The organism is Paenibacillus sp. fava2 (assembly GCF_058313675.1).
Genome location: NZ_CM177755.1, coordinates 373,358 through 603,327, shown reverse-complemented (window position 1 = coordinate 603,327; position 229,970 = coordinate 373,358). Strand labels below are relative to the sequence as shown.

Below are 229,970 nucleotides of genomic sequence, written 5' to 3'. Positions count from 1 at the left end.
GGCAGGCAGCCGCCGGGTCACCTTCGACTGTTCCAGGGGCATCCGCGGAAAGTATGACCCTGACAAAATCAAGCAGGTCGTGCTCAACCTGTTTCATAATGCCGTGCAGCATACGGATAGCGAGCAAGGCACTATCCACATTGCCCTGCATGCCCGAAACAATGAAGCAGAGTTTGCTGTGAGCGACAACGGCTCGGGGATTTCAGCCGAGCATCTGCCGCATGTCTTCGACCGCTTCTACCGCAGCGACTCCTCGCGTACGCGCAAATACGGCGGATCCGGCCTCGGCTTATCCATCACGAAATCGCTTGTAGAAGCACACGGCGGAGAGATCAGTGCGGAGAGCGTCTCCGGTAAAGGGACTACCTTCAGGATCACTCTGCCCTGTCTGGCAGGCTGGTAGCTTATAAGCCGTAATTAACGTTATAATAGTAAGCATACTTAACTTTCAGGAGGTTAACGCTATGTATGAAGTTGCTATTATCGGAGCCGGCCCTGCCGGTGCAAGCGCCGCCCTGTTCACTGCCAAGGCGGGCAAAAAAACGCTGTTGATTGACAATGACAAAGGCATGACCCGCAGAGGCTGGTATGAGAATTATTATGGAATTGCCGAAATAGGCGGTCCCGACCTGGTTGAAACCGGCCATAAGCAGGCGGTCAAATTTGGAGCAGAGCTGGTTGCCGATCAAGCCGTTAACCTTACAGCCGGCGGTGAAGGCATTACGATTGAAACCGAAAGTGGTGCTACTTACGAAGCGAAGCATGTTATCCTGGCAACTGGCGTGCTGACTGATCTTGCCGCCAAAGCAGGAGTAGAAACGAAGGACGGCACTGAGCCAAGAATCAAAACCGTAGTAGCCGTTAACGCAGAGGGAAAAACCAACGTAGACGGCATCTGGGCCGCCGGAACGGTTGCCGGTGTCAGCGTACACGCCATCATCACTGCCGGTGACGGTGCAAAGGTCGCCATCAACATCATCAGCGAGCTGAACGGCGCAAGATATGTGGACCACGATTTGCTGAAGGCTTAGTAGTACGAGGCAAGCCTATACTATACAGCTCAGTAATTCAGAGCAGCAAAAAGCTATCCCGGTGGATTGGCCTGAGGCCATATCTGCCGGGATAGCTTTTTTCGTAACGGAGAGGTCACTCTCCCTATTCACTTGTTGAGTTGGGCCACTCTAGGCTCCTGAACAGCCTGCTGCGCCCTGCCCTCATAGAAATCCTGCACAATGTACAGCGGACGGCCCTTGGTCTCATCATAAATCCGCCCGACATACTCGCCGAGAATACCCAGCATGATCAGCACGAATCCGTTGAACGTTAAGGTAATGCCGATCATTGACGCCCAGCCTTTAACGGCCTCATCCGTAAAGAGCGCCAGGTACAGCACATACATAAGGTACAGAAATCCGCTGGCTGAGAGCAGCCCTCCGAGATACCCTGCCAGCTTCAGCGGCTTGTATGAAAAGGAGGTGATGCCGTCCAGCGACAGCTTGATCATCCGCTTCAGCGGATATTTGGTCTCACCGGCCAGCCGCTCATCCCGCTCATATTCTATCGCCTTCTGCCGGAAGCCGACCCAGCTGACCAGGCCGCGGACAAACCGGTTTTTCTCCGGCAGCCGTTTCAGCTCTTCGCATACCTTGCGGTCAATCAGCCGGAAGTCGCCTGTGTCAACCGGGATAGAGATGTCGGTGGAATAGCGGAGGATCCGGTAAAAGGCGCTGGCCGTCCATTTTTTGAATAAGGATTCGCCGTTACGCTTGATGCGCTTGGCATATACGACCTCGTAGCCTTTTTTCCATTCCTCGGTCATCGTCAGAATCAGTTCCGGCGGGTCCTGCAAATCGGCATCAATAATGATAACTGCATCGCCCAGCGAATAGTCCATGCCGGCTGTAATGGCAATCTGATGCCCGAAATTGCGCGAAAGGTCGATCAGCTTCACACTCTCGTCCCAGTAGCTGTATTCCTCCACCATCTGTGCACAATGATCTGTACTGCCGTCATTTACGAACAGCAGCTCATAGGACTCGCCTGTTGTACCCATTACTTTTTTGATCCGCCGGTAGGTTTCCTGAATCACGGCTTCTTCATTGTACATCGGTATAATGACGGAATAGCGCACGTTGATACTCATGGGCAGCTCCTCCTTAAAATAAATATGCTTAGTTTAAATGGACCTCATACAGGGTTCCGCCGGCTCCGCCCGTCACGGTTCCCTGCCAGTCGGCTGACGGCACCTCTGTGCCATTTTCCGTAATCCAGCTTGTAATCTCGGAATTACCGCCCCGTCCTCCGCCCATACCGCCGCTGGTAACGAGGAAATATTTCACCTTGCCGCTTTCCACCAGTGCCTGCAGTGTCTCAGTCGTGTAAGGTACATCCGAGTTGTTGAAGCCGTTCAGAATAACTACTTTTTCACCTTCGTCGATAATATAAGGGCCTGCTGTCCCGTAATCCATGGCTGCGAATAGATATTCTTCACCGGTATTATGCTCCTTCAGATAAGCCAGCAGCTCCCCGTTCACTCCGGTGCTGGCATTTCGTCCGCCGCCTCCTCCAAAGCCGCCGCTGTCACTGCTGTCAGGACCTGCGGCCGGAGTCATGCTGTTAAGCCCGTATGTGATCGGTGTAAACGCCCAGTACAGCGGACCGATCAGCAGCACCAGCAGCCCGGCTACAGCCACGGCATGGACAAGGGCTGGCTTCCCCCGGCCTTTTAGAATCCGCAGCACAATTAGAAGCAAGGCTGCTGTAATTCCGGCTGCCAGAACTCCGGTTGACCAGCCGCTGCCGATGGTGCTGTCATACGGACGAATAATGTACCACTGAAAGACTGCAGTAGCCGGAACAGCTGCCGGAAGCAGCCAGGGCAGCCAGCCGGAACGCTCTTTATAGTAGTGCCAGAGCTTGAACCAGCCTGCTCCGGCCAGCGCCGCAACCGGCGGCGCCATCATGATCAGGTAATACTGGTGAAAGAATCCGGCGATACTGAAGAATCCCATCACCGGAACCAGCCAGGCCAGCCAGAACAGGGCTTCTTTGTGCTGCATCGTAAAATGCCTGCGGCGCAGACTGGCAAAAATGCCGATTACGCCGAATAAAACAAAGGGCAGCAGCCAGCTGGCTTGGCCGGACAGCTCCTGCTGGAACAGCCGCAGCGGACCGGCTGTGCCGGTGTTAAACATGCCGCCACCGCCGCCGTTCATGCCGCCACCGCCGCCGTCAGCGCCCCCGAACTGCCGGCTTCCGCCGTCAGGCCGGGTTCCCGGCATCCCGCCGTCCTCCGCGCCTTGGCCTCCGTCCTCCGCACCCGTACCCTGCTGGCCTCGGGATGCCGCTCCATCGTCACCGCTGCGCGCTCCGCCGCCTGTACCCTGCTGGCCGCGGACGCCATCGTCACCGCCCTGTCCCTGGCCGTCAGGGCTGCCCTGCCCGCCGGCCCCATCCATAGCGGGCATCTCACCATTCATGCCCTGCATTCCGCCGCCAAAGGCCGGCATCTCACCGTTCATGCCCGGCATCTGGCCTCCGCCGAAGCTGCCGCCACCCGGCATGCCGCTGCCGCCCCCTGTGCTGCGGTCCCCCGTCAGACGGGATACCCCGTTATACCCGAAGGCCAGATTAAGCACCGAGTTGGTGCCGCTGCTGCCCATATACGGCCGTTTATCCGCCGGAATCGAGTCAACGATAACCGCCCAGGATAGCGAAACTACCAGCAGCACTGCGGTGCAGGCGGCCAGCACACCGGTTTTTTTCTTCCAGTTGACCTTGGCGGCCAGAATATAGAACAGATAAAAAGCCGGCACAACCATATAGGCCTGCAGCATCTTCTCGTTGAAGGCCACCCCGATCAGTCCGAAGGCGGTGAGGAGACTGCCTGTTTTATGCTGTCTGGTCCCTTTGAACAAAAACCAGGCTGCCAGCAGCAGGGTAAACACCAGCATGGCATCAATGTTGTTCGTGCGGCTGACTGCCGCTGCAACAGGCGTTGTAGCCATCGCCAGCGCGGCGAGGCGGGCCGCTGTTCTGCCGAAGCTTGGCTTGACCAGCAGGTAGACCAGCAGTACCGAGCCTACGCCGGCCAAGGCTTGAGGCAGAATAACACTCCAGCCGTGCAGTCCGAAGACCCAGGCGCTGAGCGTCTGAATCCAGAACGTCACCGGCGGCTTATCCACGGTTACGGAACCCGCAGAATCCAGCGAAGCAAAGAAGAAATTGTGGAAGCTCTGGAGCATGCTTCCGACTGCAGTGGTGTAATACGTATTTACATAATGATCATTCCAGATCCCGAATCCGTAAAGAAAGGCTGCCAGCAGCAGAATAAACAGCAGTACCACGTCAGTGCCGATTTTTTTAACATCATTCAAGTTGTTCCACTCCCATCTTTCAATAGAACCTCATTCGGCAGCGCTCTCTCCCCAGTGTCAAGCATTGCATAGTCGTATTATTGCACCCGTACCTTAATCGCCAATGAGGCCAAGCTGAAAGTTTGCTGAACGTTTTTGGGCTGAGCCAAGGTCATTTAACGGGCCGGTCCGCCATTCCCCGGGGGCACAAAGTACGCCTTAATATGATGCTGGCTCAGGCACTTGGCCGGTCATCTATAAGCAATTAAATCACCGGCTACAGCGGATGACCGGCAGGTTAACGCGCCAGATACCTCATCCCGTAACGGACTCAAATGCGCTTATTTTCAGCAAAACCGTTCTTTAATCATCCTAACGGACACCAGCGACCTTATATGCCCGTATTCGGAGCAAAAAAGGGGACTGGAGAGAAAATAAGAGCACTGAGGTCCGTTAGCGGTTCATGGTTCATGACTCATGATTTCACACAAAAAAGCCAGCCAGAAGCTCTGGCTGACCGGATTATCATATAATTCCCTTTACACATTGCAGTCACACGGTATAACACCCTTCTCTTAGAAAAGTGCTAGGACTTCCGGATGGATCTGAGACGCCTGCGGATTTCTTTGGCCAGCTGCTCCTTCTCTGCGGCCGGAACCCCTTCGATTAGCCTCGCTGCCGCTACAGGCAGCACCCAGGCATTGATCTCGGCATAGCTGCGGCCCGACAAGCGGAGGTATTCGCGGATATAGACCTTCGTAAGCTTCTGCCTGATGAAGCCGGTGACCACCCGTGCGGCGAATGAGCTCCCCGGAGGCATCGCCCCCATGCTGAACAGCAGCACTGATCTTGCGGCATCCGCCGCAGGATTTCCGGAAATGCCGTTCATCCAGTCGATAATCCAGGCACCGTCGGCATCAATAAGCACATTATCAGGATGGAAGTCGCCGTGACACAGCCTGCCGCCTTCAGGCAGCCGCTGCAGATGTTCCAGAACAGCCGTTTTCTCCTCCATGGTCAGCATGGGTGCGGCTACAATCTGTCTGTGCAGCTGCTCCTTATGCTGACCGAGCTCCGGGCTGCCCTCCAGCTGATGCAGCTGATAATGCAGGGCGGCCAGCTGCTTGGCATACACGGACAAACGCCAGGGCTGTCCGCTGATCTGGCCCAGCAGGGAGCGCCCGTGAATCTGCTGAAAGACAATTCCCCTGCGCCCTTCTGCTTCAATAAGCCCGACAGGCTTGGGAGTGCGGACACTGTCCTGGTTATAAACATATGAGCTTACCCTGAATTCCTGCTCCACTGCTGCCGGAGAAAAATCCTCCAGATAAAGCTTAACAATTGTGTTATCCCCGTGCTCAAATACTTCTGCAGTCCGGCCTGCGCCTACCCGCCGGTTATACTCCATAGCCTTTCCTCCCGTTTAGTCCAGATTCACACTGGTGAAATGCTCTACTGCCGGGAACGGGTCGTAATATCTGTGAAGCAGGGCCTTCCATTCCTGGTACTGGGCTGATTCCCTGAATCCTACCGTATGATCTTCGAGTGCCCGCCACTTTACAAGCAGCAGATATTTATGGTCATCCTCCAGACAGTGCTGGAGCTCATGTCCCAGATAGCCATCAATGGAGGCAATCAGCGGAGAGGCCTTGGTGAAGCTGGCTTCAAACTCCGCGGTATGCCCCGGTTTAATCTGCAGCATGGCCGCTTCCAATATCATCTGGCTTCCTCCTTCTACCCCTTACTGTAAACAAACCTTAAGCTTCAAGCGCATCGCGGAAAAACTCATGATAAAAATTGATAATCACCAGCAGCACCGCCAGAGATTCATTGACACTGCCCACCTCAAGCGCATGATTGGCGTCATCAATCCGGTACACCCTGATATTCGGCAGTCCGCTGATTTCGGCAGGATGCTGCCCGCTGAACATCGGGTCGCTGCCGCCATAGATAACACTCCCCCGGCTTTTGCGGATCCAGGGTACCGTTTCGGCGATGGGAGTCAGGTACAGGTGAGCCGTCTTCTGCTGCACACCCAGCTCTGCCGCCACCCGTCCGGCAATGACGGTCCCCATGCTTTTGCTGATGAACAGCAGCTGCTCGTATTCGGCAACCGCGCCCAGTGCCGCTTTGCATTCCTCTACGACTATATCCAGCTCTTCCCGCTTGAATCCCGCCCGAGCGCTCTGATAGCCGTATTCCAGAATCAGCAGATCACAGCCGTGCTCAGCAGCCACCTTGCCTGCATAGTCCAGCAGGGAGCGTTCGGCTGAATAGTTCTGGCCCGGAAAAACAACAGCCAGCGCCTTGGAGCCCTGGGCCGCATACTTATGTCTGACCTCTCTGCCCCAATGGGAGGACATCATGATACTCGAAACACTCATAAGCTTCCTCCTTGTTAAACGTAAAACTCACTCCGCCGGCAAAGGCGTTTTCTCTGTCTCTCATTATAACGATCTTCAGCAACGCTTGGAAATAACAAAAAACCTCCCGCCGGCGATAAGCGGAAAATCAGGCAACAGGTGCTTTATCATTTTATCATGGTGAAGGCTCCTCGCCCGCCCCGGCCCTGCGCACCGTTATTTCAGCGGTAAGCCACAGCAGCAGCGGAATGAACAACTGAAAGGGTAGTGCATACACTTTATAAATATGATAGGCAAAATACTGCATCTGCGTAATATCTTGATAGATGAAATCCGCCATGTAAACCATAATCAGCCCCATCTGCAGGACTACAGAGCGGTAGCTTACCAGATTGAAGACTCTGGAAATACCCTGGCAGCTTACATACAGGCAAAGGCTTGCTTTTATGAACAATGAGGCTATAAAAATTATGGCAGACGAGCCCTCGATCCGGGTCAGAAAATCTCCGACATTGATCCGGCTGACCGCCACATAGGAGGGGAAATAGAGCGAGGACAGAATTTCCGGGCCAAGTACAAGCAGATTCCGCACAGAAACGCCGGTAATGATCACTCCTGCAATGACTACCCCGCTGATTAGCACCCGTGCCGCCGAACCCTTTCGCGGAAGAGCCGAGAAAGCTCCCAGGAACACCACAATCTCCGCGAACGGAAACGTAAAGGAGCCTGCCACATCCGAGAATACGGGTCCCCAGCCGCTGTCCAGCAGGGGCTTCAAATGCTGATATTCATACTTGGGGATAGAGAGCAGCTGGACAACAACAATTACGGCAAACGTGAACAGCAGCAGAAATTTTGAGCTTCGTCCGACTACCTCCATACCTGCATTCACCACCCAGATACAGAGCAGGCCGATAATCAGCATCGGAGCCAGCATCGGAGTGGATGTCAGGACCACTGTCTTGCTGAATTCCCCGAAATTGCGCAGTACCAGGGAGCCCAGGTGAAGGGTATACCAGATATACAAACAGGAGAACACCCGTCCTATGACTCTCCCGAAGACGGAAATGAGCATATCGAACAGATTTTTCCCCGGAAAAAGCGTATGGAGCCGTGCATAAATCAGCATCAGAGGGATCGCAAGCAGCACAGACAGAATAATCGCAATCCAGCTGCTGTTGCCCGATTCGCCTGAAGTACCCATAAACAGCGAGCTGCCGATGATGAACATTATGATTATACTGATGGATTGTCCCCCTGGTATAATCTCCTTGCTCATGCATACCCCTCCTTTCTGCGGACCCTTAGAATAACTGTTTTATAAAATGGACAATCGGCGGTGAAGGACTGGGAATCTCCCAATGCATCGCCAGGCTGAAAGCCAGCACGAAGGAGATCAGGCACAGCACAGAGCACATGTAAAAATCCCGCTTTTTTCCCTGCTTAAACAGGCCATAAGGGTCTAACCACACAATAAATGCGTAAATCAGTACAATGTAGACGGGCACGGTCATTAATCTCCTAACTTGATTGTTCTCGAAGATTTGGCTGTACTCTGAATGATTACCTTTGAAGTGACCTTCACATCGAGCTCCTTGAATTCCTCAGGCCAGCTCTCCTCCAGCTTGTGCCAGCTTTGCGGCATAGCTTCATGCACAGCCTTACCGAAGCCGAAAATATCCGCCTGATATTCCCGCTGCAGCTTGCGGATGACAGAGAGAATGTTACGCTGCACTTGTGCGCTTGCCCGGTTCTCAATGGCCTCAAGGCTCTCATTTCCGGTCAGTCGGGCCGTGCTCATTACTTCATCAAGTCCGGTATGGGTGAGCGTATGCACCTGGATCTGAAGCTTGCCGTTTACCCAGACAGGCTTAACCTTTGTCCGGTTTGATAAAATCTCCAGCGAATAGGTGGGCCTGCCGCGCTCATTGTCTATTGTCAGCACCCCGCCCTTCACATGATTTTTGGCAAAAAGAGCATATTGGGTTTCAATTCCGTCCAGCTTGCCGACCATCCGGTCCTCTACAAACACCGCAGCCCCGTTAACACGTCCGTTCTTCTGCCCGTTCATCTCGCTGATGTTTATCAGCGGGGCAATCGCATTTTTCCCGGGAGTCTCCAGCTTGTCGATAAAATCCCAGATCTCCACAACCGGCGCCGTGCCCGTAAACGGCTCATCCTTCATCATCTGCGCCAGCTCAAAGGACATGATCGTCTTTGTCGTGTTGTTCAGATTAAGCACCTCACGGGCATTTTTTTCGCCTGCTACAAAGATGAACACATCAGCCCGGGTCTCCGTATCCCTGCTGTACCAGTCAATAACCTTTACCAGCCCCTCACGGGCCAGCTCCTCGCTGATGATAATGACCTTGGCATGGCTCCAGAACAGCTTCCGGCCGGTCAGCGAAATCATAGAGCGGGCAATACTGAAAATGGTATCGCCGGTCAGGCTCAGCATTTTGAAGCCGGTCTGGTTATCCTGCAGCCCGCCCTGCGTATCAACCATCTCTACGGTCATCTGGATGTTGTTGTCCGCTTTATTCTTATCAAGGGCTACACCGGCCACAATGGACATATCATCGATCTCCGAATAATTCCAGCAGCCGGTCAGGCTGAAGAGCATCACGGCGGCCAGCAGGGCAGAAGCTGTTCTGACGGCAGTTCTGCTCATCTTCTTCCCCGCTTCCGCTGCGGAGCCTTACGCTTCATATTGCGGGCCCCGATCACCGCCGGGCGCAGGTACATATCCCACCAGGGTGCACGCACTGCCGTGTCTTTGATATCCTGAGGCCGGATTGAGCCTACCCCGAGCATGTAGGGAACGCCGAAGGAGCGCAGGCTCATCAGATGGATGACCAGCCCGAGCAGCCCGAAGAAATAGCCGAAGAGGCCGAACAAAAAGGCGCTGAGCAGCAGGATGATCCTGACGATAATCAAAGGCCCGGTAAGCCTTGGGTTAAGCAGGGTTGTGATTCCGGTCAGCCCTACGACAATAACCATCGGAGCGCTGACAATCCGCGCGTCCACCGCAGCCTGGCCCAGCACCAGCGCACCCACAATGCTGACCGCCTGCCCGATGGAATTGGGAATTCTCGCTCCCGCCTCACGAAGAATCTCAAAGATCGTCAGCATGAGCACCGCTTCAACTACAGTGGGAAACGGTACAGACAAACGCGCGGCCGCGATACTCAACAGCAGCAGGGTCGGTACCATCTCCTGGCTGTAGGTGACCAGTGCCAGATAAACGGCAGGAATACTGATCGACAGAAACGCGCCGAGAACTCTGAGCAGCCGGTTAAACGTGGCGAAAAAATAACTGATATAGTAATCCTCGCTGGCCTGGAAGTTTTCCACGAAAACATAAGGCAGGGTCAGGGCGAACGGGCTTCCGTCGATCAGAACAGCAATGCGTCCCTCCATTATTTTGCCGACAACGGAATCCGGGCGCTCTGTGCTTCCGATCATTTCAAAGGGGGAGTACGGCTCATCGCGGATTAATTCGGCCAGGTAGCCTGTATCCAGCAGATGGTCGATCTCCACACGGGCCAGCCGGCCCTGCAGCTCCCTCAGGATATCGGGCGAGGCCAGGCTCTCCATATAGCAGATGCAGGTCTGGGTCTTTGTTCGGGTGCCAATGTCGGTAAAAACAAATTTGAGGTCGGAGTTCTGCACCCGGTGGCGGATCAGGGTCAAATTGGTCAGGAGCGACTCATTAAAGCCGTCCCGGGGACCGCGCACCGCCTTTTCGGTCATAGGCTCTTCTATAGAACGGGTCTCCCGGCTCTGGGCGTTAATATTCAGTGAACCGGCATAGCCATCCAGCAAAAAGACGGTTTTGCCGCTGACAATTGCACCGATCAGCTCATCCAGCTGCACCGAGACTGTCACATCGCTGATATGGATCACCCGGGTGCGGATCAGCTCCATCAGACTCTCAGGGTTCACACAGTCCCTGTCCGGGAACTCGTAGGTTATGACCGGCCTCATTACCCCGTTCTGGAGCAGCTCCCGGTCGACCATTCCGTCAGCGTAGATCAATGCGCAGCGGATGCGCTTGTCACGGTCATTCTCAATCACCCGTATTCTAAGCGTGCCGTCATTACGGAAGATCCTCCGGAACAGCGCCAGCGTATCTTCCATAGAACGGCTTAGAGGCTGGGAGGAATCAATCTTCGCGGCAGAATGCCCGCTGTCCTCCGTAGTTCCCGCTTTCGTCACAGCCGTCACTCCTGTCTATTCTTTTGATCTGATTATCCCCCGCCTCCTGCAGTCCTATTCGTATATCCGTTTGCCGGGACAGCAAAAAAAGCCGCAGCTGCGGCTTTCTACTGGCTTTTATATCGGTTAATTAACAAAGGTATTACGCACTCTCTTAGAGCGCAAAATGTAAGCAGTCCAGATGAGGCCGTTTACCAGACCCCGGGCAATATTCTGCAGCAGATTGCCGCTTGCCGCGAGCTCTGACGACTGCGGGATGCCCGCAACCAGCACAGTGATGACGACCTGCAGCAGCAGGCCGATGATATAGTAAAAAATCAGCCAGCGCGGAAAAACCGCCCGTTTGTTGTACAGCAGAGTGAGCAGATAAACAGAAGCTAACAGCAAAATAATATTGGCGCTCACTTCAAAAATCAGCACCAGCTTCCAAGATGCATGATAATCTGCCGAAGCAGGCGAGGTCAGGGCATACCAGCCCTCACTTCCGAGGGTGTTAGTAAAGAAATCGTAGATCAGTACAAACGATCTGATAAACGTAACATAAAGACCGATCTGGATAAGCACCAGCCAGCCGCCAAGCCCTTTCGGATGGTCCGGTGACAGACCCATTCCTTTTTTACCGGGGATAAGTGTTCCCAAAACAAGCACATCCTCTGTTATAATCTGGTTTATATCATCCGTTAGGCAAGTCCACTGACGTTTAAGGAGAACCTATGACACCATTTACAGCAAACGTTATAGCCGTCATCCAAGCCATCCCCGAGGGAAAGGTTATGACCTACGGAGGCGTAGCCAAGGCTGCCGGAAGCCCCAGAGCGGCCAGACAGGTGGTGCGGATTCTTCATTCCATGAGCCGGAAGTATAAGCTGCCGTGGCACAGGGTCATTAACGCCAAGGGCCGGATTGCCCTGGATGATGAATCCGGATCAGTCCAGAAGCTGTACCTGTCAGGCGAGGGCGTAGCCTTTGAGCCGGACGGGGCCATCAATCTGGAGCTGTACCTGTACGTACCGGATGCTGACCCGGAGGATTATTTCCTGCCTCCTCTGGAGTAGCCTCTCCCGCCGCTGCTGGCCAGCCCGTTCAGCAAAAAGTACAGCGTGGCATAGATCACTAGCAGTACAACCGCAACGAACACGCTGAAGAACAGCGACTGCCGGTTTAAGCTGTCATTAACCAGCTGAATCAGCTGGTGCCGGTCTGTAAGCACATCCCAGCTGTTCAGCCGGTAGACCCGGCCGAGCAGCACCCCGTAGCCGCCAAGCGCACAGGCGGCAAGTACAAAAATCCAGGAGAAGAACAGATTGCTCTTGCGGGTGATGACACTCTGAAACTGGTACAGCGAGAAGAAGCCTGTCAGCCAGCCGCTCCAGGTGAACAGCAGCAGGGTGACCAGATCATACCAGAACCGGCTCTGTACTTCTCCGCTGACGATATAAATGCTTTTACGTGCGGTCAGATGCAGCAGGTCTGTCATCAGATACGGCGCGTTCGGAAAAAACAGCAGCCAGGCGATCCCGAGCGGCAGCAGCAGCATGCTGCTGAACCTCTGTTTATCCAGTACATATGCGGCGCTCGAGAACAAAAAAGGAATCCAGGCCAGGAAGAGGTTCCACAGTAAAAAATCAAAGTATGTATCGGTCCGCAGCGAAACCACCCGGTACACCCCTAAAGTTGCCAGGGACAGCCCGGCCAACAGCACAAACACTTTCGTATAATTCAGTTCCTTCATCAGGGAATATTCTCCTTATCCGTAAGAATGGAACAACCATACTAAATATAACAGCCCGGGCGTCTGGATGCACCCGGGCTGTTATATATTTATATTTGCTGTGACGGAAGCCGTGCGGTCAGATGCCGCTGCTGAGCTTGCCGGCTATAGCAGGCTTATGACTCTTGAAGCCTGTTCTGCCCGGCGCTTCCTGAACACCGGCCAGCGCCGCACACTCCCGGAACGCGGCATGCCGGCAGCCTGCGCAGCGTTCTGTCTGAATCATGGCCAGTGCGGCATTTATCGCATCCCCCGTATGCCCGAAGAACTGCTGTACTCCGATCTTGTCGTATAGGCCGGTCCGTTTCAGCAGCTCAAGCGGCTGCGGCTCAATGCCGGAGATCAGCAGCTTCCCGCCGTCAGCCTGCAATTGCTTCACCAGCTCAGCCAGATTGGCCTCGCCGGTCGTATCCATGAACGGCACCTTGCCCATGCGCAGAATGATCAGCTTGGGCTTGCCGGGTCCAGGCTCCGGCATCGTATTGCCAAACCGGTAGGCGGCGCCGAAGAACAGCGGCCCCTCCACGTTATAGATTCCGACCTGCGGACAGTCATGGCTGTCGGTTACCATATGCGGAGCCACCTTCACCGACTCCGGATCGGGCAGCACTTTGGCGACCAGGTGGGTCTCGCCCATCCGTTTTACGAACAGGATGACGGCAAGGACCAGCCCTGCCTCCACAGCTACTGTCAGATCCGCGAATATGGTCAGGAGAAAGGTAATGAACATGACCAGGGAATCTCCCGTCTTCAGCTTCAGCAGCTTCAGGAACTGCTTGCGCTCGCTCATATTCCAGGCGACGACCATCAGAATGGGTGCCATCGCTGCAAGCGGAATACTGGAGGCATACGGCGCAAAGAGCAGCAGGATCAGGAACACCACGACGCCGTGAATGACGCCCGACAGCGGAGAAGCCGCCCCGCTGCGGATATTCGTGGCCGTTCTGGCAATCGCCCCGGTAGCCGGAATGCCGCCGAACAGCGGAGCGGCAATATTGGCAATGCCCTGGCCGACCAGCTCACGGTTGCTGTTATGCCGGCTGCCGGACATGCCGTCGGCCACTACCGCAGACAGGAGTGATTCAATCGCTCCCAGCATGGCGATGACAAACGCCGGGCGGAGCAGCAGCCTGATCCGCTCCCAGGTGATTACCGGAAAGTGAAAGCTCGGCAGCGTATTCGGAATATCACCGTAGGCTGAGCCGATAGTTGTAACCTTGCCGCTGAAGAACAGTGCCGCAACCAGTGTAGCGCACAGCAGCCCGATCAGTGAACCCGGTACCTTGGGGGCAAACCGCAGGCCGAGTATAACTACTGCAAAACAGATAACAGCCGTCAGCACACTATACAGATTGACTGTGGAGATATGCAGGCCCAGCTCCTTCATATTGTCGATGAAGGCCTCATGGCGCTTAACCCCCTGCAGCCCGAGGAAATTCCCGATCTGCCCGGTAAAAATGATAACGGCAATCCCCGCGGTAAAGCCGATGGTGACCGGCCTTGGAATAAATTTGATCAGCACACCGAGTCTGAAGAGGCCCATCAGCACCAGAATAACCCCGGCCATCATCCCGGCAATCAGCAGATTCTCATATCCGTATTCCATCGCAATGGCGAACAGAATCGGAATGAACGCACCGGTTGGTCCGCCGATCTGGAATTTCGAGCCGCCGAACAGGGAAATCAGGATTCCCGCCACAATTGTTGTATAAATCCCGTACTCCGGCTTGACACCGGAAGCAATAGCAAATGCCATCCCCAACGGGATGGCAATCACGCCGACAATCGTCCCTGAAATGATATCCTTGCGCAGCGAAGCAATGTTGTAGCCTTGAAAACGGCCCCACCCTGTCATCATCTAACCTTCTTTTCTTTGAATATCTGATTATTTGAATATATGAGCAACATTACTCCTGCCCGCCGTTCTTGTCAACGGGAAATCCGCCCGCTCAGGGGCAGATTTTATTCACTGCGGATACCCTCCAGGATGGAAATCGCATTTACGAGGTGATTATCGAATATCTGCCTGGCTACTGCCAGCAGATCCTTGATCAGGGGATCGCGGAGAGAGTAGATTACAGTGGTGCCCTCCTTGACGCTGGCAACCACATTTTTGGCGCGCAGGACAGCCAGCTGCTGGGAGACCGCAGAGCCTTCCGATCCGAGAATCGCCTGCAGCTCATTCACATTCTTCTCGCCATCACTCAGCAGTTCCAGGATGCGGATCCGCATCGGATGAGCCAGCGCCTTGAAAAACTCCGTCTTAAATTGCTGAATATCGCTGTTCATTGGACTTCTGCTCCTTATAGCTGTACTTCAATTCTAAGCTTATCTTAGCATTATTTATCACGGGGTGGCTATGGCCGTGCAGCATTTGCAGCATTTCTATTCCTGCGGCAAGAGCACCTGTGCCTACAGATTTACCGGATAAATCATCAGCTCCCGGGCTCTGATCTCTACGCAGCCGCCAAGCGCCATCGGCTCCCCCAGGCATTCAAACATGATCAGCTCGTCCCCCAGCCGCAGATACCCCGTTCCGTCCTCCTCAATGTTCTCCAAAATACCTGTTAACAGGATTTGTTCCCCTTCAACACGTATGGCATTGCCGCCTGCAGCAGCCGGAGTAATATCCACCCAGCGCATAAACAGTGCAGGCAGCTCAAATTCCACCTCCTGTGCTTCTCCGGGGAGGACCGGGGTACTGCCGCACCAGATTCCCTTGCCTTCGCCGCAGTCTGCTGTAAAATACACCTCATTTTTCCGGATTCCCTGTCTCGTTACTGTTATCTTCATCTCAATTGTCCCGCCATCTCTTTAGTTTCGGTATATTAATCAAAAAGCTTCAGCCCAGCAATCCGCTGTACAGCCTCTGCCAGCCGGGCCTCATCACTGACAAGGCCGATCCGGACATAACCTTCTCCGTAAGCGCCAAAACCGATGCCCGGAGCCACGACCACATGAGCCTTATCCAGCAGCAAATCAGCGAAGCTCTGTGAGGTGTAACCAGGCGGAACAGGAAGCCAGGCGAAAAAGGAACCGCGCGGGGCTTCCACCTGCCAGCCGGCTTCCCGGAGCCCGCCGATCAGGCTGCCCCGTCTGGCTTCGTAACGCGCCACATTCTCCCGCACACCATCCTGCGGGCCGAGCAGGGCCGCTGCCGCTGCCTCCTGCACCGCCCCGAACAGGCTGACATACATATGATCCTGCAGCAGGTTCAGGCTCTCGATTACGCTGGCATTGCCTGCGGCAAACGCCACGCGCCAGCCGGCCATATTATAAGTCTTCGACAGCGTGTAAATTTCGATGCCGGTATCCTTGGCTCCCCGTGTCTGCAGATAGCTTGCCGGCTTCAGACCCTCGTAGCCGATTGCCGCATAGGCAAAATCATGCACCACACATATATTATTCGCTGCTGCAAAGCTGACAGTCTCCGCGAAGAACGCTTCGTCAGCCACAGCTCCGGTAGGATTGTTCGGATAATTGAGAAACATCAGCTTCGCTCTGGCTGCGGCCTCCGGGCTTACAGTGCCGTAGTCCGGCAGGAATCCGCGTGCTGCCGTGAGCGGCATAAGCTCCATAACCGCCCGGGCCAGCTCGATCCCCGACCAGTAGTCCGGGTATCCCGGGTCCGGAACAAGCGCGGTATCACCGGGATTCAGCAGGCATTGCACCACCTCAACCAGACCGGTCTTGCCTCCGGGCAGAATGGCGATTTCACGCTGCGGGTCCAGCTCCACCCCGTACTCTCTTTTGTAAAAGGCAGCTGCCGCTTCCTTCAGATAGTCATGCCCGCGGAACGGCGGATATCTATGGTTGGACGGATTAAGCGCAGCTCCCTGCAATGCTTCAACAATATGTGCCGGTGTCGGCATATCGGGATTGCCTTGTCCCAGATTGATAACATCATGCCCTTCCGCTGCCGCCTGTGCAGCCCTGGCAACCAGTGCAGCAAAAAACTGCTTGGGCAAAGCATTCAGCAAATGTGACGGTTCAAAGGTAGTCACTGCCCGGCTCATCCTCTCCGCTGTTCCTTTTCTCATGTTACATATTGCATCTATTCTAGCGGTTCGTTGATAGCCGGGCAACTGCTATATTTCAAGGAGGGTAATGTTCTACGTTTGTTAAATGTAAAAAGGCCATCCTCATGCAGGATGACCTTCTTTCTTCACTCTCAGGCTTTTTAAATGATACAGACCCTGTTACTTGCCCACCGGCTCGCCCTGATATACCTTAACATCAAGCGGAGCAGTCAGGAATTCCGCTGCCTTGGCGGCAAAGCCGGTAAAGTGCGGGCTTGCATTATGGCCGGCTACAGCCTCGGCATCACGCCATTCTTCAACCATAATGAATACGTTACTGCGGGAGGTGTGTCTGTAGAGCTCATAAGAAACATTGCCTTCCTCCTGGTGTGTAGCAGCAATCAAAGCATCGGCTTCAGCCAGAAACTGGGCTTCACGCTCAGGATTAACTTGAAGTGTAGCATGAATAATAATCATTGTTCATCCTCCTGTATATGAGTATATATTATTATTTCCACTCGGCAATCTTGTCGATTGGCAGGCGTACAGACTGGTAGCCTTCGGCTGCAGCTTTACCGATGGAAATGAGCATAACCGGAATATAGCGTTCTTTGTCCATTCCGAACAGTTCAGCGATCTGATCTTTTTCGAAGCCTCCGATGGCATTGGTATCGTAACCGTGGGCACGGGCAGCCAGCATCAGCTGCATCGAGACGAGACCGGCATCAATCATTACAGTCTCCCGGTTAATATCTGCGGGAAGATTCGCAAAATGAACAGCCAGACGGGATAATTGGCCTTCCTTGACTTCCTGCGGCATAAGTCCGCGTTCTACGGCAGTACCGTAAATTTCCTCGGCATAGTCAAAGTTGTTCAAATCCCCAAAAACAGCGATCATGGCAGCGGAGGTTTCCACCTGCACCTGGTTGAACTTGGCGATTGTAGCCAGCTTGGATTTGGCCTCAGGACTTTCGATGACGAGGAAACGCCAAGGCTGCATGTTAACAGAAGACGGAGCCAGCGTAGCTTCGGTAAGAATCTCGGTCATTTCCTCTTTGCTGATCTTCACACCGGGATCGTACTGGCGCACCGAGCGGCGGCCGGTAATGATGGAGTTGAAATCATTGGTTCTAGTTGTTGTAGTCATGAAAAATACGCTCCTTTAGTTGGTTAGTGTATGGTATAAGGCTACATTGCATTGATGTTATGCTGCAGCCGGATAAGCATGTCTTCAAGCGTCTTCCGCTCGGCTTCATCAAAGCCGGCCAGCAGACTGCTGATAAAACGCTTCTTCTCTTCCTTGTAGCAATGCACCCGCTCCCGCCCCAGCGGTGTCAGCGAGACCAGAGTGACCCTGTTGTCGGCAGGATTGTTTCGGCGGCTGATCATTCCGCTCTCCTCCAGACCCTTCAGGTGCCGGGTAATGGCGGCAGGGTCAATATCAATTTCCCGCTGCAGCGATATCTGGCTGATCTCTTCAACCTGGAACAGCTGGTGAAGCAGGCGGAGCCGCGTGGGACTGATGCCTGCGCACCGTTCAAACTTCGGGCTGACGCCCTTGTTCAGTGCCTGCAGCAATTCAAGAATCTGATCATCCTCAGACTGATATCCCGTCAATCGCATCCTCCTCCAAACATTAGATTGCGCAAAATCTTGTTGACGAAAATTAGTTTACACCTATTTAATTGACCCGTCAACTATTAATCTTTAATTTCCTTGATCCTCCAAACTGCAGGTTGCTTTATCAGCAGATCCAACTATAATTTCGAACTATACACTCACGTTCTGTCTGAGGAGGCTGACATATGAAAATATCCCTGATCCAGCTTGATATAGCATTCGGCAATCCCGCTGCAAATTATGCGGCTGCAGAGCAGCGCATCCGGGAAGCCGCCGCCGCAGGGCCTGATTGCCTGATCCTGCCGGAGCTTTGGACGACCGGCTATGATCTGACCCGGCTGGAGCACATCGCTGATCCTGAAGGCCAGGAAACGAAGGCCTTGATGTCCGGCCTGGCGAAGGAGCTCGGCGTTCATATTGTCGCCGGTTCGGTAGCCAGCAGGCAGCCTGGCGGCGTTACCAACAGCATGTACGTCTTTGACCGCAGCGGCGGTCTGGCTGGTGAATACAGCAAGCTGCATCTGTTCCGGCTGATGGATGAGCATCTGTATCTTCAGCCCGGTGAAGCCAAGGGGCTGTTCACATTGGACAATGCCCGGTGTGCCGGGCTGATCTGCTACGATATCCGGTTTCCGGAGTGGGTTCGTGCCCACACCGCCCAGGGAGCTGAGCTCCTGTTCGTCAGCGCCGAATGGCCCGAGCCGCGGCTTGCCCACTGGCGCGCCCTGCTGATCAGCCGGGCCATCGAGAACCAATGCTATGTCATCGCCTGCAATCGTGCGGGCGCCGATCCGGCGAACCAGTTCGCCGGCCATTCCATGATCATTGATCCCTGGGGTGATGTGATATGTGAAGCCGGGGAGGGAGAAGAGATTGTAACGGGTGAAATCGACCTGCACAAAGTCCGTGAGGTGCGGAGGCAGATCCCTGTCTTCGCTGACCGGCGGCCGGAGCTGTACTCGTAAAGCCTGGAGTTGGCGGGAACATAGTGGGAACTGTAGGAGTAACTGCAGCGGTAATTACATTGTGACGGGCTGGACAGGTGTGGCGGATGTGATGGCGTGGTTTATGTGGCAGGGCTGCTAGTGCGGCGGGTGCTGGTGGTGCGGCAGGTATGGCTGGTGTTGCGAATGCGGCGAACGTGGCAGGATTTGGAAGTGTGGCGATATTGCTGGTGCGGCGGGTGCTGCTGGTGTGCCGAGTGCTGCTGGTGCGGCGAATGTACTGAGTGTGCAGTGTCCATGAGCTTAGTTGGATTTTCGCCACTTAATTCCACTATTTCGCGTCATTTAAGACTATTAATTGGAAAATTGCCACTTATTTCGGGCCATTTATCGCTTTACAGGCCATTTTGCTGAAATTAAGTGGCGTTTTTCCAACTAGTTTCCCGGTAGCAGGGCTCCTCGGCGAATTAGTTGGCGTTTTTCCACTTAGCTTACCTGACAGTGACTAATCCGCAGATTCTGAAGCCTTTCTAAGGGAGCTATGCTGAATGCGCATAGTCCCTAAGAAGCCTGTTCGAAATGCGAATGCAAGCCTCGCCTCAGGAGCGCCTCCGGCAAACGGCAAGCTCGCAGCAGCAAGCCCGCATTTTCAGCGGGCATAACGCTGCCGCAGCGTCACTGCCGTCTCCAGTACACGCGGATCGCTATACTGGAGATCATAGCCGGTCTCCTGCCGCAGCCTGCCGGCCGGAGTCAGCTGTACGCCCCGGCGCGCTACGGCCTGCCGGATGCCTGCGGCGTACGCGGCCGCCGCATCCGGTCCGCCCAGCTCGCCCAGGGCGGCGATGGTCTCCGGGCGGACCCGCGGATAGTCAAGCGACTCGTCCCCTCCGGACGCAGTCTCATAGAATCCGCGGATTAGCTCTCCGCGCTCCCGCCCGGAGCCGGAGACCACCACGAACGCGTGCACGAAGTACGCGCCGCTCTGCCTGCGCTGGGCGATGCCGCAGAATTTGCGGCCGCCGATGGCCAGGTCGAAATCGCCGGGGCAATACGAGCCGGCGATTTCGCCTGCCCTGATCTGTGCAGCCGCCTGCGGATGGCTTGCAGCTGCGGCTTCGGCAATGAGCGAAGCCAGCAGCCGGAAATCATCGTGAAAGTCCAGCTTGCCTGGAGCTTTCGGCAGAATGAGCGACACATTCACAACGCCTGTGTCGAGCGGCACGGCCGCCCCGCCGGAATGGCGGACAGCCGTGCGGAAGCCGGCCTGCTCCAGTCCGGCCATCGCTGCCTCCGCATGGGGCAGCTTGCTGTCCCGCAGCCCGAGCACCACCCCGCCGGGATGGCTCCAGATATGGAGGCACGGCGGGACCAGCCCGGCTCCGACATCGCGGCACAGCGCCTCTTCGAACGCGAATGGAACCAGCATATCGCCGGCTTCCGCAGCTGTCAGTTTCTCCGCCGGATGCTCGAATAGCACCAGTTGGGAAGGCAGCTCACTTGCAGAGCTCTGCTTTTGCCCTTCAAACAGTTTGCCAAGTCCTCCTGCTTCTTCATATGAACCCACTGATGATTCCCCTTTTCCTGTTAAGTTTGCTCTATTGTACCCCATCGCCCCGTCTGCGCCCATAAAGAGCTGTAAAGTCATTTGAATTCCGCTCCGGCAACCGTTATCCTTATATCAAGGAAGAAGGTCCCAGCATTAGAACGAGGCTGTGCCAAAGCTCATGCAACAGCAATACACAACGTATAGGAGTGATGCCGCATGACCGTAGACCAACTGGCAAAGGACAAGCAGACGAATAAAACCCGGCAGTGGGAACAGGCGATGATCAAGCTGTATGTGAATTTCCGCGATTACAGCAAGGATGCGCTCAAAGACTTCGGCGAGGAGGATATTCACCAGGCGAGAGTGAACAGCCGCAAGCTGCTGACCCTGCTGTCGATCCTTGATCCTGACCATTCTGCCGCCGGAGAGCTATACTCCAATTTCAAAAAAGCCCAGAAGCGGCTCGGTAAAGTCCGGGATGCTGACGTGTTAATTGAATCGTTCAAGGAACGGCGCAAAGTGGCCAAGAAGGACGGCGATGACAAGACTGCCGGGCTGCTGAAGGCTGTCATCAAACACCAGAAGGATCAGCGCAAAAAGTACCGCAAAAAGCTGGAAGCCGAGCTTCCGCAGCTGGCTGGGAAGGAACTGGACGGCTTGTGGAACGATTTTTTGGCTGGACCGCTGGAGTCCCTGGTCTTGAAAAAGGATGCCAACGTCGTTATGCGCGAGCTTGAGGTTGCCTTCGATCAGAAGAAAAAAACCTGCAAGGCACTGTTCAAGGGACCGGATGCCGTATCGGCTGAAGCCTTTGAAGCGCTGCATGACCTGAGGATTACCGCCAAGGAGCTGCGCTACACCGCAAATGCCGCCTCTTTTGCACTCAATCAGAAATTCCATACCCATGAGGATTACTACAAGAACATCCAGGAGCAGCTTGGCATCATTAACGATAAACGGGTCTGGCTGGATACGCTGCAGTCCATTGGACGCGACGAGCTGGGCGTAGGCAAAAAAACCTGGAGCGCCTTCACCGACAGCCTGAAGAACGAAGTGCTGGAAGCGCTATATCATAACGAGGTTGTACCGGTTGCCGGGAAGCCCCGGACAGATTCCGGCGAAGCTTAATAATCCGTCCCTTATAAAAGAAGCGGGAAGCGCATGATTAACATGCCGCTTCCCGCTTTTCACTTTACCCGGCAGCCCTGCTGCTTCAGGCCACTCCAGCCGGATTACAGCTGCCTGGCTGCCCATAAGGCGCTTCTGCTGATCAGTCTGCGGAACGGTTCGATGGAGAAGGACGGCAAGTGATGCCCCGGCATCAGGTAGACAACCCGGCCAAGCCCGAATTCGTGGCACCAGGCCGCCTGCCGCATTGCTCCCCCGTGCAGATACTCTGCCAGAATAGTAGTCTCGAAGTACGGCTGCATGTCAAAATAATACGGCTCGTCCTCAATCTCAAAATCTTCGATCCCCTGGACAATCGGATGCTCCCGTACCGCCGCAGGTATATTGATTCCGAGCGCTGTATAGGCAGGGTGATGGGTAAAGTGCCCGCCCAGCATCACTCCAAGCTCCTGATTTCGCTGCATGGAAATACCGTTATGAACCACCAGCAGGCCGCCGCCCCCGGCGACGTAAGACAGCAATGCGCCGCTATGGGCCGGAGCAATTTTGTGATCAGAAAACTCAGCGTAAGACACAACCAGCGGATAGTCAGCCAGTGTCTGCGGGTTCAGCAGCCCGAAATCCTCGGAAGGCTCAACCGTAAATGCAGGCGACAAAATCTCTTGAAACGCCTGGTCCACTCCGGCAAAAGGATGATATTTCACTTCGCTGTAGCTGCCCAGTGCAAGGGCTTTCAGTTCCGGCATCAGAATATACACCTCTTTCATATCAGGTCTGTTCGGCTATTAGGCCTGTCTTTCTCACCTTAGCATGGCCCCCGGGTTTTTACAACGTTCCGGACATCCACCCGGGAAAAAGCCTTTTTGCTTTAATTTTGAACTATGCTACAATCATAGTTACAGGTTAACAGCTATTCTTAACCGGCAGTACCCCATACTAATCTTGTATCCCAGGAGGTCGATATTCGATGTCTATTCAACAGCTGCATACTTCTGATGAATTGCACCAATATGTCGGGCAACCCGGCAAAAAACTGCTTTTCAAGCACAGCACAACCTGCCCGATCAGCGCCAAAGCGCATGAGGAGTTCCAGGCTTATGTCCAAAGCTCGGATACGCCTGCAGCGATTGTCCATGTCATTGAGGACCGTCCGGTCTCCAATCAGATCGCCGAAGAATTCGGCATCAAGCATGAATCCCCGCAGATTTTCCTGCTGGACGGCAGCGAAGTGAGCTGGAACACCTCCCACTGGAAAATCACCCGCAGTGCCATCAAGGAGGCCGTTGAGCAATGAGCCAGCCGGTAATTGTCTATTCCACCGCAGGCTGCAGTGACTGCAATCAGGTCAAGCAGCTGCTCACCAGTCAGGGTATTCCTTTTGAGGTACGCGACATTATGGCCAGCGCAGTCTATCAGGAGGAAGTCGAAAAGCTCGGTTTTATGGGTATCCCTGTAACGGTATCCGGCGACCGTGCTGTTAAAGGCTTCAACCTGCCTGAGCTTCAGGAACTGATTGCCGCCGCCAGATAACAGCCTATTGGCCGCAGTATAAATAAAAAGGTATTCCCTGGTCCGAAGCCCGGGGAATACCTTTTTTGTGCCTGCCGGTGTATCTTTATTCGCATTCTGCAGCCAGATGGCCGACCTGCCCGCTGTGGCTGTAGATGACATTGTCTGCCCCCAGCCCTTTATAGACTAACCTCGGTCTCATGGAGGTAGTAATTACGGAAATCGGCCCGCTCGTCCACGTGCGGCACATTTGCACATAACGGCAGCATAAAGCGACACTGCTCTCGAACAGATAGATCCGGCCTACCGGAAACGGCGGTCTGAGCCAGGTGTTCAGAAGCCGGGTATCCACCTCAAAAATCTTCTCAACCCCCAGCTCCGCCAGCCGCTGCTTCTCGGCCGGATTATTGGCAAGCCCGGCAAATCTGCAGCCCTTCATTTGAAGCAGCTTGATAAATTGCTCTCCCGCCTTTGTCGGCGCACAGATGAGCACATATTCTTCCTGAACGTCCATTTCCGTCTCCCCTTTCCCCTCATCTCTATCTGTACAGATCTATAAAAGCACAGCAAAAAACCACAAAGGATTCCCTTTGTGGTCCAGTTAACGGTCACAATGCGCTGATCCTCTCTGCAATACGCTTACGAGGTTAGCTGCCGGATTCGGGCGTTGAGAGTCGCCCTACCTGTCCGCTGCATTGAGATTTCGCACTTCACGCAGCTGCCAGGATTCACCCCATAACCGGCCGGTCTGCTTGCACCCTGACTCCGGTTGTTGGTTCCCCCGCTTTCCGTAGACGGAAATTAAGCGGATATTCTATTTAATTGGGGTTAAACAGATGTATCATACCTTTAAGAGCATCCGCTTGTAAATCGCCAAACCGGGCGGAATAACCTCCGGGAAGGGAAGAAACCTCCTGAATAGCGCTTTCTTTCATCTTTTTCTCTTCAGTTCTTTAAATTGCTTCGATTTCTTCCCTTTGCTGCTGCTATTTTTACTGCTCTTGGCAAACCGCAGGAAAGCCATCAGACAGCCAAGAATGCCCAAGCCCAGCAGTAGCGTCTGCAGCGCTCCCAGCAGTGTGCTCCCTTCCGGCTGCAGCAGGCTGCTGGCTATAATCAGCAGGACGGAGACAGCGACCAGTACAGGTGTTTTTAGATTAATGTTCAAGATTACCACTCCTTAGTACAAAGGTACACTATTGCCGGCCGGATCACCAGTCCCCGGCAGATTAAGCCATTTACGCCAAATAAAAAAGGGTATCAGTCCTGTCAGGACGACACCCGTTTCTATTCTTGCCTCTATTTCCGGACTACTGTATATCCCTTATCCTGCAGCAGCTTCACAATGCCATGCTCGCCCAGATAATGTGCCGCGCCGACCACGATGAAATACTCCTCGTTTTTACCGTTTTTGAGATATCCTTCAATCTTGTCGGCCATACCGATATTGCGGTCAACCAGCATTGCCTTGTAGTATTCCGCATTCCCGGCAAAGCTGTTGGTCAGCTGCAGCAGCAGCTCATCATCACCTGATTTCCAGATCTCAGCCATCACATCGATGCTATCATCAATCACATCGTAGTTTTCGATCGCCGCGAGCAGGTTAGCCTCCTGCAGCTCTTTGGAGAAGTTGTTGAACATGCCCAGCTGGGATTCGTAGGATTCCAGCTCTACAATCGGAAGTTTACGCTCAATTGCCTTCTGTATAAAGTACAAGTCGATTCCGGAGGAAGCCTCGTAGCCGGCCGTCGCTGATTTCAGGCTGCTGAGCGTTGTTTCCGCTACCCATGGCTTGAATTTATCCAGTGCATTTGCCTGAAGACCTGCCTCCTTCAGCACCACGCCAAGCTTGGCATACGTCTCACCGGAGATATGATCCTTCAGTGTAGTGCCATCCTGGTACATCCCCATGTCCAGAACCAGCTTCTGCTGTGCTTCATCTGCTGCTTTGCTGATGTCGATTTCTACACCAAGGTAATCGGCTTCGGCAAAAGCTTCTTCAAACTCCGGGCTCAGCGGGTAGAAGCTGTCATCAGCAATATGCATGGAACCGACCAGATACACGGTATTGCCGTTGCTTTCGACTTCCCACATGAAGCCGCGGCCGCCTGCAGTATTTACTGCGGTCTGGCTGGCTCCAGCTGCAGTCTTGGTCTGCAGAATAACAGTACGGGTCTGCGCATCCCAGCTGACCTCGTAACCTGCGGCATCGCCGAGAACCCGGACAGGTGCATAGGTCACACCGTTGATTACCGTCAGCTTGCTTTTTAATGTTACGGCTTTGCCGTCAATGATTGCATAGATGGTGTCCCCAGCCGCATTCTGCAGCTTCGCATCCATAGCCTCGAGCGTAGCTCTAAGGGGAACAAGCATTGTACCCTGATTGTTGACCGGTGATCCTGTCTTGTATTCTACGGTCTGGTTATCCACCTTTACCGCCGGCTGCTGCGGAGCAGCCAGAGCCGGGGCTGCTGCCCCGGTAAGCAGTCCTGCGGAAAGAGTAAGAGAGAATAGCATTTGCTTCCAATTTTTCATCAATGTTGTCTCCTTCAGCTTATATAGTCTACTAATGAACACAATATAATTAAGCAAAATCAGGAGGCTTGAGACACTTTACTATAAAGTTTCCAGGATAAGTACAGGATGACCGTTACGCTCTGCTTCTGCGTTCCTTTGCCAGCCCCCACAGCATAACCAAGACTGCTGCCCCGCTTAGGCCTACGGTCAGCCCCTGGATGAAGTCACGCACCGGGGAACCGCCTGTATCGATTACAAGACCAAACATAATCATGTTAAAAGCACATACTGCAAGAAAAAGAATGTTCTGATTTTTTTTGTTCATCATGTTGGGTTGCTCCTCTTATTTTTAATTTTTGTATGATTAGATTTTGTAAGCCTTCATTGCTTTTCTGATTTCCTTGATGCTCGGGCGTTTGCCGTACATCAGGACGCCTGTGCGGTAGATCTTCGCCGCCAGCCAGCCGAACGCAAAGGTAGTTGCCAGCAGGATAACCAGTGAAACGATGATCTCCCAGAAAGCGACCTGGCCGACTCCGATGCGCAGCAGCATGCTGAGCGGTGAGGTGAACGGGATAAAGCTGGCTACCTTGACCAGGGTTGTATTAGGAGCCCAGATACTGAATAAAGGAACGTAGAAGTTCACGAAGCCGATCATCATAATCGGCGTTACCGCCTGGCCGAGGTCCTCAGTACGGCTGACAATCGATCCCACCGCCGCATAGATCAGGGCATACAGGAAGTAGCCCAGGATATACAGGATAAGTCCGTAAACCAGCAGTCCAATATTCAGCTGGCTCAGATCCAGTTCAAAATCAGCCAGGATACCGGAGTTATGCGGCAGCATCAGATTGGCGGTCACACTAAGTGCAATAATTGCAATCTGCATCAGTCCGACCAGGAAGATACCAATTACCTTGCCGAACATCTGCGTCAGCGGGGAAGCGCTCGTAATGAGAATCTCCATGATGCGCGAGCTTTTCTCCGAGGTTACTTCCGCCGAAATCATATTGCCTGTCATCATAATCGACATGAAGAACAGAATCAGAAGCACGTACACCACTACATAGTTGATCGTTGCGGCCGTCTGTTCAGCCTCTTCCCCTTCTTGGGCTCCGCTGGCGCTAAGCTCCTGCGTACCGATCGTTACCGGGGCATACATAGCGGCAACCTGGCTGTCCGTCAGTTTGTCACCGACAATCAGCTGTGTATTTACCGCCTGCAGGGCACTCTGCAGATAGGTCTGCAGTTCTCCGCCAAGCTCGCCGTCCTCACTGTGATAGGTTACCGGCGGCAGGCCCTCACCGCTTGCCTCCCCGAAGGTCAGGTAACCTTCGATGTCGCCTTTATCCAGGCCTTCCTTCAATGCCGCATCATCAGCAGAAGTATAAGACACGAACGTTACAGCAAAGGCGTCTTTCTCCTGATCAGCTGGTACTGGAGGGGCAGAAGAGGACAGGAGCAGCTCAGCTGCAGGATTACCCGTTTCTGCGATTACCGCGATTTGGCTGCGGTTTCCGCCATCAGCCTTATCCTCACCCTTGAACACTTTAATGAAATAAGGAATGTTCATCCCGATGCTGAGCAGAATAACAAGAATCAGCGTTGTTACAAGAAAGGCCTTGGTCTTCACCTTATTCTTAAATGTAAATCCGATAATCGTTCCCATCTTATTCATTTGATTCACCCACCGCTCTGATAAAGATTTGGTTTAGCGTCGGTTCTTTAATCTCGAAATGCTCAACTTCGCCGGCAAGAACAGCCTGCTGCAGAATGCGCTGTGCTGCGCCTATATCACTGATTGATATTGAATAACCCCGCTCCTGCCGCTGGACTGCAGTAACACCGGCAATTCCTTCAAGGCCTGCAACTTCTCCGGCCGTCCGCAGAATGACTTCCTCCCGCGGATACCCCTTCTTGATCTCACGGATATCGCCCTGCACCACTGTATTGGAGCGGTCAAGAATCGTAATGTGTCTGCACAGCTCCTCCACATGCTCCATCCGGTGGGTGGAGAACAGGATGCTAGTGCCCTGATCACGAAGCTCTTTGACCGTATCTTTAAGCAGCTCTACATTGACCGGATCCAGTCCGCTGAATGCTTCATCAAGCACGAGGATCTGCGGCTTGTGGACAACGGCGGCAATGAAGCCCATTTTCTGCTGATTGCCCTTGGACAGCTCTTCAATCTTCTTATTGTAGTACTCTGGAACCTCGAAACGGTCCAGCCAGTAACGCAGGCTCTTCTCTGCATCGCCGGCAGCCATTCCGCGCAGCCTGGCAAGATAGATAATCTGATCGCTGACCTTCACCTTCGGATACAGGCCGCGTTCCTCGGGCAGATAGCCCATCAGATGCTGCAGCTCATTGCTGAACTCCTTGCCGTTATAGAGAATTTTTCCCCCATCGGGATAGATCAGGCCAAGCACCATGCGCATTGTTGTTGTTTTGCCGGCTCCGTTCGCACCAAGCAGCCCGTAAATCTCGCCTTGCTCTACCTTCAGATTAATACCGTTAACCGCCGTCTTATCACCGTACTGCTTCACTACATGTTCCAGCTTCAAAGCTTCCATTGGTTAATCCCCTCTCTTCTGGTCTAACAGGACCGGACGGTGTCCTTGTGTCCATAGGCTAAGTATTTCATCCAGCTCCAGTGCCCGGCTCTTGAGTACCTTTACGCCCAGATCCAGGATGCGTTTCTCATTCCGGGAAAATTCCCGGATTATAAAAGAGGCTACGCCAGGCTGCTCCCAGCCAAAATGCAAGGCTTCCGGAAGCTCTGCCGCCAGCTCCTGCAGCTCCGACTCATCCGCCGCATTCACCCATACCTCATTCCATAAGCCGAACAGGCTGTCTTTCTCGGCCATGCCGAGCAACTGTCCCTGATGCATAAGCACAATATAATCGGCGAGCCGCCGCACTTCTTCAACAATATGAGTACAGATCAGCACTGTTGCGTCTGTGTCATCCATAAATTTGCGCAGCGTTTCAATCATGATCTTCCAGGCAAACGGATCAAGTCCGGAAGAAGGCTCATCCAGCAGCAGCAGGCGGGGCCGTGCGGCCAGCGCCGCAGCAATTTCGAATTTGCGCCTTTCCCCCTTGGACATTTTGCCCAGCCGGGCATCCTGCGGAATTTCGAATTTCCGGACCAGCTCTTCAAAGTACTTCTGGTCCCAGGAAGGATACCACTGCCGGCGGAAATCCGCCGCCTCCTCTGCCGTCCAGTAATTCTCCTCCGGCTGTGAGGTTTCCGGCACATAGGCCATTCCCTGACGGAGCGCAAGCGGCAGCCCTCCGGGATGATTCTGTTCGAACCAGCGGATCTCGCCTTTCTCCGGGAAGCTCAGCTGCAGCAGCATATGCAGCAGTGTGCTTTTGCCGGAGCCGTTCTGACCGACCAGCGCGGTTATATAGCCTTGCGGAAGGCTCAGATTAAGCGGCCCGACCATCCGCTTATGCCGCTTCTTGCTTACATTCCTCAGTTCTATGGCTTGCTGTACCATGAAACGCCCCACCCTTCATGACTTTGTGTTGTATTTATTCTCTACAACCTCTGTGAACATCCGGGTCAGCTCCTCTGCGCTGCACTGTACAGACAGCCCTACATCGACTGCACCCTCAAGCGCTTTGCGGATTGCATCCCGTTTGTATTCCTCCATCGCACCTGCTCCGACATGAGAGACAAATGTGCCTGTGCCCTGCCTCGTCCGCAGCAGCCCTTCATTCTCCAGATCCTGATAGACCCGGCGGACTGTAATGACACTGCATTTCAGCTCACCCGCAAATTCACGGATAGAAGGAAGCAGCGTTCCCTCTGTGATACTGCCGCCTATAATGAGTGACCGCAGCTGTGTCTCGATCTGCGAGTATAGCGGTTCGGCACTGTTTTCATTAATTTGAATAGGTATCCACATCCTTACCTCCGCCCTCTCATACGAGATCGCGGCTCTTCAGCCGGTGTATCGTCCATGCGGAGAAGAGCTGAACCGATAAGGTACCGAGCAGCAGTGTTCCCCACATCAGCGGGGAGAGCAGCCCCCACTCTTTCGAACAGCTGACAGTGTACAAAATAAGATTTCCGCCCGCCAGCCAGGTAAGCACTGCCGTCCCGATGTAAATGAAAGTAAAGAGCATCACGTAGATGAAGTAGGCTTTTCCGCTTGCCAGCAGCTCGATAAAAATGTAAAGCCCTGCAACAATCAGCCCCAGTCCGATCCACGTTAGTACAAAAGCCAGATAATCCGTAAACGGCAGCTCCTGACGAATGTTACTGCTGAAGCCGTAGATAAGGCCGAAGAAAATCATTCCGTTCAGCCCGATAGAGCTGACTGCGTGAAGCTTTCTTTTGCAGAGAATCACAGCAGTCGGAATAGGCAAGGTGCGCATATACGCCAGCATCCGGGTATAAGAATCTTCCGTCAGATACTTCATTGTCCGCTTGGAAAAGGTGAACCCCAGCATCGGAATGACTGTCATGAACATGATGTCGGCAAGAATCTTCCCGTCACCGTTATCCAGCGTATCCTGGATGATCATACTGGTCAGCCCGCCCATGTAACCCATGAACAGCAGCGCCCATAGCAGCATCCATAATAACTTCAGCCTGTCGCCGTTGAAATCGCTTCTTACCATGATCCAAGCCTGTCTTAAGTTTGTCATTTTGCTTTAACCTCACTTTAATTCAGCAGATATACAGCACAGTGTGTCGCGGGCTTCCGGTGTATCAGCTGGTACACTTGAACGTTGGATAACTTGAGGTTCGTTAGATATCCGGTGTGCTTACTGTGTGCTTACTGTGTATATCTATATACACAGTATATGTCCTGTTTTTTCCACCGTCAATAGTTTTATAAGAAAATCTTGGAATTCTTTACTGCAGCCGGTTATGCTACTGTGAAGATACGGTTTAGGACAAACATTATTCAGGGGGCATATATGATGAATAATCCTTGGTTTACGGTGCAGCGCATAGATGAATCCACTTTTGCCATTAGTGAATACGGGCACTGGGAGAAGGTCCATTCCTTCCTGCTGCTCGGGCAGCAGAAGGCTGCCCTGATTGATACCGGACTCGGTATCAGTAATATCCATGAGGTAACCAGCAAGCTGACCCCACTCCCGGTTTGTGTCCTCACCACCCATGTCCATACCGACCATATCGGGGGCCACGGGCTGTTCAGCCAAATTTATGTGCATGAAGGCGATTGTGATTGGCTAATCCATGGCATCCAGGGCTTATCGATTGAGCATATCAGAGCGGATCTCGTGCGCGATCTGTGCCAGCCGCTGCCGGAGGGCTTTCATCCAGATACTTATACCCCTTATTGCGGCAGACCGGCCGGGCTGCTAAAGGATGGCCAGATCATTGATCTGGGCGGGAGAAGCCTTGAGGTATATCATACGCCGGGGCATTCACCGGGACATGTGTGCTTTTTTGAGGGAGCCTCCGGTTATTTGTTTACAGGTGACTTGCTGTATGATGAGACGCCAGTCTATGCCTTTTATCCTTCGACAAGTCCCGCAGACCTGGTCCGTTCGTGGGAGCGAATCGCAGACATCCCCGGTGTCACTAAAGTCTTCGGCTCTCACAATACGCTGGGACTGAACCCGGAGATCCTGGTTGAGGTAAAGCTCGCCGCCAAGACACTGAGAGAGGAAAATCTGATCTCCTTCGGCACAGGCACCCATACCTTTAACGGGTTTAGTGTGCGGTTCTAGACTGGGAGTAGCAGGCCTGTCGGGAAGATGGAAAGTGCCGGAACATTATAGGGAGAGGGCAGAAGAAGAAGCACTATTTAGTAGGCGTGGCCGATTGGGGAAGGTTGGCCCAGGTGCCCGATAGGGCTGGGGTTGGCGGAGGTTAAGGGGATTAGCTGGTCGGACTACTACATTGGTGGATGCGGTACTAAAAGATGTGGATTAAACGAAGCGGTCTATCGCCGAATCAGGATTGGTGGATGTAGCTGGCTAACGAGGTGGTAACGTACGCTGGCTGATTGGATTACCGGGCCGGCGAACGTACTATAGTTGCGGTTTTAAGGGGACTATTGGGAATCCGGGTTGGAGGATGTGATTGATAGAGGCGGGGGTTAACCGAGGGTGAACTTTCTAGATAAGAATGGGTAATGCGCATCGTCTGCTCGGATTGCTAGGTTGGCTGATACGGTACTAAAGGATTGGGGTTGAGGGATGTGGACTATTCGTGATCCGTGTTGGCGGATGTGTTCGATAGGGAGCGAGGTCTAAAGGATGCGGTGTTGGGGGGATTTCTGGACGTATGGCATCCAACCTCCATCGAACGCCATTAAAGGGATTTTTCCCTTTAATTCGTCCATTCCACCCGCTTCTGAGCGCCATTAAAGGGATTTTTCCCTCTAATTCGTCCATTCCACCCACTTCCGGGTACCATTAAAGGGATTTTTCCCTCTAATTCGTCCATTCCACCCGCTTCCGGGTACCATTAAAGGGATTTTTCCCTTTAATTCGCTCATTCCACCCTCCTCCGGGTACCATTAAAGGGATTTTTCCCTTTAATTCGCTCATTCCAACCTCCTCCGGGTACCATTAAAGGGATTTTTCCCTTTAATCCGCTCATTCCACCCTCCTCCGGGCGCCATTAAAGGGATTTTTCCCTTTAATTCACCCGACCGCCTGCCCACCCACGTAACCCCGGGCAAGCCGGCCTCCATATATCTGTCCGCCCCTACAGGGAGGAATCCGGTTATTCCACCCTCCCCGCAGCTCCCGCACACATAAAAAGGCCTGCGCAGCAGCCCGTTCCCTAGTGGATATAGCTGTGCGCAGGCCGATTCGCCTACATGCATATAAGATTAGAAGCCCCAGATAGCATCCCAGACCGGCTTGGTGTGGCCGCCCGGATAAAATATGTACAGCAGCACATATACCGCGACTCCTGTGATAGCTGTAATGAACCAGGTCACAGCCGTGATTCTGCCCAGCTTGCGGTGCTTCGCGTACTTGGCCTGAAAGCCCCAGACCAGTGTCGTGATCCCGAACACGGCGGCGACGGTGGCCAGTACGATATGGAAGATCAGAAAAATATGATACAGCGTCGACAGATGCTCCGGTCCGCCCCACGATGTATTTCCTACAAATACCGTTCTTGACATGTACACAATGAAAAACAGAGTTGCAGCCACGGCGGCGGCGATCATTGTCTTCTTGTGCGCTTCACGTTTGCCTGTAATGATCTGTCTCCAGCCGATAGCCACCAGCACCGCACTGATTACGATGAACGATGTACTGATCGTTGGAAACACTGTAAAGATATCCATGCTTATCCTCCTCGGTGCTTGCCAGCTATACCCGGGTCAATGCGCCATCCCCCATCTCGCCGGAGGGTCCGGAAAGATCCGGATCGTCTTGCCCGTTCTCTTTTTTATACCAATGATAGAACACATAAGCAAGCATCGAGGCAAAAATAAATTCCTGAATGAACTTCATCACGATTCCGCCGACCTGCTGATCCACCTTGGGTGACAGCCCTCCAAAGAATCCCGGTCCGCCAAAAGCCTGCAGCAGCGCCCCCGGATCACCGGAGACACAATAGCCCATCGCCCGCGCCCAGACATCTGGATCACTATAGGTAGCATAGAGCGGACCGCTTGCAAAAATAATCAGCCCGCAGGCCGGTGTGAGCAGCACCATATTGAGAAAAATAAAGCCGATTTTGACGGGTCCTCCGGCCCTCCGGTGCTCCGGCAGCGGATTGATCAGCGTCCACCACATCAGCGCCGAGGTCACAAAAAGCGCAGCATAGTACAACCGGTGCACCGTAAAGTGCAGCATTACATAGTCGTGAATGACCGGGATATGATACAGCGAGAACAGTCCGTTGAACAGCAGCGCAGCCACCACAGGATGGGCAAGAAAGGAGAGCCTCCGCAGCGGATTGACCCTCATCAGGGCCCGCCAGCACCATTCCGGAATCCCCAGCATCATCAGCGGCACCGCAATCAGATAAGACAGCGCCATACTGACCATATGAAAAGAAAACAGGATATGTCCCAGCAGACTGACCGGACCGCCCTGAGCCAGATAGAGCACCAGCAGCCCGCCCAGAAACAGCGCTCTTTGCCGGAGCGGAACCTCCGCTGAGCCGGTGAACCGCTGAGCCAGCGGCCCGATCAGCACCAGATACCCCGCAGCCAGCAGCAGCGTTGCCGCCAGCAGCAGCGGACTCCACAGATCGGCAAAGCTGAAGTATTGCAAGCCAAGCATCGGACAGTCCCCCTCCATCAAGAGTATTAAAGAATGCGGCATTCACGCCGATTACGGACACCAACTGCAGTCAGCGGCCACCCGCCTGAGCACCTCCCTGCTTACCGTTGAACCCCCCGACAGCAAAAAGAGGCAGCAGCTCCAGCCGGCCTCCTGAATACAACGCTAATCCCACCAGACCCAGTACAGAGCCATAACAATGCAGGTTCCGGCGATAAAAAAACCGCCCAGCATGAAAATAATCGGCAGCAGATGCCCTTTGTCCTTCAAATGCATCCAGAAGCCCATCTGCAGCACCACCTGCAGCGCAGCCATTACCAGCAGCAAAATGACGGCAAAGGTGGCGTTAACCCCTCCGGCGGCTACAGCCGCGAAGGCAAGCAGTGTCAGCAGCACCGAAAAAACAAACACTACGATATGGCGCTGCGGTCCCTCGTGCCGGTGACGGTGCTTCACGCCGCCGCCCTCCTGCGAATGCTGTTCCGTCGCCATGGCTCAGCCCACCTTTCCAAGCAGGTAAACTACCGTGAAAATGAATACCCACACGACATCGATGAAATGCCAGTACATCGCAGATACGTAGATTTTGGGCGCCGTTACTACGGTCAGTCCTTTGCGGACGAGCTGCCCGATCAGGATGGCGATCCACACAATCCCGAACGCAACGTGTGCGCCATGAAAGCCGACCAGCGTGTAGAACGCCGAACTGAAAGCACTCGTAGTCATCCCGAATTCCTCATGCCTTACATATACACTGAACTCGTAGATCTCCAGAGCAAGAAATGCCGCACCAAGCACCACAGTGATAAGCAGCCAGCCGCGCAGCTCTTTCGGCTTGTTGCGGTGCATCGCCTGAATGGCGAACACGCTGGTGAGGCTGCTGGCCAGCAGCAGAAACGTTGCTGCCGCTACCAGCGGCAGATGGAACAGCTCAGCCGCAGACGGTCCGTCGTTCGTCGAGTTGCGCAGCGCCAGAAAGGTGGCGAACAGCGTTCCGAAGAGTACGGCCTCCCCGCCGAGGAATAGCCAGAAGGCCAACACCTTGTTACGGCCCTCCAGTGTCGCTTTTTCAGGCTCATGCGGGAGGGTACCTTTTCCGGCTTCAGCATGTACAGTCGTCATCCCTACTCACCTTCCTTCCAGCTCTTCAGGCTCGATATGCCAGCCATGGTCGTCAAACAAGGAACGCATCAGCATCGAACCGAACGTAATCACCAGACCAAGACCGGTCACGATATAGTTGTTGAACAGGAAGCTTAGCACCTCGCTGCCAAATGTGTCACGGCTGAACATGAAGCCAAGCCCGGCGATAAAAATACCCACCGACATCAGGAACGGCAGAATCGTCGCAGACGGCATATGGATGGAACCGACCGGCTCGGACGGCGTCATGCTTTTGTGACCGGCCAGCTTTTCCTTCCAGAAGGCATCAATTCCGCGTACCAGCGGGGTCTGCTTGAAGTTGTATTCCGGCGGCGGCGAAGGAATCGTCCACTCCAGCGTCCGCCCGTCTTCCCACGGATCATCCGCGGCATCAGCCGGTTTGCGGGAAGTGATGAAGATATTCCACAGGAAGATCAGCATTCCGACACCCATCAGCCCCGCCCCGATCGTACTAACCAGATTCAGCGTATCAAACTGCTGGTTCGGCAGGTACGTAAACACGCGGCGCTGCATCCCCATGAGTCCCAGGAAGTGCTGGACGAAAAAGGTCAGATGGAAGCCGATAATAAAGGTCCAGAACGTCCATTTGCCCAAGGTTTCGCTCAGCATCCGCCCGAACATTTTTGGCCACCAGTAGTGCAGCCCGGCGAACAGCCCCAGCACCAGACCACCGACAATAACATAATGAAAGTGGGCTACGACAAAATAGGTGTCATGAAACTGGAAATCCGCCGGAGCCGAAGCGAGCATAACGCCCGTTACTCCGCCCATGGTGAACGTTGGAATGAAGCCGACAGCGAACAGATTCGGAGTGGTAAAACGCACCTGCCCGCCCCACATCGTAAACAGCCAGTTGAAGATTTTGATCCCCGTTGGAACAGCAATGAGCATCGTCGATACCGAAAACAATGCATTCGCCACCGGACCGAGGCCGGTTGTGAACATATGATGCGCCCAGACCATGAAGCCCAGGAAGGCGATCAGTATGGTTGCGAAGACCATAGAGCTGTAGCCGAATAATCTTTTGCGTGAAAAGGTTGGAATGACCTCGGAAATAATGCCGAACGCCGGCAGAATGAGAATATAGACCTCGGGATGGCCAAAAATCCAGAAAATATGCTGCCAGAGCACCGGATTGCCGCCCGTAGCAGGATTGAAGAAATTCGCTTCAAGAATCCGGTCGAAGGTAAGGAGGACAAGCCCTACTGTAATAGCCGGAAAAGCGAACAAAATGATGGCGGAGGTGATAAAGGTGGTCCAGGCGAACATCGGCATCCGCATATAAGACATTCCCGGCGCACGCATCGTGATGATTGTAGCCAGAAAGTTAATGCCGCCGATCAGCGTACCCAGCCCGGCAATCTGCAGCCCGATCGTATAAAAATCCACCCCATGGGTGGCGCTGTAGGTTGTACTGGATAGCGGAGTGTAAGAGGTCCAGCCGGCATCGGGCGCCCCGCCCATAACCCAGCTGAGATTGAGCAGCAGGCCGCCGAACAGGAAGGTCCAGAAGCCAAGCGCATTGAGAAAAGGGAAGGCCACATCGCGCGCGCCGATCTGCAGCGGAATGACCGCATTCATCAGCGCGAAGATGACGGGCATGACCCCGAGAAAAATCATCGTCGTCCCGTGCATCGTGATTAATTCGTTGAAAGTCTGCGCGTCCAGAAAGGTGTTCATCGGCTTGATCAGCTGGATGCGGATCAGGATCGCTTCAAGCCCGCCGATTCCGAAAAAGAAACCTCCAGCCCAAAGGTAGAGGATGGCGATTTTTTTGTGGTCGACGGTAGTGATCCAGTCCATCAGCCCGGTATAACGTTTCACACTGTGACCGGCCTCCGGCGGCCGGACGGGATTCAGGGATTGCGCTGTTTGAGCCAAGGTTCGTACCCCCTTTTCAAATATGCTGCTTCCGCTATTCGGTGCCCGGCTCTAGTCCAGCGTGTAGCCGGCCAGATATTCGGCAATGCCATCGACCTCTTCATCAGTTAAGCCCAGGTCCGCTTTGGGATCAGGCATCGTATTGCCCGGCTTGACGCCCTGCGGATCATGCAGCCAGGTTTTGAGGTTATCGAGGATCGGCGCACCATCCACACCTGTATCATCATTCAGCAGAATGCCCGCCACCGATTCCCGGGAGCCGATTCCGGTCAGGTTCGGCCCGCTTCCCATAGTTTGATCACCGATCGCGTGGCAGCTGAGGCAGGCCGATTTGAACTTCTCGGCAAGCTGCGGATCCTCCGGCAGCACGGCTGGAGCCTTCATCGAAGCCAGCCACTGCTCAAATTCCGCCTCGCTGACCGACTTCACCTTAAACTCCATGAACCCGTGGGAGGGTCCGCACAGCTCCGCGCATTTACCGCGGTAAACGCCTTCATTTGGCGCACTGAAGCTGAAGCGGTTAACCGTACCATCAGGGTTGGTATCCATTTTGCCGGCCAGGGAAGGAACCCAGAAGGAGTGCAGCACATCCGCAGTACTCAGCTCAAAAGCAATATCCTTGCCGGCGGGGATCACCAGATCCTGCGCCGTTTTTACGCCGTAATCCGTATATTCAAATTCCCACCAGTACTGGTGTCCGGTCACTTTTACCTTGACTGCATTTTTATCGTTGGAATGGTCATTGCCGGCGGCAAATACTTCTTTGACTGTAGGTACAGCCAGTATCACTACCAGGATCAGGGGGATGACTGTCCAGATGACCTCAAGTTTGAAATTGCCCTCCACCTGCTCCGGGATTTCACGCTGGCCCGGCTTTCTGCGGAACCGGATAAGCACATAGGCCGCAATTGAAAAAACGATCAGCAGTACGACAATCATAATCGTAATCGCCAGCTTCATCAGATCGAACGAGCCTTCGGCTGCAGGTCCCTGCGGTCTCAGCACCGACAGGTCCTCCCGTCCGCAGCCGGCCAGAAGTAATCCAAGCGCTGCAGTCATGGGAAGAAGCCGCTTTCCGGCCTGCCACGTTTTCATCATTGATCAACCCCGCTTTTCCCGATTTCGTAGAGTAGAGGATTTTCCTGTCAATTATAACAATCACTATTAATATAAGTTCGCGGGGGTGTTTTGTCAATCGTTCACAGCAAGTTCACAAATACTTTTTTATAATTGAAAAAGCTTGTCCTTACGCCATTTTATAGCGCTTACATTTTTGATAGAAGTAGAGTATAATATCAGGTAAGCGCATACATAACGTCTCACGCCAATCTCACCTCTTGACTAATTATGAACTACTTGTCCTTCGTTATGCCTTAAAACAAGCAAAAAAAACCGTATCCGGCAGTATAGCTGAACCGGGCACGGTTTATGAGAATCCTCATGGATGTTATTGCACATTTCACTTCATCAATTCAGAACACTATCCTTGTGTGTAAATCAGGAGACAGATGAGTTAATTCTGCCCATCTCATGCTCCACGACCATAGTCAGCTCTTCTTCATAGCCTCCTGTGATCCGATACTTCCGGACGTACTCCTTTACAAATTTCTTGGGATCTTTGGGCCGGAAAATGCGTGTCATTTCCCGTAGACTTTCCTTGACTTCGTTATGACCTTTACTTGCCATGATCAGTTCCCTCCCAAAACATTGAAAATGAATGCTCCGTTGTAGAGAATGCATGATGAAAAGTCCGCCGTAACCTCGAAATGCAAGATAAGAACCGTACACATACGTAGCTTGCATTATCCGCCTAGACTATCATTCCAGAGTTCTGGAGGTCCGCCTTGCCGGTGAAGCAGGTTCGTCGTGATTTGGGCTGAGAGTAAGATGTCATGCAACATCGACACCTTGACACTTTACTTACCCGAAGAGCCACTTGCTGAATCACTCCTTTCGGGCCTTATCGTCTTATTGTATCATATTCAAGGCCAAGTTCCACCTTTCCTTGTAAAATATGCGTATGGAATTTTGCAAATATTTATGTCTCCCCCAAGCAGGTGAGATAGCGGGCTTTTGGGTAAAATACACTATCTGCCCCTAAAAAATACCTGCTGAAAGGTAAGGAGACGTTATGAACAAACAACTGTCCCTGCTGAGCACCCCATATGTGGCTGCTCCCCAGATGGCGCCTGCTGATCCAGAGGAGACGGGAACGGACGGCGGACTGCTGGAGCAGGCTCATGAAACGATTCTCAAAACATATCCTAAAATGCATAGTATGCTTGTCGTGCGCCACGGGAAACTGATATTTGAACGGTATTACGGGAATCACCATGCCGGTATGCTAAATGACCTGCGGTCCGCAACCAAAAGCTTCATATCGCTGCTTACCGGTATTGCCATCGCCAGGGGCGAGATTTCCGGCACAGCCCTTCCTGTTGCCGACACACTCCGGCACTATCTTTCTGCCCGTTCAGATCCGCAGCTTAACCGGCTGACACTGCATCATCTGCTGACTATGACCTCCGGGTTCAGCTGGATAACCGGCAGCAGGCTCGGCGAACCGCTGGTGCGTAACATGCAGCGCAGCCGCCGCTGGGTGACTTATATATTGAATCTGCCTGTGGATGCCGCTAAGATCGGCCTTTTCCAGTACCGCAGCAGCGACTCCCATCTGCTCTCCGTCATCCTCAGTGAATGCACGGGGCTGAATGCCTTCAGCTATGCCAAGGAGCATCTTTTCGGTCCGCTGGACATTGCCCATGCAGCCTGGCTGCCCAGCCCTGAAGGACACAGCATGGGCCACATCGGGCTATACCTGACCTCAAGGGATATGGCCAGGCTCGGCATCTGTTTGCTCAGCGGAGGAAGCTACGGCGGGCGGCAGGTCGTTCCGCAGGACTGGCTGGAGGCGTCCTTTCAGCCCCAAACTGACGGTTACCCCGCCTACGGGAACTACGGCTACCAGTTCTGGAACGGCCGCATGAACAGCCAGCCCTACCGGCTTGCCCACGGGCACGGAGGCCAGCAGCTCTGGCTGCTGCCGGAGCTGGATGGCGCAGTGATCTTTACCGCCGAAAGTACAGTAAACCGCTGGAGGAATCCGCGCCGGCTGATTGAACAGCATATCATTCCGGCAATGAATCCCTGAAGCTTCCTTCACATACTTTGTACCGTCGAATCATAGTCTCCTAATAAGGAAGGTTCAGGGAAAGCGTCCCGGAGGAAGCGCAGGACGCCTGCTCTCCGCCTTCTTCTCCAAGTATAAGGAGTGAGCGCTATGTCCCCTTTCAAATCATCGACCGGCCTGCCCGAGAATATCGCTGCTGCTGTCTGTTATTTTTTCCCCTTTGTTGGCCCCGTCGTGTTCCTGGCGCTGGAGAAGCGCAGCCGTTTCGTGCTCTTCCATGCGCTGCAGTCGCTGATTACGTTCGGCGTGCTGATGGTCGCCCATGTGATCAGCGGATTCATTCCGCTGATCGGCGGATTTATCGGAGCGGTCCTCTCGCTGATCGCCTTTTCCGTCTGGCTGCTGATGCTGTTTCATTCTCTGGGCGGCAGGTGGTATAAGCTTCCCTGGGCAGGCGATCTTGCGGAGAGCCAGCTCCGCCAGCTGTAACCGGTTACTCCAGCTGCAGACAGTGTAATAGTGATTCCCTTTTCCCTGTCTACTCCGTACAATGGAATCAGGACATACAGGAATCTGCAGGCTGGAGGAGCATCCATGTACTTATTGATTATAAATCCCCGTTCCGGCGGCGGTGCCGGCCAGCGGACCTGGCTGAACGCCGAAGCCATGTTGAAAGCACGCGGCATTGCCTATGAAGCGCTATTTACCAAGAGCGCCGAACAGGCTGAGGCGCAGGTGCTGCATGCCCTCGCCCGCCGTGAGGACTGGCGCGCCGCCATCCTGATCGGCGGAGACGGCACGATCCACAGCGTGCTTGGCGCGCTGCGGCGCCGGGGCGTCCCGCTGGGCGTGATTCCCGCCGGCTCGGGCAATGACACGGCGCGCGGCTTCGGCATCCCGCTGGACACGGAAGCTGCGCTGGACGCCGCGCTGCAGGACCGCTGCCTGGAGGCGGATCTGCTGGCCGGTACGGGCGGCCTGACGCTGACCGCCGTCGCCAGCGGCTTTGATGCCCAGGTCGCCGTGAACGTGAATAACAGCCGCTATAAGCGGCTGTGCAATGCCGTCGGCGCCGGGCAGCTGGCCTATATCATCGGCATATTGCATACGCTGATCACCTTTAAGCCCTGCCGCGTGAGCGTGACCCTCGACGGCAAAGAGCAGGCCTTTGACCAGGCCTGGCTCGTCGCGGTCTGCAATCTGCCAAGCTATGGCGGCGGGCTGCTGATCTGCCCGCAGGCGGAGAGCGGCGACGGCCGGCTCGACGTCTGCGTCGTGCACGGGTGCAGCCGCGCGCAGGTGCTGCGGCTGTTCCCGACGCTGCTGAAGGGCACGCATGTGGCGCTGCCCTTCGTGACGATGCTGCGCGGCCGCAGCGTAGCGGTCCGCTTCGCGCAGCCGCGCCACGCCATCGGCGACGGCGAGCCGCTGGGCACGGCGCCGCTGGCCGTCCGCTGCGAGCCCGGCGCGCTGCGCGTGCTGTCGCCGCTGGCTGCAGCGGCGGAGGGCGGCTCCTGCCGGGCAAGCGGCTGAGCCTGGCTTGAGCCAGCGGGCGGAGCAGCTGGCACAGGCGTCGAAGGCTCAGATGGCCGGGAGCGGATTCAGCTGGCAGACAATCTTGCCAGACACCTCCGCCAGCGCGGATTTAACGGCTCACTTACAGCTAAGCCTGCCTGGCAGATGTCTAAATAACGGAACTGTTTAAGCCAATCTGCAGGTAAAAACTTACCGCGCCAAGCTGGCAGGCGGCCTGATGCCGGGATAGCCGGAGGCCGCCAGCCAGCTAAATGGAAATTCGCCATCTAATTCTTGCCCCAATTACCGGGAATTACAATTAGAATGAAAATCATGAAATATGCCAGCATTAGATGTCGATAATCCACCTGATTGCCAAGCCGCCGAAGCCGCGTCTCCCTGTTCTAATGCGTTTAGCACGCAAACCGGCCGCATTCCCGCAAACGCACCACTCCAAACCCAAAGAAAGAGGACCCCGGCCAGCTAAAGCCCGGAGTCCTCTTTTTCTCAAAAGTATGTGTAACCCTTCCCGTACAGCTTATGTGCTCTAATCCGCCTGCCCGTCTTCTTCCTCTACAAACGAGATGACGCCGTCCTCCAGGGAAGCGATGCGCACCAGCGATTCCACGCGGTAGCCCGCTTCCTTGAGCAGCTTGCTGCCCGGCTGGAAGGCTTTTTCGATCACGATGCCGATACCGGCTACTGTACCCCCGGCCTGCTCCACGATCCGGGCCAGCCCGAAGGCCGCCTCACCGTTGGCCAGAAAGTCATCCACAATCAGCACATGCTCACCCGGTGCGATGAACTTTTTGGAGACGGTGATGTCGTTGCTCTCTCTTTTGGTAAAAGAGTAGACAGTTTCGACATAGATATCCTCCGTCAGCGTCAGCGATTTCTGCTTGCGGGCAAAAATCAGCGGCACCTCAAGCGTAAGGGCCGTCATAATCCCTGGGGCAATGCCCGAGGATTCAATCGTCAGCACCTTGGTAATAGCTTCACCGTCAAAACGGCGGGTGAACTCGCGGCCCACCTCACGCATCAGAAAAGGGTCCATCTGGTGATTCAGAAAAGAATCCACCTTGAGCACTCCCTGACCGAGAACAATTCCTTCATCCAAGACCTTGCGTCTCAATAACTCCATCCGTGCTCCCTCTTTTCTTCTCATATTCCCATGGACCCTGCCTTTACTAACCCTGTCCTACAGGCCGGACGGCTTCTGCGGCAGCAGATTACCCACGATCGACTTCAGATCATGATCCTCCTTACTGCCCTGCTTTCCGCCGTCGTAGCTTGTAATCCGGATTTCGGAATAGGATTCGCCGGCGTTGACCGGTTTGAAGATCAGCTTGTCGCGGTCAGCCAGCCGGACATTGAACTTCATATCCTTGAACATCTCCACCAGCTCTTTCTCCCCCGGCACCTTGCCCTCATCCAGGAACAGCAGACCCCGCAGCGACTTGGGACCTTCGGGATGCTGTACATCAAAATGAACAATACATTCCACGCTTATCACCTCCCTAGCATAGTCTCGCCCGGGCCATATCCGCTACTCTTCCCGGCTATCCCCGGAATCCTCCGGGTCAGACTCCCCGTCTGTATCATGTTCCTTCTCTTGCATCACATATTTGCTGTAAATATGGCTGTAGCGGTCACCGTAGCGTCTGGTCAGCTCAGCCCCCATGTCCTCTTCAAGCTCGAAGAGCACCATTTCCTGTGAGAAGTGGTTAAGCAGCAGCTCGACCAGCACTTCATGCTCGGTCACCACCGCCTGGGCTGTGCCGTCCTCATAGCGCATCCCCAGCATGCACCAGCTCCGGTCGATGACAAAAGAAAACTTTCTTCCTCCGCTCCGTCGCGGCTTGCCGCCAAGCGGCGGCCATACCGGGTAAGGGGCAGCAGCCGTATTGCCGCCGTCAAAAGCCCACAGCAGCTTCACGCCGCGCCGTTCCGCCTGTTCCAGCTCGCTGCGCAGCAGGGAGGCTTCCTCCCGCCATACATCGACCACTATTTCCTTCTCGGCCAGATTCAGCTGGCGGGTGAGTGCCCCCAGCATATTGCGGTCCCCTTCAATATTGTAGAACGACTGGCTGACAGGACCGCCGCGGGGCATTTCGCTCTCTACAAAAGCCAGCGAGGCCTGCACCCGGCCGGAAATCATCGTGGCAAGCTCCTCCGGGTCCAGCACGCTGTAGCGGGCCGGCTCCCCTTCGCCGCAGCGTACATACCCCTGCTGTGTCAGGCGCTGAAGCGCCGCGTACACATTGGATCTGGATACGCCGAGCTGCTTAGCCACTTCGTAGCCCGAGGCTTCTCCCTTGGTAGCCAGCTCAACCATAATCTTGGATTCCATCTCTGTGAACCCCAAATTGCGCAGATGCAGCAGCAACTGTTCCATCTATGTTGTCCTCCTAGTATGCCTACAAACTCAATCTGTGAATCTGCGGTTCGGTGTTGCACCTTTAACCTGTTGTACCGCTGTGCCTAGATTTGTTCAGAGCCGCAGCGCGGGCACCACATTGAGCCCTTGGGCAGATCCGCCCGGCAAATCTGGCATTTGACCATATCCCGCACTCCTTCTTCGCTGTAGGCCGCTGCTTCCTCCGACAGCCCCCCGCCTTTCCAGTCGCGGATCCGGCGGTCCAGCTCAAGCTGGCGTTCACGCTCCCGCTCAAGCTCATCCGCTTCCCGGCGTTCACGTTCAGCTTCAGGTTTATGCCCGGCGTAATCCTGCGGCTCAGACTCCTTGGAATCATACAGCACTTCTGTATATACGGTCCGCGGCTCTGACCGGAGCGCCAGCTCCTTTTCTTCCTCAGTCAGTTCATCCTCACCGTAAAACTCGTCTTCCTCATCCTCATGTATTTTACGGATTGTTACGGCCGGGGCTTCTTTTTTGGCCGGCTCCTCCAGCTTATGCCCGCACTTCGGGCAGAAATTGGCATCCAGTGCGACCACATTGCCGCACACGCAGAGCCGCTCATTTTTGAGCTCGGCAATTCTGTGGCGCAGCTCATCAATCTGCTCCTGATGCTTCAGGCAGACCTTGGACAGCTCCACCATCTTGCCTTCAGCCACCGACATGTCACGCGAACGGTAGCCTTCATAGAACAGCTGGCCCATTTTCATAAATTCGAGTTCCATCTCGCGTTCAATATCGGAAATATGCCCGTTAAGCTTACCGATCTCTACCGAGCTTTGCGCTTTTTCACTCACCCGGCTGGCACTGTCTTTGATACGTTGCAGAAAATTCATCATAGTTCCTCCTTCTCCAGATGAGAATAGGGCTGTTAATTAGCCGTAAAGCTTCATTAGAAGCCTATGTAATACTCTGTAACCTTAAAACGTGCTTCTATCATACCAAATGTCTCGAATAGATTCATTATTTGTCGTTCTGTGTATATTAGTAAAAAATCACCTGCAAGCAAACCTTAACCGCAAAAATGAGGGAGGGAATCAACTTGCCGGACGAACAACGGAAAAGTTATTTCGTATCTGTCAGTCATGGACTGATTCAGGACGTACCCGGTGAATCGGGTGAATTCGAGGTGCAGGTTACCCCTGATGAGCTGACAGTGCTTCAGGAGCTTCTGGACAATCTGGCAAGCGGAGACGAATACGCCTTCCGCCGTGCCGCCGTGCCTTACAAATCCGCCGATCATGATGACGCTGCAGACCAGTTTGATGACGGGACCATCCGGCTCTACCGGTATCTTTACCAGGTGGGAAGCGGGGAGACACAGCAGACGATTAGACAGCTCGGTGTCCTGGCCAAACTCGAAAATACCGGTTATGAGGACAAGGGATATGATGGAGGTTCACCTATGAATAAATAAAACACCGTACATTCAGGATATGTATGCTAATACGCTGCCGCGCAAAGAATGTTTCCGCTTTTTATGTAACCGCTTCCCGCGGCCTTGTTCTGTTGTACCGGCTTTCAGCCGGGAGCGGCATTTGTTTTGCTTCCAGGGCATAAAATCGGTTAAAATAAAACAGTCACAAATAATGAAACCCGGGAGAGTATCAGTGAAAGAAGACGATAGTACGCAAGTTACGCTGAATCAGCTACAGGTGCATGTAAAGGATATGAAGCAGTGGCAGAGCAGCGAGGATTTTGCCGGAAAGCTGGAGGATCTCAAGACATTGCCTGCGCTTTACCGCCATGCCTTGAACGAGCTTGAGAATAAAATTGATGTAGTCAAGACAGAATGGCAGGTCCGTGACGGCTACAGCCCGATCGAGCATGTCAAATCACGTATAAAAGAGCCGAAGAGCATTCTGCGCAAGATGGAACGCAAGGGGCATCCCTTCACCCTTGAAAATATGGAGCAGCACATTCATGATATCGCCGGGATGCGGATTGTCTGTGCTTTTGTGAAGGATATTTACCGGCTGGTGGATCATCTGTGCGTCCGGGAGGATCTGCGGGTGCTCGAGATCAAGGATTACATCGCCCAGCCGAAGCCGAACGGATATCAGAGCCTGCATGTTATCGTAGCGATTCCCCTCGTATTGCTCGAAGGGACGCGCTGGGTTAAGGCAGAGATACAGCTTCGGACGCTGGCAATGGATTTCTGGGCCAGCATGGAGCATATTCTTTACTATAAATTCGACAAGCAGCTTCCGCCGCATGTAGCCGAGGAGCTGAAGGAGGCCGCGCGTGCGGCTGATGAACTGGACCAGAAGATGCTCCGCCTGCGCCGCGAAATTCTTGAGCTGTCTGAAGGAAGCCGTGGTGCGGATAAGCTGGCGGAAGAATAAGGATAGCGGAAGTCCGGCTGATGCAGCGGGCTAAGCCACAAATAGAACAAGGCAGTGCCGGACAGCTGAAGAGCTTCCCTGGCACTGCCTTGTTTTGTGTGTCTGACGCGATGCTCCCGCCCGCCGTTACTGCCTGCCCGGCTCCGATGCGCGGCGCCTAGCCGATTCAGCCGCCTTGCGCATAATCAGGACAAGGCCTTCGCCTGCCCTGGGCGTATTCGGCAGCAGCTTCAGCCAGTCTTCGTCCGGCCGGGCCACTGCCGTCGAGGCCGGGAACGGCCTGGAGGCCAGCTCGTGAAACAGGGGTCCCGGCTGATGCAGCGAGCCCTCGGCCGCCGCTTCCGCCAGCCATTCCCCTGTAGTAACCGCCGGCCCCTTCCGTTCCAGCCTTGCCAGCTCTGCCGCCAGCATGCCGGCAGGAGCGGCACTGCCTTCGTCCTGCTGAATATATTCTTCCTCTGCCCACAGGGCAAATACTCCCCCCAGCAGCTCCTCCTTGCTCATCCCGCGCAGCCTGAACCCCAGCAGCGGCTCTTCCAGCAGCTGCTTTCTGGCCCATCCGGGCAGCACCGCATCTGTCTCTGAGCCGGAATCTGCCCGTTCCAGCCCGGGAGGCAGGAGCTGAAGCTCTGCCATACTTCCGGTGCTTTTTCCCTGCAGCAGGTCATACAGCTCTCCGGGCTGCCCGGCAAGCTGACGCAGCACCTTATCCTTCTGTACCGGATCCCACTGCGGAACCGCCCAAGAGAGTGCGGAAGCTGTATCAGCACTGCTGCTAATGCCGGCACCGTCCTCCGGCACCATTCCTTGCCCAGGCAATATTTTCAGCATTCCGGCTTCAATTATAAGCCTCTGTTCCGGCAGCTTGCCCATTGTCAGATCCCCCTTTACTTACCGCTCTACATCCAGTCCTGATCCTGAAGCTCAATCAGCTCCTGCAGCTCATGATTGGACATCTCTGTCAGCCAGTTCTCCCCGGAGCCGACGACCTGCTCGGACAGATTTTTTTTGCGCTCTATCAGCTCGTCAATCCGTTCCTCCAGTGTGCCCTGACAGATCAGCTTGTGCACCTGTACATTTTTGTGCTGGCCGATCCGGAAAGCCCGGTCGGTCGCCTGGTTCTCAACAGCCGGATTCCACCAGCGGTCATAATGCACGACATGGTTGGCCCGGGTGAGATTTAGCCCGACGCCGCCTGCTTTGAGGGAAAGCACGAAGAACGCCGGCCCCTCGCCCTCCTGGAACGCATGGACCATCTCATCCCGCTCCCGTTTCGGGATACCGCCATGCAGGAACAGCGGGGTTTGGCCGTATCTTTTGGCAAGACGGCTGACGAGCAGCTCTCCCATTGATACATATTGGGTGAAAATCAGCGCCGACTCGCCCAGCTCGGCAATGCTGTCCAGCACCTCGAACATGACTTCCATTTTGCCTGACTGCTCACTTCGCCCGCTCCGCCCTTCTTCCCTGCGGAACAGCTGAGGATGATCGCAGATCTGCTTCAGCTTGGTCAGCGAGGACAGAACGAGACCGCGCCGGGCCATGCCGGAGCGCTCGCCGATTACGCCAAGCATCTCATCCACTACCCCCTGATACAGCACCGCCTGCGTCTCTGTTAACGGGCAGTACGATTTCAGCTCCAGCTTCTCCGGCAGGTCCTTCGAGATATCGGGATCACTCTTGAGCCTGCGGAGCAGAAACGGTGACACGAGCCGGTGCAGCTCCTGCAGCCGTTCCCCGCCTTCCCCGGACACATAACGCTGGCGGAAGGAGTGGTAGGAGCCCAGATACCCGGGATTCAAAAAGTGAAAAATCGACCAGAGCTCACCCAGCCGGTTCTCGACGGGCGTGCCTGTCATGGCAATCCGGTACGGGGCAGACAGCTTCATTACGCTCTGTGCCTGCTTGGTCCGGTGATTCTTGATATATTGCGCCTCATCCAGTACGACCGTAGACCAGCGTACCGCAGCCAGATCCTCGCTGTCCCGGCCGGCCAGATGATAGGTAGTCAGCACAATTTCATGGCTGGCGGCAAGCTCCGCGAAGCCTTCTCCGCGTATCCGCCTCCCACCGTGATGAATATGCACACTCAGCGACGGGGCAAAACGCTGCAGCTCACGCTGCCAGTTCCCCAGGAGCGAGGTCGGGCAAAGAATCAGCGCCGGCTTATTCCGGAATTCTGCCGGAGCGCTCAGCGCCCGGTCCATCAGGCAGGCAATGACCTGGATCGTCTTGCCCAGGCCCATGTCGTCGGCCAGGCACACTCCGAAGCCCAGGCCGCTGAGTGCAGCCAGCCATTGATAGCCGCGCTCCTGATAGGGCCGCAGCGTTCCCTGCAGGCCATCCGGCACTGACCGCACCGGCAGGCTCCGCAGAACATCCCCGTGCATGAGCGATGCCAGCAGGCCGGAGGTCTCCATCCCTGTGACCGACATGCCCTTCCAGAGCCGTTCCTCCCCGTCCTCAGCCTCCAGGCGCATCCAGTCTGCAGCCGGCATTTCCCCGCCCTCATGGCGTTTCATGTATCTCAGCACCTGGCGGATTTCCTTGGGATCGACCTCGATCCACTCGCCCCGGAAGCGCACAAACGGCACTCCCGCCTCAACCAGCGCATTCAGCTCCTCTTCACTGATCGGATTGTCGCCAAGCGAAGCCTCGATACGGAAGGAGATAAGCTCCTCCATCCCCAGCGAGGGCTGGACAGGTCCGTCCATGCTGCCCTGCGGAAGCTGCATTTTCATCCGCATTCCGACCCGGCGGCGCCCCTCCCGGCTCCAGCGCGAAGGCATCTGCACCGTAACGCCCCATTCACGCAGCTGCTGCACACTCTCCTTCAAAAAGAAATAAAGGCGCTCCGGCTCAAGCTCCGCTCCCGTCGGTGCAGGGATGTTAAGCGCCCTCTGAATATCAGGCGATATTCTTGCGGCGCGGCCCAGCGCATTCAGCAGCTGCTGCTGGATATTCCGGTACCGCTTGCCCCAAAGGGTGAACTCGCGCTCCGGGCTGCTCCAGATGGCTGCAGCCGGAAGCCAGAATTCCCCTTCCTCACGGCTCTCCGCCCAGAAGGTCAGCTGCCACAGCTCACTCTCGTCCGCCGGCGGTTCCAGACGCAGGCCCAGACCGAGCTGGCCGGTCTGCTCTTCCTCCGCTTGGGCCCGCGGCATTCCGCCCGCCAGGGTTCCGTTCACTTCAGCCAGCAGCTCGGATACCTCCGCCGGTGTTCCCTGGACCGGAATCTCCCGGCTGCCCGTGAGCAGGCTGTTCCACCATAGCTCAGTCAGCGGGGAATAGCCGCGGCGGTAATTTGCTTTATATGGACCGAGCTCACTTTCGGAGCCGGCAATTATTTTTTTGATCTCGGCAGTTATCACTGCCTGCAAGAAGGAATACAGTACATATCCCCCTGCATCTTCACGCGAAGTCAGATCCCCTTCCTCGGCAACATGGGCTCCGAGCGCCAGCACCGGCATGGATGCCGCCAGCTGCAGAAAGAACTCCTTATCCGCATCCTGACGGAAGGCCGGGAACCAGCAGGCGGAAGCCGCCTGCTCGCCGCCGCGGCGCCGCGTGCCGATCGGGCGGGGCGGCATCGCGCCGGGCACTATCGCTCCCGTAGCCATCAGCTCCAGCGCAAACCGGGCCGCAGCCGCCCAATAGCGCATTTCGCCTCCAGCTTCGACACCCTGGGCACGGCACAGCTCATCGTCCCAGACAAGCAGCAGGTCGAAGGCTTCCTTCGGCCCCAGCGCCAGTCCTTCAAGCGTCCGCCCCGGCAAACCGCGCCGCGCCGTTTTCCCTTCCGCAGCAGCTGCCACCGGATATTTTACTTCTGCCAGCCGCAGTGCAGCACCCGCGAAAGGACGCCCACCGCCCCGGAGCTCCAGCTTCTTGACCACGCGTGTCCACGCGTCAACCTTGGGTTCCGAGGTTTCACCAGAGAAGCAAAATAAAACGTCCCCCAGCCATATTGCATACAGATGCTTAATCATTGGTGATCTCCTGTCCTTGAGCAAACAGAAAGAGCCAGCCCGTCCCCTCCGGTGGACTGTATCCTTCTCCGCGAGATATAGATTTTGAACCGAAACAAATTCTTCATCCCTTCATCTTATACGAAAAAGCCGTGATTTAAAAACGTTTCTGCAATATTTTCTGCAATTTAATATAGAAATTGAAATGTATCATGTCTGCTCCGGCTTCCGCAAAGGGATGATTGGATTATTTTCAATAAAATTCCACAGCAAGACGCAGCAAAAGAGCCGCCTCTAAAAAGGCAGCCCTAATCTGTTTCCTCAGTTCCCAGCTCTGATCCGCAGCTCTCCGCCGCTCCGCTCATCCGGAACCTGGATAATGATTGCGCCGCTTTTGCCGTTGCGCGCCCAGCCCCTGCGTCCTTCCTTCAGCTCATCCAGACTGATCTCAGGCAGCCCGTCTACATCATCAGCCGGGAAGAAAGGATAACAGAGTGCGAAGCGCAGCATCTCCCGATGGGGCTTGTAGGCATCAGTCTTATAAGACCAGTTCAGCTGTAGCCCGTCTCCGGTCCCTTGTGCCTCCACTGCGATCTGCGAAAAGGCCCCTTTGCGGTACGCAAAGCTATGCCCGTCATCCTCATACAGCGTAAACGATGCCGTGAAGTCTTCCTCCGCTTTAGCCCCGTACAAGTGGAAAATAACCGTCTCCGCAGTTTCTTCCTGAGCATATTGCTTCAGAGGGCCCTCCGCCGTAAAGCTGCCCGCCTTCACATACATCGGCATAATGTGCAGCGGTGCTGCCGCAAGGATATGTTTCCCTCCCTCATGCACCTCACCGTCCCAGTAATCCAGCCAGCAGCCTTCCGGCAGGTACACCGAGCGGTGATCGGTATCCGGACGGTAGACCGGAGCGATCAGCACGTTGTCACCAAGCAGGAACTGGTCACACAGGTTGGTCACATGGGGATCACGCGGATACTCCAGAATGAGCGGCCGGATCACCGGCAGCCCGCACATTTCGGCTTCGTGGAACAAATTATAAATATGCGGCATCCAGCGGTAGCGCAGACCGATAAATTCACGCAGAATGCCCTCGACCTCTTCTCCGAACGACCAGGGCTCCTGTCGCAGCGTACCGATGGAGGAGTGATTGCGGCAGTACGGGAAGAACACCCCCATCTGCGTCCACCGCACCAGCAGCTGTGCCGAAGTGTGATGGGCAAAGCCGCCGATATCCGGACCGGCAAAGGCCAGCCCCGACAGCCCCATATTCAGCACCATCGGCATGGCCATGGCCATATGCTCCCAGAAGCTGCGGTTATCCCCGGTCCATACTGCAGCATACCGCTGAATGCCTGCGTAGCCGGCTCTGGTCAGCACAAAAGGACGCTCCCCCGCCATATGCTCCGCCAGCCCCTCATAGGTCGCTTTTGACATCATCATCCCGTACAGATTGTGGTATTCCTCATGGGTGACCGGACGTCCGTCATTGAAGTGCATGACATCGAGGTCCATCGTTTTCGACTCATTAAATACCGCCGGCTCATTCATATCATTCCAGATGCCCTGAATGCCGAGATCCGTGTAATACTTATGCAGATCCCCCCACCACTCCGCAGTCCGGCTGTCGCTGAAATCCGGGAAAGCACTGATGCCGGGCCAGACCTCGCCAAAAAAGATATCCCCCTCCAGCCTCCGGCAAAAATGCTTGTTCAGCACACCTTCCTTGTATACCTCGTATTTGGGGTCTTTTTTGACTCCGGGATCCACGATCGGCACAATGCGCACACCCAGCTCGCCCAGCTCGGCAATCATCTTCTGCGGCTCAGGAAAGTTAACCGGATCGAAGGTGAATACCCGGTACTCGTCCATATAATGAATGTCCAGATAGATAACATCGCAGGGAATATTCTTCTCGCGGAAGGTCCGGGCCAGCTGCAGCACCTCCTGCTGATTCATATAGCTGTAGCGTGACTGGTGATAGCCGATGGACCATTTTGGCGGAAGAGCGATCCGTCCGGTGAGGGCAGTGTATCTTTTGACAACATCCTTCATCTCAGGCCCGTTAATAAAATAAATATCATAAGCCCCTGTGGAGCAGCCAACCGTGAACGCCACCCCATGCGAGCGCATATCAAAGTCACTGCGGCCCGTGTTATCCAGGAACAAGCCGTAAGTAAGCTCACCGTGCATATGGATCAGCAGCGGAATGGATTCATACAGGGCCTCAATTTCGGGCAGATGGGGGGCGAACACATCCGTATTCCAGTTCGTATAGCGTTCCCCGCGCTTATCAAGGAAGCTCGACTTCTCACCCAGCCCGTAAAAATGGGAGTCCGGCTGCATATCATATTCCGCATGACTGGCCCCGCGGGGATTCCAGCTGGTCAGGTTCTGCTGCATGATCACATCGCCCGCATGATTCTCCACCCGGATCAGAAAAGAAGTCTTCTCTATAATCAGCCGGATGCAGCTGGTCGTAAAAACCAGCTGATCCTCATCCTCCTCCACCGGAAACAGATGCGGTATGCAGCTTTCCGCGAGTACAGCCGGCGTTGTCGTCAGATCAGGCACCTGGCCGTGAAACAGCTTCATCCGGAAGATCTCATCATTTAAAAAGACAAAGGCGATGCCTGCACACTCACCGCGGACGATATAAATGCTCTCCGAGCGCTCCCAGGACTCTACACTGCCCGGGGTATTCCAGGTTTCCGTCATGACCAGCGGCCCCATTTTTTCAGGGCGGATTGCTTCACTGCTCTCCATCTTTGCTTTCCCCCTCCTCGCGTATACCTTCTCGTAATAAATACATATTACCCCGACTTTACGGCAGGCTATCCGTGATTTTTATGACCTGCAGGTCATTTTTTTTGCCGAAGTTGGTCTGAACTGCAACTAAAGCGGGTATATTCTATGTAGGTCAAGACCTCACATCTAAAATACAAAGCTTAGGGAGTGAATCGATCATGACGCGAAGCAATCCGTTGAAGTGGTGGAACCTGCTGTTCTACCTCGGCGTTATCCTTGTTAATACGCTGTCTGTAGCCCTGCCGCTGGGCGGCAACAGCACCCGTGAAATCTCAGACAAATATCATACGTACCTTACCCCGGCCGGCTACGCTTTTTCCATCTGGTCTCTCATTTACCTTCTGCTCGCCGGTTTTGTGATCTACCAGTTCCGCTCGGACAGCGGCTCCAGGGATTCGGTACAGTCCATCGGCATCTGGTTCATCCTCACCTGTATCTTCAATATGAGCTGGCTGATTCTGTGGCACTATTTATATATCGAACTTTCACTCGCCGCTATGGTGCTGCTGCTGATCTCTCTGATCGTCGTTTACCGCAAAACCAGAAGAATCGACCGTCCGACTACGGGCGAACGCTGGCTGATCCGGCTGCCGTTCAGCATCTATCTCGCCTGGATCTCTGTCGCCACCATCGTAAATGTTTCTGTCGTGCTGAAGAAAAATGACTGGGGCGGATTCGGCCTGGACGGCACGGTGTGGGCGGTCATCATGCTTGTTGTCGCTACGCTGCTTGCTGTACTGGTCAGCTACCCGTACCGTGACAGCATCTTCCCGCTGGTATTTGTATGGGCCTTTATTGCAATCGCCCTGGAGCAGCGGGATACAGATAATGTCTTCCTCACCGCTTCGATTGCTGCCGGCCTCCTCCTGCTGTACAGCCTGTGGCTTGCGCTTACGCCGCAGCGCAGGAGAGCTTAAGCTAAATGTAGGCTTGCCAGCACAAAAAAAAACCGCTGTCCCGGTTTTGCCGGTTCAGCGGTTTTATCTTCATGTTTATTTTTTGCGTGCCACTGCTTCAATCTCAACCAGACCATCCTTCGGCAGACGCGCTACCTCAACCGCACTGCGGGCAGGATAGGGCTCGGTAAAGAAGGAGCTGTACACCTCATTAACAGCTGCGAAATCGTTCATGTCCTTCAGATAAACGGTCGTCTTCACAATATGCTCCATGGAAGCGCCGGCTTCCTCAAGAATGGCCTTCACATTGTTGAGCGACTGGCGGGCCTGCTCCTGTACACCTTCAGCAAGCTCCCCCGTCTCCGGGTTCAGGCCAAGCTGTCCGGAAGTATATACCCAATTGCCGGCGGCGATAGCCTGGCTGTACGGTCCGATTGCACCGGGTGCCGCTGTTGTGGCGATCTGCTTTTTAGTCATCATTTATTCCTCCTGTCAATATGTACAGATGATTATGTCCCATTGTACGTCCTTGGCTCTGTTTATTGCAAACTTTCCGGCCTGTCAGCGTCCGCCGATTACATGAATAACCTCATTTGTATAGATATGCGTCCCGCCAGTATCCGCCAGAGCGATATTCACCATGGCCTTGGCCACCTTGGCTCCGGGAATGGCCCGGTAACGGGCCAGCTTGCCGGTCATTGCGAAATCCAGCGCTTTCATGACAATTGCTCCAGCACGTTCGCCCAGCCTGAACTCCGTACGCTCGCCCAGCAGCAGAGAAGGGCGGAAGATATGCAGTCCATGAAAGCCTGCAGCTGCCAGACCGTCTTCGGCACGCCCTTTGGTCCGGATATAGAAATTGCCGGATTTCGCATTCGCCCCCATGGAGGAGACAACCAGAAACTGCTTTACCCCGCATGCTCTGGCCAGTGCGGCTGCCTCCAGCGGATACTTCAGGTCTACGCGCTCGAACTGTTCCTGTGAGCCGGCTTTTTTAATTGTCGTACCCAGACAACAGAACACGGCATAGGCTCCGGCGAATTGTTCCTTATATTGGCCGAGCTGCTCCCAGTCCACTATAATCTGCTTCAGCCTGGAGTCCGTAAGTTCAAGCCTGCGGCGGACAAGTACACGCACCTCAGTCCATTCACCTGCAAGTAATTCACGCGTAACAGCCTCCCCGACCAGGCCTGTAGCTCCAAGTACTACTGCTATCCTTTCCATTCCATCCTCTCCCTTCCCTGTTATTCACAGCTAGACGCTGCTGCTATTCATCCCGGAGTATCCGGCGGCCCAGCAGCACAGCAAGGACGATCATCAGCACTCCGACAACAATCTGCATTCCATAGATTTGCGTCCACTCCGGCCAGTCAACAATCCATTCGTAAATTCTGCCCCCGAGCAGCGGTCCAAAAAAAGCTGCCAGCCCGGTAAGCGCTGCATACATTGCCATGTACATCGGCCGTTCCTTCTTCGGGGTATCCCCGATAATAAAGTTAAAGGCCAGCTGGTTGAAGCCTCCGACGCCCATACCGAAAATAATGTGGGCAGCAAACAGGACCGGCAGCATCGGCAGCACGGACAGCATCCCCCACATCAGCGAGGACAGCGCAATGATCGGCAGTGTCCAGAGCAGAAGCCGCTTGTTGCTGTATCTGGCGTTCAGATTCCCCCAGACATAGAAGCTGGCCATCATGAATACAGTCTGCGACACATTAAGAAGCGAAAGCGTCTCGTAATTAATATTCAGCAGCTGCAGCATGACGTAAGAATAGAGCGGAACTGTAAGGTTCTGCAGCAGCAGCCAGGCGGCAAGAAACAGCGTCGATTTCATAAACAGCTTATCGTGAAGCGGTTTCCTGAACATCGGCAAAAATGATTTTTCCTCCGACTTTTCAAACGGCACATCCGGATAAAAGCAGAAAACGATAATATTGGCGATGGCACAGACCCAAACGACAATATAAATGATGAGAAAGCCGTGGGCTCCGGGATAACGGTCCAGCATAACGCCGCCCCCATACATCACGAGACTGCCTAGCGCGTTCAAAAAGGTATTACGTATGCCGAAATACCGTCCCCTTACCCGCGCAGGAACGAGGTCGCTGATTACGGAGTTCCACAGCATTCCGCCCGCCGTACTGGAAATAAAAGCGGTTGTATACAAAATAATAAATGCGGTAACCCAATGCTCTTTCGGAAACAGGAACGGCACAAGGCCAGTCGAGCCCCAGAGCAGCCTGTGCAGCCCTGTGAATATCACCATGGCCCACTTGCGGCTCGGCAGCTTCTGGATCAGGAAGGCTACGCCGATCTGCGCGATATTAACCAGTGTAGTCAGAGCAAGTACAAAACCGATCTGGCTGGAGCTTGCTCCTAAGTACAGCAGAAATCCCGTCAAAAACTGCCCTTGCAGCAGTACCTGAAAAATAGTTGAGGGAATTCCTTCAATTGTAGCAATTCTTAGATTGTTGCGGTGGACTGAAGCTTTGCGGATTCGTTTGGGACGGGTACCGGGCAGCCTGTTTCTCATGATGTTCATGGGGGTGGTAACACTCCTTCGATGCGGCATTGGCTTCATTCTACTCGGCATCAACCCCAAGTCAATACAGCAAAGTCACAAAGAAAGTTGGAGGCTGCTGCAGCCCTTCATCCCAGGTTACAAGGGCAGGTAAAGTGAGAAGCGGCTCCCCTGCTGCTCTTCACTATGCAGGGTGATAAACCCGCCCAAAAGTCTTGCAAGATCATTGCTGATGGATAAGCCGAGTCCGGTTCCCCCATATTTGCGCCCGATTGTCGCATCTGCCTGCTGGAAGGCTTCGAAGATGATATCGTGCTTCTCTGCGGCAATTCCAATGCCGGTATCCTGCACGTCAAAAACGATCCAGCGCCGCAGCAAGGCCCCGTCCTTCTGCTCAATTGTACGGATATTAAGAGAGATGCTACCTTCCGTAGTAAATTTAACGGCATTTGCAAGCAGGTTACGGAGAATCTGCTGCACCCGCTGGGGATCCGAATGAATAATTCCGGGTACCCCTTCATCCTGTGTGACCTTGAACTCCAGCCCTTTCAGCCGGGCCGCTACACTGAACTGCAGTGCCAGCAGCTCCGGAATTTCGCTGACGCTTAAGTCCTCCTTGTTGATGTCCAGCTTGCCGGCCTCTACCTTGGACAAATCCAGAATATCATTAATGAGCAGGAGCAGATCCTCGCCCGAGCGGTGGATAATCCCGGCATATTCCCCGGTCTCCTCCGGGCTTAATGAATCTCTGTTTTCTTCTATTAATTGTGACAGGTTGATAATGCTGTTCAGCGGCGTACGCAGCTCATGTGACATCGTCGCCAGAAACTCTGATTTGTACTGCGAAGCCAGCATCAGCTGCTTGGCCCGCTCCTCAAGGGCAATCTTGTTCTTGTGCAGCTCCTCGGTCTGTGAGGATAGCAGCTCGTTGGCTCGGACAATCTGCCCGTTGCGCAGCAGCTCCAGCTGGAAGTCACGGATAATCAGCGCAAACAGCAGACTGAGAACCAGGCCTCCGGCCAGGGTCACCGGCATAATCTCTGTAAGATAAATCCGGTCCGGAATCACGCCAAAAATAAGGATATTGACCGTATTGGCCAGGTTCACTATGAGGATTACCGCCAGTCTCTTAAAGCGGAGCGATGCAGCAGAGCGGCTGACCCACAGGCTGAGGCCGGCGCAGACAAAGCCCAGGATAGACAAATTAATTACACCGGCCATCGCTGCTTCATTTACGCCGAAGGTCAGGCGGGTGATCCCGGTGCCTACACCGATCAGAATAAGAATGAACGGCTGCGGATAAGCGAGAGTAGAGATAATCAGCGGCACAATGCGCAGGTCAAAGATTACATTTTCATCCAGTCTGTAACCGAAGAAAGAGCTGACCCAGCCGGCAAAAATCGCTACCAGAACCCAGCATATCTTTTTCACCTGTTCAGGTGCATATGTAATAGTATGTTTATATATTAAATTGCCCAGATAAGCCAATGTTATCAGCAGGGCTGTATTGACAAAAAATATTTTGAGATATTCCATTGCCTCACTCCCACAGCTCAAATAAATAACGTCCTGTCCATACTATCATATAGTTCCTTGAATTCATAAAACCATAGTTCCAGCGTTATGTATATATGAATCCTGAATTAAGTGCAGATAACAAGAAGAAGAGCACAAATCATATACGATTTGCGCTCTTCTTCTGAGGCGAAAACAAGGGCAGCATTCTGTTCCAGCGCTTTCTCGGCACCTGCATCCGGCTTATTTCTTCACTTACAGGTACCTGCACCTTGTCCGGCTCACATTCAGCCTGTGTCCATAGCTCATCAGGAAGCTTATAATACCGGGGATTATAGGTACAGAACATGTCACCTTGCTGGGTTAGCACCCGGTCAGCCTGCACTTCAATAATCCTTCCCGTGACGACGGTCGGTTTGTACATAGGACACCGCCTCTTTATGCGAATGTGACTAGCTTGTTATTTCGTAAAAGGAACCGTTAGCTCCGGACAGACTGCCCCCAGTTACGGTACTCTTCCTCAGCCTTATCTTTTGTGTGGCCGTAGCGTTCCTGCAGCTTGCCGATTAATTTATCTTTTTCACCGTCAATTACATCAAGATCATCGTCAGTGAGCTGGCCCCACTGCTTTTTGGCCTCACCTTTGATCTGCATCCATTTTCCTTTAAATACGTTGCTGTCCATACATGTTCATCTCCTTAGTTTCCCTGTAGTTGTAGGTATATTCAGAGCTTCACGTGCTATCGTTTTATTACCCGTCAGCGCCGGCAATGAATCCTTAACATCGGAACGCCAACGTCGGATTTTGTCACATAATAGTCTTTTAAAAGAGGGTGTTCAAAATTTTTAAAATTTGATATAATCTAAACATAGCTAAATTACTTACAGATAAATTAATTTAGGTTTAAGTGATTATTTTCACATGTATGACCGGTATATTATGCTAAAATGCCTTCGGAGCAGAAAGAAGATGTTTAAAATTTTACCTTATGTTTACTGATAAGTGTCAAAGTACTGCAATAAAACAGGTCATATGCCGATAATAAGAGTGACATTTGTCATTTATAAAGTGATAAATATCACTTCCAAGTCTATTAAAATGTTTTACATTTTAATATATATATTTTAAACTATTTTGGAGGTCATAACAAATGAAAAAAGCTTCTGTAATTTTGTCGAGCGCCCTGGTTCTGGGCACCCTGCTTGCAGGCTGCGGAAACAACAACAACGCCGCTAACACTGCTGCTACCAACGCACCTGCTGAGACAACTGCACCTGCTGCAACTGAAGCAGCTACCAACGCACCTGCTGAAGCAGGCCAATACCAGGACGGCACTTACTTCGGTACAATTGAAGCCGATGCTGAAACCGGCTGGCAGACTTACGCTTTGCTTACAGTAGAAGGCGGTAAAATCACCAAGGCTGACTGGAACGCGTTCAACGTTAAAAATGCAGGCGATTTGAAGAAGAAAGTATCCGAAGACGGTAACTACGGTCTCGTTGCCAAAGGCGGCGCTCAAGCAGAATGGCACGAACAGGCTGCTAAGGCTGAAGCTTTCCTGATTGAAAAACAAGATCCTGCTGCAATCACTACTGATGCTGAAGGACATACTGATGCTATCTCCGGCGTATCCGTACACGTTAACGACTTTACTGCTGCTGCACAGGCTGCTCTTGCTGCCGGTCCTGTAGAAGCTGGTCCTTACAAAGACGGCGGCTACAAAGCTGAAGGCGAAATGGATGCAACTTCCGGCTGGAAATCCACTGTTGCCCTGACTGTAGCTAACGGTAATGTAGTAGCTGTTAACTTCAGCGGTGTAAATGCTGCCGGCGACGACAAGAAGCAATTTTCCATCGATGGTAAATACGGCATGAAAGCCGGCGGTGCTTCCGCTGAATGGCACGAAGAAATCGCACTTGCTGAAAAATACTTCCTTGAAAACAAAGGTGCAGCTCCTGCCCTTGATGCTGAAGGCAAAACAGACGCTATTTCCGGCGTATCCATCCATGTAGGCGAATACTTTACACTTGCAGAAAAAGCACTCGAAGGCGCGAAATAATTAATTCGCTCTCCTCTTGCAGCTAATCAGACGAATGAGGTGAATTTCTCTTGAAGAAAATAGTCATTTTGGGCGGCGGCTACGGCGGCGTACTCACGGCTAAGAAACTGGCAAAGAAATTTAAGAACGACAAAGATGTAGAAATTAAACTTATCGACCGGAATCCCTATCACACTCTTTTGACTGAGCTGCATGAGGTTTCAGCGAACCGCGCGCCTGAGGATTCAATTAAGATCGATCTGAAGAAAATCTTTGCAGGTCTTAAAGTTGATGTAGTTCTTGACGAGATCAGCAATATCGATTTCAAGAACAAGAAGCTTAAATCAGATAAAGCTACTTATGCTTATGATTACCTGGTAATCGGCACAGGAAGCAAACCGACCTTCTTCGGTATTCCTGGAGCTGAAGAGAATACCTTCTCCTTCTGGTCCTATGACGACGCGGTAGCGCTGAAACGTCAAATCCGCGATATGTACACCAAAGCGGCTAAGGAAAAAAATCCGGCTGTACGCCGTTCGATGCTGACCTTCGTTATCATCGGCGCCGGCTTCACCGGTGTCGAGCTGGTCGGTGAAATGGCTGAGCAGCGCGATGAATTGTGCAGAGAGTTCTACATCGATCCTTCCGAAGTACGTCTGATCGTTGCGGATATGGCTCCTAAGGTTCTGCCGATTCTGCCGGATAAGCTGATTCAAAAGGCTGAAGCCCATCTCCGCAAGCTGAACGTGGAAATCGTAACCGGCGCAAAAATCACCGAAGTCGGCAAAGGCAGCGTTGCCCTCGGCGAGAAGAACGTTGTTGAATCCCAAACCATTGTCTGGACTGCAGGTGTTGAAGGTTCGGAAATTGTGGGCAACCTTGATGTTAAACAGGAAGGCCGTAAACGTATCGTTACCAACGAGCACCTGGAGAGCGTTGACCATAAGAATGTCTATGTTGTTGGAGATAACATCTTCTTTATTCCAGAAGGCGAAACCCGCCCTGTACCGCAAATGGTTGAGAACGCTGAACAAGCGGCTCCAGTCATTGCCGGAAACATCACAGCTGACATCAAAGGTACAGCTAAGAAAGCCTACAAACCAGGATTCCACGGTACGATGGTTTCCATCGGAAGCCGCTACGGTGTAGCGAACGTTGGACTTCCAGGCAAGCTGTTCATGCTTACCGGCTTTATGGCTATGTTGTCCAAACATTTTATCAATATGTTCTACCTCTCTCAAGTGGTAGGTTTTAACAAGGTATGGACTTACATGATGCACGAGTTCTTCCATGTTGAGAACCGTAAGAGCTTCCTGGGCGGCCATTTCTCCAAGCGTTCGCCTAACTTCTGGATCGTTCCGCTGCGTATGCTGCTCGGGGGAATGTGGCTGTATGAAGGTATCGACAAGCTGAAGAAGATCTGGGAAGATCCGGATAAGATTTTCCTGATTCCGGCTGCTCCTTTTGCTACTGATGCTGCATCGTCTGCCAGTGTAGCTGTTGACGCGGTTAAAGATACAGTAGATGCACAATCCGCAGCTTCAGCAGTATCGACTGCCAAAGAAGCCGTATCTGCACTTCCTGTTCCGGGATTTGTTTATGATACTACCAACTGGTTCATGGATTTGATGTTCTACAACAATGACGGATCTTACACTTTCCTGGCTAAATGGTTCCAAATCGGTATGGTTTGCGCCGAAATCGTCTTTGGTGTTATGCTGATCGTCGGCCTGTTCACAGCAATTTCCTCGCTGGCAACCATCGCAATGGCAGCTATGATCTGGTCTTCCAAGATGGCAGCAACAGAAATGCTCTGGTATGTTGCAGCAGCGATTGCCTGCATCGGCGGCTCCGGCAGCACTTTCGGTCTGGACTACTACGTTCTGCCTTGGCTCAAGAAGCAGTGGAAGAGAATTCCGCTCGTACGGCGCTGGTATCTCTTTACGGACTGATCTTAATCAATACTTTCTTCATCATTTATAAGCCATAATTCATATAACCATATTATTATGTGTTTTATATGTGCTACAGTTGAATAATATATTCTAAGGAGTAATGTGTCCCTGGGACACATTACTCTCCTTGTTTAACAAGGTTTTAAAGATTGGTTTTGTAGGGATAATCAGGGCGGTGGATGCTTCCGTCAAAACCGACATGAAGGAGAGAAGCTTAATGAACAGACAACTCATTGAAGATACCATCCGGCAATTGCAGGCTGAAATGTCCCCGGTCGCCGGTATTCAATTGGATCTCTCTCCGGCGGAATGTGAGCGGATGCTCGCGGTACTGGAACGCCATGATCTGGAATATGACCGTAAACTCCATTTGCTTGGTATTTATAGCATTCTTACTCTGGCTGCTGAGCGCCATATGGAATGCGTCCCACATCACCCCGACCTTACCCGCAACATTTTGGACGGAGATTATTTATACAGCTTCTATTTACAGTTCGCAGTGAAATACCGTGAGCTGGACCTGGTTGCTTATCTGGCTCCCTCCGTTAAGAAAATGCAGATCAGACGTTCAAATGGAGACTTCGCAGAGTTTAATCCGGCGGCTGGAATCGATGAATTCCTTCTCCAGGAGAGCAGGCAGCGAAGCCGCACAAGCAAAGCCATTTGACAGGTGGGAATCCGATAGATGAAGCTGCATGAAGCCTTAAACATAGACCTGAATGAAATTAACCGTGAAATCAAAAATCTAGTGGCCCGTGATAAGGATGTCCCCAAAAAATCTCAGCTCGCCCAGAGCATCCTGGAGCTGATCGGCTCCGGAGGCAAGCGTCTGCGCCCGCTTATGGTCATTGTCGGCGGCCGGTTCGGCCGCAAACCAGCCGGACGCAGAACGCTGCAGCTCTCTGCCGCTGCTGAATTCATTCACGCCGCCTCTTTAATTCATGATGATATTATCGACGGTGCTGAGCTGCGGCGCGGCGGAGCCGCCCTGCATGTGAAGACCGGCGTACTCTCCGCTGTTCATATCGGCAATTATATGTCGGCCAGGGTCATCGAGCTGCTCAGCAAATATACCGAAGACAAAGACCGTTACGTCCATGACCTGTCATCCGTAGCTACCGCCCAGCTCTGCCTTGGTGAGTACCAGCAGATGGAGCACGCCTTCGATTATGACCTGACGCTCGAGCAATACCTTGAGAAGTCCCTTAACAAGACGGCGATGCTGATGGCCACCTGCCTCCGGGTCGGTGCACTCTCTACAGAGAGTCCCGAAGAGGTGGCCGAGCTCCTGTACCGCTTCGGCGAGGCGCTGGGCATGTCGTTTCAGATCCAGGATGATCTGCTCGACTTCACCCAGTCTGCCGAGAAGCTGGGGAAGCCTGCCGGCAGTGATCTGCGGCATGGCCAGGTAACGCTTCCTGTCCTGTTTGCCCTTGAGGACCCTGCGCTCGCTCCTGCGATCCGCAAGATCGGTCCTAGTTCCTCCGAAGAAGAGGTTACTTATGTACTGAATCTCATCACCGGCAGCGATGCCCTTGCCCGCACTGCGGAGGTGAGCCAGAGCTATCTGGACCAGGCCGCTGCCATTATTCAGCAGCTCTCCGGGTATCCGGCTCATGCCGATCTGCAGACGCTGCTGCAGTATTTTGCCGGCCGTGATTACTGAGATATTAAGGTATGTATAAACACATTAAGCCGTATCTTAAACGTGTAAAATTTTAACTGTTTCCGAAGAGCCCTCGGGCTCTTTTTTTTTGCGTTCTAGCGCTATGGGAATACGGGGAGACTACGACGATTAACTAATTGGAAATTCGCCATCTAATTCTCTGAAAACCACCGGATATAGGATAATAGATGGAAAAAGCACACTTAATATGATCTCTTTTGCGTCAAAAAGGAATTCCCGGCTGAATTAAGTGTTGATTTTCCACCTATTCACCACAATTTTAAAAAAACAGGGAATTTAGTTGCCGAAAATCCACTTAGATGCTCAGGACCTGCGGCTTGTGCCCCCTTTCTATCTTTATTTTTGCTTTTTCTTTTGCTTTTTCTTTTGCTTTTTCTTTTGCTTTTGCTTTTGCTTTTTCTTTTGCTTTTTCTTTTGCTTTTGCTTTTGCTTTTGCTTTTCATTGTTGCTAAACCAGCGAACGCAGCAAGGCGCCCGTGAGCGTTGTTTAGCAGTTGTTTGTTTTTTGGGGTTGGGGGTTGGGGGTTGGGGGTTGGGGGTTGCCTTAGCTTTTTAGATGTTGTTGCACAGCAAAAAGGGCGCGTAGCCAGCCTTTACGCGCCCTTGCTGCCCGCCCACTACTGGGCAGGCCTGTTGTCTTTTTGTTGTTAGCCAAGCGAGGCAAAGAGCGAGCGGAGAGGAATTTTGAGCCTTACGGAGCGGAGCGTCCGCCTGAAAGCTTTCCAAAGGAAAGCTCGCATCGGAAGCATAAGCTATGTTTGGATTTCTACCGCGGACAGCGGGTTAAATGAGGAAATTCAAACATAACAGCGGCCGGAAGTCCAAACATTCCTCGCAGCAGAGCCTCCCCTGCCGAGCGCCCCCCCTAGCTAACATAAAAATAATCAATCAGCGTGCACAGTACAATCACCATACTGATCACCTGGTTCAAATTATAAGAAGCCACCTTCATCAGCTTCCGGTTCGACGGCTTGATGATCTGATGCTCCGTCATCAGAAGCAGGGTTGCGATGCCGATGCCCACCAGATACATCCAGCCCAGATCGCGCCAGACATACAGGAAGAGCAGCAGCAGTACCATGATGAAATGCAGCCCCTTGGAGATGAGCAGCGCATTTTTCAGACCGAAGAAGCTCGGAATCGACCAGAGGCCGTGCCGCCGGTCAAACTCGATATCCTGGGTGCCGTAGATGATGTCAAATCCGGCAATCCACAGCATAACAACTGTGCCGATTACAAACGGCGTGAAGGCAATGTTCCCGGTCACAGCAAACCATGCACCGATGGGCGCGGAGGCAATGACAAAGCCCAGATACAGATGGCTAAGGAACGTGAACCGTTTAGTATACGAGTAACTGGAGATCAGGACAATCGCCACAGGCGACAGAATCAGGCAGAGCAGATTCAGCATCCCGGAGGCAACGATAAACACGCCGTAATTGATAATAATAAACAGGATAACTTCCTTCTCCGCCAGCAGCTGCTGCGGCAGATGCCGGTGCGCTGTCCGTGGGTTCTGCTTGTCAAATGTGCGGTCAACCAGCCGGTTGAAGGCGTTGGCACCATTGCGCGCCCCGATCAGGGCAATCAGGCCCCACACCATCATATGCCCGGAAGGCCATCCGCCGGCGGCCCAGACCATCGAGATGACGGCAAACGGCAGAGAGAAAAGCGTATGGGAGAACATAACCAGCTCGCTGAACATCTTCAGCTTAAGGGCTGTCGTCTTAAAAGCATTCATAATAACCATTGTATTCGTCCTTTACCTTTGATTCCTGTACCTGCTGCGCGCTTAAGCCTGCACAGCGGCAGACAAGCGGCTGGAGGCCTGCAGCAGCACCTCATCCAACACTTCAAGCAGCCCGTCTATATTCTCTGCTGTAACAACCAGCGGCGGCTGGAAGGCCAGGACATTGCGGCCTACGCCGTTTTTGCCGATCAGATAACCGCGGTCCTTCATGTCTTCCAGCACATCATCAGTCAGTTCAGCAGCACTCACTGCAGCATTGCCGGCCAGCTCGGCTCCCAGCATGAAGCCCGTGCCCCGCACGTCCGTGATCAGCGCCGGATAGCTCTCCCGCAGCTGCTCCAGTCCGGCTTTCAGGCGGCCGCCCAGCTCTGCCGCACGTGCCGGCAGCTGCTCACCTTCAATATAATCGAGCACGGCGAGCGCCGTAGCAGCCGAGACCGGATTTCCGCCGAAGGTGGAGGCCGAAGGACGGTTTAGGGAGGCGGCGATTTCATCTGTAGTGGCGAAGGCTGCCACCGGCACGCCGTTGCCGAGCGCTTTTGCCATACTGATAATGTCCGGAACCACTCCAAAATGCTCAATTGCGAACATGGCGCCGGTACGGCCGTAGCCGGTCTGGATCTCATCGTCGATCAGCAGCACGCCGTATTGCTCCAGCAGCGCTTTGACCTCGCGGAAATACGATGGAGCCGGCATAATCATGCCTCCGTTACCCTGAATCGGCTCAACGATCATCGCGGCGATGGTATCGCCCTTTTCTTCCAGTACCCGCTTCAAGCTCTTAATGGACAAGGCTGCCGCCTCTTCCAGAGTCAGATCAGGATGATACGGCCGCTCTATGAAGGTGACATCCTCGTCCAGATAGTTATCCGTCCGCCACATCTGCAGGCCGGTCACACTCATTGTCAGATTGGTGCGCCCGTGCAAACCGCTCTCGAGGGCGATAAACCCTTTGCGGCCGGTATGCATTCTGGCCAGCAGCAGCGCACCTTCATTCGCTTCAGAGCCCGTGTTCACGAAAAAGCTGCGCCGCAGGCCACCCGGAAGCACTGCCGCAAGCCGCTCTGCCAGATCTACGTTTGGCTGGGTCAGATACACCGTGGATGTATGCTGGAGCTGCTGAAGCTGGGCAATGGTCCGGTCAGTAATCGCCGGATTGCAGTGCCCGCAGGCCACTACGGAAACTCCGGCAAAGAAATCCGTATACTCCTTGCCGTTCTCATCATAGACATACTGCATGCTCCCGCGTACAATTTGCGGGGCATCACGGTAAAAGTGTGCGGTACAAGGATAGAAATACTGCCTGCGTTTGGCGGCTACAGCCTCTCTGCCGATAAATGATGTCTGTTCCATGAAGAAGCCTCGCTTTCACTTGATGAATTCTGCGCAGAACCGGAGGCCGTCCTGTTCAGGACAGCGTAACCGGTTGTACTTGCTTTACCAACTATTATATCTTCTGCAGCGCGGATTATGGGATAAAAGATTGCTAAGCTTCCAAATCGCTTTGTTTGTGAAAAATGCCACTTGATAGTCTATACTCTGGCAAAATAAACAGGTTGCCTCTATGATTTTAAATTTGAAATATTAATTAAACTGCAGTGAACCCAACGTATATCCGGCATACACCGGCTTCAGCCCGCCCAGCAGCTCCTCTTTGTTCCCCTTGCCGCCAATAGCAGCCTGATAAGCTGTAATGATTGTGCGCAGCTCTGCAGTGCTGTAAGTAGCCCCTTCAATCCGGAAGGTGGAGATTCCCAGTCCCTTCATCTCATCCAGCATCGGCAGGTAGCACAGCTCTTTGGCGAACAGCAGGTGGCAGCGGCCGTATTGGTCGCGGTAGACCGGATTTTCACCTTTATCCGTTTTGAGCACCAGGACGTTGTTGCTGACATACACATTATCTTCCTCGCCGATCGGCTCCATCACCTCTGTGTTTTCGAACAGATCATGCTCCATATACATCAGCGCCGGCGTGCCGTGTACGACAACTTCAAGCGGCAGATTACAGCGGGAGGTAAAGGTGGCAAAATGCTCTAGCGTCATCTCCGGTGAAACGGTCAGCTTTTGCAGGCCCAGTCCGGTATACAGCTCAGCAGCCAGATGATTGTACACATTAAGATTCACATCCCCGATCATCGGATAACCCATATCCTTGAAGCGGCGGATTGCCCCCAGATTCGTAACCAGCAAACCGTCTACCGGCAGGCGTTCCCCGCCCAGCAGCTGGCTGAACTGGTCAAAATGCAGCTCCGTCATCATACGCGGCATGCCCAGATACAGCTTTGTCTCACCTTTCAACGCGCCAAGTTCTTTAATATCCTGCTTGGTCAGCGGCAGATCCGGTTCAAACACGTCGCCCGGCAGATACAAATGCTCTACACCCAGCGCAAGCGCCAGCTTCGCCTGCTCCATATTGTTAACGCGCACAGCCAGTTCAGGCTTGTTCACTTGCGCCCTTTTGCCTGCTGCCATCCGTTCACGCAGCTCTATTACCCGGCTCTCAGACAGCTCCCGTTCCGCAGTAGGGGTACTGAACACTTTTCCTGTACTGTAGAATTTGCCTGTTCCTTCATAGCGGCGGTTAATATTCGATAATCCCGGCTTGCCAAAAGCATACGCTGTAGAAAAGTCACGTTTGCGGTTGTTGTGCAGCATTTTGGAGTCCACCGTGCGGTTAAAGCCGACCGGATCATCAATATAGCGGTCAATCGCTTCGCCGTAGCTGTTCGCCAGCATGACCATAAAGTCCTTATCACGCATCCGGCCTTCAATTTTGAAGGAGGTGATGCCCGATTCAATCAGCTCCGGAAGGTGCTCATACATGAACATATCTTTAACTGCCAGCGGATATTCGGCCGGGAAGACGTAGCCATCCTTCTTGATCCGGTAATCCCAGCGGCAAGGCTTCATGCATTTGCCCCGGTTGCTGCTCATTCCAAACACCTGGGAGCTGAAATAGCAGTTGGCCCCGTGCACCGAGCACATATCACCGTGAATGAAATACTCCAGTTCCATGCCGCTTCTCTGCCCCAGCAGCTTCGCTGTCTGCAGATCCATCTCACGTGAAGTGACTACCCGGCTTACCCCAAGATCGCGCAGCGCATAGATCATTTCAAGATTATGGACATTCATCATGACTGAAGCATGAATCGGTACAGTCAGCCCCATCTCGCGGATCAGCTCCAGCACCGCCATATCCTGTACAATCAGCGCATCCGGCTGAACCTCGTCCAGGAACCGCAGATACTCTCTAGCTTCCTCTACATCCTCTTCACTGAACAGATTGTTGACGGTAACATATACTTTTTTACCGAGATTGTGGGCCATTACCAGCGCCTGGGCAATCTCCTCATGCGACAGGTTGTAGCCTTTGCGCATCATCCGCATATTCAGGACCGGTCCGCCAAAATAAACCGCATCACAAGCTGATTGAACAACTTCCTTGAAGATTTCAAAGGTTCCTGCCGGTGCCAGTAATTCAATTTCCCTGCCATTAAAATAACGTGCCATGCTTGTTTCCTCCTAAATATTACAGTACTGCTACTGCAACTCCCATGATGATGAACATTACGACAAATAAAGTATCAGCTGTGCCCCACCTCAGGCGGTGATACCGGGTACGGGGCGCATCCATGCGGAAGCCTCTGGCCTCCATGGAATAGACCAGATCCTGTGCCCGGCGGAAGGCGCTTGTGATTACAGGTACAAGCAGCGATACCAGCATCCGGCCCTTTTCCTTCAGCGGCAGCTCCTTCAGATCGGCACCCCGGGAGGCCTGTGCCTTCAGGATAATCTGCGATTCATCAAGAATTGTCGGAATGAAGCGCAGTGCAAGCCCGATCATCATGGTCAGCCGGTCAGGCTTCAGCCCAAGCTTCTTAAATGGAGAGAGAATACCCTCCAGCCCCTGATTCAGCTTGCCCGGAGTCGTCGTAAACGTAAGCAGGGAAGTGAATGTGACCAGGAACAGCATCCGGATTACAGAAAAAGCCCCCAGCCGCAGACCGCCCTCATACAGCGAAAAGGAGCCTAAGGTCAGCCAGGCTTCGCCTTCTTTTACCGAGAGCATCTGTACAATAAAAATAAACAGCATCAAAAAACGCAACGGCTTAGCCGATTTAATGTAATATTTGAGCGGAATGCGTGTTGACAGCATCACCAGAACGGAGAATACCGCCAGCAGCCCCATGGCTGCCCAGGAATGCGAAAGCAGAATAATGGCGAGGTACAGCAGCATTCCGGTTATTTTGGACCGGGCATCCAGCTTATGTACCCAGGAGCCGGTCTCTATGCTGCGCCCGAGCAGCAGACGTTCATTCATGGCTATCCCTCATTCCTTCAGCCTGCAGCAAAGCGATCCGCTCCGCCAGGCTTTCTGCAGTCAGGCAGGGCTGCTCGCCCTCCAGTCCGAAGCGCCGGGCAACCGCATGCCAATACCGGAGCGATTGCGGAACACTCAGACCGCAGCGCTCCAGAATATCCGGGTCTTGCGCAAGCGCAAGGCCGCTCCCCTGAAAAACAAGCCCGCCTTCCTTCAGCAGCGCCCAGTGATCAGCGTACGGCAGCAGCTCGTCCATCCGGTGGGTTACTATAATAATGGTCCGGCCCTGCTCGCGGCATAGCCGCTCCAGCAGTCCGATCAGCTCAGCCCGGCTGAGCGGGTCCAGTGTCGCTGTCGGTTCATCCAGAACAATAATCTCCGGATCCATCGCCAGTACGGAAGCAATGGCCGCCTTGCGCATCTGTCCTCCGCTTAGCCGGAACGGGTTGCGCTCCAGCAGTGCAAGATCCAATCCCATATCGGTCATAGCCTGACGGGCGCGCGCCTTGGCCTCCTCCGGGCTCATTCCGAAATTAAGCGGCCCGAAGATCAGATCCTTCTCAACCGTCTCTTCAAACATCTGCTGCTCCGGGAACTGAAAAACCAGGCCGACCCTGCGGCGCAGCGGCAGCAGCCTGGGCGCTTTTTCCCCCGCCTGTATCGTCACATCCAGCACCTGGACCGTCCCCTGGGAAGGCTTCAGAATCCCGTTGAACAGCTGCAGCAGCGTAGACTTGCCGGAGCCCGTCGCCCCGGCGATTCCGACCATGGATCCTTTGGCAATACTAAGATTAATATCATGCAGCGCCGTCTGCCTCCACAGGCTCCGGTCAGCGTAGGTATAGCTTACTTGCTGTAGTTGTATGGCCATAACGTATCTATAAGCTCCTTTTCACTGGCGGGAACATCCGTCCTGATGCCTAAGCGCTGTAATTCACGGGCAAGCTGCCAGGGATACGGCTCACGCAGATGACATTTGGCAAGAAGCTCCTGATCCCGGAAAAGCTCACCCGGCGCTACATCTGCCGCCAGGCTGCCCCCGTGAAGGGCCAGCACCCGGTCGGATGCCAGAATCTCATCAGCATCATGCGTAATCATCAGAATGGTATAGCCTTCGTCTCGCATCCCCTGCAGAATAACCAGCAGCTCATTGCGGCTGCCCTCGTCCAACATGGAAGAGGCCTCGTCAAAGATGACGATGCCTGGCTTCATGGCTAGAATAGAGGCGATTGCCACCCGCTGCTTCTGGCCGCCGGACAGCTCACCTGGATGTTTGGACAGCAGATGGCTGATTCCCAGCTTCTCTGTATACTGCTTCAGGCGTTCGTCCATCTCTTCATAGGATAAACACAATCCTTCCAGACCGAACAGGATATCCTCCTCTACGGTAGCCCCGATAAACTGGTTGTCGGGATTCTGAAAGACCATGCCGATGCTTCCGCGGATTGAACCGATCGTTTCTTCTTCCAGAAGCTGCCCGCAGACTACGATTTCCCCTGCGCTTTTGGGAAGCAGGGCATTCAGCAGCTTAACGAGCGTTGATTTGCCGCAGCCGTTCGGGCCGACAATGCTTACCCATTGTCCCCGGGGAACCGACAGCGTAATATTATGCAGAATAGGGTGCTCCGGATCGTAACCGAATGCCACCCCATCCAGAGAGATGACTGTCTCTCCCGTTTCATTTACAATGTTCGTTTCCTTCATGTTCGTCATCCTTCCGCAGCTAATGGCTCCGTCCGTCCAAAAACTCTTCAAACAGCGAAATCTTTGACAGTGAAGCCACCAGATAACGCACTGCAAAGCCGACCAGAATCCCGGTTACAATCCCCGTAATCAACAGGATCGGCAGGTAGTACAGAATGCTTGCAGAATTAAATACCATGGATGCAGCCAGCAGCTGTCCTGTATTATGGGCAAGTCCGCCGGCGATGCTGATTCCGATTACACTCAGTCTTTTGCCGGTGAAGCGGACAAGCAGAAACATGACCACGAAGCTGAGCAGGGAGCCGAACAGGCTGAAGAGCAGGCTTGAGAACGTACCAAGCAGGAATGCAGTAAGCAGGGTCTTCAGGATCACCAGTACAAAAGCGTCGCGCCCGCGTAAAAAGAAAATACAAGTCAGAATCATGATGTTGGCAAAGCCCAGCTTGGCGCCGGGCATCAGTCCCATTCCGGCAAGCGGTATCTGGGCTTCCACTATACTAAGCACTACAGCAACGGCCGCAAATATCGCAATAATGACCGTTCTTTTCAGCACTGTTGCCGATTCCTTACTGGACATAGCCATCGATTTCATCTCCTCCCGAAGTCCCTGCAATCTCTACCAGCACCCGGTGCGGCAGACAGACAATGGTCTGTTTGGGCTGGGTAATCCGGCCAAAACCGAGACATACCTGATCGGGACAATCCGCTTCATACATTTCAATTCCGTAGTCATGCACTTTTAAAAGGTTATAGCCCCGCTCTGTGCGGATTTCGATACTCTGTTCTTCCTTTGTAAGCTGCACAGTCTTAAACAGCTTGCCGTCCACTGTTATATTGGCCACGAGATTCTTGCCAGGCCCGCCTTTATCATCGCCCAGCCATCTTGGCACGAGAAAGGCAAGCGCAGCAATCAGCACGATGGAAATAAGCAGCACATCTGCGCGTTTCATAGAATTCTCCTTATTTTTTAATTAAAAACCAGACTTCATAATTATAACGGTCTGCCCTTAATCCTTCAATGAATGTAGTCGTTAATTGTCGGTTTTACAGAGCTGTTTCACAAAATAGGCACGCAAGCAGAAGCGGACACCCCCATAATCTGGATGGTATCCGCTTTCTCCTGAAAAGCATGGGTCCGGGAACACCGACTGCTGTGCTTGTTATCCGGTACGCCCCGGATATTCCCGTTCGTCCTTGTGTATATTTTTGCCGAAGTAGGCCAGGAATAACCCGGCGAACTGCGGATCCCACTGGCTGCCCCGCCCCTTCTCCAGAATAGCCAGCGCCTGCTCATGATCCATTCCCTTACGGTAAGGCCGGTCCGAGGTCATCGCATCATAGGCATCCGCCACTGCAATAATCCTGCCGTGCAGCGGAATGTCCATACCGCCCAGACCGTCGGGATACCCCTTCCCGTCGTAACGCTCATGGTGAGAGCGCACGCCGCCCAGATACGGAGCCATTTTCTCCACCGGCTCAATCTGTCGCAGTATATTTTCCCCGAGCACCGGGTGGCTCTTGATCTGATCGAACTCCTCATCTGTCAGATTGCCTTCCTTGAACAGGACGTTATCGGGTACGCCAATTTTGCCGATGTCATGCAGCAGCGCCGACTTGCGCAGATCGTCCAGGCTTTGACCGGTCAGACCGGCCAGCTGTCCGATAATAACCGAATACTCCGCCACCCTTAGCGAGTGGCCTGCAGTATAAGAGTCCCGGGCATCCAGAGCAACGGCGAGCGTCGTAAAATAGCTGTCCAGCAGCTGCCGGCTCTGCTGCTCACGGTCCTGCAGTCCGCGCACCATCATATTAAATCCGGCGACCAGCTTGGAGAATTCATCGGAATATTCATCCTGCACCTGCAGGAGGCGTCCGTCTTTGATATTGTTCATAGCCTTATACAGCTCGTTAATCGGATGCTGCACACTGTTGGTCAAGAGGAGGGCTGCCACCGAGGAGAACAGGGTGCCGATCAGCAGCACCATTCCTGCCCAGACCCAATAATTCTGGAATCCGACCAGCAAGCCGCTTCCGGTATTATTCATGCGTATATGAGTCGCCATAATAAAAAGAAACAGCGGGAACGTGCCGATCAGCATACAGCTAATCAGAAATTTCGGGCGGATGGGCACAAAGACATGACCCTCCAGCGAGAAATCGACATTGTACAGCTCCATTGCCCGGTTTCTGAATTCCTTAATCAGCGGAATAATGGCCGAACAGGTCAGATAAAATTCGATCAATGCATGCATGCTGGCTACTAGTATAGCTCCGACAATGGCCATTACCAGGTAAAAATACGGTATAGTAAGCAGGCCGGTGTGAATCATCCAGAAGGTCATCAGGGCTGCCGGCAGCGATAACCCCAGAAGATGGGGTCCGAGAATGCGCATAACCGCATGTCTGGGCAGCTCGTGGGTGTGCAGATAGGCCGCCTCCAGCACATCCAGTGCAGGCTTCGGGTCCAGCAGGGCCGTCCGGATCGGCTTGATCTGCCTTAAGAACACACTGATTTCCGTAACTGCCATTATAATGAATGAGAGCAGCAATACAATCAGCAGCCGGCCGTACTCCACCATGCTGATCTCCAGAGAAGTAAGCAGGATCAGGCTGCCTACCGCCATAACCGCAATGACGGAGCCGAATAAATAATTGCCAATCTGCTTTCTTAAAAATGCCCTGTATATATTCATTAGCTCTCCCATCCCCGGTCTTACCCAGCTCCTACTTATGTTTGCACTTATATATATTTCGTGATATAATATAGGAATATTTGTTTAGGTGTATATGTATCCCCTTCAAGAAGATGTCAGGCCGATTGTTTTATTTCTTTTTAATATCGGCAATCCGGACACAAATTCTTACGTTTTCTTGCATGACTCTTCCTTTTTATGAGATTAAATTCGAACATAGTATTCCGATTCACACTGGCGCGGCCACGGAGCCGCAAGGACAAGAGAGAGGTAGGGCTCTTGTCGTTTTGGAAGGATTATTCTCGCCATACGGCTGCTGGAAATAACAAGGAATTACGACACCCGTTACGCTCACTGACGGCGGGGGATGAATATACCTATAAGACATGGTTTAGCTGCTTATACGTTGCAGGAAGCAGTCCATGTGTGGAACATATTAGTGCCCGGTAACCGCGCCAAGCGGATACCGGGCACGTCTACTTTTCAGGGGATTCCCCCCCCGAATCAAGGTACATACCGCTGCACAAAGCCGCTTACCCTGGCGATATACCCCGTCTTATCCGTATCGTAAGCCAGACCATGTCCAGCCCCGTGCACGATCAGCTTTTCCTTTGGGGCACTGCAGGCCTGATACAGCTCCTCCATCATGTAAAAGGGTACGAACCTGTCCGCATCTCCATGAATGAACAGGATCGGCACCCTGGCCTTACGCACCTGTCTGAGCGCGGAGGCATCCCCGAAGAAGTAGCCTGCTTTGATCCGGGTAACCAGGCTGGCACACTGCACGAACGGAAAGCCCGGCAGGCGGTACATCCGCCGGAGCTGATAGGACAGCTGCGCCTTCACCGAGCTGTAACCGCAGTCTTCCACGATGGCCTTGACCTGTACCGGAAGCTCTTCCCCCGAAGTCATCAGCACCGTCGCCCCGCCCATGGATACCCCATGCAGCACAATCCGGGCCTCTGGTCCGGTCTCTTCCAGAATATAAGCAATCCATTTCACCATATCCCGGCGTTCCGGCCAGCCGAATCCGATATAATGGCCCTCGCTTTGCCCGTGCCCCCTCGCATCCGGTAGCAGCACATTATAGCCCAGACGCTCGTGATACATTTTGGCAATTGCCCCCATATCCTTCCCCTTTCCGGAATAACCGTGGGCAATAATAGCCGTACGGCCTTCTGCCCGTTCAGAAGGAAGAAAATAACCCTTAAGCTGCAGGCCGTCATCCGATACCAGCTGGACCTCCCGGAAATGCTGGCGGGAAACCCACTCGGCCCCCTCACCCCAGGAGGCCCCGGCAACAGGCGGATCGAGCTTCAGATCCGGGCTGGTAGCCAGAAACTCTTTTGGTGCACGATGGATTGCCACCCCGTAGAAAAAAAAGCCGGCATAAAGCAGCCCGGCTGCTGCAATGATAATGATTGCTGCTATGATGATCATCCACATCTGTATCGCCTCCTTACAATCAGCATCTGCTTGTTAGCCGCCCGTTCCATATCCTAATATCCTGCGGCTGCTAATGTCTGCAAAGTATAGCATGCCGTATGGGCATTTGCGAAAAGCAGCATAAAAAAGGCTGCCCGGAGCTATACCCCTTCCGGCAGCAGCCTTTAAGCCTTCCTGGCGGAATCTCTAGTTCATCCGCCGGGCTTTACTGTTCCTAGCTTTTGCGTTTGCCGGTTCTGGTTCTGCTTAACAGCAGCCCCAAAGCGGCCAGCGTCAGACCTGTAATGTAATACGGAGCGGGACTCGATTCCCCGGTCTGCGGCAATGTAGCAGCTGCCGCTGCTGTAGTGCCGGGATCTGTAACACCGCCCAGCGGAATTTCATCATCGAGAATAATTTCATCATCCGGTCCCGGCCCGGCTGTCGGACTTGGCACCGGTGTTGCCTGCGGTACTGTCACTCCAGCTGCGGCTGCCGTTGCACTTGCGCCTGGACCAAGCGGTACAGGATTATCGTCGATGGCCAGTTCGTCATCTGTCACTATCGTTCCAATGACAGTCGGACCGGTCGGGGTTAACGGCGTTCCGCCCGGAATAGCGACTACACTCGTCGGCAGAGCCGTTGCCGGTGCTGTTGGAGCAGGTGTTACACCGCTTGTCGGTACTGCTGTAGAGGTGCCTGAAGTCGGTGTTGCTGCCGGCGTTTCAGTAGCCGGAGTACCTGAAGTCGGCGTCGGTGTTGGTGCTGTTGTCGGTACCGGCGTCGGCGTGCTTGTTGGTGCTGCCGTCGGCGTCGGTGTTGGTGCTGTTGTCGGTACCGGCGTCGGCGTGCTTGTCGGTGCTGCCGTCGGCGTCGGTGTTGGCGCTGTTGTTGGTACCGGCGTCGGCGTGCTTGTCGGCGCTGCCGTCGGTGTCGGTGTTGGTGCTGTAGTCGGTACCGGCGTCGGCGTGCTTGTCGGCGCTGCCGTCGGTGTCGATGTCGGTGCTGTAGTAGGTACCGGCGTCGGCGTGCTTGTCGGCGCTGCCGTCGGTGTCGATGTTGGTGCTGTAGTAGGTACCGGCGTCGGCGTGCTTGTCGGCGCTGCCGTCGGTGTCGATGTTGGTGCTGTAGTAGGTACCGGCGTCGGCGTGCTTGTCGGCGCTGCCGTCGGTGTCGATGTTGGTGCTGTAGTAGGTACCGGCGTTGGCGTGCTTGTCGGCGCTGCCGTCGGTGTCGATGTTGGTGCTGTTGTCGGTACCGGCGTCGGCGTTGCTGTCGGTGCCGTTGTCGGCTCCGGTGTCGCTGTGCTTGTCGGAACCGGCGTTGGCGTTGCTGTTGGTGTTACCGGGGTTCCGTTGTCACGGCCGGTATATGGCTTATGATGGAATTCCCCGCTTCCTTCCAGGGAAGCACCGATCATACTCCCGTTGATTTGCCCGTTATTAAAGGTAATCGCTGCGTTTGGTGCCAGCACAGTTCCCATTACACCGATACTCTCCAGCCGCAGAGCCGTTGCCTGCGGGAAGTTATAAAGCACCTTATTCTGGCTTACGCCAGTCAGCCCGTTTCCGTTCTTGAACGTGACCGAAGTTCCGTCAATATTAACGATAGCGGTAGATCCCTCCGGTGCAGTAATCCGCAGCTCATTGGCGGCAGTCAGCGTGCTTCCTGAAACCAAGAATACATTCAGCACAGGATCAGTGCCGGTCAATTTAATATTTCCATAGCTATCCTCAGTCTTGCCGTTCACCGTCAAAGCTGCAAGCTCCTGGGATTTAGCGCGGAGCAAGGCAAACTCCGAGACGAAGTTAATAACGTTCGCTTCTTTCCGCAGGGTTCCTGTCCCGCCCCGCGGTTTACCTGAACCTGTATAAGTGCCGCCGTACACGGCGTTACCGTTAACTTCCCCCATCTCATAGCTCAGATTGCCGCCAGCCACCAGCGAATCCATTTCTGAGCGTTCCGCAGCACTCAGGCTATGGCCTACCGAATATCCGCCCTGTGAAAGGGTAATATTGCCGCCTGCAGCCATTCTGCCTTCAGAATCACTATGGTAGCCTTTGAGATCACCAAGGATAAACACATTGTACTTACCCGCAACGCCCGGAAGGGGGGCACTGTCGGCTCTCACTTCACCCTGACCGGCCGAAGCCAGCCAGCCGCCGACCAGCAGGACTGCAGACATAGCCAGTGCAAAAGATAATTTGAATACAGATTTACGTTTCATTAATAATCCCCCCGTAAGATGCGATATAAATTTTGGTTATAGCAGCACCTTCACCTGAAAAATAAAAAAAACCGCCAGGAAGACAAGCTCCATGGCGGCCGGACGATCATAGCCCTCTCTCAAAGGCTGTAGACTCCTGACTTTGCGTCCCGCACTTTCGCGCGGTTTGCGATTATACATGAGAAGGTATGTAATTGGTAATAGAGAAAATAGTCTATGACATTTGTTACTTTAGAACTAAACTCAGTGTATTCCCTGATCCTCTGTATTGTCAATCTATTCCTTATAATATTTTGCCAATAACATTAGGAATTTTTCAAAAAAGAGCCTGTACGGCGGATTATATGCAGAAAAGCACTATAATTCTATCTATTCTCCAACTGATTCTCTCTCATGCTCAGGAATACCCGTACTCATTTACTTAAAATTGTTGTATTTAAAATATTTTCATTCTAGTAGTTTTGAACTACTTATTATTGAGATTATTATATTCCCGATTTAAGTAAAAAAGACTCCCCGCGGATCACTCCGCAGACAGTCTTCGTTCTTTGCGTGGGTTTAATATTATAACAGCTGCAGCCAGCCGATCATTGACATCCAGAGCGGAATACTTAAAAACAGGCCAAACACCAGACCGCGGCGGAGACTTCCTTCGTGATTCATCATCATTCTCCTTTTTTAACTGCATTATTCTTATCCTTAGTATTTCAAATTCAATATAAAACAATTCTAAATATTTTATTGTGAAAAATATCACATTATTACTGTTATTTTAAAATATTATGTTGCAAACAAAAAGGCCTTGCCATGGGAGTTGGCAAGACCTGCAGGGTACCATATAACACTGGGGGGTGTCTGGTATATTCACTATAAAGGATCTACCTGAAAATAAGCTGATAGCAAGCTAAAAATTACATTAAAATGGTCCAGCAGCCCAAAGTGCTGATCACTACGACCAGCGCTACAGGATAAAGAATTTTCCGGCTCACCTTATCTCTGAAGGTAAAAAACAGACATATCATACAAAGCCACGCAATTAGGAGACTGCCCATTTCCTATGCATTCGCTCCTTCCTGACCTCTGATCTATATTAAGAAGATACCCGCCGGGCACCCGATACATACCATTTTGTACGGCATTTTTTTCTCCTATATATAGAAGAAAAGCGCGGCAACCGGTAAAATCCGGAACACCGCGCAGCATCAATTGTTGTAGTTCCAGCCTGTGCTTGCATAAGTACGGTCTCTCGCTCCCTTACTAATATAAAGCAAACTGCTGATTTGTCAAATGGAACAGCTTCCCGGAGACTCTCAGATGCAGAGCTCAGCACCTTCCGCTGCAAAAACAAAGCGCAGCATCGGACTGAACAGCGGCTGCAGCACAGACATATGTCCTTCGCCCTGGAATTCCTTATAGGACAGCCGGCTGAGCCCGCAGCCGTTATATGGGATCAGCCGCTCATGGAAGGCCCTGGCATTCTCCAGCATACCGGCCTCCTCCGAGCCGATGCCGATCATCAGCGAGCAGGCAAGCTCCCCGCTGCGCAGCTTGTCCTCCAGCTCCGGCAGCATATCAAACAGCACCCTGCCCTTCCACCAGAGGGACGGGCTGCCTGCGATATAAGTGCTGAACAGCCGGCTGCGGCGGATCAGCGTATACAGGGCGAAGAAGCCGCCCAGTGAATGTCCGAACAGCGCAGCCCTGGAGTGATCCACGCGGTATCTGCGGCTGATCAGCGGCATCAGCTCCAGCTCAATAAAGTCGAGAAAGGTATCCGCCCCGCCGTTCACCGGCCAGGGGGAGCCGTCCGGACGCAGACCCTGCTGTACATCCGGCAGGGTAAGATCGCGGAAGCGCCGCTCGGCCACAAACGGCCCGTCTGCCGGATAACCGATGGAGATTACCATACCGGACGGAAGCCCCCGCGGATGCCGGGTCTGCAGCCGCATCGCATCGTTCAGGGAAGCGAAATAGGCATTGCCGTCGACGGTGTACAGAACCGGGTAACCCTCCGGCGGCGGGGGCTTCAGCGGGATATGGGCAAAGATCCGGTAAGTCAGGCCATTATACAGGGAGGTCATGTCCCACATCTCGGTTCCCGGCAGCATGCAGGCACTGACAGGTGAGATCAGCCCAGGCTCCATCCCGGCCCGCAGCGCCCCCGCCTCCTGTCCGTCAGCCGCTCCGTACAGCCACTGCAGCGCTTCAGGAAACTGCGCCGACATAGAGGCAAGGTCATGGGCAGCCCCGTCGGCAATCGAGAGCCGCAGCCGCTGCTCATCAGCCAGCTGCCCCCTCAGGTTGCGGTACAGCTGCAATGTGCTGGGCACGGCATGCCGCTGAATATTCTGCTTATATACGCCCTCACGGTTGCCTACAGAGAAATACAGCCGCTGCCCCCGGTCAGGCAGCGGGTTAGCTTCTGTGTAGCTAAGCATCCCTTCATACCATATGGAAGGTGACAGCATCCCGAACCTCCCGAAGGCATCGGGCCGGCGGTAAGCGGCCAGCAGCGTCACCAGGCCGCCCAGCGAATAGCCGATCAGCCCGGTATTGTCCGGTTCCGGGGCTGTCCTCAGGACAGAATCGATGTAAGGCTTGATGCCATCGGCGATTTCATCGAGATAGGCAGACCCGCGGCCGCCGAAGGCCGGTCTGCCTTCTGTTGCAGCAGACTCCGGCCAGGGTGTATAATCATCATTTCGGGAAGAGGTGCTGATCCCGACGACGATCAGCTCGGCCAGCAGCCCCTCCCGGAACAGCCTGTACATATAATTTAAGGTATTCATCATTAAGGTTGCGCCGTCATGCAGATATACTGCAGGATAACGCTTTTGGGATAATGCATAGGAAGGGGGCAGGAACACCGTCAGCCGGCGCCCCTGCCAGTCCAGCTCTTGCACTTCAAACATCGGGCCTTCATCCTCTCATCCTTTATCTCTGGCGGTTTCTTTCGTTATTATGAAAGCTTTTGATTACTTGTACCATAGACGGAGGCCGGAACAGGCATGGATTTTTGGATGCCGGGTACGTAAGGCCTCTTTTCAGCACGGCTCAGACTATATTAAAAATTAGAATAAAATTTTAGAGAACAGATTGCAGGCGGGGCTTGGCCTGACCGTTTCTGAAGGGCTTTCAGAGGGCCGCTAAGGGCTTTCTGATCTATTGACTTTCCAACATATAGTGTTTAATATGATTGAAGTCACCTAAATGTAGTGTATATAGTAGTTAAACTCATATACCTAGCGGAACACCCGAATACAACTAGCGAAGTATAAATAGAACCATTGTTATAGGAGGTTAGAGCGACTATGCTGATTGCTTACGATTCCAAAACCGGCAATGTCAGACGTTTTATCAACAAGCTGAAGCTGCCTGCTGTACAAATCGAAGAGCATATGACGATCGACGAGCCTTACGTGCTTGTTACATACACCACCGGATTTGGACAGATCCCAGAGAAGGTGTCCTCTTTTTTGGAGAGGAACCATTCCAGGCTGAAAGGCATTGCCGCCAGCGGCAACAAAAACTGGGGTGAGCTGTACGCCCATAGCGCAGATCTGATCGCAGAACGATATAATGTGCCGGTAGTCGGCAAATTCGAGCTTTCAGGTACTTTTGGCGATGTGGAGCGAATTAAACAGGAGGTGAACCGGGTTGCGGCATATTGAATTGAATAACATGTTGATGAAGAGAGACGAGACCGGATTTTTCCAGCTCGATAAAGACCAGGAGGCTGTAGCGGAGTTCATGCGTGATGTGGAGCGCCGCAGCTTGACCTTTACAAGCACCAAAGCCAAGATTGATTATATGATTGCCAATGACTATTACGAGGATCTGTATGACCGTTACAGCGCAGCTGAGATGGAGGATGTCTACCGGATCGCCCATGAATATGATTTCCGTTTTCCTTCCTATATGGCGGCTTCCAAGTTCTATACAGACTATGCCGTCAAAACCAATGACCGCAAGCAGTACCTCGAGCATTATCCGGACCGTGTAGCGGTAGTAGCTCTGCACCTGGGACGCGGAAATGTTGAAACGGCCCGTACTCTGGCACGTTCGATGATGGAGCAGCGCCTGCAGCCGGCCACACCAACCTTCCTCAATGCAGGCAAAAGCCGCCGCGGCGAGATGGTTTCCTGCTTCCTGCTGGAGATGGACGATTCGCTCAACTCGATCAACTATGTGCTGAACACCTGCATGCAGCTGTCCAAAATCGGCGGCGGCGTTGCCGTCAACCTGTCCAAGCTGCGCTCGCGCGGCGAGACGATCAAAGGCGTTGAGGATGCAGCCAAAGGCATCATGCCTGTGCTGAAGCTGATGGAAGACGGGTTCTCCTATGCTGACCAGATGGGCCAGCGCAAGGGCTCCGGTGCGGCTTACTATAATATTTTTGGCTGGGACGTGCTTGAATTCCTCGACAGCAAAAAGATCAACGCCGACGAACGGACACGCCTGAAGACGTTGTCCATCGGTCTGATCGTGCCGAACCGCTTCTACAAGCTGGCGCAGGATAATCAGCCGCTTCATGTATTTGCACCTTATACGGTTTTCCAGGCTTACGGCACTCATCTGGATGACATGGATCTCGACGAAATGTACGACACCCTGCTCGCTGATCCGCGTGTGAAGAAAAAGGTTGCCATGAGCGCACGCGACATGCTGACCAAAATTGCCATGATCCAGCTCGAATCGGGCTATCCATATATTATGAACAAGAGCAATGCCAATAACGCTCACGCCCTGAAGAACGTCGGCCAGGTCAAAATGTCCAACCTGTGCACCGAGATTTTCCAGCTGCAGGAGACTTCCGAGATTAACGACTATGGCCAGGAGGATGCGATCCGCCGCGATATCAGCTGCAACCTGGCTTCCCTGAACATTGTGAACGTGATGCAGCACGGCAAAATCCGTGAATCCGTCCATGAGGGCATGCTCGCCCTGACCGCAGTCAGCGACATGACCACCATTTCCAATGCTCCGGGCGTAGCCAAAGCGAACAAGGAGATGCACTCCGTCGGCCTTGGCGTCATGAACCTGCACGGTTACCTGGCCAAGAACAAGATCGCTTATGAAAGCGAGCAGGCCCGCGACTTTGCCCGCACGTTCTTCATGACGATGAACTACCACTCGATTGAAAAGAGTATGGAAATTGCCGCTGAAACCGGCGAAACGTTCTACGGGTATGCTGAGTCTGACTACGCGACCGGGGTTTATTTTGACCGCTACGTGTCTACTAATTACCAGCCGGTTACGGCAAGAGTGCAGGAGCTGTTCGCAGGCATCTATATTCCTACTCAGGAAGACTGGGCGCAGCTGCGCGAAGCTGTTAAGAAAAACGGCCTGTACCATGCCTACCGTCTGGCGATTGCACCGACTGCGAGCATTTCATATATTCAGAATGCTACATCCAGCGTAATGCCGATTGTAGAGCAGATTGAGACCCGTACCTATGCTAACTCGACCACCTATTATCCGATGCCTTATCTGCAGCCGGACAATGTGTTCTACTATAAATCCGCTTATCAAATGGACCAGTTCAAGGTGATTGATCTGATTGCAGAAATCCAGCCCCATATCGACCAGGGTATCTCGACCGTCCTGCACGTGAACAGTGATGTAACGACCCGTGAGCTGGCCCGCTGCTACCTGTATGCGGCACACAAAGGCCTGAAGTCGCTGTACTACACACGCACCAAAAAGCTGTCCGTCGAGGAATGCCTGACCTGCTCGATTTAACGGGCCGTACGGCTACAGAAAGGGAGATTAGACCATTATGAGCGCAATTCAAGCCGTGAACTGGAACCGTCCCGATGACGACTTCTCGCTGATGTTCTGGAACCAGAATATTATGCAGTTCTGGACCGACGACGAAATTCCATTATCCGATGACAAAATGTCCTGGCTGACGCTGAGCGACACCGAAAAGGACTCTTATATGAAGGTGCTGGGCGGGCTCACCCTGCTCGACACCGTGCAAGGCGGCGTAGGGATGCCGCAGATTATGGAGCATGTAGACGGCCTGCAGCGCAAGGCGGTGCTCGGCTTCATGGGGATGATGGAGCAGATTCATGCGAAGTCCTACAGCAGTATTTTTACGACGCTGGCTTCCACTGAGGAGATCGACGGCATCTTCCGCTGGGTGGAGGACAACACGTTCCTGCAGTTCAAGGCCCAGACCATTTCCGAGTATTACAAAAAAATCGAAACTCCCAAGGACCTCTACCTGGCGATGGCGGCTTCCGTCCTGCTGGAGAGCTACCTGTTCTACAGCGGCTTCTTCTACCCGCTCTACCTGGCCGGCCAGGGCAAAATGACCTGCAGCGGCGAGATCATCGACCTGATCCTGCGCGACGAGAGCATCCACGGCGTTTACGTTGGCGTGCTGGCTCAGGAGATTTTCGAGGAGCTGTCCGAGGACGACCAGCGTGACGTGTACCAGACCCTCGTTGGGCTGCTGCGTCTGCTGCATGCCAACGAGGAGCAATACACCGAGCAGATTTACGCGCCAATCGGACTTGTGGAGGAAGTGAAGACCTTCCTGCGTTACAACGCCAACAAGGCGATGATGAACCTGGGCCACGACCCGCTGTTCGACGAGGAAGAGATCAACCCGATTGTCCAGAACGGGATCAGCACCCACACCAAGCAGCATGACTTTTTCTCCAAAAAAGGCAACGGCTACGTCCGTGCGCTGAACGTGGAGCCGCTGCGTGATGAGGACTTTAGTTTCTAAGTATAGAAAAAGGGGCGTTATCGCCCCCTTGTAATGCCGCCGGGGATTCCCGGCGGTTTTTTGTTGTGTGGAGTATCGGCTCCTACCGGAAATTAACGAATTTCCGTCTAGAGAGCAAGGTGGCTAGCTTTCACGTTGCCTTATTGATACAAATACCCTTCATTTCTAATGAAGTTGTATTCTTGGATTAGACGACTCATACCTTCTATCCTACTTTCTTCAAAGCCTGCCTTCTTTAACGTAACAATAATGTTATAGATAACTCTTTTCCATTCGAATCCAAATGATTGTATTGAAATATTGACACTTCCACTATCTCTCAAAATGCGTTCAGTGCTGTCATTTATAACTCCCCATTCAGCACTTATCCCCAGTTGCCCTGAAACCCATTTAAAATGCCATATATGGGCAAAAGTATTTGAAACCCAATAAACATCTTTGCTGCCAAATTCTTTAATTCTTAATGCTTCTAGTACATCCAAAATATCATCAATCATTAAACATAAGTCATATTTATAACTAAGAAATAGGGGAATATTATTCCAAAAGATAATAGCAGACTCTGTTAAAAGTGGGAATGAGTTTTCTACAGCATCTGATAAAGTTTCAGCTTCAAAACTGACATTGTCTGAATTCTTTGGACAACTTGCTTGTATGAAAAATGACATTACAATCCTCCTTATGGTGCAGGATATCCATGAAAAGTCCCTGTGCCATTATTTCTAAGCCACATTTTCGTAGCGGGTACTGTAGTTCCGTCAGGCATATGAACAACTGAAGTCGAACCAGGAGCATGTTTTCCCAAACCAAGGTACTTCGCTTCATGACGAAGACATCCATCTGTATTATGAACCCAAACACCCAAATCCGTCACATAATACGTATGAAAGTCGGCAACCGTAAAGTTATAAACTGTAACTGGTTTATCCAGTTTAACGAACTCAACCTTATCAATCGTAAGGTTGATTCCATCAGCTTTTTGGAGTTTATCCCCCACTTGAAGTTCATCCGCATATCCAAGTTCCTGAATTGACTGAATCAAAACTTCCTGAACCCGCACTACGAATGACGTTTTGCCCCCAGCCGCAGACTGAACAATGCGCCTGACAGAGCAATGCAGGCCGCTAACAGAAAGGTATCGGAGTACCCTTTCATTTCTGCCAATAGTGTATTGCCGCCTGCCATCGTTATCCGCGCGTTAGCCCGGAGTGCCAGGAAGTTGCTCAAGCCTGCAATGGCAATAGGGATCACCAGGTTGGAGCTTGCTGAGGTCAAAGGTGTAACACGGCTGATTAGTTCCGAAGGAGCCGATTGCAGGATGTAGGTATTAAGAGACATCATACAAAGGCCCATTCCGATTCCGAGCAGCCCTACCATTCCTCCAATCAGCCCGCCTCCTACGTTCTGGCCTATTTGTGACAGCAGGAATAAAGCCATAGAAATCGTCCCTAAACCCAAGCCGGCAAGCGGGCGTATACCTACCTTATCAAACAGCCTTCCGCCAACCGGCATTAGCAGCCCGGACGTGATAGCCAGCATACTCATGACCAGACCTGCCTGAAACGGGCTATACCCCTTAAAATGCTGAAGGTACTGCGGGATAAAGACCAGAGATCCGTTTAGAGCCGCATATTGAATCCAGCTTACAAATATTCCTCTTCGAAAGCTAACCTTTCGGAATGCCTGAAGAGCCAGGATCGGCTGTGGATGTCTATTCTCATGAAACCACAGCCAGATTAGCAGTATGACACTGACTGCCCTCAATAACCAAAGAAGCCATTGGGAAGCATCCACATTTATGCTTAAAGCTAGTAAAACAAAGGCTATAGGAGCCAGGAAAAAGCCGGCTATATCCAAGGATTGCTTATCATACGCGGATTGGGCTGGTCGCAGTGCATTTGCCTTAAGCAAATAACGTATGCCTAAATAAACAGTAATCCCTCCCAATGGAAGATTAATGAGAAATATCCATTGCCAGCCTATTGATTCTAACAGCCAGCCTGACAAGACAGGTCCGGAGGCCGGTGCCAGCAGCATAGGGATACCCAGCATACCCATGACCTGCCCTCTCTTATTCTCCGGTGCAAGCCGGAAAATCATAGCCATTCCTATCGGCTGAACCATTCCCCCACCAAGCCCTTGAATGATCCGGTAAATCGTTAACTGCAGGGAGTTCTGGGCCAGCGCACATAGCAGCGATCCCAAAACAAACAAGACTATGGTTATAAGATAAGCTTTTGCTGAGCCGAGCCTGTCCGAGAACCATCCAGCCAGCGGAATGGTCACCGACATGGCCAGCATATAACCTGTAATCACCCATTGCAAGGTGCTAAAGGAAACTCCAAAATCCTTAGTCAGGCTGGGGATAGCTACGTTCATGGCGGTGCTGTCTATCATCACCATCATCATTCCGGGAATAATAGCCATAAGCGTAAGGATGAACGACCTCCGCTGAGACACCTCATTCTGTTTGTACTGACTATTCATATCAGCTCTCCCTTTACTGAACATCGTGTTGATTAACTTTTACCTGCTGATTATAATCAGAACAACCAAAATATCGATGATCACAACCAATCGTTATGTTCATTAATCAACGGCAAGCTGCAGAATGATTAGTAAAGTTATTATTTTATTTAGGAGAGGAATTCACAGTGAACGAAAAAACAGACCGCCGGATTCTAAGGACCCGGACTCTTTTACGGGAGGTTTTGCTTGATCTGGCTTCAAAAAAACCACTTGAAACCATCACTGTTAAAGAACTGACGGAAACAGCCGGATTAAACAGAGGGACCTTTTATTTGCACTATCAGGACATTCATGATTTCTATGAGCAGTATAAAAACGAGGTACTGGAGCAGTTCAACAGCATTATAAAGAAGCTTGGCCACACCCGTGAAAGCAGGGAACCCTTCATTGACCCGCCCTTAGGCTATGTACGCCCATTCGAGTATGTCCTTGAGCAAAAGCATTTTTTCAAAATATTCCTGGGCTTCGGGGGCGACACCAATCTCTCGCTTCAAATGACAGAGCTGATCAATCAGCAGTTCATTAATGCCTATCGCGTAAACCATCAGCAGATTGAGTCCGCAGATATCCCTGTGAAACAGCAGTACTTATTTGCGTATCTTGCTTCAGCCTATGTGGGGACAATGCAGTTCTGGATTCAACGGGATTTCGATCTCTCTCCGGCGGAGATGGCTATTTTGTTCTCACAGATTTCGAGGCTGGGATCGGCGCATGTAACAATTCCTGTTTAATTTTATCTATGTACAGTAGAAGACACTAAACTGAGCTATAAAGGGAGGTCATACATCATGTTTCAAGGGAAAACAAGGACCGCCGCTTGGATCGGGTTCGGGCTATATACAGTCCTTACTCTTTTTTTCTTATTCGTTGGCTTCAACCGCTCATCGGCTCTGCCGGAGACGGGCTTGCGTTATCATTTGGCATTTGACGGGATTCCGCTGAGGTTTCCGGGCGATGGTTATTCGAATCTTTGGTTATTTAACCTGGGGAACTATCTGGCATTCGTACCGTTTGGAATATTGATTCCGCTACTGATCCGCTGCCGGTTCCTGCCGTTTCTCCTGGTCTTCTTGGCAGCCATTACCGGAGTTGAGCTGATCCAGATGGCGACCCATTTGGGCGCATTCGATATTAACGATATCGTCATTAATACGCTGGGTGCGACTGTCGGCTACGGTGCTCAGCAGCTGGTCCGCCGCGATCGTACGACGCCAAGAGGTTTACTCAAACTCCTGTTCTCCGGAGCAGTCCTGACTGTGGCCGTCTACTCCGCCGTGAGTGGTCTTAATCATTATCTGGATAATGGCCGCGGCAAGATTATAGCGCTGGATCAGCTCCCCCTTGAAAAAGGCGAACTGCGGTGGGAACCAAGACTCATCGGTTTCACTGCAGCGCAGGAGCGGATCGAACCGGCGATCAATCTATACAGCCGTGATAATCCGAGAAACCACGAGTTTTCACTGCGTCTTGATGGACAGTTCAAGGAGTTTTCTGGTAATCTCGCAGTCCCTGACGACGTTATAAATCCGACAAGCAGCGGCAGCAGCCGTGTCATTATCAGCGCCGACGGAGAAGAGATTTACTCCATGGATGTGAATATCGTACCGGGTGAGAATCAGCCGTTATCTTTCCAGGTGCCGCTTGAAGGCAAGCAGGAGCTGACGATTGCCGTCTTCAACGATGCTGCCGACCCTCGAACCAATGCGGTATTCTGGGATGTCACGCTTATTGAAGCCAATGCCGGCCAAAAGCTGGTGGCCCGGATTCATCAGTTATTTTACTCGAGTAAGGGGTAGAAGAATGTTAGAAAAATAAAAAAAAGCGCGGCCCCCGGAACCCCGGAAACCGCGCCATAATCGAATTAGTAAACATGCTGGTGAAGGGAATTGAACCCCCGGCCTACGCATTACGAGTGCGGAAAACGGCGGTTTTCATGGTGTTTATTAGGTTTTATTAGTATTCATTTTCGCGTGTTATCTACGTTTAAGGTTCTTCAAGTTCTGCTTTGGTTTTTCATGACGGTAGAAGTTTCGGTAGAAGATGGCTCACTGTTTTGTCAGCACTGTGGCCTTGTATTTCAAGTAAGCATCCTCGACTGCTGCCCTGATTTCCTCTTTGGAAATTTTTATTCCGCGCGTCTCCAATTGATCAGCAGCATAAGCCAATGCTTGCTGCAGCTTGTCCTCCCCGCCAAGCTCCTTGTAAACCGTCTGAGCATAAGCAAAGCCCTCTGCAGCAATTCTATGAAGCATTTCCCGCTGCTGAACATTAAGTTTTGCATCAAACCACGCATCTGCTTTAAGCTGAAGCAAGGATACGGATCTGAGTATTACGGTGGTGAGAACGCCAATAAGCGCCAAGACAATGGCTGTGATGTAAGGCTGAGCTTGATCAATAATTGTTTGCATGAAAACCTCTCCTATTCCTTGGGCATGCCTGCAGCAGCCCGCAGGTGATTTGCCGTATTGTTGTAATAAGCCATCGCCGTTTTATCGTTCTTCACCTTTGCCGCCTGCCAGCCGGGAGACAGCCAACGGAAGACCAACTCCTGGACATTACTCTTCGGCAGTTGAACAAACGGCGCTTCCGATCCTGGCTGTAGTGGAATACATGCAGCTTTCCGCAGGTTATTCGCCAGATTGTGCAGGTGCAGGGTGCCTACCGAATCGCCTGCTTGACGGGCAGCGAACCACGCCGGGGATACATAATCGTCAATGAGTGCCTGAGCGACATCCGCTGACAGTTGCACCGCTGCAGGCGGCGAGATTACCACCGGCTGCTCCTGCATTTCCTTAGCAACGTCATAAAGCAGTTCTTTCAGTGTTTTGCCGATGGTAGACAACGCCTGGTCAACATCGCTCTTGCGGGTAGGGTCCAACTGCTTGTGGCTCGGAATATGAGTCAGGGGATTAAGCTTCCACTTATCGCAGCAAAAGGCCAGATACCACACAAAACGATTGTACGCCTCAATGGTTTTGATCTGTCCGCCGTAGCACAATTCCACTCCCAGGGCAATGTCGTTGGCATCGTCACCATAGAGCTTGTTGTCCGTGGTCACATTGTACAGCACATGCCAAGCTTTTTCGGCTGGATCGGTGCCGGTGCCAGTTGGGATGATCTCCAGAATCTTTACGTCATCAATAAAGACCTGTGCTGAGGCTGATCTGTTGACCAGTGTTTGAAAATAATTGAAGTGATTGTCCGCCGTCGCCCCGGGATTACCTGTATCGTGAGCAACTAAATAACCCGGCGTTCCCGAAACGAGGCGGGTGCCGGGCCGAACATTCTGGCGCTTATTGATGTAGCGACGTTCGATTGGAAATTTATCTTTGATCACGCTAATTTCCTCCTAATCTGATAGCTACTACAATTGCAGCAGCAACAACGGTAATGATTGATCCCCCGATAGTACGCCAAAGCCACCGCTGTCCGTCCTCAATACGGTCTAACCTGTGATGAGCCGATTTTGTCGATTGCATAGCCTCACGCGCCAAATCACGGGTTGTTTCAATGGTAATGGTCAGCGTTGGGACAGCTTCCAATGTTTTTTCCATTCGTGCTAACTGAATTTGAATCTCAACTAGCTTATCCTCTGTAGCCACCGTTCCTCCTCCTCCTGGCATCGTCTTCCCCCCTCTCCAAGTTGAACTCTCTGAAATGCAAAAACACGCCAACAAGGGCGTGCCATCTGTATACTATTTATTTATGGTCAACCGAAACTCACCTCCCATATGTAATATAATCTCCTTCCCATCATTTGCCGAAATATATGGTAATATGGATTAAAGGAGCTGAGAATCTTGAAAAAACTTATTGTCGGCCTAGTGGTTGGCATGCTCATTGGTACAGCCGGAATGGCTGCAGCTGCCACCACACAAACCGTGCAAGCTGCCTTTGCAAAATTTACGATTAGCATTGATGGTCAGAAGCAAAGCTTGAAAAGCGACCCGCTTGTTTACAAAGGCACTACATATCTACCGGTGCGGGAAGTAAGCGAAATACTCGGATACGAACTGGCATATGACAACACCACAAAATCTATTGATCTTTTGAAAGGAGAAACCAAAATGACGGAAGCTAATGAGTCACCCGTAACAACTATTGAAGAATCAAATACAGTGTCATCTGAGATTAATGCTGATGATTGGATCTCTGCAAGAAACCTTGTTGATAATTATGATGTTGATGTACAAATTTCTTCTGGGAAAATACGAGACCTTACATTCAAAAAAAATGGTGTTACGATCTCTTTTTCTGTGCCTGGAAGCAATGTTGAAGGAGTATATTCGAGTGTCGATGGTCAACATGAAGTTATGATTAAAAATGGTGCGCTTTATCTTTCGAAATCAGCTGCAAAGTTTTTGGGATTAGATATTCAGTAATCCCCGCCGCCTCTTGAATTTACAAAAAACTGCATATTTACATTTGCTACTATGCGTCCGAGTGAATCGGGCGCTATTTGCACTATATGCCATATTCCGCGTTGCACTCGACCATTGCTATCTTTCGAAAGATACGGGATCAAATCTAAATCCGTAACACTTGTAGAGTTTCCTGGAACATAATTACCATCAACAGTTACGACAATACTTTCGGGACTAGGACCCTCGAATATCCCGTATTCTATTTCATGTGTATGCTCTGGTATTTCGTGAGTGTGGTCCATTTCGTGTGTATGATCAGGCAGATCAATTCTATGTCCGTGGTTCGCTGGATTGTGAATATGTCCTGGATGAGACACCCAAGTTACAAACCCTCCTCCAGGTGTCGATAATGCGGTTCCATTGGCAATTCCGTGATTATGACTTCCTTCATACGTTGTTGGATCAGGTGCATATCCAGATTCCAATTTGTAAGCCCCGGTTCTCGTATCTACAATCCCTCCGCCATCCGCCGTGGTTTCTCGACTGCTTGGTCCCGATGTTGTCGCAGGTGCAGCTTCAATCGCCTTGCTGTACGCCCTAAACGGCTCAGATTGGAAAGAAAGCGATAGCTTATTAATCCTTGCTGTACCTTCAGGCACATATACCTGTAGGACAGCCGGATGATCCGGATCACAATTATCAGCAAAATTTTGAGTATCAATGTTCGTCGCGCCCTGAGCATACGTTTCACTGATCCGCTGCCGGTTAGCCAGGTTGTTGGTATCAGTAGCTTGGCTGGTCGCCTTATTCGCTATTTCTAACTTCACATCCCCAGGAGCACCCTCAGTATCTGGCCGTCCCCGGACCTGTATCCGATCAATGATATCAATCCCTAGCTCTTCGTCGATAATCCGCACCAATGCTCCCGTCCGGAATTTATCAATCGGATCATCAGTTAATCTGTAAAGCTCCAATCCCTCCACGCTATAAGTCCTCTTTGGTCTCTTCATCTTCTCCAGGATAACTTTCGCCGTTGCAAAAAGGGTGTTGGCATTATCAATCGCCAGGTCAACGTATGGGTACGAGATAACACCGTATTGCCCGATGGTGTCCGCATCAATGTAAGGAAGGCCGGTAGGATTTACCACAGTAATCGTCAACTGGTTTACACCCTCTCCATAGCCCAATGGGTATATCCGTGTGATGATCTGAGTCGGGTCCTCGTCCACCGTGATTCCCTCAAGGTTCTTCCCGTATCGAATCCATGCGCTCGGCTGCGTATCAGGCCGCACCAAATTGAGCGTCCATGGCGTTGTGGATGTATCCCATGTCCACATATAATCCGATTCCAGTGGCTCTGTAACGGCGAACAGAGCGGATATGAGGTTATCATTCTCGTAGTTGTACTCAAATTCATCGTCGAATTCGCAGGTATCGAACTCCCAGCGCTGCGTCGATTGCTTCGAGAGGATATATTGGATCACGCTACCGATAGGTACGCCGGACCCTCCCACCTGGTGATACTGGAACATGATATCGTCCATTAACGTGGCAAGAACATGTTCACAGGTGTATGTGATCGTCCTACCATCATAGCTCCGCTGGGTCTTCGTCGGCATGATCCGGAACAGATCCACCCGCTCCTCACCGTCAAAAATCTCCACATACCGCAGCGGCTGGCACTCCGCATTCTTATCATCATCGGCTGGTAAGGAGAAAGAAGCGCTCCAAACTTCGTTCAGGCGCTCTTCGTACCCGATACTGAAAGCATTCTGCAGATAAGCCACCAACTGCATGTTTTGGTTATATACCTTGATCAAGTGAACGTCACCTCTCTATAAGCTTTACTGAACCAGATATCGCTTGTGCTGCTCCCGCTTACGGTCTTCTGTAATCCGTGCATAACGCAGGGTGGTTTGCGGGTCCGAATGGCCCATAAGCTCCTGCACGGCCACAAGTTCAGCGCCATTATTGAGCGTCAACGTTGCGAAAGTGTGCCGCAGCACGTGCGGACTGACCTTGTCCTGCAGGCCAGCTGCCCGGGCGATGACGGCAATTTCTCGCTGGATTCCTCGCTTGGTCAGGCGGCGGTAATCCTTCCGCTCTGTGACCATCAGTGCTTCACAGTCGTCATTCCGGGACTTCAGGTATTTGTTCAAATGGTACATGGCCTTAAAGGAGAAATAAACCTCGCGCTCTTTATTTCCTTTGCCGATGACACGGCAGCTCATGGACTGCTGATTGATTGCATCTCGATCCATACCGTATACCTCGGACAACCGGCACCCGGTAGCATACATAATCTCGATAAAAGCCCTCTGACGGTCTGTTTTGCAGGCTTCGCGCAGCATTTCCAATTCCGGAATCGTCAGCGCCTTCGGCAGCCGCTTTTCCAATTTCGGAGTCTTGAGTTTAGCCGATGGGTCCCGGGGCAGTATCTCTTCTGATGTGAGCCAACCGAAGAAACTTTTGAGCACAGATAACTTTTTCCCGATCGTGCTCATTTTCAAGTTCTGGAATTGTCCCAAGTATGCACGAATATCGGCTGCTGTAACATTGTCTGTCCGCTTCCGCACATGCTTGAAGAATATGTGTAGATCCAAAGAGTATCCATCCAGCGTTAATGGGCTGAGCCCTTCCAGACGCTTGGATGATAGGAACATCTGAATCTTCTCTGTTCCATCCGGGTGCGGTTCATCTTCCTCCACCCGTTGAATATGATATTTAGCCACAACGGCGGACAATATAGACTTTGTTCGTTCAACTTCTAATTCAGGGAAAGCGTCATAAATCACGGCCACGACATCGGACAGCAGTTGCTCACTTACATTGTTCATGATGCACCTCCAATGACTCGTTTAGCGTGTCTTTATAATATCACGACCCGTTATACGTGTCACCGGACTATTGACCCTTTTTGTGAGTCATTATTTGGTGTAATATAGGACTGAAGGAGGTGTATGCTATTGTCCAGCCTGAATTCCGCACTCGAACGCATCTTGGATGAAAAGGGCCTAACCATCCGGGAAGTGGCGAGAGCCATTGATTACCGGTTCGATTCTGTCCGGTTGCTGCACAAGAACAAAATGGAACGGTTCCCCAGGGACCTGATTCTGAAGCTTTGCGATTATCTTGATGTGACACCGAATGACTTATTGGAGTACAAAAAAGAGCCGCAGGAGTAATCCGGCAGCTCTTTTTTAATGCCCGTTTTCTGTTATCGGTAGTGCGCAGTATGGTCCAACCGTTCATTCTTTAAATGCCTTCTCAAAACGGGATATATATCTCTTATTTCTTTCTGATATTTCTTCGAAATCCGTTAGACTGCTGGAAAATTGGCTAGCTGCAGCCTCCTCAGCTACTTTCCAATCCCTCAATAGTTCATAAAAAATATCTCTACACGTTTCTATGACAACCACCTTCTTTTATAATAATCTAATACTAAATGAAAGTAGGGATAAAAATATGCGCTGGTATGAAGATTCTATTGCATGTTTAGCTTATGCAGAAACACTTCTCGGTCAAATCCTCGAAAAGGAAAAAATGCTGCGATCAATTCAAGTAAATTGCCAGAAATCAAAGTGTTAATAAAAAGCTTTTTGGAAAATTGCAGATCTCCGCTAGACTATGGAGCAAATGCTATTTTCAACGAATACTGTACTGGAAATCACGGTCCATATCATAAAGTGTATTTCCCTATTAGAAAGACTAAAAATGCTTTTGATGATTGTATTAGAAACAATTTCATAGGATTGACAAATATTCATGTTATTCGCGTTCTTGAAAATGCCCAACCTTACATTAGATCTTGGATTAGCGACTTAAATGCACTAACTAATGAAAATAAACATCGCAATTTAACAGCACAAATTCCCATCAATGAAACCAATATAAATTATGGCAATATCGGAGGAATAGTTTTTCAAAACGTTACATTATCAGGACCTGGATCTGAGTTCTCGGTTGGTAACAAAACATTTTCAGGACCAGAAATTGAAGGTCTATTCAACGTTTTGAAGGCTAACTATTCAAAAATCTTAATGTTTGAAGAAATTAATAAGCCAGTGTCGGACACTCTTTCAGGGATCCTATCAGGAACTAAATGTACAATTATCGATTTGCACACAGTTTTAAGAGAGCAACTTGATCTACCGCCTAATTAGAGCGAATCAGATCTACAATATGCCATATGTCAGCCTCTCTATACTCATTAGCCGGCTTTCCAGGGGCAAAAGCAGGCGACTCTGCCATAAGAAGTTCATAATTTTCATTTTTAATAACTACGGCTTCCCGGTCAATGACTGTTCCATTAGAATCGCTAAATGCGATTAATAAGTCTATCGTTTTATCAATTTTGTTCTCAATTATTCTTACTATTTCTTCCGATGCAGATTGGATACTACTTGTAACAATTTCTGTTCTTGCAACAGTGATTATTTTCCCGCTTGCTCTCATTAAAAGTCACCGCCTAAACATTTTTCAAATAAGGTGTTAGTTCCTTAATTGGATTGACCAATTCCGTGTAAACCTTGACACAGTTTATCTTGTACGTATCACCTGCTGTTCCGTCTACGTTTAGATAAACAAGTGCCGTACCAGGAACAGCAGTTCCGGATAGAGGATTGTATAGCGCCATTATTTTCCCGTCTTGACGCAAGTTAGTTGACTGGTTTACAGGGTGAATGATTGTCAAATTATCAGGAGCTATCGCAAAATTTATGAAAGAAGATGCCGCATTCTTCGTCCTAAGATCCGTGGACATAGCCAATACTAAATACCCTGATGTGTTAGCAGCATCGATAATATACTGCGGTAAGTCCATTAAAACTTGAAAATTGGCGGTTTCGTGCATCGTGACCCGCAAGTTTTTGTCTTCTTTTACAACGCTGATATTCGACGGTGACGCTGTAGTCACTGTTACATTTGCTAGATCCACTTCGTATTCCGAGTAATCTGGCCCATAATCATAATGAAAATTGTAGTTTTCATAATGAGATGTGTTAAGAGCTTGATATACATGCACATTATCCAGCTTATACAAATTTCGCATTTTTCCTAAATCGACTATACCTTCTGCACGCACATTCGAAATCTTCGTTGCGGTGTTGCCCGTACAGTGTACGGCTAGGTTAATCGTGTCTAGGCTGGTCACAAAGCCATCCAGAATGGAGTCAGCAGCAGTAATCGCGTAGTGAATACCTTTTGTAGGCTGATCATTAAACATCTTAATATCATCTACTAAATGCCCCATGCCATCTAAGTGTAAGCACGTTTTGGTATTGGTTGACGTCCGATTGTTTTGGAAATTGATACCCTGCAGCGTGCAGTAAAGGATGGTGTTACCGAGAGTAGGGTTATATGCTGAGTTATCAAATTTGATCCCGTAATCATAATAACCGCGAATTGTAGTGTTTTTGATAGTGATGTCGGTCACATATCCATCTGATTTTAGTTGGATACCTACCTTTGGATTGCTAATGTATGCATCATGCACCGTCACATCCCACACGCCTGCCGGAAAAGCACCTGGCTGGAAATTTATAGCCGTAAACTTTGGAACATCAGTCACTGGCCCGTCATAAGTGATGAATGCAGAGTATAAATCGGAGTTGGATGCTTGCCACAGTAAAATGTCATAATCGATAGATATATCGACTACAATAGCCATAAAACTGTGTACACTGATTCCAGATCCGACAGTTTTAAATTTACCCCCAGCATGAATCATAAAAGCACCTTTTGAATCAAAATCGCAGGTTATTGTAACATCGCTTGCAATTTTATAGACTCCTTGAGGGACAAACACTCGTTTTCTTGGATTAAAGGATGCGGCATAATTATTCGCTGCTTGAATAGCCGGTGCTGCATCAATCACACCGCCGCTTATAATAGGCATTAATGGGGCAGGAGGGAATAAGGCGTTGACCCATTGTGATGACAGTTGATCGCCAGTTTCCGCCAACTGCGTACTAAGCTTAGTGTAATCTGAGCCCAGCCGATTGTTCAAAGTACCGTGATTTACACCCTCGGTGTCGATCGCCGCTTCAGCTGCAGCAGCGCTGCTATCGCCGTTAATGACGAGCGTATCCACACGCTGCTTTTCCAAGTCCACAGCCTGCTTGATATTGTCCGCTCCGATAACAGCCCCGGCGTAAGCAATGTGCTCCGCCGCATGAGCTGACTCAGATTGGACATGGGAATCCACGGCTTGCTTGATGTTGGCCGCACCCGCAACCGGCCCAGAATAGGTTATGCTTTCGGCGGCATGGGCGGCACCGGAAGCCTTATGGTTGATAATATCGTCGTTAATTGCTTGCTCGTTACGCTCGATGATCGGCCAGGCCTCGCGCAACTTCTGTGTTCCCTGTAAATCTTCTAACTCTGCCATGACCCACACCTCCTATGCATACTTCGGTTTGAAATTAAAAGAGACCGTGCAATTAAGCCCAGTCCCTCCTATAGTGACTTGATTCACTCCCGGCAACAGGTCTACAAAATGCCCCGACATGCTCCATAAGGCGTTTGCCCCGCCAAGCTTCACCTTCATCTGCTCCCCGTCTATAACCAGTGTCTGTCCGGCAACGGAAGCCCCGAAACCGAAAGTCTTCCCATTTGCGGTGATGGACAACGTTGTGAAGCTCCCCTGGACAACTATCTCCGGCTGGGCAGCCAGTGTCCCGAAGTTGTTGACCTCTACATTGCCGGGACCAGCCACTGTAAAGCCGTACTCGTCGTCCAGGCGAATGCCTGAATCCAGTATGATGTCCGAATCCAGCGTAATATCTCCCGGATTGATGATGAAACGGGCAAAGGGATCATGTGCCACCAGCGGCAGCTTGAAGGAACCCCGCTCGAACAGCCGATCCGGAGTGAGCGATCCGTCATATTTGACCATGTAATAGACATTCGGTTCATAGTTAAAAATCATCTTCATCTCTCGTGGCCGGGCATAAGCGTCCAAGAGAAATGCCGAAAATGCCCTAATCCGCTGCTGCAGCTCATATCTGCTCGTCTCCTGGGCGAAGATCAGCGGAAAAACGAAGCGCCGGGAGGTCAATGTGCTTCCGAAGTCATACAGGCCGTGACGGCCAGCAATGGCCTTTGTCCGGCTCACGCTGTCCGGCAGCATGGAATGTTCATGTCCCGGCTGAGGGGTAAGCCCGAATTCAATCAGCCCTCTGCCGTCTAACGTAATGAGATTTATCAAATCGTCGCCACCCCTCCGCTCCGTCCAAGTGATCGTGTCAATGCTCCAAGCGCGGCGCTCATCGGCTTAGCGATGGCCGTTGCAACATTGTTTCCATCGACATTAATCTGCACAACAATATACTTCTCTTGATCTGACCCAGCGCTCCCATAGCCGCCAGCGCCTGTTACGCTTGCCGTATAGCTTCCTGCGTCCATATCCTCTGTGGAAGGCAATGCCGCCGCTGCCATCGCGTCTGACTGCTCCTGTATGGCGGATATCTTGTCCTCCAGGCCGATAACATAGCCCTCGCCTGTGTCATTCCCCAGGGAGCGCATGACGCGGGATGGAGAATGGATGTCCAGTGCGTCACGAATACCGCCGGTGATCTTGCTGGCGATACTGGAAATCGCATTTCCGACACCGCCAATCATATTCTTGATGCCGTCGATCAGCCCCTGGATGATGTCCTTGCCCATCTGCAGCATTTGTGCCGGGAGCTTCTTCAGATAGTCCATAGCCGATGTCATGCCGGTTACAATCGCTGTCTTCACGGTGACAATCGCCGTGGAAACCGCATCCCGCATCCGGGAGAACATATCCGTCCCGATATTGTACAATTTCCCCGGCAACTCCCGGAACCAATTCAACACACCGTTCCAAGTGTCCTTGATCCACGACACTGTAACACTGATAACCGTCGATATAGCCGACTTAATGCCATCCCAGGCGGCTGCAGCAGATGACTTGATTCCATCCCACAACCCCACCAGAAACGCCTTGAGTCCGTTCCAGACCCGCTCTGTCGTTTCCTTGATTGCGGTCCATGTTGCACTGGCTGCGGCCTTGATACCGTCCCACAGTTCCAGCAGGAACGCTTTAATTGTGTCCCAATGCTGAATGATCAGTAGGGGGATGCCCAGGAACGGCGCAATCACAGAAAGGATGGCCGGACCCCACTCCGTCAGGAATGAAACCATCCAGTCCCATAGTCCGGTGAAAAATGATTTTATCCCTTCCCAGGCTGCAGACGTAATCTCTGTAACCGAAGCCCATAGATTAACGAAGAACTCAGAGACAGGCTCCCAGTTCTTGATAAGCAGATACGCGCCTGCCGCCACAGCTCCGATGGCGATTGCCACCAGTCCAAGAGGATTCGCATTCATGGCGGCGTTCAGCAGCCATTGAACGGTGGTTTGCGCGGTTGTGGCGGCCTTCCATGCCTTATAAGCCATTGTCACCGTATTAATGACGGACTGAGCCGCAATCGCCGCCGTGAGGCCGATGACAACCGGCAGGAGGATATTCCCGTTGTCGATCACCCAGCCAATGGCCGCACTCAAGCCATCGAACGCTTTCCCGGCTCCCTCAATGGCTGCATTGATCCCCGCCTGGATCTCAGGCATATGACCGCTGATCCAGTCAGCGAATTCGTTCAGCTTCGGCAGGATCTTCTCACCTAATGGCAGCAGTATCCCGGTCTCCAGCTGGCGCTTGATCCCGCTCATCGCCTCGCCAAAGGTGTCGTACTTCACAGCATTGATGCTCTCCAGCGCCCCGTTCGTGCCGGTGATGGAAGTGTTCAGCTCCGTCATCGCCAGCACACCAGCCGCGCCGACATCCTCAAACTTGGTTCCAAAGAGCGACACACCTAATGCGATTTGCTCCTGCTTGTCATCGACCTGGCTGAGTGCTTCTGCCACTTTACTGAAGGCTTCCCGCGCTCCGTCGCCGCCTTTGGCGAATTGAGCCTGTAGCCCCGCTCCATCCAGGCCCATTTGATTCAGAACCTGTGTGGTCGCGTCACCGCTTTCCGTCATCTTGATACCGAATTCCTTAACGGCATCCGCTGCGTAATCTAGGTTAAATACCCCAGCATTTTTCGCATTTTCAAATACGCCGAACATTTCGGATGCTGAGAAACCAGCTTGAGCAAAGTAAACGGAATATTCGTCAATGGTTGGTAACAGATCGTCGGCATAATTCAAGCCCTTTTGTGATGCTTCCGCGATTAGACCCATAGCCTCCTCGCCGGAAAGACCGAACTGCTTCATGAGCTTGTCGCTGGACCGCACCGATTCGTTCACTTCATATTCGTAAGTATCGCGAAGCAGCAGCGCATAGTTGGTCAGCTTCTCCAGCTCAGCACCGGTTTGGCCCGTGGTTTGCTTCACGAGCGCCATGGACTTAGCGATATCCTGAAAATCCTCGCCCATGCCGTTGTTATAGAGCCGCTTGGCTGATTCTTCGAATCCTTTCATTTCTTCTGTAGTCGCTCCGGTCTCGGCAGCCAGACCATTCATTGACTTGCGGAAGTCATCAGTGAAGCTTACAGCCGCCACTCCAACACCGACACCCATCGCGCCAAGCGCCAGCCCTGCAGCCCCGGCCAGCTTCGCAATATCAGTTAACCTGGCTCCGGCTGACTTCCCCCGCTCGTCGATATGGTCAAGCGTGTCATCCGCACCACCGGAGTCGATAAAAATGGAGCCGAATAGACGAAAGATTTCCACGGCTTCACCCCGCCTTCCGGAAGGATGCCAGGATCATTTCCGCATCCTCTAAGATTTCTTCTTTGGTCTTGGTGCTTGCGGAAGCCTTCTGAGCAGGCTTCTGCACAAATTCAGAGAATGGCACGAAATCATTCTTCGTCATGTGCTGATAGCGCATGAGGTAAAGATCCCACTGCTTTTGCTCTGTCTCCTTCTCGTAAGCCTTCAGGATCTGCTCCACGCCGCTCTCATAGCCCATCTCCAGGATGTAATCTATCGAGCCATAGCGGTGCAGCAGCAAGTCAATGACCTCAACCTCGTCTATTGACTTGCTTGTTTCAAAAAACTTGCGAACACTTTTGAACCCTTCAGCTGGTCAATGATCCCCAGCGTTTCCGTCAGCTCCAGTTCCGCAAACTCTTCCGGCTTCAATCCGACCAGATCCGCAAGGAATGCATTGGTCTCCTCTTCAGCCAGGTACAGGTTCTCAAACAAAGTGGCCACAATATCCGCACCAAGCTTCATCTGAGCGGAAGCTGCAGCACTTTTTTTATCCTCCGACTTGTTTGCCGCCTTCGCATTCGCGGCCATATTTGCCGCCGCTTCACGGATCACATCTTTCAAGCCGATTTTCTTTAAAATCCGCGACATTGGGAAAATATCCTTCGTTTTCAGCGCACGCACTTGCATGGTTCATTCCTCCAGTGTGATTGTGGTCATAAAGAAAGAGGGCATCGCTGCCCCCTCGCTGTTATGCCGTTATAAAGCTAGTTGCGGTATTCGCCGCCAGTGCATTCCCCTTGAGATCCTTCACGTTTGCCGTGACCATTGCGACATAAGCCGTATCTGCGGCCAAATTTGCTGTTGGATTCAGCGTAACGACTGTCTTCGCCACATTGAGCGATAGCGATCCAGGAATCAGCGTGCCGTCTTCTGCTTCGAACAGAAGGAAGTTGGCCGGATTGACCGCTGAAGGGTTAATCGCCTCGCTGAAGGTCCAAACCACATTCGCGGCTACCGGAATCGCCGTTGCCCCGTCCGCAGGCGTTACGGTGACGGTAGGAGGTGTCGTATCCACGGTTAATTTCGGATAATAGACAGCGAAAGGAACCCTGTCCAGATCCGCCGCATCATAGTGAGCAGCGAAATTCACCGGCAGAAGGCTTTCCGACTTGTCTGCCGTGGTCAGCGTCACGCCGTCGGTGCTCAGCGCATTGAAAATCTGGATGACCACCGGATTATTGCTGCCGGACAACCGCCCGACCCAGGTGATATTGTCGATGTAATCTGTCAGCTGCAGCGTGTTCCCCGCAGTGATGACATGATACTGTTCATTGCTGTCAGAATCGACACTGCCGGTGCTCAGCGCGGCGGCTAAGCTCTCCGGGGTGATTTCCAGCAGCGTGGCCTTGATATAGACTTCCCAGGCATCAATGGCATTCAGCCCCTTTGCCCGGCCCTTTACGCCATCCACTTCAATGGCGCGGACCGTGGGCTTTGCGGAGAATTCCCCGCCGCCTCTCGTCGCCCCCAGCAGCGTACCGACTCCGGTAGCCAAATCATAGTTTTTGTAGAACGCCCCGGAATCAATGACCAGGTGATCTGCGGTGGAACTTGTAAACCCCGAATATACTGCCATCGGTTAACCTCCTCCAAATGTTCGCAATTGATAAATGATCCTGCGGCCGCGAAGCCGCTTATCGGGATCGTCCAGCGGCAGCCGGTTCTCGCGGTAAAAAATAAAAGCCATCCCACTGGTGCGAATGACTTGTTTGTGAATGGCCTTATCCATCTGATCCATAAGGATTTCAAGCGCTGTTGTATCCCCGTCAGCCGGAGCATCCCAGCCATCTACCTCCAGCACGAAGTTCTCCATGCTTCCGTCATCATACGAATTGGGAAGATTAAACACACCCAATGGGTACTCCGCATCGGAAGGCGCGATTTCGTAGTAAATGCCCGGATGAACCGGGTCAAGCAGCGCATTGATCGCCATACGGATTAAAACCATCTTGCTCATGCCTACCAGCTCCCGTCCTCATTAATCAGACCGGCAGCCTTGTTCTCGTCTTCGATGGAGGCGATGTAGATCCCGGCGATCCGGCGAATATCATCAATGTTCTCAAAGACGGTATTCATCAGAATGGCCTTTTTGGGATGATTGCGTGTACCCAGCTCCTGGTTCACTCCGTACCAGGTGTTATGCTTAATCCCGATCTGCAAATCGTTCTCCCGCTTCCGCCGCCAATACTGAAAGGAAGCCGCGATCCGCTTGGATCGCTTCATATTCCTCTGCAGCTTCGCCTTTGCGATCATCTTCTTGCGGATATAGCTGCCGATTTCGGTCAGCGCCGCCGCCTGCAGCCGCTTCATGGTATATTGAGTGCGGTCTATGTTGCTGATAAACTCCACACCGTTGCGGCTTGACCGCACTGCCCGTTGCATTCGAGCCATATTACGTCACCCCATTGGTAAGACCGGAGCAGATCAGCTCCATCTCTCTGTCATTTTTGTCGAATGTGCGGATGATGGTGTACGCCACACCTTCGAATTCCAAACTCTTCTCTCCCTGATATTCCAGGGTCCAGACTGTGAAGGATAGCTCCGGCTTCAGTCCAGTAGAAGCCGCCTGATAGAACTCGGATTGCCGAATGGAATTCTTTTCAGCAAAGATTTTTCTCCGGCTCGGGGCTTTAATGGCATCCCCCATCGCATTCTTGCCGCTGGTCATCCCGCCAAGCAGAGTAATTTCACTGTCTAATCGCATGTCTTCACCTCATCGCCAGTTGATTCGACAATGTAAAAAATGCCGGGGAGAATTTGACTTCCCCCGACTTCACTTCCCATAGATCACTTACGCCCATGACGATGACGCTGATGGCGAGAGGATCTTCGAGCATTTCTGGTGTGACTCCCGCGCCGCGCAAATACGATTTCACAGCCACCAGCTTCTGCATCAGTGGTCTATCAATCGCTTCATTGGCAGCGCTAGAGTAACCCAGGCCGACTTTACATTCAATCAGCAGCTCTGCGTCCGTCATTACTCATCCCCGCCTTTATCCGGTTCAGCTGTCGGCTCCGGCTGCGCTGCTGGCTCTGCAGCAGTCAATGCCTCCAACTCTTCAGCAGTCAGCTCGGCCACTTCTGCGTCAACGGACAACGGCACCAGCACAATTTTAATCCCGCTGTGCTCCTGCTCCTGCCGCAGCTTAACGGCAAGCTGTTCATGCTCTTCTGCAGACAGTTCGCGTGTAGCCTTCCAGAGCAATACGGTTTCACTCGCCTGGTTAGAAAGATCAACGCCTTCAATCTTAGCAGCCTGTGTTTTCTTAGCCATCGTTTTCACCACCTTTATGGGGCCTTGCGGCCCCTGTTTATTAGGATGCTGCTGCCTTCGTGATAATCACGCAGCAGTCTGCATTCAGCAGTTTGCCGTCCGCAATCAGAATCGCTTTGTCTACCCATTCGTTCGTATCGTGGTCAAAGTAACGGAACATGGTCATTTGCAGATTGCTGTTGAAAGCGTAGTTGCCCAGGTTGCAGTAAATGCCCACTACATCGCCCGTCGCTGCGTCCGCATACGGGGTAATGACATCATCCTCAACCAGGATGACTTCCTTGCCGCCAAAGCGCTCCTGCGGCCCATCCGTAATGCCATAGTTGATCCGACCGATCGGCTGGCCGTTTTCGTCTACCATACCGTTGATGTAGCCTTCGAATGTTCCGGAAGCCATGATGAACGTCGCTCCCGCCTTATGAGCCAGTGGCATCTTAGCCATAACCTTCTTTGCCCACTGCTCCCAGCTGGCGAATTCAGTTGGTGTCATGGAAACTTTATGCCCTGCTGGTACACGAGGATCGAGAGTAATACCAAGAGGACCGCCAACTCCCGTTCCCTTAATTACTGATAGGTCAATTGCTTGGATCATGGCTTCCACAATTAAGTCAGTAATGGTCGTTTCAAACCCTTCAAGTGTCACAGTGTCGGCCAGGAGAGAAATGGACACCTTGCATTCCAATCCGTAGTAAAGGAACGATACACTTGTGTTGGCTGTAGTCTTTTGTTTGTCCGAAGATGCAGCTTGTCCGATCCATGTCGCCACTGGCTTCAGGGAAAGAATCGGAACATTTACGCCAACCTTGATGTTCAGCTTACGAATCCGTTTGTACACTTGACCGTAAACCGACATTTTCTTAATGACTTCGTTCAGGATAGTAGTCGGAATCACTGCCGATACATCCGTAGTCGTTGTCATGGCATTGGCCCGAAGCTCCGGTTTCACTTCACCAGTCTTTGCAAAGACCATGAAGGCGTTCCGGTATTCAAGCGTGGAGTACGGGTCTTGCGGTTCGTTGGAGCGCTGCTGCGCCACCGGAGCCAGTCCAAAGGAGGCCAGCACCTGAGCCAGTCCAGGGTTTCCGGCAGGAACTTGTCCCGCTGCACGTTGTTCCGGCTGTGTGTTTCCACCGGCAGGCGGTTCCTCTTGATCATCAGGCATGCTGTCGATAATGCCGCGAAGCTCAGCGATTTCACTGTTCAAAGCATCCATCTCTGAATTGATGCTCCGCAGCTCAGCTACAACTTCTACAGTTGCCGAACGGGTTACCAGTTCAGCCTTTCTCGCCTCTTTCTTTGCCAGTAGCGCCATCAGTTTTTTCTTATTCATTCAGTTCACCTTAACCCTTCGCTAAAATTTGATTTCGGAGTTTCAATAATTCAAGCTCGCTGTTTTGACTATCCAGTCCAGACCGCGCACTCTCCAGTGCGGCGCGGGCGCTATCCAGTGCCTGCTGGTCACGAGCATTTATATCAGTCCCGGCGTAAGCCGGAAAGGATACTGCAGAGATCTCAAACACTTTGGCAATGTCTTTGATGCGGCGGGTGGGAAGATCTGTGTCAAGCCCTTCCCAGGTATCATCCCGCACAGAGAAGATGAAGGACATCCCAGAAATGTCACCTCGGCCAACCGCGCTATACAGCGCCTTCGCCTCCATGTTGTTATCAACGTCCAGTTCAGCGCGGGTATCCAAGCCCTGCTGGTCCACCTGGAGTTGTAAGGTTGAATTTGCATTGTTGTTCCGGCTACGGGCCAGGGGAATCCGCTTCAGGTCGTGATTGACACTCATGATTACATCCTTGAAGTCGGTATTATCGAACGCTCCACGCTCGATCACTTCCTTGAACCATCCACCAATAATGGTTTCCTGCTCAAATACTGCCGCATGTCCCTGGATCACATCCCCTGCAGGATCTGCCTGCAGATCGTTCATGACAAACGCCCGGCGCTCCGGCTCATGCAGGGCCGGAAGTTTATTCTTCGCCATCTTCTTTCACCGCCTTCCCGGTTTTTGCATTATTGAGTTGATAGATATTGATGATGGAACGGTCCACATAGTTTAAGCTCTGCGTAATCCGGTTCCCCCCAGGAATCGGAGGATAACCCAGAAGCGCTAATTTCTGATCATCCGAAAGCAGACCCTGCTCCCCGGCCGTCTTGATCAAATTCAGTTTGGCCGCCGTGCTGAGATACATCATATCCCGCTGATAGAACACAATCTCATTGCCCACATCCAGCTCCCGGGGAGAAAACAGCGTTTTGGAAAAGGCTTGGCTTAGACCGATGAGAATCGGTTCAAGCGTGCTCTCGTAAAATGCTTGATACTGCTCGTCCTTGTAATCCCGGGACAGCATCGCCATTGACACACCGTACCATTCCTGAACGCTCGTTTTCAGAAAGGTCATGGTATCCTTGTCCACCATACGGGGGTCAATGGCAATCGGTGTGAAGTCGCCCTTCAGGTCGATGGGAAGGATGCCGGAGTCTCCAGAGGAGACGAGCTTTTCGAATCGTTCCCGCTCCTTACGCTGAGCATCATCATCCAGCATGGTTGCGATCTTCATGATCCCTCGAATCGACATGCTGGTCTTGATGCCCTTCTCCAAACCCTGCAGTACGGTGTCGTTAATCCTCAGCACCTTCAGCAGCGCTTCATTATCCGGCTGCCCGTTCATGCCGCCGCCCATGATATCGTTCATAGAGAACTTCTTCCGGATATGAATAACCTCCGAATACGGAAGCGTAATGCTTTCGCCGGATTGGAAGAACAACTTCACATAAAGCGTGCCGGTTGGGTCTTGTAAAAAATCAACCTGGTACGGATTCAAAGGGTACATCCCCGTATAGGTCCGGCTCTCAATCCCGTTCTCTCCGACGGTGCTCGTGTACATCGGATAAATGAACACATTGAAATTCAAATAGAGCAGCCAGATCATTTTTTCGAGAAAGTCCCGTGTCGTCATCAGGTCATTCGGGCCAAATTTAAAGAGCCGGTTCAAATTACCGCGCTGCACAATCTGCATGCCGTTGCTGTCGGTACGAATATGCCGGGGCTGCAGCTTGCTGATCTCCGTCGCAATGATATCAATGCAGTTCTGGACCACATCCGAAGCGTAAATGTTATTGCCGAATTGGCTGAAGACGGGCGCATATCCGTTCAGCATCTTGGCTCGGAAAAATTCCTTGGGTTTGGCAAGCAGCCCCTTGAAGCTATCTATTAATGCCACTGTTTCACCCCGCTCTCTTAACAAGTTCCAGGAACTCGGTACGGTTGTCGATGTAAATGCGGTAAGCAATGATGATGGTTACCGCGCCGTCAATCTTCTTACTCTCCTGGCCTTGCACTTTGACCGGCATAATCTCCATCTTGGAGTTAATGGTGAGCGCCGTATTCTCCAGACAGTACCGGTCTATTTCGTGATTGTTGTAATTGATCAGCTTGCTTTTCAAATCAGCCTCAACCAGCTTCATCGGCTCACTCATGACACCCCAAATCTGATCTACCCGCTGCATGTCGAAGCCCAGGTCCTCCATTTCCTTCACCCAATACACGGCGGACCATTTGTCATAGCCGATTTTGTAAAACTTGATCCCGTAGCTTTTGAAGAGCTTGACGAACCAGGCTGTCACATGCCGGAAGTCGTTCTCGTTCCCATCGGATAACGTGATCAGCTCCTTGCTCAGCCACTCCTCATACTGCTTGCGCTCTTTTTCAGAGAGTGCGTCAAGCTTCGATTCCGGTATAAAGTAATGGGAGACCGTGAATTTCTGATTTCCCTTCATCATCAGCGCCCGAGCACATGCAAGGTCGCCCGACTTCGAGAGATCGACAGCTCCGATAGCAAACGCGCCCCGGAATTCTTCCAGGTCAAAGGTGTTCTCATTGAGAATGTCTTCGCGAAAGAGCCAAGCAGCTGCATTGTTCTGCTTGATGTTAAAGTCTTTCGCCAACATAAAAATCCGCTCGGCCTTGTCGTGCTGGGCTTTGCGGATCTGGTCTTTAATATATTTGGCTTTCTTAATGGTTCCCAGGCTGGGATTCGATTTCGACCACGATTTCTCATTCTGCCAAACCTCGGCTTCATTGTCCTGCGTGTAAAGCCAGCTCAGAATGGTTTCGTCCTCATACTCCTTCGCCAGTACCGCGCGTCCATACTTCAGCTCCTGGTCCAAGTAGCCGTCATTCACGAAACCCTCTGTCGTGATATTGATGAACCACGGCTCGTCCTTCGTGGACTGTGACTGGTCAATGGATTTCGCAATGACGTTGTCCTTCATCTCATTGGATTCATCCAGGATCGCACCGTCGATGTTCCGGCCTTCCTTGTTTCGCGTCCGGTCCGAAATTTTAAACACCTTGCTCTTATTCCTCAGATTGAAGATGCCCTTCAGGTTCTTATGCGTTCGCTTATCCTTCGGGTCAAACTGCTCACGCATGCTGTTGATCTCCTCGAAAATGATGCTTGCCTGTGCATCGTCATTGGACGAGCAGACAATATCATTCCCGCCGCTGCCACAAAGCAGCTCCGTCAGACCCAGCGCAGCGCACAAGGTGGATTTCCCATTCTTCCGGGCGATCAGCAGGATCGCTTTCTTGAACCGGCGCAGCAGTTTCTTCGGCGGCTTCTCTCCGTAATAATTGAGATAGCCTTCTTCGCTCCATTTGAACGAATAGAAAGCTTCAATGAACGCTTTCTCCCAAAGCTCCAGAATGAACGGCTGCCCATAGAACGGGCTTTTGGTATGCTTGCAAAAACGCTCGATGAAAGAGATCCGGAAATGCGCATCCGCAGTGTCATAAACAAAAGCAGGGTTATTCAGGTCAGCGATCAGGTTGTCCAGCTGCTGAATAAGCTCCATCCCGGCAATAATTTCGCCGTTCTGAATGGCCTGATGATACTGAAGAAGATAGCTAGGAGTCATCTCGGGACTGCTGCATGAATTTATCAAACTCATCATCGCCTTCAAATCCGTTTTTGCTCAGCACTCCGTTCAGTGTTTTAATAACAACCGCATAGGAATTGATGTTCTTCAGGTACTGTTTGCCTGCCTCCAGTGGCTTTTGAAGATCCGGATTGGTGGGATGCATCTTCACCATTCCGGTCCGTTCAATTGACTCCTTCAGCACCGAATTTTCTGCCTTCAGGAAGGCCGCATCCTCGATCAATCCTTCGACCAGTTTCATCTTAGCCGGTTCGACCTCCTGGAAGATCTCGCGCAACTTCGACAGTTCTTGCCGATAGACTTCGGATTTTTCCATAGAACGGATCATCTCCTCCCATTTTCAAAATTTTCGGTTCGTGCAAAATTCGACTCACCCCGACGGTCCTGTCAAAATTTTTTTTAATTTTTTAGCCGGGGGGATATGAGAAAAAATTATTTTTTTTAAATATTCTTCGTTCTGATGCAAGCCAGTCAGCACCCATCTTTCCTCATCAGTGAATTCACCAAGCAATAGACTGGGATCGTCAATCCATAGCCCGTCCCTTAGACGAGCTGGCTTTCCACAATGCGCTCGCATCCACTCGAAACGTTTAAGACCTGCCTGCTCTGCAATCTGCTCGGCGTGTTCCAAGGTCTGTGCACCGATAACATATTTCTTCGGCAGAGGTTTTATCTGATCACGGTTTGAAGATAAGCTCATTCCTATATTCCAACTATCACGAAATAAGTCATACGCCTTCTCAGGTCCACTCTCATGTTGGAGCAGTTCTGCTGGAATTCCGAATGCCGCAAACACTTCTTCCCTTGTCCATTGCTTCTGCCACGGAACATCCATGCTATCAGATGCTGGGATTATTTTTGTATCTGGCATTTGATCATCTCCTATTCCTGATACTGCTCGAACCATTTGTCGATGTAGCCTCGCCACTCATCTTTACGGAATCGCTTCTCCTCGTCACCCTCAAGCCGGAGTAAACACTCATCACGAGTAGCACCGCAGAAGATAAGCTCAGCGCCTAACTCATCAGCCAGCCGCAGGCGCTTATGCCTGTCCGCATATCCGCCGATGACCCACGCTGTACCCCACTTGCCCAGCCGTGTCTTGATGTTGTCAAGCAGTTGATTGTGAATACCTATGACATTGGAGAACAAAGCGTCCGGCTTGTCATAGCTCGGCAGGCCAGACACCGCAGTGTATAGCCGGTCCATATCGACAACAAGATCCCCACGCTGTAGTTGCTCATTGACCAGCGTGGTCTTGCCTGACAGCGGTGGACCGTATACGAGATATACTTCCTTGATGTACTGATAGCCGAAGCGCTTATGTTCCATGTTGTGGCAGTCAGAACATATAAGCTCTACCTGGTCAGGATTAAGGCTAATGCCATGGTCCTGGACGTTCTCTGGTGTAAGCTCTATCTTATGGTGGCCTATGATATCAATGGATCTGGCTATGTTCCTTCCGCAGCGTTCACATTTACTGCCACGCTCTAAGATGAGATTCATACGGAATGTACGCCACTTATCTGATGAGTAGAACGTCTTCAGTATCACATGACGCGCCATTACCACGCCTCCGATCTGAGCTTATTCACTTCAAGTTGCATGCGCTCCACCTTGAGCTGCAGTTCAGCAGTAGTCAGCTCATTGCGATCAAACTGATCCAGCAACGCAATACATTTCAACTTGCGGCCCTGCACATTTGAAAGCTGGCCCTCTATCGCAAGCAAACGCTCCAGCATTTGCGGAGTCTTGGTGACCGTCTCCACTTCAATCATTTCATGCTCAAGCTTCAGCTCAACTTCGAGAAACCCATGCGCGTCAAACGATGGCGTGTCGCCAAAATCCTCGACTACCTTCTTGAAGCGCTCTTTCTTGGACTGCGTAATCGTCGAATCCCATCCCTGCTCAATCTCCCGGCTGTACCGCATAAGTCGGTATTCCCGGTACTCAAGCAGCGATATTTCATTGACGAGGATCTGGCGAGGATCTGTTTCCATCGTCATAAGCTTCATCTTATGTTCAGCGGCAATCTCACTCATCCACATGGATTCATACATGCCGTGCTTCCACCCGTTCTTATTCCCCGGTGGAGCGCCGCCGCCTTTATTGCCCTCAGCATTCTTGTTCCCCGGCTGGCCGCCGCGTTTTCGACTTGGCCGCGCCTCCCAGGCATCCTCATGCTTCCACTTCCGAATAAGTGAAGCCGCGACCTCCAATTTCTTGGCGATGTCAACCAGCGGCATTGTCCGGCCACTCTTCTCCCACATTCGGAATGCTTTGTCACGCTTTTCACTTCGGCCTCTGCTCACCTCATTTCACCACCTCCGAACAGCATTCGAGTTTGGACAGTACACTTTTAACATTAATTCCCATACGTTACTTTAGTGACCTAAAGGATTCTGCTGCTGAAACCCCTGAAAATGGCCTTTGAGTGAACCATAAAGAAATACTGGTGCAGTCACGGACCACCCTATTTTTTCTGTTCCTTCATATAATGCATCCAGTCCAATTTTCACGAGTGCGACAGACGCTAATTTTTGGTGCGCTGTCCTTATCTCATCTGCAGGATTGCCCGGTCTAAAAGGTCTTGGGTGATGCCGATATAGCGCAATGTAACCCTCATATCCGAATGTCCGAAGGCATCCATTAGTAACGCTAGGTTTCGCTCATCTTGCCTGTAGAGCCGATATCCCCACGTTTTCCGCAGCGTATGGTTGCCGATCTCTTCAAGTTCAAAATGTTGAGCCGCCTCGTTAAGGAAGCGATAGGCCGTAGAGCGATCAATAGGCTGATTCTTAAGCTTGCTAATATTTTTAAGCTGCCTGCTTGCAAACAAAAACTCTTCATCGCTTTTCCCGGCAATATAGAAATCAAGCTCTGTTCTGATGCTGGGATGAATGATGAATCGTTTGCTGTTTTTATTTTTTCGTTCAAGCTTGTTTACATGGGTGCTCCGAACCTCTCCAACAGTGAGTGTTAACAGGTCCGATACGCGCAGGCCGGAATAAATACCCAAGCAGAAAAACAGATAATTTCGTATGCTGCGCTCTCTGAAATAGTGTTTTATTCCTTCAACTATCCGATCATCACGAATCGGTTGAACAGCCTTCATATCACCACCCCGATTTGTTCACATAAAAAAAGCCGCCAGCATTAGGCGACTCCAGAACTTGTTGCTTAATTTCGTTGAACATTTCTTCAACGTTTCATTTCCTACAATAACAATTTATCACATAATCCGAAGATCCGACCCACAATTAACGGTCGAATTCCGGTCATATTCCGGTCAATCTCCGGTCGAATTCCGGCTCATTATAAACTTCCAGTCGCAGAGCAAATGCCAGCAGGAACAGCGCCCGATCCCGAAGCTCACGATATCTCTTTTCTCCGATGCACATATCAGCAGCAACGTTGTAATCATAGACTTCATCTGGAGTCATGTAACGCTGATTAACAATCTCGCGTTCTATCCTGTTAAGCTTGCTCATAGCCTTGTCCAGCAAATCAGACTTCTTCTGAAGCTCGTCTTCTTTAGAAACATTCCACAACGCGATATCCTCTGCACTGCGGCTAATGGTATTAGTTCGCTGATGATACTGCGGCGCTGCATTATGTGTAATCGTCGCTTCCCTGCGAACAAATCCAAAACGCCGGAAGACCTGAACAGTCTCCAAATAATCCTCGACACGTTGGCGAGTTTGGTCACTGTCCAGATCTGCGTATGGAAATGTTAATTGTTGAGATTTTTTTATCTTTGCCATCGTTATTCACTCACCCTTTTGTTATAATGTAGGTGAGATGTTGTAAATGACTCCCGGCCCCCGCCAAGGATTAGGGAGTCTTTTCATTGTCATCATGCATATTTCGAACCGCGCGGCCTCTTGCCGTCTTGATCTAAAATTATATCGCTCAATATGATTGCTGATTCTCTTGGAATAAACTGACCTCTTAATTCCCCGAATGTGATGCTGTACCCGCCCTGTTCACGCTGTGCTCGGAACGAAACTCCGGAAACAATGCACCCAGCCGGTGAAATCACATTTTCCACTGTCTTGATAATCACCTTTATGCCTCCTTCTTTCGATTTTCGAATACCTTCGCTGACTTCGGTAACGAAACCCATTCAAATCCTCTTTTATCACCTCCCGGATCTTCCATTAGGTAAGAGTACCCCTTTGGAACGAAATCTCCAGGATGAATCCTAATATCTCCGAATGCCGTTTTTACTATTTGATGCTGAGCCATTTCAGATTGAAGGCATACATAAAGCTGCATGCGTTCAGCCTTCCTTCCTCTGCGGATTACATCGGCAAGCGCCATATTGATCATCTGCACAGCTTGTGGATGGATTGGGGATAAGGTGCTCATGAGGAATTCCCTCCTAATATCCGTTTTCTTGCCGTTCATGATTTACTTGATTTTTAGCAGCATAGGCTACCGCAATCTGTTCAAAGGTGAATCCAAGCCGCTGCTCACCTAGTCCATAAAAGATGTAAAGAGCGCCGCGTAAATGAGCTCTCCGGTAATCATGGACATCCTTCGGGGGATTCATTAAAATCTTATCTCCCATAATCAGGCCTACGTTATGGAGTAACTCTGTGAAAACCACAGCCGTTTCATATTCCAATTCATCTTCAGCTACATAAAGATCATCTGCAGGAAAATCAAGCTGCCGGGCGATGGAAAGAAAGAAATGCAGGCAATCTACGTACTCTTCGAGGAGAGGATTATCTTTGGACTGAATTCCGGTACCATAGCAATCCCGGCAATTCCATGTAATAGGCTGATAGTGTTTTCCCTTGCCGTTGCAACTCGGACACACAATCGTTTTGAAGTTTGCTGGTTCTTGACGATTGCTCCAATGTTTGAACCCACGCCATTCATTCGCCAGTTCTGCAATTTCCACTTGCAGAGCCAGTACCGTATTAGGCAGCAGATCCACTCCATCAAGTCCCTTTTCTTTGATAATCCGGGCATCCAGTACCTTCTGCATTTCATACATTTGATCAAGTGTTAATGTCTCGTTCATAATAGTTGATCCTCCCTGGGCTGCTGCCCATAATCTTCGATTTGCTCAACTTTCGGTAAGTGCTGCTGTGAATATTTCCGAACTGTGCCGTTTCGAAACTCAGCTTCTACAACCTTGAGTCCTGAAGAGACTTTATGCGTACTAATAACCTGGGCAAATTCAGTAATGATGAATCCCTTTACTCGATATCCGAATTTTCTGATTTCTCCGACTTTCAAATTCATCCGCCTCCACTTTTTGTGATCCGTACTCTCGTAATGTGAATCAAGTCTATATTTGAACATTCAGGTTCTCCATTTTTTCAATGGCCACCGCCAAGTGTTCCAGTTTTTCGAAGTTTCTTCTCGCTTCTGCGACTTGGTTATCTCTAACTTGATCCGCGATTAATAAACGTAATTCTTCATAGTTATCTTTGAGATTATTCAAATCCTTGACTACCTCTTTCAACTTGACTAAATTCACAAAAAACACCGCCTTTATGCTGCATGTAATGTGTCTACTGCGGAATACCCATAATCTCTCTTGAATGCAGCCTGTCTTTTATCTCTGCATAAGCATCCGTACGGTCGTATAAAGCGTAATAGCGGTGTTGATTGTCACCAGTTCCAGAACCGGCATTTGCTGCATAAAGGAATGCTGACGGCTGCTCCCCATTCTCCATAATTGGAACACCGAGTTCCTTGCAACGGGTCTTGCTCAGTAAAACGGCGAAAGGATAAACCTTACCGTTCCATTTCTGGGTTCTTGGTATGAAATACGGAAGCTGGCTTTCCAGAACCTCTTGACGGTTAAACCGCCCTTGCTCATTCGGCATGTTGTCCTCCTTCGGACTATGAAACGGCCCTTTGATAGTTAACAAATTTATTGAAATTCTTAAGAAACACCAATTCAACGGTTCCAGTAGGGCCATTGCGCTGCTTTGAAATGATAATTTCGATAATGTTTTTCTTCTCGGACTCCTGGTTGTAGTAATCGTCACGATAAAGGAAGGCCACAATATCGGCATCCTGCTCAATGGAACCGGATTCTCTGAGATCACTCATGATCGGACGTTTATCCTGTCGCTGCTCCACATTCCGGCTGAGCTGAGACAAGGCAATGACCGGAACATCGAGCTCACGGGCAATTTGCTTCAGAACGCGGGATATTTCCGATACTTCTTGTTGTCGATTCTCAGCACCTCGTTTACCACTGCTACCCTGAATGAGTTGCAAATAGTCAATGATGATCATTCCCAAACCTTGCTCGCGCTTAAGACGGCGGCACTTGGCCCGGATATCATGCACCGTAACAATCGGATCATCAGCAATAAATATGTTTCTCTCAGATAATTTCGTTAAACCAATCGCCAGCTTGCCCCAGTCATCATCACTTGTGATATCCCCTATGCGGAGGTCATTGGCATCCAAGTTCACCTCTGCACTTACCATGCGTTGCATGAGCTGCTGTTCAGACATTTCAAGGCTGAATACGGCAATCGGTTCATCTGATAACGCAGCAGCATTTTGAGCAATATTCAGGGCAAATGCAGTTTTACCAACGGATGGCCGGGCAGCAACGATAATCAGATCCTGCCTTTGAAAACCACCTGTAAGCTTGTCCAGATCAGTGAATCCCGTTTCCTTACCACTTATATTTCCGTTCATTCTATTGCTTACGCGCTTTTCCACAGTGTCTATGAAGGCCATGCCGATTTCTCGGGTAGATTTAAAATCCTGTTTTGAGACAGACTGGTCAGAAAGCGCGGCTGACTTGGTGAGAGCGTAGGACACGACACTTTCGGCATCCTCGCTTTCATACACCATCGCAATGAGGTTATGAGCATCTTTAAGGGCCTGCCGTAAAGTGAATTTGCTATTTATGATGCCAATGAAATATTCGATATTCGCTGCCGTTGGGGAAGATCGGGCAATACGAGTAAGGTGATGGACACCCCCAACCTTATCCAGGCTTTTCCGTTGAAGCAATATCCCTGTAAGAGACCGAATATCAATTTCTTCACCGGCATTGTGAAGATCCACCATTCCCGAGAAGATTGTCCGATTCATCGGGTCATAGAATACTTCCGGCGCTATAGAAATCGCCTTATCTATCGCTTCTCCCGTAGTATCAATCATGATCGCTCCAAGGATAGACCATTCTGCTTCAATGTCGTGCGGCTGCTCCCGATTTAAGTCGCGCATAAAGATCCTCCTTCCAACCTGTAGGCATCGGCTTAGCTGCTGCTTGAGCTTTGTCCCTTTCTGCGAAATACTCTGCTGTCTGATCCTTAGATTTACGCTGTTCCCGCAAATCACCGGCACCGCCCCGTATCTGAGCTATCTTCGGCGGCCATGGATTGGATAATACGTGCTGCCGGACATTCTCGCAGGCAACGTCAAAAGGAAAATCCTTCAGGTTTTCATAGAGCCGATCAATCTCAGGGTCACTGGTATCCACCTGGCTGTATTCTTCAGCGATTTTGCACAGCAGGTCAATGACTTGCGCTCGCCTCAAGACGTTCAGCCTCCTCCCGTTTACGCTGTAGTTCAGCTATTTTGTTGTTTTTACCGCTCCCCTTTTTGGATGAGCTACCTACCGACTTCATTGCCCTTCCGCCAACTTTTGCTGATTGTTGTGAAGCGTCAAAAGCATCGTCCAACGCTATTGCAGCAGCCAGCGTATTCGCCCCAGCGTGAAAGTAATCATCCAAAATCGTGGTTATAAGACTGAACCGATAACCCTTTGAGGCAAGTGCGGCTCTTTCAAGTGCTCTAATCACCACAGCCTCTTCAAGACCATCCTGGTCGATGTATACTCCCAGCTTGTTCGCCTGGAATGGGTTGCATTCGAACCCAAACACTCTTTTGTGTGCCGTGTAATAGGATTCTGACGGATCAGCAGATGAAGAAGCAGAAGAAGAATTAAGGTCTTTAAGATCTTTAAATAATGCTGAACCTTTTACCTCACCTTTTTCCTCATACTTTACCGCAGATTTTACCTCACCTTTTACCGCATTATTTGAGGTAAAGAAGATTATCCGATACTTTCCGGCCTGCTGTTTACCCTGATTCTTGTACTCAATCCGCCCTTTCTGGATCAGTGTGTTCCTGTGCTTCGTCAGTGAGTTTTCAGAAATGCCCACCTTCGCCTGTAACAGGGGATTGGTTACGGCAAACCACTCTGGATATCCACTCTTATTTGCAAGCATCATGAGATGCAGCCACAAAGTTTGTGCGGATGGCTCCAATGGATTTGTTTCGAGCCAATCGGTGAAGGCGGTCAGTTCTGCCGCTAAGTCCATAATCTCACCTCTACTGTCTTTTCATCGTTTGCCCTTCTTGACCGGCGGACGCTTAAGAATCTCTGTAATATCCGTTCTGAGGATAAAGGCCAGATTTCCATTTTCCTCCCGGAGCTTCGCCCAAGGTCGAGCGATGCCCCATGTATCAATCACTTCACCGGACAGTCCGCAGCTTGTCCGGACGGTATCACCTTTGAGAACAAGAAGCATGTTGCCGCCTCCTTAACCTGCATACCGCAAACGCAGTGCCTTTAGTACAATTTCCGTATTTACATCATCCAGCCGATCTGCCTCTGCCATGTCAACCTTGTTGCGTCCGTTATACAGGTGGAGTGCCAGGGCCAGCATGAACTTCTCAGATGTGCTCCAGCCTTTGGAAGCCCGTTTGAGCTTGTCCACTTTTACGGTAAGCTCGTCGAAGTCAATGTAATCCGGGCAAAGATATTGCTGCAGCTTCCCGTGGTTCAAGAAGATGAACAACAAACCTCTCCAGTAGCGATCCTGCATCAGGTGCTGGGGAATCGTTGAATTCTTGATCATTTTCAAATCAGTCCTCCTCAAATTCGAATATGTAGAGTACCACCGCGAGAGTTGCTATTTTCCCAACCCATTGTCCCACCGTGACCGTATACACGAATCCAGCAGGCGGTTGTGTGGATGATAGCGAACCAAACTTTGGTCTTTTCCTTTTGTAGAGGGAGTCAACAAAGTCTAAAAATGGAACCCTCGCGCTGGTACTCTATTGCGGATATCCGCTACCCCTTTCGGGGTTTCGGCCTGTATCCCTCAGGCCTCATCAGGCGGCGAACTATTTACTTTATCCAGAGCACTCTTAGCATTTTCAAGCAATGTTCTGGTATGGTTGCTCGGGCGTTCCTTGCCTTCGTATGATTTGAGTCGATCTTCCAGAGATAGCATCAAATCTACCAGTGCAATTTGAATCGCTACTCTTTCATCAGGCGTAAATCCGTTTGGCATGTTATCCCACCTTTATGAACGATTTTGTAAGAACCTTAAGATCTTCCGGCAGCGTCTCGATAACTTCAGTCAGCTGATCCAGCTTAGCGACCGCAATTTGTTTGAATGGGAACAGCCTACGATCAATCGCCGTAAACCATTCACTCCGGCGTAGCATATACATTTCAGCCAGTTGTCTGGCCCAAACTTCCTTCTCTTGATCCGTCAAACCATTTCCCCCTTGCGTTCAGCGCGGTCAAAGGTTAAAATGGACGACAAGAGACTCTTTAACTGGGATCTCAACGAGGTCCGCCGTGCCAGGCGGGCTTTTTTCTGTTGTTCTTTAGCATGATGTAATTCACATTCATGCAGTTGGATCATCATTTCCAGCCACTTAACGTTCCGCGACAACTTCACTGGATCAATATGATCTGCTTGCTGATTAACTATTTGCAAATTATGCTTTGCATTGACTGCGATGAATTTCGCTTCCTTCTCCAAATCATCAATACTCAAATTGAAACCTCCCTTTGAATAGATTGCTGACTCATTAAATGCTGCATGATTTTTATTCCTTCAACACGATACAGATAAGCGACCACCACTTCTTCCGCATCCGTTTCCTTAGTCCAATTCACGACAGTTTCAAAATCAGGTTCCTGACGGCCCTTTTCCACCTTGCTCACATAACTTTGTGTTCGGTGCAATCGGACCGCCATTTGTTCCTGGCTCAAACCTGCTCTTTCGCGGCAGGCTTGCATAAGCGTTCCAATTTTCATTTTTCCCTCCAATTATTCTGAATTCGAATGGTAGGAGGCTGACGAACTCTGTATTATATTAGATAAGAGGTCACCAACCCTTATCCCCCATACACTTTCCCTCATCCCGCCTGAGACAGTACACCTCGGCGGGATTTCCTCAACCAGCTGACGCTTTGAAATTCGATCTAAACCACACCAGGAAATCTCCCCAAATAATGCGTTTCTGCCTTTCTCCGCCCAAGTCGTATACTGGACAACCTCTAATCGCAACAATGTCATAAGCTTGTCCTTTAGCTACTTTCAGGCGTTTTGCCAACTCGGGAATAGTGATAACATCAGTTTCACAAAATAGCGTGTCCTTGCTCATTTCGCACCTCCCAAATTTCTGTAATACATATTCAGCAGCATATTGATTAATTTTTAAGTTTTATGCATTTCAGAAGAGTGTCCTACTTGTAGTACATTTTCTATAAAAAAAATATCTTCAACATCTTTTTTGAAAAACTTTGCTATTTTAAACATTGTTCCAGCCGATGCATTTTCTTTCCTGAGAATCCTTTGAATAGTGTTTCTTGATATTTTGGTTCTTTCAGCTAATTCAGTAGGACCAATATTGGCTTTAGCCATGCACACACCGAGATTATTCTCCAAAATCCTCACTCCTTTCTGTACTACTTGTATTACTGTATGGCTAGTGTACTACATATAATACTAAGTGTCAACTAAGAAGTACGGATAAATTTGATTGTTTTATCTACAATTGTATTACACTATGTATGATTAATATTACAGAAAGGAGAGATAACGTTTTGTCTGACATCAATAAGCTATTGAGGGATCTGCGGAAGGAAAGAAAACTATCTTTACGTGCAGCTGCGGAGAAAAGCGGTTTGAGTCATTCTTATATAGATTCACTTGAAAAAGGTATCCATCCTAAAACAAAAACTCCAATAAAGCCATCTCCTGATAGCTTAAGACTTCTTTCATCAGCCTATGATGTAAGCTACAAAGATTTAATGGATGCTGCTGGTTACTTAGAAGATGAGAAACCTAACTATGAAAACGACGAAGATCCCACTGTTATTGAAGAAGCAATAAGTAGAATAATCAAAGAATCCGAAAATGAATTTGGAGTTAGACTTAGTGACGATCTTGATGTGATTGCTGCTGTTCGTGAAATGGTTCGGTCTCTTGCGAGGATGAAGAAAAAACAATAGTAGTTACAAATTCCAAATACTGTTTTGCAGTGAGAGATATACCAGACTTTTTAATGATGAATGCCGATAACTGGATAAGCATATCTTCCTCGTTTGTCATGTTGACACCATCCAATCAATGTGGATTATTTAATAATATTAACATACGAACAATTGTTCGTAAATGATCCAGAAAAATAGTATAATGAGGTGGCAGTGCGATGGAGCTTGTTCCCATTCGCTGTCGCATACCTGATTTACTGGTGCGTATCGGAAAGAATCAACAATGGTTGGCAGATAAATTAGGTATCGGAAAGCAGCAAATGTCTGACATCATAAGGATGAGATATCCTGATATGACATTAAGCAGAGCTGCGAACATAGCCTATCATCTGGAATGCCAGATTGAAGATTTGCATCAATGGGAATTGCGATAGCAGAGTAGCTATGCTGCTCTTGGGAATAAAGTAATGTTAATCACGTACCCCAAAAGAAACCAGTTGATTGATATTCATAATATAGCAGACGTTTATAGAAAACGCTGTCGCAAAATGGCGAAAGAAAGCGACCCTTCAGCACCAGTGAAGGGATTGACAATAGATATTAAATTTGCTTTAACACATATAAATGGGTCCCATCCTTAAACGTGATTAAAGAACCATTATTTTCTATAGATTCTATCTTATCAATTTTAGATTCTTGAACCAAAGATGTCCTTCCTATCATTACAAACCCCATATCTCTGTAAGCTTCCGCTGCGTCTGCTAAAGTTTCTAAATCATGAAACGATCCATTAGAAGTATGATATGACAGTTTGGCATTAGAGTTTTTAGTGCGATGCCATAGATCAATATAATTGACATCAGCCAGATCCACTTTCAGCAATTCATCTGGTCCTGATCCTGTTTGCAATCTTTTCATTATTCTCTTCTTTTCCATATTGTCTCCCCCGCTGTGTGCTACAAAAAATCATACGATACAGTACGTTGATTCGCATTGCATAAAATATTACAATTCGCGTTACTACAATTAGGAGGGATATTATGCGTGGACATATTGCTCAGAAAGGAAAGAAATATTACATCGTTATCGAGACAAAGGATGAAGTAACAAATAAAAGAATTAGAAAGTGGATTTCAGGTCCAGACGGTGGATTTGATAGAAAAAAGGATGCAGAAAGGGCTATGCCTGATATCTTAAGCGCTTTTCAAAAGGGAAAATACGTTGAACCAACAAAGAAAACGTTCGGAGAAATTATGGAGAAATGGCTTGAGGATAAACGAACAGTAGTTAAGCACAATACATGGAAATCTTATGAATGGCTTGTGACCACTCATATTGTACCAGCCCTTGGTAAGAAAAAGGCCACCAGTCTGAAACCACAGGACTTCCAGGATCTATATCACAAGACATTGCTGCCTAATCTATCAACGGCCTCTATCAAGAAAGCCCATGTACTAATCATGGATGCTTTGAATCGAGCTGTTGTTTGGGGAGAGATCAACCAAAATGTTGCAATGGCCGTCAGCCTGCCGCAAAGTAAAAAGGTCAAATTTGAAGTTTGGAATGAACAGCAGCTAAACTTATTTCTGCAAGAGGCAGCCCACGATCAGCACCATGTAGCTTTCGAGCTTGCCGCATCAACCGGAATGCGTCAGAGCGAAATTCTCGCCGTCAGACGTAAGGATGTGGATTTGACGATAAACATGCTTTCTGTACGCCAAGCTTATACCCTCGCCGAGGTTGGACATGACTTTGACGACACCAAGAACGACAGCAGCCTGCGCTCCATTGCATTATTCAAAAATACGGTAGACATGCTGAAAGAACATTTTGTTCACATTGATAAATTGGCTAAGAATAACCCTCTATATCATGATAGTGGGCTTGTGGTTCAAAGCGGAGTGGGTTCTCCTCTTAATCCACGGAATCTCATGCGAAATTACTATTCAATTATCGAAAGAATTCAGAAAGAACAGCAGCAGCTCAAAGCAGAAGGGAAGCCCTATATTGATTTCCCTCGCATCCGGTTTCACGACCTGCGGCATACTCATGCCACGTTGCTGCTGAAGGCTGGAATTCATCCAAAAATCGTTCAAGAGCGCCTGGGGCATTCTTCAATTAATGTCACACTGGACACATACTCCCATGTACTCCCCAATCTACAGGAAGCCGTACTAAAGAATATCGGGGATTCCATTATAGGAGATCGCAAGCCGGTTCTGGTAGAAGAAATCACCCCAAATAACACTTTAGTCTAATAAAGGGTAGAAGAATGGTAGAAGAAAAGAAAAAGCGCGGCCCCCGAATATCCGGGGAACCGCGCTACATAAGGGATTTCACGATGCTGGTGAAGGGAATTGAACCCCCGGCCTACGCATTACGAGTGCGTTGCTCTACCCCTGAGCTACACCAGCCTGAAGCTTGGGATACCCGTCAAACAAAAAATATTATACAACTTTTGGCGAAATTCGCCAAGACTCTTTTATCCTGCGCTACACCTGACCGTCCTGCAGCTTCTGCTCGACCGACTGCAGCTTGCTGCGGCTTGTGGAAGGCTTGTCACGGCGGTCATCAATCTTGAGTGAAGTGGATACACGCTGTGCCCCGGCATTGAACGGAGACTCGTGCAGCGCCTCTACAGCCGCCAGAATTCTGGATACCGGACCCTCGATAATCGTTCCCATGGAGGTCAGCTCAAAGGTAATTCCCTCCACCGTCTGCAGCACGCGCTGCATGTCAGCCACATAGCTGCTCAGACTGGTACTGCCTGTGCCGATCGGAATGACTGTAACTTCACCAATTGCCATCGTTAGATCCCTCCTGACAAAAATTTGTGGCCTTTAATCACCTTCATTGTAGCAACTCCACAGTTCTGCCACAAATTTAGCCACAAAAAATTCATCATTCTCCCTCTACATAAACCCTATACCACCGCTAAGCCGGTCTCTGTAAATCTAGTGTCAGAATCACTAGATTTATGGAGTCTTTGTGGCAGCTTTTCGGACAATTTATGAATCCTGCCGGCCTCCATTTAGCATCAGGCTGTGGATTACCTGTGGACTAGTTGTGGATCACCTGTGAGTAAGCGGGCTGAAGCCGCTCCCCGCGCGGCTTTGTAAATAATGGTTTACAAACACAATATATTGGGGTATTTTTATATTCATCAACCAAATATAGTGGAAGCAGGTGCTTTACTCTTGATAAGAGAGTACAAGCTTAATAGGGAAGCGCGGTGCAAATCCGCTGCGGTCCCGCCACTGTAACCGGATTGCCCGCCGGGAGAACACTTCCTGTCAGGCGCACCCACGGCATAGGCCACTGGAGGGCGGACAAGCCCCCGGGAAGGAGCCGCTGGATGAACCGGGAGCCAGGAGACCTGCCTGTTTCCGGGCACCATTATTGACCCCTGCGAGGAACAGGAGAGGTGTCCGTATGCGGCCTGCAGCAGCAGAATCAGCCTACCCGGATGACCGGGACATCAGGCTGCCGATACCTGAGGACGATAGTCCCTATTGCCTTCAGGTATCGGCTTCTGCAAAGGATAAGAAGGCAGATCATGCCCCTTCTCCTGACACCCAGACCTCTGGCAAATATCCGCTTATACGGGTATTTAGAACGCATCCGGGCATTTTCCGCCTCCAAGGCGGGAGGTGCCTTTTTACTGGGCTCAGACAGACTACATATTGAGGATTAAATAGATTTAACGGACCACTATACCGAGAGGAGAGAGTTACATATGACGCTGCTGGAGAAACGGCACAATAGCGGACAAGCTGCACAGGAGGTTCTTCTGAATGAATTGATACATTTAGGCCGGGACATTATCGACAGCGCCGATCTGGATCTGCTGCGTGAGAATGCGAACCTGAACGGAGAAAGCTTTTCCGGAAAAATGAGTAAATTCGGCAGTGAATATTCCAAATGGTATGCCCGCAATTTCACCATGCCGCCGCAGCTCGTACAGGCAACGCTCGATAACGTCGTTTATGTCCATGACCTGGACCAATACGCTATCGGAACAACCAACTGCATCTTCATTCCGTTCGAGCGCCTGCTGCGCGAAGGCTTCAACACCGGCAACGGCAGCGTCCGCCCTCCTAACTCGATTATGACGGCAATGTCGCTGGTGGCGATAATCTTCCAGTCCCAGCAGAATGCCCAGTACGGCGGCGTATCCGCCAACAAAATTGACTTTGACCTTGCGCCATATGTGACCAAATCCTTCGCCAAGCTGTTCCGCAAGGGTCTTGGCTACTTTGAGGAAGGCGAGGCAAGCGAAATCGCCGGAGAGATCACGATGAGCCGCAGCGATCTGGCTGAGCAGTATCCGCGCTCCTTCCGCTTCGCACAGAAAGAGACCGAGATCGAAACGCTGCAGGCTGCAGAGAGTATGATCCACAACCTGAATACGATGTCCAGCCGCTCGGGCGGACAGATTCCTTTTACCAGCATCAACTACGGCACCTGCACTTCACCGGAAGGCCAACTGGTTATCAGCTCCCTGCTGACCGCAACGATGAACGGCCTGGGCAGCGGTGAAACGCCGGTGTTCCCGATCCAGATATTCAAATGCAAGCAGGGCGTTAACCAGCAGCAGGGTGACCCGAACTACGAGCTGTTCCTGAAGGCGGCTGAATGCTCGGCCCGCAGACTGTATCCGAACTTCGCCAACCTGGATGCGCCGCTCAATCTGCAGTACTATGATCCGGCTGATCCGGATACAGAATTCGCAACCATGGGCTGCCGCACGCGTGTGCTCGGCGACCGTTTTGGACGTAATCACTGCTCCGGCAAGGGCAACCTGTCCTTTAACACACTGAACCTGGTCCGTCTCGGGCTGGCCCACGGCACCATTACCGGACGCCGGCTGGCGGCTGATGAAGAAGGCTTTTACGATGACCTCAACCACTATATGGACATTGCGCTGGAAGGCCTGCTGCACCGTTTCCGCATCCAGGCTGCCCAAAAGGCCAAAGCCTCCGATTTCATGATGCGTGAGGGCGTATGGGAAGGCGGCGAGGCGCTCGCTCCCGAGGATATCGTAGGAGATTTGCTCAAGCACGGCAGTCTCTCCCTCGGCTTCATCGGGATGGCAGAATGCATGAAGGCAATGTACGGCAAGCACCACGGCGAGGACATGGAGGTTCACGCCAAAGCACTGGCCATCGTCCGCCACATGCGTGAATATTGCGACCGCAAGAGCGATGAGCTGGATCTGAACATCACGCTGTTCGCTACACCGGCTGAAGGCCTGTCCGGCAAATTCACCAAGGTGGACCGCAAGGTACTTGGATCGATCCCGGGCGTAACTGACCGTGAATACTACACGAACTCATTCCATATTCCTGTGTACCATGAGCTTGGCGCAGCCCAGAAGATCAGCCTGGAAGCTCCGTTCCATGAATACTGCAATGCCGGCGCGATCTCTTATGTAGAGCTGAACGGGAATGCGCGGAGCAATCCGGCAGCTTTTGTCAAAATCATCAAGTACGCGCTGGAGCAGCAAATCAGCTATTTCAGCATCAACCACCCGATTGACCGCTGCTCCGGCTGCGGCTATGAAGGGGTTATCGGTACCAACTGCCCTTCCTGTGGCGTTCATGAACATGACGTGCATATCCGCCGGCTGCGCCGGGTAACCGGATATCTGACCGGCGACTACCAGACCCGCTTCAACGCCGCCAAGCAGGCTGAAGTGAGAGACCGCATCAAGCATCTATGAATATCTGCGGCTATTATCCGGAGTCTATAAATGAAGGAGAGGGCATGCGGGCGGTTATCTTTATAAGCGGCTGCCGCCACCGCTGCCCCGGCTGTTTCAATCCGAAGACCTGGAACTTCAATTTCGGCGAGCCGTTCACGCTGGAGCGGCAGCGCGAGATTATTGCCGAAATGGCTGCCAATCCGCTGCTGGACGGACTGACGCTGGCGGGCGGCGATCCTTTTTTCTCCGCTGATGAGGCCTCCGGCTTCCTCCGTGAGCTCCGCGCCGAGCTGCCGGACTTCCCGGTCTGGATTTATACCGGCTACACGTACGAAGAGCTGACCGCTGCTCCGGGCTCCCCGGAGTGGAACCTGCTGGCCATGTGCCAGGTTGTCATCGACGGCCGGTTTGTCGAAGAGCTCAAGGACACTACGCTCCCTTACCGGGGCAGCAGCAACCAACGGATTATTGATATCCCGGCCAGCCTGGCCGGCAGCGAGGTTGTGCATTGGCAGCCGGCGGTGCTGTAAGCTGCGTAAGACGCTATTCCAGATCAAACCAGGGCTTATGGAAGGTTTATATTCTCACCGTGGCTGCAGCATTCTGCTGGCGGAATAAGGCATTCTATTGTATTTTGTACACATTCAAAAAGCTCAAAAGCCCCGTACCGCCGGATTTCCGGCAGTGCGGGGCTTTGCTGTAGCAGCAGCTGTATCTCAGCAGCTTCAATAGATTGCGTAACTAGACCGTTTTACGCGCAGCCTTCGCCGCGGTCTCTTCCGCCAGCTCCTCAAGCACACTGTTCAGGCGCAGCTTGAGCTCGTCGGCCAGCTCAACGACACCCTGGTCGTTGCGCACCGCCTGGGAATCAACAGCGTATACGCCGCCCAGAATATGGCGGGCACCCAATACGGACAGTACAGGCTTGAGCGCATAGTCAATCGCCAGCAGATGCGCAAGGCTGCCGCCCATGAAGAGCGGAAGTGCGATTTTGCCGGCCAGGCCTTTTTGCGGGACCAGATCAAGGAAGGTTTTGAGTACACCTGTGTAAGAAGCCTTATATACCGGACTGACAACAATTACGGCATCCGCTTCGGCTACGAGCCCGTTGGCTTTGACAATAGCCTCACTCTCGAACTTGGTATGGATCAGGTCTTCTGCCGGAAGCTCGGCTACATTAATCCGTTCCACTTCAAAACCGCGCCCCCGCAGATCCGCCTCTGCATATTCAATGACCGCGTTAATCCGCGATACCAGGGACGGCGTCCCGTTGATAACAACTATTTTGGCCACATCTGCACCTCTTCTGCTATAGTTTATAAGAACATATGCCGCTCATCGCGGTCTAAAATACTTTAAATTATTAATAATCCTATCAAAAAGGACGGAATATTGTCAAACCTCAAAATGTGCCCATCCCGTCATCCTCATGCTTGCCGTTATCCTACTGCCCTGCGGCCAAAGTATATTTCAAAAAGCCCGTTTTTCATCCCATTGCTTGCGTGTGCCTGTTTTCTGGGATATAATGAGCGGCAAACCTATATTGCAATCCTGCCAATGACCGGCATCCAACCGTGAGGCGTCTGCGACCGGAGCAGTTTCTTGTTCCCTAAGTTCACCGGGTTTCGCCCGTTACCGCGAAGACCAAAGAGGACCGAACCTCCTGCAAGCCTGTATTTCCGCAAGTTCGGTCAACCTGGGTGGCACCGCGAGCTGACGCTCCTCGTCCCATGGATGAGGGCGTTTTTTGTATTTTTTTAAGACAAAAGGAGCGAATGCGGTATGCTGGACATGAACTGGATCAGGGAAAATCAAGAGCTTGTGAGAAATACGGCACTTTGGAAAAGGGTCGATCCCGTGCTGGATGAACTGCTGGAATGGGACGACAAGCGGCGTGTGCTGCGCCGTGATACCGAGCAGCACCGTGCGGAGCGCAACACGCTGACCAAGGAGACCGAACAGCTGCTGCGCCGGGGCGAGCATGCTGCCGGTGAGCAGATCAAGGAGCAGGTGCGGGCAATTAATAGCCTGCTCGGAACACTGGAAGCGGACCTGGAAGAGGCCGAGCGCCGCTGCGGTGAACTGCAGCTGCTCGTCCCCAACCCCGTATCGGCCGACACGCCGATCGGCAAGGACGACAGCGAGAATGTGGAGCTGCGCCGCTGCGGAACGCTGCCGGAGTTCGGCTTCGCCCCGCGCGATCATGTCGAGCTGGGCGAACTGCACGGCATCCTCGACATTCCGCGCGGCGTCAAAGCCGGCGGCCCGCGCAGCTATGTGCTGAAGGGCGCAGGGCTCGATCTCCATCTCGCCGTGCAGCGGCTGGCACTGGATGTACTGGCGCAGCGCGGCTTCACGGCGATGGATGTGCCGGTTATTGTCCGTCCGGAGGCGCTGGAGCGGACCGGATTTTTCCCCGGCGGCCGGGATCAGACCTATGAGCTGAACGGCGAAAACCGCTGGCTGGCCGGCACCTCGGAAGTCTCGCTGGTCTCGCTGTACAGCGACGAGACCGTGGAGCTTGACGAGCCCATACGGCTGGCCGGCATGTCAACCTGCTTCCGCCGCGAGGTCGGCTCGGCGGGACGCGATGTACGCGGCCTGTACCGGGTGCATCAGTTCTCGAAGATTGAGCAGGTTGTATTCTGCCGCAATAACCCGGATGAATCGGAGCAGATGCTGCAGGAGATTCTGGCCAACGCCGAGCATATTCTGCAGCTGCTGGAGCTGCCCTACCGTGTAGTCGCAGTGTGCAGCGGCGATATGGCCCTGAAAACACATAAGCAATATGATGTGGAGACCTGGATGCCCAGCCGCGATGCCTTCGGCGAGACCCACTCGGCCTCGAATCTGCATGACTTCCAGGCCCGGCGCTCGAACATCCGCTACCGCGATGAGCACGGCCGCCTGCAATACTGCCATACGCTGAATAACACTGCCGTAGCTACACCGCGTATATTGATCCCGCTGCTGGAGAACCACCAGCAGGAGGACGGATCGGTCCATATACCGGCAGCGCTGCGGAAATATATGAACGGGCTGGAGCGGCTGGAAGCACCGCAGGTGTAACAGCCATAGGGCAGCGTGATGGGCTGCCTTACACACCAGCGCTAGGATACCCTTCAGTTGTTCAAATAAAAGGCAGCAGAGAGCGTTCACAGGACGCCGCTCTGCTGCCTTTCTGTTTTCCCCCTTTCTCCTCCTCCCCTTTTGCCCACATGGCTGCACTTTGTACAATTAAAACGATCGTTTCCCGCTCATTTCTCCCTTTAACTGTACTCTATACACTTAAAAAGTGATAAAAAAAACCGTTTGTCTGTTCCGGGCTATTTTAGCTGCACCAAATACACTTATGTGATGCAAAGACCCATTTCCGCTGTTTTTAGCTGCACATACTACAACTATCCGCTCTGGCACCTGAGCACCCGGAACCTAAGATTTAGAAGGTTTTAAATGATATAAGGTTCCGCCGTTTACACTCAAAACATCAAATTCAACAGAAACTTTTTCATAAGAATTACATAAACATAACATTACTTTTACATAATCATAGTCTTCATTTTATATTAAGATCGCAAACAGCCTGATCGTTCATAGTTTTTCACTACATATCCCTAATTTTTTGTGCATTCTATATAAACTTTCTGCCTTTTAATTTTATTTAACATAAAATTAATATATATTCATGTGAGACAACCTTTCATTTTACAAACAGATGTTACACTTACTAGGTTGTAAATCATAGTTTGAGAGGAAGTGGGTTTAGAATAATGGTTATTTCTCACAGGATGCAGAAATGGCTGTCCGCAGGACTGGCAATGCTGATGCTGATTGGCATCGTAGTCCCTGCCGGACAAGTTGCACAGGCAGCAACAGATAACAGTAATATTGTAATCTCACAGGTTTATGGCGGCGGAGGCAACAGCGGCGCTGAACTCAAGAATGACTTTATTGAATTATATAATCCTACTGACAAGGCGGTGAGCCTAGACGGCTGGAAGGTACGTTATGCCAGTGCCGGCGCGAGCGGTGATCTTGCTACAACGAAGAACATCACCGACTTGAAGGGAACAATTCCCGCTAATGGTTACTTCCTGATCCAACAGGCAGCAGGAACCGGCGGTACCAAGGAACTCCCCACTCCGGATGCAACAGGCTCTTTAGGCCTGGGCGCTGCCGGTGGTAAAGTTGACCTCGTTAACAGCGCAGGTGTAAGCGTTGATATGGTAGGTTTTGGTGCAGCTACTGCATATGAGGGCAGCGGTCCTACCGAACCGACTAGCGCAGTACTTGCAGCTATCCGCCAGACTGCTGCAGGCGCTCCGGCTGACAGCCGCGGTCTGGACACGGACAACAACGCTAACGACTTCGTAGTCCAAACCCCGGACCCACGCAACAGCAGCTACGGTATCAAACAGGCTGTTGAGGCTGTAACCGCTGCACCAGCATCCAATGCCTGGCCGCAAGGCACAGCGATCACCCTTAACACAGCTACAGTAGGCGCAACAGTCTATGCTGCAGTTTACATAGACGGCGCTTCAGCCGCATACACGCCGTACAGCGGACCTATCCAGCTGAACGCGCCGACGACAATTAAGGCGTATGCCTCTGTCGCGGATAACGTGTACAGCACGGTTTCGACTTTTGACTATTCTATCCTGACAAAACAGAATATCTCCGCTGTAAGACCTGCGGATAAAGGCGACAATGTATGGACTGAAGGCGTTGTAACCCGCATCGACGGTGCGAAAACGTACATTCAGGATAACACAGCAGCAATTGTGCTCTACGGGTTCCCGGCTTTTGCACAGGTTGGTGACCGTGTAGAGGTTCAAGGCGCAATGGATATCTATAGTAACCTGCAGGAGCTTAAGACAGTTACCGGCCTTACTTACAAGGTGACTGCCGAGAACGCAGGCGTTCCGGCGCCCAAGCTGATCACCGCTGCAGATCTTTCATCCGCTAACGGCGAAGCTTTTGAAGCACAGCTTGTTACGCTCAAGGATGTAACCATCAACAGTAAAGACGGAAGTACTGTCATTGCCAGCCAGGGCAATCAGACATTCACTATCTACTCCGGCCTTTCCCAGTTGGCGGCAGGTAAACATTTTGACCAGATTACAGGTGTAATCGAGCAATTCAACTCGACTTATCAGTTCATTCCACTGGGTGCAGAAAGTCTGGTAGAGGAGCTGTTCTCCGTAATAGCCAGCCCGGGTGCGGGTCCGATTATCATCGGCGGACAGGTTACGCTCTCCAGCCCTACTGAAGGTGCAACAGTGCACTACACAATTGACGGCACTACACCGACAGCAGCAAGCCCGCTGTATACAGCACCAGTTACTGTCGACAAAGACACTGTAATCAAAGCTGTTGCAGTACTTAGCGGCCAGACCAGCAAAGTATATACCTTTGAATACAAAGCTACCGAACAACCGCGTATCCATGATATTCAGGGCGAATCCCATACCTCCAGCTTTGCCGGTCAAACGGTGACGGATGTAGAAGGTATCGTTACAGAGCTGGGATATACATTTGCAAATGGCAGTTATAAAGGCTTTTTCATCCAGGATCCTAAGCCTGACAATAACATCAACACCTCGGAAGGGATTTACGTATACAGCACCAATGCCAGCTTGAAACCTGCTATCGGGGATCATGTGGCGGTTACGGGTCTTGTCTCCGAGTACAATGAAGGAAGCAGCAGCAACCTGACTTCCACCCAGATCACACTCAGCTCGATTAAGACGATTGCAAAGGATGTTGAGCTGCCTGCAGCAGTAGTGCTGGGTAAAGGCGGACGGGTTATTCCGGACTCCATCATCGACAATGACGGCCTGACCGTGTTCCAGCCTTCTGAGGATGCTGCGGATTTCTACGAATCCCTTGAAGGCATGCGGGTTACCCTGCCGACCCCGACCATTATCAGTCCTTACTGGACAAGCGGCGGCGGTAATTCAATGGTTTACAACATTCCTGTAAGAGTAGAAAATACAACACAGGACGTAATTACACCTGCCGGAGGACTTGTCCTGAAGGGATCAGATAACCTTAATCCCCAGCGCCTCCTGATCGCTTACGGCGATCCCGGACAGCAAGTAGGTACAGGTGACAAGTTTAACGGTAATGTTACAGGTGTTATCGGCTATAACAACGGCAATTACAAGGTTATCCCAGACAATGGAAGCCTGCCAGGCATTACACCTAGCACATTCAAGCAGGAAACCTCCACTATCACTGTAGATAACGAGAAATTGCTGATTGCTTCCTACAACATCGAGAACTACTATCCGGGCGTAGGAGCAGCAAAGATTCAGAAGCTCGCTGAATCCATCACGACAAATATGAAAAAACCGGATATCATCGGCGTTGTTGAAATGCAGGACAGCGACGGTGAAGGCAATAACGGTAATGTGGAAGCCAGTGCGGCCGAGCTGATTCAGGCGATTCAGGCTGCCGGAGGCCCCCTCTACACTTATGTTGATATCGCTCCGGTTAATAATGAAGACGGCGGGGCACCGGGCGGAAATATCCGTGTCGGCTTCCTTTACAATGCAGCAAGAGTCAAGCTGTCTGACAGCATCAATGGTCAAAAGGGCTCTGCAACCCAGGCTGTCGGCTACGATGCAGCCGCTGATAAGCTGAGCTACAATCCAGGCAGAATCGACCCTACTAACAAAGCTTTTGCCAGCTCGCGCAAACCGCTTGCGGCCCAGTTTGAATTCAACGGTGAAAAGGTTATTGTGATCGCCAATCATTTTAACTCCAAATCGGGCGATAATGGTCCATTCGGCAATGTGCAGCCGCCTGTGCTTTCGAGTGAAACACAGCGCCATAATATTGCTGCAGTAGTGAACGGGTTTGTCAAAGAAGTTCTGACAGCCAACCCGTCCGCGAACATCGTCGCGCTTGGTGACCTTAACGATTTCCAGTTCACTCAGACGGCAACTATTCTAAAAGGCACCGAGCTCGATAACCTGATTGACAAGCTGCCGCTGAACGAACGCTACACTTACACGTACGATGGCAACTCACAGGTGCTTGATCATATTTTGGTAAGCAAAAACCTGACAGCCTCCGCTGAGGTTGATGTTGTCCACCTGAATGCAGACTTCCCCGCAGACCGCGGAAGAGTGTCCGACCATGATCCGGTTCTGGCCCAGGTCGACCTGAATGCAGACTTCTCTCTGAGAGTCCTGCACACGAACGACACGCACAGCCATCTGGAAACCGTCGTTAAACGGATGACGGCGATCAAGCAGGAACGTACCGGCAACTCCATCCTGCTCGATGCAGGGGATGTATTCTCCGGCACGCTGTACTTCACCAAGTTTGAAGGGCTGGCTGATCTGGAGTTCATGAATTACATCGGTTACGATGCCATGACCTTCGGGAACCATGAGTTTGATAAGGGTCTGCCGACGCTCAGAGCCTTCATCAATGAGGCAGAATTCCCGTTCATCAGCTCCAATATTGATTTCATTACCAAAAACAATGAGCTGAAGGATATTTTCGTTAACAAGGTTGGCGGTTCAGATTCTGCTACTCCGGTAGAGAACGGCCACATCTATCCATCCGTTATTAAAGAAGTTTATGGTGAAAAAATCGGGATCTTCGGCCTCACCACTGAAGATACTGTAGGCCTGTCCTCACCGGGCGACAACATCGCCTTCAAGGATTACAAGACCAGCGCCGAGAACACAGTCAAAGCTCTGCAGGCACTGGGCATTAACAAAATCATTGCTGTATCCCACCTGGGCTACAATGTGGATCAGAAGCTGGCTGTTGAGGTTCCGGGCATCGACGTTATCGTCGGCGGACACACTCACACCAAGCTGGACGCTCCGGTTATCTTCAACAAAGACACTGAGCCGACCCTGATCGTACAGACCGGTGAATACGGCACATACCTCGGCGAGCTCGATGTGAACTTCGACGACGAGGGCGTTATCACAACGTACAACGGCAAGCTGATCGACACGACAAAATATGCGGAAGATGCAACCGCCAAAGCCATGCTCGTGAAATACGACGCTGAGCTGGCGGCGATCCGTCAGACTGTAGTCGGCAAAACCGACGTTCCGCTCGTTTACGACCGGATGATCAACGGCAAGCTGACCCGGGTTGTCCGGAGTGAAGAGACCAACCTCGGCAACCTGATTGCTGACGGTATCAACGTAAAAGCCAAAGAGCTGGTAAGCAAGCTGATTCCTGATGCTGAGCAGTCCACTATCAAAGGCTACGTAGCCATTCAGAACGGCGGCGGTATCCGCGCCGGGATTGATCAAGGCGACATCACCCTTGGTGAAGTACTGACGGTAATGCCATTCTCCAACAGCCTGGTTGCCCTGAAGGTAACCGGCCAGGAAATCATTGCTGCCCTGGAGAACGGCGTCAGCGGACTGGAAAGTGATCAAGGCCGCTTCGCACAAGTCTCAGGCATGCGCTACAGCTACGATTCCACCAAGAAGCCGGAAATCATCAATGCTACAACCAATGTTGTTGAACAGGCCGGTGAACGTATCGTCTCTGTAGAGATCAAGCAGGCCGACGGCAGCTACACTGCCATTGATCCTAAAGCTTACTACATCCTGTCCACCAACTCCTTCATGGCAGGCGGCGGTGACTTCTACCGTTCCCTGGCAGCTGCTAAGGCAGACGGACGTTACTACGAGCTGTATCTGCCGGACTATGAAGTCTTTACAGATTATCTGGCACAGGTTGGAACAGTAAACAATGCTACGGAAGGACGCATCAAGGATTTGAAGGGTGCAACGCCTACGCCTACGCCTACGCCTACACCTACAACAAATCCGGGCAATCCTTCAAATGGCGGCGGACCAGTGGCAACACCGTCACCTACTGCGACAGCAACAGCTACACCAGCACCAACGGCTGCACCGCAGGTGACAACCATTACTGCCGAGACGCTGACAGCCCAGTTCGCTGCACTGCCTGCAGGCAGCAATGAGCTGGTTATCCCGCTGACTTCTACAACAGGCGGAGCCCAGGCTGTACTTCCGGCCAGCGTGCTGATCCAGCAGGCTGCAGCCAAACCGGCGTCAGTGCTTACCTTCAGTACGACAGACGGAACCTCTTATTCGCTTCCGCTCAGTCTTGTGAATGGAACAGCACTTGCCGCACAGCTTGGTACGAGTAACTTTACGATCACTGTATCCATTCTGCCGGCCGACACAGCTACGCTGAGCAGTGTGAATCAGGCTGTTGCTGCACAAGCAGGATCGGTTACGCTGGCAGCACCGGTAATTGAGTTCACCATTTCTGCTCAGGCCGGCAATAACAGCGTGCCGCTGAACAGCTTCGGCAGCACCTACGTAAGCCGTACTATCAAGGCAACACAATCATTGAATCCGGACAATGCGACTGCTGTCTCCTTTGATCCGGCAACCGGTAAGCTTTCGTTCGTGCCTTCCGTATTCACTACCCAGGCTGACGGAACTACCACAGTTACGATCAAACGGAACAGCAACAGCTATTACACCGTTGTCCAGTCCAGCAAGACATTCGGAGATATCACCAGCCATTGGGCCAAATCGGCTATTGATCTCCTCGCATCCAAGCTGATTATCACCGGAACAAGCGATACGGCTTTCTCACCTTCACAATCGGTGACCCGTGCAGAATTCGCTGCCCTGATTACCCGCTCGCTCGGTCTGGCAACAGCAAGCAGCGGTACCAACTTCAGTGATGTCAACGCAGGTGCCTGGTATGCCGATGCTGTGCACACAGCAGCTGCTGCAGGACTGATTACCGGCTATACAGACGGCAGCTTCAAGCCGAATAGCCCGATCACCCGTCAGGAGATGGCTGCGATTCTGTCCAAAGCCATGAAATACACCGGCAAGTCAGTGAACAGTGACCCTGCGGCGCTGGCTAAATTCAGCGACGCCGCTTCCCTTCCTGCCTGGTCTCAGACGGCAGTAGCCGAAATTGCTGCTGAGGGCATTATCCAGGGACTGCCGGACGGCTCGTTCGCTCCGCAGAAATCAGCTACCCGCGCGGAAGCTGCTACGATGCTGGAGAAGACCCTGCTGGCGCTTGGCTTTATCAACTAAAAGCTGCGTAACTACATTTAAAGAGGCGGTTCCCCCGGATGTGAATAGCATCCGGCAGGAGCCGCCTCTTTTTTTTGACACCAAAGTATTATTCAGCCGCCGCTACCGGCACAGTTACTTCTAATTCAGGAATATACTCGACCTGCACATTCCCCCCGGCATCGAGCTGAAATTCACTGGTACTGTTCACTTTGTATACAAAATGATACGGTTTTATGGTTATTGACTGCGGTATGGACGCCAGTGGTGCGAACCTTGAGTCCTCAATTAGTACATTGCCGTCCGTAGCGCTCGTCCCGTTTCCCGACAGCATCTGGATTTTGTTCCCCTGGTCATCAAACAGATCGTATCCGATACTGCCGCCGCTGCTGTGCATTTCGGATATCGTCATGCCGTCCAGCTCCAGGCGGGTTGTAATATTGGTTGTCACCGGTGTCAGCTCAACCTTGTCCACCTGCATCACAACATTCCCGGAATGCCGGACCGCGGAAGGCGCCAGCACCAGATTGTCCCTTGTATTCAGCTCCACCGGAATATCGAGCAGGAATGGCTCTTCTATCCCCGTCACTCTAAACTGCAAGCCCAGCTCGAACTGCTCCGGAAACGCCTGCCCGCCTTGATTTCGCAGGTCCGAGAATTCCAGCACCAGCTTATCACTGTCCGGTACCGGGAAAAGAAACGGTCCGATGCTGCTGCCATACGGAGCGTAATCATTGAGCGGCTGCCCGTTAATGGACAGTTCAACGTCAGTCATGGCTTCCTGCAAAGACCCATTCTGCCCCCTTGCTTCTGAAGCCGGTGCTGTGCGCTCAAGCCCGACGGATACCCGTATTCCGTCAAAAGCTACCGCCGTCGCCGCCACGCTCACCCCGCCCTGTGTATCGCTTACTCCCGGATCGCTGTACAAGCCCTGCTCATCAGCGGCCCGCAGCCCGAGGTCGCCTGCCAGCTGGAATACCCGCGCCATTCCGGGGATCTGCTTCAGCGCTTCAGCCGCCGCCGGTGAAATCAGGCCGGCCCCTGCTGCTGCAGTCATGACAAGCACAGCCGCCGCCACCGCTGCAGCTGGCTTGCGCCATCCCCGCCGCCCTGACGCTGCCTCCCGGCTCACCTGCCTGCGCTTCTGGTCATACCGGTCCATAACCCTCCGGGTCAGATCAATCTCCGCAGGAGTGTCCCGGATCATCTGTTCAAGCCGCCCCAATTCCTTATCCTCTATCGCCGTGCGGTTCACCAAGCCTGATCTCCCCCTTTGTTTTTTGCCGGCCCAGCTTGTCCCGCAGACGCTCATATTTCTTGCGGACTCTGGCCGGATTCATGCCTACAATAACCGCTATCTGTTCAAAATTGTACTGCTCAAGCGCCCGCAGCAGCAGAATCTGCCGTTCCTCAGGATTCAGCCGGGCCAGCAGCTCATGAACCTTGTCTGTAAGCACAGGCCCGCTTCCCTCCGCCTCAGCCTCGGCCTGCTGCCGCCTGTACATGGCGAACAGCCTGAAGCCCTTGCTCCGCTTTTTAAGCAGGTCTGTACAATGATTCCTTGCAATTCTGTACAGCCATGCGGAAAAGGATACCGTCTGCCTGAAGCCGCCGATATGCTCCAGTGCTTTAAGAAAAATGTCCTGCGCTGCATCCTCTGCCTCTTCCCGGCTTTCCAGCAGGTAGTAGCAGTATAAGTAAATCGGACGCTGAAAGTGCTCAATAATCGTGCTGTAGGCCTGCACATGACCCTGCTGTACCTGCTCTACGATCAATGCAAGCTCACCGTCTTCCCATGCCTTTCTCCCGGTATGTGCCGGCTCCTTCATAAGCTCCTCCCCTCTCTTTGCCTATATAACTGAAAAAGAATGCGTTTTGTGACATGTATTAAAAGCTGGCTATAAGGCCTGCTTCGGGCAAGTGCATTATTATTACTTGAAAGATCCAAATGGTTCGCTTATACTAAAACAAATTGGTTGTTCTATATTTATAGAACTCATTTAACCAAACCAGAAATTCTTCTCTTGAAATGAGGAAACACTCCATGAGCTACAGTGTTGAAGTTGATTTTGCACCTATGTATGAATGTATCGCCAGCCTTAACGCATTTCTTTACAAACAGAATCATAATGCCATGGACGCCGGTAAGCTGTGGGTCCGTGAAGTGCAGGACCGGTTCGCTCCGGTGCAGCTTCAGAAGATGCGGGAGGTTATCAGCCGGGCAGAGGATTTCAATTTGAATCCCTATATCTGGAGCTGTCCGGTTGAGCGGACGGTCCACGGATTCCTAAGCTGGTTCGAGGATCTGACTACAGGGGAGCTATTTGAGATTTCCGGACGTTTCGGCCAGTCCGTCCCTGCCAATCTTTCCGAACTGCGCAGCAGTGCGGCGGAGATGCTGCGCGTATGGGATGCCGGCTATTTCAGCGGTATTGATCCGCAGATTCTTGCGGGACTGCAGAGCGAAGCAGACAGCCGGAGAAAGACGCTTGGCGGCGGGAATGACATGGAGGTTTATGAACAGGCAACTGCCGGCATGCGCCTGTATCCGGCAGAGCAGCTGAAGCAGGTCATTCTTATTCCCCAGTATCACCCCCGGCCGCTCGTTACCACAGCTTTTTATGATGAGTTTGTGTTCACCAGCTACTCCTGTGATGTGCTTCCTCCGGAGGAGGGACGTCCGGCTGCGGCGCTGCTGCGGCTTACCCGGGCTCTGTCCGATGAAACACGGCTGTACATTCTCCGTCTGCTTACCGGCCGGCAGCTGAGCTTCACTGAAATCGTCAAGCAGGTGGGCCTGTCCAAAAGCACGATCCATTACCATCTGATCGCCCTGCGCGCCGCCGGGCTGGTCATCGTCCACAGCAGCGGCAAAACGGCCTCCTACAGCCTGCGGCTGGAGGCGCTTCGGAATCTGCCGCAGCAAATCGGATCTTATCTGGAGAGCTAATCCGGATTAATAAAGGACGGGGTTATGTGTGTTCAAACAAAGAAACAGTTATTACGGACTTTTGGCGACCATATCCTTGAGCACCTTCGGCGATACCTTCGGGCTCCTGGCGATGGAATGGCTGGTCTATGAGCTGACCGGCTCCAAGCTGGCCATGGGTGCGCTTGTGCTCGCCTCCGGTATTCCGGAGCTCCTCATCCGCCTGCTGGGCTCGCCGCTCTCCGACCGGCTGAACCGTGTGCGCCTGATGGCCTGCCTCGGATCGCTCCGGCTGCTGGCCATCCTCCTGCCGCTAGGCATGGGCCTTATCGGCCAGCTGCAGCTCTGGCATCTCTTCGCCGCAGCCATGCTCAGCGGTGCCTGCTCTGCGCTGTTCCTGCCGACGGCAACCGCCGTCGTGCCCGGCGTAGCCGGCGACCGCAAGCTGATGCGGGCCTTCGCCGTCATCGAAGGCTGCAAGGGCGCTGCCGCCCTGCTCGGGCCGGCGCTGGCCGGCGTGCTGACCGCATCCAGCGGAGCACTGCCGGCTCTGGGCATCAATGCGCTGTGCTATTCAGCCGCAATTGCCACTCTGTTCAGCCTGCCGAAGCTGGCAAAACCCCGGGAAGCAGCCGGCCGCTTCTCCCTTCAGGAATACCTGGGGGAAATCGCCGAGGGGTTCAGCTTCTACAGGAAGTTCCCGGCCATGCTGACTATTATGGTCCTGGTCTCCGTCAGCAATCTCAGCTCGGTTGCCGTCTGGACTATGATGGTCCCCTATGTCCGTGAAGTGCTGCACCGTGATGCGGCTGCGCTGGGCTCCCTGACTACGGCATCGGCGCTTGGCTACCTGAGCGGAATCAGTATCGTCTCGCTGATCGGAGAGATCAGACGCAGACGGCCTTTCATGCTCGGCAGCCTGATCGGAATCGGGCTGGTCACCGCTTTATGGGGGCTCATTCCAAGCTATCCGTTCGCCCTGGCCGCGGCATTCACGGCTGGCGTCTTCGGCCCGTTCTTCGGCTCCCTGAGCTCCGCTCTTCACGGGCAGCTGGTCCCGGCAAGCCACCAGGGCCGGGTGAATTCCATCCGCTTCCTGATCGGCGGCGGATTGCAGCCGCTTGGCGCTTTTGCCGGCGGAGCGGCCGCCGAATTTTACGGGGTTCCGGCGCTGTTCGTTGCAGCCGGGCTGCTGCCGGTGATGTGTGCCGGGATCGCAGCACTGCTCCCCGGCCTGAAGGCACTGAATGGTGACCTGACACAGCTTGCGGCTGGAGCCCGGCTGGGTGTTCCGGCGCCAAGCCAGGTGCAGCCTGCCAAATAGAGAGCGCAAACAGGCAGTGCCGTTTACGGGCACTGCCTGTTTTTACAGCTATGCAAGTATTCTAGAGCTAACCAGCCTCATTGGAATTGCCCGCCAAGGGGCTTGTTGATCGAACTAAGTGGATTTTCGCCATCTATTCAGGAGCAATCTCCCCGGAACGGAGCTGCTAATTGGAAAAATGTCACTTAACTCTGCGTTTATCGTACTCAAGACGCGAATGTGACCGAAATAAGTGTCGCTTTTCCAACTAATCACTACCAATCGGTAAAAATATTAAAATTAAGTAGCGATTATCCAACTAATTGTTGAAGACCCGGTTATAGTGCATAGAGGGCGAATGAGACACCGAGTATCCAACAAATAGATTCGGGGTTACAGCCTGCATCTCTACGATTCCATAACAGCATCAGCCGACTCATAATGACTGATGTCCCCATGCAGCACGATCTCCGGCACACCATCCTTGATGTCGATCCGGCACAGGCAGGTTGGATGAATATAAGGCAGATCCCACAGCTTGTTCATCGGCCGTGCTTCAAAGTACGCCATCAGCACTTTGATTACAACTGTGTGCGTCACAATAAGCACCGTCTGTCCCTCATGGGTACTCACAATCTCCTGCAGCTTGTTCAGCGCCCGCTCCTGCACCTGGGCGAAGGTCTCACTGCCCTCCACGCCGAATTTCTCCGGGTCTTCCCAGAAATACCGGAACTGCTCCGGTTCAGCCAGCTTGATTGCCGGGGATTCGCAGCCTTCCCAGCCTCCCATACATAGCTCCTTGAACTCGTCGCAGGCGGTTACGGGAATCTTGCGTGCTCCCAGAATAATCTCTGCAGTCTGCAGCGTCCGAGGGCTGGAGCTGGCATACACTGCATCCAGGTGCACCTCCTGCAGCCCCTTGCCAAGCCACCCGGCCTGCTGTACCCCAAGCGGAGTAAGCGGCGAGTCCTGATGCCCCTGCATCCGCTGCTGCACATTCCATTCCGTCTGGCCATGCCGGGTTAAATAGATTGTTGTTGTTCCCATAGGTAACTCCTCCTTGAATCTGCCCTGAGTTTAGTACTCTCTCTAAATGCTGCTACCTGATCACTTATCCCGAGTCCCACCTAACGAGTCCCTCCGGTCACCGGCACCCTGCCCGCCTACTTCCGGTTCTGCTCCAGCCACTTCACGCCGTAATCCACCAGTTCCCGCTGCGGCATCAGCTGGGCGGCCGATGCCGCCACAAGCCCGTGCCGGATCAGGCCCGTCTCCCGGCCGAAATCCTCCCCAAGCGCCTTGAAATCCTCTGACTCCCAGTTCAGGTCCCTGAACTGTACCCACTGCCGGGTCCCGTCTACCAGCATAGGCGTACCGGGGGTCACCTCCTGCTTACCGGGATACTCTGCCCGGTATTCCGACAAATGCAGGGAGGTGTTATTCAGGCTGTCTACACCTAGCAGCAATACGCTCCCGTTCAGATCGTAAATCCGGGCGAGCGGAGACTGCTCGCCGAAGGCGAATTCCAGCGCGTGCCCGTCAATAATGAAGTCCCTGTGCTTCCCCCAGGCCACAAAGGAATCCACCGGATGGCTGCTCCGCTTAACCCCACGCTGCTTGCGGAACGTATCTGCGATAACGCCCATACCCCGTAGCGGGGTCAGGTCAGGATCATAGGCCGGCATCTGCTCGCGGATTGTCTGCCACCACGCTTCCGGCACGGGCGGCCTGCTCCAGCCTGCGGGATCGGTCTGATCGGAGGACTGCGACGGCATGACGAGTGTCCCCTCCGTCCCGAGCACCTCCTCCAGAGCAAGAATAACGGCCACCGGACCGCCGGCTACCCACTGGCCCAGTGACTTAAAAGACGAATGCAGCAGCAGGGTCATGCCCTCCCGTACACCCAACCTGCGGAAATCAGCCGCAAGCGACTCTACTGTAATCAGATTGCCTTGTATCTCTTCCACTTCCGTACCTCCAAGCCTGCATTTCTTAATAAAGCTCCTTATCCTCCGGGCGGATACTGCCTGCGCCCAGCAGCTTGATCCGGTATTCTCCGGGGGAGATGCCCTCCAGCTCCTTGAATACACGGGTAAACTGCTTGCTGTTCTCAAATCCGACCGCCTCCGACACTCCCGACAGCTTCATCATCCGGCTGCCTGCCAGCAGCTCTTTGGCATGGCGGATACGCACTTTTTTGAGATAGATGACAAAGCTCTCGCCTGTGTAGGCCTTAAACGCCTCACTGAAATAAGAATAGCTGAGCGATACATGGTTGCTGACCATCGCCATATTCAGCGGACGCGCATAATGCTCCTCAATATAAGAGAGTGCCGCTTCCATGTCGGCATGCTCGGTATGTGCGGAACGTACTCCTATAATATAATCGTTTACACTGAGCAGCAAATGCTCCAGCGCGCGGTAATAATCATGAAAATGGCGGTAATTATACAGATTGCCCACTGTACGGTACAGCTTCAGCACCTCAACGGAAGCCTCCCCATGCACCCGGAATACCTCATCCAGCACACGTTCGTTGATACTGCGGGCCACATTCTCCACGTAAGCCAGATCCAGATGCTGCAAATGCTCCGTCTGAAAAATATTCCCGATCAGGTTCTTAATCTCCTTTTCCCGTTCGGTCCCCAGCATATTCAGCAGCTTGCGCAGCTCCTCCTCCGGCAGGGGAAAGCTAAGCCGGTCAGCACGGATACTCCCGTAATCCATAAAACCGGACTGAGGAGTCAGAAAAGTATACTGCAGTGCACGGCAGGCCTGTTTATAGCATTTCTGAAAATCCTCCGGGTTGCCCGTTGTCTCGCTTACCCCCATCAGCAGCCCTTTAATCTCCTTCGTTTCCGCGATGCTGTACAGATTCAGGAACGCTTCAGCCCTCCCGCCGGCAAGGATCAGCTTTCCTTCCCAGTCGGTCAGAATCTCGCTGAACTGCTGCTCCAGCGGCCCCGTCAGCCGTTCCAGCAGCCCCTGCACCTCACCCGAGTTCATCCGCGTGCCATCGCTGTAGTAATAATTTATAACGCCTACCATATACGGAAGCTGCAGCCTCCCCAGCTCCTCCAGCTGCTCAGGGGCGGGCTGCACATCCTGCTGCTGCAGCAGGCGCTGGAGGCGGGCGATGCGCAGCTCCCTGCGGTAGTTCTCGGTTTCCAGCGCCTGCCGGGTTGCACCGCTTTCCTGCGCTTTTCGTTCCTGCTGAATCTGCTCAAGGGTACCGAACAGCTCCTCACGGCGGATCGGCTTCAGCAGGTAGTCCTTCACCCGGTGGCGGATCGCGCTTTTGGCATATTCAAAATCATCATGGCCGCTCAGGATAATCACGGCCGGACGCCGGTCCGGCAGTACTTCCTCCGATAAATGCTCCAGCAGCGTGATACCGTCCATCACGGGCATACGGATATCGGTAATAATGATGTCAGCCGGCTCCCGCCGGAACAGCTCCAGCGCCTCCTGGCCGTTACCTGCCAGCCCAATCGTATAAACCGCCGGATATTCCCGTTCAATCATTGCCTTAAGGCCCTGGCGGATCATTTTCTCGTCATCTACGATCAGCAGTTTCTTCATCATCTCTTATCCCCCGTCAAAAGTACTTTAGGCAGCGTCATGAATACCGTAGTCCACCGCCCCGGCTCACTTTGCAGCTCCAGCCCGTAAGCCTCGCCGTAGAACAGCTGCAGCCGCTGATGTACATTCCTTAGGCCGATGCCTCCGGCCTTGTAGCCTGCAGTTCCCTTACCCGAAAACTCTGTGCTCTGCTCTTCTTTGGCGTAAATGTTCTCATGAAGAGCGGCCAGCCGCTCCGGCGTAAGCCCGCAGCCGTTGTCGCCAATCAGGATATAGAGCTCCCCCTGCGATTCGGTCACATCAATACGTATGCTGCGGCCTTCCGGCTCATCCCCGCCGGTATTCCAGGCATGCTTCACACTGTTCTCCACAATCGGCTGCAGCGACATTTTCAGCACTTCGACTTCCATATAAACCTGATCTATATTCAACTCCAGATGGATGGGGTGTTCAAACCGGATATTCATAATCTCAATATAATTCTGAATATGGCGGATTTCATCGCGCAGCTTCACATATTCGCCTGTCCATTTAAAGTTATAGCGCATCATGCCGCCCAGCCAGGTCAAGGCATCGGAGATCATCCGCTGATCCTCTATCTCCGCCAGCATTTTAATATTTTCCAGCGTATTGTAGAGAAAGTGTGCGTCAATCTGATTATGCAGCGTGCGCAGCTCGGCCTCCTTCGTGAGCGCCTGTTTATGCACGGCCTGGGCCACCAGCGTATTAATCGTGTTCATCAGCTTGTTGAAGTGATGCGCCAGCTCCCCGACCTCTCCGCCTCCGCGGATGGCAAGCCCCGTATAGGTCTCGCCTTTGCGCACCTTTTTCATCGTTTCGGTCAGCAGCCGCAGCTTTTTGAGAATGAAGGCATTCATGACATAGGCGATCAGCGTAACCAGAAAAATAAACCCGATGTTGGCGCCGATCAGCAGATTGCGGGTCTGGGAGATATGCTTCATTACATCTTCCATGGATACCACATTGATCAGCGAAGCGCCGATCCGCTCAAGCGGAGTATGAATCAGCATGAACGAGCTGCCGTTCTCTTTATAATGAATGTCCCATTCCCCGGTCTCCCCGTAATGCTTCAGCCGCTCGGTGATGGCCTGCTCCAGCTGTGTATAGTTTTCTGTAAAAGAGTTGTCACTGCGTGTAAACAGCCGCATTCCGGAATCCGCAATGAACATCTGGGACTGGTTATCGCGCACATCTGTATAGGTCTTTGGTGTAAAATTGTTCAGCATCATATCCACCTGGATCATCCCGACATGATGGCCGGCCGGAATGCTGATTGCCCGCAGCAGGGAGACCTTGGGCTGTCCCTCTGTCATTAAATTGGTGTAACGCTGCATGACGTCGGGGTCATTGCTCTGAAACACCCACAATTCCCTTTCTTCAAGCTTCAGCGCTTCCTGATACCACGGCTCCTCATACACCCGGTCTTCACGTAAAATAATTGGCCAGATCTCATACATACTCTCGTTGTTTGAGTACAGGCGCAGATGCTCAATGCCCGGGTTATTCAACTGGATTCGGCTTAAATTGACAAACGTTGTGTTATTAAAATCAACAAGCTCCCCTAACGTAAGAGCGCTCTCATTTGAGAGATAGCTCCTTACAGCCGAATCGGAATAAGCAATCTGTGCCGCCCGCTCCATCACTTCAATCTGATTGACGATGTGAAGCTTCTCCATCTGCAGCAGGTAATTGTTTTTATCCACGGCGTCACGGACATAGGTATTGTTAATGGTTCTAAAAGAAAACACGGAGACAAGCAGACTCGGGCCGAGGATAATGAAAATATAGGCGGCCACCAGCCTGCTCTGCAGCGATCTGCGCCCCCACCAGTAGCTGAAGGAACTCCAAAGCTCTCTTATCCGTTTACGCATACGCACTCTCCTGTTAACGCATCATCTCAATATATAGAAGCAAACAACCCAAAAGCCCGCAGTCTGCGGGCAATTGGGTCTTATTCTATACTATTCCATACCAAGTTTCTTTTTGTTCTCCTGATACTTGGTCTGTCTGTAGGCATCGAAGGTTGCAAAGCCTTCCTTCTCTTTCTTCGCCAGATAATCATTCCAGATCTCATCGAATTCGGCATCGGAGGAAGCCATCAGCAGCTTCGGCATTGTTTTGCCGCGGAGCTGTTTGAGCTTGGTAGCAACAATGCCTTCCGGCGAGTTGCCGGTAGGATCGATCAGCTGGAACTCGGAAGTGTTGATTGCCTTACCGCGGGTCCAGTCTTCCAGCTGCTTGAACGGTTCAACCGATTTAGGGGCCCATTGGTCGGTAATGTTCGTGTTCTGCATCATCCAGAACGTGAAGGAAGAGCCGTATTGCTTGTCGAATGCCGCACGGTCGCTGTTCATCAGCGCGAATGCTTCAGGCAGGAACTGGTCTTTACCATCAATTGTATCATAGCTGACGCCTTTTTCACCCAGGTACAAATCTTTATTTCCTTCCTCACTGTTCAGGTAGCTGAGGAATTTAATAGCGCGTGCTTTGTCTTTTACATTTTTGGAAATCAGGGTTACTGTCCAGCCGGAGATACCAGGGCCGTTCAGGGTTGGCTGATCCAGCGCCGTATTGGACGGTCCGTCTACAGCAATATAGGTTTGCTCAGGGTTTTTCTGGAAGATTGTGCCGAGCTGGGAAGCAAAGTCAGTACGTTGGTACAGCATTGCAAAGTAGCGGCCTTGAGCAATCTTTTCTTCCATTTGAGCACGCTTGTCGATGAAAATGTCTTTAGCCAGCAGTCCGTCCTGATTAGCCTGACGGAGTGTTTTCATCCAGCGTACATACTCAGGATCCGTTTCGCGCTCATACACCTTGCCGTCTTTTTCCCAAGGGATCGCCAGGAAGTTCTGCAGGTAACCTTCCAGCGAGTCGTTGCCGTTCTCGGTGAACTCATGCAGACCGAGTGGAATCAGCGGTTGGCCGTTTACTTCAGGGAATTTCTCCTGGGCCAGCTTGAGGGCGTTCAGGAAGCCTTCCGGTGTGCGCATATCCGGGCTGCCGATCGCTTCGTAAATATCCTTGCGGACTACGAAGGTCTGGTTGGATACATAGTTTGCGCCGTACTTTTCATAGTCGGCAGGCGAGGAGGAAGAGTTCGGATAGCCGTAGACATTGCCGTCCTCCTGGGTATACCAGCCGAGCTTATCTTTATCAGAAACCTTGTAGAAGTAAGGGTCATACTCATCTGCCAGCTTGTTGAGCGGCAGCACCATTTCGCCTTCGACCATTTTCTTGATGGCATCTTCCCAGAAGCCGAGGGTAATGAAGTCAGGCAGCTGGCCGGAGGCAATCATCGTATTCAGCTTTTCATTTTCATTGCCGGCAGGCACGATGAAGTTAATGTTCACACCGGTCTTTTTCGTTACATATTGCGAAGTCGGGTCTACACCCCATTTATTTGGAAACCAGGAGAAATTCAGATACCAGTCAAAGGTGATCGGTGAAGTATCGCTTTGCCAGCCCGGCTCATCTCCCGATGGTGCAGCAGCCGTAGGTGCTGCCGAAGCCTCAGTTGTTGCCGCCGCCGTATTGGTGTTCTCCTTATTTGCGTTGGCATTGCCTCCGGCATTGTTATTGCCTGAGCAGCCTGACGCCGTCATCGCGAGCATCAGTCCCAAGAGCAGCAGCACCATTGATTTTGGCTTGCGTTTCATGCCCATGCTTATTTACCCCTTTTCTAAAATGTTATGAATGAATACCTTTATAAGCTCAACCCCGGAATCCGCTTAACGCGGCCTCTGGAGGAGTTACCTGATTGTACATGCCTGCTGATCAGCCCTTGATTGAACCAATCATCATGCCCTTTACAAAATAACGCTGCAGGAACGGGTAGACGAATACGATCGGCAGCGTGGTGACGACCATTGTCGCCAGCTTGATGGACTGTGAGGTTACAGTCTTGGTAACGCTGCTGCCCTGCAGGGCGACCATCATCTGATTAGAGCTGGACTGGGCCACCACCCGGAACAGATACGTCTGGATCGGCTGCAGGTCCGGGTTGTTGATGTAGATAATACCGGCAAAATAATCATTCCACTGATACACCCCGTGGAACAAGGCGATCGTTGCGATGACCGGCATGGATACCGGCAGCACCACCCGAAGCAGAATTGACCAGTCATTGGCACCGTCGATCCACGCCGCTTCCTCAAGCCCTTCGGGAATCTCCCGGAAGAAGGTCATGAAGATAATCAGATCGAAGAAGCTGAACAATACCGGAATGATATAGACCAGGAAATTATCGAGCAGATGAAGATCCCGGTTCAGCAGGAAGGTCGGAATCAGGCCGCCGTTAAAGAACAAGGTGATGGTACCGAGCAGAATGTAGAATTTTCCGCCGATCAGGCCTTTTCGGGACAGTGCATAAGCTACCATTGCCGTAAAAAATACGTGCAAGACAACTCCGATAACCGTCTTGGCCACCGTAACGCCCATCGCCGTCATAATGCCGGAGCTGGCGAATACCGCTTCAAAGTTCTCCAGGCTGAACATCCGGGGCCACCAGTAGATCCCGCCCATCATGGCGTCATTACCGTCATTAAAAGCGTTAATCAGCACATACCATATCGGATACAGAGTAACGAAGCAGATACATAGCATTACCAGGTTGTTGGCAATATCGAATATGGCTTCGCCCATCGTTTTGCGTTTGAGAGAAAACATGGTTTAGATCCTCCTTCTTCTAGAACAGTGACGTATCGTTGACTTTTTTGGTTACCTGGTTGGCAATCAGCAGCAGGATCAGTGCTATGACTGATTTGATCAACGTGACCGCCATAGAATAGGAGAAGCGGCTGGTGACAATCCCTGTATAGTAGATGTAATAGTCAATTACATTACTGGCTGTTTCGTTAAGCGAGTTGCGCAGGACCAGAATCTGGTCAAAATTGGAGTTAAGCACGCCGCTGACCGCCAGAATGAACAGGATGCTGATCGTTCCGCGGATGGCCGGCAGTGTGACGTACCACATTTTCTGGAAGCGTCCGGCGCCGTCGATGGTTGCGGCCTCATACATTTCCGGGGATACCCCGGCAATCGCCGCCAGATAGATAATTGCTGACCAGCCGAGCTCCTTCCAGATATCCGAGGAGATCACGATGGTCCAGAAGTAGCTTGGTTCCGCCAGATAGGAAATCGGCTTATCGATAAGGTTCAGTGCCAGCAGAATATTGTTGATGATCCCTACATCTGCAAGCCAGGTTGCCAGGATACCGCCAAGCACGACCCAGGAGAGAAAGTGCGGCAGGTAGGAGATCGTCTGAATCGCTTTTTTGTAACGGATCGAACGTACCTCATTGAGAAACAGGGCAAAAATGATAGGAAGCGGGAACCCGATCAGCAGCTTGATTAAACTGATACCCAGCGTGTTCTTGATAACATACCTCAGATCCTCGTCCTCATATAATTCCCGGAAGTGCTGAAGTCCCACCCACGGGGCCTCGGCAATCGATTTGACGATGTTGTATTCCTTGAAGGCGATAATCATCCCGTACATCGGAATGTAGTTAAAAATAATCATCCAGGCCACGCCGAGCAGCGCCATTGTCTGCAGATGCTTTTGGGCCAGCAGCCTTTTCCAGAGTGATCTTTTGCGACCTGAACCGGTTTCGATAAGAGCCGGAACGGGCTGCTTTTTCATCCGGCTAACCCCGCCGCTTGTTTTGTTCTCCATCGTATGGACCTCCAAGATAAATCTTTTTTTCTGTAATGTGGTTAAAAGCTTGTGTTGCTCTATGTGCTTATTGTAACCGCATTCACCTTATGGGGGAAGGTAGCGAATTTCCGGTTTGGGGTCGCAAATTTCGGGTGGGGGAATAGGCGGTCAGCCCACTTTACGCGATATCAGAGGCATTTTTGCCTCTCATTTCGCCAACCGGCTGTATATCGTGAGATTTATACTCTCTTATCTCTATAAAAAGGAAAAAAGGGAGGCCTCAGCGGCCTCCCTTAAACACCTTACACCAGCTCCGCACGGATCGCGGTGATCTCGCCCCGGCGCAGGGCTTCCGCCTCCGCACCGCGCAGCAGCGGCCCGTCAAACTGCCGGCTGCTTCCGTCGCCATAGGTCAGCGTAAGCCGCCCGATAACCGCCCGCTCTGCGCCATAGGTATCGGCCCGGCGCGGGTTATGGTACGTCACTTCCGTTCCGCCCAGGAACGTAAACATCAGCTCGCCCTGTTCATCAAACAGCCAGCCCGGCAGCGCCGGTGCCAGCTCCAGCGTCAGCTCGCCGTCCTCATACTCAAACATCCGGCTGCCCGCCATCATCGTCCGCCACATGCTGAGGAATTCAGCTGTTGAGCCGCTGAGTCTGGCTACAAAGCCCCGGCCATGCGTTAACGGGTCCGGATTGCCGCCCGTGCTGATAAAAGAAGAATTCTCCAGCGTGCTGCGCCCGTATACAGCCGGGTCAAGGAACGGGATCAGCGAGGTTCGCATCTCGCTGTAGAATTCCTCGTAAAGCCCTCCCTTCAGAAGGGCCAGCAGATACTTGTAGGACATGTGCAGGAAATTCGACTCCCGCTCCTGCCAGCCTGGCGTGAAGGCACGGATGCGCCCGATCTCGTGTGATTCCGCCTCAAGCGATGCCGAGGTGCGGTACATTGAGGTTACCGGATCGAACAGTCCGCTGCCTTTAACCTTGCTATAAATCTCTTGGGCCTGCTCATGACTGTCCAGCGTTTTGAGCCAGCGTGCTGGCCCCTCCAGGAAGTACGGCAGAGCTGCAGCCTCAAATTCCTCTACTATTGCCTTAGGCAGACCATAGCCGCTGATCACCGGCTTGCCCGCTTCATCCGTTACGGGCTGGTAGCGTACCGCCTCAAAGCGGAAGTACGTCGGCACCAGTCCCCCGCCCAGCGACACCGCCCGCTCAATCCCTGCATCCACTTTAACCAGGAATTTGCCCAATGCTTCACGGATGACAGCCAGACTTACCTCCGCCTGCTCTCCGGTAATACCAAACCGGATATTCTCCCGGTAAGTCTCTCGCGCCGATGCAACAGTGTCCCAATAGCCGAAGTCGTCAAGCCCGCCGTCCAGCACTGTAGTTACTGCCCCCAGCACCCGTTCCAGAAGCAGCGCAATCTCTACAGGCAGTTGCACGGATCCAACAGCAGCCCCCAAGCCCGCAAGCAACTCCTGCACCCCTTGTGACTCCTGCAAATCTTGCAATCCCTGCACCGCCTGTAGCTCCCGTGCCCCTGCCAACTCCTGCGCCGCCTGCAGCTCCGGTACTCCCACACTCCCCAGCGCCTCCAGCATAAACACAAGCATCCGCTTGAGCTCGAACGTCTCGCTCATCCCGGAGCCGAACAGGCCCGGCAGGCCGTTCATCGCATCATTCCAGCCCGGCTTGTTGCCCTCCATCTCCACGCCCATGCCATAGGGATCAAGAGTTGCGAACTTGTTCAGCGCCAGCGAGAGCATTTTGACGAACAGGCTGGTGCGGTAAATCTCCCCGGTGCCGCCTTCCGTACGCAGCCACTGGGTATCGCCGGCCTTGCGGTGCAGCCGGTGCAGCTTCTCCTCATCCTCGAGCAGCGCACCGTACTGCCGCACCTTGCCGCCGCTGATCACATACTTCTCGCTGCGCGGCAGCACGTAGGCAGGGCTGTCATAGAACGTATAGGATTCATCGCCGAACAGCAGCTCCGCAAGCTTATCCGGGAATACCTCCAGATAGCCTTCAACCAGATCCAGGTTGTAGGTCCAGTGGTCGCTCCAGAAGCCTTCACCGAAGGCGGCCTCGATATTTTGCCGGGACAGGGCCAGCACACCGCTGAGGAATTTCTGCTCATCCGCCTTGAGCTGCACCTGATGATCCGCGATGTAATTAATCAGCTGGCCTGGTGTGAATTTGCCGAGACACAGCGCTGCAAGCTCAGCCTGATGATCCGCCGCAGCGTTCCCGACCCACTCTTTAAGCTGCGCAGCATGCTCCGGCAGCACCTCAAAGCTCGTTCCCTGCACGCTGAGCGGATTATAGCCGTCCGCCTGAATCAGGCTGTAGAACATTTTGATATTAAAGCTGCCCACCTGCGGATGAAAAAACACATCGTTCCGCCGGTTCTGGTTCATATCGCGAAAGTTCCCGTTGCCCTGCGAATAGTATTCGGGAGCAAGCGAGAAAAAGTTATAATCCCGCTCCATATCCCCGTGCTTGCGTGAATACAGATGCACGACGAAGCCGTCTTTTCCATTGTCAAAAATAAACGGGTACCCGCCGCGCAGAAAATTATCCAGATAGGATTGGCGGCAGTAAGCGTCAAAAATAGCAGAAGAAGTGCGCGTAGCAATGTCCGCGGTAAGGTTCTCGGTCAGCTCAGCCGCTTCCAGCATTTTGCCGGTGATATATTCATCGCGGCAGAGCCGGTCAGCCTTGCGGTTGATTTTATCGATGTCGCTGACATGCCCGATAATGGTGCTCAGTGTCAGCTTCCCGCCCGGAGCCAGTGTCCGCTGAATGCCGCTGAAGCCGCAGGGCACCTTATTCACCGGATATTGTGGCTGTGCAAGCAGCTCATCAAGCGTCAGACCGGCAAAACGGTCCGGGTAAGCAAGCGAGGTATTCGCCCCAAAAATCACCTCAAAATCAACAACCGGCCGCAGCCGCTCCCCCTCTGCTGTAAAAGACAGATAGAAATGGCCGTTCTGAATTTCACTGACCTCGGCACTATCGTTGGTGCTGGAACGCAGCTTGTAGAACGGAATGCCGTGCTCCAGATTGTAGACCTCCATCCAGCTGCGCAGCAGATTGCCCATTTCCTTGTAGGCGCTGTTCGCTGATCCGTAAGGAAGGATCTCCGGCAGCCCGTCCAGCAGCTCCAGCGACAGCTCCGCACCGCCTGTATTCTCAATCTCCACCCGCCGCACCAGCGCCGCATAATCATCGTTCGGCAGATTAAAATAATGAACCGCCGTTTTCAGTCCATGTCCGGCATGCTCTTCCTCAATCGTCAGCCCGTTCGGCAGGATCGTCATCTTCCGCTTCACCGCCGGATCCGGATGCGAGGACTGGAACGGCTCATAAATCTCTGCACGCTCCCCCAGCTTAATAAAGGTGCGGAACCCGGACGATGCCACGTTCTTGTAGGAAATGCTGGCCGGGGAGAACTCCATGATCGGCGAGTTTTTGTCGCGTACCCCGAAGCCGCACACTCCCTGCCCGCGGTTCACATAGAAAGTCCACATAGGAATACCTTTGAGTCCGGCAAGCCCCGGCAGGAAGCTGGCAAACGGTTTATTTTCATGAAACTGCTCCATTACAAATTGGCCCGAATCAAAATAATAACGGCTCATATCATAACCTCCTGAATTTTTGGATGTGTACCTTATGAAATCACATGTGTAGCAATTGAATGCGGCGGCAAAAGGCAACCGGCCAGCTCACTGCCAAGGCCAATCGTTACCCTGCGCTCTTCATCGCTCTCGTTCATCAGCACAACGGCGATACTGCCGTCAGGATTGCGGAACGCCGTGGACAAGATGCCGTCAATGGCAGATTCCAGCCCGATCCGCACAGCGCCGGGAACGATATATTTGCTGAAATGGCCAATGTAATAATAAGAGCTGTTGTAATGAACCTGATCCGTAACCGTGTCGGCGATAATAGGAGCATCGCAGAAATTGCCCACATGGTTCGGCCCGCCCGTCTCATCAAGCACCAGATTCCAGTCCAGATAGCCCTCCGTCCACGCGTTCAGATCACCGATCATATTCCGGCCGTAGCGCTCCCCGGTGAACCATTCCCCCAGACGCACGCCGCCCTCCTGGCAGCCCTCTGTGAATAGCACATGCTTATCCGGGAAAAGCTCATGCACCTTCGCCACCTTCTCGAACTCCTCACCGCCGTACCAGTGGATGCCCGTCCCCCAAACATACTTCGCCGCTTCCGGATCTGACAAAATTGGCGTAACCCGCTCGATCATAATATCCCGGTTGTGATCCCAGATTACGATGTTTACATCGTCCATACCGGCCTCGTGCAGGGCGGGCCCGAGGTGGTTTTTGACAAAATCCCGCTCCTCCTCGGCGCTGTACACACAGGAATCCCAGGTCTGCACAGCCGCCGGCTCATTCTGTACCGATACGGCCCAGACAGGAATGCCCTCCTTGCGGTAGGCCTCAATAAACTTAGTGTAATAACGCGCCCAGACAGCGGCATATTCCGGCTTCAGCGAGCCGCCGTTGTTCATTTCCCCATTGGTTTTCATCCAGGCGGGCGGGCTCCATGGGGAAGCCAGCATCGTAAAAGGGCCCCCTTTTACCTCCATTGCATCCTTAATCATTGGCAGCACCCACTGGTGGTCATGGGATATATCGAACGTGGCCAGCTCCGTATCCTGCTCCTGCACATACGTGTAATTACCGAGCGCAAAATCACAGCTGTGAATATGCACACGCCCCATGCTGTAGCTGAGGCCCTCCTCCGGGTGGAAATAGCTGCGGATCACCTCCGCCCGTCTGGCCGGACTCATCCGCGACAGCGTGTAGGCCGCAGCCTCAGTGAAAGCGCCGCCAAAACCAATGATGCGCTGGAACTCCTGCTCCGGATGAAGCTGTATATCTGCTGTCTGCCCGCTGCCCCGCTGCCCGAACACCAGAGCTTCCCGCCGGCTTAGGCGCTCCCCGGTTTCTTTTGCCGTCACTACCGTTTGTACAGTCACCATCTGAAACCATCTCCTTAAATAAAATATAAAACACAAGACCACTCAAAATCGAAACCGGTTTCGATTGTAGCGAAAAAAAAGTGCGTCCTGGAAGAAACGCTCTATTTCTCACCAGGCGGCGCACAAGACTCCCGCTCAATCACTTCCACGGGCAGCACGATAGCCTCCATTCCGTTCCCCTTACGGTCAACCGATGCAAGCAAAACCTCTGCGGCACGGATTCCCAGACTCGCCGTATCCTGCCGGACTGTTGTCAGCGCAGGCGTCACGTAACGGGCAAGCTCAATATCATCATAGCCCATAACCGAGATGTCTCCGGGTACAGACAAGCCGCTGTCCTTAGCCGCCATCATCGCCCCGAGCGCCAGCATATCACCGGAAGCAAATACAGCTGTAGGCCGCTCCGGCAGAGCCAGCAGCTTCTGCATGGCAGAATAGCCGTTCTCAAGCACATAAAACTCGCCCTCGACGATATACTCCTCCCGCAGCTCATTGCCGTGACGCTTCATGGCCTCAAGATAGCCTTCCTGGCGCTGATTGCCGGGAACTGTATTCACTCCGCCCGAGATATGCGCAATCCTGCTGTGTCCGAGTGAGGTCAGATAGTCCACCGCCATCATCGCTCCGGCCATATTATCCGAGCAGACGGTATGAGACTTTGGTGTCTCATAATCCAGGATGACCGTAGGAATATTGCTCTCCAGAAGCTCGAGGAAATAAGGATCCTCATAATCAGAAAGGAACACGACAACACCGTCCACGCCATGAATCCGGCAATTCTCCAGATATCCGCTCTGCTTGCCGCCGACATCCTTCGAGATGAACATCAGGGCGTAGCCCTTGTCTACAGCGATCTGCTTAAAGCTTTCAATTACCGCTCCGAAAAAAGGATGGCGGATGCCCGCTCCCGTTCCTTCCACAAAAAGAACGCCGAGTGTCCAGGATTTCTTGGTAGTCAACGTACGGGCATGCGCATTCGGCAGATAGCCCATCTCCCGGGCCGTCCGCAGAATCTCCTCCCGTGTCTTCGCGCGCACATCGGAATAGTTATTGAACGCCTTCGATACCGTAGTCGGAGAGTAACCGGTTTTTTTGGCGATATCATAAATGGTAGTCAATCCGGTTCACCTCCAGGGTTTTATGAAAGCCCTTTTTTGTTCACTGCCATTCTAACTTCTTTCAGCAGAGCCGTCCAGCATAAAATATTTTTGTACCGCAGGCAGCAGGGTAACCGCCTGAATGAGCAGGCCAAGACAGGTATAGAATACATGGACTGCAGAGACCGCATTCATCATGTACGTCTGCACCAGAATCCAGATGATCTGCCCGAAGCCAAGATACAGCGAAAAGGTCCAGGCAGGATGCAGATCCTTGAACGGACTCAGACCGGCAAACCGCTGCCAGTCCGGCTTCTTCACCAGCCCGTAGAGCACAACCAGCGGCAGGACCCCGAAGATAAGCAGCAGCAGCAGGCCTGGAATCATAAAGCTGTCAAAAGGTGATCTCTCAAGCACAGAGACCGGCATCCCCATCATTTCACCGCTCGGATCAACCAGCAGCATCACCCCGCCGCCGATTGCCCCAATTCCGAGAAAAGCCTGCAGCACATACAGAACAATAACGGCGCCAGGCCTCTTTTTCAGCTGTCCCATGATCCGCTCCCCATTTCCGCATTTTTAATAGAGTTTACAGCTTTTCCCTGCGATGTGCGAAGACAGATATCACAAAATCGTGAAAACCCTGTTATTTCCCCCTGCCGTGTGAATGGGCTCGCTTTACGTTATACTGGAACTACAAATTATCTTTTAAAAAATAAATGGAGCGGACAGACGCAGACAGAGCGTCTCTCCTAATATACCTATGACCGATACCAGCCTGCCTGTTTCCAAACAATGTGCATATTGTCAGCAGCATAAGCCGCTTACCGAATTCCGCAGACGGACGGGCAAACGCTCCAAAGGCCAATCCCGCCGCGGCGCGTGCCGGGAGTGCCGCAAGATCCGCGGCAAAGCAGACGTAAGCGGGCTCCCTCCTGTGCCGGGTGCGGCTGTTTCAGCTCCTGTGAAGCCTGCGGTGAAGCTTGCGGTATCCGCCTCGGCCGGGAAGACCGGTCAAGCAGCCCACTCAGCCACACCTTCTGCCCGGCAGGCGGCCGTTGCGGTTCCTGCAGGCCAAGGCCCTGCACAGCATACAGTATCTGCTGCCCGGCAAACCGCCAAGGCTGTGCCTGTAAGCGGAGCCGCGCCGCACGAATCCAAGACAGCACAGCCTAAGCCGCACTCCCGGCCGGTACGCTCCAGGGATAGCAAATCCTCTGCCGCAAGTGCAGGTGAACGCGCCAAACCGCGTCCGCGCCCGGGCGAGCAGCGGCGGAAGCCTCCGCTGGGCGGGTGGCCCAAGCCGGAGCCTGATGATCACTCCGCGCTCGTGCCCTCGGCCAAAGGGATGATTCTGATGCGCGGCCACAGTGACAAGGGGCGGCGCTGGCACCAGGAGATTGATCTGGAGCTGGCCGTTACACTGGTACGCGAGCACGCTGCTGTCGTGGTTAACCGCCGGACCATCCGCCGCCTCTACAGCAACAAGGATTTTCGGAAGCTGATTCTGACAAGGGATAACTATACCTGTCATTTCTGCGGCCTGTACGGTGACACGATCGATCACCTCCTGCCCCGCGCCAAAGGCGGCCATACCACTCCCGACAACTGTGTCTGTGCCTGTAACCTGTGCAACCAGACCAAGGCGGATATGGATGTGGAGGAATTCATGCGGCGCTGAGAGGGAAGCGTTGCAGTAAGAGCGGTGAGCCGCAAGCGAGCTGCGGTGTGCGTGTGGTGGGCTGCATACGAGCTGCGGTGTGCGTGTGTGGGCTGCATACAAGCTGCGGTGTGCGTGTGTGGGCTGCATACGAACTGCGGTGTGACGCAGTGAGCGTGCGCTAAACATGCAGTGTGCTGCATACGAGCTGCGGTGTGAAGCAGTGTGCGTGCGCTAAACATGCGGTGTGCGTGCAATAAAAAAGCACCCGGACTTTATATCAGCCGTGCCGGTGGGCACTGCGAGATAATGCGGGTGCTTGTGTGACTGCTTTTTGCGTATTAGCTTCGCTCTGACAGACAGCCAAAAACGCTGTAAAGTTTGTTGTTATAAACCAGTATCCGGCAGCTCTGCGGTATACAGCTGTGTAATCAGCCGCTGATATGCTTAACCCGGCCGACCTGCCCGTCAGCCAGCCGCACCTTGATTCCGTGCGGGTGGCGTGGGGAATTGGTCAGAATGTCTTTGACTGTACCATGTGTAAGCTTGCCTGTAGCCTGATCCTGCTTCAGCACAATATCCACCTCAAGCCCGGGACGGATATCCGCTCTGACCTGTCCGTTCATGATAAGCCTCCTTTCGTAAGCTGCAATGAAGCCGCACTATTAATGGTGCTCTAACTAATAATGGCACTTTAACTAACTAAGTGGATTTTCGGCAACTAATTTCACCACTTCTCAAACTTTCTAAGCATTAGGTGGAAAATCGCCACTTATTTTTGACCATTAACGCTATTATGGGCTAAATAAGCAGAATTAGATGTCTTTTTTCCACTAAGTCTGCTCTATATTGCTTTTAGCCCGGAAATAGATGGCGATTTTCCACTTAGCATAATCAGTAATACAATACCCTGGAGAATCACTCCAGCAAGGTTAACATCAATAAAATTGCATGAAGCCGGCCGACAATTACCCCAAGGATAAGGATGAGACAGCTATGGCCTTTGGAATTAACAGAGAAGAACTGAACCAGTGGAAAGCGGCGGTCCTGCGGGGGGAAATCGCTTTTTTGACCCATTACTGGATTGATCCCCGGTTCCCGGGTATAACCACCGTAACCAAAGTAGGCTGCAGCGACCTCCCCCGTCTACGCCGCTGGTGTGAGCAGAACGGTCTTCCCCCGCAGTATATCCATAACCGCAGGCCTTTTCCCCACTTCGACCTGCTCGGTCCGAAGCAGCCGGAAATTCTCCGGCGCGAGGGAAAGTGGGAGCAGCTGGAACGGTTCCGTATGCTATAAACCGCTGAATAGGGATCGGGTAACCGTCAGCGGCGGAAAAAAATCCCGCCCTTTAGCCCTTCTTGTTCCGTAAATCCTTCATGATCTGCCGGCCGGTCGGCGTCTGGGCCAGACCGCCTCCGGCGGTTTCGCGGTGCTTCTCAGGCATGGCTGAGCCGACCTCCAGCATCACCTTGATCACTTCGTCTGAAGGAATCACGCTGCGTACGCCTGCCAGCGCCATATCCGCCGCGGCCAGGGCAGTAACAGCCCCGAAGCCGTTGCGTACGATGCAGGGGATCTCGACAAGCCCGCCTACCGGATCGCAGATTAAGCCAAGCGTATTTTTGAGGGCCAGCCCCACGGCATGGACAGCCTGGGCCGGCGTCCCGCCGCGCAGCTCGGTCAGTGCTCCGGCCGCCATGCCGATTGCTGAACCAACCTCGGCCTGACAGCCGCCCTCCGCTCCGGATACAAAGGAATTATTGGCGATAACATAGCCGATCGCCCCTGCAGCGAACAGCCCTGAAACCATATAATCGTCATCCCAGCCGAAGCGCTCCTGGCAGCTGAGAAAGACTCCCGGAATAATGCCGCAGGAGCCTGCTGTCGGAGTCGCAATAATCCGGCCCATCGAGGCATTCACTTCCGATACCGCCAGCGCATAGGCCATCGCCTGTCCGGCGGGTCCGCCCAATAACGGTTCACTAGCCGTGTTATAAGCACCTACCCGCTGGGCATCAAGGCCCGTCAGACCGCTGCGCGAGGTGGTATCCTGGGTCATCCCGCGGTGTACCGCCTCTTTCATGACTCCGTAATATTCCTTCATTGTAGCAAATTCCTGTTCCTGCGGACGTCCCGATTCCGCACTCTGCTCTTCCAGCATCAGCGCTCCGATGCCGAGCCCCCGCTCCTCGCATAATACAGCCAGCTGGCTCAGTGTTTGAAAATTCATGGTGTGCTTTCCTTCCCTTTCTGTTCTTGCTTGACTCCGTTCAAGTCCACCACTTTGACCGATTTCACGGCAGTGAGGGCCTGCAGCTCCTGAAGCAGCTCGGCTGTTGCCGGCTCATCCAGCTCCAGCACGGTGAGCGCTGCGCCGCTGCGGTTTTTGCGGTCAAGCGACATATGACCGATATTAAACTGTCCCCTGCGCATGACATCCGTAACGCTGGCCAGCACGCCGAGATAGTCCATATGATTAATCAGCACCGTGGGATACATCCCGGTCAGCTTCACGCCGAAGCCGTCGATATCCACAATTTCAATATTTCCGCCGCCGATGGAGATTCCCGTCAGCGTCAGCTCCGTACCGGTGTCCCGGCCGACAAGGCGGAGCCTGACCGTATTCGGATGCGGGAACAAGCCGGTGCCCTGACGGAAGGAAATGTCCATTCCGGCTTCAGCGGCCAATTCGACTGAGTCTGGCAGCCTGTGGTCATCCGTAGCAAAATCCAGCAGTCCGCCGATAATCGCCCGGTCCGTCCCGTGCCCCTGATAAGTGGCGGCAAAGGATCCGAAGAAAATAACCTCGGCCTCACGCGGCATTTCACCCAGCACCTGGCGTGCAGCCCTGCCGATCCGCGCGGCACCGGCGGTATGAGAGCTTGAAGGGCCGACCATAGCGGGCCCGATTATTGAGAATACATCCTTGAAGCGCATTGTTCAGATCACCTTTGATTAAGTTCGGCATATTAATTGCCTATACATTATACTGCACGAACGCAGAACCTACACCATTACATTCATTGTCACCTAAGGACTGCTGCTTCATTATGTATTTTGTGAAAAGAGTACGAGGCCGTCCCGTTCCTGCCAGCCGGTTCCCGACCAGAAGCTGCGTCCCAGCGTATTGCCTTCAATGACCATCAGATGGCACTTCGCTATGCCTGCCTCATGAAGGGCCGCCAGCGCGCGGGATACCAGCTCACGGCCGGCCCCTTTGCCCCGGCAGGCTGTGCTGACGGCTACATGGTACATATATCCCCTGCGCCCGTCGTGCCCGCACATAACCGTACCGGCAAGCGTGCCGTCTTCTTCCTCGCATACCTGGCTCAGGCCCGGATTCCGCCCGAGAAACTGCAGAATTCCTTCCCGCGAATCGGCTTCGCTAAGGCCCATTCCCGGCGTAAGTTCCCACAGCCTGCAAGCTGCGTCATAGTCCTCTGCTACCATTGCACGATACAGCATTTTATTTATCCACCTTTCTATTATTCAATTCGGATACAGCAGCATACGTAACCGCCCGGTCCTTTCCGCCGGCTTATGCCGCAGAAAGCGCACGCTTTTCTGGGCGAATGCATAGAAATATACTAAACCGGCAGCACGCAAGGAGGAATACAGCGCAATGAACCCGACATATCCCTTTTACGGGGAACAGACGGTATGCCGCACACAAAAAATCGCTTTCCCCCCGCAGCACCAGAACCGCCAGCCCGGACTGGAGAGCCTGATGCAGCCCCGGCCGATCAGTGAAGATCCGGAAATCCGCGGCAGCGGCAGGCTAAAGGGCAAGGTGGCCCTGATCAGCGGCGGGGACAGCGGGATTGGCAAGGCGGCGGCTATCGCTTTTGCCAGGGAAGGGGCGGATGTGGCCATTGCCTATCTGTATGAGGCCTCTGATGCCAGCGATACAGCAAAGCGTATTGAACAGCTTGGCCGACGCTGCCTGCAGATTCAGACAGATTTGCGGTACCGGCCGGGCTGCTTTCAGGCGGTGGAGCAGACCGTGCAGACATTGGGCAGGCTGGATATTCTGGTCAATAATCTTGCGGTACAGTACCCGCAGCGCAGTCTTCTGGACATTACAGAGGAGCAGCTGTACCAGACTTTTCAGACCAATATTTTTCCGTTCTTTTTCATGAGCCAGGCGGCATTACCGCATCTGACAAAAGGCTCATCCATCATCAACACCGCCTCGATTACCGCTTACCAGGGCAATAAGGAGCTCATTGATTATTCCTCGACCAAAGGCGCTATCGTCACCTTCACACGTTCCCTTGCCCTGTCGCTCGCCGAAAACGGAATTCGCGTCAATAGCGTGGCCCCCGGCCCCGTATGGACTCCGCTGATCCCATCCAGCTACACCGCCGCCGAGGTCAGCGTATTTGGAACCGATACACCGCTGGGGCGGGCGGCACAGCCCTATGAGCTTGCCGGTGCCTATGTCTATTTGGCCAGTCCCGATTCATCCTACGTTACCGGTACCTGCATTCATGTCAATGGAGGAGACATGGTCACAAGCTGAGATCAAACCTGAAAGGACGTTTTCAGATGAACAAAATCAAAGAGTATGACATGCCTTCCGTGAGGCTGTCGGCAGGCATTTATGCCCTGTCCAAGTTGTCCGCTGCCGGGCTGACCTTTATGCTCGTCTCTCTTGTCCTGCTCGGACTCCCGCATACGGACGGGGTTCCGGAAGGTTGGCCGGTCTCAGTCCCGTATGCCGTCTACGCCTACGCCCTGCCTGCAGCCCTGATTGCCGACGCCCTGCTGTCCATGTTCCGTTCTTCCAGGCTCGGCCCTTCCCTCATCCTCTACGCCGCTGCCGGATTCGGGGCCGGCCTGTGGCTTGCTTCGGAGCAGGGCGGAGATACACAGACCTGCGGCCTGTACGGAATCGCCATCCTGCTGCTGTTCCGCCTCGCCCAGCTGGCCGGCGAACGCTACCCGCTGCTGCTGCCTGTATTCGCCCTGTTCGTGCCGCTGCTCTGCCTGATCCTGCAGTAGGCGGAGTTAATAGAGCTTCCGGTTACCGTTTCTGACGGATAACCGCTTGTGCGACCTGTCCGCAGCCCCGTCGATGCAGGTCCATAGCGGCTTCTACAGCGCCTCAATAATATCTCCGGCGACCAGTGCCGACGGATGATTCCGTGAGACGGCCGCCCGCTCGCCGGCCAGCCCGTGCAGATACACGCCGAAGGCTGCTGCCTGGACGGCATCCAGGCCCTGGGCGAGCAGGCCGGCTATCATTCCCGTCAGCACATCGCCTGCTCCGCCCGTGCCCATTCCCGGATGGCCTGTGGCGTTAACATACACCTTCCCTTCAGGCGAGGCAACTACAGTGTGAGAGCCTTTGAGTACAAGGACCACGCCGTGCTTTATGGCATAAGCCTGGGCAAGACCGATCCGGTCATGCTGTACCTCCGGCGTGGATACGCCCGCGAGCCGGGCCATTTCCCCCGGATGAGGGGTTAGAATAACCGGCCTGCCGGGACTGGACCATTCCGTATAGTTACATTCTGCCAGAATATTAAGGGCATCTGCATCCAGCACCAGCGGGCTGCCGATTCCTTCCCACAGCATGCGGAGCCATTCCTTGTCTCCGGCAAACCGGCCCAGCCCGGGACCTGTGGCAACCACATCACGCTTCCCGCCAAGCCGCAGCACCTCCGCGGCCGTCCCCGCATTCCAGGTGCCGTCCTCCCCGCCGCCGGCTGCAGCCAGCATGATCTCCGGAGCGGCACCGATTACATATGGCAGCAGCGCTGCAGGCAGTGCCCAGGTCACCAGACCGCACCCTGCCCGCAGCGCAGCCCGTGCCGCAAGCAGCCCGGCGCCGCTCATGGTCAGGCTTCCCGCCGCCAGCAGGACATGCCCGTAGGTGCCCTTGTGGCCTTCGGGCGAGCGGCGGCGCGACACGTCAATCTCAAGACGTGTCTGCAGCACTTCCGGGGTCAGCAGGCTGGCCTGCACCCCGGCTTCCCGGGCCAGAGCAGCGGGGATGCCGATGGAGCGGACCACCACCCTCCCGGCTGCTCCCGCGCCGGGATACTGCACCAGCCCGCGCTTGAGCAGCGCGAGGCAGACCGTCACCGCTGCATGAATGCAAGGCTCATGCAGCGCCCCCGTGTCCGCGTCCAGCCCGCTGGGGATGTCCGCGGACACAATCGGCTTGCCGCTGGCATTGGCCGCGGCAATCAGGTCCGCATAGGCACCGCGCGGCGCTCCCGCGCTTCCGGTGCCGAGCAGGGCATCGACGATGCCGGTGCAGCCGGCAAAGTCGGTGCTGTCCCGGCCGTGGACAACGGCCGGAATCCCCAGCGCCGCAGCAGCATCACGCTGCACGGCGGCTTCCCCGGCCAGCGTCTGCGGCGCGGCCGCGTACACCAGCGTGACGGCGAAGCCCGCCTCACGCAGGTGCCTGGCGGCGGCGAGGCCGTCGCCGCCGTTGTTGCCTTTGCCGGCGAGGATCAGCCAGTGCTCGGCGGCGGCAGTGTCCAGGGTCAGCGCCAGGTCTGCGCTGACCCTGAATGCCTGCGGCGGCTGCGCACCGCCGCACCAGCCATTTTCACCGCCACCGTTCCAGCCCAGGCCTATGCCGCCATCTCCTTTCCCTCCACTTCCGCCATTCCAGCCGCCGCCCATGCTGTGTCCGGTACCGCCCGTAACACTCCCCCCGCCGCTGCCTCTGCGCACAATATCACTGTCCAAGCCCCCGTCAGAGCCGCGCCCTATATCGCCGAGCACGCCGTTTCCACTGTTATACTGCCTGCGCCGGCACAGTGCAATGACTTCCTCGGCAATCGCACGCCCGGCATTCTCCATGAGTGCAATTGCCGGAATGCCCAGCTTGTCTATCGTCATACGGTCCAGCTGCCGCATTTCCTCTGCCGTGACCAGATCCATTTACCTCAACCCCTTCCCGGATTAATTGACATTAAGTCAGGCTTGCTCTTTTTCAGTTTAAGCAATCTTATTCTCTATGGCATTTGTTCAATATGCGAAGTGGAATTTTGCTATTTATTTTCCTGTAAAACAACGGATTCAAAGACTCTAGTTGGAAAAACACCATTTAATTATTTCTATTTCGCCCCAAAACGGACGATGGCCGCAAAATAAGTGACGGATTTCCACCTAACTTCAGTGATTTAGCGTAATATGCGGAATTAAGTGACTAAAATCCATCTAGCCCCTACACACATTGCAGGTTAGTTAAATTCAGCCCGCACAACCAAAAAAGGCAAGACTTACAGCATCATATGCAATAAGTCTTACCCCTCTGTGCCGCGGAATAATCCCTTCCGGCCGGCAACAGCTGCAGCCCGCCCCGCTTCAAAATGTCATTTAATACGCTACTGTGAACCGTTCCCGGCTGAAGTTGCCTTCCTCAAGCTCATCAACCACGGCTGCGGCAAAATCCTCCACGCTGATGCTGCTCTCCCCGTTCTCATCGGTAATCAGCCGGTCCAGGCCGATCCGGAACATGCCGGTCCGGCGGCCGGAGACGATTGCTGTAGGCGGGCTGATATAGGTGTAATCCAGCTCTGAGCCCCTGTAAATTTCATAAGCATGCGCATGCGCTGCAGCCAGCGGCCGGAGCTCCCCGGGGAATCCGGCGGTATCCATCAGCCACTCTCCCGATTCGGTCTTCAGGCTGCCAGCACCCCCTACAATAATCAGACGCTCTACACCGGCCTGCTGCAGCCCTTCGATCAAGGAATCTGCCGCTCTGAGCAGGTCATTTTCCTGCCCCGGATCAGGCCCGAAGGCGCTGATAATCTCACCGTGCCCCGCTACTGCCGCGGCAACAGATGCCGGATCAAGTGCATCCACGCGTACAACCTGCAGACGTTCATGCTGCAGCTCCACCGATTCCGGATGGCGGACGGCTGCGGTTACCTCATGTTTTCTTTTTAACGCTTCCTGTACAATGGCCTTGCCAATAGTTCCTGACGCTCCTATTACCACTACATCCATCTTCCGTTTCCTCACCTTTCGTCAGCTTGCATGCCGGTTTATCCATCAATCGTTCTTAGTTTATTTATCTACGACCTACCGCCGCAGAAACATCCCCTGTGACTCGGGCATAACAGGAGCGAAGCCGTACTGCGCATAGAGCCTTGCGGCCTCGCCGTCAGCAATCAGGCTCACATAAGACGGCTGCGGCACGGTATCAAGAAACTGTCTGATCTCGTGCATGACCGCTTTTCCCAGACCACGGCCCTGATAAGCCGGCTTTACTGCTATGTCAGTAACCTGAAAAAAACAGCCTCCGTCCCCTATCACCCGGCCCATGCCCACCAGCTGCCCGCCATCATATAAAGTAACTGCAAAACAGGAACGCGGAAGCCCGGCTGCCGCTCCTGCAGCACTCATCGGGCTCAGGCCCGCCTCAGTACGCAGAGCCAGATACTGCTCCACAGAAGGCAGCTCATGGCGTATTTCCGGTTTAGATACATGGTTCATACTTGATCTTCCCCCCGCTCTCTGACAGGGGGCTGCTGCCAGTCCCCTGCACTGTTACCAATATATACGCAGCAGCAGCCGCAATCAAGGCAAGGGGCGGATAAGCCCGGGAGGTATTTTGAAACGGATCACCGATACCAACGTATGCTATAAAGAATTCCGCCACAGACATCACTGCCTATTCTCAGTCCAAGAAGACGGGTAATTAATAGCAATAGAATCAGGCTCCACTATAACTTGAAAAGGATCGGTGAACCATCATGTCATCACTGGGCAAATTATTTAAATGGGGGACTTTCGCGTACGAGGCGTTTCTGGCCATCCCGTTTATCGGGGGCGCATTTGTACTGGCCAACGGCTGGCTGCCGCTGGGCATCGCTTTTCTGCTGCATGCGGCTGCAGTTGTCATCCTGCTGCGGGAGCGCGGTCCGTTCATCGGCAATTTGATCGGGATTGTTACCTCAGTGGTTGCCATTATTCCGGTTGTCGGCTGGATCATGCATGCCATTACCGCTATCGTCCTGCTGATTGAAGGCCTGTCCGCCAACCGGCAGAGACCCCGTTATTAATTCAACCGTGTTACAGCAAAACAGAGCAGCGTACCTCTCACCTGGAGGGGACGCTGCTCTGTTTCGTTTTGATCTCAAGCATAATTGTATATAGGATGAGTACTAACGCGCTGCTTGCTATCCCCGTCCCGCCGAACGGGCGTCGGTGCGCCGGCTTCCGGTTTCCCCACTGATACGCGGATTTGCTGAGCTGTTCTCGAAACGCTTGCGCTCCGTACGCTCCATCTGAACAATCTGACCCTCATGCACTACAATATGCAGTGAGCCGAATTCCATATTGTCCAGCAGTTCTGAAATTCGTGATAGCCATAACTCATCCACCTTCAGCGGCTTAGCCATTTTCCAGCCTCCCTTTCCCCGGATAGGGGGTCATCTCCGCCTAAATCCCGTAATTTCCAACTTGTATACTGAGTTTTAACTTAGCATGGAACCAAATCACTGTCAATGAGCATTTTTGCGCATTAGCCAGCTTTTGATAATCATCGTAACCAGGGCCAGCAAAAGCAGCAGTGAGGCAACCGCGAAGGAAGCTGAAAACTGATATTCGTTATACAAAATTTCCACATGCAGCGGCAGCGTATTGGTCTCCCCGCGGATCCGGCCGGATACTACAGAGACTGCCCCGAACTCCCCCATCGCCCGCGCATTGCAGAGAATGATGCCGTACAGCAGACCCCATTTGATATTGGGCAGTGTAACACGGAAAAAGATCTGCCAGCCCTTGGCCCCCAGCGTGATCGCCGCTTCCTCCTCCTGCGTGCCCTGATCCTCCATCAGCGGAATCAGCTCGCGTGCTACAAAGGGAAAGGTTACAAACAGTGTCGCCAGTATGATGCCCGGGAGGGCAAAAACAATCTTGATGTCATTGTCGCTCAGCCAGGAGCCGAACCAGCCGCTCGAGCCGAACACAAGCACAAAGATCAGACCGCCGATAACCGGTGATACGGCAAACGGCAGATCAATCAGCGTAATAAGAAAACCCTTGCCGCGGAATCGGAATTTGGTCACCGCCCAAGCCGCAGTTACGCCGAAAATGGTATTCAGCGGAACGGTAATCGCCGCTACGAGCAGTGTCAGCCTCAGGGCCGAAGCCGCATCCGGATCAGAAAGCGCAGCCCAGTAGACGTCCCAGCCCCGCTTCAGCGCCTCTGTCAGCACAACTATCAGCGGCAGGGCAATCAGCCAGAGCATCACCAGCCCGGCGGCTGCAATAAGCACCCATTTTACTACCCGGGATTCATTTGTTGCAGATGAGGCCGTGCTGCCTGTTCGCTTCGGGGCATGCATAGGCACAGTTCCTGCCATGTGTATTCCTCCTTATCTATCGTGATGTTTTGCGGGCCCAGCGCTGAAGCAGGTTAATGACCAGCAGCATCAGGAAGGAAATCAGCAGAAGCAGCAGGGCGACCGCGGTCGCTCCGGCGTAGTCGAACTGCTCCAGCTTGGACATAATCAGCAGCGGGGCAATTTCAGTCCGCATCGGCATGTTACCGGAGATAAAGACGACAGAGCCGTATTCCCCGATCCCACGGGCAAAAGCCAGCGCGAAGCCGGTCAGCAGCGCAGGAAATATCTCAGGCAGAATGATGCGCAGAAAGGTCCGGCCGCGCTTTGCACCCAATGTTGCTGCAGCCTCTTCCATATCCCGGTCAAGATCCTCCAGCACTGGCTGAACGGTCCGCACGACAAAGGGAATGCCGATGAACATCAGCGCCAGCGTGATTCCAAGCGGGGTGAAGGCAATTTTGAAGCCGTACGGTTCGAATAAAGAGCCGATCCAGCCGTTCTGGGAATAAAGGGCGGTCAGGGAAACGCCGGCAACCGCTGTCGGCAGGGCAAACGGGAGATCAATAAGAGCGTCGAAAATTCTTTTGCCCGGAAACTCGTAACGCACGAGCACCCAGGCCATCAGCAGGCCAAAAAAAGCATTCGCCAATGCTGCAGCCGCAGCAGTGCCTATGCTGACACGGTAGGAGGCCAGCACCCGGGGATCAGTGGCAATATCCCAGAACTTGGCCCAGCTCAGCCCGGTTGAATTAAAGAGCAGCGCCGACAGCGGCAATAGTACTACCAGACTCAGGTACAGTACACTGTAACCCATCGTAATGCCGAAGCCCGGAAGCACCTTGCGCCGTGCTGCAGCCGTAGAAATGACATTCATCTATGCACCCATCCTTTCCTGCCTTCGGCTTGCCCGCCGATCAGCGTCCCTGACGGAGCAGGCTCCCCAGGCCCGTACATTCATGAATGCCCCAGCTCTTGCGGCTGAGGCATCCGGTTATTAAAAGCCAGTATCTTATTTATTTGCTTCCCGGCACATAAATCTGGTCAAAGATTCCGCCGTCATTGAAATGCTTCTCCTGGGTTTCTTTCCAGGTGCCGAACTTCTCGGCCAGAGTGAACAGCTTGATTTCCGGGAACTGATCCTTGAACTGCTCCTTCACACTCTCCAGTGTCGGACGGTAATAGTTCTCTGCGGCGATTTTCTGGCCTTCCTCGGTGTAGAGGTAGTTCAAATAGGCCTCAGATACCTCGCGTGTTCCCCGCTTGTCGACTGTTTTGTCCACGATCGCTACCGGCGGCTCTGCCAGAATGCTCTCGGACGGGTTCACAATTTCAAATTTGTCCGGGCCCAGCTCCTTGATGGACAGATAGGCCTCATTCTCCCACGCCAGCAGTACATCGCCGATGCCGCGTTCTACAAAGGTCGTTGTAGCCCCGCGTGCCCCGGTATCCAGCACCGGCACATGCTTGAACAGCTCCTGGACAAATTCCTGTGCCTTGGCTTCATCGTTATTGTTATTGTCCAGTGCATAACCCCATGCCGCCAGATAGTTCCAGCGTGCACCGCCGGAAGTCTTGGGATTCGGAGTGATCACTTCCACGCCTTCTTTCAGCAGATCCGGCCAGTCCTTGATGCCCTTCGGATTGCCCTTGCGAACCAGGAATACGATGGTCGAGGTGTACGGTGAGCTGTTATGCTCGAACTTGCTCTCCCAGCCTGCATTAATCAGCCCTTTATCGACCAGCGCATCAATGTCATAACCAAGCGCCAGTGTTACAACGTCCGCCTCCAGTCCTTCAAGCACCGCCCGGCTTTGTGCCCCGGAACCTCCATGGGACTGCTTGATGGTTACCTTCTGCCCGGTTTCCTGCTCCCAATAAGCAGCAAACGATTTGTTATAGTTCTCATACAGCTCGCGTGTAGGGTCATAGGAGACATTCAGCAGCTCTACCGGATCTTTTGCCGGCGCCTTTGTCGCTTCGGCTGTAGCAGCCGCATTTGTTCCTGCATTGGTTGCCTCAGGCGTACCTGCTGCTGAATTTGCACTGTTGTTCGTATTGCCGTTGCTTCCGCAAGCAGTGAGCCCTGCCGTCAGCAGTAATGTAAATCCGGCGAGAAGCCCCTTCTTGATCCCTTTCTTCATTCCAACCACTCCCCCATGTTTTTTAATATTAGAAATGCCTCTGAAATTCATGTTAGTAGAAAAAAAGACGCAGGAATGCCCACATATGGCAGGTCAAACCGGTCCTGTAGACACGTGTCTGCTTGCTTCAAGCGGGCGCTCCTCCGTCTGTACGGTAAGAACATTTATTTAATTATTCCTACCCGATTAGTAGGTTTAGACACATAATACTGAAATCTCTGCCACCTGTCAAATCTTTTTTTCAAAATGGCTTCAAGATGGCATTCTGCTCTTTCAGCGGGAAGCAAATGGCGGCTGTTCCTGCAAGACCCGCTTGTTATCAAAGCTGTAAAAGCTGTAAAGTAATAATATTGCTACATCTTATGGGGGATAAAGACATGGGAATGGATTTGGAATATGCTCCAGAGCTGCCGCAGCCGCAAAGACCGCGGCTGATCAGACGCATATTCGCAGAAATAGGCAGACGCATCATGTTAACCTACGCTTACGACACAACCTTATGGAGGACCGCGCTGGCCGGTCCCTGGACAATAGGCACGCTGGCCTTTATTATTGCCGTCCTGGGAATCCCGACAGGTATGGGAGCCCCGGCGGATATTATACTAGCGGCCGGAGCCGGAACGCTCGTGCTGGCACTGGCCGGGAATCTTCTGGCCCTGCTGCTGTCCCTGACCGGCCTCCGCTTTCCTAAGCTGTTCGCCGGTATCTTCTTAAGCTGCTTCGGGGCTGTACTGCTCATCCTATACTTTGGAGGTCTGGCAATTGAAGCAGCCTCGGTTATTGCCGCCATTGCTGCTCTGATTGGAGCAGCGGCGGGTTTATCGGCAGGCCTGCTGCGCAGCAGGCGGACTGTCTCGGGTATTGCACTGGCCGCGGTCATTCTGCTGGTTCCGCTTCCGCTGTACGGTGCAGGACTCAATGAGCCTGCAGAAGACAGTATTACAGCTTCAGCCGGAGATGTGACCCCGATTGACGCAGCAGATCCTGCAGCTCCGGGGAGCTACAGCTACGAGCATTTCACCTACGGCAGCGGAGATGACTTGCACCGCGCAGGGTATGGTTCAGAGGTCCGGCTAACCTCAGGTTCAGCCGATGCCTCAGCCTATATCAAGAACTGGCCCAAGCTGCGGACGATATTCTGGGGATTCGATTACACTGCGCTTCCGCTCAATGCCCAGGTATGGATGCCTAAAGGCACCGGCCCCTTCCCGCTGGTGCTGATGGTACACGGCAACCACATGATGGAGGATTATTCGGAAGAAGGATACGCCTACTTGGGGGAACTTTTGGCCAGCCGGGGCTTCATTGCGGTCACGCTGGATGAGAACTTCCTTAACTATTCGGCCTGGTCCGGCATACCGGACAATGATTTCAAGGTGCGGACGTGGATGATTCTGAAGCATCTGGAGCAGATTGGAGCCTATGCAGAGCAGCCGGGAAATCCGTTCTACCAAAAGGTTGATTATTCCAAAACAGCTCTGCTGGGCCACAGCCGCGGCGGACAGGCGGTCGCCATGGCTGCCGATGCCTCGCGCTGGTTCAAGGATGATCCCGTCCTGGCCGTAACGGGCCAATTCACAATTTCCTCCGTTATCGCCCTGGCCCCGACCGATAAGGCTATCGATGACCAGCAGGCCCGGCTGAAGGATGTCAATTATCTGACGCTGCAGGGTGCGCGGGACGGTGATGTGCATGACTTTTACGGGGACCGGCAATATATACGCTCCAGCTACTCCAGCGGCTCTTCCGCCTTCAAGAGCTCGCTCTATATCGCCGATGCCAACCACAGCCAGTTCAATACCGACTGGGGGCTGTATGACCAGACTCTGCCGGCGGGATTATTTCTAAACCGGGCTCAGATTATGGACGGAAATGAACAGCGGCAGATTGCCAGGGTATATGTATCGGCCTTCCTGGAGACTACGCTGCACGGACAAACCGAATACAAGGAATTATTCCGGGATTACCGCAGCGGGCTGCAGTGGCTGCCGGATACAGCGTATTTCAGCCGTTTCCAGAGCGGTGAATATATTCCGGTCGCCAATTATGATGAGGACCGCAACAAGAATACAGTGACAGGCGGCACTGCCGCCGTGACGGGTCTGGACTGGACTGAAGAAACGGCCAAGGACCGCGAGTCCAAGAGCAAAGCAACCTACGGTATCCTGCTGGAGCACGATGCCGGGGAAGCAGCAGGCTCGTACAGTATCCTGCTCAAGGACAGCGTAGTCCGGGAGCTGGCCGCCTCCGGCGCGGCAGGCCTGACTTTCTCCATGGCGAACCGCAATGCCGACACGGGTGCAGAAGACAGCGAGGATGTCCCTGCAGCGGCTGCCCCGGCTCCTGATGTCGAGGTCGAACTGACCGACAGCAATGAGGTAAGCGCCCGGCTGCCGCTGGATGAAGTGATGGACATCCTTCCGCTGCCGCAGACAGAGTTCACAATCAGCCCCTGGCTGGAGGAGCGGGTCAGCGACGGTAAATACGGCGATTTATCGGAGGCTGTGTTCCAGACCTATGAGCTGCCCTTTGAGAGCTTCCTGGATGAGGAGCCCTCCCTTAATCCCGATGAATTAACCGAAATTACCTTTTATCTGCAAGAGGAAGGCGACCGGATCATGCTGGATGATATCGGCTTTTATACCGGAGACGGGAGTCCCGGCGGATTACAGTAGTTTGCCCTTATTCCTTTTACATTATTGCTCAAGGGCCTTCCCTGCAGCCGATCTGCAGGGAAGGCCCTTGTTGTTCTGCTATGGCTGCACAGGAACCAGACAGACCGGAGCAGTAACCTCCAGTTCGTTACCGGTAGGGATCAGCCGGCCGCTCTCCTTGTCAATCCGGAAAGAAACAATGTTGCCGCTCTCCTGGTTGGCAGCAAGCAGCATGCCAGAGGTGATTGCGAAATTGCGCGGTATCCGCCCCCCCGATTTCACCCAGTCACCAGACTCCAGCAATCCCGTCTCTGCATTAATATAGAACAGTCCGATGCTGTCATGTCCGCGGTTGGACGCATACAGAAACCGTCCGCATGGTGACACATGAATATCTGCGGCCGTATCATCACTGCCGGCCGGATACTGCTCGGGCAGCGAGCTGATGCTCTGCAGAATCTTCAGGTCACCCTGCTGCTCATTGTTGGCAAATACCGTAATGGTGCTGTTCAGCTCGTTAATCAGATACATCCACCGTCCTGACGGGTGGACGGCCAGATGGCGCGGGCCCGAGCCCGGCGGGAGATCCACCTCACGGTGTGTAACCAGCTTGCCGTCCACAAGCCGGTAGATCAGTACCTGATCAATCCCGAGATCACATACCAGCACCCGTTCCCCGGTGCTGTCAGGAATAACAGAATGCGTGTGGGGGGCATCCTGCCGGTCCTGGCGGATTCCTGAGCCCTCATGCTTGACCTGGCCGGACATTTCACCAAGGGAGCCGTCATCACTGACCGGAAAGGCATTCACATTGCCGCCGGTATAATTGGCTACGAATATGTAATCACCCTTCGGGGAAACAGACACATAGCAGGGCGCACCGCCGTCCGTGCTTCTGCTGCCCAGCGGCTGCAGCACCCCCGTACCGTGGTCAGCGGCAAAGGCGTGGACTTCACCCTCATCCCGCTCGCTTACCGCATACAGCACTTTCCCGGAGCTGTTCAAAGCCAGAAAGGAAGGATTCTCAATGCCTGCGGTCCCGCCCAGCACCCTCATTTCCCCGTTATCTTTATTAAGGGCTCCAAGCAGGATGGCTTCTTTCTCTTTTGTATTATACGTACCAATGTAAAATAAGACTTCATTCGGCTGCTTCATATCCGCGTCTCCTTTGCAGTAAACTGCATTCTATAATAGCTGTTACTTGCATAATATTTACCCTGTACTGTGCAGATTCCCTCTGCTTCAGGCCCCTTAAATCAATATAACATGTTTATTTACCCGGCACCTGACCGGTATTAAACAGCTGTTTTCCGGGCATATTAAACTGCCACAACAGTCCGTAAATACAAAATTATCCACATGGTTTAAACGCATTGCTTGAGGTTAATAGTAACCATCGAAGGCAACACACACATACAAAGAGGAGCTGAAGCAAAATGAGTTTTCTATGGATGTTGATCGTAGGCGGCGTGATTGGTTGGCTGGCAGGTCTGATTATGGGCAGAGACATTCCGGGAGGTATTATTGGTAATATTATTGCCGGTATCCTTGGCTCATGGCTCGGCGGTATGCTGCTGGGCGACTGGGGTCCTAGAATCAGTGACTTCTATGTCTTCCAATCCATTATCGGTGCAGTAATCCTGATTGCTATCGTCAGCCTGATTCTCCGTTCGGTTGGCGGACGCAGCCGTTCGTAAGCTGAGTGGTCAAGGGTAACCCTTGTACCTGATTATAACGCATAATCTGCAAAGAACCCGCCAGGATAGCCTGGCGGGTTCTTTGTTTCTGCTCTTAACCAGCATTCTGTTTACAAAGAAATTTCTGCTATAATGAAGAAATAAGTGACACAAATCACAGAGAGGAACGTGAATGATGGGTAATATCAATCCCTCGCTTCTGCATATAGGCTCTACGCTGGGAGCCGTTTTCATGGCGCTGATGGTTATTTTTATCCGCCTGAAGGCAAGCGAGCGTCCGGTGACCCTCCGCAAAATATGGATTCCGCCCCTGGGGATGTCAACCGGCTTCGCCATGTTTGTAGCACCTGAAGTCCGCTTTCCATGGTGGTGGGCAGTGCTGGCCTTTATCGCCGGCTGGTTCATTTTTGCCTATCCGCTGATACGCAGCACCAGATTCGAAGAGCGGAACGGCCTGATCTACGCCCAGCGTTCCAAGAGTTTCGCCTTTATCCTGCTCGGCCTGCTGCTCGTCCGCACCGTACTCCATGAGTTTATCAACCGGTATGTATCCGTCCCGCAATCCGGCGGCCTGTTCTTCATCCTGGCTTTCGGTATGATTCTCCACTGGCGGATGTTCATGTATAAGCGCTATACCTTAATGTCTTCGCCGCAGGAACATATCCCGCAGCCAAGGAGCTAGAACTTTATAAAGAGCATCTCTTATCCTTGCCGGGTAGGGGATGCTCTTTCCGTTATTTGGAGATGCTGAGTCAGCAGCGGCTAATAAATTTGCTGCAGGTTTGTCAACTTATATCCCTTCTTTCGCATTTCCCGCATACAATAGTTATATACAAATGCCGGCTCAGCCCCGTTTTCGTATAATATGTGACAAAAGCTGGATGCTTCCGCCTGGATTTTTCACTCTGATGTCAGGTAACTTGCGGTGAGATCAGGTAGAATAAAGACATACTTTACCTCCAGCTTTCACAGACGGGGCCGGGTATTACTTTTAGAGAGTGAGGGCAAGGCAATTGAAAACGAAATCTAGAAAAGTGGCGATCGTCGGCTCAGGAAATGTAGGCTCAAGCTGTGCCTATTCCATGGTCAACCAGGCCATCTGCGATGAGATCATGATGGTCGACCGTACTTATGACCGCGCCATGGCACAAGCGCTTGACCTCTCGCACTGCATGGATTTTGCAGGAACCAGAACCAAGGTGTATGCCGGAACTGCCGGTGACTGCGGCAGCATGGATGTGGTCATTCTTACAGCCGGCGCGAATCCCAAGCCCGGCCAGACGAGACTTGATGTGCTGGACGCCGCTGCTGTTATCACTAAAGAGATTGTTACCGACATTATGGCCAGCGGCTTCGACGGCATCTTTGTAGTGGCTGCCAATCCGGTCGATATCGTCACATATATGGTATGGAAAATGTCCGGCCTCCCGCGCCACCGTGTGATCGGCACCGGCACCTCCATCGATTCGTCGCGCCTGAAGACACTGCTCTCCGAGGTGTTCTCTATTGATCCGCGCAGCGTCAACGGCTATGCGCTGGGCGAGCACGGCGAATCCCAGTTCGTGGCCTGGTCCCACGTCACGATTGGCGGCAAGCCGCTGCTGCAGATCATGGAGCAGCACCGGGAGCGGTTCAGCAGCCTCGATCTCGACGATCTTGCCCGCAAGACCAAGGACGCCGGCTGGGAAATTTTCACCCGCAAGGGCTCGACCCATTTCGGCATCGGCAGTGCGCTGGCTTATATCACCCGCTCCATCCTCAATGATGAGCATAAGATCATCGCCGTCTCGGCCATCCTCGACGGCGAGTACGGGCAGAACGAAGTATGCACCGGCGTCCCTGCCATCATTAGCAGCGGCGGCATACAGGAGCTGCTGGAGCTCAATCTGAGCGAGCAGGAGACCGCGAAGTTCAATGCCTCCTGCGGCATCATCCGTGCCGGCATCCAAAGCCTGCAACTGGAAGAAACGGTGTAGCTTCCGCTCCGCTATACAAACAACCCCCTCCATGCTTAGCGCTGCGCGCTCTGCGGAGGGGGTTCATTTGTATATTTGTAAGCTTAACGGTAACGGCCGACTTCTTCCTTCAGCTCAGCCATCATGGCTGTGAGGGCTTCGGCCTCAGACACAACCTTACCCATCAGATCTTTCTGCTCTACAGAAGCCTCGGTAACCAGCTCGGCATTCTCTGCCGATGCTTTGGCAATCGTCAGCATATCCGAGACGGATGCCGTGATTTCCTCTGTCCCGGCAGACATCTCTTCATTGATAGCCGAGACATCCTGAATCTGGTTAGATACTTCACGCATGGAGGAACGGATGTGCTCAAAGGCCGCGCCTACATGGTTCATTTTATCCATACCGTCGCCAATCTCAGTAATACTCTTCTCCATGGATGCAGCGGCATTTGCCGTCGAGGTCTGGATTTGCCGGATCAGCTCAACAATATGCACAATGGATGTATTCGTGCGCTCAGCCAGCTTCTTCACTTCATTCGCCACCACTCCGAAGCCGCGTCCGTGTTCACCTGCTCTGGCCGCTTCAATAGAAGCATTCAGTGACAGCAGCCCGGTCTGATTGGATATTTCGGAGATGACATCAACGATCTGCCCGATTTGCTCGGATTGCTGTGTAAGCGTTGTGATCAGCTCTGAGGTCTGTCCGGCTGTCGTGCTGATTACCTTCATCTGCTCCAGTGTAGACTGGATTCCAAGATACCCGTTTTCAACTTCCTTGTTCACACTTTCCGCCTGGTCGGATACACTGACCGAAGATTCTGCAATCCGCTGGAGGCCGACCGCCATTTCTTCCGTGGCCCGGGCTGACTGCTCCGATCCCTTGAACTGCTCTTCCATTCCATGTGCCACTTCCTTGATCACTTCAACAATCTCCGCCGAGGTATTCGAGGACTCATTGGCATATCCGAGCAGGCCCTTGGCGGAAATGGCCACCTCGGCCACCGCTGCATCAATCATTCCGACAATACCGGATAAAGCTTCGATCATATCATTAATGCCCTTGCTCATCTGGCCAATTTCATCATTGGAGGTCACAGCTACCCGTTCGCTTAAATGACCCTCTGCAACCCGTTTTACCACTTTGGACACGGCAGACAACGGTTTAACCATCAGTTTCGTCAGGTAGAGCGCCAGGAGCACAACCACCACGATGACAATGATCAGAAAAATGCCCGCAACAGTCTGGGCCGAAATTACTTTTGCATAGATTTCGCTTTCCGGTACATTGATCATCAGCTTCCAGTTCGTACCCGGTACGGTCTGGTAATACGTAATGATCTCTTTGCCATCCTCACCTTTATAGGTTTCCGAGCCGCTCTCCCCGGCCAGAATCCTGTCTAGCGCTGCCTTCATATCCTTGCTGCCGGCGAATTCGGCGATGTTTTTTCCGATCCGCTGTGTATCATAATGAGCATAGTAGGTCCCGTCACCCGAGACAACATATCCGTATCCGCTTTCTGCGACTTTGATATCCTTGCTCATCTCCATCATCATCTCGGGAGTTACCGAGAAGGCAATGGCTCCGGCAAACTGCTTATCCGCTCCGGCAAACGGGACGACTACCGATATAACATACTTGCTCAGGGGCTCCAGGAAGGTCATATCCGCTACAGCCGGCTGCATCGTCTCTTTCGCCTTCAAAAAATAGTCCGCTGTTCCCATTTCAGCTGTTAAGCCCAGCATATTGGTCAACAGGCCGTCTTTATTAATAACACTATAGCCTTCAGACTGCATGTCGCTTTCCTCAAGCACCTTGATGGCCGGAAAAATCGTCTCTGGCTCTGAAGTATCAAATTCAGGATGCAGGGCGACCAGCGCCTGTACTGCCGAGGTTTTGGACATCAGCCATTCTTTAAGCCGTGAAGCATTCATATTCAGGATCGTTTCCGCTCTTGCTTCGCTGTCTTCCTTGGTCACCTTACTGAAATAGGTTGTAAAAAAGAGGGTTGATCCCAGTAACGGTATAATCGATATGGCCAATAAAATCAGGGACCATTTTCTTTGCATCGAGGCCGTTTTTCGCTTATTTACTTTCATTTTCAGCTTTGTCCAAAGCTTCACTTCTTTTTCCACCTTTAGTCCTCCCAGCAGTATTAGTTAGCAGCTTCCATTTGCTGTAAATCTATACTGTTATATCGGCAAGAACAGACAATTTCCATTATATATCACATAAAAAATAAGCCTTTAGTCCCACATTATGGAATCTAAAAAGGCTTATTTTTCATATTTATTCATTTTAATTTTCCTTCAAAATCAAGATTCTTTGGGAATCTGGAGGGCACGGACGCTGTTGAGCACCGCCAGTACAGTAACGCCTACATCCGAGAATACGGCCTCCCACATCGTGGCGATCCCGAATGCGCCCAGAAGGAGGAACAATCCTTTAACCGCGAGGGCAAAAATAATATTCTGCCAGACAATACGCCGTGTACGCTTGGCAATTCCGATTGCCGCAGCAATCTTCGACGGTTCATCCGTCATGATCACAATATCCGCCGCTTCAATCGCTGCATCCGAGCCGAGCCCGCCCATCGCCATTCCGACATCAGCCCGCGCCAGTACAGGGGTATCATTAATGCCGTCGCCGACAAAAATAATATTCTCCCGCTTGCCCTTTTCCTGCTCCAGACGCTCAATCGCCTCAACCTTATGCTGCGGCAGCAGGCCGGCATGAATCTCATCAATTCCAAGCTGTGCCCCGACAGTCTCAGCAACCGCTTGGGTGTCACCGGTAAGCATTACCGTTTTACGGATACCGAGCGCTTTAAGCGCTTTGACTGCCTGAAGCGAGTCCTCCTTCACCTCATCGGCGATAACCAGGTGTCCGGCGTACCGCCGGTCCACTGCCAGATGAACGACCGTTCCGTTCTGCACTGGCACACTCGCTGTAATTCCTTCACGCTCCATCAGCCTGGCATTTCCGGCGAGTACAGCCCTGCCCTCTACTGTCACTGAAATCCCATGGCCAGAGATCTCGTCGTAGTCCTCCGCTATATCCATGTCGATTGCCTGACCGTAAGCTGCCCGGACCGATTCGGCAATCGGATGGCTGGAATGGCTCTCTGCATATGCGGCTGTCCGCAGCAGTTCTTCGTTTGTAAAGCCTTCGGCAGGGTAGATTCCCGTTACAGTGAACTGCCCTTTGGTCAGTGTGCCGGTCTTGTCGAAGACCACGATCTTTGCATCGTTCAGCGCTTCAAGATAATTGCTGCCCTTGACCAGGATTCCGCTGCGCGAAGCGGCACCGATTCCGCCGAAGAAGCCCAGCGGGATCGAAACGACCAGCGCGCAGGGGCAGGAAATGACCAGGAAGACCAAAGCACGGTAAATCCAGTCCGAAAAGGTGGCACCGCTGATCACCAGCGGAGGAACAACAGCCAGCAGCAGTGCTGTAATGACAACCAGCGGCGTGTACGCCCGGGCGAATTTGGTGATGAAATTCTCCGTCTTCGCTTTGTTGCCGGCTGCATTCTGCACCAGCTCAAGAATTTTGGATACGGCTGATTCCCCGAAAGTTTGTGTAACCTCTACAGTAATTACGCCGTTGCGGTTAATGAAGCCGCTCAGCACCTGGCTGCCCGGCTCAGCTGAACGCGGCACCGATTCGCCGGTAAGTGCAGAGGTATCCATCATCGCACTGCCTTCCAGAACGGTTCCGTCGAGCGGCACCTTCTCACCCGGCTTCACAACTATGATATCACCGATCTCCACCTCCTCCGGCGGCACCCGCCGCAGCCCGCTGCCGTCCTTCAGATAAGCAAATTCGGGACGGATATCCATCAGTGCAGTAATTGACCTGCGGGAGCGGTTCACAGCCATTCCCTGGAACAGCTCGCCCACCTGGTAAAAGAGCATGACGGCCACACCTTCCGGGTATTCGCCGATGGCAAAAGCCCCGATAGTCGCCAGCGCCATAAGGAAATTCTCGTCAAATACCCGGCCGCGTATAATATTGCGGGCTGCCGACAGCACGACCTCACCGCCGACAATCAGGTATGCGGCCAGAAAAAGCAGCAGCTCCGGGATGCCGCCGAGCGGCAGCAGCATGGCTGCAGCGGCCAGAATCCCGCCTCCGGCAAGCCTCAGCACGATGCGCCGGGTATCTCCTGCGCCGTGGTCATGGCTGTGGCCATGGGCAGCATCACTGTGGGTGTGCCCGTGGGCGGCGTCGTCGCCGTGGGCGTGCCCATGGGGGGCGGCATCGCTGTGGGCGTGCTCGTGCCCGTGCCCGTTATGGCCGGATCCTCCGTCCTCATGGGCATGGACGGCCCGGACCGCTCCGGGCGTCTTCCTGCGGACGCCTCCGGCCTTCAGCTCCCGCACCTTCACATGCGGCTCGAGGCTCGTCACCGTCAGCCGAGCCTGCTCGGATATACTGTCCGCCTGATCAGCAGCACTTTCCACAGTCATCGTCTTCATGGCGAAATTGACAGAGCAGGAGGAGACACCTTCAATCTTACTGACCTTATTCTCAATTTTCATTGCACAATTTGCACAATCCAGCCCGTCAAGCATCCACTGGCGTTTTACCAATCCGTCTGCCGTACTCAAATGACTCATCTCCCTTGGAAAAAACAATATATGAGTATTTGTTCATATGTTAACTTAAACACATTATATTCTCATAAAACTTACAGTGTCAATGCAGAATCTGCATAGTCTGCCCATTATTTCAGATGCTACAGGATAATATCTATCCGCTACCGGGACTCTAAAAATAAAGATATGGACGCTTGTAATTTTGCCACAGCAGGGATAATATTAACATATGAGCAATCATTCATATGTTTTTTTGAAGGAAGGGGATTATTTATGAATCTGCACCGCCGCTCAGGCAACGATAAGGTTAATGAACAACCGCTCCATAAAAACCACGCGGGTCATAATCACACTAACGAGCACAGGAATACTAACCATGATCACGCTCATCAACACGGCTACATAGACAACGGTCATGCTCATGGACATGATCATACAAACCATGATAACGCCCATCAACACGGCAGCACAGACAATAAGCACGCTCATAAACACAGTCACACGGGGCATGATCACGCTCACGGACATGGCCATTCCCATGCTCCGGCTGACCGGAAGGGCCTGCTGATTGCCTTGATCATCACCGGCGGAATCATGCTGCTCGAATTTTTCGGGGGACTAATCACGGACAGTCTGGCACTGCTTTCCGATTCCGGGCACATGCTAAGCGATACCGCTTCGCTGGCTTTAAGCCTGGTCGCGATGATATTTGCCGTCAGACCGGCCTCTGCCAAGAATACTTACGGGTTCTACCGCTTTGAAATTATGGCCGCCCTGTTTAACGGGGTTACCCTGTTTGTAATCGCCGGCTTTATCATCTGGGAGGCTGTCAAACGCTTCGGCTCCCCGCCTGAAGTAGCCAGCGGTACCATGATGATTATCGCTGCAGTTGGTCTTTTGGCGAACCTTGTAAGCGCCTGGTCGCTAATGCGCAAAAGTAGAGGTCATGATAATATCAATATCCGCAGCGCCTATCTGCATATCGTCAGTGATGCCCTCGGCTCTGTCGGTGCACTGCTGGCCGGGCTGATTATGTCGCTCTTCTCCTGGTACCTGGCTGACCCAATCATCAGCGTGGTTGTGGCGCTGCTGATTCTGCGGAGCGCATGGGGCGTGGTGAAGCAGGCCTTTCACATTCTGATGGAGGGGGCTCCCCCTTCCGTGGACTCCGGAGCTGTCAGTGCCGCGCTCCTTGGAATCGACGGTGTAATGGATGTCCATGATCTCCATATCTGGAGCATCACCTCCGGCCTGGATGCGCTCAGCGGGCACCTGCTGATCAGGGATAACGCCAGTCATCAGGCTATTCTGCAGCAGGCTGTCCGGCTTATAGAGCAGAACTTTGGCATCCGTCACGTTACTCTGCAGATCGAGAATTCCGCTATGGAGCATGGTGAGTTAAAAGTGTGACCCCGGTCAAGGCCGGGAGCAGAGGTACACCTGATTTTTTCAGCCAACCTGATATTGAACGCAGCAAAAAAACCGTCCCGGGGGCTACTGGCCCTATGGACGGTTTTTGGTGTGCCTGATCTATTCGTGCCGGATATGCTCATGTGTCTGCAGGAAAATCTGCTCAACATGCGCGTCGTTCAGTGAATAATATACGGTTTTGCCTTCTTTGCGGCGCTTCACAATCCGCAGATTCCGCAAGTAGCGGAGCTGATGGGATACCGCCGACTGCCCCATATCAAGGATAGTGGACAGATCGTGCACGCACAGCTCTCTCTGCGATAAAGCGTAAATCATCCGCACTCTTGTCGGATCGCCCAGCGCCTTGAACATCTCGGCCATTTTGTCCGTAGTTCCCCGGTCAGGCAGAATGAGCGCCGCTGTCTCCGGCCCCAGCTCCGAACCGCTGCAGGTGTTATCGCATTCTTCAAGTGCTGCCGGCTCCATGCTTCCGCCCTCCTAATTATGCTTTCCCCCGGTCACGCCGGTCATTAATAAGATTCTCTACGATTAATTATAAAAAAAACTTCGGACAATGTCCATTGAGCTGACCGCAGAGCGTGATCTCGGAAAGTGAACAGCGTGCATTCAGCAAAGCATTTATGGTTAAGCCGCCCTACACCGCCTTGTGCCGGAAAGCCAGCAGACCGGCAGACAGGAACACAATCAGGCTGACGGATACTACAAGCATCAGCGTCTGTGCCGGCAGATGAAATGCGCCGAACTCGTCTCCTCCGAAGGGTGACATGGCAAGCAGAGGCTGGGCCCATGGATAATAGGGCCCGTACGTAGCCGAGTTAACAATCAGCATATTGGGGATGGTCAGGCTGACATTGAGCGCCAGCGGTGCGCCGAAGCTGCTCCAGCCCTGGGATACACCCAGCTGCAGTGCAGCAAGCGGCAGACAGGCGAACCAGCCGCCCGCTATGCTTGAGAGGAACAGCGGCCAGGGTACAGGTCCATCAGCCCCGCGGTACAGGCCCATGCCCAGCAGGGCCGCCAGAAAGGCCAGCTGGACACAGGCCAGCAGCGCCATAACAACAGTAAACTTCGCAAGGTACACCGATGTACGTGTTACAGGAAGCGACAGCATCATCTTCCAGCCGCCGTCACTGTGTTCGGCGCGGCAGATAAGCGCCGCAAAGAGTCCTGTGAGCACAGGAAGGAACAATAAGGCATGCATCAGGGACATGACATTCAGCAGCACCTGCCAGGATAAGGGCTCTCCCTCCTGCTGCAAATTGGCCAGTGCACCCACCGGCAGCGCAATGACCGGGCTGATGACAACCAGCAGCCAGATGAAGGACCTCGACAGCTTCATTCTCTCCGCCGAGAGAATTCTCCAGAACCTCCGCATCTTAGTCCACATCCTTTCGTGCGAAATGAATAGCTCCGGGCAAGATCATCAGCAGGCCAAGCAGCAGGCCGGACGTGATGAACAGCCATGGTGACTCGGCCTCCCAGGCAAGGGCAGGCCAGGTCAGCGGCATCCATTCGGACAGATACATGGAGAAGATACTGAGCAGCGACAGCGTAATCCCGACAGCTACAGGAAAGGTCTGATTGCGGCTGGAGAGGGAGAGCCACAGCTGGAGTGCAATGACCGGCAGCGCACCGGCATAAGAAGCAAAACCAAGCCGCAGGATATCGGCATAAGGTACCGGCTGGGAGCCGAAGCCAAGGATCAGCCCCAGGCCCAGCGTCCCGGCGGACAGCAGCAGACAGGAGCAGACCAGCAGCAGCAGGCAGAGCAGCAGCTTGGCCATAAATACGGCGGTGCGTGAAACCGGAAGGGCCAGCAGCTGTTTCCACGAGCTCATCTGATGCTCAACATTTGCAATCAGAGAGCAGATCAGCGTACCGCCCAGATACAGGGCAATCGGTACGAAGCCGGCAACATTGCTGAGCAGTCCGCCCCACAGATCTGCCTGGTATTGCTCTTTCAGATAATCATAACGGATGCCAAAGTTCAGCCCCTGCATCGCAGTAAGACCGAGCGGCCCGAGAAAAACAAGGAACCACAGGCCTTTGCCGCGTATTTTGAGCCAGTCCGCCGACAGCGCCCGCCACATCATGATACGCCTCCCTCAACAACCTGCAGGAAGAATTGCTCCAGGGACTGCCGGCGTTCCTCGACCCGGTAGACCGCATGCCCGTTCTCTACCAGCTCCTTGATCAGCAGTGCCACGCGTGCATCACTCATGCGGGGCAGAATAACCCGGCTCTCCTGCAGCGACCCGCCGCAGCCCCGCCGCTTGGCCAATTCAAGGGCAGCCTCAGGCTCGGATACCGCAAGCCGGAGATCGCCTGCGGCCTGCTCCTGCAGATGGGCGATCGTATCCTGATAGACCATCTTGCCTTGGCGGATAATGCCTACGGTATCGGCCATTTGCTCGATCTCGCTGAGCAGATGGCTTGAGACGAGCACCGTAATTCCGTGCTCTGCCGGCAGCCGCTTGATCAGCGAGCGGATCTCCTGTATGCCGGAAGGATCAAGCCCGTTCGTCGGCTCATCCAGAATCAGCAGCTCCGGGCTGCCCAGCAGGGCGGCCGCAATCCCCAGACGCTGCTTCATTCCCAGCGAAAACCCCTTGACCGGACGCTTCTCTTCACCGGTCAGGGAGACAATATCAAGCACCTCGGCAATCCGGGACTTGGGGGCATCCAGAATCCGGCGGATCGCCTCCAGATTGTCGACTGCATTCAGATGCCCGTAATATGACGGTGATTCCACAAGCGAACCCACCTTGTGCAAAATCTGCAGCCTGTGCTTCCGCAGCTCCTGCCCGAAGATTTCAATCCGTCCGGAGGTAGGCTTGATCAGACCCAGCAGCATACGGATGGTTGTCGTTTTACCGGCTCCATTCGGTCCGAGGAAGCCGTAGATTTCCCCCCGGCCGATATTCAGCTCCAGGTGCTCAACCGCAGCCCGGCCGCGGTACACCTTTCTTAAACCTGTCGTTTTGATTACCGTTGATTTCATTAGTCGTTCACCTCGGTATCCAGCATAACGCCCCGAGGTTAAAGCAGTGGCCGCAGCAAGTTTAAATTTTGTTTAAATTTTGCGTCCGCGGCTGAAAAAATTTCAATGGATGTCCCCTGCGGGGAGCTGACGGTCTCCCGGGCAAGCTCCATCCGGTTCAGCAGCAGATCAACTATGGACAGGCCGAGTCCCGCTCCTGCTGCTTCGGGAGCGCTGTCCATCCCCTGTCCGCGGTCAGAGATGACAACCGCACGCCCCTCTTCCCGCGTTACCAGCTGCACGCCGACGTATTTACCGCTGCGCGCGTGGCGAACAATATTCTGAAACAGATTATCGAGAATCCGCCGGAACCAGCTCTCGTCGATAACCCAGTATAAGGCTTCTCCCTCCAGGCTGATGTCCACCTCGAACCCTTCCTTTTCCCACAGGGGATACCAGGCCGCTGCACTTTCCCGTAATATCCGCAGCACATCCTTGCGCTCAGGGTTCAAAGTTACCCTGCCGCTGCTGAGCAGGTTGTAAGACAGCAGATTATCAATCAGGCCGCTGAGGCTCTCAATCCGCTCGTCCATCAGCAGAATGGACTCCTGGCCGCGCCGGGATAAGCCCTCCTTGCCCAGCACATGGAGATGGCTGCGTATTACGGTCAGCGGAGTCCGCAGATCATGTGACAGGTCGGCGACCAGCCGCTTGCGCAGCCCTTCCTCCTCCGCCTCCCGCCGGCGGCTCACAGTCAGCTCTGCAATCATGTGATTGAACGCCTCTTCCAGACGGCCGATTTCATCCGCCTTGCCGGGTGCAATGGGTTCAGGAATGCCGGCGCCTCCGGTGAAGCTCATGGCTGTCTGCAGCCGCAGCAGGCGCCTGCGGATTCCGGTGAAGAACAGCCAGGATACCGCAACAAACAGAGCAAAAAAGATCAGCAGTACGAGAATATACCAGGAGCTCAGGCTCTGGAAATGGTAGGCCTCGGTAATCTTCTCCGGTATCTGCATAACCAGGAAGCCTTCGCCGGCATCTGCGCGGTCGCCTATGAATGCGACAATGGCCAGCGGGTCCTGCCTGGCCGCATCCTTCATGAAGGCAATTGCTTCTGGTGCGCTCCACTGCGGAGGTATCCTGTCCATCCCAAGCTGCCCCTGAAGCTGCGGCTCCTCCGGTGTATGAATCTGCCGGGTCTGCCCCTCACCATCTACCCAGAACATGCCGGCCAGCGGATAGCTGCCGCTCAGTTCCTCCAGCCTGCGATTGATCGCATCAGGAGTCTGCCCGGACAGGCCCAACGCCTCCTGATGCCACTGCTCCTCAAGTGCAGTGATGTTGGAATACAGCTTGTATTCCTCCGGCGGCCTTTCGGCCATCTGAAGATTAAACAGATTATAGACCGTAAATGTCAGCGGAATACCGACCGGGATAAATAACAGAGCGGCCATAATAATCAGCAGATAACGGGACAGCAGCGACTGCTGGCGCCCGCGCAGGCTCCTCCGTACGCTCATGCTCTCACCCTATAGCCGATCCCCCGCACGGTCTCAATAATCTCCGGAGCAGCCGGATCGAGCTCCAGCTTCTCGCGCAGATAGCGGATATGTACCATTAATGTCTTATCGCCTTCAATATAGGCCTCGCCCCAGACGGCTTCATAGATCTGCTCCTTGGTCAGGATCTGCCCGAGATGGCGCAGCATGTAGGTGAAAATCTGAAATTGCTTGCCTGTAAGCAGAATCTCGCGGCCGGTTGCCGCTTCCTGAATCACGTTGTTGCCTTCATATACAACAAGATGTTTAAGGATTAGCGGCGCAGGCTCGGCAGCACCCGTCCGCCGTAGCAGCACTTCAATCCTGGCTGCCAGCTCGTCGGGATGGAACGGCTTCGTCAAATAATCATCCGCGAATTCCAGCCCCTGCAGCTTGTCATCTATGGAGGTACGGGCGGATAACATCAGAACCGGCATCTCCGGATAGGCCCGCTTCAGCCGGTGTCCAACAGTAAACCCGTCAAGTCCGGGCAGCATGACATCCAGAATGGCCAGCTGGCAGCCTGCCGCAGCCTCAACGGCCCCCTCACCGCTCTGCAGCCAGCGGACCGCATACTTCCTTTCCCGCAAATCTGCAGAAACGGCACTCCCGATCTCCCCGTCATCTTCCACATACAGCAATGTAATACTCATAGCCCCTCCATTTTTTCTGAATTTGTCTCGTTCGCAAATAATCCCCGGGGCGGCGGATAAACCGCGTTCGCTCCGGGGAACATGTACTTCATACGTTATGCGCTAAATCCGAAATGTGCCGGCGGCTTGTCCTCCGGTTTGCCGAAAAGATAACCCTGGGCAAGCTCGATGCCGATCTCCCTGCAGTACTGGAATTCTTCCCGCCGCTCGATGCCCTCGGCCAGTACACTGGCTCCAAAGGATCCGGCCCGGCTGATTATATCCTTGATTGTTCTCTGTTTGCCGTTATCCTGATCGCAATAGCTGATCAGATTCCGGTCAATCTTCACATAATCCGGCTTGAGGCTGGACATGACCTCCACGGTCGAATACCCTGCGCCGACATCATCCAGCGCGACCCGCATCCCTTGTCTGCGGTACTCGGTAAAAATCGCCTGCAAATGCTCCATGTTGCTGATTTTCTCCGTCTCCACTACCTCAAAAACAAAGTCCTCCGGGTCCTGATCCAATCGTTCGATGGTCTCAAAGGTGTGGGTAAGGCAAAAATTCGGATTATAAATGGAGGATGGCAAAAAATTAACGAAACGTTTAATCCCCCTGGGCAGCAGCCTTGCACTGGTCTCAATGGCCGAAATGCGTGCGGCACGGTCCAGAAAGGAATGAAACCCGGTCTGCCGGGCGATTTCAAACAGCTCGTAGGGCTGAAAAGCATTTCCCTCGGGCAACGGCCGCAGCAGCAGCTCAAAGCCCACAATTTCCTCGGTAAAATTCACAATCGGCTGCATGTGGCTGGTAAAGTCATGATTGGAAATGATGGAAATCAGATTGTCGTTAGCGAATCTTATCTCTAGCTGCTCCAAGGAGACCCAGCGCTCTGCTGTCAGGCTGCCTGACTTGCCGCTGATGCACAGCTTCAGACGAGTATCCGCTTGTTCCTGCAGTATGGTGAGCAGCTTCAGCAGCTCAAAGAGCGATTCTTTGGAAGCGTACGGCATCTTCCCCGTATTCTTCACTGCTGTGAATTCCACTCCTGAAGATTTCAATGCAGAGGCAAGCACAAAGGTACACGGCCGAAACCGGATTTCCCCCTCATCCTCCACCGGCTCTATCGCAGAGCAGTCCCTACAGTTCATAGACATCCTCCCTCGCATCAAATGTCGAACCTTTAGTGAGGCCATTATATCATGATCTGCCAATTTTTAGCCATGCGGTGATGCAAAATGACGGCTTTACCCTTTTTTTGCAGGTTAAAGTCTGATTCTGGCTGCCGGTGCATCCTAAAAAGCCACCTGCGGAACCGGAGTCCGCGGGTGGCTGTATTTTTTGCCGGCTGCTCAGTCTGATACGCTGCCCGGAAATCTGTTATTTCCCTGCAGTAGCACCAGGCTGCCAGACGCCATGCTCTTTGTTTTTGCCCATATACTCAATGCGTGTAGGCGTAAGCTCCAGGATAACATAATCCGGATCATCCGGTCCCTTGAACCACTCCTCCAGCGACTTGTTCCAGACCTTGGAGCGCAGGCTGTCATCTTTGGTGACGGAGGCTCTGGCTTCAATCTCCAGCACATCCCTGCCGCCGCCCTGTTCATATCCAAGCAGCAGAAAAGCATTCGGGTTCTCCTGCAGCTCTTCTACCTTATGCGTTTTGCGATTGGTAGCCAGATAAATATTCAGTCCGTCATGAAATACCGCCATATAACGCACCTTTGGTTTGTTGCCGGCTTCGATCGTGCCGAAGGACCCGAACTTGTTGTCATCCAGCGCCTTGAGGATAGTCTGCTCCAGCTCATTGTTATTCATGGACGAAATAGCTCCTTTCAGAAATCACGCAGATACACATTTTATATATCCGCATTCGCAATTTGGATTTATCATAAAAATTGTGCCTACTATAGTGTACCCCCTTCATTCACATTGAATCCGGGACAAATCCATGAACAGATCCCGCTGTGAGGGTATGGCTTAGCGTTGCTGCCTGCCGGTTAGGGTAATACTACACCATACTGATATTCTGAAAAATAAGGTGGAACCTGTGTATGACTAAGCTTTTGGCTGAATCCCCCGAACCGGTGTTACATACTGCGCTGCTGCAGTTTATTTTTCCTTTCTCCATTCAAAACGGTGAGGATGACAAGCTGATCCGGCAGCTTAAGCAGGACGGCTTCACGCGCTTTTTTCTGGACAACAAAGAGCTTGAGGATGCCTATTACGGAGAAGGATACTGTGTGTCGCATGAAAAAATGGAGCGCAGCTACCTTCCCTTCGCAGCCCATGTGCTGTTTCCGCGTGAAAAGGATAAGGATTCCTTCCGTCGCTTCTCCAAGGTTAACAATCTGGCGAGCACGCTTAATATGCCCGGCCGGTCCATTCCCTTCCGGATACTCTCGACAGATATTTTTCTCTGTCCGTTTCAGGTTGGCTTTCTGACTATCCGGACCCGGCTTGAGGATACTCCGCTCCCGTACAGTGTGGCGCTGGAATTCGCCGACCGCTTCCGCACGCTGGAGGATGCCACTCTTGAGGATAAAGGAACCTCTATCCAATGTGGCCGGAAGTCCTTTGAACTGGTGGAGGATTTTCTATTTGAAAATCTTGTGCCCAGCCTGAGGCCGTTTCTGGACCAGTCGGAGCTTGACGGGGCTTATTTTGAGACGCTGCCCTTTTTTGTCGATGAAAGAATGATGGTTCAGGCCTTTTACGGCTTTGTTCCTGACGATGACGAAGATGAGCTGGATATCGGACTGAGATTCCGTGCCTCCCAGCTGGACGGGCTGGACGGAGACGGCAGTCCTTATATGAGTGCAAGCGACCCGGACTATATCAGAGACTATTGCCAGGAGCATTCCTACAACCGCTGGGGGCCGGACAGCTATTATATGACCAATGAGCAGACCTTCTGCTGCCTCAGCAGAGCCAAGCCCGAAATCGCCACCAAGCTGATCAACCAGATGTACGGCGAATATTATTACGGGCTGCTGCTTAGTATTTTTCATAAAATCGTTCTGCTGAAGCTGTCCAATCTGCACTCCCGTCTGCGCATCAACCGTGACTACGATGAAATTGAAAATCTGATCTTCCTGATCAATAAATTTTCGGCCAAATTCTACTTTATGGAGCTGATTTCGCAGTCGCAGGGCCGGGAGATTTTTTTCCAGCTGCGAAAGGTTTACGGCAATGATGCCTTATTCGACGAAGTGAAGATGACGCTGGATGACCTGTTCCAGTACCAGGACAAGTTTCAGGCCAAACGCCGGGATACGCTGCTGATGATCCTTACCGTGTTCACGGTGGTCAGCGGCATTTACGGAATGAATCAGGTCATTGAGGACCTGAAGGCCCCGATTGACTGGAGCAAAATGACGGGCTATTCCCCATTTGAATATCTGGCGCTCTTCCTTACGTTTACAGGGATTGCCGTCAGCATCCTCCTGACATTGAAAGAGCTGTGGAACGGGATCCGCAGCCGCCGCAGAAAGCGGTATTACTCCAGGGAGTAGGGAGATTGCTACTGGACAACCCCCGGCGGGGCGTCTATAATACACCGTAGAATAAGCAATACCCGATAAACTTCATAGAACCAGGGGGGCTGGAATTGGCCGGCTGAGAGTGTATCCCTTTAAGATACTGACCCTTATACCTGATCTGGATAATGCCAGCGTAGGAATTCATAACTGCTTCCCGGTCCCCCGCGGCCGGAGCCTGCAACCTTGCGCAAATGACTGGCGTCCCGATCTTCGGGGCGCTTTTTTGCATATCAGATTTAGAAACTGGAAGACTAGGGATTGCTGGAAGGAGTGAACCAAGCGAAATGGGAATCAAAAAAGGCAAACTGCTCTCTCTCGCCTGCATTCTGAGTCTGGCGATTGCCGGATGCGGCAGCAACAACGGAGCAAACGGAACAAACGGCGGTAACGGAGGTAATGCCTCCCCGGCACCGGCTGCGGAAGCAACTGCTGCGGCGCCGGCAGCACTGACGAAGATCAAGGTTGCGCTCGACTGGACGCCGAACACCAACCACACCGGCCTGTACGCGGCCAAGGAGCTGGGCTATTACGAGGAAGAGGGCCTTGATGTGGAGATTGTCCAGCCGGGAGCGGCCGGAGCCGATACAATGGTGACCTCGGGCGAGGCCGCGTTTGGCGTCAGTGCCCAGGAGGCGTTGACGCTGGCCCGTCTGCAGGGTGTGCCGCTTGTATCCATTGCCGCCGTCATTCAGCATAATACCTCCGGATTTGCTGCACCGAAGGACCGCAACATCACATCACCCAAGGATTTTGAAGGCAAGACCTACGGAGGCTGGGGCTCACCGGCTGAAGAGGCAGCCATGAAAGCCATCATGGACCCGGAAGGCGGCGATGTGAAGAAGGTGAAGCTGGTGAATATCGGGGAAGCCGACTATTTTACCGCCGTGAAGCGCGATATTGACTTTGCCTGGATCTTCTACGCCTGGACCGGTATTGAAGCCGAGCTGCGCGGGGAGCCGCTGGATATGCTCTACCTCAAGGATTACGCGCCGCAGCTTGACTACTACACCCCTATTCTTACAACCAGCGAAAACGTTATTGCCGAGCAGCCCGAGCTGGTGAAGGCGTTCCTAAAAGCCACGTCGAAAGGATATCAGTACGCCATCGACCAGCCGGAGGAAGCCGCCGCCATCCTGACCAAGGCTGTGCCTGATCTTGATCCTGAGCTTGTCCTGGCCAGCCAGAAATGGCTGAGCCCGAAATATACGGACGATGCTGCCCGCTGGGGTGAGCAAAAGGCTGAAGTCTGGCAGAACTATTCCGACTGGATGTACGGCCTGAAGCTGCTGGATCAGCCGCTGGATGTGGACAGCACATTCACCAACGAATTTTTGCCTGCAGAGTAAGCACAGCTTAATTTGAAGAAGCAAACAGATGATCTAATACACTGAGAGGATTGATTATTGTGGCAAATACACTGCTTAGCATTCAGGTTATTCCTAAGACACCAAACGGTGAGGACTCCATTCCTTACGTAGACAAAGCGATTGAAGTGATTCAGCAATCCGGCGTGAAGCACCAGGTGAACCCGCTGGAAACAACCATGGAGGGCGAGATCACCGAGCTGCTGGAGGTTGTCCGCCAGATGCATGAGGCGCTGGTTACAGCCGGCAGCCCTAGCGTCATTTCCCAGATCAAAATCGCCCACAATCCAAACGGCATCAGCATGGACAAGCTGACGGAGAAATACCGGTGAGACCGTACTTCAAGCAGATTTGGCCGCCCTTAGTGGCGGTCGTCTTGTTTATAGGGATCTGGCAGCTGTCCGTATCCGTATTCGGGATTGAGGCCTGGATTCTTCCTGGACCAGGGGCGATTGCCCGGACTTCTGCAGATAATGCCGCCAGCATCTGGTCGCATACCGCAGCTACTCTGCGCCTTACCCTGATCGGCTTCCCGATCGGCACAGGCACCGGTCTGATTGTAGCCCTGCTGCTGCATCTGCTGCCCTGGCTGAAGCGGGCGCTGTATCCGCTGCTGATTCTCAGCCAGAATGTGCCATCGATCGCACTCGCGCCGCTGCTGGTCATCTGGTTCGGCTTCGGCCTGCTGCCCAAGATTGTACTGATCACGCTTGTCTGCTTCTTCCCGGTGGCAGTCGCCGCTATGGGGGGACTTGCGCAAAGCGACCGTACGATGATGAACTATATGAAGATGGCGGGGGCGGGCAAGTGGCAGATCTTTACCAAGCTGGAGCTGCCCGGTTCCCTGCCCGCCCTGTTCTCCGGCGTCAAAATCTCCGCCACCTACGCCGTAATGGGCGCTGTTGTCGCCGAATGGATCGGCGCCGACAAGGGGTTGGGCTATTACATGCTGCTGCAGAAATCGGCTTACCGCACCGATAACGTGTTTGTCGCCATCGTCATTATTGTGTTACTAAGTCTGGTGCTGTTCGCCATCATTGCCCTGGCGGAGAGATGGCTGGTCCGCTGGAAGCCGCGGAAATCGGAATAGGCCCGATTCAGAGAATTTAGTTGGCGTTTTTCCCACTAATACCAGGCAGCCGCCTGCTTACACATGCAAATAGGAGTACATACGCCGCTGATTGTGGTCTATATAACGTATAATTTGCAACAGACGACAAGCTCAACTGGAAAGGAGGTTAATGCTGTATGTCTCATCAAACAGAGAACGTTGAATCAACGGACCCTTTCACTCCTACTGGCCACCGGAGCGGGGCTGCCAATGCTCAAGATTCTGCGGCTGCCGGCACTGAGGCCGCAGACCGCAACGCCGCGCAGAATCTGCCTCCGGCGCTTGAGGTCAGCGGCATCTCGAAGACGTTCGGCCGCGGCCGCAAGGAGACCCGTGTGCTGAATGACGTCTCTCTCACCGTCCGGCCGCAGGAGTTCGTCTCCATCCTCGGCCCGTCGGGCTGCGGCAAAAGCACCCTGTTCCACATCATCGGCGGCCTGGAGGCCCCGGATACCGGAACAGTGAGCATGAACGGCCGCACCGTTACCGGGAAGCGCGGCGAGATCAGCTACATGCCGCAGCAGCCCGCGCTCTTTCCATGGCGCAGCACCCTGGACAACGTCCTGCTGGCCGGTGAGCTGAAGGGCGAGCCGCAGGCCGCCGCCCGGGAGAACGCCCGCCGCTGGCTCGGCCGGGTCGGGCTCGGCGGCTTCGAGCAGGCGTACCCGCACATGCTGTCCGGCGGTATGCAGCAGCGGGCCGCTTTTCTGCGCGCCCTGCTCGCTCCGCAGGAGCTGATGCTGCTCGACGAGCCGTTCAGCGCGCTCGATGCGCTGACGCGCAGCGACATGCAGCGCTGGCTGCTGGAGCTGTGGGAGGAGAACCGCCGCTCCGTGCTGTTCATCACCCACAACATTGAAGAAGCGCTGCTGCTCTCCAGCCGGATTTATGTCTTTTCCGGCCGGCCCGGCTCGATTCTCCATACCGTGGATGTTCCGTTTCCGCGGCCGCGCCGCGAGGAAATTACCGATACGCCTGAATTCCTGCTGCTCAAGCGCCAGCTGTCACAGTGGATGCGGGAGGAGCAGGCCAAGGACAGGAAGTAGCCGGAGAGCCGGACTTCGGGGCTGCAACGGTGCGATCATGCAACTTTTTAATACTGAAAATCCCTGCCTACCTGTGCAAACAGGAGGGCAGGGATTTTTTTATATCCACATTATAATGAGAATGATAACGGCTAGAATCCCTACTGCAATCAAAAGATCAGTAACCTGCCTCCAAAAACCCGGAGGACCCTCATTGTGATATTTTTCAGCGTTAACGTCATGGTTAGCTTTATGACCGCCAGGATCAGTCGAGTTTGGAGGACCTGGGTTAAAAAAATTAGACATGATTATCATCTCCTTTTAATTATTGTAACATATTTCCATAACCTCACCCGCCGGCGGCACAAAAAAAGCATGGTCCCCGGCAACACCGGTGTACCATGCTTTTTAACAAATCCTGCGATCCCGGCAGGAGTCCGCCCTGAAACCGCAGCGGTTACCGCTTCATGAAGCCCTTCTCCTGCAGATAGTCCTTCATGTGCAGGCGCGCAGGTGGTCGAAGTGATCCAGTACTACCATAATAGCGGATACGGCAACAATCAGTTCTACTGCAGGAATTACATTCACCCATTCCTTCCGGAAAAACGGCAGGAGAGTAGCATTCGGCAGCAAACACGGATCACCTGGAGCGGCTAAATCCAGCCCTTCTCCTCCGCCAGCCGCACCGCCTCGATCCGGCTTTTGACCTCCAGCTTGCCGAGGATTTCCGAGATGTAATTGCGGACGGTGCCGTAGGACAGGTGCAGGCCACTGGCAATCTCGCCTGCCGACTGGCCTGCACCGGCCAGCTTCAGAATTTCCCGCTCGCGCTCCGACAGCGGATTCTCCTCGCGCAGGCTGCCGAAGACCAGCTCGGGTGAAACCTCGCGGTGGCCCTGCATCACCCGGCGGATGGCCCCAGCCAGCTTGTCTACCGGCTCGTCCTTCAGCAGATAGCCCTGGATCCCGGCCTTCACGCCGCGCTCAAAATAACCGGGGCGGGCGAAGGTGGTCAGAATAATGATTTTGGCCGGGGCCTTGCGAGCTTTGAGGATTTCTGCAACCTCCAATCCGCTCATCAGCGGCATTTCAATATCCATGAGGCAGATGTCAGGCTGAACACTCTCTACTAGAGCCAGTGCTTCTGCACCGTCACCAGCCTCCCCCGCGACCTCAATATCGTCCTCAAGGTCCAGCAGCGAAGCCATCGCTCCGCGTAGCAGCCGCTGATCCTCAGCAATAACAACGCGTATCATTATGCAGTCACTCCTTCCTTCACAATTCTCGGGATAACGACGGTCAAGACTGTTCCTTTACGTTCCCCTGCGTTAAGCGTCACACTGCCTTCGATCAGGGACAGGCGCTCCGCCATTCCCTTCAGCCCGTTGCCTGCACGGTGCTCCCCGCCGGGGCTGCCGGCCTGCCGCAATCCGGTTCCGTTATCCTCAATAGAGATCCGCACTTTGCCTGCGGGCATCTCAACTGTGATTCTACACCGGTCGGCTCCGCTGTGCTTCACGATGTTGGTTACCGCCTCTTTAATGCAGAGGCTCAGGATATTCTGCGACAGGTCAGAAACCCCTTCCAGGGATACATCGCCTTCCACATCCAGGGCAATCTCAGCGGACCGCAGCATCTCTCCTGCTTCGGCCAGCTCCTCAGCCACTGAAACGGCGCGCATCTCCGATACCAGCTCCCGCACCTGGCGCAGTGCGGCGCGGGAGGTGCGCTGAATCTCGCGGGCTTCCGCCTGGGCGCGCTCAGGGTCTTTGGCGGCCAACTTTTCGACGAGCTGGCTTTTCAAAGTGATCAGCGATAGCGTATGGCCCATCGTGTCATGCAGGTCGCGGGCAATCCGCATCCGTTCCTCGCGTTTGACCATTTCCTTAATTACTTCATTGGCCTGATCCAGCTTGCGCTCCAGCAACCGGTTGCTGCTCAGGGAGCGGATCCCAAAGGGAAACACCAGCATAATCAGCAGGAAGGGTACCAGGAATACCAGATTCTCCAGTTCCATTCCCTGTACAGCTATCAGCAGCGGGACCAGTATGGACAGGGCAAATACGGCGTAAGCGAGCCTGAACAGCTTTTTGTCAGTGTACCAGCCAACAAAATTGGCAGCATAAAAACCAAGGTAAAAATTATAAGGTGTATAAAATACACTCAGCACGACAATCAGCAGCAGCTGCAGCCCCAGCCACAGATGAAAAGCTTTCCCGCTGCCTGCCCAATACAGCTGTTGGTATGTCACGGCGAACAGCACCAGCATACAGACGCCCAGCGCCAGCTTCCATCCGTGCTCGGTCTGCAGATAGAACGCCGGCATCAGCAGATACAGCAGCCATACATAAGGGAATGCCCCGAACCTTTGCGGGAACATATAAAACTTTTTTCGTGCCATTGTCCGCTACACCGCTTCCTGTTTTTTCCGGATATATACCGATAGTAGCATAAAGATTGCCAGATATCCGAGCAAAATCAGTACTCCGCCCCACTGCGGATGACCTCCCTGCACCAGTCTCCACGCCCCGTCCCCGTAATTATAGGAGGGCAGCCAATGCCCGATTCTTTGCACTGCCTTAGGCAAAATCTCCAGCGGCATCCACATCCCGCCCGCCAGCGCCAGCACCATATACAGCATATTACTGACCCCGCTCGCTGTATCCACCCGCTTCATCAGTCCGACCAGTGTTCCCAGCGCCATAAACGGCAGGGCGCCAAGTATAATCCACAGTCCGCTGAACAGCCATTCTGCCGCGCTGAGCGATACCCCGTTGATCAGATAACCTGCCGTAAAAATACACAATACCGAGAACAGATGCATAATGGTCTGGCCGAACATTTTTCCGAGAAAATAGATTGAAGCCGGCAGCGGTGTAATCCGCATAAACGTATTCCAGCCCTGCGTCCGTTCCTGCACCAGCCGGATGCCCAGCGTCATAATCGACGAGCCCATTACGCTGAACGCCGACATCGACATCAGATAATGCGTCTGCCACTGCTTAACATCATCAGTCCCCGTATTCACTACTTTGGTAAAAATAAAATAGAACAGGATCGGCATCAGCAGCGACCAGAACACATAATACGGATTGCGTATAATCCGGAGCAGCTCCGCCTTGCACTGGTTCATCAACAGGTTCTTCTTCATTGCTGCTCCGCCTCTCCCGGGTTTCCGGTTAATTGTTCAAATGCCGCATCCAGCCGCCCCTGATCAATTCTTACATCTTTAACTTCCAGTCCCCCTGTAAAAATATCCCGAAGCGCTTCGTCCGTACTCTCTGTCATTACATAAATCCGTCCGTCCTTATCGCTGATTTCATTAATAGAGGGAAGCTGCCGAAGCTGTATCAGCAGTTTGGAGGCGTCTCCCGCCGGCAAGAAGGAAAGTGAGCTGCGGGTTAACCGCGATTTCATTTCATCCGGAGTGCCGTCGGCTACCAGTGTTCCCCTGCTGAACAGCAGAATCCGGTCCGCTATATCCTCTGCTTCCTGCAGATAATGTGTGGTGAACAGGATCGTCTTGCCCCCGGCGGCCAGCCCGCGCACCGTCTCCCAGAACTTCCGCCGGGCCGCCACATCCATCCCCACTGTCGGCTCGTCCAGAAACAGCAGATCCGGGTCGCCGGCCAGCGCCAGGGCAAAACCGAGGCTGCGCTTTTGCCCGCCGGACAGCTTCTCCGCGTACCGCTTCAGGTCTGACTGCACCAGTCCCGTTGCCTTATACAAGGCATCTATGGCCATCGGCTGCGCGTAGTAGCTGCGGGTCAGCGAAATCAGCTCATGCACCTTCAGCCGGTCCATCACACTTACCTCCTGCAGCATCGCTCCGGTTCTTCCTCTCACTGCCTTATGCTTGGGCGGCAGGCCGAACACGCTGATCCGTCCCTCTGTCGGCTCGGCCAGGCCCAGCAGCATTGCCAGCATTGTTGTTTTACCTGCACCGTTCGGCCCCAGGATCGCTGTCACCGTTCCCTTGCCGATACTGAAGCTGATGCTGTCCACTGCCTTCTTGCCGTGGTAAACCTTACTGACCCGCTCCATCTCAATTACGTGCTCCATCTCTGTTCCCCCTGTGTCCTTAATCTTCATACATTTATAGTACAGAAGGCTGAGAGATGACATTAGTAAGGACTGTCACTGAATTGAGTTGACAATTGTCACCTTTGGTGGAAAGGGCAATAGAGTCAGGCAGCTGCAAGCCAATTGGCCCGAATCAAGAGCATTTTTGCCTTTCATTTCGCGCGCCAAGCCCCCTTGGCCCGAATCAAGAGCATTTTTGCCTTTCATTTCGCGCACCAAGCCCCCTTGGCCCGAATCAAGAGCATTTTTGCCTTTCATTTCGCGCATCAAGCCCCCTTGGCTCGAATCAAAGGCATTTTTGCCTTTCATTTCGCGCACCAAGCCCCCTTGGCCCGAATCAAAGGCATTTTTGCCTTTCATTTCGCGCGCCGGGCCACTTTGGCTCGAATCAAAGGCATTTTTGCCTTTCATTTCGCGCACCAAGCCCCCTTGGCTCGAATCAAAGGCATTTTTGCCTTTCATTTCGCGCGCCGGGCCACTTTGGCTCGAATCAAAGGCATTTTTGCCTTTCATTTCGCACGGCTAGTTGCTATAGGCTACAGTGAGCGGGTTTATTTATTGTATTATCACTGCTAATTACTACTATTTAGTCAAAGTTACTTTCCCCTTCAATGCAGTTCCTTACATCCCGACTGTATTCTCACAGCTCCCCACTGCGCCTCCCCGTCTGTTTCCACCTCACCCGCCGGCGGCACAAAAAAAGCATGGTCCCCGGCATCACCGGTATACCATGCTTTTTTTAATGCAGTTCCGCCCACCCCTGCGAACTCTAAGGTAATCCGCTTGGATACCGCAGCGGCCTACCGCTTCATGAAGCCCTTCTCCTGCAAATAGTCTTTCATATGCAGGCGTGCAGGCTCGGCAAGCCGCTTGGCCATCATAGCCGACCACGGGGTGCTGCTCTGTCCGCCGGTCCGCTTATGCATGTAATCACTGCTTACCTTGTCGTAGATTTCAACCTGGTCTGCCGTTTTCTCCTTGTCATAGCCGTTGTAATGCAGCACTGCAGATAACGGCAGGCGCGGACGCAGGCCGGCTTCTCCGGCCGGAGTGCCCAGGCACATGCCGAATACAGGATAGACCAGCTCAGGCAGGCCGAGCAGCCCGGATACGGCGGCGCTGTTGTTGCGGATCCCGCCGATGTAGACAACACCGAGCCCCAGGGACTCTGCAGCAACCGCCGCATTCTGTGCTGCCAGAGCAACATCAACGGTGGCGACGATCAGGTTCTCAGTCGTGTCTTCGTAGGTCTCTGCATCGCCCAGATGCGGGCGTACGGTTTCCTTCAGCCGGTAGAGATCGGCGCACCACACCAGAAACACCGGGCATTGCTCAATATAAGCCTGATTACCGGAGTACGCGGAGAGCTTCGCCTTTAGTGCAGTGTCAGTAACAGCAATCACGCTGTAAGCCTGCACATTGCTGGAAGTGGAGGCCATTTGCGCCGCGCCGATAATGGCGGCAAGCTGCTCCTCACTTACAGGGGTGTCCAGGTACTGGCGGACCGAGGCATGCTTCATTAACAGCGATAGGGTCTCGTTGTCCGGACCGCCTGCCGCAATCTTTTGATCATCACTCATTGTTATCGCTCCTTATTCCTTCCGCCGGCTACAGCTTCACCCGCTGCAGCCGCAGCGCATTGAGTACAACCGACACGGAGCTGAAAGCCATTGCCGCTCCTGCGAGCCACGGCGCCAGAAAGCCCAGTGCGGCTATCGGTATCCCAATTGTATTGTAAGCGAGCGCCCAGAACAAATTTTGCTTGATATTGCGCATCGTCTTGCGGCTCATCAGTATGGCATCGGGAATACTCATCAGATCGCCGCGCATAAGCGTAATATCCGCCGCTTCCATCGCAACGTCCGTACCAGTGCCGATGGCCATCCCGGTATCGGCTGTAGCCAGCGCCGGAGCGTCATTGATCCCGTCGCCGACCATTGCCACCTTGACTCCGCTGCTCTGCAGCCTGCGGATTTCTGCCGCCTTGCCTTCGGGCAGCACCTCCGCCAGTACGGTGCGGATGCCGGCCTGCTGTGCGATAGCTTCGGCAGTCAGCTTGTTGTCGCCGGTAATCATGACGACCTCAATGCCCATCTCATGAAGTCTGGCTACGGCTGCCTTCGAAGTGTCCTTGATCGTATCGGCCACAGCTACGATTCCCGCGATGCCGCCGTCCACAGATACCAGCATCGCTGTCTTGCCCTCCTGCTCCAGCTTCCTCATCAGCTGGCTCCACGGGCCTGTATCCGCCCCGCTTTCCTCCATCATCCGGCGGGTTCCAACCAGAACAGCCACTCCGTCAACTACCGCCGAAATACCCCTGCCCGGTACAGCCTGGAATTGCTCTGCCGCCGGCAGCGCCAGGCCGCGCGCGGCGGCTCCGGCCACGATAGCCTCGGCAAGCGGATGCTCCGAGAGCTTCTCGGCTGCCGCAGTAACCGCCAGCAGCCGGTTCTCCGCCAGCTCCTTGCCGTGAGCCGGAATTCCGGTCGTGGTCAGAATATCTGTAAGCACAGGCTTCCCGCTGGTGACTGTGCCGGTCTTATCCAGCACAACGGTCCGGATATCCTGCGCAGCCTCAAGATGCTCACCGCCCTTGAACAATATCCCGAATTCGGCCGCCCGGCCCGAGCCGGCCATGATCGAGGTCGGCGTTGCCAGCCCAAGGGCACAAGGGCAGGCAATGACGAGCACGGCAATCGCTTTTTCCAGTGCATCGGCAAACTGTCCGGGTGCCCCCCAGAGGTACCAGATAAAGAAGGTCAGAACCGCTATAGCGACAACAATCGGTACAAAAATACCGGAAATAACATCGGCAATCCGCTGGATCGGCGCCTTGGACCCCTGAGCTTCTTCCACCACCCGGATGATCTGCGCCAGGGCGGTATCGCGGCCTACCTTGCGGGCTTCAATCTTCAGCATTCCGTTCTTGTTAACTGTGGCTCCAATGACAGAGTCACCCGGCTTCTTCTCCACCGGGATGCTCTCCCCTGTCAGCATGGATTCATCCACGGATGAGAGGCCTTCCAGCACCTGGCCGTCCACTGGAATCTTCGTGCCCGGCTTCACCAGTACAATGTCGCCGGGAATAACTTCTTCTATAGAAATGCTGATTTCGTTACCGCCGCGGATAACCAGTGCCGTTTTGGCCTGCAGCCCCATCAGGCTGCGGATCGCATCCGAGGAGCGGCCCTTGGCCAGCGCCTCAAACCATTTGCCCACCAGAATCAGCGTGATCAGGACAGCGCTAGTTTCATAATACATATCGACAGAGTGGTGCATTCCGCTCATCCCGAGCGAATCTATGGTCAGATACAAGCTGTAAAAATAAGCTGCAGAGGTGCCCAGAGCAACAAGCACATCCATATTCGCGCTGCCGTTCTTCAGCGCCTTATAGGCACTTACGTAGAACTGCCAGCCGATAATGAACTGCACTGGCGTGGCGAGCACAAGCTGAAACCAGGGATTCATCAGCAGATCAGGAGCCGGAATCCATGAGGTAAAGCTAAAGTGGCCGACCATTGCCCACAGCAGCGGAAAGGACAGAATCGCTGAAAGGATCCACTTATTCCGCTTGCGTACAATCTCCTGGCCTCGCTGATCCGCTGTCTCCCTACGATCCTGTTTCAGTGATGCTTTGTAGCCGATGCTGCTGACTTTCTCCATAATATCCGCCGTGCTGATATTGCCCGGCGAGTATTCCACATGCGCCGTTTCCAGTGCCAGATTCACATTCACCGATGCAATCCCGGGCATCCGGCCAAGCACCTTCTCGATTCTGGCCGAGCAGGCAGCGCAGGTCATGCCCGTGATATCAAAATCCGCCGATTCCTTGATCGTATCGTAGCCAAGGGAACGGATTTTCTCCTCTATCTGCGGCAGAGCGGCAACCGCAGGATCGAACCCCACCGTTGCCTGCTCCAGCGCAAGATTTACATTGGCCTTCGATACCCCCTCCATCCGGGACAGCCCCTTCTCAATCCGGGCTGCGCAGGCGGAGCAGGTCATGCCTGTAATCTGCAGCGTAGCCTGCTGCAGTCCCGCTTCAGAACTCTTTTCCATTTGCCAAACACCTCCATATACCCCCCAAGGGTATAAAACTTTGAAAAAGTAGAAACGGCTATGCCGTCCTTCAGAGAAGGCGGTAACCGTTTCTGCGAGAAATAGAAGGATTATTTATGACGTACAACATATAGATTCTTATATTTAAATAAAAGGCATGGATGCCACCAGACCTTCTTACAGGTCCCTGCTCCAGGCCTTTATTGCCGGAATCCGGCTTACACCACGTCGTATCCCTGATCCTCGATGGCTTCTTTAATAGCGTTCAGGCTTACTTTGCTCTCGTCATACTCCACTGCCACTTTCTTGGCCTGCAGATCCACTTTGGCAGCAGCACCCAGACCGCTTACCGCTTTCTCTACAGCACTGACGCAGTGTCCGCAGGACATTCCTTCTACAGTTAAAGTTACGTTTGACATGGCAAACCCTCCTATATAATGTTGTTGCGGCAATTAACCTGTTATGCCCTATTTCATGAGCTTGTTGACCGTAATCAGCAGCTCGTCGATAACCTCATGCTCTCCGGCCTCGATCCGCTCCACAATACAGCTGCGCATATGCCCTTCGAGCAGCAGCTTTCCGACTCCGCCAAGCGCAGCCTGTACAGCTGCCAGCTGATTAAGCACATCATCACAATACGTATCGCGCTCAATCATGCCCTTGATTCCGCGGATCTGCCCTTCAATCCGGTTAAGACGGGTAGCCAGTCCATTCTTGAACTCCTCTGAATGATGGCTCTTGCGTTCACCCGGTGTATGACAGCTGCTGTCGCAGGCTGCAGGAGACTGCTTCTCTTCCTTAGGTGCCATCTACATACCTCCCCGTATCCTGGCTGCAAATTCAGTTTAGCATACCCCCAAGGGGTATGTCGAGAAGATTTTTTATGCACAAAAAAAGGATTTTTATTTAATGTCAGCGAACTATCCAGAAGTACAGTAAATTTTTACATATTTTACTCAGAGGCAGGTAGGCTTAATGGTTTACGATGGCATTATTATCGGTTTGATTGTCGGCTTGTTCAGAGGCGGTTTGAAGCACGGCCTTGTCCAGTTCAGCAATATCCGGCTGAGGTCAGGCTGGATCTTCCCTCTGCTGCTGGTATTCCAATTTTTTATGTTTTATATTCAGGAGCGGTCGTCCACTGTAGCCGCAGCCAGCGGATATATTTATATCGCTGTGTATGTGGTGGGGCTGATTTTTTTATGGTTGAACCGGTACAACAAAGGATTCTGGCTGATTATGATAGGCGTATTCCTGAACTTTCTGGTTATGCTTGTCAACGGAGGGAGGATGCCGGTATCTTACGAGGCGGCATCCGTACTGGACCCGGTCTACCTGGAGATGCTGAGAAGCGGTGATGCAGTGACCAAGCATTATTTGCTTGATGCCTCGACCCGCCTTGCCTTTCTGGGCGACATTATCCCGCTGTCCAGCCCTTATCCGCGTACGCAGGCGATCAGCATTGGTGATGTAGTGATGAACCTCGGCATTTTTCTGTTCATAGTCAACCTTATGACACCTGCCGCCACAACCCGGAATCCTCAGCCCGATGTGCAGGGATAAGCCGCTAATTGACTCCAGGAAGGGAGGGTTACACTGTGAAAAAGAAACTGGAAGGCATCAAATATTCCCGTCTTGCGATCAACTCTATTATCGTAGCTTCAGTAGTTATCGCTTTGACTTCGGGCTATAAGATTGGCGGACTATAATAGTATTCATGCGAAGCAGGCGGGTATTTCCGCCTGTTTCTTTACATTACGCTATTCATTTGTTCCTAAAACTATTATTATGTACAAAGGAATATTTTGATAATGTAAAGAGGGGTCCTCATGTCTAAACTTAAATCTTTTGCTGCAACGTTGGATTCAGGCCACATGTATGCTCTGTCCGTCTGCCTGATTGGCATGGGACTTTTTTCATATACGAACCGCTTTGAGTTCCTGCACTACTCCACATCCACCTGGGTCTGGGTTTATGCAATGACCAGCGCCTGTCTTGTCCTCAACTTCTTTATGATCCAGCTTCCCCCGGAAGGCAATGAGCAGTCGATGGATTCTTCGGTTTATCTCGCCTGCATTTTTATTTTCGGACCCGCTTTCACCCTGACCGTGCTGCTGTTGAACTGCATTTTCTTCACCATTATCGACCGGGGCACGCGCTGGTGGAAGCACCTGACTAATTTCTCCATCTACTGCATTATGATCACTGTATCAGCTGCTCTGTTCCAGTACCTCGGAGGAAACCCCGGTGCGCTCATTAACACCCAATTATTCAACTATCTCCTTGTGTTGACCGTTTATTTTGCATCCAACACCCTGCTTGTCGTCCTGTACTATTATATTTTATATAGAGCTACACTTTACGAGACTATCAAAGGAATGATAAAGGATTCGGTATTCGTCTATCTGTGCACTTTAGTGCTTTCCCTCGTATTGACTGTGCTGGTCTACCACAATCAGGTTCTCGGACTGCTGCTCTATATGTGTCTGGCGGTTCTGCTCTGCCAATCCTTCAAAAAGCTGTTCTCCATGTACCGCAGCATCGAGGAACGGGCCAACACTGACCAGCGGACCGGCTTGTTTAATCACAGCTACTTCGAGGAGGTGCTGGAACAGGAAATTCAGAAATCAAGGTCCTCGGGCACGTCTTTGTCGCTGGCCATGATCGACCTTGACGACTTCAAAAAATATAATGATCACTTCGGGCATCTTCAGGGAGACAAGCTGATCTCTTTTGTCGGAGAGCTGCTGAAGACAGAGTCCCGGAAGTCCGGCACCATTGCTGCCCGTTACGGCGGTGAGGAATTCACGCTGCTCATGCCCGGCTACGACAGCCTCCAGGCCCGCGCCTTCATTGACGAGCTGCGCAAAAAGCTCAATAACAGCCGCTTCGACGGCGTTGAGATTTTTCCGCTCGGCTGCCTCGCCTTTTCTGCCGGTATTGCTGCCAGCAGCAGCGACCTCCACGACAAATCACAGCTCGTCGACCATGCCGATCAGGCGCTCTACTACTCCAAACGCCAGGGCAAGAACACAGTGCACACTTACGGAGAACATTCGCCGCTGGAACAGGAGCTGGATTTCAGCCAGGATGTGCGGGATATCGAGCAGCAGCTCAACCTGTTCATGTACAAGGATATGGAGACCTTCCGCCACTCCAAGCGCGTCTTCCGTTATGCGATGGATATCAGCGAAATACTCGACATGGATGCTATATCCAAAAGAAATTTCACGCTCGGTGCGCTTATTCATGACATCGGTAAGCTGGAGATACCCTGGAACATCCTCAACAAGACAGACAAGCTTGCGCCCGAGGAATGGGAGATGGTGAAATGGCATGTCACCTGGGGCAAAAAAATGGCGCTCACCAACGACAAGTTCAAGGAGCTGGCCCCTTATATCGAGCTGCACCATGAACGCTATGACGGTAAAGGTTATCCTTACGGATTCAAGGGCGAGGAGATTCCCCGCCTCTGCCGGATGCTGACCATCATCGATTCATTCGATGCAATGACCACAGAAAGGCCGTACCAGCCGACCAAATCGTTTGAAGAAGCGGTCATTGAGCTGCGCGCCTGCGCCGGAAGCCAGTTCGACCCTGAGCTTACGGAGCTTTTTATTAACTATATTGAATCCAGAGAGCCCCGGCACGGAAATGAGGCGATGTAGCACATCGCCTCCTCCGGCCGGCTTTTTTTGACTTATTAAAAAGTAGATTTCGGGGTTCACGCAAAGTATCTGAGTCAGTCTCCCTGAAAAAGCTCCACTTTGTGGGGTTATTTTGTGCTGACAGCTCTGCCTCTGCCGCTCCCGCATACATCCCTGCCAATAAGTCTATACTCTCTACTAAATGCCCTAAAAATAATGGTTGCTACCCTATTCAAATTTGAATATAATAAGGTCTGTTTCTACATTGAACGAAAAGGAGTCTGCGAAGCATGCATACTAAAGAAAGCAACTTGAAGCTTGTAGTCGTCGGCCTGCTGCTTGGTATTCTGATGTCCGCAATGGACAATACCATTGTAGCTTCGGCTATGGGCACCATTGTATCCGAGCTTGGCGGCCTCGATAAAATTGTCTGGGTCACCTCTGCGTACATGGTCATGGTTATGGCCGGCACCCCGATCTTCGGTAAGCTGTCGGATATGTACGGGCGTAAACGGTTCTTCATCTTCGGCCTCATCGTCTTCCTCGCGGGCTCTGCCCTGTGCGGTACGGCAACCAGCATCACCCAGCTCAGCATTTACCGGGCTATCCAGGGGGTTGGCGGCGGTGCGCTGATGCCAATTGCTTTTACAATCGTGTTCGATATTTATCCGCCTGAAAAAAGAGGGAAGCTAACCGGTCTCTTCGGCGCCGTCTTCGGCATCTCCAGCGTAATCGGCCCGCTTCTGGGCGCTTACATTACCGATTACTTAAGCTGGCAGTGGGTGTTCTATATCAATCTGCCGATCGGCATTGTGGCCTTTGTACTGATTACGATGTTCTACAAGGAATCTATCTCTCATGCCAAGCAGCGGATTGACTGGGGCGGCGCGTTTACGCTTGTCGGCTCCATCATCTGCCTGATGTTCGCACTCGAGCTGGGCGGCAGCCAGTATGCCTGGGATTCTGCAACGATTCTCGGCCTGTTCGCCGGCTTCGCCGTTCTGCTGATTGCCTTCATCTTTATTGAACGTTACGCGGCAGAACCGGTTATTTCGTTCGCTATGTTCGGCAAACGCCTGTTTGCGACCAGCAGTGTGATCGGGCTCTTCTATGGCTCCACCTTTATTGTGGCCACTGTCTATATTCCGATCTTTGTACAGGGCGTTAACGGCGGCTCGGCGACCAACTCCGGGCTGATCCTGATGCCGATGATGATCGGCACTGTGCTGGGCAGCCAGACCGGCGGTCTGCTCACCACCAGAACCAGCTTCCGCAATATCATGCTGCTGTCGGCAGCCTGCTTCCTGGCAGGAGTCTTCTGCCTGAGCACCTTGTCGCCGGATACTTCGCGGCTGATGCTTAATCTCTTCATGCTGCTGACCGGCTTCGGTGTCGGCTTCTCCTTCTCCGTGCTCAGCATGTCATCGATTCATCATTTTGACATGCGCCAGCGCGGTTCAGCGACATCCACCAGCACCTTCATGCGCTCGCTCGGCATGACGCTCGGGATTACCATCTTCGGGATTATCCAGCGCAACAGCTTCACGGACAGCCTGGGCAGCGCCTTCGGCAACAGTGAGCAGGCTGCTTCCTTCGGCAATCCGCAGGCAGCTCTTACTCCGGAAGCAAGAGCCAATATTCCCGCAGCCGTACTGGATAAGATTACAGGCGCTTTGTCGGACTCCATCTCTCACACCTTCCTGTGGGCGCTCATTCCGGCAGCGCTTGGCGTAGTGTTTGTACTGCTTATGCCGGGCGACCGGCTCACGCTTAAACCAAAGACAGCACAGCCCTCCAGTGATCGGGGGTAACCCGCGATGTCGATGAAGATCGCTATCCTCGGCCTGCTGCAGGAAAAAGACATGCACCCTTATGAGATCACCCTCATCATGAAGGAGCGCATGTACGACCAGATGATGAAGCTGCAGATGGGCTCGCTCTACTACGCTGTTGACAAGCTTGCGCAGGAGGAGCATATCGAAGCTGTGGAGATCATCCGCAGCAATGACCGTCCCGACAAGACCATCTACCGGATCACCGCCAAGGGTAAGTCCCTGTTCGAGCAGCTGATTCTTCAGCAGATCAAGAAGGTCGAGCTGGTCTTCCACCCCTTATACATGGCTCTGGCGCTTTCACGCTATATCGACCAGGATAAAGTGGAAAAGGTGCTGGAAGAGCGCATCCGCGAGATCGAGCACCAGGTTAATTATGCCTATCAGGTATATGAGGAGCATATCTCAGTGGTTCCCCGTTCCGCACTGCACCTGATGTACGGCCGGTATGAGCACAGCCTTACCGAGCTGAAGTGGCTGAAGAGGCTGTATTCGGATGTTACGGCACGCAAATTGAATGACTTTGGAACACCATTGTCACTATAGGACGTATTTTGGATGAAGAGGCCCTGACGGGCCTCTTTGCTGTTTAATAACATCTGAATGCGTGTATTAACGTGCAAACTGCAAATTCAGGAGAGCGAGGGAATGACTATGGATAAGGATAAAGAACAAATCAAGGACAACAAGCTGCAAGGGGACGACCGTGACCATCCTGAGCAATACCCGACAGACCAGCCCAGCCTGTTTGACCTGCATGAAAGTGAGCAGCATGTCGATCCGATTCCTGTTGAGGACCTTACGCTGGAGCAGCAGGAGGAAAAGGACAAGGAAGGCACTAAACACCGCTCCTCAAGTGACAAAAAGTACCATACCGGCTTCTGAAGGTGTACAATATTCCCTGAGCTGTAATTCCATTTGTGACGGAGGGATCATTTTTGCTGAAAACGCTGCCACTTAATGCACGGGGAATTCCCGCCAGCCGCATTGCCCTGGGCTGCATGGGACTCGGCGGAGGCTGGGATCACGAGCCGCTGACCGCAGAAAATATCAGCCAGGGGCATGAAGCGGTTGAAGCCGCTTTGTCCATTGGCATCAACTTTTTTGACCATGCCGATATCTACACCCGCGGCAAGGCGGAGAAGGTATTCGGACAAATCTTCAAGGACCGGCCGGGACTGCGCGAGGAGATCATCATTCAGTCCAAATGCGGCATCAGGCTCATTGAACCGGGGGATACCAGCAACACCTTCGATATCTCCGGGGAGCATATCCTGAGGAGCGTTGATGGTACGTTATCCCGCCTCGGTACAGAATATCTTGATATCCTGCTGCTGCACCGGCCCGATCCGCTGATGGACCCGGAGGAAATTGCAGAAGCACTGCGTCAGCTGAAAAAAGCGGGTAAAGTCCGCCATTTCGGCGTTTCCAACATGAGCGCAGCCCAGATCAGACTGCTACAGCATTATTGCGACGAGCCGTTTATTGTGAACCAGCTGCATATGAGCCTGGCCAAAATCAGCTGGCTTGATGCGATGGTCAGCGTGAACCGCGAGCCCTGGAAGGACATCACCTTCCCTGAAGGCACGGTTGAATACTGCCGCATGGAGAATATCCAGCTTCAGGCCTGGGGGCCGCTGGCTCAGGGCAGCTTCAGCGGGCGCTCCCTTGAGGGCCAGCCGGAGAATGTAGTGCAAACAGCAGCACTCGTCAGCTCGCTCGCGGAACAGAAGAACACTACACCTGAAGCCATAGTATTATCATGGCTGATGACCCACCCTGCAGCTATCCAGCCGGTAATCGGCACCGTGAATCCCAAGAGGATCGCTGCCTGCGCGGGAGCGGACAAGGTGGAGCTGTCCCGCAAGGAATGGTATGAGCTGTATATAAGCTCACGGGGGGAGAAACTGCCTTAGGCATGGAGCCCCGTGTTATCCTCGATGAAAAGAGCGTCACCTCCGGTTGATCAGGCCGGGGGTGACGCTCTTATGCGGTTATACCTTAATTCTAGTTATTCTTCACCTGCTCAAACGTGTTTTTGAAGGTGAAGTTTACGACTTTTCCTTGAATCGCGTCATTATCGAAGGCGAGGCCGGTATCATCAATGAAAGTTACATTATAGGCCAGGTGCATGGTTTTTTTAGCCGGAAGGATCAAGTTCGGCAGATTCGCATCCTTACCCGCGCCGCCGTTGTACAGATCCTTAAGTGAGCCGACATAAGCGTCGGATACGCTAACCTCAACCGTCTGGCCGTTGTTATCTACACGATAAGTCCAGTCAAGTGCGGCTTCTCTGACAATTGCAAATGCTTCCTGTCCGCTGCGCGCCAGCGCCTTTGCGAAGTTCGGACCGTTGATCAGGGATTTGAACAGCTGATCTGCAGCTTCATTCACTTTATTGAGCGCATCGGCATTAAGCGTTACGCCTCCCGGTGTTGCCAGGGCAGCTACAGTTACTACCGCTTGCTCCCCGAAGGCCAGTGCAGCAGTCTTCTGGTCGGCTGTTCCTTCCGGAAGAGCCACAAGATCCGTCAATTTGGCATCCAGTGATCCGGTATTCTTGATCAGCATGGCACGGGTGTGGCTATCCTTCGGCGCCCATAATCCCGTTCCCATACGGCCGGCATCGGAATCATTGGTATAGAACATCGGCCCTTCTACCGGGACATCGTTACGGTGAGTGCTGAGAGACAACGTACCGGAAGCAAACGTGTTCCCCGTATTTTTGGCAGAGCTGGTGAATAACGCATAGGTACCGCCGCCGATTGCAGCGCAGAGCAGAACCACAGAGGAAAGTGCGGTAATAAGCAATTTTTTCTTTTTCATCATTAGATTAAGCGCTCCTTAGTAAAAAGGGGGCTCCCCCCCTTTAGATTATATGTTTCGGATCAATTCCGGCTGATTAATTGTTTTTGGTCTGCTCTGCATCCACCTTGATGCTGGCTGTTCCGGATTTGCCCTGATATTCATTGCCTGCATCTTTAGGGAACTCCACTTTGACATAAATGGTCTCAGAAGCGCCGACGGCCAGCACACGGTCAGTTACGGTAAGCGCAGTTGTTCCGGCAGCATCCGAATAGGCCTTAATGGTGACCGGATGCGTACCGCCGCCAAGATCACCGCCTACAGCGAGGGCAAGATCATAACGCAGCTCAAGTGTGCCTTTGTTCGTTACTACTACCGGCTGGATGTCAGAATCTCCCGGAGCCCAATTCGTCAGAGTAAAATACTTGGCAGGAGTACCGTCTATATCTTCTTTATCCAGGCCTATCTTCAGTGTTCCGGCAGCAAAGGTATTGCCTGTATTCTGTACCGAACTCGTAAAGATCGCGAAGGACCCCCCGGCAATTAAAGTAGCCCCCAGTGCAGTAGTCGCCATTGCCATTGCGATTGTCTTTTTAAGATTAGCCATTGTAATTTGTCTCCTCCTGGTCTCCATGCATGGAGAATATAATGGAATATTTATTGAATCTTCCCTAACCGCGTGAGCGCGTTAATGGAAGCATCAACCGTTCGTTACCGGCGGGGAATCACCGGCTGCGGTCTGCAGCTCTGCAGAATCGTCGTCCATCCGCATGATTGCTCTAAAAATCGTGATTATTGACGAAACAACCAGATAAATACCGGGAATCAGAATTACGACAATGATACCCGCGGTCGATTTTACCCAGTTCATCAAATACCCGGCTACAGGAACCGTAAAGTCAGCGTAGCTTGCAACAACATTGCCTGCAGGTATCGGCGACGGGTCCTCGGCATCGTTATTATCGCCTTTGGTAATGTAGGCAAGCTCAGATCCTGTACCGCTGACGCTCACAACACGGTGGGTAATCAGGCTGCCTGATCCATCCAGAGACTTATAGGTAATCACATCTCCCGGCTTAAAGGCCGCTCGCTGCGCCTCATCCCTTACCGGGTTAACCGCGATGATAGCACCGGTCTTGATTCCGGGCTCCATTGAGCCAGAGAGGACGGTCAGAATTTCTTTCCCCAGAATTTTGGGTGTTCCGCCATTCATCCTGCTGGTTACCGCAGATATCAGCAGAAGCAGAAACATGGCAATCAGAACATACATCATGAAAGTGCGGGTCCATTTGAGTATCACTTGAGGCATCTCCTTAATTGAAATCTGTTGTGTTGTGTCCTATTTTTACGGTTATACCGTCAGTATTCGTGTCTGCCGCAGGCACATCCGGTACGGCAGGTTCAGATGCATCGGGCTTGGCTGGTTCAGCTTCCGGCTGTGACGGTTCCTGAGTCCCGGGCTTTGCCTTCTCTTCCGCTTCGGACTTCGCCTTCTCCTCTGCCTCCAGCTTCGCCTTCTCTTCCGCTTCGGACTTCGCCTTCTCCTCTGCCTCGAGCTTCGCTTTCTCTTCCGCTTCGGACTTCGCCTTCTTTTCTGCCTCCAGCTTCGCCTTCTTTTCTGCTTCGAGCTTCGCCTTTTCCTCCGTTGCTTTGAGCTCCTGCAGAGCTTCCGCTGCCTGTGCGTACAGCTGTGCAGTTTCATCGGCGTAGCTTCCGGCTTGAGAGGCCGCTGTCAAAGCCTGCTGATAGGCCGCCCGCACGTATGTATCTACCCGCACAGTGGAAGCAAGTCTGCGGACCATTTCCTGATATTCGATCATTGTCAGATCAGCCTTGACCAGCAGCTGTTCAAATGCAGCGGGATCCGTCTGCTGCGCTGTATCCAGCTGATCAAGGGCGACTCCCGCAGGGGCCAGACTAAGATCGATTTCCGCTCTTTGCTGCGCCAGCTCCTGCTGTGAACGCAGAGAGTAAGCCTCGAGCTGAGCCAGCAATTCAGCGGCAGAAGCAGCAGCTCCGCGCGCCTGTTCAGCAGCCTCCTGAATATTTCCGATCTGATTCCCTGCCTTTTTGGAATCCGCGTCCTTGTCTGCTATGTCTGCCAGTGCGCCTTTTGCCGCCTCATGCTTCAGAATAGCCCGGTTCATCGCTTCACTGGCCTGATTGGCTAATTGGTCCACTGTAACCGGGAAAACAAATGCACTCGTAATGCCGGATTCCGACGTTGTACCGCTGGTAATAAGCGCATAGGTCGGTGAAGTGATTTGGCCGATTCCATAAGCAGAAATCACTACGATTCCGGCAAGCCGGGGGAGGGTTAGCCGGCTTTTATTTTTCTTGCGCGATGTCCGTGAAAGCCTCATTTGAGCCTCTCCTTTAATAGTGTGCATGTGACATGCATACTAGTTCATCTATCAGTTATATGATCTTTATGAAGAACATATATTGTTCGTTATAAAGAACCTTGGCCTTAGTATATGTCATCACCCTTACAAATTTAAACTCTCATTTTCAAGCAAAATTCGTTATAAAGAACGATTTTGATCGCTTTTTCCTCCGATTTACGGCGATTTGCTCATGATATCGTACTTTTTAAAGAACGATTTTACAGAAAACAGATATTATCGTCATGTACAATGAATTCAGTTCCGGAGAAGGAAATTAAGGCGGGGGGATTTACGAATAGATCCATAACTTTTTTGATAGTCCTTTGTCCGTCGTAGGGTTATTTGCTATACTGTTAACAAAAAGTGCGGAGGGGCGTTTAACTGTGCCGGAACATTTAGGAAGTCGCATTCATCAGCTCCGCGTGGAGAAGGGCCTGTCTTTATCCGAGCTTGCGGATAAGGCGGACGTGGCGAAATCATACCTAAGCAATGTGGAAAGAAATATTCAATCCAACCCCTCCATCCAGTTCATTGAGAAGATGGCTGATGCGCTTGAGGTATCCATTCATGTCTTGCTGTACGGTGAACCTGTAGAAGCGCAGGAAGCATCGCTTGACGGAGAATGGTTCCGTCTCGTACAGGAGGCTATGGCTTCCGGCATAAGCAAGCGGGAATTCAAGGAGTTTCTGGACTATCAGAAATGGCGGCTGGAGCAGAAGGAATAGACATCCGGAGGTTTTCCTTCCGGACATACAAAAAAGGGCACAGCCTCGTTAGCTGTGCCCTTTTTTGTATGTAATATCCGGATGCTCTACTGCACTACATCGCCTGCAAAGCTCTTTCACTCAGAAACCGGCGGATTTCCTCCACCTTGAGACCGGCCTTTCTGGCCGCCATCATTAAGTACACCCACTCTAGATCCAGATCACCCGTCTGCAGTTCTCCGACATTCCCCTGGTTGGACTTATCCAAGAAATCTCCTCCTAAGATTACGCGTCCCCAGGCAGTCCGGCCATCATAGTATTTCTACATTAGATCCGAGACTTTGTGCCCCTGTCTTTCGTCCAGGTTTACCCTTTACTGGACCCTTTACATGAAAGGATCTGGCTAATAATGAATGAAAACGCTATCTGCAATAACATTATATAGCACCTTCCACAAAAAGTGTGTCGATTGTTGGAAATATTTTATAGGAATATCTTCGGAGTTCACGATTCATTTTGTAATATTTTGATTAAACTATATGAAAACTGTGCGCTATGACCTAAAACTAGCGGAGCGTTCAACCTATTTTCCTAGAAGTAAATATAGACTTATTTACCCAATTTTCGAGGGTCCAATCAGCTCTCCGCATTTATGATGGTTCTGGATGAATTAAGGTCTGAATCATACCGTTTTGCGAACGGAATAGCACAAAGTATGAATTGATTAGCAGACGTTAAAGTTGCACAATAGTAGTGAAATGAAACCGCAAACATATCAGCCCCGCCAGCTGCTGGTGCTTTTTCTGGCGCATGTGGGGTTCATCCGTTAGGAGGATGTATTCATGGCAGCCAAAGGACCCTATAATGAATCCGTTTGGAGCAATTATCACGGACCCAATCTGGGCTATATCCAAGACAAGTATGAACAGTTTATCAATGATCCTTCTTCAGTAGAACCTAATTACCGCGATCTGTTTACTGCATCCGGCCCGCCGCCGATGGCACCTTTACCGGAGCCGGCTCCGATGCCTGCTGTCACCGGGGATGCCGAGTGGCTGAAAAAGGCGGTAAGAGCCTCAAAGCTGATCGCCAATATTCGTATACACGGCCACCGCGCCGCCAATATCGATCCGCTTGAACGCGGGGAGAACCCGATGGCCCAGTGGCTGGATTTCCGTACCTATGACCTGACCCGCGAGGATCTTACGGCGATGCCTGCCTCGCTGATCTGGGAGAACGCGCCGAATGATGTCAGAACCGCCTGGGACGCGGTACAGCGGATGCTTCAGGCATACACCCGGACTATTGCCTATGAATTCGGGCATGTCCATGAGGAGAAGGAGCTGCGCTGGCTGAACAGCCAGGCGGAATCCATGAGCTCCCCCGCTCCGCTGAACAACAATGAACGCAAGGAGCTTCTGAACCGCCTGATTCAGGTGGAGCAGTTCGAGACCTTCCTGCACAAAACCTTTGTCGGCCAGAAGCGTTTCAGCCTTGAAGGCAACGATGCCCTGGTACCGATGCTGGATGAGATTGTACGCGCTGCGGCACACGACGGTGCAGAGCATATTCTTATGGGAATGGCTCACCGGGGGCGTCTTAACGTACTGGCTCACATTTTGGGCAAGCCGTATGATATTATTTTCTCAGAGTTCCATCATTCTCCGAATAAGGAGCTGTTTCCTTCCGAAGGCTCGATGGGCATCAACTACGGCTGGACCGGGGATGTCAAATATCATCTCGGCGCTGACCGCGCTGTACGCCAGGGAGAAACGGTGCGCACACGGATTACGCTGGCCAACAACCCGAGTCACCTGGAATTTGTTAATCCTGTTGTCGAGGGCTTTACCCGGGCAGCTCAGGAGGACCGGAGCACACCTGGCCTGCCCAAGCTGGATACCAGCAAGGCTATCGCTGTGCTGATGCACGGGGATGCTGCTTTCCCAGGCGAGGGCATCGTTGCGGAAACACTCAATATCGGCAAATTGAAGGGTTATCAGAATGGCGGAACGGTGCATATTATCGTCAATAACCGCATCGGCTTCACTACAGAGAGTGAAGATTCCCGCTCCACCCATTATGCCAGTGACCTGGCCAAGGGCTATGAAATCCCGATTGTGCACGTGAATGCCGATGATCCGGAGGCCTGCATTTCGGCAGTCCGCCTGGCCAGCGCTTACCGCAATCTGTTCAAAAAGGATTTCGTCATCGATCTGATCGGCTACCGCCGTCACGGCCATAATGAAATGGATGACCCGGAGACAACCCAGCCGGTTGTTTACGGCAAAGTCCGCAGCCATCCGACGGTCTACAGGCTGTATGCCCAGCGGCTGCAGAGCGAGAAGATCATCACTGCAGAAGAAGTGCAGCGCATGAGTGCCGAATCGGAAAGCGTGCTGCAGGCCGCCTTCGAATCCATGAAGGAAGGCAAGCATAAGAACGGCGAATCCAAAACATCGGTGGTGCTTGAAGCTGAATCCAGAGCACCGCGCCCGACAGCGGTCCCGCTCAGCACACTGAAGGAGATCAACCAGGAGCTGTTGACAGCTCCGGCCGGCTTCAAGGTGTATCCTAAGCTGGAGCGGATTCTCCAGCGCCGCAAGGATGCACTGAAGGACGGGGAACGGGTCGACTGGGCGCTGGCCGAGACACTGGCTTTTGCAACAATCCTGAAGGACGGCACTCCGATCCGCCTCAGCGGCCAGGATTCGCAGCGCGGCACCTTTGCCCACCGTCATCTGGTGCTGCATGACAGCGAGACCGGAGCACTCCACTCCCCGCTGCACCAGCTCAAATCCTCCAACGCTTCCTTCGGGGTATATAACAGCCCGCTTTCGGAAGCATCGGTGCTTGGATATGAGTACGGGTATAATGTGTTTGCGCCGGATACCTTTGTGCTGTGGGAAGCCCAGTACGGCGATTTCGCCAATGCTGCCCAGGTTATCATTGACCAGTTCATCTCCGCCGGACGGGCTAAATGGACACAGCGCAGCAACCTGGCCATCCTTCTGCCGCACGGCTATGAAGGCCAGGGGCCGGAGCATTCCAGCGCACGGCTGGAGCGGTATCTGCAGCTCTCGGCTGAAGAGAACTGGACGGTAGCGAACCTGTCCAGTGCCGCACAGTACTTCCACCTGCTGCGCCGCCAGGCCGCCATGTGCGGACAGCCGGATGCCCGGCCGCTGGTGGTCATGGCTCCAAAGAGCCTGATCCGCAACACCCGCAGCACATCCCCGGGAGCGGAGCTTGCCTCCGGCAGCTTCCAGGCTGTACTTCCGGAACCGCTGCTGGGCAGCAAGCCGGCTGAAGTGAAGCGCCTGGTAGTCTGCAGCGGCAAGGTAGCGATTGACCTGCAGACCGAGCTGGAGGCGGCCGGCGGCCGTGACTGGTCCTGGCTGCATATCCTCCGTCTGGAGCAGCTCTATCCGTTCCCGCAGGCCGAGCTTGCGGCACACCTGAACAGCCTGACCTCCCTGGAGGAGATTGTCTGGGTACAGGAGGAGCCTAAGAATATGGGCGGCTGGAGCTATACAGAGCCTAGACTGCGGGATATTGCACCGGAGCGGGCCAGCGTCCGCTATATCGGCCGCCCGGAACGGTCCAGCCCGGCCAGCGGATATGCGGATGTTCACACCTTCGAGCAGCGCCGCATTGTTACAGAAGCCCTGAAATCGAACTCGCAAGTACAAGCGCCTGTACCGTCCTCCTGACCGGAAGACGGTATCGTGATAACGTAAACTATTAAGTTTGGGGAGGTAACGGCCTGTGTCCGAAATTAAAGTACCCGATCTGGGCGAGTCCATTTCCGAAGGAACGATATACAAGTGGCTGGTAAAAGAGGGCGACACCGTCGGCCAGGGCGATGTGCTGGCCGAGCTTGAAACCGACAAGGTGAACCTTGAGATCAGCGCCGAGGAGGATGGCGTCATCTCCGCCATTCTCCGTCAGGCGGGCGAGAACGTCGCCGTCGGCGAGACGATCGGCGTGATCGGCGCAGCTGCGGCAGCGCCTGAAGGCGGCGCCGCTGCCGATAGCAGCAGCGCCGGGGGCAGCAGCAGCGTGCCTGCTGCTGCAGTAGCGGCAGCGGCAGCGCCTGCCGCCGCCGCACCGGCTCCGGCCGCTCCCGAAGGCGCGGCCGGCAGCACTGCGGCCCTGGCTACGCCGGGGGCGCGCAAGCTCGCGCGGGAGCGGGGCATCGACCTCGGCGAGGTCACTGCCCGCGACCCCATCGGCCGGATTGCCCAGGCCGATGTGAACGGCCACGGCGCAGCCGGCCAGACGGCCGCTGCGCCAGCGGCACCGGCGCCGCAGACCGCGCCGGCTGCGGCGAAGCCCGCTGCGGCTAACGCAGCGCCGCAGGATGGCAAGGCCGTAGAGCGCAAGCGTATGTCGCGCCGGCGGCTGACGATTGCCAGCCGCCTGGTCGAAGCGCAGCAGACGGCGGCGATGCTGACCACCTTCAACGAGGTGGACATGACGGCCATCCTCGACATCCGCAAGCGGCGGAAGGATGCCTTCAAAGAGAAGCATGATGTCGGACTCGGCTTCATGTCCTTCTTCACCAAAGCCGTGATCGGTGCGCTCAAGGCCTATCCTCTGCTGAATGCAGAGATCGACGGCGAAGAACTGCTGATCAAAAAATATTATGACATCGGCATCGCCGTTTCCGCCAAGGAAGGTCTGGTCGTCCCTGTGGTCCGCGATGCGGACCGGCTCAGCTTCCCGGAAATTGAGCGCCAGATTCTTGGGCTCGCCTCCAAGGCCCGAGCCAATACGCTCAGCCTGCCGGAGCTGCAGGGCGGAACCTTTACAATAACAAACGGCGGCGTGTTTGGCTCCCTGCTCTCCACGCCAATCCTGAATACCCCGCAGGTCGGTATTCTGGGCATGCACAAGATCCAGCTCCGTCCGATCGCTTTGGACGAAGAAACCACCGTCAACCGGCCGATGATGTACATTGCCCTGTCCTACGATCACCGGATCGTGGACGGCTCAGAGGCGGTAAGCTTCCTCGTCAAGGTCAAGGAGCTGCTTGAAGATCCGGAAGCGTTGCTGCTTGAAGGGTAAGTTGCCCGCAACAACAGCAGTTTCGGCTCGGGATGCCTTAATACTAGTGGACTTCAGGCCAATGGGTGGCTAAGCTAACTGTGTTTGTTCATCATAACTGAACGTTCTCTAAACAGACCGGCAGTTACAGACTATATGACAAAAGGGAGGCAGGAACATTCAATGTTCCTACCTCCCTTTCTACTTGTCCCCATTCTACCCGTCAACAGCCGACTTAATGGGATTTTTCCCTCTAATCTGCCTTATTCCACCCACCAAAAGCCGACTTAGTGGGATTTTTCCCTTTAATCCGTCCCATTCCACCCGCTAACAGCCGACTTAATGGGATTTTTCCCTCTAATCTGCCTTATTCCACCCACCAAAAGCCGACTTAATGGGATTTTTCCCTTTAATCCGTCCCATTCCACCCGCTAACAGCCGACTTAATAGGATTTTTCCCTTTAATCCGCCCCATTTCACCCGCCAACAGCCGACTTAGTGGGATTTTTCCCTCTAATCTGCCTTATTCCACCCGCCGGCAGCCAATCCCGGGGAGTCCTCTCCAACCTGCCCTTTCATCACCCGCATCCGCCCCACCTTGTGTACCCGCTATAACCTCTACGGGCGCAGACATCTGATGCTGCATTCCAATAACCCGGCCCGCTGCTAGCGGAACCGGGCTACCCGTACCATCCTTTTCTTTTCACAACCCTACAAGCCGTTCAACTCTCCCTCTACAACCCGCCCTTAATAAGCTCACCGGCCAGCTTCAGCAGCTGCTCCTTGTTCATTACCCGGTCGCCCCAGGAATTCAGCTGGATATAGGCATCCTTCGACTCATTGTACCATGTCAGGTAAAAAAACGAGTTCGACCCGTAATCAATATAATTGTAGATGACCTCCCTGCTCTCTACCTTGATTTTCTCCGCTTTATCCGCTGGCTTCTGTTGAACCATCATGTTACCGCCGTCCATCATGTAAGCCCAGAGATTAATGAAGGCTCCACCCTTCATATATTGTGCACTCAGCGATCCGGTTTCGGTCCAAGGCATCACCTTCATAAATAAGTTACGCGACTTATCCTTTTTGGCTTCTCCGATCAATTCGCTTAATGCCTGCTGATAGATTGGATCATTATCTGTTACTTCCCCGGTTGGATACAGAGGCTCTACTTCACCGTAATTAAAATCATACCCTCCGGCTGTCTCCGGAAAAATGAACGGAGCGCTTTTATCCTTCATCAGATCAAGGAATACGGAATAATCGGTGATCCGCTGCTGCTTATGTGCAAACTGCAGTACTCTTCCTGTACCCTCGGAGACTGGTTCGCCTCTAACAAAATACACAATCTGCTCACCCGGTTTGGCAAAATCCATCAGCTTCTGCTCATACTTGTGGTAAGAGGATACCCCCTTCGCTAAACGTTCTTCTTCTGTTTCTGTGTTAACAACATGCTGCACCTTAACCTCTCCCGCCTTATTGCGGATCTGAATATACTCCGTGGCTGCATAAGTTGTTGCTGCAATCACCAGCGTTGCAACCAGCATACCTGAGGTTGCAGCTGTTTTGCCGGCAAACCGGATTCCGCTGCGTTTCCGTACCGGCTCCATTTCCCGTATGCGCGTCATGACCTGATCTGTAACATTAATGCCCTGCAGCAGCTCCTCATGGACTGCAGCTCCTTTTATATCTTGGTACCCGCTATGGGTTCCTGCTCGTTCCAAGAGATCTCCTCCTCTGTCTTCATCGCATTCCTGACCTTCCGCTTGATCCGCTCCATCCGCTTGTGCAGCGCATTGGGACTGCTGCCGAGAATCTGCCCCATCTCCTGAAAGGTCAGCTCCTCAAAAACCCGCAGCACCAGCATATTCCGTTCCTCCGGTGACAATAACGCGAGTGCCGCTCCCAGACCCGGGCTGAAGATCCGGGCCTCCATCTGCTGCTCCGCGCCTATGCTCACTGTCTCCGGCCGGAACAGGCGCAGAATGCGCTCCTGCACCCGCCGCCGGCGCAGCAGATTCAGACAATGATTGCCCGCAATCCGGTACAGCCAGGCAGAGAAGCTCACCTCCTGCTTGTACCTTCCAATAGACTGGTAGGCTTTGACCAGAATATCCTGCACGGCATCCTCAGCATCCTGCCGGTTAGCCAGCATACGGCAGCAATAACGGTATAGCGGCTGCTGAAACTGCCCGACGATCCAGGCATAAATTTCCCGGTTGCCCTGCTGGACCTGCGCGACTACAGCCTCCACCTGCTCCTTATCATGCAAATGCTCCTGTGACGTTGCCAGCACCTCCTTTCCATGTATATCTCTATAACACCTGACCCGTCCAAAAAGTGCCTGTCTCCGGCAAATGATTTTCAGCTATGTAAAAAGAACTTTATCCTCCGTTTCATCCTGATCCGTCTGGCTGCCCCTGCTATAGCATTTCGACCGCCTGCTCCCCAGTCCTCCCCCGCAGGGTGAACATGCCAAAAAAGAGATACCCGCCGCCGCATAAACGGAGGCAAATATCTCTCTTCCGGGCTGCTTTACGGGCAGCCTTCTCTTGGTCTGTATCTTTCTTAAGCCGACATGTTGCTATATATGGTTAAGCCGTATGCCGCGAAGGCTTCAGGCTCATTCCCTTTTCTCTTTCCTTTCTTTGTCCCGGCGCCTTCAGGGAAACCGCAATGAGGCAGGCCAGGATGCACAGCAGACCGATGATGATAAAGGTCGGCTTGAATCCGCCGAGCAGCGCTGCAATGAACGAGCCGGACAATGCGCCGATTCCAAAGCCCTGATAGATAACACCGTAGTTCTTGCTGTGATTCTTCAGACCGAAGAAATCGCTGACGATTGCCGGGAAGATGGTAATGTTACCTCCGAAGCAGAAGGCAATGGCAGCTACACAGGTGAAGAACAGGCCGTAGTTCAAGGTAGCATAGCTGAGGGTGAACATCGCTGCAGCTGTCACCGCCAGGGTGATGCTCAGCAGCTTCAGCCGGCTCATCTTGTCTGATAGTGCGCCCAGAATCAGGCGTCCGGCCGTATTGAAAATGGCAATCATCGCTACGGCATTGGCCGCAGCCGCCACATCCAGGCCGGCCAGCGTCACGCCGATATCTTTGACGATACCGATCAGATAAAGACCGCTCATGCAAGCCGTGAAAAAGATGACAAACAGCAGATAAGCTTCCTTGGTGCGCAGCATTTCTTTTACTGTATAGTCTTTGACAGGAATCAATGTACCGCCCGCAGCCGCCGCTTTGCCGGAGACAGCGTTCGCCTCAACAGCAGCCGGAGCCGGAGCTTCCCTCACCAGCATCGAGCCGATGACGATCATGACCATCACGATCATGCCCCAGTACAGAAAAGCACCGGAAACGCCCTGGGATTCAATCAGGCTGCCGTTGATATATTTGAAGATCAGGCTGCCGGTGCCATACGCACCGACGGACACCCCTGAAATTAAGCCTTTATTCTTTGGAAACCACTTGATCAGATTGGACAGCGAGGTAATATAAGCCGTACCGTCCGCATAACCCACCACTACGCCGGCCAGCAGATAAAACATCGGGAGGGAGCCGGCCTGCGAGCTCAGGATCAGACCAAGCCCCAGCATAATCCCTGCAGCAGCGGTCAGTCTGCGGAGGCCGAACCGGTCCTGCAGCTTGCCTGCGAACAGCGTCGCGAAGGCAAGGGCGAAGCTGGTTATGGAAAACGTTATGGAAACAGAGCTGAGCTCCCAGCCGAACTTGCTGACAAGCTGTGCATTGAACAGGCTCCATGTATAAATCGTACCCAGTCCCATTTGCATGATTACTGTGCCTAGAACGATAAGCCATTTTTTATTGCCTGGCATAGCCGTAGTCATGGATGATTCCTTCTTTCTCTCTGAAGTCGCTTGAGGTCTTCTTTGCCTCCTCATTGTAGCGAAAGAACGCTTTCTTGAGAGAAATCCGGAATGAGATGACGGTAACGGGGAATGAACGGCCGCTAGAGGCGCATGATCTGCCTGAATTCCTTCACCTTGCCGCGGCTGACCGGCACTTCAGCATCCAGATCACGCAGCCGCAGCAGGTAAGTATTGTTGAACCAGGGGATGATCTCCTTGATCTTGGACAGGTTCACAAGATAGGAGCGGTGGCAGCGGAAAAAGCGGTCCTGCGGCAGCCGGCTGTGAAATTCACTGATGCTAAGAGCCATGCTGTATTCCTCACCCTTGGTGATGACACTCGTCGTTTTCTCCTGCGCCGAAGCATAATAAATCTCGTCGGCATCGACGACAATGATCTTTTCATTTTTCCACAGGTTCACTTTATCACTGAGCTTCGTACGCTCTTCTTCGCCTTGCCGTCCGCGCGCCGCAAACGCCCCTTCCAGCTTTTGCAGCATCGCTTTGATCCGTGTTTCGCTGTAGGGCTTCAGAATGTAGTCAAAAGCCTCGATCTCGAACGCCTCGGCTGCATGTTCCTTGTACGCTGTTATGAACACAATATAGGGCTTAACGGAGAACCGGCTGATATTCTGGGCCAGCAGCACGCCGTCAATCGAGGGAATGTTAATATCAAGAAAAATCACATCGACCTCTTCAGTCTGCAGATACTTCAGCGCATCCAGCCCGTCCTCAAATTCGGCTGCGATCCTGATGCTGCTGTGCGCTCCGACCAGAAAAGCCAGCTCCTGTCTGGCCAGCACCTCGTCCTCTACAATTATCGCTCTCATCGCTGCTCCTTTTTGACGTCAAAATAAATGTCCGTCCCTTTATCCAGCCTGTGAATGGTCAGACCCTGGCCGTAAATCAGCTTTACCCGCTGGTGTACATTGTACAGTCCGATTTTGTTATCCGGCATATGGCCGCTGTAGACCCGCTCAACCGTTTCCTCACTGATTCCGGCACCGGTATCGGCAATGCCGACCCGCACCGCCTTACCCAGGTCTTTTACCGAGATCGTTACTGTACCCTGGCCCCGCGCCTTCAGAATGCCGTGTACAATCGCATTTTCCACCAGAGGCTGGATGATCAGGCTTGGAATCCGCACCTCGACCTCGTCGATGTCATACTCCACCGCCAGCCGGCTGCCAAAGCGCGCCTTCTCGATCTCCACATACTGCTGCACCTGCTGCAGCTCACGCCGGATATCAATGAACTCGTCTGTCAGCTCGAGATTGTAGCGCATATACCCGGACAGATTGACAATAAGTTCCCGCGCCTTATCGGGATCAATGCGGATTGATGAAGCGATCGCATTCAGCGCATTAAACAGAAAGTGGGGGTTAATGCTGGTCTGCAGCGCCTTCAGCTCCGCCTTGTTGGCCATCTCCTTGATCCCTTCGACCCGCGACACCTCCATTAGCGTCGAAATGATCTGCGACAGACCGACGGCCATGGCCTGCAGGGAATAGGTGATTTTGTGGGCTTTGGTGTAATAAATTTTCAGTGCCCCGGTCACTTCACCCTTCTCCTTAAGCGGAATGATAATCAGCGAGCGGATCGCCCGGTTCATATACTCCGTATCATCATCGCGGATGGTGATTTCTCCGCTGCTGATCGTTTTCTTCGTCTCTTCGCTGATAATTTCATCCGTTTCGGTATAATACTCCTCTCCGACGCCGACATAAGCGCGGATATGACCGGTATCGGTAATGGCTACAGCATCAGCCCCGATATCGTCTTTGATAATTTCACAGATCTTCCGCAGCGACTGGGGGTTGATATTGCGGAAATACGGAAGCGTCTTGTTCGCAATATCCAGCGCCAGCTTGGACTGCTTCGCGGCAATCCGTTCCTTCTCTCCTTCCACACTCTGCACCAGCATAACAATGAACCCTACACAAATCTGACCGGCAATCATCGGAAAAGCAATCTTTGACACAATGTCCGCACCAAGCGAAGCCGGGTTCGCCATCACCAGGATCAGCACCATCGTCAGCGCTTCACAGATCATACCGGCCAGAATACCGGCAATCCAGCGTTTTTCCGGCGAAGTACGGCGGTAGATCACACCGGACACCACTCCGGCTGTAATACTCGTAATTAGGCAGGGCACCGAGGTCACGCCGCCGATATCAATCAGAAACCGGTGCGCGCCGGAGATCAGTCCGGTAATCATCCCTACCCAGGGTCCGAATAGAATCCCGCCGGCTACGATGGCAATGATCCGCACGTTCACCAGCGACCCTTCCACATTGATGCCCGTATACGTGCCCAAAATGGCAAACAGGCTGAATACCACGGTCACCATAGCCAGTTCCTGCGGAGCATAAGCCCCTTTTATAAAAATCTCCTTAAACCGCGGCAGCCGGGTCAGCACGAACAGGCACATCAGCAGCAGCGCCGCCCGCTCGAACAATTGCAGCAGAATTGTCAGGTTATAATGCACAATTACGCCTCCCATGGTCAATCTAAAGGTACATTATAGAGTGTGCCCTCCCTCTTAGCAATCTGCCGCCTCAGTCACCCGGCATATTCTCCTAACCTGTTAAGCCTTATAATAAAAGAATTGATGCCAGGGGCCTGAACCGCTATTAGACTGGCTGAACAAGATTACGGAGGTGTATTGGGATTGCGTATTACAAACGAGCAGGAGCTGCTGCAGGCTGTAAAAGAAGACCGCTGGATGATGGAGGTACTGGCTGCTGTACGCACTCTTGGACTACCGGACTGCTGGGTTTGCGCCGGATTTGTACGCTCCAAAGTGTGGGATATTCAGCACGGCTTCAGCAGCAGAACTCCGCTTGCCGATGTGGATGTTATCTATTATAATCCGGCTGATCTGCGCGAGGAGACGGAAAAGCATCTGGAAGCCCGGCTGCGGGAGATAGACGGCGCCACTCCCTGGTCCGTCAAGAATCAGGCCAGGATGCATACGGTTAACGGTCTGGCACCTTATACCTCCTCAACGGACGGAATGGCCCATTTCCCGGAAACCGCTACTGCGCTTGGACTGGCTCTGAGTGCAGAGAAGGATCTGATTCTATCTGCGCCTCATGGCATACAGGATGTCATTCATCTGGTCGTCCGGCCGTCTCCCCATTTCACAGCAACCCCTAAGCTTCATAGCGTCTACACGCAGCGGATTGCCAAGAAAAACTGGCCGGCGGTTTGGCCTCAGCTGCAGATTGTTCCTCCATCCGGGGAATAGCTGCTTGATTCATAGCCTCATGCTCAACATGAAAAAGCAGCCGGCCCATCCAGTGGGGCCGGCTGCTGCTTGTATAGCTATTCTCCGGTTAGGTCCGTCCTTGCGCACTGCTGACATCAACGGCCGGTCACGTAACTGCGACCCCGATTCCGCCTATACCGCCAGATCGATCCCGACTACGCCAACCGTCTCCCCGCGCGCATTCTTGATAGCCCGTGAGAGCGTAATGCACGAACGCTTGGTGATCGCGGAAACATACGGCAGGGAAACATATTCCCCTTCATTGATTGCCCCGCTATACCATTCCCTGCGCTTCGCATTCATCAGTCCGGCCGCCGGCTCGGAGAAAATAAACGTCCCGTCCGTGCGGTTCGACCAGATGGCCTGTACCTCCGGCACCCGCTTCATGCAGGCCGTAAGCACACTGCCGTGGCTGGCCGTATCCGGGACATACAGCTCCTGCCTGGCGGCAAGCTCCTGCAGCACGCTTTGCATTTCCTGCAGCCGGGCTGTGTACTGTTCTGTCACGGCAGCTCCGCTGCCGGCAATCCGGGTCACCGTCTGCTGCAGAGCCTGCGATTCGCTCAGCAGGCTGGCGCTGATCTCATTCAACTGGCTGATCTGCGACCGCTGCCTTGTCACCTGCTCCAGGGTCAGGTCTACCCCGGCGATGGTTTCATTCACGATGCCGACTGCACCGCTCAGCTCGCCTGTCGCCGCTTCAATCAGGCTGCCCTGCCTGGAAGCCGCATCAACCGTATCTGTCACGGCAGTCCCGACCTCTTCAATTCTTACTGATACATCGGACAGCCGGAGCTTCACCGTAGCTACCTCATGTACACCTTGGGACACAGCCTTTTGCTCTTTACCCGCAGACTCCAGCACCTGCCGGACGCTGTTATTGATGTCCTGAAGCACTTCTGATGAGCGCTCCACCGAGCTTCTGCTCTGATCCGCCAGCTGTCTGATCCGGGCGGCCACCACGGCAAACCCCCGGCCCTGTTCACCGGCCCTCGCCGCTTCAATTGAAGCATTGAGCGCAAGCAGCGAGGTCTCATTTACAATCCCGACAATTAGGGAGTTAATCTCCTCTACTATGGCAATATGGCCGCTGAGGGCGGTGAATTTATCCAGCATATCCCCGCTTCTCTCCTGCAGCTCAGCCATAACCCCGTCTGTATTTTCAAGCGAGCTGACCATTTCCGCCGTCCGCCGGCGTGCGTCCTGCATGCCTGTTCCCAGCCGCTCCGTCAGGGCTTTGATGTGGGCAGTCATTTCAGCCACACCGCCCATTGTCGCAAAAGCACCCTCAATATTGGCTTTGGCCTCATTACTGCGTATCTGCAGATCCACCTCATAGGCATGGGAATAATCAGCGGTCTGCTGCAGGCCCTCAGTATGCCGGCTGATTTCTTCCAGCGCCCCGTGCAGCTTGTCCGAGGTAACAACAATCTCATTGCCAAGCCCCTCGATCTGCTCCCGCGCCTCTTCAAGCAGCCTGTCTCTATAAATTCCACTGCGGTATGTATGCCACGCGAGTCCGCCAAGCGCCCCCATCAGCAACAGGTATACCAGCTTATGCAGCCAATTGATGTCAATCCACAACCCGTATAGACCAACTGCCAGTAACAGCAGCACAACCAGGACATGTTTTCTCCGGTGAACCCGCATTTTCCGCTTCCACTCCACTCTATCATGTTATGTATTCTAACATTATATCAGTGTAGTTAAATAAAGGAAGTACTTTCATCACAAAATTCTTCCAAAAACGGGCTACCCTTACGCAATAGATCTGCGATAGGACAGCCCGGTGGCAGTCAGTTTATACTATACGTGCGCCGCTACCCGTTCCAGCATACCACGGGCAATCCACACCCCGGCTGCACCGGCCTGGGCCAGTCCGCGGGTAATGCCTGCACCGTCTCCGCCGCAGTACAGTCCGGAAATTTCCGTTTCCAGCTGCTCTGTCAGCTTCGGCCGGGCCGAATAGAATTTTGCCTCCACGCCGTAAAACAGCGTATGCTCAGAGGCAATCCCCGGAGTTACCTTTTCCAGTGCCTCGACCATTTCAATCAGACTCTTCATGGTGATGTAAGGCAGTACGAGGCCAAGATCGCCCGGAACCGCCTCCTTCAGTGTCGGCTCTAGGAATCCTTCCTTGATCCGGGTCTCTGTAGAGCGGCGTCCCCGCAGGATATCCCCGTATTTCTGGACAATGACACCGCCATTCGACAAATCGTTAGCCCGTTTGCAGATTTCCCGGGCATATTCATTCGGCTTATCAAACGGCTCTGTAAAGGTATGGGACACCAGCAGGGCGAAGTTCGTATTCTTCGAGCCAAGCGCCGGGTCTTTATAGGAGTGTCCGTTGGCCGCCATTACCCCGCTGTGATTTTCTACGACCACATGGCCCGACGGATTGCTGCAGAATGTCCGGACACGGGTACCCACTGAGGTATTGAACACAAATTTGCCTTCATACAGATGTTCATTGATCTCGCGCATCACTACATCGGATGTTTCAACTCTGACACCGACGTCGACCTGGTTGTTGTACATTTTGAGCCGGCGCTTCTTCAGCACGTCAGTCAGCCAGGCGGAACCGTCACGGCCCGGGGCAATCATGACCTGATCCGCTTCATGGATATCTCCGTTCTTGAGCTCAATGCCCGTAATCCGGTGGCTGCCGTTTTCCTTAACGGTTATAATGTCCTGCACCTCGGTCTTGAACTGCATATCAATCCGGGTCTTCAGGTATTCATATATGGATTTAAGAATCTCCAGGTTCTGTTCAGTACCCAGATGCCGCACCTGTGCCCGCAGCAGCTTGAGTCCGGCGGCGTAGCCGCGCTGCTCGATGCTCCGGATACTGTCAGTGGTCGGATCGGTAATGTTCGGGGTTGCGCCATGCTCCAGATTGATGGCATCCACATATTCGATCAGCTCCAGCACCTTGGACGGTGCCAGATAGTCGGTCATCCAACCGCCGAATTCAGTCGTGATATTAAATTTGCCGTCGCTGTAAGCTCCCGCTCCCCCGAAACCGGCAGTAATGGAGCAGGCAGGCAGACAGCCTGCGAACTCCTTGCGGCCCGCAGCAGGCGGACAGAGCTTGATTTTTTCCTCCAGGATCGGGCAGCTGCGGCGGTAAATGTCATGGCCTTTATCTACAAGTAATATCTTCAGGTCAGGGGCCTTACGGGTCAGTTCATAACAGGCGAATATTCCG

The 229,970-nt window shown here is 52.9% G+C and carries 228 protein-coding genes, 1 tRNA gene and 5 riboswitches (2 of these 234 running past the window's edge); of the genes, 61 read left to right on the top strand and 168 right to left on the bottom strand.

Annotated elements, in window-relative coordinates; translation table 11 throughout:
• Window positions 1-403, top strand: the 3' end of a protein-coding gene (locus AC4G46_RS02815; RefSeq protein WP_491126600.1) for a sensor histidine kinase. 1,130 nt of this gene lie to the left of the window's left edge; 403 of the gene's 1,533 nt are visible here — the last part of the coding sequence; the start codon falls outside the window, past its left edge; it ends in the stop codon at window positions 401-403.
• A 61-nt stretch (window positions 404-464) separates the two neighbouring features.
• A complete protein-coding gene (locus AC4G46_RS02810) occupies window positions 465-1,031 on the top strand; it encodes an FAD-dependent oxidoreductase (protein WP_491126599.1) in 567 nt (188 codons plus the stop codon).
• Window positions 1,032-1,159: 128 nt separating this feature from the next.
• On the opposite strand, the gene AC4G46_RS02805 is transcribed toward AC4G46_RS02810, so the two are convergent.
• From AC4G46_RS02805 to AC4G46_RS02765, 9 genes are all read right to left on the bottom strand, one after another.
• Complete coding sequence (locus AC4G46_RS02805; protein ID WP_491126598.1) at window positions 1,160-2,143, bottom strand: glycosyltransferase family 2 protein; 984 nt, start codon at window positions 2,141-2,143, stop codon at window positions 1,160-1,162.
• 28 nt (window positions 2,144-2,171) lie between these two features.
• On the bottom strand, window positions 2,172-4,376 hold the full coding sequence (locus AC4G46_RS02800; RefSeq protein WP_491126597.1) for a glycosyltransferase family 39 protein: 2,205 nt from the start codon (window positions 4,374-4,376) through the stop codon (window positions 2,172-2,174).
• Between the two features lie 565 nt (window positions 4,377-4,941).
• Window positions 4,942-5,763: a phosphotransferase family protein gene (locus tag AC4G46_RS02795; RefSeq protein ID WP_491126596.1), complete on the bottom strand. Its 822-nt coding sequence runs from the start codon at window positions 5,761-5,763 to the stop codon at window positions 4,942-4,944.
• A gap of 15 nt (window positions 5,764-5,778) precedes the next feature.
• The gene (locus AC4G46_RS02790) at window positions 5,779-6,075 is read right to left on the bottom strand and encodes an antibiotic biosynthesis monooxygenase family protein (RefSeq protein WP_491126595.1); all 297 of its coding nucleotides are present in this window, start codon (window positions 6,073-6,075) and stop codon (window positions 5,779-5,781) included.
• 37 nt (window positions 6,076-6,112) lie between these two features.
• Entirely contained in the window at window positions 6,113-6,739 is a 627-nt protein-coding gene (locus tag AC4G46_RS02785) for a hypothetical protein (RefSeq protein ID WP_491126594.1), read from the bottom strand.
• A 154-nt stretch (window positions 6,740-6,893) separates the two neighbouring features.
• A complete protein-coding gene (locus tag AC4G46_RS02780) occupies window positions 6,894-7,997 on the bottom strand; it encodes a GerAB/ArcD/ProY family transporter (RefSeq protein WP_491126593.1) in 1,104 nt (367 codons plus the stop codon).
• 234 nt (window positions 7,998-8,231) lie between these two features.
• Window positions 8,232-9,389: a Ger(x)C family spore germination protein gene (locus AC4G46_RS02775; RefSeq protein WP_491126592.1), complete on the bottom strand. Its 1,158-nt coding sequence runs from the start codon at window positions 9,387-9,389 to the stop codon at window positions 8,232-8,234.
• Entirely contained in the window at window positions 9,386-10,936 is a 1,551-nt protein-coding gene (locus AC4G46_RS02770; protein WP_491126591.1) for a spore germination protein, read from the bottom strand. Before AC4G46_RS02770 ends, AC4G46_RS02775 begins: the two co-directional genes overlap by 4 nt.
• A 126-nt stretch (window positions 10,937-11,062) precedes the next feature.
• A complete protein-coding gene (locus AC4G46_RS02765) occupies window positions 11,063-11,575 on the bottom strand; it encodes a DUF2569 domain-containing protein (protein WP_491126590.1) in 513 nt (170 codons plus the stop codon).
• 74 nt (window positions 11,576-11,649) lie between these two features.
• Here AC4G46_RS02765 and AC4G46_RS02760 point away from each other — a divergent pair, with 74 nt between their 5' ends.
• Window positions 11,650-11,991: an MGMT family protein gene (locus AC4G46_RS02760; protein WP_491126589.1), complete on the top strand. Its 342-nt coding sequence runs from the start codon at window positions 11,650-11,652 to the stop codon at window positions 11,989-11,991.
• Here the strand turns inward: AC4G46_RS02760 and AC4G46_RS02755 are convergent.
• The 8 genes from AC4G46_RS02755 to AC4G46_RS02720 form a co-directional block, all read right to left on the bottom strand.
• Window positions 11,967-12,668, bottom strand: coding sequence for a DUF1361 domain-containing protein (locus AC4G46_RS02755; protein WP_491126588.1), 702 nt, complete (start codon window positions 12,666-12,668; stop codon window positions 11,967-11,969). The genes AC4G46_RS02760 and AC4G46_RS02755 overlap by 25 nt on opposite strands.
• Window positions 12,669-12,786: 118 nt before the next feature.
• On the bottom strand, window positions 12,787-14,562 hold the full coding sequence (locus AC4G46_RS02750; RefSeq protein ID WP_491128773.1) for a SulP family inorganic anion transporter: 1,776 nt from the start codon (window positions 14,560-14,562) through the stop codon (window positions 12,787-12,789).
• A gap of 107 nt (window positions 14,563-14,669) precedes the next feature.
• Window positions 14,670-14,996: an ArsR/SmtB family transcription factor gene (locus AC4G46_RS02745; RefSeq protein ID WP_068723164.1), complete on the bottom strand. Its 327-nt coding sequence runs from the start codon at window positions 14,994-14,996 to the stop codon at window positions 14,670-14,672.
• Window positions 14,997-15,119: 123 nt separating this feature from the next.
• A complete protein-coding gene (locus AC4G46_RS02740; protein WP_491126587.1) occupies window positions 15,120-15,500 on the bottom strand; it encodes a hypothetical protein in 381 nt (126 codons plus the stop codon).
• A 35-nt stretch (window positions 15,501-15,535) separates the two neighbouring features.
• Complete coding sequence (locus AC4G46_RS02735) at window positions 15,536-16,747, bottom strand: pyridoxal phosphate-dependent aminotransferase (protein WP_491126586.1); 1,212 nt, start codon at window positions 16,745-16,747, stop codon at window positions 15,536-15,538.
• A 159-nt stretch (window positions 16,748-16,906) separates the two neighbouring features.
• Entirely contained in the window at window positions 16,907-17,203 is a 297-nt protein-coding gene (locus AC4G46_RS02730; protein ID WP_491126585.1) for a putative quinol monooxygenase, read from the bottom strand.
• Between the two features lie 31 nt (window positions 17,204-17,234).
• Window positions 17,235-17,873 carry a nitroreductase family protein gene (locus AC4G46_RS02725; protein ID WP_491126584.1) on the bottom strand — a complete coding sequence of 213 codons (639 nt, stop codon included), beginning with the start codon at window positions 17,871-17,873 and terminating at the stop codon, window positions 17,235-17,237.
• A gap of 41 nt (window positions 17,874-17,914) precedes the next feature.
• Window positions 17,915-18,349 (bottom strand): MarR family winged helix-turn-helix transcriptional regulator, encoded by a 435-nt coding sequence (locus AC4G46_RS02720; RefSeq protein WP_491126583.1) that lies wholly within the window; start codon window positions 18,347-18,349, stop codon window positions 17,915-17,917.
• Between the two features lie 182 nt (window positions 18,350-18,531).
• Here AC4G46_RS02720 and AC4G46_RS02715 point away from each other — a divergent pair, with 182 nt between their 5' ends.
• Complete coding sequence (locus AC4G46_RS02715; protein ID WP_491126582.1) at window positions 18,532-19,311, top strand: carbon-nitrogen family hydrolase; 780 nt, start codon at window positions 18,532-18,534, stop codon at window positions 19,309-19,311.
• Window positions 19,312-19,939: 628 nt separating this feature from the next.
• On the opposite strand, the gene AC4G46_RS02710 is transcribed toward AC4G46_RS02715, so the two are convergent.
• Complete coding sequence (locus AC4G46_RS02710; RefSeq protein ID WP_491126581.1) at window positions 19,940-20,938, bottom strand: lipoate--protein ligase family protein; 999 nt, start codon at window positions 20,936-20,938, stop codon at window positions 19,940-19,942.
• Between the two features lie 117 nt (window positions 20,939-21,055).
• Between AC4G46_RS02710 and AC4G46_RS02705 the strand changes: the two genes are divergently transcribed.
• Window positions 21,056-21,967 (top strand): CHAD domain-containing protein, encoded by a 912-nt coding sequence (locus AC4G46_RS02705; protein ID WP_491126580.1) that lies wholly within the window; start codon window positions 21,056-21,058, stop codon window positions 21,965-21,967.
• Window positions 21,968-22,071: 104 nt separating this feature from the next.
• Here the strand turns inward: AC4G46_RS02705 and AC4G46_RS02700 are convergent, their stop codons facing one another.
• The gene (locus AC4G46_RS02700; RefSeq protein WP_491126579.1) at window positions 22,072-22,713 is read right to left on the bottom strand and encodes a ThuA domain-containing protein; all 642 of its coding nucleotides are present in this window, start codon (window positions 22,711-22,713) and stop codon (window positions 22,072-22,074) included.
• A 221-nt stretch (window positions 22,714-22,934) separates the two neighbouring features.
• On the opposite strand from AC4G46_RS02700, the gene ytxJ reads away from it, so the two are divergent.
• Together ytxJ and AC4G46_RS02690 are read left to right on the top strand one after the other, a co-directional pair.
• A complete protein-coding gene (gene ytxJ / locus AC4G46_RS02695; protein WP_491126578.1) occupies window positions 22,935-23,261 on the top strand; it encodes a bacillithiol system redox-active protein YtxJ in 327 nt (108 codons plus the stop codon).
• Window positions 23,258-23,497, top strand: coding sequence for a glutaredoxin family protein (locus tag AC4G46_RS02690; protein WP_491126577.1), 240 nt, complete (start codon window positions 23,258-23,260; stop codon window positions 23,495-23,497). The genes ytxJ and AC4G46_RS02690 overlap by 4 nt, the downstream gene beginning before the upstream one ends.
• Window positions 23,498-23,582: 85 nt before the next feature.
• On the opposite strand, the gene AC4G46_RS02685 is transcribed toward AC4G46_RS02690, so the two are convergent.
• The 9 genes from AC4G46_RS02685 to AC4G46_RS02645 form a co-directional block, all read right to left on the bottom strand.
• Window positions 23,583-23,990, bottom strand: a complete 408-nt coding sequence (locus AC4G46_RS02685; RefSeq protein ID WP_491126576.1) for a hypothetical protein — start codon at window positions 23,988-23,990, stop codon at window positions 23,583-23,585.
• A 105-nt stretch (window positions 23,991-24,095) separates the two neighbouring features.
• Window positions 24,096-24,294, bottom strand: a riboswitch (cyclic di-AMP (ydaO/yuaA leader).
• 113 nt (window positions 24,295-24,407) lie between these two features.
• Complete coding sequence (locus AC4G46_RS02680) at window positions 24,408-24,644, bottom strand: hypothetical protein (RefSeq protein WP_491126575.1); 237 nt, start codon at window positions 24,642-24,644, stop codon at window positions 24,408-24,410.
• Window positions 24,645-24,775: 131 nt separating this feature from the next.
• Entirely contained in the window at window positions 24,776-26,011 is a 1,236-nt protein-coding gene (locus AC4G46_RS02675; protein ID WP_491126574.1) for a TraB/GumN family protein, read from the bottom strand.
• A 115-nt stretch (window positions 26,012-26,126) separates the two neighbouring features.
• Window positions 26,127-26,321, bottom strand: coding sequence for a hypothetical protein (locus AC4G46_RS02670; RefSeq protein WP_491126573.1), 195 nt, complete (start codon window positions 26,319-26,321; stop codon window positions 26,127-26,129).
• Window positions 26,322-26,357: 36 nt separating this feature from the next.
• Window positions 26,358-27,671, bottom strand: a complete 1,314-nt coding sequence (locus tag AC4G46_RS02665; RefSeq protein WP_491126572.1) for an ABC transporter permease — start codon at window positions 27,669-27,671, stop codon at window positions 26,358-26,360.
• Window positions 27,664-28,566: an ABC transporter ATP-binding protein gene (locus tag AC4G46_RS02660; RefSeq protein WP_491126571.1), complete on the bottom strand. Its 903-nt coding sequence runs from the start codon at window positions 28,564-28,566 to the stop codon at window positions 27,664-27,666. Before AC4G46_RS02660 ends, AC4G46_RS02665 begins: the two co-directional genes overlap by 8 nt.
• 3 nt (window positions 28,567-28,569) lie before the next feature.
• Window positions 28,570-29,499, bottom strand: a complete 930-nt coding sequence (locus AC4G46_RS02655) for an ATP-binding cassette domain-containing protein (protein WP_491126570.1) — start codon at window positions 29,497-29,499, stop codon at window positions 28,570-28,572.
• A 15-nt stretch (window positions 29,500-29,514) separates the two neighbouring features.
• The gene (locus tag AC4G46_RS02650; protein WP_491126569.1) at window positions 29,515-29,910 is read right to left on the bottom strand and encodes a GntR family transcriptional regulator; all 396 of its coding nucleotides are present in this window, start codon (window positions 29,908-29,910) and stop codon (window positions 29,515-29,517) included.
• Between the two features lie 16 nt (window positions 29,911-29,926).
• Window positions 29,927-30,655 (bottom strand): hypothetical protein, encoded by a 729-nt coding sequence (locus AC4G46_RS02645; RefSeq protein ID WP_491126568.1) that lies wholly within the window; start codon window positions 30,653-30,655, stop codon window positions 29,927-29,929.
• 276 nt (window positions 30,656-30,931) lie between these two features.
• Between AC4G46_RS02645 and AC4G46_RS02640 the strand changes: the two genes are divergently transcribed.
• Entirely contained in the window at window positions 30,932-31,714 is a 783-nt protein-coding gene (locus AC4G46_RS02640; RefSeq protein WP_491126567.1) for an MBL fold metallo-hydrolase, read from the top strand.
• 1,112 nt (window positions 31,715-32,826) lie between these two features.
• On the opposite strand, the gene AC4G46_RS02635 is transcribed toward AC4G46_RS02640, so the two are convergent.
• The 7 genes from AC4G46_RS02635 to AC4G46_RS02605 form a co-directional block, all read right to left on the bottom strand.
• Window positions 32,827-33,291, bottom strand: a complete 465-nt coding sequence (locus tag AC4G46_RS02635; RefSeq protein WP_491126566.1) for a DUF420 domain-containing protein — start codon at window positions 33,289-33,291, stop codon at window positions 32,827-32,829.
• Between the two features lie 25 nt (window positions 33,292-33,316).
• Window positions 33,317-34,237 (bottom strand): cytochrome c oxidase assembly factor CtaG, encoded by a 921-nt coding sequence (ctaG, locus tag AC4G46_RS02630; RefSeq protein ID WP_491126565.1) that lies wholly within the window; start codon window positions 34,235-34,237, stop codon window positions 33,317-33,319.
• Between the two features lie 165 nt (window positions 34,238-34,402).
• Window positions 34,403-34,729, bottom strand: a complete 327-nt coding sequence (locus AC4G46_RS02625; protein ID WP_068723118.1) for a cytochrome C oxidase subunit IV family protein — start codon at window positions 34,727-34,729, stop codon at window positions 34,403-34,405.
• Between the two features lie 3 nt (window positions 34,730-34,732).
• On the bottom strand, window positions 34,733-35,359 hold the full coding sequence (locus tag AC4G46_RS02620; RefSeq protein ID WP_068723116.1) for a cytochrome (ubi)quinol oxidase subunit III: 627 nt from the start codon (window positions 35,357-35,359) through the stop codon (window positions 34,733-34,735).
• Between the two features lie 6 nt (window positions 35,360-35,365).
• Window positions 35,366-37,204: a cytochrome c oxidase subunit I gene (ctaD, locus tag AC4G46_RS02615; RefSeq protein ID WP_221802178.1), complete on the bottom strand. Its 1,839-nt coding sequence runs from the start codon at window positions 37,202-37,204 to the stop codon at window positions 35,366-35,368.
• 129 nt (window positions 37,205-37,333) lie between these two features.
• Complete coding sequence (gene coxB / locus AC4G46_RS02610) at window positions 37,334-38,380, bottom strand: cytochrome c oxidase subunit II (protein ID WP_491126564.1); 1,047 nt, start codon at window positions 38,378-38,380, stop codon at window positions 37,334-37,336.
• A gap of 399 nt (window positions 38,381-38,779) precedes the next feature.
• A complete protein-coding gene (locus AC4G46_RS02605) occupies window positions 38,780-38,968 on the bottom strand; it encodes a hypothetical protein (RefSeq protein ID WP_039869425.1) in 189 nt (62 codons plus the stop codon).
• A gap of 445 nt (window positions 38,969-39,413) precedes the next feature.
• On the opposite strand from AC4G46_RS02605, the gene AC4G46_RS02600 reads away from it, so the two are divergent.
• The 3 genes from AC4G46_RS02600 to AC4G46_RS02590 all read left to right on the top strand — a co-directional run bounded on the left by AC4G46_RS02600 (window position 39,414) and on the right by AC4G46_RS02590 (window position 41,945).
• Window positions 39,414-40,433, top strand: coding sequence for a serine hydrolase domain-containing protein (locus tag AC4G46_RS02600; protein ID WP_491126563.1), 1,020 nt, complete (start codon window positions 39,414-39,416; stop codon window positions 40,431-40,433).
• A gap of 129 nt (window positions 40,434-40,562) precedes the next feature.
• Window positions 40,563-40,901 (top strand): DUF4870 domain-containing protein, encoded by a 339-nt coding sequence (locus tag AC4G46_RS02595; protein ID WP_491126562.1) that lies wholly within the window; start codon window positions 40,563-40,565, stop codon window positions 40,899-40,901.
• 105 nt (window positions 40,902-41,006) lie between these two features.
• Window positions 41,007-41,945: a diacylglycerol/lipid kinase family protein gene (locus AC4G46_RS02590; protein WP_491126561.1), complete on the top strand. Its 939-nt coding sequence runs from the start codon at window positions 41,007-41,009 to the stop codon at window positions 41,943-41,945.
• A 529-nt stretch (window positions 41,946-42,474) separates the two neighbouring features.
• On the opposite strand, the gene AC4G46_RS02585 is transcribed toward AC4G46_RS02590, so the two are convergent.
• The 4 genes from AC4G46_RS02585 to AC4G46_RS02570 form a co-directional block, all read right to left on the bottom strand.
• A complete protein-coding gene (locus AC4G46_RS02585; protein WP_491126560.1) occupies window positions 42,475-43,068 on the bottom strand; it encodes a xanthine phosphoribosyltransferase in 594 nt (197 codons plus the stop codon).
• 57 nt (window positions 43,069-43,125) lie between these two features.
• Window positions 43,126-43,431 (bottom strand): hypothetical protein, encoded by a 306-nt coding sequence (locus AC4G46_RS02580; RefSeq protein ID WP_491126559.1) that lies wholly within the window; start codon window positions 43,429-43,431, stop codon window positions 43,126-43,128.
• A gap of 42 nt (window positions 43,432-43,473) precedes the next feature.
• Complete coding sequence (locus tag AC4G46_RS02575) at window positions 43,474-44,322, bottom strand: TrmB family transcriptional regulator (RefSeq protein WP_491126558.1); 849 nt, start codon at window positions 44,320-44,322, stop codon at window positions 43,474-43,476.
• Between the two features lie 86 nt (window positions 44,323-44,408).
• Window positions 44,409-45,179: a zinc ribbon domain-containing protein gene (locus AC4G46_RS02570; RefSeq protein ID WP_491126557.1), complete on the bottom strand. Its 771-nt coding sequence runs from the start codon at window positions 45,177-45,179 to the stop codon at window positions 44,409-44,411.
• A 206-nt stretch (window positions 45,180-45,385) separates the two neighbouring features.
• Here AC4G46_RS02570 and AC4G46_RS02565 point away from each other — a divergent pair, with 206 nt between their 5' ends.
• Window positions 45,386-45,760 carry a hypothetical protein gene (locus AC4G46_RS02565; RefSeq protein ID WP_491126556.1) on the top strand — a complete coding sequence of 125 codons (375 nt, stop codon included), beginning with the start codon at window positions 45,386-45,388 and terminating at the stop codon, window positions 45,758-45,760.
• A 253-nt stretch (window positions 45,761-46,013) separates the two neighbouring features.
• Window positions 46,014-46,688: a GTP pyrophosphokinase gene (locus tag AC4G46_RS02560; protein WP_277471326.1), complete on the top strand. Its 675-nt coding sequence runs from the start codon at window positions 46,014-46,016 to the stop codon at window positions 46,686-46,688.
• 126 nt (window positions 46,689-46,814) lie between these two features.
• Here the strand turns inward: AC4G46_RS02560 and AC4G46_RS02555 are convergent, their stop codons facing one another.
• From AC4G46_RS02555 to AC4G46_RS02545, 3 genes are all read right to left on the bottom strand, one after another.
• The gene (locus tag AC4G46_RS02555) at window positions 46,815-47,561 is read right to left on the bottom strand and encodes a hypothetical protein (RefSeq protein WP_491126555.1); all 747 of its coding nucleotides are present in this window, start codon (window positions 47,559-47,561) and stop codon (window positions 46,815-46,817) included.
• 26 nt (window positions 47,562-47,587) lie between these two features.
• The gene (locus tag AC4G46_RS02550) at window positions 47,588-50,677 is read right to left on the bottom strand and encodes a DEAD/DEAH box helicase (protein WP_491126554.1); all 3,090 of its coding nucleotides are present in this window, start codon (window positions 50,675-50,677) and stop codon (window positions 47,588-47,590) included.
• Window positions 50,678-50,977: 300 nt separating this feature from the next.
• Window positions 50,978-53,425 (bottom strand): glycoside hydrolase family 31 protein, encoded by a 2,448-nt coding sequence (locus AC4G46_RS02545; RefSeq protein ID WP_491126553.1) that lies wholly within the window; start codon window positions 53,423-53,425, stop codon window positions 50,978-50,980.
• A 200-nt stretch (window positions 53,426-53,625) separates the two neighbouring features.
• Between AC4G46_RS02545 and AC4G46_RS02540 the strand changes: the two genes are divergently transcribed.
• The gene (locus AC4G46_RS02540) at window positions 53,626-54,384 is read left to right on the top strand and encodes a TspO-related membrane protein (protein WP_491126552.1); all 759 of its coding nucleotides are present in this window, start codon (window positions 53,626-53,628) and stop codon (window positions 54,382-54,384) included.
• Between the two features lie 75 nt (window positions 54,385-54,459).
• Here the strand turns inward: AC4G46_RS02540 and AC4G46_RS02535 are convergent, their stop codons facing one another.
• From AC4G46_RS02535 to AC4G46_RS02510, 6 genes are all read right to left on the bottom strand, one after another.
• Window positions 54,460-54,840 carry a RidA family protein gene (locus tag AC4G46_RS02535; RefSeq protein WP_491128772.1) on the bottom strand — a complete coding sequence of 127 codons (381 nt, stop codon included), beginning with the start codon at window positions 54,838-54,840 and terminating at the stop codon, window positions 54,460-54,462.
• 84 nt (window positions 54,841-54,924) lie between these two features.
• Window positions 54,925-55,587, bottom strand: a complete 663-nt coding sequence (locus AC4G46_RS02530; protein WP_491126551.1) for an oxidoreductase — start codon at window positions 55,585-55,587, stop codon at window positions 54,925-54,927.
• A gap of 43 nt (window positions 55,588-55,630) precedes the next feature.
• Window positions 55,631-56,905, bottom strand: coding sequence for an MFS transporter (locus AC4G46_RS02525; RefSeq protein ID WP_491126550.1), 1,275 nt, complete (start codon window positions 56,903-56,905; stop codon window positions 55,631-55,633).
• A 117-nt stretch (window positions 56,906-57,022) separates the two neighbouring features.
• Window positions 57,023-58,420: an ATP-binding protein gene (locus tag AC4G46_RS02520; RefSeq protein ID WP_491126549.1), complete on the bottom strand. Its 1,398-nt coding sequence runs from the start codon at window positions 58,418-58,420 to the stop codon at window positions 57,023-57,025.
• A gap of 139 nt (window positions 58,421-58,559) precedes the next feature.
• Window positions 58,560-58,823, bottom strand: a complete 264-nt coding sequence (locus AC4G46_RS02515; RefSeq protein WP_491126548.1) for a hypothetical protein — start codon at window positions 58,821-58,823, stop codon at window positions 58,560-58,562.
• 56 nt (window positions 58,824-58,879) lie between these two features.
• The gene (locus AC4G46_RS02510) at window positions 58,880-59,083 is read right to left on the bottom strand and encodes a CsbD family protein (protein ID WP_491126547.1); all 204 of its coding nucleotides are present in this window, start codon (window positions 59,081-59,083) and stop codon (window positions 58,880-58,882) included.
• A 467-nt stretch (window positions 59,084-59,550) separates the two neighbouring features.
• On the opposite strand from AC4G46_RS02510, the gene AC4G46_RS02505 reads away from it, so the two are divergent.
• The 4 genes from AC4G46_RS02505 to AC4G46_RS02490 all read left to right on the top strand — a co-directional run bounded on the left by AC4G46_RS02505 (window position 59,551) and on the right by AC4G46_RS02490 (window position 64,059).
• Window positions 59,551-60,459, top strand: a complete 909-nt coding sequence (locus AC4G46_RS02505; RefSeq protein WP_491126546.1) for an FMN-binding protein — start codon at window positions 59,551-59,553, stop codon at window positions 60,457-60,459.
• Window positions 60,460-60,509: 50 nt separating this feature from the next.
• A complete protein-coding gene (locus tag AC4G46_RS02500; protein ID WP_491126545.1) occupies window positions 60,510-62,390 on the top strand; it encodes an FAD-dependent oxidoreductase in 1,881 nt (626 codons plus the stop codon).
• Between the two features lie 220 nt (window positions 62,391-62,610).
• The gene (locus tag AC4G46_RS02495; protein WP_491126544.1) at window positions 62,611-63,060 is read left to right on the top strand and encodes a hypothetical protein; all 450 of its coding nucleotides are present in this window, start codon (window positions 62,611-62,613) and stop codon (window positions 63,058-63,060) included.
• 18 nt (window positions 63,061-63,078) lie between these two features.
• Window positions 63,079-64,059 carry a polyprenyl synthetase family protein gene (locus AC4G46_RS02490; RefSeq protein WP_491126543.1) on the top strand — a complete coding sequence of 327 codons (981 nt, stop codon included), beginning with the start codon at window positions 63,079-63,081 and terminating at the stop codon, window positions 64,057-64,059.
• Between the two features lie 269 nt (window positions 64,060-64,328).
• On the opposite strand, the gene AC4G46_RS02485 is transcribed toward AC4G46_RS02490, so the two are convergent.
• The 13 genes from AC4G46_RS02485 to AC4G46_RS02425 form a co-directional block, all read right to left on the bottom strand.
• A complete protein-coding gene (locus AC4G46_RS02485) occupies window positions 64,329-64,523 on the bottom strand; it encodes a hypothetical protein (RefSeq protein WP_491126542.1) in 195 nt (64 codons plus the stop codon).
• Between the two features lie 422 nt (window positions 64,524-64,945).
• On the bottom strand, window positions 64,946-65,830 hold the full coding sequence (locus tag AC4G46_RS02480; protein WP_491126541.1) for a UbiA-like polyprenyltransferase: 885 nt from the start codon (window positions 65,828-65,830) through the stop codon (window positions 64,946-64,948).
• A gap of 42 nt (window positions 65,831-65,872) precedes the next feature.
• Window positions 65,873-67,183 carry an aspartate aminotransferase family protein gene (locus AC4G46_RS02475; RefSeq protein ID WP_491126540.1) on the bottom strand — a complete coding sequence of 437 codons (1,311 nt, stop codon included), beginning with the start codon at window positions 67,181-67,183 and terminating at the stop codon, window positions 65,873-65,875.
• Window positions 67,184-67,414: 231 nt separating this feature from the next.
• Complete coding sequence (locus tag AC4G46_RS02470; protein ID WP_491126539.1) at window positions 67,415-69,340, bottom strand: peptidase U32 family protein; 1,926 nt, start codon at window positions 69,338-69,340, stop codon at window positions 67,415-67,417.
• Between the two features lie 19 nt (window positions 69,341-69,359).
• Complete coding sequence (locus tag AC4G46_RS02465) at window positions 69,360-70,151, bottom strand: energy-coupling factor transporter transmembrane component T family protein (RefSeq protein ID WP_491126538.1); 792 nt, start codon at window positions 70,149-70,151, stop codon at window positions 69,360-69,362.
• Window positions 70,144-71,022, bottom strand: coding sequence for an energy-coupling factor transporter ATPase (locus tag AC4G46_RS02460; protein ID WP_491126537.1), 879 nt, complete (start codon window positions 71,020-71,022; stop codon window positions 70,144-70,146). The genes AC4G46_RS02465 and AC4G46_RS02460 overlap by 8 nt, the downstream gene beginning before the upstream one ends.
• Complete coding sequence (locus AC4G46_RS02455) at window positions 70,998-71,855, bottom strand: ATP-binding cassette domain-containing protein (protein WP_491126536.1); 858 nt, start codon at window positions 71,853-71,855, stop codon at window positions 70,998-71,000. Before AC4G46_RS02455 ends, AC4G46_RS02460 begins: the two co-directional genes overlap by 25 nt.
• 19 nt (window positions 71,856-71,874) lie before the next feature.
• Window positions 71,875-72,438, bottom strand: a complete 564-nt coding sequence (locus AC4G46_RS02450; protein WP_491126535.1) for a Gx transporter family protein — start codon at window positions 72,436-72,438, stop codon at window positions 71,875-71,877.
• Window positions 72,422-72,805, bottom strand: coding sequence for a NusG domain II-containing protein (locus tag AC4G46_RS02445; RefSeq protein ID WP_068723743.1), 384 nt, complete (start codon window positions 72,803-72,805; stop codon window positions 72,422-72,424). The genes AC4G46_RS02450 and AC4G46_RS02445 overlap by 17 nt, the downstream gene beginning before the upstream one ends.
• A gap of 210 nt (window positions 72,806-73,015) precedes the next feature.
• Window positions 73,016-74,548 carry an HD domain-containing phosphohydrolase gene (locus AC4G46_RS02440; RefSeq protein WP_491126534.1) on the bottom strand — a complete coding sequence of 511 codons (1,533 nt, stop codon included), beginning with the start codon at window positions 74,546-74,548 and terminating at the stop codon, window positions 73,016-73,018.
• A 504-nt stretch (window positions 74,549-75,052) separates the two neighbouring features.
• Entirely contained in the window at window positions 75,053-75,988 is a 936-nt protein-coding gene (locus AC4G46_RS02435) for an alpha/beta hydrolase (protein ID WP_491128771.1), read from the bottom strand.
• Between the two features lie 220 nt (window positions 75,989-76,208).
• Window positions 76,209-78,200, bottom strand: coding sequence for a choice-of-anchor A family protein (locus AC4G46_RS02430; RefSeq protein ID WP_491126533.1), 1,992 nt, complete (start codon window positions 78,198-78,200; stop codon window positions 76,209-76,211).
• 90 nt (window positions 78,201-78,290) lie between these two features.
• A riboswitch (cyclic di-GMP riboswitch) is annotated at window positions 78,291-78,381 on the bottom strand.
• Between the two features lie 1,129 nt (window positions 78,382-79,510).
• On the bottom strand, window positions 79,511-81,112 hold the full coding sequence (locus AC4G46_RS02425) for an alpha/beta hydrolase (protein ID WP_491126532.1): 1,602 nt from the start codon (window positions 81,110-81,112) through the stop codon (window positions 79,511-79,513).
• Between the two features lie 399 nt (window positions 81,113-81,511).
• Between AC4G46_RS02425 and nrdI the strand changes: the two genes are divergently transcribed.
• From nrdI to nrdF, 3 genes are read left to right on the top strand one after another with little or no spacing between them, the layout of a single operon-like run.
• Window positions 81,512-81,871: a class Ib ribonucleoside-diphosphate reductase assembly flavoprotein NrdI gene (gene nrdI, locus AC4G46_RS02420; protein WP_068723738.1), complete on the top strand. Its 360-nt coding sequence runs from the start codon at window positions 81,512-81,514 to the stop codon at window positions 81,869-81,871.
• The gene (nrdE, locus tag AC4G46_RS02415; RefSeq protein WP_491126531.1) at window positions 81,858-83,942 is read left to right on the top strand and encodes a class 1b ribonucleoside-diphosphate reductase subunit alpha; all 2,085 of its coding nucleotides are present in this window, start codon (window positions 81,858-81,860) and stop codon (window positions 83,940-83,942) included. Before nrdI ends, nrdE begins: the two co-directional genes overlap by 14 nt.
• Window positions 83,943-83,979: 37 nt before the next feature.
• The gene (nrdF, locus tag AC4G46_RS02410) at window positions 83,980-84,939 is read left to right on the top strand and encodes a class 1b ribonucleoside-diphosphate reductase subunit beta (RefSeq protein WP_042172438.1); all 960 of its coding nucleotides are present in this window, start codon (window positions 83,980-83,982) and stop codon (window positions 84,937-84,939) included.
• A 140-nt stretch (window positions 84,940-85,079) separates the two neighbouring features.
• Here the strand turns inward: nrdF and AC4G46_RS02405 are convergent, their stop codons facing one another.
• Genes AC4G46_RS02405 through AC4G46_RS02395 form a run of 3 tightly spaced genes read right to left on the bottom strand, consistent with a single transcriptional unit; the run spans window position 85,080 to window position 87,426 of the window.
• Window positions 85,080-85,607, bottom strand: a complete 528-nt coding sequence (locus AC4G46_RS02405; protein ID WP_491126530.1) for a hypothetical protein — start codon at window positions 85,605-85,607, stop codon at window positions 85,080-85,082.
• Between the two features lie 11 nt (window positions 85,608-85,618).
• Entirely contained in the window at window positions 85,619-85,981 is a 363-nt protein-coding gene (locus tag AC4G46_RS02400) for a polymorphic toxin-type HINT domain-containing protein (protein WP_491126529.1), read from the bottom strand.
• Window positions 85,982-85,998: 17 nt separating this feature from the next.
• Entirely contained in the window at window positions 85,999-87,426 is a 1,428-nt protein-coding gene (locus AC4G46_RS02395) for an MDR family MFS transporter (RefSeq protein ID WP_491126528.1), read from the bottom strand.
• 167 nt (window positions 87,427-87,593) lie between these two features.
• On the opposite strand from AC4G46_RS02395, the gene AC4G46_RS02390 reads away from it, so the two are divergent.
• Complete coding sequence (locus AC4G46_RS02390; RefSeq protein ID WP_491126527.1) at window positions 87,594-88,199, top strand: TetR/AcrR family transcriptional regulator; 606 nt, start codon at window positions 87,594-87,596, stop codon at window positions 88,197-88,199.
• A gap of 57 nt (window positions 88,200-88,256) precedes the next feature.
• On the top strand, window positions 88,257-89,264 hold the full coding sequence (locus AC4G46_RS02385) for a VanZ family protein (protein WP_491126526.1): 1,008 nt from the start codon (window positions 88,257-88,259) through the stop codon (window positions 89,262-89,264).
• Window positions 89,265-89,513: 249 nt separating this feature from the next.
• Here the strand turns inward: AC4G46_RS02385 and AC4G46_RS02380 are convergent, their stop codons facing one another.
• From AC4G46_RS02380 to AC4G46_RS02370, 3 genes are read right to left on the bottom strand one after another with little or no spacing between them, the layout of a single operon-like run.
• The gene (locus tag AC4G46_RS02380) at window positions 89,514-89,876 is read right to left on the bottom strand and encodes a phage holin, LLH family (RefSeq protein WP_491126525.1); all 363 of its coding nucleotides are present in this window, start codon (window positions 89,874-89,876) and stop codon (window positions 89,514-89,516) included.
• A gap of 11 nt (window positions 89,877-89,887) precedes the next feature.
• Window positions 89,888-90,805, bottom strand: a complete 918-nt coding sequence (locus tag AC4G46_RS02375) for a peptidoglycan recognition protein family protein (RefSeq protein WP_491126524.1) — start codon at window positions 90,803-90,805, stop codon at window positions 89,888-89,890.
• A gap of 1 nt (window position 90,806) precedes the next feature.
• Window positions 90,807-91,070 (bottom strand): hemolysin XhlA family protein, encoded by a 264-nt coding sequence (locus AC4G46_RS02370; protein WP_052421614.1) that lies wholly within the window; start codon window positions 91,068-91,070, stop codon window positions 90,807-90,809.
• A 198-nt stretch (window positions 91,071-91,268) separates the two neighbouring features.
• Here AC4G46_RS02370 and AC4G46_RS02365 point away from each other — a divergent pair, with 198 nt between their 5' ends.
• Window positions 91,269-91,850 (top strand): stalk domain-containing protein, encoded by a 582-nt coding sequence (locus AC4G46_RS02365; protein WP_491126523.1) that lies wholly within the window; start codon window positions 91,269-91,271, stop codon window positions 91,848-91,850.
• On the opposite strand, the gene AC4G46_RS02360 is transcribed toward AC4G46_RS02365, so the two are convergent.
• Complete coding sequence (locus AC4G46_RS02360) at window positions 91,844-93,652, bottom strand: phage tail spike protein (protein ID WP_491126522.1); 1,809 nt, start codon at window positions 93,650-93,652, stop codon at window positions 91,844-91,846. The genes AC4G46_RS02365 and AC4G46_RS02360 overlap by 7 nt on opposite strands.
• A 24-nt stretch (window positions 93,653-93,676) precedes the next feature.
• Complete coding sequence (locus AC4G46_RS02355; protein WP_491126521.1) at window positions 93,677-94,669, bottom strand: tyrosine-type recombinase/integrase; 993 nt, start codon at window positions 94,667-94,669, stop codon at window positions 93,677-93,679.
• A gap of 129 nt (window positions 94,670-94,798) precedes the next feature.
• Between AC4G46_RS02355 and AC4G46_RS02350 the strand changes: the two genes are divergently transcribed.
• The 3 genes from AC4G46_RS02350 (at window position 94,799) to AC4G46_RS02340 (ending at window position 96,327) form a co-directional block, all read left to right on the top strand.
• Complete coding sequence (locus AC4G46_RS02350) at window positions 94,799-95,017, top strand: helix-turn-helix domain-containing protein (RefSeq protein ID WP_491126520.1); 219 nt, start codon at window positions 94,799-94,801, stop codon at window positions 95,015-95,017.
• 381 nt (window positions 95,018-95,398) lie between these two features.
• Window positions 95,399-95,995, top strand: a complete 597-nt coding sequence (locus tag AC4G46_RS02345; protein ID WP_491126519.1) for a hypothetical protein — start codon at window positions 95,399-95,401, stop codon at window positions 95,993-95,995.
• Window positions 95,996-96,129: 134 nt separating this feature from the next.
• On the top strand, window positions 96,130-96,327 hold the full coding sequence (locus AC4G46_RS02340) for a hypothetical protein (RefSeq protein ID WP_491126518.1): 198 nt from the start codon (window positions 96,130-96,132) through the stop codon (window positions 96,325-96,327).
• Here the strand turns inward: AC4G46_RS02340 and AC4G46_RS02335 are convergent.
• The 38 genes from AC4G46_RS02335 to AC4G46_RS02150 all read right to left on the bottom strand — a co-directional run bounded on the left by AC4G46_RS02335 (window position 96,301) and on the right by AC4G46_RS02150 (window position 120,458).
• Window positions 96,301-98,220, bottom strand: coding sequence for a hypothetical protein (locus AC4G46_RS02335; RefSeq protein ID WP_491126517.1), 1,920 nt, complete (start codon window positions 98,218-98,220; stop codon window positions 96,301-96,303). The two genes, AC4G46_RS02340 and AC4G46_RS02335, sit on opposite strands and share 27 nt — an antisense overlap.
• Window positions 98,221-98,232: 12 nt before the next feature.
• Entirely contained in the window at window positions 98,233-99,039 is an 807-nt protein-coding gene (locus AC4G46_RS02330; RefSeq protein ID WP_491126516.1) for a phage tail domain-containing protein, read from the bottom strand.
• Window positions 99,036-101,531, bottom strand: coding sequence for a phage tail tape measure protein (locus tag AC4G46_RS02325; protein WP_491126515.1), 2,496 nt, complete (start codon window positions 101,529-101,531; stop codon window positions 99,036-99,038). The genes AC4G46_RS02330 and AC4G46_RS02325 overlap by 4 nt, the downstream gene beginning before the upstream one ends.
• Window positions 101,532-101,535: 4 nt before the next feature.
• Window positions 101,536-101,811 (bottom strand): hypothetical protein, encoded by a 276-nt coding sequence (locus tag AC4G46_RS02320; RefSeq protein ID WP_491126514.1) that lies wholly within the window; start codon window positions 101,809-101,811, stop codon window positions 101,536-101,538.
• 20 nt (window positions 101,812-101,831) lie between these two features.
• A complete protein-coding gene (locus AC4G46_RS02315) occupies window positions 101,832-102,200 on the bottom strand; it encodes a hypothetical protein (RefSeq protein WP_491126513.1) in 369 nt (122 codons plus the stop codon).
• A gap of 61 nt (window positions 102,201-102,261) precedes the next feature.
• Window positions 102,262-103,149: an Ig-like domain-containing domain gene (locus AC4G46_RS02310; protein WP_491126512.1), complete on the bottom strand. Its 888-nt coding sequence runs from the start codon at window positions 103,147-103,149 to the stop codon at window positions 102,262-102,264.
• A gap of 3 nt (window positions 103,150-103,152) precedes the next feature.
• On the bottom strand, window positions 103,153-103,530 hold the full coding sequence (locus tag AC4G46_RS02305; protein ID WP_491126511.1) for a hypothetical protein: 378 nt from the start codon (window positions 103,528-103,530) through the stop codon (window positions 103,153-103,155).
• A 2-nt stretch (window positions 103,531-103,532) separates the two neighbouring features.
• Complete coding sequence (locus AC4G46_RS02300) at window positions 103,533-103,964, bottom strand: HK97-gp10 family putative phage morphogenesis protein (protein ID WP_491126510.1); 432 nt, start codon at window positions 103,962-103,964, stop codon at window positions 103,533-103,535.
• 1 nt (window position 103,965) lies between these two features.
• On the bottom strand, window positions 103,966-104,277 hold the full coding sequence (locus AC4G46_RS02295) for a phage head closure protein (protein WP_491126509.1): 312 nt from the start codon (window positions 104,275-104,277) through the stop codon (window positions 103,966-103,968).
• A gap of 4 nt (window positions 104,278-104,281) precedes the next feature.
• Window positions 104,282-104,551 (bottom strand): hypothetical protein, encoded by a 270-nt coding sequence (locus AC4G46_RS02290; protein WP_491126508.1) that lies wholly within the window; start codon window positions 104,549-104,551, stop codon window positions 104,282-104,284.
• Complete coding sequence (locus tag AC4G46_RS02285) at window positions 104,551-104,847, bottom strand: hypothetical protein (RefSeq protein WP_491126507.1); 297 nt, start codon at window positions 104,845-104,847, stop codon at window positions 104,551-104,553. The genes AC4G46_RS02290 and AC4G46_RS02285 overlap by 1 nt, the downstream gene beginning before the upstream one ends.
• Window positions 104,848-104,887: 40 nt before the next feature.
• Window positions 104,888-106,177: a phage major capsid protein gene (locus AC4G46_RS02280; RefSeq protein ID WP_491126506.1), complete on the bottom strand. Its 1,290-nt coding sequence runs from the start codon at window positions 106,175-106,177 to the stop codon at window positions 104,888-104,890.
• Window positions 106,178-106,187: 10 nt separating this feature from the next.
• Window positions 106,188-106,835 carry an HK97 family phage prohead protease gene (locus tag AC4G46_RS02275; protein WP_491126505.1) on the bottom strand — a complete coding sequence of 216 codons (648 nt, stop codon included), beginning with the start codon at window positions 106,833-106,835 and terminating at the stop codon, window positions 106,188-106,190.
• A complete protein-coding gene (locus tag AC4G46_RS02270; RefSeq protein WP_491126504.1) occupies window positions 106,822-108,075 on the bottom strand; it encodes a phage portal protein in 1,254 nt (417 codons plus the stop codon). Before AC4G46_RS02270 ends, AC4G46_RS02275 begins: the two co-directional genes overlap by 14 nt.
• Before the next feature lie 4 nt (window positions 108,076-108,079).
• On the bottom strand, window positions 108,080-109,771 hold the full coding sequence (locus AC4G46_RS02265; protein WP_491126503.1) for a terminase large subunit: 1,692 nt from the start codon (window positions 109,769-109,771) through the stop codon (window positions 108,080-108,082).
• Window positions 109,761-110,108 (bottom strand): hypothetical protein, encoded by a 348-nt coding sequence (locus AC4G46_RS02260; RefSeq protein ID WP_491126502.1) that lies wholly within the window; start codon window positions 110,106-110,108, stop codon window positions 109,761-109,763. The genes AC4G46_RS02265 and AC4G46_RS02260 overlap by 11 nt, the downstream gene beginning before the upstream one ends.
• A 54-nt stretch (window positions 110,109-110,162) precedes the next feature.
• A complete protein-coding gene (locus tag AC4G46_RS02255) occupies window positions 110,163-110,663 on the bottom strand; it encodes a hypothetical protein (RefSeq protein ID WP_491126501.1) in 501 nt (166 codons plus the stop codon).
• 11 nt (window positions 110,664-110,674) lie between these two features.
• Complete coding sequence (locus AC4G46_RS02250) at window positions 110,675-111,358, bottom strand: HNH endonuclease (RefSeq protein WP_491126500.1); 684 nt, start codon at window positions 111,356-111,358, stop codon at window positions 110,675-110,677.
• Window positions 111,358-112,104 carry a phage terminase small subunit gene (gene terS, locus AC4G46_RS02245; RefSeq protein ID WP_491126499.1) on the bottom strand — a complete coding sequence of 249 codons (747 nt, stop codon included), beginning with the start codon at window positions 112,102-112,104 and terminating at the stop codon, window positions 111,358-111,360. Before terS ends, AC4G46_RS02250 begins: the two co-directional genes overlap by 1 nt.
• A gap of 242 nt (window positions 112,105-112,346) precedes the next feature.
• Window positions 112,347-112,907: a tyrosine-type recombinase/integrase gene (locus tag AC4G46_RS02240; RefSeq protein ID WP_491126498.1), complete on the bottom strand. Its 561-nt coding sequence runs from the start codon at window positions 112,905-112,907 to the stop codon at window positions 112,347-112,349.
• A 163-nt stretch (window positions 112,908-113,070) separates the two neighbouring features.
• The gene (locus AC4G46_RS02235) at window positions 113,071-113,556 is read right to left on the bottom strand and encodes an ArpU family phage packaging/lysis transcriptional regulator (protein WP_491126497.1); all 486 of its coding nucleotides are present in this window, start codon (window positions 113,554-113,556) and stop codon (window positions 113,071-113,073) included.
• A 92-nt stretch (window positions 113,557-113,648) separates the two neighbouring features.
• Complete coding sequence (locus AC4G46_RS02230; protein ID WP_491126496.1) at window positions 113,649-113,858, bottom strand: hypothetical protein; 210 nt, start codon at window positions 113,856-113,858, stop codon at window positions 113,649-113,651.
• 2 nt (window positions 113,859-113,860) lie between these two features.
• On the bottom strand, window positions 113,861-114,202 hold the full coding sequence (locus AC4G46_RS02225) for a hypothetical protein (RefSeq protein ID WP_491126495.1): 342 nt from the start codon (window positions 114,200-114,202) through the stop codon (window positions 113,861-113,863).
• Window positions 114,177-114,824: a dUTP diphosphatase gene (locus AC4G46_RS02220; protein WP_491126494.1), complete on the bottom strand. Its 648-nt coding sequence runs from the start codon at window positions 114,822-114,824 to the stop codon at window positions 114,177-114,179. The genes AC4G46_RS02225 and AC4G46_RS02220 overlap by 26 nt, the downstream gene beginning before the upstream one ends.
• Window positions 114,821-115,042: a hypothetical protein gene (locus tag AC4G46_RS02215; RefSeq protein WP_491126493.1), complete on the bottom strand. Its 222-nt coding sequence runs from the start codon at window positions 115,040-115,042 to the stop codon at window positions 114,821-114,823. Before AC4G46_RS02215 ends, AC4G46_RS02220 begins: the two co-directional genes overlap by 4 nt.
• 52 nt (window positions 115,043-115,094) lie before the next feature.
• Window positions 115,095-115,286, bottom strand: a complete 192-nt coding sequence (locus tag AC4G46_RS02210; protein ID WP_491126492.1) for a hypothetical protein — start codon at window positions 115,284-115,286, stop codon at window positions 115,095-115,097.
• 34 nt (window positions 115,287-115,320) lie between these two features.
• Window positions 115,321-115,638: a hypothetical protein gene (locus AC4G46_RS02205; protein WP_491126491.1), complete on the bottom strand. Its 318-nt coding sequence runs from the start codon at window positions 115,636-115,638 to the stop codon at window positions 115,321-115,323.
• A gap of 16 nt (window positions 115,639-115,654) precedes the next feature.
• Window positions 115,655-117,007: a replicative DNA helicase gene (gene dnaB, locus AC4G46_RS02200; protein ID WP_491126490.1), complete on the bottom strand. Its 1,353-nt coding sequence runs from the start codon at window positions 117,005-117,007 to the stop codon at window positions 115,655-115,657.
• The gene (locus AC4G46_RS02195) at window positions 116,970-117,320 is read right to left on the bottom strand and encodes a replicative helicase loader/inhibitor (protein ID WP_491126489.1); all 351 of its coding nucleotides are present in this window, start codon (window positions 117,318-117,320) and stop codon (window positions 116,970-116,972) included. The genes dnaB and AC4G46_RS02195 overlap by 38 nt, the downstream gene beginning before the upstream one ends.
• Window positions 117,298-118,107: a DnaD domain protein gene (locus AC4G46_RS02190; RefSeq protein ID WP_491126488.1), complete on the bottom strand. Its 810-nt coding sequence runs from the start codon at window positions 118,105-118,107 to the stop codon at window positions 117,298-117,300. Before AC4G46_RS02190 ends, AC4G46_RS02195 begins: the two co-directional genes overlap by 23 nt.
• 21 nt (window positions 118,108-118,128) lie before the next feature.
• The gene (locus AC4G46_RS02185) at window positions 118,129-118,317 is read right to left on the bottom strand and encodes a hypothetical protein (RefSeq protein WP_491126487.1); all 189 of its coding nucleotides are present in this window, start codon (window positions 118,315-118,317) and stop codon (window positions 118,129-118,131) included.
• A 12-nt stretch (window positions 118,318-118,329) separates the two neighbouring features.
• Entirely contained in the window at window positions 118,330-118,647 is a 318-nt protein-coding gene (locus AC4G46_RS02180; protein ID WP_491126486.1) for a hypothetical protein, read from the bottom strand.
• Window positions 118,648-118,893: 246 nt separating this feature from the next.
• Entirely contained in the window at window positions 118,894-119,085 is a 192-nt protein-coding gene (locus AC4G46_RS02175) for a hypothetical protein (RefSeq protein WP_491126485.1), read from the bottom strand.
• A gap of 1 nt (window position 119,086) precedes the next feature.
• Entirely contained in the window at window positions 119,087-119,293 is a 207-nt protein-coding gene (locus AC4G46_RS02170; RefSeq protein WP_491126484.1) for a hypothetical protein, read from the bottom strand.
• Window positions 119,290-119,580: a hypothetical protein gene (locus AC4G46_RS02165; RefSeq protein WP_491126483.1), complete on the bottom strand. Its 291-nt coding sequence runs from the start codon at window positions 119,578-119,580 to the stop codon at window positions 119,290-119,292. Before AC4G46_RS02165 ends, AC4G46_RS02170 begins: the two co-directional genes overlap by 4 nt.
• The gene (locus AC4G46_RS02160) at window positions 119,577-119,843 is read right to left on the bottom strand and encodes a helix-turn-helix domain-containing protein (protein ID WP_491126482.1); all 267 of its coding nucleotides are present in this window, start codon (window positions 119,841-119,843) and stop codon (window positions 119,577-119,579) included. Before AC4G46_RS02160 ends, AC4G46_RS02165 begins: the two co-directional genes overlap by 4 nt.
• A 139-nt stretch (window positions 119,844-119,982) precedes the next feature.
• Window positions 119,983-120,192 (bottom strand): hypothetical protein, encoded by a 210-nt coding sequence (locus AC4G46_RS02155; RefSeq protein WP_491126481.1) that lies wholly within the window; start codon window positions 120,190-120,192, stop codon window positions 119,983-119,985.
• A 53-nt stretch (window positions 120,193-120,245) separates the two neighbouring features.
• On the bottom strand, window positions 120,246-120,458 hold the full coding sequence (locus AC4G46_RS02150) for a helix-turn-helix transcriptional regulator (RefSeq protein ID WP_491128770.1): 213 nt from the start codon (window positions 120,456-120,458) through the stop codon (window positions 120,246-120,248).
• A gap of 176 nt (window positions 120,459-120,634) precedes the next feature.
• Here AC4G46_RS02150 and AC4G46_RS02145 point away from each other — a divergent pair, with 176 nt between their 5' ends.
• Together AC4G46_RS02145 and AC4G46_RS02140 are read left to right on the top strand one after the other, a co-directional pair.
• A complete protein-coding gene (locus tag AC4G46_RS02145) occupies window positions 120,635-121,042 on the top strand; it encodes a helix-turn-helix domain-containing protein (protein ID WP_491126480.1) in 408 nt (135 codons plus the stop codon).
• Between the two features lie 200 nt (window positions 121,043-121,242).
• Window positions 121,243-121,458, top strand: a complete 216-nt coding sequence (locus tag AC4G46_RS02140) for a helix-turn-helix domain-containing protein (RefSeq protein WP_491126479.1) — start codon at window positions 121,243-121,245, stop codon at window positions 121,456-121,458.
• A gap of 166 nt (window positions 121,459-121,624) precedes the next feature.
• Here AC4G46_RS02140 and AC4G46_RS02135 read toward each other — a convergent pair whose 3' ends face one another.
• Complete coding sequence (locus AC4G46_RS02135) at window positions 121,625-121,960, bottom strand: LytTR family transcriptional regulator DNA-binding domain-containing protein (RefSeq protein ID WP_491126478.1); 336 nt, start codon at window positions 121,958-121,960, stop codon at window positions 121,625-121,627.
• Between the two features lie 104 nt (window positions 121,961-122,064).
• Here AC4G46_RS02135 and AC4G46_RS02130 point away from each other — a divergent pair, with 104 nt between their 5' ends.
• Window positions 122,065-123,282, top strand: a complete 1,218-nt coding sequence (locus AC4G46_RS02130) for a site-specific integrase (protein WP_491126477.1) — start codon at window positions 122,065-122,067, stop codon at window positions 123,280-123,282.
• A gap of 84 nt (window positions 123,283-123,366) precedes the next feature.
• Here the strand turns inward: AC4G46_RS02130 and AC4G46_RS02125 are convergent.
• Together AC4G46_RS02125 and AC4G46_RS02120 are read right to left on the bottom strand one after the other, a co-directional pair.
• Window positions 123,367-123,438: transfer RNA gene (locus AC4G46_RS02125), tRNA-Thr, on the bottom strand.
• A 78-nt stretch (window positions 123,439-123,516) separates the two neighbouring features.
• Entirely contained in the window at window positions 123,517-123,831 is a 315-nt protein-coding gene (locus tag AC4G46_RS02120; RefSeq protein ID WP_221804055.1) for an MTH1187 family thiamine-binding protein, read from the bottom strand.
• A gap of 360 nt (window positions 123,832-124,191) precedes the next feature.
• Window positions 124,192-124,422, top strand: a riboswitch (cobalamin riboswitch).
• Window positions 124,423-124,760: 338 nt separating this feature from the next.
• On the opposite strand from AC4G46_RS02120, the gene AC4G46_RS02115 reads away from it, so the two are divergent.
• The gene (locus tag AC4G46_RS02115; RefSeq protein WP_491126476.1) at window positions 124,761-126,746 is read left to right on the top strand and encodes an anaerobic ribonucleoside triphosphate reductase; all 1,986 of its coding nucleotides are present in this window, start codon (window positions 124,761-124,763) and stop codon (window positions 126,744-126,746) included.
• Window positions 126,743-127,258, top strand: coding sequence for an anaerobic ribonucleoside-triphosphate reductase activating protein (nrdG, locus tag AC4G46_RS02110; protein ID WP_491126475.1), 516 nt, complete (start codon window positions 126,743-126,745; stop codon window positions 127,256-127,258). Before AC4G46_RS02115 ends, nrdG begins: the two co-directional genes overlap by 4 nt.
• Window positions 127,259-127,469: 211 nt before the next feature.
• Here the strand turns inward: nrdG and ssuE are convergent, their stop codons facing one another.
• Window positions 127,470-128,021: an NADPH-dependent FMN reductase gene (gene ssuE / locus AC4G46_RS02105; protein WP_277471312.1), complete on the bottom strand. Its 552-nt coding sequence runs from the start codon at window positions 128,019-128,021 to the stop codon at window positions 127,470-127,472.
• Between the two features lie 489 nt (window positions 128,022-128,510).
• On the opposite strand from ssuE, the gene serS reads away from it, so the two are divergent.
• Window positions 128,511-129,797: a serine--tRNA ligase gene (serS, locus tag AC4G46_RS02100; RefSeq protein ID WP_491126474.1), complete on the top strand. Its 1,287-nt coding sequence runs from the start codon at window positions 128,511-128,513 to the stop codon at window positions 129,795-129,797.
• A 719-nt stretch (window positions 129,798-130,516) separates the two neighbouring features.
• Complete coding sequence (locus AC4G46_RS02095; protein WP_491126473.1) at window positions 130,517-136,804, top strand: S-layer homology domain-containing protein; 6,288 nt, start codon at window positions 130,517-130,519, stop codon at window positions 136,802-136,804.
• A gap of 88 nt (window positions 136,805-136,892) precedes the next feature.
• Here AC4G46_RS02095 and AC4G46_RS02090 read toward each other — a convergent pair whose 3' ends face one another.
• Both AC4G46_RS02090 and AC4G46_RS02085 read right to left on the bottom strand, forming a co-directional pair.
• The gene (locus AC4G46_RS02090; protein ID WP_491128769.1) at window positions 136,893-138,038 is read right to left on the bottom strand and encodes a DUF4179 domain-containing protein; all 1,146 of its coding nucleotides are present in this window, start codon (window positions 138,036-138,038) and stop codon (window positions 136,893-136,895) included.
• Window positions 138,013-138,612 (bottom strand): RNA polymerase sigma factor, encoded by a 600-nt coding sequence (locus tag AC4G46_RS02085; RefSeq protein ID WP_491126472.1) that lies wholly within the window; start codon window positions 138,610-138,612, stop codon window positions 138,013-138,015. The genes AC4G46_RS02090 and AC4G46_RS02085 overlap by 26 nt, the downstream gene beginning before the upstream one ends.
• A gap of 215 nt (window positions 138,613-138,827) precedes the next feature.
• Here AC4G46_RS02085 and AC4G46_RS02080 point away from each other — a divergent pair, with 215 nt between their 5' ends.
• The gene (locus tag AC4G46_RS02080; protein ID WP_491126471.1) at window positions 138,828-139,733 is read left to right on the top strand and encodes an ArsR/SmtB family transcription factor; all 906 of its coding nucleotides are present in this window, start codon (window positions 138,828-138,830) and stop codon (window positions 139,731-139,733) included.
• 28 nt (window positions 139,734-139,761) lie between these two features.
• On the top strand, window positions 139,762-141,036 hold the full coding sequence (locus AC4G46_RS02075) for an MFS transporter (protein ID WP_491126470.1): 1,275 nt from the start codon (window positions 139,762-139,764) through the stop codon (window positions 141,034-141,036).
• A 387-nt stretch (window positions 141,037-141,423) separates the two neighbouring features.
• On the opposite strand, the gene AC4G46_RS02070 is transcribed toward AC4G46_RS02075, so the two are convergent.
• The 11 genes from AC4G46_RS02070 to AC4G46_RS02020 all read right to left on the bottom strand — a co-directional run bounded on the left by AC4G46_RS02070 (window position 141,424) and on the right by AC4G46_RS02020 (window position 156,943).
• Window positions 141,424-142,062, bottom strand: coding sequence for a histidine phosphatase family protein (locus AC4G46_RS02070; protein ID WP_491126469.1), 639 nt, complete (start codon window positions 142,060-142,062; stop codon window positions 141,424-141,426).
• Window positions 142,063-142,178: 116 nt separating this feature from the next.
• Window positions 142,179-142,982 (bottom strand): AAC(3) family N-acetyltransferase, encoded by an 804-nt coding sequence (locus tag AC4G46_RS02065; RefSeq protein WP_491126468.1) that lies wholly within the window; start codon window positions 142,980-142,982, stop codon window positions 142,179-142,181.
• Between the two features lie 25 nt (window positions 142,983-143,007).
• Window positions 143,008-144,600, bottom strand: a complete 1,593-nt coding sequence (locus tag AC4G46_RS02060) for a response regulator (RefSeq protein WP_491126467.1) — start codon at window positions 144,598-144,600, stop codon at window positions 143,008-143,010.
• Window positions 144,597-146,489 carry a cache domain-containing sensor histidine kinase gene (locus tag AC4G46_RS02055; protein ID WP_491126466.1) on the bottom strand — a complete coding sequence of 631 codons (1,893 nt, stop codon included), beginning with the start codon at window positions 146,487-146,489 and terminating at the stop codon, window positions 144,597-144,599. Before AC4G46_RS02055 ends, AC4G46_RS02060 begins: the two co-directional genes overlap by 4 nt.
• A gap of 90 nt (window positions 146,490-146,579) precedes the next feature.
• Window positions 146,580-148,280, bottom strand: coding sequence for a type 2 periplasmic-binding domain-containing protein (locus AC4G46_RS02050; protein WP_491126465.1), 1,701 nt, complete (start codon window positions 148,278-148,280; stop codon window positions 146,580-146,582).
• 112 nt (window positions 148,281-148,392) lie between these two features.
• Complete coding sequence (locus AC4G46_RS02045; protein ID WP_277471322.1) at window positions 148,393-149,283, bottom strand: carbohydrate ABC transporter permease; 891 nt, start codon at window positions 149,281-149,283, stop codon at window positions 148,393-148,395.
• A 19-nt stretch (window positions 149,284-149,302) separates the two neighbouring features.
• A complete protein-coding gene (locus tag AC4G46_RS02040) occupies window positions 149,303-150,259 on the bottom strand; it encodes an ABC transporter permease (RefSeq protein WP_491128768.1) in 957 nt (318 codons plus the stop codon).
• 317 nt (window positions 150,260-150,576) lie between these two features.
• Window positions 150,577-153,921 (bottom strand): cellobiose phosphorylase, encoded by a 3,345-nt coding sequence (locus AC4G46_RS02035; RefSeq protein ID WP_491126464.1) that lies wholly within the window; start codon window positions 153,919-153,921, stop codon window positions 150,577-150,579.
• 32 nt (window positions 153,922-153,953) lie between these two features.
• Window positions 153,954-155,291, bottom strand: coding sequence for a glycoside hydrolase family 30 protein (locus tag AC4G46_RS02030; RefSeq protein WP_491126463.1), 1,338 nt, complete (start codon window positions 155,289-155,291; stop codon window positions 153,954-153,956).
• A gap of 101 nt (window positions 155,292-155,392) precedes the next feature.
• Complete coding sequence (locus AC4G46_RS02025) at window positions 155,393-156,409, bottom strand: LacI family DNA-binding transcriptional regulator (protein WP_491126462.1); 1,017 nt, start codon at window positions 156,407-156,409, stop codon at window positions 155,393-155,395.
• 51 nt (window positions 156,410-156,460) lie between these two features.
• Window positions 156,461-156,943 carry a hypothetical protein gene (locus AC4G46_RS02020; protein WP_491126461.1) on the bottom strand — a complete coding sequence of 161 codons (483 nt, stop codon included), beginning with the start codon at window positions 156,941-156,943 and terminating at the stop codon, window positions 156,461-156,463.
• A gap of 208 nt (window positions 156,944-157,151) precedes the next feature.
• On the opposite strand from AC4G46_RS02020, the gene AC4G46_RS02015 reads away from it, so the two are divergent.
• Window positions 157,152-158,069, top strand: coding sequence for an HNH endonuclease (locus tag AC4G46_RS02015; protein WP_491126460.1), 918 nt, complete (start codon window positions 157,152-157,154; stop codon window positions 158,067-158,069).
• Window positions 158,070-158,479: 410 nt separating this feature from the next.
• Here the strand turns inward: AC4G46_RS02015 and AC4G46_RS02010 are convergent, their stop codons facing one another.
• Window positions 158,480-158,674 (bottom strand): YwbE family protein, encoded by a 195-nt coding sequence (locus AC4G46_RS02010; protein ID WP_068723691.1) that lies wholly within the window; start codon window positions 158,672-158,674, stop codon window positions 158,480-158,482.
• A 370-nt stretch (window positions 158,675-159,044) separates the two neighbouring features.
• Between AC4G46_RS02010 and AC4G46_RS02005 the strand changes: the two genes are divergently transcribed.
• Window positions 159,045-159,347, top strand: a complete 303-nt coding sequence (locus tag AC4G46_RS02005; protein ID WP_090713426.1) for a hypothetical protein — start codon at window positions 159,045-159,047, stop codon at window positions 159,345-159,347.
• A gap of 52 nt (window positions 159,348-159,399) precedes the next feature.
• Here AC4G46_RS02005 and sdaAA read toward each other — a convergent pair whose 3' ends face one another.
• From sdaAA to AC4G46_RS01990, 3 genes are all read right to left on the bottom strand, one after another.
• A complete protein-coding gene (gene sdaAA, locus AC4G46_RS02000; protein ID WP_491126459.1) occupies window positions 159,400-160,281 on the bottom strand; it encodes an L-serine ammonia-lyase, iron-sulfur-dependent, subunit alpha in 882 nt (293 codons plus the stop codon).
• On the bottom strand, window positions 160,278-160,988 hold the full coding sequence (gene sdaAB, locus AC4G46_RS01995; protein ID WP_491126458.1) for an L-serine ammonia-lyase, iron-sulfur-dependent subunit beta: 711 nt from the start codon (window positions 160,986-160,988) through the stop codon (window positions 160,278-160,280). Before sdaAB ends, sdaAA begins: the two co-directional genes overlap by 4 nt.
• A gap of 111 nt (window positions 160,989-161,099) precedes the next feature.
• The gene (locus AC4G46_RS01990) at window positions 161,100-161,516 is read right to left on the bottom strand and encodes a GNAT family N-acetyltransferase (protein WP_491126457.1); all 417 of its coding nucleotides are present in this window, start codon (window positions 161,514-161,516) and stop codon (window positions 161,100-161,102) included.
• A 157-nt stretch (window positions 161,517-161,673) separates the two neighbouring features.
• Here AC4G46_RS01990 and AC4G46_RS01985 point away from each other — a divergent pair, with 157 nt between their 5' ends.
• Together AC4G46_RS01985 and AC4G46_RS01980 are read left to right on the top strand one after the other, a co-directional pair.
• Window positions 161,674-162,573, top strand: a complete 900-nt coding sequence (locus tag AC4G46_RS01985) for an SDR family oxidoreductase (RefSeq protein ID WP_491126456.1) — start codon at window positions 161,674-161,676, stop codon at window positions 162,571-162,573.
• 26 nt (window positions 162,574-162,599) lie between these two features.
• Window positions 162,600-163,055, top strand: a complete 456-nt coding sequence (locus AC4G46_RS01980; RefSeq protein WP_491126455.1) for a hypothetical protein — start codon at window positions 162,600-162,602, stop codon at window positions 163,053-163,055.
• Between the two features lie 93 nt (window positions 163,056-163,148).
• Here AC4G46_RS01980 and AC4G46_RS01975 read toward each other — a convergent pair whose 3' ends face one another.
• From AC4G46_RS01975 to AC4G46_RS01965, 3 genes are all read right to left on the bottom strand, one after another.
• Window positions 163,149-164,954 (bottom strand): NAD(P)H-hydrate dehydratase, encoded by a 1,806-nt coding sequence (locus AC4G46_RS01975; protein ID WP_491126454.1) that lies wholly within the window; start codon window positions 164,952-164,954, stop codon window positions 163,149-163,151.
• Between the two features lie 438 nt (window positions 164,955-165,392).
• Window positions 165,393-166,025, bottom strand: a complete 633-nt coding sequence (locus AC4G46_RS01970; RefSeq protein WP_491126453.1) for an NAD(P)-dependent oxidoreductase — start codon at window positions 166,023-166,025, stop codon at window positions 165,393-165,395.
• A 75-nt stretch (window positions 166,026-166,100) separates the two neighbouring features.
• Window positions 166,101-166,514: a GNAT family N-acetyltransferase gene (locus AC4G46_RS01965; RefSeq protein WP_491126452.1), complete on the bottom strand. Its 414-nt coding sequence runs from the start codon at window positions 166,512-166,514 to the stop codon at window positions 166,101-166,103.
• Between the two features lie 260 nt (window positions 166,515-166,774).
• Between AC4G46_RS01965 and AC4G46_RS01960 the strand changes: the two genes are divergently transcribed.
• Window positions 166,775-167,083 carry a hypothetical protein gene (locus AC4G46_RS01960; RefSeq protein ID WP_491126451.1) on the top strand — a complete coding sequence of 103 codons (309 nt, stop codon included), beginning with the start codon at window positions 166,775-166,777 and terminating at the stop codon, window positions 167,081-167,083.
• Between the two features lie 117 nt (window positions 167,084-167,200).
• Here AC4G46_RS01960 and AC4G46_RS01955 read toward each other — a convergent pair whose 3' ends face one another.
• The 4 genes from AC4G46_RS01955 to AC4G46_RS01940 all read right to left on the bottom strand — a co-directional run bounded on the left by AC4G46_RS01955 (window position 167,201) and on the right by AC4G46_RS01940 (window position 170,511).
• Window positions 167,201-167,422, bottom strand: a complete 222-nt coding sequence (locus AC4G46_RS01955; RefSeq protein ID WP_068723672.1) for a YezD family protein — start codon at window positions 167,420-167,422, stop codon at window positions 167,201-167,203.
• Between the two features lie 102 nt (window positions 167,423-167,524).
• On the bottom strand, window positions 167,525-168,388 hold the full coding sequence (gene cysW / locus AC4G46_RS01950; RefSeq protein ID WP_491126450.1) for a sulfate ABC transporter permease subunit CysW: 864 nt from the start codon (window positions 168,386-168,388) through the stop codon (window positions 167,525-167,527).
• A gap of 16 nt (window positions 168,389-168,404) precedes the next feature.
• Window positions 168,405-169,244 (bottom strand): sulfate ABC transporter permease subunit CysT, encoded by an 840-nt coding sequence (cysT, locus tag AC4G46_RS01945; RefSeq protein WP_491126449.1) that lies wholly within the window; start codon window positions 169,242-169,244, stop codon window positions 168,405-168,407.
• 139 nt (window positions 169,245-169,383) lie between these two features.
• Window positions 169,384-170,511, bottom strand: a complete 1,128-nt coding sequence (locus AC4G46_RS01940) for a sulfate ABC transporter substrate-binding protein (protein ID WP_491126448.1) — start codon at window positions 170,509-170,511, stop codon at window positions 169,384-169,386.
• 377 nt (window positions 170,512-170,888) lie between these two features.
• On the opposite strand from AC4G46_RS01940, the gene AC4G46_RS01935 reads away from it, so the two are divergent.
• Complete coding sequence (locus AC4G46_RS01935; RefSeq protein WP_491126447.1) at window positions 170,889-173,186, top strand: alpha/beta hydrolase; 2,298 nt, start codon at window positions 170,889-170,891, stop codon at window positions 173,184-173,186.
• Between the two features lie 78 nt (window positions 173,187-173,264).
• Here AC4G46_RS01935 and AC4G46_RS01930 read toward each other — a convergent pair whose 3' ends face one another.
• Complete coding sequence (locus tag AC4G46_RS01930; protein WP_491126446.1) at window positions 173,265-174,320, bottom strand: lactonase family protein; 1,056 nt, start codon at window positions 174,318-174,320, stop codon at window positions 173,265-173,267.
• A 281-nt stretch (window positions 174,321-174,601) separates the two neighbouring features.
• Between AC4G46_RS01930 and AC4G46_RS01925 the strand changes: the two genes are divergently transcribed.
• The 3 genes from AC4G46_RS01925 (at window position 174,602) to AC4G46_RS01915 (ending at window position 176,838) form a co-directional block, all read left to right on the top strand.
• On the top strand, window positions 174,602-174,862 hold the full coding sequence (locus AC4G46_RS01925) for a GlsB/YeaQ/YmgE family stress response membrane protein (RefSeq protein ID WP_068723663.1): 261 nt from the start codon (window positions 174,602-174,604) through the stop codon (window positions 174,860-174,862).
• A 175-nt stretch (window positions 174,863-175,037) separates the two neighbouring features.
• Entirely contained in the window at window positions 175,038-175,544 is a 507-nt protein-coding gene (locus AC4G46_RS01920) for a CcdC family protein (RefSeq protein WP_491128767.1), read from the top strand.
• Between the two features lie 331 nt (window positions 175,545-175,875).
• The gene (locus AC4G46_RS01915) at window positions 175,876-176,838 is read left to right on the top strand and encodes an L-lactate dehydrogenase (RefSeq protein ID WP_491126445.1); all 963 of its coding nucleotides are present in this window, start codon (window positions 175,876-175,878) and stop codon (window positions 176,836-176,838) included.
• Window positions 176,839-176,921: 83 nt separating this feature from the next.
• Here the strand turns inward: AC4G46_RS01915 and AC4G46_RS01910 are convergent, their stop codons facing one another.
• Both AC4G46_RS01910 and AC4G46_RS01905 read right to left on the bottom strand, forming a co-directional pair.
• On the bottom strand, window positions 176,922-178,952 hold the full coding sequence (locus AC4G46_RS01910) for a methyl-accepting chemotaxis protein (RefSeq protein WP_491126444.1): 2,031 nt from the start codon (window positions 178,950-178,952) through the stop codon (window positions 176,922-176,924).
• 180 nt (window positions 178,953-179,132) lie between these two features.
• On the bottom strand, window positions 179,133-181,439 hold the full coding sequence (locus AC4G46_RS01905; protein WP_491126443.1) for a heavy metal translocating P-type ATPase: 2,307 nt from the start codon (window positions 181,437-181,439) through the stop codon (window positions 179,133-179,135).
• A gap of 381 nt (window positions 181,440-181,820) precedes the next feature.
• Between AC4G46_RS01905 and AC4G46_RS01900 the strand changes: the two genes are divergently transcribed.
• On the top strand, window positions 181,821-182,828 hold the full coding sequence (locus tag AC4G46_RS01900) for a cation diffusion facilitator family transporter (protein ID WP_491128766.1): 1,008 nt from the start codon (window positions 181,821-181,823) through the stop codon (window positions 182,826-182,828).
• A gap of 120 nt (window positions 182,829-182,948) precedes the next feature.
• On the opposite strand, the gene AC4G46_RS01895 is transcribed toward AC4G46_RS01900, so the two are convergent.
• From AC4G46_RS01895 to AC4G46_RS01860, 8 genes are all read right to left on the bottom strand, one after another.
• Complete coding sequence (locus tag AC4G46_RS01895) at window positions 182,949-183,314, bottom strand: ArsR/SmtB family transcription factor (protein WP_068723657.1); 366 nt, start codon at window positions 183,312-183,314, stop codon at window positions 182,949-182,951.
• 169 nt (window positions 183,315-183,483) lie between these two features.
• Window positions 183,484-184,224: an ABC transporter permease gene (locus AC4G46_RS01890; RefSeq protein ID WP_491126442.1), complete on the bottom strand. Its 741-nt coding sequence runs from the start codon at window positions 184,222-184,224 to the stop codon at window positions 183,484-183,486.
• A 1-nt stretch (window position 184,225) separates the two neighbouring features.
• Window positions 184,226-184,942 (bottom strand): ABC transporter permease, encoded by a 717-nt coding sequence (locus AC4G46_RS01885; protein ID WP_491126441.1) that lies wholly within the window; start codon window positions 184,940-184,942, stop codon window positions 184,226-184,228.
• Window positions 184,939-185,850, bottom strand: coding sequence for an ABC transporter ATP-binding protein (locus AC4G46_RS01880; RefSeq protein ID WP_491126440.1), 912 nt, complete (start codon window positions 185,848-185,850; stop codon window positions 184,939-184,941). Before AC4G46_RS01880 ends, AC4G46_RS01885 begins: the two co-directional genes overlap by 4 nt.
• 38 nt (window positions 185,851-185,888) lie before the next feature.
• The gene (locus tag AC4G46_RS01875; RefSeq protein WP_491126439.1) at window positions 185,889-187,349 is read right to left on the bottom strand and encodes a sensor histidine kinase; all 1,461 of its coding nucleotides are present in this window, start codon (window positions 187,347-187,349) and stop codon (window positions 185,889-185,891) included.
• Window positions 187,346-188,020 carry a response regulator transcription factor gene (locus tag AC4G46_RS01870; RefSeq protein ID WP_491126438.1) on the bottom strand — a complete coding sequence of 225 codons (675 nt, stop codon included), beginning with the start codon at window positions 188,018-188,020 and terminating at the stop codon, window positions 187,346-187,348. Before AC4G46_RS01870 ends, AC4G46_RS01875 begins: the two co-directional genes overlap by 4 nt.
• Before the next feature lie 95 nt (window positions 188,021-188,115).
• The gene (locus tag AC4G46_RS01865; RefSeq protein ID WP_491126437.1) at window positions 188,116-189,153 is read right to left on the bottom strand and encodes an EAL domain-containing protein; all 1,038 of its coding nucleotides are present in this window, start codon (window positions 189,151-189,153) and stop codon (window positions 188,116-188,118) included.
• Between the two features lie 229 nt (window positions 189,154-189,382).
• Window positions 189,383-189,820, bottom strand: a complete 438-nt coding sequence (locus AC4G46_RS01860; RefSeq protein WP_068723645.1) for a pyridoxamine 5'-phosphate oxidase family protein — start codon at window positions 189,818-189,820, stop codon at window positions 189,383-189,385.
• Window positions 189,821-190,056: 236 nt separating this feature from the next.
• Here AC4G46_RS01860 and AC4G46_RS01855 point away from each other — a divergent pair, with 236 nt between their 5' ends.
• From AC4G46_RS01855 to AC4G46_RS01835, 5 genes are all read left to right on the top strand, one after another.
• Window positions 190,057-191,517, top strand: a complete 1,461-nt coding sequence (locus tag AC4G46_RS01855) for a hypothetical protein (RefSeq protein ID WP_491126436.1) — start codon at window positions 190,057-190,059, stop codon at window positions 191,515-191,517.
• Between the two features lie 72 nt (window positions 191,518-191,589).
• Window positions 191,590-191,699, top strand: a riboswitch (TPP riboswitch).
• 129 nt (window positions 191,700-191,828) lie between these two features.
• Window positions 191,829-192,890 (top strand): ABC transporter substrate-binding protein, encoded by a 1,062-nt coding sequence (locus tag AC4G46_RS01850; RefSeq protein WP_491126435.1) that lies wholly within the window; start codon window positions 191,829-191,831, stop codon window positions 192,888-192,890.
• Window positions 192,891-192,949: 59 nt separating this feature from the next.
• Window positions 192,950-193,240: a thiamine-binding protein gene (locus AC4G46_RS01845; protein ID WP_491126434.1), complete on the top strand. Its 291-nt coding sequence runs from the start codon at window positions 192,950-192,952 to the stop codon at window positions 193,238-193,240.
• Window positions 193,237-193,998, top strand: a complete 762-nt coding sequence (locus AC4G46_RS01840) for an ABC transporter permease (protein ID WP_491126433.1) — start codon at window positions 193,237-193,239, stop codon at window positions 193,996-193,998. Before AC4G46_RS01845 ends, AC4G46_RS01840 begins: the two co-directional genes overlap by 4 nt.
• Before the next feature lie 158 nt (window positions 193,999-194,156).
• On the top strand, window positions 194,157-195,065 hold the full coding sequence (locus AC4G46_RS01835) for an ABC transporter ATP-binding protein (protein ID WP_491126432.1): 909 nt from the start codon (window positions 194,157-194,159) through the stop codon (window positions 195,063-195,065).
• 474 nt (window positions 195,066-195,539) lie between these two features.
• Here the strand turns inward: AC4G46_RS01835 and AC4G46_RS01830 are convergent, their stop codons facing one another.
• From AC4G46_RS01830 to AC4G46_RS01785, 10 genes are all read right to left on the bottom strand, one after another.
• On the bottom strand, window positions 195,540-195,677 hold the full coding sequence (locus AC4G46_RS01830) for a hypothetical protein (protein ID WP_491126431.1): 138 nt from the start codon (window positions 195,675-195,677) through the stop codon (window positions 195,540-195,542).
• A gap of 20 nt (window positions 195,678-195,697) precedes the next feature.
• Window positions 195,698-196,300, bottom strand: a complete 603-nt coding sequence (locus AC4G46_RS01825) for a response regulator transcription factor (protein WP_491126430.1) — start codon at window positions 196,298-196,300, stop codon at window positions 195,698-195,700.
• A complete protein-coding gene (locus tag AC4G46_RS01820) occupies window positions 196,300-197,445 on the bottom strand; it encodes a sensor histidine kinase (protein WP_491126429.1) in 1,146 nt (381 codons plus the stop codon). Before AC4G46_RS01820 ends, AC4G46_RS01825 begins: the two co-directional genes overlap by 1 nt.
• Before the next feature lie 6 nt (window positions 197,446-197,451).
• Window positions 197,452-198,195, bottom strand: a complete 744-nt coding sequence (locus AC4G46_RS01815; RefSeq protein ID WP_491126428.1) for an ABC transporter permease — start codon at window positions 198,193-198,195, stop codon at window positions 197,452-197,454.
• A complete protein-coding gene (locus AC4G46_RS01810) occupies window positions 198,192-199,106 on the bottom strand; it encodes an ABC transporter ATP-binding protein (protein ID WP_491126427.1) in 915 nt (304 codons plus the stop codon). Before AC4G46_RS01810 ends, AC4G46_RS01815 begins: the two co-directional genes overlap by 4 nt.
• Before the next feature lie 75 nt (window positions 199,107-199,181).
• Entirely contained in the window at window positions 199,182-199,640 is a 459-nt protein-coding gene (locus tag AC4G46_RS01805) for a hypothetical protein (protein WP_491126426.1), read from the bottom strand.
• Between the two features lie 287 nt (window positions 199,641-199,927).
• On the bottom strand, window positions 199,928-200,707 hold the full coding sequence (gene nfsA / locus AC4G46_RS01800) for an oxygen-insensitive NADPH nitroreductase (protein WP_491126425.1): 780 nt from the start codon (window positions 200,705-200,707) through the stop codon (window positions 199,928-199,930).
• A 28-nt stretch (window positions 200,708-200,735) separates the two neighbouring features.
• Window positions 200,736-203,189: a heavy metal translocating P-type ATPase gene (locus AC4G46_RS01795; RefSeq protein ID WP_491126424.1), complete on the bottom strand. Its 2,454-nt coding sequence runs from the start codon at window positions 203,187-203,189 to the stop codon at window positions 200,736-200,738.
• 218 nt (window positions 203,190-203,407) lie between these two features.
• A complete protein-coding gene (copZ, locus tag AC4G46_RS01790; RefSeq protein WP_068723633.1) occupies window positions 203,408-203,608 on the bottom strand; it encodes a copper chaperone CopZ in 201 nt (66 codons plus the stop codon).
• 48 nt (window positions 203,609-203,656) lie between these two features.
• The gene (locus tag AC4G46_RS01785) at window positions 203,657-203,998 is read right to left on the bottom strand and encodes a metal-sensitive transcriptional regulator (RefSeq protein ID WP_090713395.1); all 342 of its coding nucleotides are present in this window, start codon (window positions 203,996-203,998) and stop codon (window positions 203,657-203,659) included.
• 166 nt (window positions 203,999-204,164) lie between these two features.
• Between AC4G46_RS01785 and AC4G46_RS01780 the strand changes: the two genes are divergently transcribed.
• The 6 genes from AC4G46_RS01780 (at window position 204,165) to AC4G46_RS01755 (ending at window position 210,584) form a co-directional block, all read left to right on the top strand.
• Window positions 204,165-204,752, top strand: a complete 588-nt coding sequence (locus AC4G46_RS01780) for a DUF5317 domain-containing protein (RefSeq protein WP_491126423.1) — start codon at window positions 204,165-204,167, stop codon at window positions 204,750-204,752.
• A 266-nt stretch (window positions 204,753-205,018) separates the two neighbouring features.
• Window positions 205,019-206,857 carry a bifunctional diguanylate cyclase/phosphohydrolase gene (locus tag AC4G46_RS01775; protein ID WP_491126422.1) on the top strand — a complete coding sequence of 613 codons (1,839 nt, stop codon included), beginning with the start codon at window positions 205,019-205,021 and terminating at the stop codon, window positions 206,855-206,857.
• A gap of 269 nt (window positions 206,858-207,126) precedes the next feature.
• Window positions 207,127-208,647: an MDR family MFS transporter gene (locus AC4G46_RS01770; protein ID WP_491126421.1), complete on the top strand. Its 1,521-nt coding sequence runs from the start codon at window positions 207,127-207,129 to the stop codon at window positions 208,645-208,647.
• 6 nt (window positions 208,648-208,653) lie between these two features.
• Window positions 208,654-209,214, top strand: a complete 561-nt coding sequence (locus tag AC4G46_RS01765) for a PadR family transcriptional regulator (RefSeq protein WP_491126420.1) — start codon at window positions 208,654-208,656, stop codon at window positions 209,212-209,214.
• Between the two features lie 102 nt (window positions 209,215-209,316).
• Window positions 209,317-209,553, top strand: coding sequence for a YczO family protein (locus AC4G46_RS01760; protein WP_491126419.1), 237 nt, complete (start codon window positions 209,317-209,319; stop codon window positions 209,551-209,553).
• Window positions 209,554-209,606: 53 nt separating this feature from the next.
• Entirely contained in the window at window positions 209,607-210,584 is a 978-nt protein-coding gene (locus tag AC4G46_RS01755) for an aldo/keto reductase (protein ID WP_491126418.1), read from the top strand.
• Window positions 210,585-210,675: 91 nt separating this feature from the next.
• Here AC4G46_RS01755 and AC4G46_RS01750 read toward each other — a convergent pair whose 3' ends face one another.
• The 4 genes from AC4G46_RS01750 to AC4G46_RS01735 all read right to left on the bottom strand — a co-directional run bounded on the left by AC4G46_RS01750 (window position 210,676) and on the right by AC4G46_RS01735 (window position 213,836).
• Complete coding sequence (locus AC4G46_RS01750) at window positions 210,676-211,497, bottom strand: TasA family protein (protein ID WP_491126417.1); 822 nt, start codon at window positions 211,495-211,497, stop codon at window positions 210,676-210,678.
• A gap of 73 nt (window positions 211,498-211,570) precedes the next feature.
• The gene (locus AC4G46_RS01745; RefSeq protein WP_491126416.1) at window positions 211,571-212,080 is read right to left on the bottom strand and encodes a TasA family protein; all 510 of its coding nucleotides are present in this window, start codon (window positions 212,078-212,080) and stop codon (window positions 211,571-211,573) included.
• A gap of 93 nt (window positions 212,081-212,173) precedes the next feature.
• Window positions 212,174-212,773 (bottom strand): signal peptidase I, encoded by a 600-nt coding sequence (locus AC4G46_RS01740; protein WP_491126415.1) that lies wholly within the window; start codon window positions 212,771-212,773, stop codon window positions 212,174-212,176.
• Between the two features lie 13 nt (window positions 212,774-212,786).
• The gene (locus AC4G46_RS01735; protein ID WP_491126414.1) at window positions 212,787-213,836 is read right to left on the bottom strand and encodes a hypothetical protein; all 1,050 of its coding nucleotides are present in this window, start codon (window positions 213,834-213,836) and stop codon (window positions 212,787-212,789) included.
• Window positions 213,837-214,243: 407 nt separating this feature from the next.
• On the opposite strand from AC4G46_RS01735, the gene AC4G46_RS01730 reads away from it, so the two are divergent.
• Window positions 214,244-214,585, top strand: coding sequence for a helix-turn-helix domain-containing protein (locus AC4G46_RS01730; RefSeq protein ID WP_491126413.1), 342 nt, complete (start codon window positions 214,244-214,246; stop codon window positions 214,583-214,585).
• A gap of 94 nt (window positions 214,586-214,679) precedes the next feature.
• On the opposite strand, the gene AC4G46_RS01725 is transcribed toward AC4G46_RS01730, so the two are convergent.
• A complete protein-coding gene (locus AC4G46_RS01725) occupies window positions 214,680-214,832 on the bottom strand; it encodes an anti-repressor SinI family protein (RefSeq protein ID WP_082707824.1) in 153 nt (50 codons plus the stop codon).
• A gap of 27 nt (window positions 214,833-214,859) precedes the next feature.
• A riboswitch (cyclic di-GMP riboswitch) is annotated at window positions 214,860-214,945 on the bottom strand.
• 461 nt (window positions 214,946-215,406) lie between these two features.
• Between AC4G46_RS01725 and AC4G46_RS01720 the strand changes: the two genes are divergently transcribed.
• Both AC4G46_RS01720 and odhB read left to right on the top strand, forming a co-directional pair.
• Window positions 215,407-218,274 (top strand): 2-oxoglutarate dehydrogenase E1 component, encoded by a 2,868-nt coding sequence (locus tag AC4G46_RS01720; RefSeq protein ID WP_491126412.1) that lies wholly within the window; start codon window positions 215,407-215,409, stop codon window positions 218,272-218,274.
• Between the two features lie 55 nt (window positions 218,275-218,329).
• Complete coding sequence (gene odhB / locus AC4G46_RS01715; protein ID WP_491126411.1) at window positions 218,330-219,631, top strand: 2-oxoglutarate dehydrogenase complex dihydrolipoyllysine-residue succinyltransferase; 1,302 nt, start codon at window positions 218,330-218,332, stop codon at window positions 219,629-219,631.
• Between the two features lie 713 nt (window positions 219,632-220,344).
• On the opposite strand, the gene AC4G46_RS01710 is transcribed toward odhB, so the two are convergent.
• The 5 genes from AC4G46_RS01710 to AC4G46_RS01690 form a co-directional block, all read right to left on the bottom strand.
• Window positions 220,345-221,334, bottom strand: coding sequence for a hypothetical protein (locus tag AC4G46_RS01710; RefSeq protein ID WP_491126410.1), 990 nt, complete (start codon window positions 221,332-221,334; stop codon window positions 220,345-220,347).
• A complete protein-coding gene (locus AC4G46_RS01705) occupies window positions 221,295-221,906 on the bottom strand; it encodes an RNA polymerase sigma factor (protein WP_491126409.1) in 612 nt (203 codons plus the stop codon). The genes AC4G46_RS01710 and AC4G46_RS01705 overlap by 40 nt, the downstream gene beginning before the upstream one ends.
• Window positions 221,907-222,204: 298 nt before the next feature.
• The gene (locus AC4G46_RS01700) at window positions 222,205-223,470 is read right to left on the bottom strand and encodes an L-lactate MFS transporter (RefSeq protein WP_491126408.1); all 1,266 of its coding nucleotides are present in this window, start codon (window positions 223,468-223,470) and stop codon (window positions 222,205-222,207) included.
• A gap of 122 nt (window positions 223,471-223,592) precedes the next feature.
• Window positions 223,593-224,321, bottom strand: coding sequence for a LytR/AlgR family response regulator transcription factor (locus AC4G46_RS01695; protein ID WP_491126407.1), 729 nt, complete (start codon window positions 224,319-224,321; stop codon window positions 223,593-223,595).
• Window positions 224,318-225,994, bottom strand: a complete 1,677-nt coding sequence (locus AC4G46_RS01690) for a LytS/YhcK type 5TM receptor domain-containing protein (RefSeq protein WP_491126406.1) — start codon at window positions 225,992-225,994, stop codon at window positions 224,318-224,320. Before AC4G46_RS01690 ends, AC4G46_RS01695 begins: the two co-directional genes overlap by 4 nt.
• 168 nt (window positions 225,995-226,162) lie before the next feature.
• Between AC4G46_RS01690 and AC4G46_RS01685 the strand changes: the two genes are divergently transcribed.
• A complete protein-coding gene (locus AC4G46_RS01685) occupies window positions 226,163-226,741 on the top strand; it encodes a nucleotidyltransferase family protein (RefSeq protein WP_491126405.1) in 579 nt (192 codons plus the stop codon).
• 153 nt (window positions 226,742-226,894) lie between these two features.
• Here the strand turns inward: AC4G46_RS01685 and AC4G46_RS01680 are convergent, their stop codons facing one another.
• Together AC4G46_RS01680 and AC4G46_RS01675 are read right to left on the bottom strand one after the other, a co-directional pair.
• Window positions 226,895-228,346: a methyl-accepting chemotaxis protein gene (locus AC4G46_RS01680; protein ID WP_491126404.1), complete on the bottom strand. Its 1,452-nt coding sequence runs from the start codon at window positions 228,344-228,346 to the stop codon at window positions 226,895-226,897.
• Window positions 228,347-228,568: 222 nt separating this feature from the next.
• Window positions 228,569-229,970: the 3' portion of an NAD(P)/FAD-dependent oxidoreductase gene (locus tag AC4G46_RS01675; RefSeq protein ID WP_491126403.1), read on the bottom strand. It continues 41 nt past the right edge of the window; 1,402 of the gene's 1,443 nt are visible here — the last part of the coding sequence; its start codon lies off the right edge, out of view; it ends in the stop codon at window positions 228,569-228,571.

Bases quoted from the DNA above. Each gene is read 5' to 3' on its own strand.
- AC4G46_RS02810 (WP_491126599.1), top strand. From the start codon at position 465: ATGTATGAAGTTGCTATTATCGGAGCCGGCCCTGCCGGTGCAAGCGCC.
- AC4G46_RS02805 (WP_491126598.1), bottom strand. From the start codon at position 2,143: ATGAGTATCAACGTGCGCTATTCCGTCATTATACCGATGTACAATGAA.
- AC4G46_RS02795 (WP_491126596.1), bottom strand. From the start codon at position 5,763: ATGGAGTATAACCGGCGGGTAGGCGCAGGCCGGACTGCAGAAGTATTT.
- AC4G46_RS02790 (WP_491126595.1), bottom strand. From the start codon at position 6,075: ATGATATTGGAAGCGGCCATGCTGCAGATTAAACCGGGGCATACCGCG.
- AC4G46_RS02785 (WP_491126594.1), bottom strand. From the start codon at position 6,739: ATGAGTGTTTCGAGTATCATGATGTCCTCCCATTGGGGCAGAGAGGTC.
- AC4G46_RS02780 (WP_491126593.1), bottom strand. From the start codon at position 7,997: ATGAGCAAGGAGATTATACCAGGGGGACAATCCATCAGTATAATCATA.
- AC4G46_RS02775 (WP_491126592.1), bottom strand. From the start codon at position 9,389: ATGAGCAGAACTGCCGTCAGAACAGCTTCTGCCCTGCTGGCCGCCGTG.
- AC4G46_RS02760 (WP_491126589.1), top strand. From the start codon at position 11,650: ATGACACCATTTACAGCAAACGTTATAGCCGTCATCCAAGCCATCCCC.
- AC4G46_RS02755 (WP_491126588.1), bottom strand. From the start codon at position 12,668: ATGAAGGAACTGAATTATACGAAAGTGTTTGTGCTGTTGGCCGGGCTG.
- AC4G46_RS02750 (WP_491128773.1), bottom strand. From the start codon at position 14,562: ATGACAGGGTGGGGCCGTTTTCAAGGCTACAACATTGCTTCGCTGCGC.
- AC4G46_RS02745 (WP_068723164.1), bottom strand. From the start codon at position 14,996: ATGAACAGCGATATTCAGCAATTTAAGACGGAGTTTTTCAAGGCGCTG.
- AC4G46_RS02740 (WP_491126587.1), bottom strand. From the start codon at position 15,500: ATGAAGATAACAGTAACGAGACAGGGAATCCGGAAAAATGAGGTGTAT.
- AC4G46_RS02735 (WP_491126586.1), bottom strand. From the start codon at position 16,747: ATGAGAAAAGGAACAGCGGAGAGGATGAGCCGGGCAGTGACTACCTTT.
- AC4G46_RS02730 (WP_491126585.1), bottom strand. From the start codon at position 17,203: ATGATTATTATTCATGCTACACTTCAAGTTAATCCTGAGCGTGAAGCC.
- AC4G46_RS02725 (WP_491126584.1), bottom strand. From the start codon at position 17,873: ATGACTACAACAACTAGAACCAATGATTTCAACTCCATCATTACCGGC.
- AC4G46_RS02720 (WP_491126583.1), bottom strand. From the start codon at position 18,349: ATGCGATTGACGGGATATCAGTCTGAGGATGATCAGATTCTTGAATTG.
- AC4G46_RS02715 (WP_491126582.1), top strand. From the start codon at position 18,532: ATGAAAATATCCCTGATCCAGCTTGATATAGCATTCGGCAATCCCGCT.
- AC4G46_RS02710 (WP_491126581.1), bottom strand. From the start codon at position 20,938: ATGACTTTACAGCTCTTTATGGGCGCAGACGGGGCGATGGGGTACAAT.
- AC4G46_RS02705 (WP_491126580.1), top strand. From the start codon at position 21,056: ATGACCGTAGACCAACTGGCAAAGGACAAGCAGACGAATAAAACCCGG.
- AC4G46_RS02700 (WP_491126579.1), bottom strand. From the start codon at position 22,713: ATGCCGGAACTGAAAGCCCTTGCACTGGGCAGCTACAGCGAAGTGAAA.
- ytxJ (WP_491126578.1), top strand. From the start codon at position 22,935: ATGTCTATTCAACAGCTGCATACTTCTGATGAATTGCACCAATATGTC.
- AC4G46_RS02690 (WP_491126577.1), top strand. From the start codon at position 23,258: ATGAGCCAGCCGGTAATTGTCTATTCCACCGCAGGCTGCAGTGACTGC.
- AC4G46_RS02685 (WP_491126576.1), bottom strand. From the start codon at position 23,990: ATGGACGTTCAGGAAGAATATGTGCTCATCTGTGCGCCGACAAAGGCG.
- AC4G46_RS02675 (WP_491126574.1), bottom strand. From the start codon at position 26,011: ATGAAAAATTGGAAGCAAATGCTATTCTCTCTTACTCTTTCCGCAGGA.
- AC4G46_RS02670 (WP_491126573.1), bottom strand. From the start codon at position 26,321: ATGATGAACAAAAAAAATCAGAACATTCTTTTTCTTGCAGTATGTGCT.
- AC4G46_RS02665 (WP_491126572.1), bottom strand. From the start codon at position 27,671: ATGAATAAGATGGGAACGATTATCGGATTTACATTTAAGAATAAGGTG.
- AC4G46_RS02660 (WP_491126571.1), bottom strand. From the start codon at position 28,566: ATGGAAGCTTTGAAGCTGGAACATGTAGTGAAGCAGTACGGTGATAAG.
- AC4G46_RS02655 (WP_491126570.1), bottom strand. From the start codon at position 29,499: ATGGTACAGCAAGCCATAGAACTGAGGAATGTAAGCAAGAAGCGGCAT.
- AC4G46_RS02650 (WP_491126569.1), bottom strand. From the start codon at position 29,910: ATGTGGATACCTATTCAAATTAATGAAAACAGTGCCGAACCGCTATAC.
- AC4G46_RS02645 (WP_491126568.1), bottom strand. From the start codon at position 30,655: ATGACAAACTTAAGACAGGCTTGGATCATGGTAAGAAGCGATTTCAAC.
- AC4G46_RS02640 (WP_491126567.1), top strand. From the start codon at position 30,932: ATGATGAATAATCCTTGGTTTACGGTGCAGCGCATAGATGAATCCACT.
- AC4G46_RS02635 (WP_491126566.1), bottom strand. From the start codon at position 33,291: ATGGATATCTTTACAGTGTTTCCAACGATCAGTACATCGTTCATCGTA.
- ctaG (WP_491126565.1), bottom strand. From the start codon at position 34,237: ATGCTTGGCTTGCAATACTTCAGCTTTGCCGATCTGTGGAGTCCGCTG.
- AC4G46_RS02625 (WP_068723118.1), bottom strand. From the start codon at position 34,729: ATGGCGACGGAACAGCATTCGCAGGAGGGCGGCGGCGTGAAGCACCGT.
- AC4G46_RS02620 (WP_068723116.1), bottom strand. From the start codon at position 35,359: ATGACGACTGTACATGCTGAAGCCGGAAAAGGTACCCTCCCGCATGAG.
- ctaD (WP_221802178.1), bottom strand. From the start codon at position 37,204: ATGGACTGGATCACTACCGTCGACCACAAAAAAATCGCCATCCTCTAC.
- coxB (WP_491126564.1), bottom strand. From the start codon at position 38,380: ATGATGAAAACGTGGCAGGCCGGAAAGCGGCTTCTTCCCATGACTGCA.
- AC4G46_RS02605 (WP_039869425.1), bottom strand. From the start codon at position 38,968: ATGGCAAGTAAAGGTCATAACGAAGTCAAGGAAAGTCTACGGGAAATG.
- AC4G46_RS02600 (WP_491126563.1), top strand. From the start codon at position 39,414: ATGAACAAACAACTGTCCCTGCTGAGCACCCCATATGTGGCTGCTCCC.
- AC4G46_RS02595 (WP_491126562.1), top strand. From the start codon at position 40,563: ATGTCCCCTTTCAAATCATCGACCGGCCTGCCCGAGAATATCGCTGCT.
- AC4G46_RS02590 (WP_491126561.1), top strand. From the start codon at position 41,007: ATGTACTTATTGATTATAAATCCCCGTTCCGGCGGCGGTGCCGGCCAG.
- AC4G46_RS02585 (WP_491126560.1), bottom strand. From the start codon at position 43,068: ATGGAGTTATTGAGACGCAAGGTCTTGGATGAAGGAATTGTTCTCGGT.
- AC4G46_RS02575 (WP_491126558.1), bottom strand. From the start codon at position 44,322: ATGGAACAGTTGCTGCTGCATCTGCGCAATTTGGGGTTCACAGAGATG.
- AC4G46_RS02570 (WP_491126557.1), bottom strand. From the start codon at position 45,179: ATGAATTTTCTGCAACGTATCAAAGACAGTGCCAGCCGGGTGAGTGAA.
- AC4G46_RS02560 (WP_277471326.1), top strand. From the start codon at position 46,014: ATGAAGCAGTGGCAGAGCAGCGAGGATTTTGCCGGAAAGCTGGAGGAT.
- AC4G46_RS02555 (WP_491126555.1), bottom strand. From the start codon at position 47,561: ATGGGCAAGCTGCCGGAACAGAGGCTTATAATTGAAGCCGGAATGCTG.
- AC4G46_RS02550 (WP_491126554.1), bottom strand. From the start codon at position 50,677: ATGATTAAGCATCTGTATGCAATATGGCTGGGGGACGTTTTATTTTGC.
- AC4G46_RS02545 (WP_491126553.1), bottom strand. From the start codon at position 53,425: ATGGAGAGCAGTGAAGCAATCCGCCCTGAAAAAATGGGGCCGCTGGTC.
- AC4G46_RS02540 (WP_491126552.1), top strand. From the start codon at position 53,626: ATGACGCGAAGCAATCCGTTGAAGTGGTGGAACCTGCTGTTCTACCTC.
- AC4G46_RS02535 (WP_491128772.1), bottom strand. From the start codon at position 54,840: ATGACTAAAAAGCAGATCGCCACAACAGCGGCACCCGGTGCAATCGGA.
- AC4G46_RS02530 (WP_491126551.1), bottom strand. From the start codon at position 55,587: ATGGAAAGGATAGCAGTAGTACTTGGAGCTACAGGCCTGGTCGGGGAG.
- AC4G46_RS02525 (WP_491126550.1), bottom strand. From the start codon at position 56,905: ATGAACATCATGAGAAACAGGCTGCCCGGTACCCGTCCCAAACGAATC.
- AC4G46_RS02520 (WP_491126549.1), bottom strand. From the start codon at position 58,420: ATGGAATATCTCAAAATATTTTTTGTCAATACAGCCCTGCTGATAACA.
- AC4G46_RS02515 (WP_491126548.1), bottom strand. From the start codon at position 58,823: ATGTACAAACCGACCGTCGTCACGGGAAGGATTATTGAAGTGCAGGCT.
- AC4G46_RS02510 (WP_491126547.1), bottom strand. From the start codon at position 59,083: ATGGACAGCAACGTATTTAAAGGAAAATGGATGCAGATCAAAGGTGAG.
- AC4G46_RS02505 (WP_491126546.1), top strand. From the start codon at position 59,551: ATGAAAAAAGCTTCTGTAATTTTGTCGAGCGCCCTGGTTCTGGGCACC.
- AC4G46_RS02495 (WP_491126544.1), top strand. From the start codon at position 62,611: ATGAACAGACAACTCATTGAAGATACCATCCGGCAATTGCAGGCTGAA.
- AC4G46_RS02490 (WP_491126543.1), top strand. From the start codon at position 63,079: ATGAAGCTGCATGAAGCCTTAAACATAGACCTGAATGAAATTAACCGT.
- AC4G46_RS02485 (WP_491126542.1), bottom strand. From the start codon at position 64,523: ATGAAAAGCAAAAGCAAAAGCAAAAGCAAAAGAAAAAGCAAAAGAAAA.
- AC4G46_RS02480 (WP_491126541.1), bottom strand. From the start codon at position 65,830: ATGGTTATTATGAATGCTTTTAAGACGACAGCCCTTAAGCTGAAGATG.
- AC4G46_RS02475 (WP_491126540.1), bottom strand. From the start codon at position 67,183: ATGGAACAGACATCATTTATCGGCAGAGAGGCTGTAGCCGCCAAACGC.
- AC4G46_RS02470 (WP_491126539.1), bottom strand. From the start codon at position 69,340: ATGGCACGTTATTTTAATGGCAGGGAAATTGAATTACTGGCACCGGCA.
- AC4G46_RS02465 (WP_491126538.1), bottom strand. From the start codon at position 70,151: ATGAATGAACGTCTGCTGCTCGGGCGCAGCATAGAGACCGGCTCCTGG.
- AC4G46_RS02460 (WP_491126537.1), bottom strand. From the start codon at position 71,022: ATGGCCATACAACTACAGCAAGTAAGCTATACCTACGCTGACCGGAGC.
- AC4G46_RS02455 (WP_491126536.1), bottom strand. From the start codon at position 71,855: ATGAAGGAAACGAACATTGTAAATGAAACGGGAGAGACAGTCATCTCT.
- AC4G46_RS02450 (WP_491126535.1), bottom strand. From the start codon at position 72,438: ATGGCTATGTCCAGTAAGGAATCGGCAACAGTGCTGAAAAGAACGGTC.
- AC4G46_RS02445 (WP_068723743.1), bottom strand. From the start codon at position 72,805: ATGAAACGCGCAGATGTGCTGCTTATTTCCATCGTGCTGATTGCTGCG.
- AC4G46_RS02440 (WP_491126534.1), bottom strand. From the start codon at position 74,548: ATGAATATATACAGGGCATTTTTAAGAAAGCAGATTGGCAATTATTTA.
- AC4G46_RS02435 (WP_491128771.1), bottom strand. From the start codon at position 75,988: ATGATCATCATAGCAGCAATCATTATCATTGCAGCAGCCGGGCTGCTT.
- AC4G46_RS02430 (WP_491126533.1), bottom strand. From the start codon at position 78,200: ATGAAACGTAAATCTGTATTCAAATTATCTTTTGCACTGGCTATGTCT.
- AC4G46_RS02425 (WP_491126532.1), bottom strand. From the start codon at position 81,112: ATGTTTGAAGTGCAAGAGCTGGACTGGCAGGGGCGCCGGCTGACGGTG.
- nrdI (WP_068723738.1), top strand. From the start codon at position 81,512: ATGCTGATTGCTTACGATTCCAAAACCGGCAATGTCAGACGTTTTATC.
- nrdF (WP_042172438.1), top strand. From the start codon at position 83,980: ATGAGCGCAATTCAAGCCGTGAACTGGAACCGTCCCGATGACGACTTC.
- AC4G46_RS02405 (WP_491126530.1), bottom strand. From the start codon at position 85,607: ATGTCATTTTTCATACAAGCAAGTTGTCCAAAGAATTCAGACAATGTC.
- AC4G46_RS02395 (WP_491126528.1), bottom strand. From the start codon at position 87,426: ATGAATAGTCAGTACAAACAGAATGAGGTGTCTCAGCGGAGGTCGTTC.
- AC4G46_RS02385 (WP_491126526.1), top strand. From the start codon at position 88,257: ATGTTTCAAGGGAAAACAAGGACCGCCGCTTGGATCGGGTTCGGGCTA.
- AC4G46_RS02380 (WP_491126525.1), bottom strand. From the start codon at position 89,876: ATGCAAACAATTATTGATCAAGCTCAGCCTTACATCACAGCCATTGTC.
- AC4G46_RS02355 (WP_491126521.1), bottom strand. From the start codon at position 94,669: ATGAACAATGTAAGTGAGCAACTGCTGTCCGATGTCGTGGCCGTGATT.
- AC4G46_RS02340 (WP_491126518.1), top strand. From the start codon at position 96,130: ATGACTGTTCCATTAGAATCGCTAAATGCGATTAATAAGTCTATCGTT.
- AC4G46_RS02335 (WP_491126517.1), bottom strand. From the start codon at position 98,220: ATGGCAGAGTTAGAAGATTTACAGGGAACACAGAAGTTGCGCGAGGCC.
- AC4G46_RS02315 (WP_491126513.1), bottom strand. From the start codon at position 102,200: ATGCAAGTGCGTGCGCTGAAAACGAAGGATATTTTCCCAATGTCGCGG.
- AC4G46_RS02310 (WP_491126512.1), bottom strand. From the start codon at position 103,149: ATGGCAGTATATTCGGGGTTTACAAGTTCCACCGCAGATCACCTGGTC.
- AC4G46_RS02305 (WP_491126511.1), bottom strand. From the start codon at position 103,530: ATGAGCAAGATGGTTTTAATCCGTATGGCGATCAATGCGCTGCTTGAC.
- AC4G46_RS02300 (WP_491126510.1), bottom strand. From the start codon at position 103,964: ATGGCTCGAATGCAACGGGCAGTGCGGTCAAGCCGCAACGGTGTGGAG.
- AC4G46_RS02295 (WP_491126509.1), bottom strand. From the start codon at position 104,277: ATGCGATTAGACAGTGAAATTACTCTGCTTGGCGGGATGACCAGCGGC.
- AC4G46_RS02290 (WP_491126508.1), bottom strand. From the start codon at position 104,551: ATGACGGACGCAGAGCTGCTGATTGAATGTAAAGTCGGCCTGGGTTAC.
- AC4G46_RS02285 (WP_491126507.1), bottom strand. From the start codon at position 104,847: ATGGCTAAGAAAACACAGGCTGCTAAGATTGAAGGCGTTGATCTTTCT.
- AC4G46_RS02280 (WP_491126506.1), bottom strand. From the start codon at position 106,177: ATGAATAAGAAAAAACTGATGGCGCTACTGGCAAAGAAAGAGGCGAGA.
- AC4G46_RS02275 (WP_491126505.1), bottom strand. From the start codon at position 106,835: ATGGCGAAGAATAAACTTCCGGCCCTGCATGAGCCGGAGCGCCGGGCG.
- AC4G46_RS02265 (WP_491126503.1), bottom strand. From the start codon at position 109,771: ATGACTCCTAGCTATCTTCTTCAGTATCATCAGGCCATTCAGAACGGC.
- AC4G46_RS02260 (WP_491126502.1), bottom strand. From the start codon at position 110,108: ATGGAAAAATCCGAAGTCTATCGGCAAGAACTGTCGAAGTTGCGCGAG.
- AC4G46_RS02255 (WP_491126501.1), bottom strand. From the start codon at position 110,663: ATGCCAGATACAAAAATAATCCCAGCATCTGATAGCATGGATGTTCCG.
- AC4G46_RS02250 (WP_491126500.1), bottom strand. From the start codon at position 111,358: ATGGCGCGTCATGTGATACTGAAGACGTTCTACTCATCAGATAAGTGG.
- AC4G46_RS02240 (WP_491126498.1), bottom strand. From the start codon at position 112,907: ATGAAGGCTGTTCAACCGATTCGTGATGATCGGATAGTTGAAGGAATA.
- AC4G46_RS02235 (WP_491126497.1), bottom strand. From the start codon at position 113,556: ATGGCAAAGATAAAAAAATCTCAACAATTAACATTTCCATACGCAGAT.
- AC4G46_RS02225 (WP_491126495.1), bottom strand. From the start codon at position 114,202: ATGAACGGCAAGAAAACGGATATTAGGAGGGAATTCCTCATGAGCACC.
- AC4G46_RS02220 (WP_491126494.1), bottom strand. From the start codon at position 114,824: ATGAACGAGACATTAACACTTGATCAAATGTATGAAATGCAGAAGGTA.
- AC4G46_RS02205 (WP_491126491.1), bottom strand. From the start codon at position 115,638: ATGCCGAATGAGCAAGGGCGGTTTAACCGTCAAGAGGTTCTGGAAAGC.
- dnaB (WP_491126490.1), bottom strand. From the start codon at position 117,007: ATGCGCGACTTAAATCGGGAGCAGCCGCACGACATTGAAGCAGAATGG.
- AC4G46_RS02190 (WP_491126488.1), bottom strand. From the start codon at position 118,107: ATGGACTTAGCGGCAGAACTGACCGCCTTCACCGATTGGCTCGAAACA.
- AC4G46_RS02185 (WP_491126487.1), bottom strand. From the start codon at position 118,317: ATGCTTCTTGTTCTCAAAGGTGATACCGTCCGGACAAGCTGCGGACTG.
- AC4G46_RS02180 (WP_491126486.1), bottom strand. From the start codon at position 118,647: ATGATCAAGAATTCAACGATTCCCCAGCACCTGATGCAGGATCGCTAC.
- AC4G46_RS02175 (WP_491126485.1), bottom strand. From the start codon at position 119,085: ATGCCAAACGGATTTACGCCTGATGAAAGAGTAGCGATTCAAATTGCA.
- AC4G46_RS02160 (WP_491126482.1), bottom strand. From the start codon at position 119,843: ATGAAAATTGGAACGCTTATGCAAGCCTGCCGCGAAAGAGCAGGTTTG.
- AC4G46_RS02155 (WP_491126481.1), bottom strand. From the start codon at position 120,192: ATGAGCAAGGACACGCTATTTTGTGAAACTGATGTTATCACTATTCCC.
- AC4G46_RS02140 (WP_491126479.1), top strand. From the start codon at position 121,243: ATGGAGCTTGTTCCCATTCGCTGTCGCATACCTGATTTACTGGTGCGT.
- AC4G46_RS02135 (WP_491126478.1), bottom strand. From the start codon at position 121,960: ATGGAAAAGAAGAGAATAATGAAAAGATTGCAAACAGGATCAGGACCA.
- AC4G46_RS02130 (WP_491126477.1), top strand. From the start codon at position 122,065: ATGCGTGGACATATTGCTCAGAAAGGAAAGAAATATTACATCGTTATC.
- AC4G46_RS02120 (WP_221804055.1), bottom strand. From the start codon at position 123,831: ATGGCAATTGGTGAAGTTACAGTCATTCCGATCGGCACAGGCAGTACC.
- AC4G46_RS02115 (WP_491126476.1), top strand. From the start codon at position 124,761: ATGACGCTGCTGGAGAAACGGCACAATAGCGGACAAGCTGCACAGGAG.
- nrdG (WP_491126475.1), top strand. From the start codon at position 126,743: ATGAATATCTGCGGCTATTATCCGGAGTCTATAAATGAAGGAGAGGGC.
- serS (WP_491126474.1), top strand. From the start codon at position 128,511: ATGCTGGACATGAACTGGATCAGGGAAAATCAAGAGCTTGTGAGAAAT.
- AC4G46_RS02095 (WP_491126473.1), top strand. From the start codon at position 130,517: ATGCAGAAATGGCTGTCCGCAGGACTGGCAATGCTGATGCTGATTGGC.
- AC4G46_RS02085 (WP_491126472.1), bottom strand. From the start codon at position 138,612: ATGAAGGAGCCGGCACATACCGGGAGAAAGGCATGGGAAGACGGTGAG.
- AC4G46_RS02080 (WP_491126471.1), top strand. From the start codon at position 138,828: ATGAGCTACAGTGTTGAAGTTGATTTTGCACCTATGTATGAATGTATC.
- AC4G46_RS02070 (WP_491126469.1), bottom strand. From the start codon at position 142,062: ATGGGAACAACAACAATCTATTTAACCCGGCATGGCCAGACGGAATGG.
- AC4G46_RS02060 (WP_491126467.1), bottom strand. From the start codon at position 144,600: ATGATGAAGAAACTGCTGATCGTAGATGACGAGAAAATGATCCGCCAG.
- AC4G46_RS02055 (WP_491126466.1), bottom strand. From the start codon at position 146,489: ATGCGTAAACGGATAAGAGAGCTTTGGAGTTCCTTCAGCTACTGGTGG.
- AC4G46_RS02050 (WP_491126465.1), bottom strand. From the start codon at position 148,280: ATGGGCATGAAACGCAAGCCAAAATCAATGGTGCTGCTGCTCTTGGGA.
- AC4G46_RS02045 (WP_277471322.1), bottom strand. From the start codon at position 149,283: ATGTTTTCTCTCAAACGCAAAACGATGGGCGAAGCCATATTCGATATT.
- AC4G46_RS02040 (WP_491128768.1), bottom strand. From the start codon at position 150,259: ATGAAAAAGCAGCCCGTTCCGGCTCTTATCGAAACCGGTTCAGGTCGC.
- AC4G46_RS02035 (WP_491126464.1), bottom strand. From the start codon at position 153,921: ATGAGCCGTTATTATTTTGATTCGGGCCAATTTGTAATGGAGCAGTTT.
- AC4G46_RS02030 (WP_491126463.1), bottom strand. From the start codon at position 155,291: ATGGTGACTGTACAAACGGTAGTGACGGCAAAAGAAACCGGGGAGCGC.
- AC4G46_RS02020 (WP_491126461.1), bottom strand. From the start codon at position 156,943: ATGGGACAGCTGAAAAAGAGGCCTGGCGCCGTTATTGTTCTGTATGTG.
- AC4G46_RS02015 (WP_491126460.1), top strand. From the start codon at position 157,152: ATGACCGATACCAGCCTGCCTGTTTCCAAACAATGTGCATATTGTCAG.
- AC4G46_RS02010 (WP_068723691.1), bottom strand. From the start codon at position 158,674: ATGAACGGACAGGTCAGAGCGGATATCCGTCCCGGGCTTGAGGTGGAT.
- AC4G46_RS02005 (WP_090713426.1), top strand. From the start codon at position 159,045: ATGGCCTTTGGAATTAACAGAGAAGAACTGAACCAGTGGAAAGCGGCG.
- sdaAA (WP_491126459.1), bottom strand. From the start codon at position 160,281: ATGAATTTTCAAACACTGAGCCAGCTGGCTGTATTATGCGAGGAGCGG.
- sdaAB (WP_491126458.1), bottom strand. From the start codon at position 160,988: ATGCGCTTCAAGGATGTATTCTCAATAATCGGGCCCGCTATGGTCGGC.
- AC4G46_RS01990 (WP_491126457.1), bottom strand. From the start codon at position 161,516: ATGCTGTATCGTGCAATGGTAGCAGAGGACTATGACGCAGCTTGCAGG.
- AC4G46_RS01985 (WP_491126456.1), top strand. From the start codon at position 161,674: ATGAACCCGACATATCCCTTTTACGGGGAACAGACGGTATGCCGCACA.
- AC4G46_RS01980 (WP_491126455.1), top strand. From the start codon at position 162,600: ATGAACAAAATCAAAGAGTATGACATGCCTTCCGTGAGGCTGTCGGCA.
- AC4G46_RS01975 (WP_491126454.1), bottom strand. From the start codon at position 164,954: ATGGATCTGGTCACGGCAGAGGAAATGCGGCAGCTGGACCGTATGACG.
- AC4G46_RS01970 (WP_491126453.1), bottom strand. From the start codon at position 166,025: ATGGATGTAGTGGTAATAGGAGCGTCAGGAACTATTGGCAAGGCCATT.
- AC4G46_RS01965 (WP_491126452.1), bottom strand. From the start codon at position 166,514: ATGAACCATGTATCTAAACCGGAAATACGCCATGAGCTGCCTTCTGTG.
- AC4G46_RS01960 (WP_491126451.1), top strand. From the start codon at position 166,775: ATGTCATCACTGGGCAAATTATTTAAATGGGGGACTTTCGCGTACGAG.
- AC4G46_RS01955 (WP_068723672.1), bottom strand. From the start codon at position 167,422: ATGGCTAAGCCGCTGAAGGTGGATGAGTTATGGCTATCACGAATTTCA.
- cysW (WP_491126450.1), bottom strand. From the start codon at position 168,388: ATGGCAGGAACTGTGCCTATGCATGCCCCGAAGCGAACAGGCAGCACG.
- cysT (WP_491126449.1), bottom strand. From the start codon at position 169,244: ATGAATGTCATTTCTACGGCTGCAGCACGGCGCAAGGTGCTTCCGGGC.
- AC4G46_RS01940 (WP_491126448.1), bottom strand. From the start codon at position 170,511: ATGAAGAAAGGGATCAAGAAGGGGCTTCTCGCCGGATTTACATTACTG.
- AC4G46_RS01935 (WP_491126447.1), top strand. From the start codon at position 170,889: ATGGGAATGGATTTGGAATATGCTCCAGAGCTGCCGCAGCCGCAAAGA.
- AC4G46_RS01930 (WP_491126446.1), bottom strand. From the start codon at position 174,320: ATGAAGCAGCCGAATGAAGTCTTATTTTACATTGGTACGTATAATACA.
- AC4G46_RS01925 (WP_068723663.1), top strand. From the start codon at position 174,602: ATGAGTTTTCTATGGATGTTGATCGTAGGCGGCGTGATTGGTTGGCTG.
- AC4G46_RS01920 (WP_491128767.1), top strand. From the start codon at position 175,038: ATGGGTAATATCAATCCCTCGCTTCTGCATATAGGCTCTACGCTGGGA.
- AC4G46_RS01905 (WP_491126443.1), bottom strand. From the start codon at position 181,439: ATGAGTCATTTGAGTACGGCAGACGGATTGGTAAAACGCCAGTGGATG.
- AC4G46_RS01895 (WP_068723657.1), bottom strand. From the start codon at position 183,314: ATGGAGCCGGCAGCACTTGAAGAATGCGATAACACCTGCAGCGGTTCG.
- AC4G46_RS01890 (WP_491126442.1), bottom strand. From the start codon at position 184,224: ATGCGGAGGTTCTGGAGAATTCTCTCGGCGGAGAGAATGAAGCTGTCG.
- AC4G46_RS01885 (WP_491126441.1), bottom strand. From the start codon at position 184,942: ATGATGTGGCGGGCGCTGTCGGCGGACTGGCTCAAAATACGCGGCAAA.
- AC4G46_RS01880 (WP_491126440.1), bottom strand. From the start codon at position 185,850: ATGAAATCAACGGTAATCAAAACGACAGGTTTAAGAAAGGTGTACCGC.
- AC4G46_RS01875 (WP_491126439.1), bottom strand. From the start codon at position 187,349: ATGAGCGTACGGAGGAGCCTGCGCGGGCGCCAGCAGTCGCTGCTGTCC.
- AC4G46_RS01870 (WP_491126438.1), bottom strand. From the start codon at position 188,020: ATGAGTATTACATTGCTGTATGTGGAAGATGACGGGGAGATCGGGAGT.
- AC4G46_RS01865 (WP_491126437.1), bottom strand. From the start codon at position 189,153: ATGAACTGTAGGGACTGCTCTGCGATAGAGCCGGTGGAGGATGAGGGG.
- AC4G46_RS01860 (WP_068723645.1), bottom strand. From the start codon at position 189,820: ATGAATAACAATGAGCTGGAGCAGACTATCCTCAAGGCGCTGGATGAC.
- AC4G46_RS01855 (WP_491126436.1), top strand. From the start codon at position 190,057: ATGACTAAGCTTTTGGCTGAATCCCCCGAACCGGTGTTACATACTGCG.
- AC4G46_RS01850 (WP_491126435.1), top strand. From the start codon at position 191,829: ATGGGAATCAAAAAAGGCAAACTGCTCTCTCTCGCCTGCATTCTGAGT.
- AC4G46_RS01835 (WP_491126432.1), top strand. From the start codon at position 194,157: ATGTCTCATCAAACAGAGAACGTTGAATCAACGGACCCTTTCACTCCT.
- AC4G46_RS01825 (WP_491126430.1), bottom strand. From the start codon at position 196,300: ATGATACGCGTTGTTATTGCTGAGGATCAGCGGCTGCTACGCGGAGCG.
- AC4G46_RS01820 (WP_491126429.1), bottom strand. From the start codon at position 197,445: ATGGCACGAAAAAAGTTTTATATGTTCCCGCAAAGGTTCGGGGCATTC.
- AC4G46_RS01815 (WP_491126428.1), bottom strand. From the start codon at position 198,195: ATGAAGAAGAACCTGTTGATGAACCAGTGCAAGGCGGAGCTGCTCCGG.
- AC4G46_RS01810 (WP_491126427.1), bottom strand. From the start codon at position 199,106: ATGGAGCACGTAATTGAGATGGAGCGGGTCAGTAAGGTTTACCACGGC.
- AC4G46_RS01805 (WP_491126426.1), bottom strand. From the start codon at position 199,640: ATGAAAGGCAAAAATGCCTTTGATTCGAGCCAAAGTGGCCCGGCGCGC.
- nfsA (WP_491126425.1), bottom strand. From the start codon at position 200,707: ATGAGTGATGATCAAAAGATTGCGGCAGGCGGTCCGGACAACGAGACC.
- AC4G46_RS01795 (WP_491126424.1), bottom strand. From the start codon at position 203,189: ATGGAAAAGAGTTCTGAAGCGGGACTGCAGCAGGCTACGCTGCAGATT.
- copZ (WP_068723633.1), bottom strand. From the start codon at position 203,608: ATGTCAAACGTAACTTTAACTGTAGAAGGAATGTCCTGCGGACACTGC.
- AC4G46_RS01785 (WP_090713395.1), bottom strand. From the start codon at position 203,998: ATGGCACCTAAGGAAGAGAAGCAGTCTCCTGCAGCCTGCGACAGCAGC.
- AC4G46_RS01780 (WP_491126423.1), top strand. From the start codon at position 204,165: ATGGTTTACGATGGCATTATTATCGGTTTGATTGTCGGCTTGTTCAGA.
- AC4G46_RS01775 (WP_491126422.1), top strand. From the start codon at position 205,019: ATGTCTAAACTTAAATCTTTTGCTGCAACGTTGGATTCAGGCCACATG.
- AC4G46_RS01770 (WP_491126421.1), top strand. From the start codon at position 207,127: ATGCATACTAAAGAAAGCAACTTGAAGCTTGTAGTCGTCGGCCTGCTG.
- AC4G46_RS01765 (WP_491126420.1), top strand. From the start codon at position 208,654: ATGTCGATGAAGATCGCTATCCTCGGCCTGCTGCAGGAAAAAGACATG.
- AC4G46_RS01760 (WP_491126419.1), top strand. From the start codon at position 209,317: ATGACTATGGATAAGGATAAAGAACAAATCAAGGACAACAAGCTGCAA.
- AC4G46_RS01750 (WP_491126417.1), bottom strand. From the start codon at position 211,497: ATGATGAAAAAGAAAAAATTGCTTATTACCGCACTTTCCTCTGTGGTT.
- AC4G46_RS01745 (WP_491126416.1), bottom strand. From the start codon at position 212,080: ATGGCTAATCTTAAAAAGACAATCGCAATGGCAATGGCGACTACTGCA.
- AC4G46_RS01735 (WP_491126414.1), bottom strand. From the start codon at position 213,836: ATGAGGCTTTCACGGACATCGCGCAAGAAAAATAAAAGCCGGCTAACC.
- AC4G46_RS01720 (WP_491126412.1), top strand. From the start codon at position 215,407: ATGGCAGCCAAAGGACCCTATAATGAATCCGTTTGGAGCAATTATCAC.
- AC4G46_RS01700 (WP_491126408.1), bottom strand. From the start codon at position 223,470: ATGACTACGGCTATGCCAGGCAATAAAAAATGGCTTATCGTTCTAGGC.
- AC4G46_RS01695 (WP_491126407.1), bottom strand. From the start codon at position 224,321: ATGAGAGCGATAATTGTAGAGGACGAGGTGCTGGCCAGACAGGAGCTG.
- AC4G46_RS01690 (WP_491126406.1), bottom strand. From the start codon at position 225,994: ATGGGAGGCGTAATTGTGCATTATAACCTGACAATTCTGCTGCAATTG.